Genomic DNA, 230,686 nt, shown 5'->3' with positions numbered 1-230,686 from the left:
GCCGTCATGGTCCGGGTGCAGGACAGGCCGGATGACCAGGCGGCCATGCATGACCGGCTGGATGGCGAGAAGGCCTTTGCAGTGGTTCTCCGGCTTGATCCGAAATACCGGGAAGCACTGATGCTCAGGTACAAATATGATTTCAGCATGAAGGAAATCGCCAGCACTCTGGGAATCACCGTCAGCGGTGCAAAGATGCGCGTCAGTAGGGGATTGGACCTGGTCCGGCAGCAATTCGACGGGGGGGAGCAATGACTGAAGAACAAGTGAAAATCCGAATGGAAGATATCATCATACAGGGCATCAGGAATGCGCCCGAGGCCGATGCACCCCAAGGCTTTTCCCAACGGGTAATGGACGGTCTCCAGGCCAGGACTCCGTCCCTCTGGACCCGGGTGAAGCTGTGGCTGTTCAGGCCGCAGGTCCTCACCGTCAAACCGATGCAGGTTATACCTGCCGTGACGTTCGCCCTTGCCTTGCTGGCCCTGGCCGTCATCAAATGGGACACTCCGACCGGAGACACTGTTCCCCGATTGGCCACGGTCCGTTTCATTCTCCACGACACGAATCAGGAGGCCCGCAAGGTTTCCGTCATCGGGTCGTTCAACAACTGGCGTGCGGAGCGTTCGGTCATGTGGTACAATGGCGAAACCCAGGCCTGGATACTTGAGGCCCAGCTTCCGCCGGGCGATCATGAGTACCTGTTCCTGGTGAACGGGGAAAGGCTCGTTCCCGACCCCGAAGCTCCCATGACCCGCGACGACGGGTTCGGAAACCGGAATTCCATTATGTTTGTGAACGTGGAACATGAACACGCGTTGTAGTCTTTGCGGTCTGGCGACCCTGGTGCTGTGCATTGTTCTCGGAGTGCAGCTCGCCTGGTCCCAGGACCAATCCCTTGTCGATCTTGCCGATCGTGCCCGCAAGTGCGGGGTCTTTTCCGAGACCGTGGACCGGGTTCTGTCCTCGGTTTCCTCCGGCGTCCTGGCTGAATCCGATGCGCAGAGCCTGCTCTCGCCCCTTTTGGAGGCGTGTGAGACAGGACTGCCCACGGCTCCTTTCGAGGACAAGCTTGAAGAAGGGTTGTCCAAAAGCGTCGCGCCGCCGCTCGTGGTCCGCGCCCTGGAGCGCAAGCTGGAGGAATACACCTTTGCCCGGTCGCTGCTCGACGGCCGCCTTGTTGCGCCTGATCCGAGACCGCTCGTGGTTCTCGGGGAAGGCCTCTCCAAGGGGACTCCGCGAGAGGATGTCCAAGCCTATGTCGTTGATTTTTCCTCCCAACCTCCGGAACCCTTCCTGACCGGGGCAGAAATGACGTCTCTGCTCGGTCAGGTGGGGTTCGACTACGATCTGACCCGCTCCATGCTCCAGGCCGGATTCGATTCAAAGGGATTGACATATGAATGGCGTTTTTTCGTTCGCCTGGTCCTGGTTGCCCGGCAGCGGGGCCTGACCGACGAGGCCATTGCCGGGGGAGCTGTCCAAGTCCTTTCCGCAAACGGTTCCCTGAGCGATGTCTCCGCCCGTCTCGGTTTCACCAGCCGCAGCCTGACAGGACGGGCATCATCAAATTAACAATTCTTGATAAAGATGTGACCCGGGGTGTAGTGTGTCGGTATATTCAATTGGAAGGGGAGCAAGCCCCGGACCAACCCATGGGAGTCTTTGAGTGAAACATATCGTGGCGATGATATTGATCGCGTGCGTCCTGGGCGCAGCCGGTTGTGCCAAGGTCGTCGGGCCGTACTACCTCGAACAGGAACAGTACGAGGACGGGATCAGGGTTCTCGGAGAGCAGTTCCGCGAGAACCCCGGGGACGCTTCTTCGGCCTATTACGTAGGCAGGTTCTATCTGGCCATGGACCGGCCCAAGGATGGCCTTGCCTACCTGGAAAAGGCCGTGGCCCTGGAGCCGGAAAACGCGGATTACGTCTTCTGGACCGGGGTGGCCCATTGGGCGATGCTTGATTTCGAGCGGGAAAGGGCGGCCTATGAAAGGGCGATCAGCCTTGACCCGAAGCACATTTCAGCCCATCTCTACCTGGGACATGGAAACATGGACCGGGGAGCGTGGAAAGAGGCCCTGGCACACTATGACAGGGTCGTCGAACTGGACGCATACAACCCCGAAGCGCTTTTCAACAGGGCGCGCGCCCTGAAGGAGCTGGGGAGAAACAATGAGGAGATCGCGGCCTGGAAACGGTTCCTTGAGTACTATCCCGACGGGAGCATGGCCATGACGGCCACGGAGCAACTCAATCTGCAAGGGGACTTTTCCTACCGCAATCACATAATAGGTAAACGCAATGTCACGCTTAAGGGCATGGCGTTCAAATCCGGGACCGATGTCCTGAATGCCGACAGCAAGGCGTCGTTGCAGGTACTCAGCGCAATGATGCAGGTCAACGAGACCTTGACCGTGCACATAGTTTCCTTTGCTGCGGGCGATGCTGCCCTGGCCAGGGGACGCGCCGAGGCCGTACGTGACTATGTCCTGGCTGGTAATCCAGGCATTGGACCCAAAAGGCTGCCTCTGAGTTGGTTTGGAACCGCCGAAAAGGTTGAAGTGGAGGAGAGTGTTTTCTCCCTCGACGAATCGGTGACCTTCATTACCGATGTCCGGTAATAGCACTTGGAGAAATGATATGTGTACTATACTGAAAAAGTTAAGCCTATTGATGGTTATATTGCTTGTCGCACTGACCCTGGCCGCGCCTGCGGCCATGGCCCAGACGGATCCCGTGACCGACCCTGCAACCGGCGATGTGGTCGGGGACACGGGCGACCTCGCTGATCCTGCCGATGGCGAGGATGCCGGGGATACCGTTGAAGCCGAACCCGCCTTTGCCAATCCGGCTCAAGCCGCAAAGGCGGATGCACTGGCTGCGGCTGCTGCGGAAAATGCGGCGCAGGCCGTGGCTGACGCAGAGCAGGATGTGGCCGATGCACAGGCTGCCGTGGATGCGGCCAGTGATGCCCTGTCTGCCGCCCAGGCGGCAGAGGACGAGGAAGCCGAGGCCCAGGCAGCCGCCGATCTGGAAGCGGCCCAGTCCGCCTTGGAGGCGGCCCAGACCGCAGCAGACAGCGCACTCTCCGATGCAGCCTCAGTGAGCGCGGAGTCCATTGCGTCCATGCGTGACGAAGGCATGGGCTGGGGTGAGATCGCCCATGAACTGGGCGTGCATCCGAGCACTTTGGGCTTGGGGCACAAGCACCAGGTGCGGGCCGAAGTGTCCAGCAAGGGGTTGGGCAAGGAGATGGCCGCAGTATCCGCCCAGGCAGGTTTTGCCACTGGCCGCAACGTCAAGGAAGGCGTCTCCAAGACCCCCGGCGTTTCGGGGGGAAAGGGCTCCAAGGCCGTGGGGTTGGGACGTGCGTCTGCAAATTCCAAGAGCGGCGCCAAGGGTTCCGGCTCCTCCAAGGGTAATTCCGGCAACTCCAATGGCGGGGGCAAAGGCAAGGGCAATTCCGGCAACTCCAATGGCGGCGGCAAGGGCAATGGTGGCGGCAAGGGCAAGTAGCGGCCTGGCCGAACATGCAACCTTCAAGGGGCTTCGGGTTTTCCGGGGTCCCTTTTTTTGCGTCGGTTGCCGCTGCCCCTTTAAAAAAGGCCCAAACCCGGGTATCATCCGCGACATGGCCGAATCCCTGAACAACGATGCCCTGTCCGAGACCTATCTTCAGATCAGTCCGAACATCCTGGCGAGCTTCCCGAAGTTCCGACCGCCTGTGGATCTCTATTGTTTTGATCCACGAGTGGCCCAGACAAAGAAATATCACAAGGCCGGACAACGGCTGTCCACGGACGGTCAGGCCGAGGTGGCTGGATTTGCCGAGAACGGGCAGCTTTACTTGCTCCGCGATGATTACAGGGTCTATGCCGAGCATCTGAGCAAGCGGCTCGGCCTGCTCCTGGTGGAAGAGGGCTTCACTTCCCTCGAGGTGGCGGAAATTTTCTTTCTCGCGTTCAGGGACCGCATGGACGCGTTTTTCGCCCAGCCGCAGAAAAAGGCCTATGAGGCGCTGAAAAAGGATGTCTCGGTCCTGGCGGAGTACCTCTGGATCGACCCTGCCCGCGTGGAGTTCCTGACCCGGACCCTGGACCGCGAATACAGCCTGGCAGTGCATTCGACCAACACCATGCTCATCGGGCTGGCGCTTTATCTTCGGTTGACGGACGGCAAGGTGGAGAAAACCGCACTTGCCAGCCTGGCGCTCGGCCTGCTTCTGCACGACATGGGCATGGCCAAGGTGCCGAAATTCATCAAGGACAAGCAACAGCTTCTGGTCCGGCGTGACCGTGAATCCATCGAGCACCATATCGATGCGGGCCGGAACATACTCAAGCGGCTCAAGGAGGAGGACTCCGTGATCCGGGAATGCCTGACCCAACACCATGAACGGCTGGACGGCTCCGGCTATCCAGAGCGGCGGTTCTCCAAGGCGATTTCCATGGCCGGAAAGCTCTGCGCCGTGGCTGATTCCTATTCCGCCCTGATCGGGGACAGGCCGTACAGGAGCGCACACGACATGGCCGAAGCGGCCTTGGTACTGGTTAGGGATGCGAAGAAATATGAGCCTGCGCTGGCCCGGATGTTGGTCGAGGTGCTGGCGGGCGGCGTAGAGTCTACAGCCTGATGTAGCCCTGGGCCGCGGTCCGTTCGGGGTTCTCGACCAAGGCCATGGCCGTGAGCATGGGCTTGAAGCCGAAGCGGGCATAGAAGGGTTCCTTGCCCGGCACGGCCCACAGGACCACATTGTCGGTATCCAGCCTTTGGATCATGGCCTCCATCATTCGGGTTCCAAGTCCCTTGCCCTGATATTCCGGGAGCATGCACAGATCGTAGATGACCGACTGGACAATGCCGTCACTCAGGGCGCGGCTGATGCCGATCAGGGTTCCGTTGTCCCAGGCAAAGCAGACCAGAGAGCTGTTTTCAAAGGTCCGTCGCAGGCGGTCCGGCTCACGGGTGCCGAGCGGCGCCCTTTCGAATATTTCGGTGGCCTTGGTCCAGTCCACACCGGCGGTGTTGAAGGTCAGGTTGATGTCCGCAGTCATGCCTTCCTCCACCAGGAGCGCATGCGTACGATCTCCTTGTCGTCTGAAACCCGCGTCAGGGAGTGCAGCATGGTGTCCATGTCCGCGTCCGGCTCGGAAAGGGCACAGGCAGCCCGCAATTTGTCACCGGCAAAAGCCTCGGCCCGGAACTGGATGTCCAGCCCCCTGCATCGGTGATCATCTGCCCATTCCGGCGGCACTGCCTCGAAGCACAGTTCAACATGCTTCACGTTGTTGACGTGGCCGTTGATGTCGATGTCGGCCCGGCGGGCAGTCAGGTCGGCGGTGTAGTCGCCCTGCTTGAGCCGGGTCACGGATTTGGTCGGGAAAACAATGGCGTGCTCCCGGTCCGGGATAAAGCGGCGGTTCAGTACCTGGTCCGGCTTGTCAGGGCGATGGGTCTGTTTATTCATGGTCACCCAGGAAGTGGTGGCCTGCCCGATGAGGCCGTCAGCGTCATGGATCAGAAAATCGCGCAGGGCCACCAGTCGTTCGTTGCCGGACGGCCAGGTTCGGATCGAGGTCCGTTCTCCGAATCTCGGCAGCCGGTTCACCATGATGTGGAGCCGGGCCAGAATCCAGAAATGGCCGCTTTCCTCAAGATCGTGGAAGCCGAAGCCCAGGGAGTCGGCGTGGCGCGAGGCGATATCCTGCAACTGGTTGCAGAGGGAGGCGATGGATACGTGGCCGTCCATGCGCGGCTCGTAGGAGCGGATATTGTAGCCGTGTTCCAGAGTGAGTTCCAGATTGGTTGTCATAGCAACTATTTTGTAGAGGAGTTTCGGGGCGGTGTAAAGAGGAGAAGGAGGCGGCTCCGGGCCGGATCAGGCGAGGAAGTTTTTCACCCCGACAAACACGATCTGTGCGGCCATGGCCGACAGGACCAGTCCGGTGATCTTGGTCATCACGTTGAGGCCCATCTTCCCTATGACCCGTTTGGCGGTAGGGGCGATGAACAGGAGCAGTCCGACGGACAGGCAGGCACAGACCAGGGCGGCGGCTCCGGTGAGCTTTTGCGGTGTGGTGGACAACTCCGCGCCGAGGATGAGCAGGGTTCCGATGGAGGCCGGACCGACCGTGATGGGGATGGCCAAGGGTACCACGGCCACGTCCGCGTCGTCGTCCATTTCGGGGCGTTGTTTCTTCCCGGAGAGCAGGGACACGGCAGACAGGAAGAGCAGCGAACCCGCCCCCACCCGGAAGCCGTCCAGGGTGATGCCCAGTGTGGAGAAGATGGGATTGCCCGCAAAGTAGAGTACCAGGGCGATGACAAGCACTGCCGTGGTGGTGCGTATGGCCAGTCGGCGCTGTTCCGATTTTTCCATATCCTCGGTCAGGGTCAGGAACACGGACAGCACGAAAAACGGCGTGAGCAGAAAGAAGAGCTTCATATAAAGCGAAATGAAAAGAGTGGTCACAGCAAACCCCGCGCGAAGCGCGCACTAAAAAGTTTGGGAAAAGAAGGGGATGGGGGTCCGTGGGAAGGGGAGGAAAAACCCTTTGAAAAGGGTTTTTCCTCCCCTTCCCACGGCCGCCGGAGGCGTACCCGCTCCCCCCTATTTACATAATTTTTCTGCCAGGGCTGCACCCTGTTCGCCGCCGCCGGCCATACGCGAGAGTTCCGCCATTATTTCATCCCCTTCCAGTCGATCGCAACGGGTATAGGTCACGTTGTCGATCACTTCCTTGACGATGAGGAAGTGGCGGTCCGCCTTGCGGGCCAGTTGCGGCCAGTGGGTGATGAGCAGCATCTGCTGGCGGTCGGCCAGGGTGCGCAGCTTGTTGCCCACGGAGTTCAGGGTCAGGCCGCCGATGCCCGCGTCCACTTCATCGAAGATGAGGGAGGGGCGGGCGTCGTGATCCTGCTCGCTGTCGCCGCGCATGGTGACCAGGGCCAGCAGGAAGCGGGAGAGTTCGCCTCCCGAGGCGATTTTGTCAAGCGGTTGTGCAGCCTGTCCCGGGTTGGGCACCCACATGAGACGGCCGCGCATGTCGTCGCAGCCGGGATAGAGTTCGCGCGGATCGAATTCGAAGTGGACCTTGACGTGCTCGGAAAACCCGAGGTCGGAAAGTTCGTCCACGATGCGGGTGGAGAGTTCGCCTGCCGCCTTTTTCCGGGCGCGGTTGAGTCTGGCCAGGGTTTCCTTGAGGGCTGCCGCTGCTAGGCTTTCCTCGCGGTTCAGGTGCTTCATGTCCAGGGCGCAGGCGTCGAGAAAGGAAAGGTTGTCGTCGATCTCGGTCTTCATGCCCACGATCTCGTCCAGACCGCGCTTGAGTTTGCGTTTGAGTTTAGCCAATGCGAACAGCCGGGATTCGATGTCGTCCAGGGACATGGTTTCCTCTTCCTCGAAATAATCCGGTCCGCGCCGCAGCCGGGAGTCGATATCATGCAGCCGCATGCGGTGCTCTTCGATGGCCTCGCGGTCCTCTTCAAAGCCGGGGAAGAGCCGGGCGATGATCTCCATCTCGCGGGTGAGCAGGGTCATGGCGTCGAGCAGGCTGACTTCGCCGTGCAGGATGTCGAGGGCGTTCTGGAGGCATTCGCCTGCCTGCTCGCGGTCCTTGAGAATTTTCTTGCGTTCCTCCAACTCGTTCTCTTCGCCCGGTTGCGGGTCCACCGCCTCGATTTCCTTTTTCTGGTATTCGAGAAAATCGCGCTGTTTTTGCAGATCGTCGAATTTCTCGGCCAACCGCCGCTTGCGTTCCAGCACGTCATTGAGCACGGCGAGGCTCTCGTTGCGCTCCGTCAGGAACGAGGGGGTCGGGAGGAAGGAGTCGAGAATCTCTGACTGGAAGGCCGGGGACAGGAGCTTCTGCTGCCCGTGTTGTGAAGTGTGGATGATCAGCCGGGAGCCCATGTCCCTGATGGTGGGCTGGGATGAGAGGACGTCGTTGACGTATACCCGGCTGCGTCCGGTTTCGGCGGAAAGTTCGCGCCGGATCACGGTCTCGCCTTCGGGCAGCACGAAAAGGGCCTCCACGGTGGCCTTGTCGGTTCCCGGTCGGACCAGCTTCTTGTCCATGCGTTCGCCCATGAGAAAGTCCACGGCCCGCATGATGAAGGACTTGCCCGCACCGGTCTCGCCGGTCAGGGCGTTCAGGCCGGGAGAAAATTCCAGCTCAACGTCTTCGATGAGAGCGAGGTTTCGGATTCGCAGCAGTTCAAGCATGTGCCATACCAGCCTAGTAAGAAAGATTGGACCGATGCCGTTTCTTTTCATCCACAGCGTTTGGAAAATCTGGATACCGAGGATTGGTATACACCAGTGCGGACCAGTGGAAAAGAGGAACATGGCGGCTTGGGCGGAATGGTTCGGCCCGGTCTTTTATGCTGCATGTTCAGCGGAGGTGGACGACCGATTATAATGTACAGGCGCATGTTGCCCGTAGGAATCTATGACAAGATGGAAACATCTCTTCCCTGCGTGCTCAGGAAGGCGTGCGACGGCAGGGGCGACTGCCGGAAGATTTTCAGTCGAGGGGCTTCGTATCTATGATTTTTCGTATCTGCCATGGGAGGAACAGGGCGTGCCGTGAGGTTGTGTTTCGCTGATCGAAAAAGCTGTCCGCTTGCGGTGAAGGAGTATTCGATGCTTGAGCTTGAAAGGATACAAACACAACTCAAGGTGGTCTCCAGAGTCATTTCCTGCGAACTGGACCGTGTCAAGGACGCGCTGCATTATCTCGCGTGCCATTCCCTTGAATTGTTCAAGATAACCCCCCGCGATCCAGCGGCCATACGCGACTGGCTGACGAGTGCGGGGTTCGGAGTGGGGGAGGACGGTTTTTATCTGAGCCTTCACGACCTCAAGGCCTTCAGGGGCGGATCGCTGAGCAAGGAGGCGTTGAGTTATTCCTGGCCGCCCGACAGCAAAGGCGACTTGGACGCCGGATACCGTTTGTTCTGTCACAGAAGCATGGGGCCGATGCTCATGGCCCTGCGCCAACGGTTGCCGGGAACGGTCTGGATATATTATCAGGACATCGCCAACACAGCGCTGCAATATCCTTATATCGACCAGATTACGGCCATTACTCCTGATTTCAAATGGAGCGACTATCACACGTATGCCTCGGTCAATCCCGAGGTGAATCCGGAGCGGGAGGTGCGCTGGTCCCTGCCGCATATAGACTACGCTGGACAGGGGATGATCGTGGCCGCGTCGATCCCCGTGTATGTTCAGGACGACTTCGTCGGTTTGTGGAGTATCGATTTGCAGGTGGACAGTCTTGTGCGTCCGTCCGTCCTGGCCCCGACGCGGAGCTCGCAGCTGAACTGTGTCGTGCAGCTTGACGGCATGGTCATATCCTCCAGCCACGGGGTGCTCTCCCGGAAAATGTGCAAGGGGGAGGAATGTCAGGTTCCTTTCAAGGATCTGCACGAGGCTTTTGCTCACCTGGATTTGCAGGATATTCACGCGCAAGGGGCCGGATATGAAACCGTCAAGACAGATGAAGACGAATATCAGATATACTGGGTGAACCTGGAATGCATGGATTGGATCTGCATCACGGTGTTGAGCAAGGACGACCTTCTTGACGCCGTCAAAGAACAGTTTCAACAGGCTTTCGTCAATCTGGGCAAGGGCGAACTCGGTACGTCCATCGGAATAGAAAAGCTGCCTTTGGAAATGTTGGAGATCGGAAGGGCCTATAACGAGATGGTGGTCAAGTTGGACCAGGCCCGTGAACACCTGCTGCAGCAGAAAGCGGAGTTGGCCCGGGAAAAGGCCAATGCCGAGGCTGCCAATCATGCCAAGACCATGTTCCTTGCGAACATGAGCCATGAGCTGAGAACGCCTTTGAACGGCATCATGGGCATGCATTACCTTCTCCAAACCACACCATTGGATTCGGACCAGGAGGAATACCTCGGTATGGCGGCAGAGTCGGCTGCGCGTCTGACCGCTCTTGTCGGCGACATTCTCGATTTGTCCAGAATTGAGACCGGCAACATCAGTTTGACTGAGGAGCAGTTCGATCTGGTTGAATCCATGGTGTTTGTCGAGCGTCTGTTCAGGCCGTCTTGTCAACAGAAAGGGATTGGATTCGTAATGAATATACATGAAGCTATTCCGCACGATCTGGTGGGCGACTCCCTGCGGCTTCAGCAGATATTCAATAATCTGGTGGGGAATGCTGTCAAATTCACGGAATCCGGCAGTGTCAGGATCGAGGCGTACCCCCTTCCCAGTGACCGGCCTGGAATGAGCCGGATCCTGTTTTCCGTTTCCGATACCGGCATAGGCATTGATGAAAGCAGGATCGAATACCTCTTTGAGCCTTTCACGCAAGACGACGAGGGGTACCGACGTTCCCATCAGGGGGCGGGGCTTGGCTTGCCCATCGTGCGTCAGCTCGTGCATCTGATGGGCGGCGACATTTCTGCCGCCAGCCAGCCGGGCGTCGGCACCACCTTCCATTTCTGCATCTCTTTCAAGCGACACGGAGAAGCTGAGGCGGGACTTCCCGTTGCATCAAAAGAGGAAAGTCGTGCAGGCGGCTCCCGTGCGATTCTCCTGGTCGAGGATGATGCCGTGAACAGCATGGCGGTGAGTCGGTTCCTGTATAAGGCCGGGTATCGGGTTGACGTTGTGGAGAACGGTGCCGAGGCCCTGAAGGCCCTTCCTTCCAATGACTACGAACTGGTCCTGATGGATATTCAAATGCCGGTAATGGACGGAGTGGAGGCAACAAGGGCCATACGGGCCGGGGAGGCCGGGGATCGGAATGTCCGGATTCCCATTGTCGCCATGACTGCATATGCCATGGCAGGTGATGAGGAAATATTCCTGAAGGCCGGAGTCGATGGCTATTTGGCCAAGCCGGTGGAAGTCGACAGGTTGATGGAGATGGTCAGTGCCGTGATGCGGGCCTGAACGGGCGCTGCCGAGATGGCTCTGGACAAGGTCTTATCCAGGGATAAGGCGTTCGGCCGATCGGCGGACAGCCCTGCCAAGTCGCTTCAGCATATGGCATTGAATGGCTCAGAGGAGGCGGTGGTGTCCTTGAGTTGCCTGACGAGAAAGCAGGCGTTTTCGCCGGGACAATAGTCAATGGCCTCGAAGGTCTTTTCAATGACGAACCCCTTGGCCTTGTAGAAATCGAGGGCGTGGGTGTTTTTTTCGAAACAGTTCAGGGTCAGGGCGTGGAATCCGGCCTGGGTCGCCACGTGTGCGGCATGGTCGAGCAGGGCGCTGCCCACCCCCTTGCCCATGAAATCGGGATGGGTCCAGAGGTGGTCCACATAGTCTGCCTTGAGCAGCATGACGCCTGCCGGGGTGTTGTTCCACTCGGCAATGGTGAAGCGGACGGCGTCATTGCGGGCGATTTCTCCGGCACGATCGTTTCGCAACATCTTTTCAGTGAATTTTGCAGGCAGGAAATGCACATAGCTGACCAGCATGGATGCGTGAATGATGTCCCGGATAAGGGATTCGTCGTCGGCAGTGGCGGGGCGCAGGGATATCACTGCTTCAGTCTCGGATCGAGCAGGTCGCGCAGGGATTCGCCGAGCAGGTTGTAGCCGAGCACGGTGACCAGGATGGCCAACCCCGGAAATACGGAGAGCCACCATGCAATGCCGAGGACTTCCTTGCCTTCCATGAGGATGTTGCCCCAGGAGGCGTCGGGCGGCTGTACGCCCAGGCCGAGGAAGGAGAGCGAGGATTCGGTCAGGATGGCCCCGGCCACGCCCAGTGTGGCGGACACGAGCACCGGTCCCACAGCATTGGGCATGATGTGGCGGAAGATGATGCGGACCGAGCCTGCCCCGGCGGCGCGGGCGGCCATGACGAAATCGCGTTCGCGGAGGGTCAGGGTTTCGGCGCGGACCAGCCGGGATACACCCATCCAGCCGGTCAGGCCGATGACGATCATGATGTTGGTCAGGCTCGGCTCAAGAAATGTGATGACTGCCAGGATCAGGAAGAACGACGGAAAACAGAGCATGACATCCACGCCGCGCATGATGATTTCGTCCACCCACCTGCCGAAGTAGCCGGCAATCAGGCCCAGCACCAGACCGATGGAAGTGGCGATGCCCACGGCCACGAACCCGACCCACAGTGAAACCCTTCCGCCGAAGAGGATGCGCGAGAATACGTCGCGTCCAAGCGCGTCCGTGCCCATGAGATGGGTGGCTGACGGCGGCAGAAGCAGGGCGTCCACGTTGATCACATTGGGATCGAACGGGGCGATGAGCGGTGCAAAGACCGCGGCCAGGGACATGATTCCCACGATCAGGCCGCCTATGGCGAGCAGGGAGTGGCGTACCCACGGGGATCGGCGTTTCAGTGGTTTGTGTTTCACCGTTCCCTCCCCTGGCCTATGCGGATGCGCGGGTCGGCCAGGCCGTAGCCCACGTCCGCCAGCAGATTGCCGATGAGCGTCAGGACGGCGCCGAGCACGAGGCTGCCCATGATCAGCGGATAATCCCTGGACATGACCGCCTGATAAAAGAGCTGGCCCAGGCCGGGCAGGGCAAAGATGGATTCGATGATGACCGAGCCGCCGATAAGGGACGGAACCGAAAGGCCGAGGATGGTGATGACGGGCATGAGTGCATTGCGCAGGGCGTGCTTGAAGAGCACCACCCGGCTGGACAGCCCCTTGGCGCGGGCGGTCATGATGTAGTCCTGGCGAAGCACTTCGAGCATGCTGGAACGCATGAAGCGGGACATGCCAGCCCAGGAACCCGAGGTGTAAATGAAGACCGGAAGGATGAGATGCCGGGTCACATCCCATATTTTCCCGAGGGGCGACATGGAGTCGTAGCCCATGGATGTCAGGCCCGAGATGGGCAGGATGGGCCAACTGATGCCGAGCCAGAGCATGAGCAGCAAGGCCAGCCAGAAGCCGGGCATGGCAAAGCCGATGAATACGATGATGGTGGATATCTTGTCGAAGGTTCCGCCCCGCCACCAGGCCGCAGCCACACCGACGGGTATGGCGATGAGCAGCGTCAGGATCATGGAGGCCACGTTCATGCCGAAGGTCAGCGGCAGCCGTTCCTTGATCTTGTCCCAGACGGGCCGGTGATCGCCGGACATGGACTGGCCGAAGTCGAGCAGCACGAGCCGTTTGATCCAATTGGCGTATTGGATGTGCAGGGGCTGGTCCAGCCCATAGAGTTGTTCGAGCTGGAGCCGGGCCTCCATGCCCACATCCGGGTTGAGCGTGGTCTGGAGGTCTGTGGGCGACCCCGGCGCCAGATGAATGACCCAGAAGCTGATGACCGTGATGCCCAGAAACACCACGCCCACCCAAAGGAGCTTTATCAGAATTCGTTTCAGGACTTGGGCCATGCTTTCTCCGGATAATTCCAACCGTCCGTTTTCCTTACTGCAAGACCGGGCACGAATCAATGCGCATCTCCCAATCCTTTCGAATGATTTTTAGTTGACAATGCCCGCGCCCTTGGATAATTACCCTCCACCCAACGCCGTGGGGCTGTAGCTCAGTTGGGAGAGCGCTTGAATGGCATTCAAGAGGTCGTGGGTTCGATTCCCTCCAGCTCCACCAATGAATTTAAAGGCTTAGAAGGAAAACCTTCTAAGCCTTTTTTCGTGGAATATACAAAAAAATATACAAATGATATCGGGTGGGCGAACATTTGTTTGGGGATGGGCGAATGAGGTGTGATGTCCCCCTAATTCAAGAAGCGCTATTGAGACGAACTGATGGTTGTGGTATGCGAATAGCAATATTCTATTCAAATCATCGGAGGTTCTATGCGTAACATTCTGTTGACACTCGGTGTTTTGTTGGCATTCAGCACTACTGCATATTCTCAGAACCACATGGAGGGGCATTTGGCGGGCTCTGCGTTCAGTTACAATTCAAATGATCAGTATGTGCAGATAAGTGTAAAGGATTTGATGATTCCATCGATACAAAAGAAAACGACCATTGAAAAAATGTTCAACAATCGGCCTGATTATGTACTTTGTACGTTAAAGCTGTCTATGGGAGATCACAGCGTTCATGTGACTCCTTTTTCTCTTACGCGAACAAGTTCGAAAAATTATGATTACGAAACATTTGATCCAGGTACTAAGTATGTTCTTTTTAACAAATTGAAGTATCCTGTCAATGAACCGCTGGTCATAGATATTACGTTCAGAGCATGGGAAGGCGATAAGAATTCAGCATGGGCAAAAACGATCTTTGCCAAAGCACAAGAGCAAGCCAGGTTGTTAGATCCGGGAGTACTGAATTATATTGGAATAGGTTTAGACTTGATTAGTTCGGTAATTCCTCCGGAAAATTCATCGGATAAGATTCATGCCAACATTGGGTGGGTAGAAATCACCCATCAAGAATATAGAGTGACAACAAACTTTGAGGGAGAGCCCAAACAGCTTATGACAATTGAGATTAAGCCAGTAGAAGCCCACCTCGAAGACTTTAATTTTGATGCCGCGATGGAATTGGACTTTCTCAGCGATAGCACTGCTTGGATCAAGGCAATTCGAGAGGCCGCCACGGAGTCTATGGTAACAGATTCTCAACAAGCAATACGCCCAGTGCTTCTTGCCTTTTCAGATTATATTGATTCAAAGCCTTTTGCCAAGAAGGACAAAGCCCTCTTTGCTGCCGGGGCGTTGCATCAATGGGTTCCTGGTTCAGTAGAAGGATGCCTAGGGGACGGTTGCATTTCTGCTGGTTTATACCAAGAGATGTCTGTTGGAGAATTGTACTACCTGCGAGGAGGAAATAAGTGCTGGGATTTTGGCGGTGTCGATTGCTCGGGCAAAGCCTGCATAGAATTTAACGATTTTTTGCGGAAAAGTGGGACTGAAACTGGACGAGGTATTGCTCAAAAATACATCAATGATGAGTTTAGCTTATACCTCGATGGGAATTTGCTTGGGGATATACCTCGTTCAAAGTATCTGAAGGATTTTGCGATTAAAAATGTTCCGAATTTCAAAGTAACTCCGGATGGTGCACGGTTGAAATATATTCTTAAAGGAAATGCTGAAATTCGGTATAAAAAGGATGGTGACGATAGGTTTACCATTTACAATAATCATGACGTCGAAATAATTCAGTATTATGCTGACAAAATTCACTATATTGACAAGGTTGAATTGAAGACAAAAAAATGATTCTAACAGCCAATGAGTTTTATGTATGGTTAGGGGGACACCATACCTATTTCAGACCGGGTTTCTTGGGTCGCATATCAGTGCCAGTAATTGTCTGAAGCCGTTTAAAAAAGGTTCTTCCGGTTCGAGCGTACTTCGATTCATGGATGCCCATGATTCTGAGCTTGAAGAACTCGGTGTCCCAATAGTCGTAGGCCTGCCGTTTCAGCGTTTTGATCTTGTTGTTTGTTTCTTTGGTTGGTCCTGAATTAGGTGGACACCATACCAATTTATAACCCACCATATTATCCTAAAGAATTCATCTGAGTTGATCCTGAGTTCGATTGTGGCTATCTGAGTGAGGACTCTTTTACCTCTTAACGAGATGAGATCAGCAATGCCTTACATTGGATGTACTCAGAAGCTTTTGGCCGAGATCAAGCCTGCACAAATCCTAGAGTCCGCTGATAAACGTGGGCTACAAGGCTGGCATGGCAACATCTTCAGATTATTTCGCAGGAAATCCGTTCTTCTGGTCAATGATGAAACCCGGTTTGCCGTGTTCATGCCCGGATTGGTCAAGAAGGACTTCACGAACTTCGACAAGGTGTTCATAGAGCACTTCGAGATAGCTCTTCAGGGCATTGGGGCAACATCAGCGCAAATAGCTCAAGCCAAGTTGCTGCTTGGCCCGTTCTCTTATGGCAAGACCTATAGCCGCAGTGTGCTTGGAACGATGAACGACATGAAGTTTAACATGGAGTACATGCTGAAAAATCGTCTTTGTCATTTGCCGAGGGCGAGTGGTGAGATTCAATGGATTACGGGGTTACTCAACGAAACACCCTATAGCGGCAAAGACATTGATGGCTGTGTGTTTGCTGTGAGGGATATGCTACGGTTGATAGATGGAGCAGAGAAGTCGTGAAATAGGTTTCTGTCAGGCAAAAGAATGGTTGTTTCCACCTATTATTCTAAAGGCTTAAAAGGTTTTTTTCTAGGCCTTCTTTCGTGAAATATACAAAAATATACAAATGATAACGGGGGGATAATTTGTCCGTCGCCCGTAAGGGGCTTATTGTCCTTTCTCGTCAGAGTCCTTAGAGCTTGCTTGATCTGGGACGATTAGCCTAATTCCTGCAAGACTTGTATCCTTATCGATAGCTTGTTGAATTGTTTTTTGAATTTCCTGCTTTCCCGCTGCTTCAAGTACAGCTTCCGACATCCATTCTTTGAAACTATCCTTATGCCCATTTTCTAGAAATTTTGCTGCAATCGTAACAAGAATGCCAATAGTCATTCGCTGGGGTACTTGTATCTTCCCTTTCCAGTATTTCTTTTGTTGGTATTCGTTCCAGCAGCCAACACATTCGTCGACATGCCACGGCCATGGGGCGTTAAGTATCATTCTGACAACCATTGATTCTATACAACAATCATCGAAGGAATCGTCGTATTTTTTTAATATTTCTTTGTGGTTGTCGGATTTTCCGTCTTCGTTCACGATGTTGTTGTAAAGAAAGTAGGTTGTGAGCATGGCTTTCTGTGAATCGCAGTCAGATTTGTCCAACTTCTTTTCGTACTCATTTAATAGGGGACGTAAATCAGTAATTGGTTTAGATGATGAAAAAAGTGTTTCTAAATGTGAAAGAAAGCCTGTGAGTTTTTGGGCTATGGTATTGCAATTTATATTTTCTGTTTTCCAAATCCAATACTCTGGAGCCATTTCCATATGAACGATTCCCGGTAAGTCCTTTCTCCAGTTTATCTCTTCGTGTTCAATTTGTGGCCTGCTTTCAATCAAATTCAAAGCAACATGACGGAAAAGTCGTATTAATCCAGCTATGCTAAAATATGGTTCTTTTGAATACCTAAAGACATCTCCTTCGGACAGACGAGGATGTCGAAGCTGGTCTTGTATTGGTTTTAGCTCGTGAACAAATTTTGACCTCATTGTGTAAGCATTGCTCAACGCTCTTTTAAGTTCGTTTTTTCGAACGGCACCGTATCCTTGCGGGGCTTGTTCGATAAAATATGAATCGCTGACGTTGTCGAGAATAAATTCGATAAACCTTTTTCTAGCCTTTAGATTCGCATCCTTTAATAGCGCCTCTTGTATGTCCCCTGCCGTATCTTCGTTGACCATTGACAATATCTTATCAACTCGTTTTCGTGGGTTCTCAGGGTAGTCGGCCCATATCGGGACATAGTTGTCTGATCGTTGAGCTAAAGATTCAAGCGAGTAAATCATCTGTGAGTATGCTAGGTCGATGTTGCTATTTATAGCTTGGATTGCTGAGGAGTAATTTCTTATGGCATCCATGATCAAAAGGTAGTCTTCTCGCGGCAGACCTATTACCCGGTCGATGAATTCAATAAAGCCCTCGGCCTCATCGTTTGTGCCATTAATTTGCCTATCAAAAATTCGAGGAACAAAGTGGGACGGAACATTTTGATCTGAAGAATCGTCTTTGTGTTCTCGGCAATGCATCCAGACAGTAGCTTTGTCTTTGTGGAAGAAGCTTCTGAAATAGAGGTTGCAGAGGTACATGAATTGTTCAACGATTTCAGAATCCCCAGTCCGAACAAGTGTGCCTGCTTGAGGAGGAGAGTGTTTTTCGAGTTGGTTGATATAACTTACGACATATGACGAACTTGAACCGTAGGTTCCAACAGGTTCAAGGGTCGCAATACATGTTTCGATAGGTCCCACGCATGAGTAATTGGAAAACAAAATACCTTTCCCGTCATGCTTGTACCGATCATCGTTTGTATAGAACTTACCTGAAATAATTTGAAGCATTTCGCACCTCGTTCATGAGTATACGGGAAGTGTTGCCACTGGGCGCTTAAGGTTTTCACTTGCTTTGGCAGAAAAAATGGGGGCCAAACTATGGCCCCAATATGTGTTAGGATTTGTCTACGGTGTAGCCGGTTGTGTAGCTGGCGATAAAAGACTCCCTTGTGAACTTGAAATGAGTGAGTAACTCGGCCAGTCCTTGAGGGCTTCCCATGCAGGCATTGCTAGAGATTGAAGTCCCTAGAAGGGAGATGTTTGTCTTTAATCTTTCAAGGCAGTTCTCATCGATTATTCGAAAATCTGGAGTAGGAGCAGAATAATGATCGAAATGATTGCGGGGGTGGACCATGACAGGTGTTGCACTTTCATTTGCATACCTAGTTTTGAACCATGATATTGACCCTAGAAGCTGGTTGCAATTCTTCTTGGAGATGATGCCTGAGGTTGCTCCACTTTTGCACTCAATAACCAGATAATCTCCCTGTCCAATAGCCCACAAATTGTCGGGACCATCCCCTATTTCAAGTTCTGGTCTTTGTGAACCGAAGCCTAGTAGGTGACCTATTTCCTGCAAGGCATTTTCGAAGCGATTTGTTCTTTGAGGGTCCCATGCTAATTCTTCAAGAATGCTGTTTATGAAGATGATTAAGTCATTTGAATTCTCAAATTTACTCATATACTGAATCGCCGTAGCAGCTTGTCCTTGGGCTGGAGCCAGCAGTTTAGAGTACTGGACGCCGCTAAGGGGGGTAAGCACTTGCCGGTTTAATTTACGAGCAGTTAAAAGCGTTTCTTGTGCTTGAGCAGGTGATATCTTGTGCTGATAGCTTGCTAAAATCTGAAGCAAATAACCTCTAGTGATTGGCTCTGCTGCTTGGTTTGCCGCATCTTGTATATGCCCACAGGCGACATCATATCTTTGGTCTCTTGCAGCCTCAAATGCTTCACGGATTTTAACAACGTAGGGATTGATGTATGGGGTCTCTCTTTCGGGGGCATTCACTAGCGCGCTTCGGCTGGCATTGAGCCATTGGGAATCTTGACTAAGGCAATAGTTGAGGGTCGGGGCTATTTCGTTCAGTGGCTTTCCTCGAAGCTGTTCTGTGACCGCTTTCCCGAGGTCTATTTGTGCTAAGGTTGCTGGGGAGAATTTGTCTCTAGCTGCCTTAAGATGAATTCGCTGAGTAAGACGACCACCGAGTAATACTATACAGCAATAATCTTCACTTGAGCGAACTCCTCTTCCCATTCCCTGTTCAATTCTTTGAATCTGATTGAGAAGTTGGACTTCGGTACCATCCAGTAACGCCATCTCTAAACGTTCAGCTAGTGTGTAGACCTCTGGTAGTCCATCAATTACGAGCAATCTACATGCGTTCCCAGGAAGGTCCACACCATCGTATTTGTTGATGAAAACTGTAAGTCCTACAAGTCCCGCCCTCATGTTAGCTACGCCTGTGGCAATGTTGGTTTTGTCTAGAATTTGGTGTGACACATCTTGCCAAAATCCCGCTCTGGTATGCGATGGAACAATGACCGCAACGTTTTGAGTTTGTGCGATATTGGAGACAAGTTGCTTGACTTCTTCGTCTGTGATTTGAGGGTTGATTTCTTGTGGAGCTAAAATCATCCTGTCGCCAATGTCGCCTGCTCCTTTGGGGGTGATCGGTGATAGAATTGCTGAGGCGTCGGCTCCAAAGTGGGAGATAAGTATCCCATCATCGGCAAGAGTGGCGGTCATGTAGATACGGCGTTTGGCTCTTGAAAAGGCTGGGATTGCGTCGATAGGAATACATCTTGGGGTAATTTCAAGCTTTGTCCCCGAAAAAACGCATTGGCAAAGCTCAAGAACTTCGCTCAAGAGGGGCCACCTAAACATAATATCTTCGTCGTCTTTATGTGATACTATCGCCTTAACAACCTCAGGCTGATGTTCAATCCATGACCAAAACGGAACTGATGAGACTATGTGGCTAGCACCTTCAGCCAATTCGACTTCCTTGGCTAAAGATTGCTGTCTCAGTGATGTTTGGAAAATATTATACAGGTACTTGTACAGCTCGTGGTCAGCCTTGACCTCCATTGAAAACTGAGTGGCAACTGTAGAGAGACAGGCGTGAGCGTCATCAATAACCATGGCTCCAATTGGAATTTTGATGCCCTCGTGGGAAACACCAAATACGGATTTTCCGTTTATGATTTTGTATATATTGACGACTAAAATCGCTTGGCCTGAAAGGTACTTGGGGTCTCTGGGGTCTTTGACTGTCTGAATTCCAAGTGTGTTGGCCTCTGCTATTACTTGATCAAGGAGATAGTTGTCAGGTGTAACATAAGCTGCTGGCAGTATCCCCTCGTTAAGGGAGCTTTGGAGGGCAAGCAGGCCAACCAATGTTTTGCCTGCCCCGGTATTCATTTTTATTGTCGTGTCGGCTTGAGGCCTTTGGGCAAACCAAGCATCAAGGACTTCAGCTTGTTCGTCAGATGGCCTTCTGAAACGGGGATCTCTTTGGAGCGTTGTAAAAATTTTACGTGGTTCAAGAACATTTCCACTGGCGATGTCGTTCTGTAGTTTGCCAAAATCAAGAGACATTTCTATACCTCATTTTTTACGTCTATCTAGAAGGAGTGCTTCGATGAAGTCGTTCTCAATGAATGTGTCCACCATTTGGGCAACGGATTCATTGAGTTTGAGTCTTTCTATAGTGAATTCAAATCGGCTCTCTATGTCTTTGCGAATTTTAGGGGTTAGCTCAAATCTTCGTGGAGACTTGGCCTCCCACAGAGCCTTACTCAATGCTCCTGTATAGCTGTTTGATTGAAATTCTGTATCGTTATCGTACTCACCCCATTCCCAGCGCGCCCATTGCTTCATTCCTTCTATGAGAAATGATCGACAGTTTTGAGGCATCCATGTGCTCTGGTCTGACAACATCCAGATTAGATAGTCGATGGTGTCATAGTATTTTACATGTGGCCCCATTAAGTGTCCTTGCACAAAAAAGCATGCGATAGTTGCAGGTTCGTAAAAACCAAAATTGGGGTCCCGTAACGCGATAGATTCATCGCACCTAGGACTATTCCCATCTGTCGTTAATCCTGAGCCAAAACGTGGGTTTTCTTTTCGTCTTTTTTTATTTTGTTGCTTGGACCACGTAGGGCATTGTCAAATGCTTCCTCAAAAGGGCCGCTAAGGCCTTGTATTGTTGTTTGAGGGGCATATGTCGCGAGATAATGCAAATTCTCGGTACATTTGTCTTTAAGGCCAACTGATGAGTGAATGAAATCATATAACAGACCAGGATCAGTTATTTGGGTGATTCCCTCTGTATCTGCCCGCTCCATCCACTCTGTTTGTAGGACAGCCCAGGCTATTCGTTCGCCTTTTTCGACAGTGCTGTTTCCTCGTTCTGGCAATGGGAAGCTCCATCGCCCCCATCCCATAGCGTCTTGGAAAGTGCCTTCAACACCATTTGACCCTGTGTACTCAATAGCTTTGTGCCACCAGTCATCTGTTACTACCGGAGGATCATATCCCATTTCAATTAGGCGATCTCTTGCGACAACAAGAGACGACCCTTGTGGTTTTACGATCTTGAGGATTGAGTCAATGTTGGCTCGAAGACCTTCATCGGTTCGTAGAGCAAATTTGTCTGCAAGTGATGGAGAGTAGGCCAAAACTTCTTTAAAGGATATATCGAGCCAAAGTGGTATGAGTATAGATTCACGTGAAGAATTTTGCCTTTGAATAAGTCCATCCAGTTCCCACTCAGGCCACTCTTTGCCTATAAAATATTTGCTGATGACTACTATTCCAAATCGTGACTTAGATAGCCCTAAGTCAATTGATCTTCGCAGGCTATCGCCCGGCTTGAGTGAGAATTCATCATACCAAACGGCTACGTTCTCTTTTCGGAGTGCTTTCGCTAGTTCTCGAACGTAGGTGTCCTTGTCCTCTGAAGCGTGACTTATAAACACATCGTACAGCATGCTTTCTCGTGTGTGTTCTAACGTGTTATATTATGGACTTTTTTTCGTAATTATAGTGATAGCTATACCAGCTTTTGTGGTGAGCAGAAAGTCTTTGCTTAGTAGTAGGTGTTTTTTGGGGGAGCTTGCTCGTGTAGGCGCATGAAGCCCTAGAATGTTAACATGCCAATTCAGCAGAGAGTGTTTCAATTTCTTGGTCGATGGTTGTCTCTGTTGTTAAAGGGCGCTGTGCTCTTAATTTTGCAGCAATCGGGTTGGTTATTTCACTTTTTAAGGAGTCGCTAAGTGCTGCGTTTAAATCTTCAGCAAATTCGAACTCGTCTTCGTAAAGGGTGTGCATCTTGTCGTACTCTAAGTCCATCAAAGTACATCGGATTGGACAAGCCTTTGTGAGTTCAACGAATTTATTATCAAGTGAACTCATAAACGGGACACTGAACCCATCGGTTGGTACTGCCGAAGTAATCGTTTCCTGATGCCTCAAAAAGAATAAGTCCCAGCACATGCCTCTGAGGGCCTTTAATGACTTTGGAGTTAGACTGTTGATTGGGCTGAAGAAATTAAATTTTGTACGGTATTTGAAAAACTTCCAAGCAAAGTACAATTCAGTTTTTGCAAAACGTCCAATTTTATCAAGGCAGAACTTCGTAAGGGCGCACAAATTCTGATCTATAGATTTTTTGTTCATCAGATATAGCGAGTAGGCCTTGAGCATGATTAGATATACGCTTTTTTGTCTTACTATTGATTCCTGCACCCATGGTTGCCTAGCGAAATATGACATTGTTTCAGTTGCTAGTCTGCCTGCTTCACCATTGTCCAAGGAGGGAGTGACTAGCAACCCGTTGTCTGTTTCTTTGATCGTGGCATAATCAAATTGTTTTAATGCTCGAATCGTTTCAAAAGGGTGCGTGTTCTGTGTGTTCATTAACTCGGTCATGCGTTCGAGTATAAAAAAGGAGTAGTCAAAGCTGAGATTACGTCTTTTTACATATTCAAGCAGTTGATAAAATCTAGGGTCGCTGACTTTTCCGCCATTTTCCCAAATTCTAAATGCTGAGGCTATGTTTGAGTCGAAATAGATTGAGAGCAGTAGCAGGTATTCTACTTTGCCCTTTGTGACGGTGGTTTCATAAATATCATCATCATAAACCAATAACCCAGAACCACTGTAGTACTTATTTAAAGTAGGGCAGTCTTCTTCAATTTGGCTTAATGACGTAAAGCCAAGGTCAAGCTTAGTGTTGTTTGTTGAGTAAGCAAATCTGAATCCTCGGAATAAATGCGGAGCTGAGTCTATGAGCGACTTGAAGCTGTCTTTACAATTATGATGGCCGATGGCGTTTAATGCGGCATTAAATCTAATGGCTCTTTGCGCTTCTGATTCCATGAATGTCGCTCCTGATTTCCTAATCGAAAGTCCAAGTGGTTTTAGTCGGTCAGCCTCTTATTTTATCTGTAGAGGTCGTTCGATCATCAAAGGTATAGTCTTTGGTGTCAACACAATGAGTTAATCTGTGTTGATTCTGTGTTGAATTATGGCTATTTAGATCGGGAACCTTAAGCCTTAGTGACATCCGATGCCCGATTTAAACACCATGATCCATGAAGTCTGTGAGTATGAAGGTCTCTCAGAAGTGGGTCTAAGAAACTGGACCGCAGTTTAAGGTGGACGTAAAAAGCCCGATGGAGGTTGACGTCCAAAAAGAGAAGAAGATTTTTTGCAACAAGCCTTCGCCAAAATCTGAATTGCTTGACGGAGCTGGTGAAGTCATTGCTGATTTAATCATCTTAATGATATTTTTTTCGAATGTCGTGCATCATATGAGGTTAAAACATAAAGATAAGGCTGATAATTACTATGAAACATAATCCTCCTAAAGTTCATCACTATATCCCTCAGCATTTTCTGAAAGAGTGGACGTCGAGTCCCGGCAAGATTTACAGGTATCGACGTATAGGGCCTCAAAAATGTTTAGAGGTCAAAGAAGTTGCAATTCGTAAGACTGCATTTGAAGACAATCTGTATAAAGTCGAGTTCCATGATGGTAGCTACGAGTATGAATCGTGCCTAGTTACCCCTTTGATAGATGAGTCTGGGCACAAGATGCTCAATAAAGTTCGTGGTGAATCTGTCTTTAATCTATCCCCTGAGCAGTTAACCTCATTCGTTAGGTATCTTACTTGTCTTGAGGCAAGAAACCCTGAAGTGATTAAGGATATGACTCAGGGCATTTGTTTTGAGGAGTTATGGCGGGACTTCCATAGGCGTCTGGGTGAAAAAAAGTCGGTAGATGAGGTTGTTGATTACTTTGAATCTTCACCTGAGATTGGTGCTTTTGCATTTTCGATGTTTATTCAACAAGAGTATTCTGGGATCATGAATCCTTTTCATATTGGATTTTTGAACGCAAATACAGTTGAAAGAAGTTTGTCATTTGATGGTTTGTTGACTTCAAGTTACCCAACGATGCGAGATGGAGATTACCATAATAGTTTCAGCTTTGTCGTTGCCATTTCAAAGTGCAAAGCATTAATTTTTGGCAAAAACTTGGATATATCAATATTTAATGAACTCTCGGATAGTGGCCTTCAAAAGGTGGTTAATTTGTTTACACTTAAGAAGGCTGACGTTGCATATTTTTGCGACGATTCTATGGCTGGATTTGTTAAGCAGCATCTATCATGGGGAAGCACGTGCAGCTCAGAAGCAGAAATGAAGGAATATGTGTACAAGTTTGTTAAGCGTGAGATTGAGCCGGAGTCTGCATAGCAAAATCAATAAGAAAGGCTGGAAGTTACGCCCCGGCCTTCATGTTCGCGTCTATTAAAGGCGAAGCCTAAAAGGTCCCATCAATCGCTTTGAGTGCTTTGTTCAAACCCAAGCTGTGCAGGTATTTCGCGGTGGTATTCGGGTTATTGTGGCGGAGTATTTGTTGGATTAGGTTGACCGGGTGTCCTACGTGGAAGAGCTGGGTTGCGGTGAGGTGTCAAATTTTGTGGTAGCCGAAGTAATTGCCCCCGGCATCACAGGCTTTGTGGAAGGGGGCTGAGTGATCAGTAACAGGTAAAAATGGTGCTGTTATTCAAATCGTTTGTACATGTTCTCATGGCATTGTTTGAGGAATGTCATCATTTCAGAATGCTCGCCGCTTTCGTAGAATTTGATCATTCCAGCATTGTACTCCGTCAGCCTCTTGGCCGGGACTGACAATGGGGGATAGCCGTTGCTCATCAAGTGTCCGTTGAGCATGAGTAAGCCAGTTCGTTTGTTCCCATCGTAAAAGAACTGGTTGCGAGCAAAGTCTAAGTGCAGCCTGTAAGCCTGTTCTCGGATATCTTCGATCTCTAGGATCTCCTCAATGGTGGCGGCAAAAATACCATCTAATTCGTCTGCTTTGGGAGGCCTGTACTCGGTGCCAGCAATACTTACTTGCCCTGAGCGGAATTGGCCGATTTCAAGAGCTTCGTCTTTGGCGATCACTTCCTGAATCGAACAAGCCACCTCTTTGGAGACTGCGAAAGTGTCTGTTTTTACCAACTCAATGAGTTTTTCCCAGCCAAGGATTTGCTGCTTGAGTTTTGTTTCGTCTGTGACCTTGTGGCCGCCCACGGTAATGCCCTGAATGTACGTTTGCACCTCTGGCATGGTAAAGGGCATTCCTTCGAGGCTTTGAACATCAAAGACGAGTTCGGCAAATATCTTTTGGGCTATGAACAGGGCTTTCTTTTTGTCTTGTTTCATGGCTTCTTATTGTCCCGAATTGAAGAAAGAGTCAAATTGTTCGCAGGAGGTTGCGTTGAATGTTGGGCTGGATTTCACCGAATCGTTTTATCTCCCACGAACAATCCACCTCAACCCGTAGAGGCCCAACTTTCACGCTTTTAAGTTCCTGCAAAGAGAAGTACCCCCATTCGGCATTTTGCATATCTCCGTTGAGGATCGCATAGCCAAAGAAGATGTCCTCTCCATCGAATTCGGCAGCGTACCAGTGGGAGTCACCTACGAAGAAGTGGTGGTAGATGAGCTTTTCTTCTGCTGGGATGTTCTCAGTCTCGTATAGCCTTGGTATTTGTGTTTGTATCTTGTCCTTGTAGTCGGATGTCATCGTTTCGACCTCTCGTGTGGCTTGTAGGAGATTCTTGTCGAAAATCCATATGGTTTATCAGTCTCGTAGTTGCGTGGCCTCGTCGGGCCTCTACGATGGCGCCGCCCTGAACTCTCGCTGAAAGATGAAAGGCCCATCCTTTCGGACGGGCCTCTACGATCATGGTGAAATGATCTACTTGGTTTCGGGTTTCTTGGCCGAGGCCTTCTTGGGCTTGGTCTTCTTCCAAAGCTCCATGTTCTTCATGCGCTCGGAACGTGCCTTGGCCGTATCCCGGCAGGAGAGCGGCTGGCCTTTGGGGTATCCCCACTTCGCCTTGTATTCGGCAGGCGACAGGCCGTGGCTTTCCAGATGCCGCTTCGTGATGGTTTTGAATGTCTTGCCGCATTCGACGCAGGTGATCGTCTTCTTCCTGATGGCTTTCCTGGGATCGACCATCGGTTCCTGCGCCTTCTCTCCGATCTCGCCGGTGGCAATCCCGGTGAGGCCCATGTTCACTTCCTTGACCATCGAGATCATGCCTTCGGCGGTCATTTCACGCACACCTGCCTGTGCTTCGACCATCTTCATTGCCTGTTCCATGCAATCCATATTTATGCTCCTTGTTCTTCAATGATTTCAGATGATAAGCTGCTCTATTTTGTCAATATACAGCGAGTCGGCGAAAGTACACTGTTTCCTGAACGAGAAAAGCCCATCCGCAGGGGATGGGCTTATGGAGAGGTTGCTTGGGGAGTTCTCAATTCCCAAGCTTCCAACGTTTGGTCTTATTTTGCGTAGTTGGCCTTCAAGGTTCTCATCCATTCGGGATCGACCTTGGCCAGCACTCCGTCGAACTTGCCGTCGGCTTCCACGATCAGTTTGTTCAGGTCGTAGAATTCAGTCATATAGTCGGCGGGTACTTCATCACGAGCTTCGACTTCCTCCTGGATGGTCAGTAGGAATTCCTTGCCTCCCTTCATCTGGCCGATGTTGCAGTCAAGTTCGGCGTAAAGCCTGTGTTCTCCTGCATTCATCATGTGCGCCGCCTTGGGGGCGAGCGGTGCCACCTGTTGGGAGCAGATGGAACTGGGATCGAAAGCGGGTATTTTGCTTGAACAGCCGTAGAAAACAGCGGTCATCAGGAGGATGCCCAAAAATAACGGTATGAAGTTTTTCGTTTTCATGTCGACTCCTTTTTCTGTGGGGTTTCGTTTTCGAATGATGTCACGTTCACGTTGAGCAGCTTGATCAAACCGTATAAATTTATTGTCTATTTGAGTTTCGATTGGAGTTGTTCTAGATACTGTCTCAGTCGCTCCAGATTGATGTTCCATAGCCGGACTTCCGGTCCGATCGAAGCGACCAGATAGTGTTCTCCGTCTATCCATGTGTTTGATTTGCCCTCGCCGTACTCGGCTTGAATTTCGGCACGGACTTTGGGCCACAGATTGATGTCGATGGTGGCACAGTGAGCAACAAGGGTATCGTCCTTTTCAAATGTCTTCTCGTAAAACGGCGAGTAGAAGAACTCCCGCTTCAGGATCGGACTTTCGGCTTTGGGGACGCCGTACACCTTGTCGAAGACGATGATGTTCCGATTGATCTTTTGGAGGGTACTGGAACTCGAAACGAAATCGCTCCAGAGTTGCCGGATGGCCTCATAGCTCCGACTGCCCTTGTCCGTGTTGGCCGGTCGGTATCTCTCGATGATTTGCCAGTATAGCTCCTGGTACTTCGACAGGAGTTGGTCATTTCCCCATTCCTCGTAGGAGAAAAAGGGAAGGGGATTCCAAATCAGTCCTTGGACTTTGCCGCAACCGTCCGACTTGAATTGGTCAACAAAGGCATTGAAGACTTGCAAACGAGTTCCATGGGTGTGGTCGGGATAGGCCGTGCAGTATCCCTGTTTGTCCAATTCGAAAGCGGTTGTTTCCGGCGACCAACTCCACCTCACGTCATTGAAGTAAGCCAGCCGTGGGGCTTCCTCCTGACCGCCTGTGCATCCGAGTAGGCACAGGCAGACAAGGAGGATTGCTGTCATTCTCATGGGGGCCTATCCGAGGAGGTTGTTCTTCTTCATGGTGATGGATTGGAACAGCTTGCGGAGATTATTGGCCGACTTTCCGTGAGCTTTCTTGCAGTTGAATGCGCCGATCTCGTTGTTGTTCACGGTCAGGGTAATCATATCCATGATAGAATGCGGCTTGGTATCGAATTGGGTGATGTCGGCGATGTCGATCTTGCCCATGGTCTGCTGCTTGGCGTCACCGGATTTCTTCGACCTCGGCATGTTGTAGTAGAGAGTCGTGTTGGTGAGCAGGACGCAGCTTGGGCTCATCGCGCCGATCTTGTGGAAGAGGAGGGGCATCTCTCGGTTGATATCCATGTTGATCCATTCGGAATGGGCCGCATAGAGCTTGTCGAGGTCGATAGCCTTACCGTGGTCGAGTTCATGGACAATTGCTTTGGGAGTAATCTGCCGGAAGGCAAGAGGGATTCCCCAGAAGAGGATGCCGATGCCCCAATTGATGAGGCCGTAGTCCAGATATTTGCTGCCTTCGGTATCAACGAAGTCGTTGACGAATTTCACCAACTGAGCATTGGGGATATTGAGCTGATTCGGATCGGATTTGATGCGTTGCTCCATGATCTTGACGAATTCATCCTTGGTGACAGACATGCGTTCTCCTTTCCTATTTGAGATCGTAATTTGATCGTTTGATGAGATTTGTGTGTCCAATTATCGAATTTGATTACTTATATGTTCTAAAAAAGAGTTTGTAAACACTTATAAAAGGTTTATGTCGCTTGTTTGCCACCTATAATTATGAATTGGAGGTGGTTATGTCGGAACTCAAAGTCAGGCTGGGGAAACGAATTCGGGAACTGAGGACCTCTCAGAGTCTCTCGCAAGATAAGCTCGCTGAACTTGTCGGTATCAGCGGCAAGTATCTTGGTGAGGTCGAGCGTGGGGAAGGCAATGTCTCAATCGAAAAGCTCGAAAAGATAGCCGAAGCTCTTGAGGTGACTATCGGTAGCCTCCTCGACAATGCCCATATGGAAGATCGATCTGATCTTATTAAGGATATAGGTGAGTTGCTGGATAAGGCTGATGACGCCGAGGTCCGTCTTGTTCATAGACTTGTGTCGGATGTGCTGAGATAACTCCTAACTACCTTTCGCTGTTAAAAGTATACAGCTTTTGCGAGTTGTATATTCCTGCCCTCGTTAATTCACCTAAAGAACTCAAGGTCGAGGCCGCATGATCTCTCGTGCGGTCTCGTCAGTTGCTTGCTCTTGTTATCTCGGCTGATAAAAAGTGGCTCATGTGGCCCTCGTGTTCTCCTGTTCATCCCTGTCCGTATAAATAGATTGGCTGCCAAGGAGTACTATCAACCTTGGAGCGAGGAGAGATCATGTCCGATGAGATCATGCTGAAATATCTTGATGGTGAAAACGAACTGCCCGAACTGCCCGAACTGCCCGAAGTGGACGGAGTGGAGGTCTTGGGCCTGTTGGCCGATGATAACGGTACGTCCTCCAAAGCTGTGTTGCCCAAAGCTCGAAAGATCGTTCAGAGTTATCGGTCAGGCCGAAAGTAATGTTCACCGAATGAATCACGTGATGGCCCTGATGTGCCTTTTGTTAGGGAGCGTCGATAGCAAGAATCTCAACTCGTATGTGGTGCTGGCAGCTAAGTTAAAGGGGCTGGAGTAGGGCATGAAAAAGCCCGGAGATCTGCTGCTTCTCCGGGCTTATATGTTGTTTGGTTAATCTAGCCACTCGTCAGTGTTGAAGTTCAGCTGGACAGCTTTTTTCGATGATTCATGGGGGATAATGATGTTTTTTTTCATGAACACCGAAAAAGCTCTTGATACCGTTTTGGGATCATAGCCAGTAAGTTTTGCTACGTCATCGCGACGGAAAATGGCAGGAGCCCCTCCGTATCCTATGTTGTTACGGATGATATACATAATGATAGCCCATTCGGCTCCGCTCAGTTTTCGGCCAATGAGTGCATTGTAGAGCCAGTGGTAGAATTGTGTATGGCATTTTTTAGGATCATATGCCCCATTTGCCTGTTTGTAGCTTTGCCTAGGCTTCGACTTGGTTCTGGTCAGTCCGGCGCTTTTTCAGCCTGTGGGCATTCATTTTTTCTTCCATTTTCTTCTGGTTAGACATCAGTCTTCTCCGTTTTATAGGGTTTCACGACTCATAAGGTCGCGTGTTAGTTCTTGATCCTTAAGCCATATGTCCATCTCAGAACTGTCATACATTTTGAGGGTATGGGCATCGGTGTAGAACAACTCTATTGAGTCGGTGAACGGTGCCATACGATTCTTGACGATCTTGTATCGCTTCTCGCCCTCATGCTTCTTGCCAGAGTCATCGCGTCCCGCCAGAAAAAGCATAAGGTCTGCTGTTGCCGGAACCCCAATTGATTCACTGACGTAATTCATGTCCAGTTCTTCCAATTTCGTGTTCATCCCAGGCCTATTGACCTGGGTTGCTGTTACAATAGGAATCGACATCTTTTTAGCCAGCAGCCTCAGTTCCTCGGCAATCTTCTTGGCAGTCGCGTATGTATCGGCGGCCCTGAATGGTACACTTGGATTCATCAGGTTGAGGTAATCGATGTAGACGATATCAATGTTGTCACTTCCATATCTCAGGATGTGCTGCTGAAGCTGGGCTGCCGAAAACTCTCCGTCATCATGGTCCACGATGTGGATATTTCCGTATTGACCTGAAAGATTGTCAGCCCAAGTGCTCTGAAAGGTGGATAGCCTTTTTTGAACGCTTGGTGATTTGTCCTGATCCTGTAATTCGTAAAGCGGAATGTCGCTGATTAAGGAGATGAATCTGTGCATATAGTCCATTTCGGACATTTCCAGCGTGACACAGAGCACATTCTTACCGTTTTGTGCTTGACGATGAGCCATGTTGATAAGGGCCTGAGTTTTTCCTCCATGGACTTCGGCAGCAAGGATGGTCAACGTCTTTTCAGGCAGTCCCCCGTTTAACATGTCATCGAGGTCAGGATAAAATGTCGGAACGACCTTCCTGTCCTTGCCATCAGCGATAAGGCCCACGATGTTGCCCATTTTTGAGTTGAGGGACGAGTGTGTCACTACCGGGCGTGAATAGGCTGCTCCAAGATTAGTAAGCTCCGAATGGTACTGAAGCAGTTCATCAAGGTTTCGTGTATTCTCGGCGGTTTCGTATCCCTGGTGCAAATGGGTAAATGCTGTCCTGTAATAACAAGCACAGTGGATGAATTCGGCTTCTTTGAGCAAGAGGTCGCTGCTCAACTCGTCAACGTTCAAGTCTTCAAGTTGGCTCTTGAGGTAGCTCAGTGCTTTTTTGACCTTTGGCCTATTGCTAGCAGAGTGCTCGTATAAAAGGCTTTGAGAGGGGAGTGAGTCGTTGTTTCGGTAGTGGTCGTGATAGATTCTAAAAATCAGTCCGTGCTTCTTCTTTGTCGAGCATCTCTGGTTCTAAGAACCTGAAGACTTCATTAGCGAACTTTTCATCAGTTTCACATCTCGTAATAATCAGTGCTTGTACCTGCTCGTCATTCCATTTGGATTTCATAAGTCGATCTCCCGTTAAACTGTTTCTTTCTTGTAGCCCAAGCTCTCATTGAGTTGGGACTGTTGCCATACCAAGAACTCTAGGACAGCTTCATTGATGAGTTGTTGCAGACTCACTCCGTTTCATGGCTGCCAGAGCTTTCATTTGCTGGTGGAGTTCCTCTCGGATTCCCACTCGTTTGAATTTCCCTTTTTTCATATGATCTCCAACGGTTTCGAGGCGGCAGAATTGCCCGCCACTACTACTTATAAGGATTTGACGGCAAAAAAGGCTTTTGGGGCAAAAAAAACGAAAAAAAGTTGAAAAAAGTTTTATGCATCCGAAATTATTTGAGTTTTTACTTGAACCAAAATGTCCCCCAAAAGGGACAATATTGACCCTTGAAATATTCATTCCGACCACTATCCAGTACTCTTTTGGCACTTCCTTTAATAAAGATAAAAAGGAATAAGGGGCTTGAAGCCTAGTCCCCTTCGGGGCCGAGTCTCCAAACCCAACAAGAGAAATTAACCCACAATGAGCAAGATGCGGGTGACGCATCTTGCAACGAACATCTTCGATGTTCGTTACCACTGTATATATTCATTACACTTGAAAATTCATGTCATAATTATTTCAACCACTGTCTGGCAGCAAAGCTGCCAGTTGTCAGGATAGCGTCGTCTTCGACGGACGCGACCTGACAAGCAGTATTGTGGAATAATGATTTTGAGAATTGTCATGAGTTACAATTATGACCTCGATGACATCTTCAATGCCCTGAAATCATGATGTTTAATCGCTATGAAAGGCAACTCTTTGTAAAGAGTTGACATTGAAATGATTCGAGTAACGAAAACAACAACTTAGGATTCGACAACAATTCCGTTTACGAGTGAATATCAACTTTATATATCTGAAATGTAAGAAACTTTACATTCAAGATGGAGTTGGCATGGAGATTAACGACAAGGTCCTGATTCGGTCATCAATTTATCTTGATGATGAGCAATATGGCACGGTTATCGATTTTGATGGGAATCTTGTCCAAGTCCACTTCGACTTGTCGGGAGAGATCGGCAGTTATCACCGAGGCGAGCTTATGGTTGTGGATGGCCGAGAGTTCGATGAATGGGCATCTCAAAACGTGCTGGGAGAATGAAATGGCAATTCCTAGAGCAGTCGATCCGATTAAGAGCCTTGAGGATATTCGCTCAATCAAGCAGATGCTTTTGTCCAAGCCGAGAGATTACCTGTTGTTCATTATGGGGATAAATACCGGTATCAGGTTGGGGGATTTATTGAAGTTCAAGGTTCGCCAATTCCAAGGACGAAAAGTGGGAGCTTCGATCGAAATTATGGAGTCAAAAACGGGGAAGCAAAATTTTCTTGTCATTAACAGGGAAGTTGATCGGGCTTTGAAGTTGTACTTTGATTCGACGGGTGTGGAGCCTGATAGCTACTTGTTTCGGTCAAGAAAGGCCGGGAAGCCTCTGACGCTTTGCGCGGTCAACCGTATGGTGAAGGCTTGGGCTTGCTCTATCAATTTGAAAGGCAATTACGGAGGCCGGACTCTTCGAAAGACGTTCGGTTATATCCAACGAGTTCATTTTGGGGTCGGCTTTGAGGTGCTGTGCAAGCGATATAATCATTCAAATCCGTCTGTGACAATGCGGTATATTGGCGTTCAGCCAGAAGAAATTACGAATATCATGATGCACGAAATATAGCTGAAGCAGTGCGCTTCAATTTTCCCCAATGGCCCCTAGGACAAAGTGTCTTTGGGGTCATTTTTTACCCTTGTTTGGCTAGTCGTTCTTCACCGGAATTTGTGCCATTTTGAGACTAAAATTACCAACTGACGGAAGTCGGTTGAAAAAAAAGTTATTTTTTATTTCCTTTTATTCAAGCAAGTTGCCTTGTTTTTGTGAGGCCCTGAAATGAGGCTTTGTTTATATTTTCGTGGCGTGAATTCATACTGGTCTCATGACCACGTGAAGAGCTCTCACCGGCACGCTTTAAAAGCCTCTGCCTCGGTCCATCGGTTGAAGATTGAGTCCTGAGTGACTCGCCAGATTAAATTATTACAGCCTGGAGGAAATACCATGGCAAAGAAAATACTTTTCACGCGTCGAGCTAGCTCTAATAGCGTGGGCGATATCGCCTATTGCAGCAAGCTCCAGAACGTCAACGGTAAGGAAACTATTTCTACGACCTTCCGTTTCAACCTCGAAGGCCTCATGAAATTGGAGGCCAAGCAAGGAGACTACGTTACCGTAGCTTTCGATGACGAAGTGGAGAAATTCTACTTCAAGAAAGTTAGTCAAGGGACTCCTGGGGCCAGGAGGCTCGGAAAGACCGTCGGCAATCGCCCCAATGCCTTGATCACTATTAGAGGGCTTGCAGAGCTCCCTGTTAGGGAAGCACCTGTGGCTCTTGAAGTACACGGTTTTGAAGATGGCGAGTTGGTTATGAGCCTGCCTAGTCACCAATAGGCATCGATTGACGAAGGGGTGCCTCGGGCACCCCTTCGTAAGCCGAACTAGTTGCAGCCAGTGCTTTTGAATTTTAAGTGACTAGCTGCTAATAGCACACAAGCAAAAGGATATACGATGAACAAAATATATCATTATGTTTTAGCTGATCAGAGGATTAAGCTTTTTCCAGATAATCCCCGCTTCATCGGTGGCACAGCTTACATGCAGAAGACAGTGGACAACGTTGAATATATCTACGGGTATCTCTCAATCCACGCTGAAGGCGGTTTTTGGGGATCGATCGTTTACAAGCTGAAAGCAAAGGAACCGCTCCTTTACGGATGTTTGGACGGAGAGATGTTCTCAGCTGATCCGAGTTTTGAAGAGCACAAAAAGCTTTTTAACGGATCAGAGCAGCTTAGATATTCAGAAGTGATGTCCGAAGAGGAACGAGATGTTCATGAAAGCCTTTTTAAGGCATTTCATGACAGATGGTTTGTCAATGGCAATGCCACGGAGAGAATGTTCAGACTTGAACGTCTCAAGGACATGTCCGTGGGAGTTCGCGCTGGTGTGGAGTTTTACCAGCAGAAGGATCGCTACAGGAAGCAGGTGCTTGACGCACTCGAAAAAGCCGACCTCCCGGTAGATATTCAGTGGATTCCACTGACCCATGAAGAGGCCCTTGAAGCTTACGAAGCCGAACAGGCCAAGAACTTCGATCCTCAGGAAAAAGAGATTCTTCAGCGACTCGAAGCCCTCTAGTACTTGGTACTCTTAACATTGGGGATTCCCCTTCTTTGGGGGGTATCCCGTGCGAAAGCACGAATGAAATGAATGCGGCAGCAGCTGATGCATTGTCTTCGCTGACGTCCAAAAAATAGGAAAAGAGTAATGAAAAAAAATATTAATTATTATGTGGTTGGGAAGAAGGGATATTGGGATAAGCCCAATGGTTTCTATGGTGCGGCCTATACGTTCAGATCTCCCCAAAGGTGTGAAAAAGGGGCTCTCGCGACAGATGCTTGTGAGGGGTGTGATTGGTTCGCGTCTGTGATCTACGCTTACGTCATCGGGTACAACGCTGCGGGGAGAAAAGAGTACTGCGTTCGAATGAACTGGCAATATGAGTATGCTACTTTACATCATTGTGAGGCAGATGAAGCGTGGGTGTCTCCGCAAAATAAGCATATGCCTTCTATGGAAGTGTTTACGACTGACGAGATAGATCTTTTCGACGAATTAGAGCACGCAATACTTTGCGGCTGGGTCGATTTTAAAGAAAATGATAATCCTCTTGAAACTTATTTAGAGTATTTGAATCCAGATAAAATAAAAATAATGACTGTTAATGAAGACGGTGATCTTGTTTACGAAGGTAATCACTATTTTGATTTCCTTGATTTGATGGTTGAGTGCAAACTTGGTTTTTAATTTGAAATTTGAAGTTAAAAAAATGGATAAAATGCATTAAAAGGATAAAATAATGAGTTACGATATTAGTACACATGTGGTTTTTAAGGATAATAGCTATATTGATGAATTTATTTCTAGTAACTTAATAGATATATATTTGTATTGGGATTTTAGAAGTGATTTTGAAAAAAGAATAGATTTGATAAAAAGAAATAAACGACTTATTGGGCGCTCGCAAGCACAGGTTAAGGGGTTAGAGTTAATCCCAGATGAAATTCCAAGTGCATTATGTTGGGTGTCAAAAAATGATCGAGGCGGAATTTCTAGATTGGAATTGAAGATCATTGGGGAGTCATCTTGGGATGGATTTACTAAATTAATTAGAAGATCATCATTACATGGTGCAGTAGTATATTTTGGAGATGAGCATATGGACGTTGAGTTATACTATGACGGACTTCCTGTTGCTCAAACAGGTGGTGTTTTATACGATCCAGCTGGTTTTCTAGATGGGAATGACACAAATATATTGGTCGATAAGTCTGTGTTGAGATATTGCTACACTGATTTTCTCACAGATAGAGAGATGGAGTATGTTGCGTATAGTATCAATAAAAATAAGTGTACGGGTAGCCGAATTTGGTTTGAAGAAAGTTGGAGTGGTACTATCACAAATGCGATATATGATTCTCAGAGTGATTATGAATTTCTTTTTGACTATGTGGTTATGGAGCATGATACATTCGAAAAAAAATATGGCGAAGACACTCACTGTGAGTGCATTCAGGAAAAATTGTTAGATGCTCTTTTCTGGATGCGCTACACCCCGATAATAGAAAAAATTGTTGTAGGTAAGATTCTCTAACAGCATTTGGTAGCTGCCGAGGGCCTTACCCTCGGCAGCTTTTGTATATTAGTAGATGCGAAGAAAGCTTAAATAAACCCAGAGTTCATTCTGTGTGTCTGTGTAAACTTGAATTCTTTCCATATAAATAACTGTAACATAGAGCAAAACCGCTTGCTCCAAAATCAAGGAGGACGTCACTATGACTAACGAAAATCAAAATGTTGATGGGTTGAGCCGGATGCGTCAGTAGCGCAGCGCAGAGGGCTCCTTATGGACGACAGATGATCCGACCGGAATATCTTAACCTCAAAAATGCAGCAGCATATTGCGGGTACGGCCCGCGACACTTCGCCAGGATTACCAAAGGGTATCAACTGCCGAAATATGGGCCGAAGCTCAATCGTTACAAGATAACGGACCTCGATGACTTCATGGCTTCACCATCCGAGTTCGCTGTGAGGGCAGAGCGCAGGAGGGCGGGATTTATCCCGGTCGAAGTATGAGCGTAGGTCAGATCAAATCGACGGGAGTCTGGTACTGCCAGTACAGGCTCCCCGGCAAGAAAAGCCCGGTTAAAGAATACTTCGGGAGGGGTGAAGAGGGTAAGAAGAATGCCAAGCTTAGGGACCTCGAAGTCAAGAAATCAAAAATCAAGCAGACGCCTATTAACAGAGCAGAGGTCCACCTGGACGAGTTGGCGCAACTTTATATCAACCACGAGAAGCGTAAGAAGCGAGACCCCAGTTACCTGAACCTAGTCCGCGACAAGCTGAACAAAGAGTGGCTGCCCATTCTGGCTTCAAAGCCAATCTTCAAGCTTGGTCCCAAAGATTTTGAGAAGGTACATGCCTTGTACGATGGCAAAGCCGTTGCCACTCAAAATCGCTATATGGACTACCTCAATATCATCCTGAACTTTGGTGTGAGGATGGAGTACATACCAAGGAACCCCATGAAAAAGTGGTGGTCCGAGGTGAAGAAGCAGGAAAAACCGAGAGAACTGAATATGTCTCTTGAGGACTTCCGTAGGCTGTATGATAACTCGTCTCCCCATCTTCAATTTGCCCTAGATGTCATGTGGGAGCTTGGGGCGAGGCCAGGTCCAAGTGAACTGTTTGGGTTGCTTTGGAGGGATGTCGATTGGGAGCGAAATCAGATACGAGTCAGGGGGACCAAAACTAAGGCTAGCGACAGATTTATCCCCATCAGTGAAGAGTTTAAGGAAAGGCTTAAGGCTAAATACGCCGAAGCAAAGACGGATTATTTGATCGAGTACCGAGGCAAGCGAATTAAAAGCTCTAAGTCCGCATTTAGGGGAGCCAAGAAGAAAGCTAAGTTGGACAAGTCGGTCTGCATGTATACGATCAGGCATTTGTTTACATCGATGACTCTGGCAAACGGGGCTGACGCAAAGGCAGTAGCCAATATCCTCGGACATACTTCCCTCAGGATGATCATGAACACCTACTACCATGAGACCGATGGAGAGAGACGACGAGCTATCGAGTCCAAGCCGAAGCTGATCAAATAAGTCACTATAGGAAATGGTAAAAAGGCCTCTCAGAAAGCAACTGAGAGGTCTCTTTTTATGCACTCTGAAATCTGACAAATCATTAGCCATCAGAATGTGCTTGGTGTATGGAAAAGTCATAAATACGCCATGTTGGAGGTGCTTATGGCTAAAAAGAAAATTGATCCAAGTAAAATCTTTGCAGACTATGTGATCGACATGCGGGGAGACACCCGGTGGTTTGCCGAGTTGCACTACACTTCAACAATGCGTGGACCTAGAGGCAATAAGCATATCGAAATGAGCAATATCCCGACGTTGAACATAAGCGGGAAACTCTCATATACAGAAAGCAAAAAGGTCGAGTTGGGCAGCCCGATTGATATTCGAATTTACACTGAAGAAGAGGAGAGAGTGACCGAGTTCATCGGGATAATCGACAAGTACAAGAATGTGCTGCAAGTGGTCCTTTGGCTACCCTGGGAAATAGCCAATCATTTGCATATGACCTTGATATCCGGGAAAGCGGAGATGGTTACAATTTCCGGGACTGACTTGTATCGGCGAAGCGCGTCCGTGAGAGGCATTGATATGAAGGCAGAATATGACCTTCAGGACTATTTCGAGTAAAGGTTGCAGCCGTTTAGGTTTCAACATAAAAGTTGTTGTGTTGATGCTTTTTAAAGTTTGAACATTTGTAGGGCCGTTATGCTGCCGCAACGCTATTGGGAAATCATAGATCAGATTCTTAAAGAGATCGAGAGTGCTCAGTTAAGTGTATATTCTTGCTTTGACCCTTCTGGTGATGCTTACCTTACTCCTTTGGTTAGAGAAGCCATTGAAATTCGTGTAAGAGGCTTTTCCGAGAAGGATGAAAAGGATTACCGTTCAACCGTTGAAACAAGCGGTGTTTATGGTCGCGCTGGGTTAACAGATGATGAAAGAATGGCTCTAATTCTTATTGGAGTTGATGTTAAGCAACAGATTCAACCAAGAGAGTGCCAGCGGTGTTGTGAGTCCTATCATGTTGATGCTCCTGTTTTTAGAAAGGCTCCCGAACTATGGAATCTAGTCAGAGACGACTTAGTTTCTGTTAATTCAGGTGTTGTCGCTCCCTCTGGGCAGTTGATTAGATACCCATCTTTCTTGTGTCGCCTACACGGTCATCTGCCTAAACATTTCATTCTTTATGAGACGCTGTTTAAAGTTGTTGGTCGGAACAGGTTGTATTTGAGGGTGGACCAATATGACGACTCTCAGTCAGATGTGATCTACGCTTTAGAAGAGGTCATTAGACCCATGGACCCAACTTTCTTAAAACAGTTAAAGATATTTAGGGGAGAGAAGAAGTGGGGGTATTATGAGGTGTTGCCGCCAGAGCATCCGACAGACTATCAGTATTGGGACTATCATCAAGGTTTTGGGAAACTGGAGGTAGTGTTCAAGCGAAATGGAGACGATTTGTCATGTATGATTGAAGAATTGCCTCGCGAGGCAGATGGGCGAGTACTCACAAGTCTATGTCTGCATGCAACATCGAAATGTCCGGTGGATACTGATTGGAATGACGCCGTTGCTGATCATATTGATGGGGCTATTCAGTTTTATTTTGACGAGAGGGCTCTAGAACGATTCGATTCCAATATAAGCGTTGCAGAGTGTGATGCATCGTGCAGGACTCACTTGTTCCGCATAGAAGAAACCTCTTTGAGCAATCTGCTTCCAATAGCAAAAATGTTTTTCCAAGCTGAATCGCTGTTAAAGGATTGGGTTGATGATCAGTTTAGGTTCTTTAAGCCATCAGAGTTGCAGGATAAGATTGTTTAACTGAAATCTATTCTGGTGAGAATTAGGAAGAATATACATAAAATATACAATCGGTCCCAGAGCATACACAGTGGGTATACGGGAATGTATCTAAGGTAATAGAATTAACACTTTAGATGCAGTAATCAAAAATGGCATTCAAGAGGTCGTGGGTTCGATTCCCTCCAGCTCCACCAATGATTATAAAGGCTTAGAAGGTTTTCCTTCTAAGCCTTTTTTCGTGGAATATACAAAAGGATATACAAATGATATCGGGTAGATGATGGCTGAATCTGGACGCAAAGATGAAATTGGTATGGTGCCCCCTTAATTCTGGTCTATTGGAGAAGCTACATGGAACGAAGCGCCAGCATACATTTCCCTGCTGAAAAGAAGTTTCTCTCGCTCGCCCTCGCTTTTGTGGAGGAGTTCGGGAGTGCTGTCGGCATGACCAAGGAATTGCCATACATCAGACTCAGTCTGGAAGAGGCACTGGCTAACGTGATGGATCATGGCTGTCCCGAAGACAACATGGTGAGACTTCGTGCTCAATCCGACTCGCTTGGTGTGGAGTTTGTCATTCGTGAGCGCGGCACCCCCTTTGACCCTGAAACCATGGAAAAACAGGTTGCCAGTCCGGACGGTGACATACTGGAACAGGGGTTGGGGCTGAAATTCATGAAGTCGTTCATGGATAAAGTCACGTTTTCCAACCTCGGCAGGCAGGGCAAGCAGATACGCCTTTATAAGAAATATTCCACACTCCCTGTTGCGGATTGCTCCTCTGATCCGGAGTCGGACTCTTGTGCCGAGGTTCAGGAAGATATCAGTTATACTGTCCGCCTGATGCGGCAGGAAGAAGCTCTGGACGTGGCCCAATGTGCCTATTCTGCATACGGCTATTCTTTCATCGTCGACAATGCCTATGACGCGAAAGCCATACGGGAACTCAATCAAAGTGGCCAGCTCGTGTCCATGGTGGCCGTGACCGAAGACGGTGACGTCATGGGCCATGCCTCCATGGCTTTGGATGATGATCCGTTATGTGGAGCATGGGGACGGGCCTTTGTCCGGAAACGGTATCGCCGTCGAGGATGCTTGAAGGAACTCTCTGTCGGGCTGATGAAGGAAGCCCAAGCCAGAAATCTGCAATGGGTCGTTGCCGATGCCGTTTGTTCGCATGAATATTCCCAGCGTGCAGTCGTCAGCTTCGGGTTCGAGCCGTGCTGCCTTGTTCTCGCCCGGACAACTCCTCTCGATCTCAAGGGGATCAAAGATGCACAGGAGCGGGAAAACATCCTCCTGTGCTATCGGCGCATATCATCACCAATCAGCTCACTTCCGCTCTTTTTCCCTCCGGATCATGCAGATTTCATCAGCTACCTCTACCAGGGACTTGGGGAAAATCCCAAACTTGGCAAAGTGCAACAAACGGCCTCCACAGATCGACCTCATGAAATGAAGGTATTTGTCGAGCCTCTGGCAACAGCCACCATCATCGTGGAGACCTGTGGGCAAGGCGTGGTCCCTGCAGTGAAAAACGCCCTTCGATCTGCTTGCATGGAGGGCCTCAAGGGTATCTATCTCCTGCTGGACCTGGCTGATCCGATTGTATCGGAATTGACGCCAGAGTTTGAAGCCATGGGCTTCTTCTTCAGTGGCATACGGCCTCGCTCCGATGGACGGGATCAGTTGGTATTGCAATATCTCAACAATATCGGTGTAGATTTCGATGCCATCAAGGTAGCCTTCGAACAGGGCGTTGAGCTAAAAGAATATGTCCGGAGATGTGAGAGTAAGGTTGTTAAACCCTGGGGTTGATAGCGTGTATGGAATTTAATGGTGACCACCTTGAACGGCATTCAAGAGGTCGTGGGTTCGATTCCCTTCAGCTCCACCAATGATTATAAAGGCTTAGAAGGTTTTCCTTCTAAGCCTTTTTTCGTGGAATATTTAGAATGGTATACAAATGGTCGGAGGTGGCTGATCCGTCCACCTATAAGAATGTTGCTAAATGATCCAACGAGGTGATCCACCTCTGGCTCTCCCAGGATTCAATGTGTTTCACAGCCGGTAGTAACTCAAGAAAAAGTCCGCGTATTCCTCTGCTAAATTTCGGATTTCCCCTTCGGTCAGGGGGGCGTGGCAGAAGAAAAGTCTGGGCCACATGACAGCGGATTTTACGAGGCCGCCCAAATGGGTGAGAGCCTTTTCCGGAGCCTCGGAGCGGAGTTGTCCGTCCTCCATGGCCGAACGTATCCATAGAAACGGAGCGCTTTTTGAGAAATCGGCGGCCTCGGAAAGGATTTCACTCAGTTTTGGTTCTCTGATCACTTCCGCGATGATGATTCGGGCCAGACGTATGTGCTCCTCTCTGTTCAGGTGGGCGAGCATGGCGTAGACGACCCCCACGAGTTGCCCCCTGACAGAGGTCCCAGGCTGGTATCGTGGACATTGCTTCAGGGTGGCGCTTTGGCGAAGGTGCTTGATTATCGCCGAAAATACGGCTTCCTTGCTGCCGTAATATTTGTAGAGCGTCCTTTTTGAAACTCCGGCCGCCTCGGCTATGGTTTCCATGCCGGTGCCCGAATAACCGTGCTTTTCAAATACGGCACATGCTGCCCGTATGATGTCCAACTGTTTTTTTGTCATCTCCCCCATTCCTGTACCTCCAACGTCTGCATGCCGTTCAATACCGCGTGTTGTTGTTTCCGTCCAGCAAGGCGGTGTCCGCGTGGCATATTCCTGTATATTTTATGATGTAACACGCTGATTACATGATTTATTTGTTGAACAGGAAAATGTAAACGAAGTCGTTTACTTTCTCTTGACTTCTTGTAAACGCGGTCGTATACCTGCCTCGGAATACTTGTTGAGAATTTTGAGCAACACCGAGCGGCAAGCATCAGTTGCCGTATTTTTTGCTGGAATGGTTAAGCAGCTTTACTATTGCAGCGTGTATGGGTTGGTCCTGTGGATCAAGTTGCCAGGACCGCAATTTTAATCATGTCGAGGGAATGAAATGAAGCTGAAGAATACCATGGTGGCCATTGCCATCGGGCATTGCAAATCGACGATCCTGTTCACGATATTGTTGGCGGTTTTGGCGGGGTCGTTTTTTCCGCAAGTGCAAATAGACACCGATCCCGAGCACATGCTCCCGACAAGCGACCCGTCCAGAGTCTTCCACAATCAGGCCAAGAAGACCTTTGCCCTTTCGGAAATCGTGGTGCTTGGGATCGTGAACGAAGGCAATCCGGACGGGGTGTTCAACCAGAAGACTCTGGGCAATATCTATACGCTGGCTGAATATGCCAAGACCCTCAGATGGGAAAATCCCGACGACCCGGAAAAAAGCGGCGGGGTCATCAGTGTGGACATGATTGCTCCGTCCCTGGTGGAGCATATTAGCCAGGCCGGACCGGGCACCGTGTCCTTTGACTGGCTCATGCCTGCTCCGCCGAGCAACAGGGAGGAATCATTGGGCGTGCGTGAACGGATTATGTCCAACCCCATGCTTGCGGATCGCATGGCCTCTGAAGACGGCAAGGCCATTTGCCTGTACCTGCCCCTGACGGACAAACATCTGAGTTATAAGGTCTATACTGCGCTCAATGAAAAAGTCGCGCAAATGGGCATGGAGGATGAAGTCCACATCACGGGCCTGCCCGTGGCGCAGGATGCCATTGGCGTGGAGATGTTCACGGAAATGATGGTGTCTTCTCCTCTGGCCATGGGGACCATATTCCTCCTGCTGTTTTTCTTTTTCAGGAAACTCTCGTTGACCATCCTGCCCATGATCATTGCCACGTTGTCGGTGGTTATCACCATGGGGTTCATGATCGGAACCGGCTTCAAGGTGCATATCATGAGTTCCATGATACCGGTGTTCCTCATGTCGATTTCCGTTGTGGATTCCATCCACATCCTGTCGGAGTTCTTCGATTCCTACACGGTGGAGAAAGGGCGCAAGGAAACGATACGCAAGGTGCTGGAGACGCTCTTCATGCCCATGCTCTACACTTCACTGACTTCGGCCGCCGGCTTCATGTCCCTTGCCCTGACACCCATTCCTCCTGTTCAGGTCTTCGGCGTTTTCGTAGGCGCGGGCATCATGATCGCCTGGCTGCTGACCATCCTGTTCGTCCCTGCGTACATCATGGTCCTTCCCCAAAGGGCCTTTGCCAATTTCGGCCTTGCAATCAGGCTGGAGCAAAAAGCCTCTCCGCTTTCAAAGCTTCTGGTTTTCACCGGAAAGGCATCCTTCAAACATGCAAAATCCATAGTGGCCTTGCTTGTGGTTCTCGTGGCGATTTCGGCATGGGGAATCACCAAGATCAGGATAAACGACAACCCGGTGAAATGGTTTGCGACAAGTCATCCCATCCGAAAGGCGGACACTGCTTTGACCAGGCATTTCAGCGGAACGTATCCCGCCTATCTGATTCTGGAAGGCAAGAATGCGCAGTCCGTTTCTCGCGAGGAGCAACTCAATATAATTAAGCGTTTCACAGAGTTTTGCCGAGACATGGAGGGGAGTGCACAATCCGGCAAACAGGCCGGGCAGTTTATCGCGGCCCTGTCCGCAGAAACGAGCGCCAATCCGAATGGATCGTTCCTGGATGCGGCCATAGAAATTGCGGAAAAGCATGCCGCAGCCGCCAAGTCTGATGAGGATTTTTACGTCTACGAGGAATTCGCCAACTACTTCAGCCTTGAAAAAGAGAAGAGGAAGCCTTTCAAGCAGCCGGAAGTCCTTCGGTATGTCGCCCGGTTGCAACAGCAGCTTCAAGATCAGGGTCTGGTGGGGAAAGGGATATCTTCGGCGGATGTGGTCAGCAAGATCAATCAGGAGATGATCGACGGCAAGCTGGGCAACTACCGTGTGCCGGATACGCTGCAGGGAGTCGGTGAATGCTACATGCAGTTCCAGCAGAGCCATCGCCCCCACGACCTGTGGCATTTCGTGACCCCGGACTACAACGGCGCCTGCGTGTTGTTCCAGCTCGCCAGCGGCGACAACAAGGACATGGAGGCCGTGGAAAGGTATGTGAACGAGTATTTCAGCAAGAATCCTCCGCCCGTGGAAATCGAGCACCGCTGGGCCGGGCTGACATACATCAACGTTGCCTGGCAAAACCAAATGGTGGAGGGGATGCTGCGCTCGTTCGTGGGCAGCTTCGGTATTGTGCTGCTGATGACGGTTTTCCTGTTCCGGTCGGTGAAATGGGGCCTGCTGTGCATGATCCCGCTGACCATCACCATAGCCATGATCTACGGTTTCATCGGCATAATCGGCAAGGACTATGACATGCCGGTGGCCGTTCTCGGTGTGCTCACCCTGGGCATGTCAGTGGACTTCGCCATACACTTTGTGGAGCGGTGCCGTTCCATCCACTCACGTATGGGCTCGTGGGAGCGAACCGTGCCCCGCATGTTTGCGGCTCCGGCAAGGGCCATCAGTCGAAACGTGCTGGTTATCTCCATAGGATTTCTTCCGCTGCTGGTTTCATCCCTTGTCCCTTACCAGACCACAAGCCTGCTCCTGTCTTCCATCATGATGCTTTCAGGTGCGCTGACCCTGGTTGCCATGCCCGCAATAATAACGCTCGCGACAAAGTTGTTTTTCCCCGGTGAACCTGCTCCGCGACAGCGCCGGTCGGAGAAACTGTATTAAAACAAAATGATAGAGAGGTTTAAAATGAAAAGATGCATACTTGTTTTGGCAGTTATTACGGCATTGTCCCTGATGATATCAGCGGTATGCCCCGCAACCGAACTGGATGCCGAGGCCATTATCACGAGGGCAAATCACGTGGCCCTGTATCAAGGGGAGACGTGCAAGGGAAAGGTGACCTTCACCATAACGGACAGTCAGGACCGCGTGCGCATAAGGGAACTGAACATCCTGAGAAAAGACATGCCTGGATGCGATCAGGCTCAGAAATACATGACCTACTTCAAGGCCCCGGCAGACGTGCGCAAAATGACCTTTCTCGTGCACAAGACCGTGGAACCCGGGCAGGACGACGCACGCTGGCTCTACATGCCCGGCCTGGACCTGGTAAAGCGGATCGCGGCCGGTGACAAGCGCACCAGCTTTGCGGGTTCGGATTTCCTTTATGAGGACATTTCCGGGCGCAACACAAGCGAAGACAGGCACGAACGGCAAGAGGATCTGGAGGGATATTACGTTATCAAGAACACGCCAAAGAACCCGGAAGGCGTCGAGTTCACGCATTATTTGGCATACATAGATCGGAAAACGTTTATTCCCATGAAGGTGGATTATTACAAGGGCGACACGTTGTACCGTGTCATGGAAGTGCTCAACGTTGAAGAAATAGCGACCCAGAATGGGGATAAAGTATTTCCAACGGTAACGGAATCAATGTTCAGGAACCTCGAAACCGGAAGCTCCACGGTCATGTCCTTTTCCGACATCAAGTATGACATTCCCCTTGAGGAGGATATTTTCAGTGAGCGTTACCTCAGAAGGCCGCCCAAAGAGGTGATGCGATGAAAGCAGTCTTGATGGGGTTATGGCTGGGGCTGTTCGCAGCCCTGGCCTTTCCGGCCCCTGCTGCCCTTGCGGAGGAGGACTCCCTTTCTCCCCTGGAGCAAATATTGGAGCAACTGGAGCTGTATGGTTTTTTGGAAACCCGCGTGGGTGCCCGCACACAAAGCGATCCGGAGGAGAAGGGCCTTTCCGTGGCCGAGACGAGGCTGCAATTGGAGGCATTCACCAGCACGGAGAACGTGGACTTCAAGTTCAGGGGAGATCTCCGCGGGGATGTGGTGGCTGACTGCACTGCCTACGAGACGAGGGAGGCCTGGATGTTTTCCAGGCCGTACGACTTTCTGGACATCAAGGCCGGTCGACAAATCCTGACCTGGGGCACAGGCGGTCTGGTCTTTCTCAACGACCTGTTTCCCAAGGACTGGCAGTCGTTTTTCATCGGCAGGGACGCGGAGTATCTCAAGGCGCCCAGCACCTCGATCAAGGTGGGAGTGTTCAGCGATTTTGCCAACGTGGATCTCGTGTATACGCCCAAATTCGAATCCGACAGATACATAAACGGCGAATACATATCCTACTGGAGCGCCGCCCGACAAAAACTGTTGGGCAATGACAACGTTCTCAGGACCGATACGCCTGACCGGTGGTTTGAAGACGACGAATTTGCCGCCCGCGTATACCGCAACATCGACGATTATGAATTGGCACTCTACTTCTACAGGGGGTTTTGGAAAAGTCCGAACGGGACCAACGCCAAGGGTGAATCCACGTTTCCGGAAATGAACGCCTATGGCGGCAGCATCCGTGGCGCTGTCGGTCCGGGTATCGGCAATCTGGAATTCGTCTATTACGACTCTCCTGAAAGCCATGGCGGGGAGAACCCTTCGGTCCGCAATTCCGAGATGCGCTACCTTGTCGGCTATACGCAGGAAGCGTGGAAGGATTTCAACGTAAACGTCCAGTACTACGTCGAGCAGATGTGCGACTATGCTGAATACCGCAAAGGGCTCAGCATCGGTGAACCGCGAGACGAGTTCCGGCATGTGCTGACCGTGCAGTTGACGCAATTGCTCATGAGTCAGAACCTGACCCTGGCGTTGGACACCTATTATTCTCCCAGCGACAACGACGCGTACTTGCGGCCCAACATCAGCTACAAGGTCTCGGATAAGACGACAGTGGGGCTGGGTGCGAATGTCTTTACAGGAGAATCGAAGCACACGTTCTTCGGACAATTTGAAAAAAATACCAATATTTATACGTCACTGCGCTACAGCTTTTGAGGCGGAAGGGTGATGTTTCCCCGGAGATAGGTTCACTACGACTTCTGCAGCAGGGCATTCTGGTTGACAGGCCTGGGCAGATATATTTATACACCCTTATCATTGATAATGAAAATCAAAATCTTTACATTCGGAGTCAACCTTGCGTCCCATCGCTGCTTCTGTGCCCGTCTGCCCCCCTTGTTCGAACTCTGTGCCCCGGTCCAATTCGGTCCGGAATTTTCCTTCCCTGAACAGTGCGGACAGGGCGGCATGGTTTGGCCGATTGTGGCAACAAGAGCAATTGAGCAGCGGCTTGATTCTTACTGTTTTGGATGCTTGCTTTTCCCATGACTTCTCTTTGGAATTCACCAAGAACAATACCTTGATCGATTTCGGTTTTTTCCTGGAGGGCTCCTTCATCAACACGGTGGATACCCTGGCTCAGGGGAGTGTGGAATTGAAGAACGGGGCAGGTGAGTTTGGCTTTGGATGCGTGCCCAATATGTGCGGATCCGTCCGTTTTCCTGCCAAAAGGAAAATTCGGATCATGCATATCCATGTGCACCCCTTCACCCTCCGAACCTTGCTTGGCCGGGACATGGAGCAGGTGACGCCATGCCTGCTCAAGGTTTTGGAAAACAAGAGGTGCAGCGGTTTTGTCCGCCAGCACAGACAGCCCCCCATGGTGCAGGCCGTGGCCAATGAATTGTTTTACGGCGTCAAAAACAGTGCTGATTTCAGGATGTATATCGAGGGCAAGGCAATGGAATTGTTGGCCCTGTCTCTTGCGGTTCCTTCGAATGCTGGGCCGCGGACCGCCCTGTGCCCCAAACTTAGGGACATTCTGCACGCCATCCGAGAAGAACTGGAAGAACGCCACGCCGCTCCACCGACCCTGTCCGAGCTCTCGGATCAGTATCATCTGCCCATTGCAAACATGCAAGCCGGGTTCAAAACGCTTTTCGGAATGTCCGTCTTCGCCTTTATCAAGGAGTATCGGTTGCAACGAGCGAAGAAATTCTTCGCCGAAGGGAATATGAACGTAAGCGAGGTAGCCTGGAACATAGGGTATACCAACCTGAGCCATTTTTCAGCGGCCTACAAGAAGCGTTTCGGCGTACTGCCGAAAGCCTATCTCAAAGCCCTTCGCGAACATCTTCATACGTCCTCAGGACAGAGGCGCTAGCCCTGCATCAAGATTCCCGGTGGCTCATTGGGCGTCTTCTGGTATTCGGGCAATAACTCTAGTCCTTCGAGTAGAAATCAACAGTCCTTCTTCCTTACAGTCATCGGCACCATACGACTGCGTCGAGAGACGACAGCCGTATCAAAAGGGTCTGCCGAACTGAAAGGAAAGAGGAGTTGAGAATGCGTGTTGTTATCATGTGGAGTCTACTGTTTTTGCTGTTTGCGGTCATGCCCGAGGGGGCATTGGCCGCATCTGAAAAAGTCCCTGACAAGGAGCCTCTGACCCTGGAGACTGTTGTGGTTAAAGCAGAAAAACGGTCCGCAGAAGCGCAGAAAGTGCCGGCCAGTATGACCGTCCTGGAACAAAGCGATATTCAGGACATGGGCATCGACGGCATGAGCGATCTTGCCGAGCATGTGCCCAACCTGGAGTTTCATGATTTCGGAAGCCGCAAGCACGGGCTGCTTTTCCTGCGCGGGATCAAGAGTCTGCCTGCGGGACAGTCCGGAACCGGGTTCAACGTGGACGGAGTCAGCTACATTCAGTCGTACATGTTCGGTTTTCCCCTGTTCGACGTGGATCGTATTGAGGTTCTCAGGGGGGCGCAAGGCACTTTATACGGCCGCAACACCACCGGGGGCGTCATCAATATTTATACAGCCCGGCCGGGTAATGAATTCGCGTCCACCGCAGGAACCACCTTCGGCAACTACGGAACCAGGGAACTGCGGGCCAATTGCAGCGGCCCTCTGATCGAAGACAAGCTTTTTCTGGGGATTTACGGCTTGGCCAGCTCGGAAAACGGATTCATGGAAAACGACATCGAGACCGGTGGCGACGATGGACGGAACAAGGAGGGCAAAGCCGGTCGTGTGAAGTTGCGCTACAAGGCCTCCGACGATTGGGAGATGACCCTGTCTCTGGACGGCCAGCATCATGACGACGGGGCCTACTCCAGCCGGAGGACAGAACGTAACGGTTATGTCCAGTCCGGTACTTTTTCTGCTGACGACCGCTATCATTATTCTCACGACTTCGAGGGCAGTCAGGATGTCGATTTCTGGGGAGCTGGCCTGGACTCGGAATGGAAGACCACCATGGGCACGGTTCAATCCATTACCGGATACCGGGGCTATGACAGCATCGAATGGATCGATGCCGACTTCTCTCCGCTGGACTATATGAGAAAGCGTTTTCTGCAGAAGGACAAGAATTTTTCCCAGGAGTTCCGCATGACGTCGCCGGAGGATGGCGGACCGTTGAAATGGATCACCGGACTCTATCTGTATCATTTTGATTCCGAAACTATCGTGGGCAACCATTTCGGCTCGGCTTCCCCCAATCCCGGGATGGAGGTGCGATTCGACACCGTCCGCAGGAATACAGGAAGCGCCGTGTTCGGAGAAGCGACGTATGCAGTGCTTCCCCGGTTTGACCTGACCTTGGGTTTGCGCGGTGAATATGAACACGCCAAAGGGGCATCCACGCGGACAAACATCCTTGCGAACGGCATGTCATCGGTCACCTCGGCCTTTGACAGGCAGGAGAACTATACGGCGCTGCTGCCCAAGTTGTCCCTGGCCTGGCATTTTACCGACGAGGTCATGACCTATGCTGCCGTGGCCAAGGCACACAAGAACGGCGGCTTCAACGATGCATCAGCTCCGCACGGGGACGAAGGCTACGGTGAAGAGGAGAGCTGGCTGTATGAAGTCGGTGTGAAGTCCTTTGCATTTGATAAACGATTGATGGTCAATGTCGCGGCGTTCTACACGACCATCGATAATGAACAGCTTTCCCTGTACCAGGCCTCCGTCAAGCAGGGGTACCTTGCGAACGCAGGAAAGTCCCACCGCACCGGGATTGAATTGGAAAGCCGTTTCAAGTTGGCCTCAGCCTGGACCCTGAGCGGCAACGCCTCCTGGATCGATGCGCGTTTCGACGAATACGAGGACCCGGTTCTCGGAGTGGACTATGCGGGCGAACGCGTTTTCTGCGTGCCCGAGTATTCCTACGAACTCGCCTTGGACTACCGCGACCGGATTGCAGCCGATTGCGACCTGTTCGGACGCGTGGGGCTGAGCGGAGTCGGGCCGCAATACTTCGACAACGCCAACACGGTCAGGCAGGCGGCATACGAACTGGTCAACATGCGCCTCGGCTTCCAGTGGAAGCAATTGGAATGCAGCCTGTGGGCCAAAAACCTCTTTGACCGCTATTATGTGGCCTTTGAAAATACCACGGCAGGCATTGCCGAAGACGGCAAGCTCCGTACTTTCGGGGTTTCGGTGGACTATACCTTTTAACGGCCGTTGGCCGGGATATACCGAAATGAATATTCGACTCCATGGGCCGGGCTTCGGCTCGGCCCACAAGATGTTCCTGTTGGCCACCATGTATTTTTGCCAGGCCATACCCATGGGGTATGTCTTCGGCAGTCTGCCGGTAATCATGCGTGAAAACGATGTATCCCTGGCCCATATAGGCTGGATTTTTGTCCTGCATTTTCCCTGGGCGTTGAAATTCCTGTATGCTTCCTGGGTGGACCACCATTATATCCCAGCCCTGGGTCGCCGCCGTTCATGGATATTCCCTTTGCAATGGGTGGCCGCCATACTTCTGTTGGTGGCCGCGCATACCCCGCCGGATTCGGCCTTTATCGCCATGTTTCTGGTCATGACGGTGCTGAATACCGTGCTGGCCACCAACGACATTGCCGTGGACGGCTATGCCTCGGACATACTGCTGGAGCATGAGCGGCCCTGGGGCAACACCATCCAGGCCGGAGCACGCTACGTGGGATTGTTTCTCGGAGGCGGTCTGATGCTTGCGCTGCATAGCTCACTGGGATGGGAAAGCCTGTGCATTGCCCTCTCCGCAACGGTGTTCCTGCTCAGCCTTCCCGTGTTCCTGCACAAGGAAATCCTGCCGGTTTACCGTAAGTGCGCGAACCCCAAGGAGCAGCCAGCCGGGGTCCGAATCTTTTTGCGCAGACGCGAGGTCCGGTGGCTGTTGCCTGTGCTCATCGCTCCCACTGCCTTTGCCTTCAGCAGTTTCATGATGCGTACACCGCTGTTTGTGGACCTCGGACTGGATTCTTCCGCCATGGGGCGGTTGATGATGCACTATGCCGTTCCTTTTGGAGTGGCGGGAACCATTGCCACTGCATGGTTTCTCAATCGTTTCGGATCCCGGTTGTACCTTCGTTTCTTTTGCGTCGGAACCATCTTGCTTGCTGTCTATGCCGTGTACCTGTCCAGGGTGGGGACCATTACCATTTTGGAGGCAGGCATCGTCTTGTCCATGGACAACATCCTTATGGGCGGCATTAACGTGTGGGGCTATACCCTGATGATGCGAGCCTGTGTCGGGCGCAATTCCGGGACAGGATTCGCCGTGTTGAGCAGCCTGTTCATCCTGGTCCCTCTGGTCACGGCTCCGCTGACGGGCAAACTGGGGGATGTCTGCGGGTTCACGCTTTTGTATTCCCTGCTGACCGGGCTCATTGTCTTCGGCTTCATTATTGCGGAGATGGCCCTTCGATTGTCTCGCGATACTGAGCAAAGAAATATCTCTTCGGAAGCTGCTGTCAGAAGCTCCTCGAACTGACCAAAAAGGAAACAGACTATGACAGACAACGCCAGAATCAGAAAAGCCTTCACCGGTGATCATGTGCTGCAATATGACCAGAAGGCTGAACAGGCCGGGTGGTTGGACCCCGATATTCTTTTCGGTTTGAGCTATCGGTATGTCAACCCGGGGGAAACAGTTCTGGACGTCGGGATAGGGACGGGGTTGGCCTCCATCCTGTTTCACCGGGTCGGCCTCAGGGTGATCGGATTGGACTTTTCCAGCGAAATGCTCGCGGTTTGCCGTCAGAAGAATTTTGCGTCCGGCCTCTTGGAGCACGACGTGAGCGTTGCGCCATACCCGTTGGACGATGGCGCCGTGCATCATGCTGTCTGTTCAGGGTTGCTGCATGTTTTCAGTGACCTGTCAGTGATCTTTGTCGAAGTAAGCCGTGTACTGAAACAAGGCGGCATCTTTGCTTTCGTGGTCCCGGATCAGGGGGAGGGGGGAGAAAAAGAGCGGCGCATAACCGGTCGTAACGAGCATTCCCCGGTCTTCATGCAACTGCATTCCCTGTCTTCCATCATCGATTTGAGCGGCCGATGCGGATTCGACCTGATCAACTCCCTGCACTTCAGCGCCGCTTCCATAGGCAGGCAGGAGATGCCGTTCAGGGCGTACCTGGCCCGTAAAGAATGAGATGGGCCAGGTACGCCCTCGGCTATCCCTGCCTATTCCAGGCTGAGCAGATAGGTGTGTTCGAAAAACACCAGGGAGCTTTTTCTCAGGCCGCTTGGGGCAGCCAGTGCTTCGACCTCGTTTGGGGAAAGCCGCGAGTGCAGGGGCGGGCCGAAATTTGCTTCCTCCTTTTTGCATTCGATAACGGCTACCTTTCCTTCGGGCCGCAGAACACGTCGGAATTCTCGGAACATACCCGAAGCACGGTCGCGTACTGCGCGGATGTGCAGCACTGTGCTGAGCAGGATGAGATCCACGCTCAAGGAAGCTACTGGCAGGCTGTCGGTGATGTCGCAGACATGCCCCTGGATATTGGTCAAACCTTCTTCCTCGGCAGTGGACAGAAGCTTCTCAATGGAAATCGCTATGTTGTCTATTGCAATGACCCGTCCCGCACCTCTCAACTGACGAGCGGCCAGCAGGGAATATTCACCGGCCCCGCATCCGGCGTCCAGCAGGACGATGTCACGGCAAAGATCGAGTTGGGCGACAATGGTTTTCGGTTCATGCAGCCACAAGCTGGTGGGACCATGCCCTTTGGTCTTGGCGTGTCTGCCATGGCGCGTGGTTGTTGGAGTATTGGACATATCGTATGCATCTCCTTGAATCGGAATCTCTGCTCCCGGTGGATTTGCGGGAGAAGGGACGGCTAGATCATTGATGAGGACAGGGCTTTGATAAGTCCTGCGGTCCTTTGGTAAACGGATTTCAAATCGTCCGCATTGGGTCGGTCCTCTATGTTGCCGAGCCGTCCCTTCACATTCATTTCCTGCATGCCCTTGGGGATGAATGCGCCGGGGATACTCCATTCTGCGGCCACGGTGATTCCCAGGTGATCAAACAGTTGGCCCATGTATTTCAGACAAGGGACCGCCTCTGCCTCGCCTGTGTGCGGCCCGCCATACGTGCAGTAGACGCAGGCGAATTTACCCGGCAGGCGTGGCGAACCGGGGAGGATGAGTCCCTCTGTCCGTGCGTGTCCCAATTGCCGTTCGATCCATTTGAGCATCTGTTTTCCCGGCAGCCAGGTATACACCCCGGACCCGATGAATGTGATGTCGGCATCCAGAAGCGACAGTATGTCATCATGCTTTCGGACGTTGACCGAGGTCACGGAGCATCCGTTGTCGGCGCAGGCCCGTTCTATCTCCCTGCTCGCTTTTTCGGTTTGTCCGTTCAGCGAGGCGTATATGCTGAGAACTTGAATCATGATTGCTCCTAGGGTGAAAGGGTTGGCGAAACTCCACAATGCGGCGGCCGTTGCCCAAAACCAATCAGGCAACAGCCGCCTGGATGAGGAGGCTGACATCCAATCAGAGGTAGTAAACGAACGAATCTATTTTGACCCTGTCATTTTCATTTTGGTTTCCGTCAAAGGTCAGGTTCAACATGGGCAACGTCTTTTGCCCATTGGATCGTCCCTGCAGGATGTCGAGGGATATTCCCGTGTTTTCATACATGGCGGCCACGGATATGACTCCGTCCACCTGAGGCGGGACCCCCATGGCTTTCACGCTTCGGTAGCGGCCAAAGGCTCCGGCGTAATATCCGAGACTCCGGTCCGCCCTGAGCATGAGAGCTTCCAGGTCTGATTCGAAATGACTTTGTCTGCCCAGGGCCTCGCTGATGACCCGAATAAGCCTCTGGAATTCGCACAAAAGGCAACGCCGTTGCTCTGTCCTCGGATCGTGACTCTGTGTCAGGTGGTCATGCCAGAAGCTCCACATGTATTCGCTCAAAGGTGCGAATAAGACATGATGACCATCGGCTTCCAGCCTCTTGAATGTGTTGTCGTTCAAGGCATCGTTGAAGAGGATCAGCGGTTCGCCCAAGGCAAAGAGGCATTTCCCGGCGGTTCCTTTTTCGAGCCAAGTTTGGATATGCCGGGCGATGGAGACAAGGGACTGCTGGTCGAGAACCCCGTTGTGCTCCATTTCCTGAAGCGTTTCCAGAATGTACGACCTGTGTTCTCTGGGGGCGAGCAGGACCAGATCACCTGCCAGCAGATGCAGAAACAGGGCGCGCGCCCGGCTTTCCTCCATATTCAACAGGTCTTCCATGAACGGGGCAAAGATGCCTACTTCGCCAAATCCGTTTTCATCCAGTTTTGTGCGGATGAATCTGGCGTACTGGCCCTCCACTTCGGCCCCTTCGTTTTGGGGGAGCAGAATGGAGAGCTGGTTTGCAGTTGCCGTATCCGAATCATGCAGGGTGTGCAGCAGGTCGCCCAGCAGAACGGCCATGGAGAAGTATTCATTGGTCACTGTGTGCTGCCGGCCCAAGTCGATGGACGCTGCGCAGGATTCTTTCAGCAGGGCTATGTCATAGCCTTTCTTGCACATATTCTCGCAGATTATGTGGGAATATGGGTAGAGGTTGGGCAACAGGATCTTGCCCGCCGAAGGGAGAGGCGATCCTGCCGTGATATTTACACGGTTGTCGGCAATCCCGTCCAATGCTTCCGGGGGGGCGGCCTGCCCGATATCCTTTTTACTCAGGCTGTTCACAAACGCCTCCACCCTGGTGGTGACACCCACACTGGAGGAATGTTCGTCCACTTCAATGGTCAGATACGGCTTGTTCCCCATGATTTCCTTGAAGTAGTGGGCGGTAACCGTATCCGGTCCGCAGCCATGGTGCGTAAGGAAGATTGCGTGCAGGTTTTGGTGGTTGGCTATAACCTCCGCAGCGGCCAGAATATGCTGCCCAAACGGCCAGTACATGTTCGGGTGTCGGCGGAATATGTCCACTTCAGGCAGGTCGTAGAAAGGCAGTGTCAGGTGGCCCATTTGTTCGAGCTTGTCCGGGATGCCCATATTCAGGACGGGATCGGCCACCCCGTATATCTTGGATATGAGTACAAAGACATTTTTGTCCGGGGGCAGGTCGGCGAGGGCTTTTCCCCGGGCTTCAACCTTTGCTTCGAAAGATTTGAAGGACTGCATGCCCTCCTGCAGGGCTTTTTGCGACTGCTCTTTGTTGGCACCCACTTCCCATCCCAAATCCATGAAGACCTTGTGCATGAACTCCTTGCCCTGGCTGTAGGCTATGGTCGGAGCCAACAGCTTGATGCCTTTGCTTTCAAGATCCATGGCTTTGTTGATGATCTTGAAGGCCACTTGCATGTAGGCGCAGCCGTAGTCCTGCCGCGCCTGGGAACCAGGATGGAATACGGTGTAGAGGTTCGGGAAAAAGAGGAAGTCCACGCCTTTCTCCACCAGTTCTGCCGCATGTCCGTTGATCAGTTTGACCGGATAGCACGTCTCATCCAATGAGTACTCCTGTGCCAACCGGATGGTTTCTTCCGAGGTCGGCTCGGACAAGAGCACATTGCAGCCCAAGGCCCGGAAAAAGGGGTAGAATAGTGGAAACATGCCATAGGTAAACAAGGCCCGGGGAATTCCCACTGTTTTTTTTGCAGGATCAAGGGTGGGGTCATATCCTTCGAAAATGAATTCCTGCACCCGGCGATTGAACGGAGAAGCCGCTGGTTGGACCAAGGGGAGAGCGTCATCTGTTCTGCGGGTTGCTTCTTCGGGAGAGAATCCCTTGAATTGCGTCGTGGTCATGCCTGTCGCCTCCATTGCCTCTCGGGCCAGGATGGCTGCACCGTATGCCCCGGTAACGCTGAAGAAGGGCGGTACAGTGATTTCCTTGCCGGTGACGGCGCGGAAGGCGTTGACCACGCCTTGATTGTGGGCGATCCCGCCCTGGAGAAATATTTTCTGTCCCACATGCTTTTGGCACACCACACGGTTCATGTAGTTCTTGACGATGGAATAGCAGAGTCCGGCCGCGAGATCGGCGGTGTTCGCACCATGGGCCATGTGCGCGGCGATACTGCTTTCCATGAACACGGTGCAGCGTTCTCCCAGGCTCGTTGGAGATCGGGCAGTCAGGGCGCTGGCTCCGATCTCGTTGAGAGGAATACCGAGCTTTTCGGACTGTTCTTCGATGAACGAGCCTGTACCCGCTGCACATATCTTGTTCATCTGGAAGTCCGTGACGACCTGTGCTTCCAGGTTGATGAATTTGGAATCCTGCCCGCCGAGTTCGAAGATGGTGTCCACCTCCGGGTCCAAGGCAGTGGCCGCCCTGGCCTGGGCCGTAATTTCATCGCGGACAATGTCGGCCCCCACCATTCTGCCCGTCATGTACCGACCAGAGCCGGTGACGCCCACACCAGCCACCCGGATGTTATCGCCCACTTCCTGCTTCAGTTCGGTCAATCCTGTGCGTACGGCCAGGGCGGGATCACCTGCCGTCCGCAGGTAGCGGAAGGTCAAGATGCGGTTTTCCTCATCTGTCAGAACCAGATTGGTGCTGGTGGACCCCACGTCTATGCCCAGCCAGCACAGAGTCTGTTTGCTGGTCTGCAACGTCTGGCAGTGATGCTTGTTCAGACTGTCGCCCGCACCGAATCGGTGGAGTGGCTCGAGTTGCATGGACTCCTGCATGTACAGGTTGAATGAAGAGGCCTGATCAAGGGCTTTAGCGGCGGTCCATGGATTGGCGGGCAATTTATTCTTGGCCGCCAGGAGAGCGGCCCCGATTGCACCGGCCATGCTTGAATGTGCATGCACGCGCAGCGCTTCCGGCGGCAGGCCGAGTACCGAACGCATGGCGGTATAAATGGCGCCGTTGAGAGAAACTCCGCCCGCAAAGAGTATGGGAGGTGTCAGGGGCAGCCTGCGCATGACGGCATTGCGGTAGTTCTTGACTACGGCATGGGCCAGACCATTCAGGATGTCTGCCGCTGCAACCCCTTCCTGTTGGTGATGGATGATATCTGTCTTGGCGAACACGCTGCATCGCCCGGCTATGCGGGGGATGAAGGTGGCCTTGGCAGCCAGGGAGGAGTAGTCCTCTATGTCCAGCCCAAGGCGGGATACCTGTGCCTCAAGGAACGATCCGGTGCCTGATGAGCAATTGGAGGTCATGGAAACCTTGATCCCTGTCTTGTCTTCAGGGGTGAATCCGGTAATGAACTTGGCGGTCTGTCCGCCCATTTCGATGATGGAAGTGCAAGTGCCGTCCAACAGCAGGGTTCCTTCCACAAGGGCGGCGACTTCGTTGATCTGCTGCATTTCCCCGGAATTGGTGAAAATTGCGTTGCCGCTCCCTGTCACCGCTCCATATTTTATATGTTTTGCTTCGGGCAGACCGAGAATCCGTCCGAATAGTTGGCGGAGTTCGCTGGTCACATGACCCTTATGGAGTCTGTATTCCGTATGGAGTATGTCGCCTTCTGCATTCAATATAGCTGCCTTTATCGATGCATATCCGATGTCGATGCCAAAACCATGCATGGTCAATTCCTCGTTGGCGGCAACCGTGCCGTTCAGTCAAAGTGTTAGGGGTCGTTATGCTGGCTGTGACAGTGCCCCAACGCACCCGCAGACGGGGCATGTCTTTAGAGATAGGTTCCAGTGCCCTGCCTGCTCCCGGCACCATTCCGTTTTCCCCTGTTCTTCAATGTGTCAGCGTAGTTTTGCACTACATCCGCTTTCGGCTTGTCCGATGTCGGATGCCCCGTGTTTGTGTTTTTCGAAAGGTTAACAGGCTTAACCTTTCGCATAAAAAATAATCGAGTTGGCGGAGCGATGCTCTTTTGACTGCTTTGTTCCATTGGGCTTATATCTGCGAAAAGCGTTTTGTTAAGCTGCTTAACCGTGGCCGCAAAAAAAATTATTTGAACCGATTGAGCCGTTCGTCCACCATATGTTCAAGCTGTTCGAGGACTGCGGATGTCGCGGCTATCTGCTGCCGGGAAAACCCCTCCATTTTCCCCAGATACATATCCAGCCGGTCCCTGTTCATTGTTTCTATAAGTCGATGAGCGTTTTCGCCTTCGGGCGACAGGGAAAGCTGATATTCCTTGTCGCTGTGCTCGGAGTTCTCCTTGCAGACAAGCCCTCGCTGAACCAGTCGATTTATCAGCTGCGAGGCCGCACTCTTGGTGAAGTTGAAGTGAGTGGCCACGCTGGTCACGTTGATCTGCCCGCGCTGGCTGAGGAATTCGATGGTTCGCACTTCCCGTGGAGACAGGGCAATGGAATCATCCAACTGGAACGGCTGTTCATCCATACGCGTGTGTTTTTCAATTATTCTTCGTAGCTGATGGTATATGTTCATTTTTATTGATTCCATGCGTTCATAGTAAACCTGCTTAACCATTTGGTCAATGTTTTTTTTGAGTGACTGACCCTTCCCGCAAAAAAAAGGGGGGCATGCCATGCAGCCCCCCTGGTGTCGTGATGCGTGGAATTCTTAGACTTTGGAGTCCAGGTACGCCTTGAAGGCTGCTGTGCCCGGCTTGCCGTCCACGGTAGTGACGCCGTCAAGCCACTTTTCGTACATGGCAGGGTTGGCCTTGAGCCACTTCAGGCCAGCCTCGTCATATTTGAGGTTCTTGTCGTTGTGCACTTCAGTCATGATCTGGTTCATCATGGAGACCGGGAAGGTCATGTTCTTGAACAGCTTGGCAACGTTGGGGTTGTCCTTTTCCAGACCTTTACGGATGTTGGTCCAGACAGTGGCAGTGCCGTTGTCGCCTCCGAAAGTCTGGTCCGTGCTTCCGGTGAGGTAGGTCATGTCGATGCGTTCGTTCATGCTGTGCGGCGCCCAGCCGAGGAAGACGATCCACTTGTCGTTCTTGGCAAATGCCTGGACCTCGGCGAGCATGGCGGCTTCACTGGAAGCGACCAGCTTGAACTTGCCCAGTCCGAACATGTTCTTGTCGATCATATTTTGAATGATCTGGTTGCCGTCGTTACCCGGCTCGATGCCGTAAATTTTCCAATCCAGCTTGTCTCCGTATTTGGCGAGATCGCTGAAATCCTTGAGACCTGCTTTTGCGCAGAAGGTCGGCGTGGCCAGTGTGTATTTTGCGCCGGGCATGTTGGCGACGTACTTGATGACCTTGCCGTTCTTGAAGAATTTTTCTGCGATATTGGCCATGGAAGGCATCCAGTTGCCAAAGAACACGTCGGCATCGCCATTGGCCAGGGCGGTGTAGGTGATGGGCACGGATAACGGCTTGTTTTCAGCCTCGTAGCCGAGGCTCTCAAGCACAGAGACAGCGATTTCGGATTTGATCGTTACGCCGGTCCACGCGACGCTGGCGACGGTGATTTGTTCCGCTGCCTGTGCAGCTATGGCGGAGCAGAAAAGGGTTGCGATGATGAAGGAAACGAAAAGGATTTGCTTAAGACCAGAAGACATTGAACCTCCAGGGTTGTCATTGCTGGGATGAATGATGGTTGGGCAGCCGTCCCATGCGTACGAGGCGTACGCGTATTGCTATGCTCAGCCGCCAAACCAGTTGATGGGCTTGGTGGCGTGATTGCGATATATATGTTTGACCTCGGTATATTCTTCGAGGCCGATCTTCCCCAGTTCACGGCCGAGGCCGGACTGTTTGTAGCCGCCCCAGGGCGCCTGCACGAAGTACACGTTGAAGTCGTTTGCCCATACCGTGCCGAAACGGAGCGCTTTGGACATGCGTTCAATGCGGTCCGCATCGCGGGTCCAAAACCCTGCGGACAGGCCGTAAATGGTGCTGTTGGCCCGCTCTATTACTTCTTCCTCCGTGGTGAAGCGTTCGACGGTGATGACCGGGCCGAAGACTTCCTCCTGCACGATGCGCATGTCGTTCTCGCATTCGGAGAACAGCGTTGGCATGCAGAAAAAGCCCTTGCGGAGAGTGGTGTCGGTTGGGCGGGTGCCGCCCAGCAGGAGCTTGGCGCCCTCGACCTTGGCCATCCTTATGTAGTCTTCCACCTTGGCGAGATGGTCGGCAGAGATGAGCGGTCCCATTTGGGTCTTCTCATCAAAACCGTTGCCCACGATGATGCGCTCCATGCGCTGGCGCAGGGCCTCCACAAAACGGTCGTGGATGCCGTCCTGCACCATGACCCGCGCCCCGGCAGAGCAGATCTGGCCGGCATGGAAAAAGACGCCGTTGAGGGCGTAGTCCACGGCAAGGTCGAAGTCAGCGTCATCGAAAATGATATTGGGATTCTTGCCGCCCAGTTCCAGGGCGACTTTCTTCACGTTGCCCGCAGCGGCGCGCATGATGGTCTTGCCTGTGGCAATGCCGCCGGTGAAGGAGATGAGATCGACGTCCTTACTCTCGGCCAACTCTGCGCCCACTTCCGGGCCGGAGCCGAGCACCGTGTTGACGACTCCTGCTGGAAATCCGGCCTCCTCGGCGAGCTCTGTCACCTTGAGGGTGGTCAACGGGGTGATTTCGCTTGGTTTCATGACGATGGTGCACCCGGCTGCCAGGGCTGGGGCCATTTTCCATGAAGCCTGGAGCAGTGGGTAGTTCCAGGGGGAAATCTGTCCGCAGACGCCGACAGGTTCGCGGATGACCGTGCTGGTCGAGTCCGGGTTGGGTGAGGCTATGACCTCGCCTCCGTCCTTGTCAGCCAGTCCGGCGAAGTATCGGAAGATGCCTGCGATATCATCCATATCCCACCGGCTTTCTTCCAGTGTTTTTCCGGTGTCGAGACTCTCCAATCGTGCCAGTTCCTCACGGTCGCGCTCAATGAAGTCGGCCAATTTGAAAAGGAGCTTTGCCCGCTCCGAAGCCGGAGTATGCGGCCAACCACCTTTGTCAAAGGCATGGCGAGCCGCTTTGATGGCCGCTTTGGTGTCCTCGCGATTTCCTTCGGCGACAGTCGCAATGACTGACGCGTCGAACGGGTTCAGTATCTCGCGCTCCTTGCCGGAACACGATTGGGTCCATTGGCCGTTGATGTAGAGTTTGCCTGTAATCATGGTTTCTCCGGCTGGTTACTTTTTGTGTTTGTAGAAGGGAGAGTTGTCAGCGGCCAGTGGCGTATTGCCAAGAATCAGGTCGGCTGCCTTTTCCGCGATCATCATGGTCGGGGCATAGATGTTGCCGTTGGTCACGTAGGGCATGACCGACGCGTCGACAACGCGCAGGCCTTCCATGCCGTGCACGCGCAGTTCCGGGTCGGTGACAGCCATGTCGTGGGTGCCCATGGCGCAGGTGCAGCTCGGATGGTAGGCGGACTCGCCTTCATTCGCCACGAAGTCGAGGATTTCCTCGTCGGTCTGGGCCTGTATGCCGGGTGCCAGTTCGTCGCCGCGGAATTCATCGAATGCGGGCTGGGTCATGATCTCGCGGGTTTTGCGGATGGCCTCGACCCACTCCCGTTTCTCTTGTTCCGTGGAAAGGTAATTGAACAGGACGCTCGGATACTCGCTGGGATCCGACGACTTGATCTTCACATGGCCGCGAACATCAGTGTTCATGGGGCCGACGTGGACCTGGTATCCGTGACCTGCTGCAGGAGCCGAGCCGTCGTAACGGATGGCGATGGGCAGGAAATGATACTGGATATTGGGGTACTCAAGCTGATCGTTGCCGCGAATGAAACCGCCTGCTTCGAAGTGATTGGTCGCTGCCTCGCCTTTGCCGGCGAGGAGCCACTTCAGGCCGATCAATGGCTGGTTGTACCACTTGAGCGCGGGGTACATGCTGACCGGTTTCTTGCAGGCATACTGGACGTACAGTTCAAGGTGGTCCTGAAGATTCTCGCCAACGCCGGGAAGATCCTGCACCACATCGATGCCCAGGGCGGAAAGTTCTTTGGCGTTGCCCACGCCGGAGAGTTGGAGCAATTGCGGGGAGTTGATGGAGCCGCCGCAGCAGATGACTTCGCCGGCATACGCCTTCATGGTCTGTTTGGCGCGAGTGTACTCCACGCCCACGGCGCGTTTGCCTTCGAACAGGATGCGCGTTGTCATTGCCTTGCATTTGACGGTCAGGTTGCGGCGGTTCTTGACCGGATGGATGTACGCCCGGGCGGCGTTCCAGCGGCTGCCCCGATATGTGGTGCGGTCGAATTTCCCGAAACCTTCCTGCTGGTATCCATTCACATCCTTGGTCAACGGATAGCCTGCTTCCTGCACGGCATTGAAAAATGCGTTGAAAAGCGGATTGTCGCATTCCGGTTCGGTCAGGTAGAGCGGTCCGACTGCCCCCTGGTACTCATCTGCCCCGGCAGTCCGGCACTCGAATCGTTTGAAGTAGGGAAGACAATGGGCATAGGACCAGTTTTCCAGTCCGTCCTCTTTGGCCCATTTCTCATAATCCATGGCATTGCCACGGATGTGGATCATGCCGTTGATACAGCTGGAACCGCCAAGAACCTTGCCGCGCGGCTGATAAATGCGGCGATTGTTCATGTGGGGTTCCGGTTCGGATTCGTACCACCAGTTGTAGGTCTTTCCGGCCAGGGGATAGGTCAGGGCCGCTGGCATGTGGATGCGGAAATCAAACTTGAAATCAGGCAGGCCCGCTTCAAGGACCAGGACTTTGTTCTTGGGGTTGGCACTCAGGCGATTGGCCAGGACAGAACCAGCCGAACCGCCGCCGACAATTATATAATCATATGTTTTCATCTGTATTTCCTTTTGTAGCTATTGTTCGTCTTTTTGCAGAAAATCGGCATTTGGCTCATTGGTGAGGGTGGTTTTTTCGTCGATGCACTGGCGAAGAAGTACGTAGTGGTAACCGATGAAACCCAAGGCGCGCATGAGTTCTCCCCGCGCTATTGCCTGCGCCGTGTTGCGCCAGTTGGCCGCAGCCCTTTCGCGGTAGACTCTATTTTCATATAGCGCATAGTCATGTGAGCTGAATCCCATCTGGATGGCGTGCATGACCCACTCGAAAAGCGGGTTGCGGGCCATGCGAGCCAGCATGATGTTCAGTTGTCGATCCAGTTCGCTGCTGGCGATAAAGTCCGGTTCGTCTTCCTGAAGCATCGCCTCCAGGCGCAGTGCTTCCGTGACCAGTTCGTCCTTTTCGGGCCGTGTGGCATGCGCGATGGCGAGTTGAGTAATGGTGCGGTCCAGAGTCTCACGAAATTCAACCAGTTTTTCTGGTTCCACCGGATGCTGCTTGAGGAAGAGAGCAAGAGATTCCGAAACGTTGTTTACGTCAAGGTGCCGGATATAGGCTCCGCCCTTGGCCCCTGTTTTCACCTCAAGAAGACCTTTTTGCTTGAGGATCTTGATGGTCTCGCGAATGACGCCGCGGCCAGTGCCGAACTGTGACTGCATCTCTCTTTCGCTTGGCAAACGTTCGCCTGGCGACAGGCGTCCATCCATGATGGCCGCTTCAATTTGGAGAGCGACTTCCTCGCTGGCACGCCCGGCTTGAACGGGAATGAACAGGGTTTGAATAGTGGAATTTTCCGACAATGGTATTACCTATAAGGTGGTTTTATGGGTTAAAATTGGAATTATAGACAGTTTTGCGCGCTTTTGGTCGTACCATTGTAGGCATGTAGATTGGATTCAGTCAAGGAGGCGTTGGGCACGGCGGGGCGGCAGGCTCATCGGAGATGGCCCATTGATGTGTAATCAGGAGACGGGTGAGTCTAACCGGCTGAAATTATGGCACTCGTCTGACAGATGTGCGCAGATTGTATGCACATTCAAGTCATTTTACGATTCGAGTTGCATCAAGTTGAGGCCGATGTCCCCAATAATGGGGGGGGAGGCTGTCGAGTGTTTCCGTGGGCAAAGGTCGCGTCATGGCCGAGCGCGGCAGTGCCGGAAAAGCTCTCGCGGCATGATCCGCCGGGATAGTGCCGATGCATCTTGAAGGGGAAATGTATGACCCGTGAGCGAAATCGCGCCCGAAGCACTGCTGGTCTATCCCAGGCTGTGTGCCGGGGCCCCGTCAATGGAGAGTGCCTCCAAGACTAGACCGAGTGCAAAGAAAAACCATCCCAAAGGTACGAGCGCGAAAGATTCGTGCAAGATGCCATTGCTGTCCATCTCCTGGTCGATGCTCTCGAATGCCGATGGACTGCCAAACAGGCGGCCCAAAAAACATCGTCAGTTTCACCGCTGGGTACTTTTCATGTTTCTTTCCTTTTTTTATGACGAGCACGGCTGCACGTTTTTTTCCCGAATATGCAGTCATCCGAGTTTGCCTGTCAAAAGCGCATCTGATTCGGGTGTTTTTTTGGAAAGGTTCATTGTGAATGACTGTCAACAATCGGTCCGGCCCATGGACGCGGCTGCGAACAGCAATGGGTCGGTTCCAGAACAGCTTTGGACTCTGGTACACTTGAATGGCAGCGTTTTATCCGACTGTCCAAGAAAGGACCATCGGGGAATGCTGGATCTGGATTTTTTGAAAAATGACACCCTGTGTCAACCCGGACAATTCCCTCCTGTTTTGGTATAAAAGTGATTTATTTTAGAGTGTTGACACGACTTCCCTCTGGCTGTATGCAGCTCGATAAAGATGAAAATGATTTTCAACTTCACAATGGGCGCCGCCTGGAGAATGTCTTTGGCGGTGAAAACACTCAAGGGAGGTTCTTTTGAGACGCCTCACGGTAATTATATCTGTATGGGCTTGTCTGTTGCTGGCCGGGGGGCGGCACCAGGTTTATGCCGGGCCCGTTATCGGTGCAGGTCCAGGGTCTGAGCGGGAGCTGACGGACAGGCCGGATACCAAGCCGGTCAAGTGCATCGGGCTGGTCAACATGTCCAACGGGATGGTGCTTCCCAAGGGGAAGGTCACGGCAAGCGTCAAGTATCGGTATGTTCACAAGGATTCGCTCTACGACGGCAGCAAGGAAAAGCATGGAGATTACGGCGGCAAATACGACCGGGTGAATCAATCCCTGCAGTTCACGGCCAAGGTCGGGCTATTCGAAAACTTCGAGGCGCGAATCATGGTTCCGTTCTGGGACAAGCAGGTCAAACGGAAGCCCGGCAATCTGGCAAAACCCTGGGATACGGATACGGTTTCCGGTCTCGGTGACGTTGTGGTCATGGGGCGCTATGCCCTTATGACGCAACGAAGCGGGGATTGGATGAATCTTGCTCTTGGCGCTGGCCTCAAGCTGCCTACCGGTGATGCTGACCATGAGAATGGATGGCCGTACTCGATCGCGCATAAGTATATCGGTCCGGGAGGACAACTCGGCACCGGTTCATGGGACCCGAAATTCGAGGTGGGGGCAACCAAGTTCTTTGGCAGGTCCCGCGTGGACGCGCACATGATGTACACCGTCTCCGGCCAGGGGGCTCATGATTCCCGCAAGGGCAATCAATTCAAATATGACTTGGGATACGGCTATGCCTTGAACAAGTACTTCGACGTGGAGTTGGAGCTCAACGGGGTGGATCAGCAGCGCCACTGGTATGACGGCACCGCCGCGGAATCCACAGGAGGTCACACCATTTACATTACCCCCGGGGTACATTGGAAAATGACGGAAAGCAGTCATTTCTCCGTGGGCGTCCCGGTGGTTGTCTACCGGTATCTCAACGGGTACTCGGCCACCCCGGAGCGAAACAGTCGCTTTGGACTCGGTGAAGATTTCCAGGTTGTGACGCGAATCGGATTCAGTTTTTAACGCTTCAGGAGAATACAATGAAAAAAATACGCATACTGATGATAACTGCGTGCCTGTCCTGCATGGCGCTGCTCATGGCATTTTCGGTGGCCAGCGCCACGCCCCTCAGGGCCCCGGAACGGATCAAGGCCGTCATGGTCGGTGATCGCTTGGTGGACGTATCCCTCAAGCTGGGAATCATTCCCGAAGGTATGTCCGTACGCCTTTCCATGTGGCCAGACAAAGCCCAGGGATTGCCCCTGTCCAGTCAGGTGTTGGGTTGCCCCAATTACGTGACCAAAAAAAATCCGGACACCATCTCTTCGTTCATGAAGGAGCGCGGCATAACGCGCCTTATCCTTGAAAAAAGCAACAAGTTCTGCTTGTACATGAAAGATGTGAATCCTGTGAATGTGGCGGATCTTGTCAAGGATGTCCCGGGCGTGGTCATCGAATACGCGGATTTTACCCACGGCGTGGGGGCGGGTATCGAGGAGGTCGCCAGGCTTCTCGGGAAGGAAGAGCAGGGGCGTGAGGTCCGTGCCGACTATGAAACTGCGATGAAAAAGGTCGAAGCCCAATTGCCGAAAGCCGGATACGGGCGCCGCGTGGTGATTCTCAACGGAAACTATTCGGTCGCCACCGGCAAGACGTTCATCCGCATAGAGGCCCCCGGCGGGTATACCGATCAGTATATCCTCACGCCTTTGGGATGCACCAATGTGGCCGGGGAGATGCTGACCGACAGCATGAAAGTGTCCAAGGGGCATGTCTCGGCAAGCCGGCTCGCGGGCCTCGCAAAGGTAAATCCCGATATTATCGTTGCCACCGGAAACGGGTTTGCCGTTCAAAAGGCCCTTCACGACGCCATGATAAGGAACCCGGCCCTGGCGGACATCCCTGCCTTCAGGAATGGGGATGTCTACAGCCTGCCGTTTTACGGAGATTCCAGCATCCTGGAATATCCCGGTATATTCAGGCAGTGGAGCATTGCCCTGCAGAAGTAGTGTCGCTTGGGCATGATTACGCATCTGAAAAGGGCGGTGACTCGGGTTGCCGCCTTTTTCCAGTTCTCAGGGGCCGGTCCGGCTTGGCCTTCATTCTTCCGGCGACCTTTTTGTGGGCTGGCTTTATCCTGGGTCCGGCACGCTCGGGTTTCAACTCGGGTGACAGGAGGCTGTTGAATGCAGAGAGGGTGTCGTTGCCAGTCCGTTTCCCGCCTATCAATGGACATCCGTGGAGGGAAAAGATATGCTAAGAAATTGGGGTTGCAGGTTGATGCCGTTTGTTGAAGCTTGGGCGTAAAATATAATTTTTTCAGTAGAATATAATCATGCCAACATTTGATTTGCATTTTCATGCCAATATCCACCGGATGCCGAGGAGGAATAAATTCCTCCGGTTGCAGAAGATCCGGTGGTATATGAAGCATTCCGAAATCGATTACGTGGCATCGACAGAGCATTCCTACAAGAAGCCCCTGGAGGCATACCAGCGTCTGGCCGATGCGTCTTCCGGGCTGAAAACGGAGATAATCCCGGGTGTTGAGGCGGTCTCATCCGAGGGCGTGGATATCATTTTTCTCTACCGTTCCGAAGACCAACTCAAGCAGGGGCTCAAACAGGTCCAAACTTTCCGGTGGTCTGTTCGCGACGTGGCCAGGATTGCCGAAGACACCGAATCAATCGTGATCGTTCCACATCCGTTTCATATAGGGAAATCTTCGGCCGGGACCATTTTGTCCGGAAGGGCTTATCAGCGTCTGTTGGAGATGTGTGACTATATTGAAATCCATAACGGCTCGGCCTTGACCGCGGACAAACGCCTGTCCGGGAGTAAGGTCAGGAATCTTTTCAAGAACACCCAGGCGAAATTGGACAAGACCCTGAATCTGCCCATAGAGGACCGTGGGGAAGGCCTCGGTTGGGCCGTGAGCAGTGACGCCCATTATCCTGGGGAGCAGTATGTTGTCGGCGTGACGGACCTGTTCCCCGAGGACGGGGATGACACCTTTGATTTCCTGAAAAAACGCATCCGCTTCGATTCGTATCCGGTTCTTGATCTTTCCGATAGCAAGATGCGAAACAACACGAAATTATTGAGAAGTTTGCAAGGTGTGATCAAGGAAGGTTTGATCAAGAAGTACCTTAAGACACTGGGAAGAACCAAGTCCGTGGTCGCCATTTGTGCCTATTATGGATTGCTCCCCAATTCATAGCGGAGTTGAAGATGGATTATTTCAATGACGAGGAACGTGACAGGCAGAAAGCCTTCGCTGCCAAACGCGATTATGTATTCTTTCCGATCGTCCGTCTGCTGATGGCTGTGAAGGCAACCCCGAACCAGGTTTCAATCGCAGGCGTTGTCTGCCTGATGCTCACGTGTTTGCTGCCGAAATCCCAAGCGGTCATGGCCACATCCCTCATGGCGCTGTACGTGTTCTGCGACGGCATTGACGGCCCGCTTGCACGGCGGATGGGAACTGCGCACCCCGGAGGTTCCCTGATAGACATCGTCTCGGACCAACTTGGCGTGGTCTTTTTGTCTGCTGCGGCAATTTACCATCTGGGCGCCTGGGGTCCGGTAATGGTCATATACGCAAGTTCCTATCTGATTATTATCGGTCTTGCCGTTTATGCGAACTCCCTTGGGATCGAACTCAGGAAGTTCATTCGTTCGAAATACATCTTTTTCCTTTTGTACTTGGGCTCTCTGCTGGCTGACAGGGATTTGGTCACATACTTCTGTGCGGCCTTTGCCTTCCACTACTCCATAGAGACGTTTGAGGCTTTGCGGCGGATATACAACCATCACGCTGAAAAGCTGGAAAAGAGCGTCGAGGGCCGGGCCGACTAGCTTCGGCTCTTAACGCATCCCGCGCCTCCCCCGGGCTTCACCTCCCTGATCCGCGTGCGGGTGAGGATTCCGAGCAGGGTTTTTTCGGCTGTGCCGCCCCTTCGGTTGCCTTTTGGGAGAGCAAGGCATAGCCTGTGGCCGACTTGATTTCGATGTTGACGATTTGTACGGGGGTCTTGATGCCTCCCCGAAACACTGGACACCACCTATGCTCAAATTCAATATCAGGCAGAAAATCGTCTTCGGCATCGCCATCTTCACCCTCTGCTTCGGCTGTATCGCCCTGCTTTCCTACTCGAATACCGTACAACTGGAGCGGGATGTTCTCGTCGTCGAACGTGCTGACGATCTCAGCAATCTCATCCTTGAAACCCGGCGGAGCGAAAAGAACTTCTTTCTCTACGGCGACAAGACGATCTTCAGCAAGGGTATGAAGAATATCGATGATGCCGATGCCCTCTTGTATTCACTCAGTTCCGAGTTCCGACAGGACGTGGTCAAGCAGCGCGGGATAGCGCTCGAAGGGGATTTGAAACAGTATCGCTTGTTGCTTGAGACGATCCTTCGGAACGAGAAGGCAGGTGTCGGCGGCAGCGAACAGGAAGCGGTGGTGGGTGCGCTTCGCGAGGCCGGGCAGCGGCTTGTCGAAAACTCGCGGGCCATTGCCCGGTTTGAAAGGGCAAGCATCCTGTCCATCAACCACAAGCTTCGAACAACGCTGGTCCTGTCCATGATCACCATCGCCGCTGTCATATTCATGCTGGTGATCTTTGTCTCGTCAAGCATCCTCCATCCCCTGCGGCGGGTGCAGGCCGCCACCAAACGCATCACCCTCGGTACCTTTGTGCCGTTGCCCGTCAAGAATGCGCACGACGAGGTGCAGCAGGTCTTTGTTGCCCTGAATTCCATGGTCGAGCAGTTGGCCAAGCGTCAGAAGCAGCTTGTCCAGGCCCAGAAGCTTTCCTCCATAGGCACGCTCGCCTCAGGCATCGCCCACCAGTTGAACAACCCCCTGAATAATATTTCCACCTCCTGCCAAATCCTCATGGAGGACGATGCGCCAAGGGACGAACTGGCGAACAGGATGATGCAGAATATCAAGCAGGAAACCCTGAGAGCCAGGGACATCGTCAAGGGGCTTCTGGAATTTTCCAGGGAACGGGAATATTCCCCTGCGCCGTTTCCGCTTGATCACATCGTGCAGTCCGCCGTGCGCCTCGTCTCGAGTCATGTCCCTTCGGGCATTTCCGTGACCACGGATATCCCCGGCGACATTCAGCTCCAGGTCGACCATCAGCGGATGCAGGAGGCCTTCATCAATCTCATCATCAATGCCGTCCAGGCCATGGAGCAGAAGGAAGGAGCCATTTCAATCGGCGCAGCCAGGGAAGGCGATCACGCCCTGATCACAGTCATGGATACGGGAACCGGCATCAGCAAGGATATCCTTGATCGCGTGTTCGATCCGTTTTTCTCGACAAAGGAAGTGGGGCAGGGGACCGGACTCGGTCTCTACATCGTCTACGGCATCATAGAAAAGCATCAGGGGAGCATCCGCGTCGAAAGCTCCCCGGGCAAGGGGACAACGTTTTTCATCCGCCTGCCCCTTGCAAAGGATGCCGCCACATGCTGACCCAGGCCAAAATACTGGTGGTCGACGACGAGGCCATCGCTCGTGACAACCTCATCCACATCCTGTCCAAGGAAGGGTATGCGGTCACGGCCGTGAGCTCGGGCGACAAGGCCTTGCAGGAGCTCGAGAAGCAGGATTATGACCTCATCCTGACCGACCTGATGATGCCGGGTATCGACGGCCTCCAGGTTCTGGAAAGAGCCAAGGAGATGCGGCCGCCGGTCCAGGTCATCGTCATCACGGGGTACGCTTCGGTGCAGACAGCGGTCCAGGCCATGCAGAAGGGGGCGCACTCCTACGTTGCCAAGCCTTTCAATCTCGATGAGCTCAGGATGCAGGTCCGCAAGGCCCTGGAGCAGCGTGCCCTGTCCGTCGAAGTGCTCCGCCTCAGGCAGGTTCTCGCCAAGGGCAAGCAGGATTTTCCCCTGGTCGGGCAGAGCGACGCCCTTGTGGGGCTCAAGAAAACCGTCAGGCAGCTCGCCGGCATGAGCTGCAACGTGCTCATTCAGGGTGAGACGGGCACCGGAAAGGAGCTGATCGCCCAGGGCGTGCACGTGCTCAGTTCCCGGTCCGAAGAGCGCTTCATGGCGATCAACTGCGGCACGTTCACGGCGGAACTCATGGACAAGGAACTGTTCGGCCATGAGCGCGAAGCATTCACCGGGGCGCAACGCGGGCAGAAGGGAATCCTGGAGGTCGCTGACGGCGGGACCGTCTTCTTTGATGAAATCAGCGAACTGCCGTTGAACATGCAGGTCAAGCTGCTCCGCGTGTTGCAGGAAAGGACCTTTTTGCGGGTCGGCGGGACACAGGAAATCCCCGTGGACATACGGGTCATCGCCGCTGCCAACTGCGACCTGAGACAGAACGTGGCAAACGGGACATTCCGGCAGGACCTGTTCTATCGGCTCAATGTCGTCACCCTGTCGGCCCCGCCGCTGCGCGAGCACCGGGAAGACATTCCGGTCCTTGTCGGTCACTTTCTGGAAAAGCACCGGACTTCGGATCATGCGCTGGCGTCGATCTCTCAGGAAGCGCTGGACATCCTCATGAATTACTATTTCCCAGGCAATGTCCGCGAGTTGGAGAACATCGTTCAACGCGCATTGGCCCTGGCCAGGGGGAGTGTCTTCACCCCGGATCTGCTGCCCGACGAGGTTCGGATGGCCCCCCGGGAAAAGCCGTTGCAAACCCTGGAAGAGGTGGAGCGGCGTCATATTGAAAAAGTATTGCGGGCTACCGGCGGCAACAAGACGCAGGCCGCCATCATCCTCGGGATCGACAGGGTTTCGCTCTGGCGCAAGCTCAAGCGCCACAGCATGGAATAGGAACGGCTACAACAGCGCCAGATCCACCGCGTCGTCCAGTCCGTGGACCAGACGGATATCCAGGCCTTCAAGCACGTCCTCCTCAAGGGAATGCACGGCCCGTTCGCATTTTTCCGGCAGCACGACCGTCCGAATGCCCGCCCGGGCCGCCGCCATGATCTTTTCCCGTATGCCTCCCACGGGCAGCACCTCGCCCAGAAGGGAGAGTTCTCCTGTGAAGGCCATGTCCTGGCGCACGGGGCGCTCCGTCAGCAGTGACAGGAGGGCTATGGCTATGGTCAGTCCGGCCGAGGGGCCTTCCTTGGTCACGGCACCTGCAGGGATGTGGACATGGATGTCCGAGGATTCGAAGAAGTCCGGTGAAATGCCGAATTGTTCGGCGTGGCTGCGGATGTAGCTCAGGGCTGTTTGCGCCGACTCCCGCAGGACTTCGCCCAGGGAGCCGGTAAGGATGAGCTGTTTGTTGCCGCGCATCCGGGCCGTCTCGACAAAGATGATGTCTCCCCCGACCTCTGTCCAGACCAGTCCCGTTGCCAATCCGACCTTGGCCGTGGACCGGGCCACGGTCGTGAAGTGGGGTGTCGCCCCCATGATCTCCGGGATGTCGTCGCCGTTCACTTCACGGATATCGGAGGTCTCGCCGTGGGCCAGGGTCTGCCGCGCCAGTTTGCGGCATAGGGAGGCGATCTGCTTTTCCAGCCCCCGCAGGCCGGATTCGCGCGTATAATCCAGGATCAGGCGCCTGACCGCGTCCGGGAGAACGCGGATCGAGTTTTCCTTCAATCCATGCTGGTAGAGCTGCTTCGGAATCAGGAAGCGGGTGGCGATTTCCTGTTTTTCCTTGATCGTGTAGCTTGAGAATTCGATTTCTTCCATGCGATCCCGAAGGGGGGCGGGCAACCGCTCAACGACGTTGGCCGTGGCGATGAACATGACGCCGGAAAGGTCGAAGGGAAGCCCGAGATAATGGTCGGCGAAAGCGGTGTTCTGCTCCGGGTCGAGAAGTTCGAGGAGCACCGATGTGGCGTCGCCCTGAAAATCCTGAATGATCTTGTCCATCTCATCGAGCATGATCACGGGATTTCGTACCCCGACCTTCTGGATTCCCTGCAGAATCCTGCCGGCCATGGCCCCGACATACGTGCGCCGGTGGCCGCGAAGCTCTGCCTCGTCGCGCAAGCCCGCCAGGGAAAGGCGGAAGAACTTGCGGCCCATGGCCTCGGCAATGGCCTGGCCTATGGACGTCTTGCCCGTGCCGGGAGGCCCGGTGAAGCACAGGACGGGACCGCGCAGGTGCTGGGCCCGGTGGTTCTTCTGCAACAGGTCATAGACGTAATCGCGAAGCTTGGTCAGGTTGACCGGCTTGCTCAGGTATTGGTCCGCGCCCTTGCGCATGGCGGTGACGGCCGTCTTCACGGTGGCATAGCCCGTGAGCATGATGACGCCGGTGTCGGGCCAGCGGCGGCGGAGCGCTTCCAGGAGTTCCAGGCCGTCCATGCACTCCATCTTCAGGTCCGTCACCACGACGTCCGCAGGGTCGCGTTCCATGGCGGCCACGGCCTCCAGGCCGTTGGCCACGGCGGTCACGGTGAAGCCCTCACGTTCGAAGACCAATGAAAGGTTTTCCCTGGCAATGAGCTCGTCGTCGGCCAGCAGTATTTTAGTCTCATGGCGGCCGTGCAGGTTCTTCACCGCCAGGAATTCCAGGATGCGTTCCTTGACCTGGCCCAGGCCATGGTGTCGGGCGTCGAGAATCGTCTCGGCCCGATCGAGATCAAGATCGTCCTTTGTGGTGACGTTCCAGGGCAAGGACAGGATGAATTCGAGATAGTTGTACCCTATGGCATATTCCGGGGAAGACTTGTCTACCTTGGCGAGCCGTTCGTATTCATCACGGGCTGCAACGAGAATCGGTCCGGGCAGCCCGGCAGACTCCACGCGTTTACGGAACGAATCCACTACGGAGTCAACCTGTTCCATCTTTTTTTCAGGTTCGACGGGAGGTTGGACATCTCCAGGCGTTCCATCACCACTCTTCCGTTGAAACCACTTCATCGCTGCAATCTCCGGCAAATTTGAGGAAGGCGTTGTGTGCGAGGACTCGCGGCAAGAGCTACATCAATGTCGCACCGGACAAGCCGGTACCGGCTGAACCCCATGCTCAAGGCGCTGTTACCAAATACCATGATTCAAATAGGCTGTTAACATTGCAATGTGTAACACACCCGGTTTGTCTGCAGTGCAGCGGAGGTGGATTCGGCTGATTTTGTGATAAATCACACAAGTGATTCTGTAATGGTCTGTATTCACAGAGTTTTATTGAAAAAGTAAATGTAAGATTTTTCCTGTTCGGGCATTCTTGTCCGAAAATAGGGCATTTGCTCCTCATCCAAATTGGCGGCCTGCGTTCTTGTGCTGCAAATCGCAACAGTTTCGTATGCGCTGGCAACCGGCATTTCCAGGGGGTGTTGCTGTTTGCCTGTCTCCACGGTGTTGCTATCGGCAACGGTTTGTCGGGTTTGGCAACAGTGGCTATCTTAAAAATATAATAATATAAACATGTTATCTTTCAAAAAAAGACTGGCGTGGTTCTTGATAGCTGAACAGTGAAGAAGCAAACACAGAAAGAAGAAACAGGAGTCAGGCATGACAGCGACGCAGACTGTTAAGGGGTTTTTCGGCAGGCATTATGCGGCAACGGCAAAGGCTCAGTGCAACACGTGCAGTGTCGGCACCTGGGCTATCAACCGCGAACAACATCTATATGCGACGAGAAATGAAAGGGGGCTCTTCTTGAAGAAGTTAATCAAAAGAATCTGGGCGACGGAATTGAAAGAGAACGTTCGTCCCGAATCCGTAAAAACAGCCATGGCAACCACAGCATGTACTCGTAGTGAATGCAAGATACTCATTCTTTGCAAAGGGTGCACTTTTTCCGAAGATGTCATGGAATATGCTGTTGATATGGCTTCCAAGACCAAGAGTGGCATCGTGGCACTCAACCTGGATGAACAGGGCGACAATTTCAGCAGCTTCCGCATGGAGTCTGAAAAGAATGTTGCCACCTTCGCCTGCAAGGCGGCAGACGCGGGATTGCAATTTGCCCATGTCGTCGAACAGGGTGCGGAAGTTTCCGTCGTTGCGCGTTTGTACAGCGAGGACGAGGCTTTCCGATACGTCATGGATGACGTGGTCAGTCAGACCTCACGCAAGCAGATCATTCCTGTGTACACACGGGCCATGTTGCGAGTGAAATAATAGTATTCGCTCTCATATTCACAGTTAGATTTTACTCAGACAAGGTAGACTCATGACTCCAGAGATTATTATGGTCATGGCAGTACTCGGCTTTGCCGTGCTGCTTTTTATATTCGAATGGGTTCGGGTGGATGTCGTCGGCATCATAATGATGGTGTTGCTGCCCCTGCTCGGGCTGGTAACACCAAAACAGGCCATCAGCGGTTTGAGCAGCAACGCGGTCGTTTCCATCATAGCAGTCATCATCATCGGCGCCGGCCTGGACAAGACCGGCGTCATGAATTCGATGGCCAGGGTTATTCTGCGGTTTGCAGGAAAAAGCGAAACGCGCATCATGACCTTGATCGCGGGTACCGTGGCGGTCATCTCCGGGTTCATGCAGAACATCGGCGCAGCTGCACTGTTTCTTCCTGCAGCCAAACGTATCGGCAACCAGACAGGGGTGCCCATCGGGCGTCTGCTCATGCCCATGGGCTTTTGCGCAATCATCGGCGGTTGCCTTACCCTTGTCGGTTCCAGTCCGCTGATTCTTCTCAACGACCTGATGGTCGTCGGCGGCAAGCACTATGACACCTTCGGGTTGTTCAGCGTGACGCCTGTAGGCCTGCTGCTGATCGCGGCGGCTCTTGGATATTTCATCTTTTTCGGTCGCTTCATCCTGCCCTCCAAGGGCGTGGATGAAATCGCCGGTCCCATGTCTTCCGCCCTTGCCGGAACCTATCAGGGCATCGGTTCGCTGCATGAGCTGCATGTGCCGCAGAGCTGGAGCAACGACACGGAGATCATGGCCCTTGAATTGCGCCCCCTGTACTTCTCGACAATCGTTGCCATAGCCCGCGAGGATGGAACACAGGTGTTTGCCCCTGACGCCACGGAGAATATCCAGGCGGGAGATCATCTGGTCTTGTTCGGTCCCCGGGAAATGGTTGAGCACATGGCAGAGAACCTGGGCTGGGAACTGCAACCCGAGCTGGCCTCTTTCGCCGAAGAGCTTTCACCCAACAATGCGGGAGTCATGGAAGGATTGGTGACGCCCCGTTCCGAGTTGGTGGGCGAAACCCTGGCGGACATCCGTTTGCGCGAGAGGTTCAAGGTTTCCCCCCTTGCCATCTTCCGCGGCGACAAGCTGTTCGTCAGCGGCCTGTACAGTTTCAAGATCGAGTCCGGTGACGCCATTCTGCTGCATGGCCGCTGGGAAATGTTCCACATGCTGAAGGAGGGCCACGAGCTGGTCTTCACCGAGGATGTGAAGGGCGAGATCCTCCGTACGGAGAAGGCCAAGATCGCCCTGATGTGGCTGGCGGTTTCCCTGGTCATGATCCTCGGTTTCCATGTCCAGCTCTCCATTGCCCTGCTGGCAGGCGCCTTGGGCATGATCCTGACGAAGGTCCTGACCATCGACGAGGCGTACCAGTCGGTGGACTGGATGACAGTCTTCCTCCTTGGCGGCCTTATCCCGTTGGGCATGGCCTTTGAAAACACAGGTGCAGCCAAGTATATCGCCGACACCATCATGGCCGCGCTCGGGGCTCCCACGCCCGTGATCCTGTTGACCGTCATCGGTATCCTGACCTCGTTCTTCACCCTGGTCGCATCCAATGTCGGCGCAACGGTGCTGTTGGTGCCGCTGTCCATGAACATGGCCATCAATGCGGGGGTCGATCCGCGTATTGCCGCCCTGACGGTTGCCCTGGCGGCTTCGAATACCTTCGTGTTGCCGACCCATCAGGTCAATGCATTGATAATGCGTCCCGGCGGATACAAGACCATCGACTACGTCAGGGCCGGTGCAGGCATGACCGTCCTGTATATGGTGGTCATGATAACAGCCTTGATGCTCTTCTATTAGAACCGTTTGCAGAAGCGCTGGAGCAGGCTCACTGCTCCAGCGCCTTTTGCATGTCCGATTCCGGGCTTTTGGCTGATCATGAAACCGAACGGGCATGCTGTGAACCCGGTTTCAAACCAAAGACTCTCAAGATGGGTTGAATGGATATCCAAGCGTATATCGATTTGCATAATATGCGTTTGGGGTCTTGATAAGATCTGTGGAGAGGAATATTTACTTGGTCGAGCAAGTGTCTTTGATGATTTCGATGCGTCACTCTCCGGGTGGTTTGAGTGGCGCTTGAATGCAGTTCAAATTGGCTGGATTCGTTGTATTAAAGTAATTATATCGTTGACCTTACACGGAGATAGTAATGCGTCCATCACCCCTTCAAGCCTTTTTTCAAAATTTTCTCGGCAGTGCGCCGACCTGGTACAAACTGACCATCATTTCTTTCCTGATCCTGAACCCCTTCCTCATGTTCGGTGTGGATCCCTTTGTGGCAGGGTGGGCGCTTATCGCCGAATTCATCTTCACTCTGGCCATGGCCCTCAAGTGTTATCCCCTGCCTGCAGGCGGTCTGCTCGCCCTGGAAGCGGTCGCCCTGAAGATGACCTCCCCGGAAACGGTCTATCATGAAGCCCTGAAGAACTTTGAAGTCATTCTGCTGCTGATCTTCATGGTTGCGGGCATCTACTTCATGAAGGAGTTCCTCCAGTTCACCTTCACGCGCATTCTGGTTCGGGTCCGTTCCAAGATGCTCATTTCCCTGCTTTTCTGCTTTGCCGGCGCATTTCTTTCCGCCTTTCTGGATGCCCTTACCGTCACCGCCGTGATCATGGCCGTGGCCTTTGGCTTCTATAATGTCTATCATCGGTTCGCCTCGGGCAAGACCCTCCAGGGACCGCACGACCTCGTCGACGACAGTCCAGTCAAGGACAAGGGCAGGGAGGACTTGAGGGAATTCCGCGCGTTTCTGCGCAATCTCATGATGCACGGTGCCGTGGGTACGGCCCTGGGCGGCGTGTGTACCCTGGTAGGCGAGCCTCAGAACCTGCTCATAGGCGGCGAGATGGGATGGCATTTCGTCCCGTTCTTCCTGGAAGTCATGCCTGTATCCATGCCGGTTTTCTTCACCGGTATGCTGACCTGTGTTGCCGTTGAAGCGTTTCATCTGTTCGGATATGGCGCGCAGATGCCCGGCAACATCCGGTCTCACCTGTTGGAAACCGCCATTCAGATGGAAGAGAAGCAGGGACAGAGCGGAAAAATCCGTTTGGTCGTGCAGGCCCTGACCGGAATCTGGCTCGTCCTGGCCCTCGGTTTTCACCTTGCCGCCGTCGGTATTATCGGCCTGTCCGTAATCATTCTGCTGACAGCCATGAACGGTATCGTCGAAGAGCATCGCCTGGGCAAGGCATTTGAAGAAGCCCTGCCGTTCACGGCGCTTCTGGTGGTCTTCTTTTCCGTTGTCGCGGTCATCCACGACCAGGGACTGTTCCACCCCATCATCGAATACGTGCTTCACCTCAAGGGCCAATCCCAGCTCGTCGCATACTACTGCGCCAACGGCCTGCTTTCCGCCATCTCGGACAACGTGTTCGTGGCAACGGTATACATATCTGAAACCAAGCTTCATTTCGTCAATGTCCTGGGCGCCATTCCGGATATCGGCATGACCGGGCAGGCGCTGATGGACAAGCTGACCGACCCCCATGTCGCGCGCGCCGATGTCCTGGCCACCCTGCCCCAGGCCGCTGCGGCCCGGGCTCAGGAAGTCATGTTGAACCTGGACAAGCTGGCCGTGGCCATCAACACGGGTACCAACATCCCCAGTGTCGCCACTCCCAATGGTCAGGCCGCGTTCCTCTTCCTGCTGACCTCGGCCCTTGCGCCGGTCATTCGGCTGTCCTACGGCCGTATGGTCATGTTGGCGCTGCCCTACACCATCACCATGTCGTTGGTGGGCCTGGCTGCGGTCAACTACCTTCTCTAACCGAACCAGCCACAACCATGTGGCGCGCCCGACCCTGTTACAGCAACCCCTTGCGACAGGGGAGGGCGCACTCTTATTGATCCTGATGAAAAGGCCCCGGATGACCGGGGCCTTTCTTCATTACAGGGTCACTCGGCGTATGGAGCCGCCGGGCCGCTGTACCGTACGATGGTATTTCAATGCGGGTTTGCCGAAGGCCATCATGTACACGATCCTGTGGTCATCGGGGATGCCCAGCTTCGTGCACACGTCCGGGGCGATCATGGTCAGCACGGCCTTGGCGATGCCGTCCCAAACCGTTCCGAGGCCGTGACTGTTGGCCAGCAATTCGAAATAGCTCAGGGCGATGAAACAATCCGGTTCAGGGGCGAGAGCATCCTTCGGGCAGGAGGCGACGAGCAGGTGCGGTGCCCCGCGGAAGATGACGTCATTACCGTTTTTACAGCCCTCGAGATACGTTGCTATCCGTTCCATAGCTTCGGGGATTGCGTCGTCACGGAGCGCTTTGAGCGCAGCCTCGGTAGTCATCTCCCGGAAGACATCCATGACCGCCGGGTCGTCGATGACCGTCAACAATGTGGATCGGTTGTTCACCGCAGTGGGTGCATGGGACACCACTTCCAGAAGGTGATGGATGAGCTTTGGGTCCACGCCTTCCTTCTTGTATCTCCGCGTGGATCTCCGCCCCATGAGCAGGGTTTCCATCTGTTCGGGCACAGGCAGATTCCCCTTGAGCGGCAGACTATCCTCGGGATCCTTGCCCAGAATGCTCAAGGCCCCCGGTTTGCAGATGGCCAGGCAATGCTGGCATTGGATGCACAGCGATTCCTTGTCTTCGGCGATGAACGGATAATCGGCCATTTCGATTATTTGCGGCATACAGTCCTTGGCGCATTCCCCGCACTGGGTGCATTTCGCATGATCAACGTGAAAATTGAGCATAAGGGTGTTCTCCTGATTGATTCGGTATGTATTATTTATGGATGGTGTCCCATTTTAGCATGTACGGTGCAAAAGTGAAGTAGGCACTTTTTTGTTTACCAGTATGCTTTAGGTAGTAATCATATGATTTCGAATTGTTGGGCCGGGTTTTCATGTTCTTGACTCAGCCTGTGGCTGCGTGCATTTTCAGGTGCAGACAGTGCATCTATCCGACAATGGCCCGTGTGTCTGTTCTCGAATGCATGGACGTGCGTTTCGTTGGTGCCCCACAGGGCTTGTCCTGAGATTGCCGGGCTGGTACCGAGAAATGTACCATGAAGGCAGACAAGAACCATCCAGCATAGAACATGGAGCGATCATGAGCGATCCGAACATTCCGTTTCAGACCATTGACTGGTCGAGAATCCCCAGGACAGAGCACCAGGGAGAGCAGGGCGTGGCCTATTGGCAGACCGTTCAGCTTCCTGGTTTGCGGATCAGGATTGTCGAATATTCCGCAGGGTATGTTGCGGATCATTGGTGCGAGAAAGGGCACATCGTCCATTGCCTTGAAGGTGAGGTCGTCAATGAGCAGCAGAACGGACCGGACTCCGTCCTGACCCCAGGCACGTCCTATGTTGTCTCCGACGAACTGAGTTCGCATCGGTCGGTCACGAAAACCGGCGTGAAGCTGTTGATCGTGGACGGCGATTTCCTGAAATTGAAGCGTTGATGCGACCATATGGCAGAGCCTGTCCCTGCCGCAACGAATAAGGGCCTGGAAGGTTTTACCTGCACGCCTTTGTTGGCGGTGTTTCGGTTCTCGCCACTCGGGCCGTCAGATTTTCTGCTCCATGGTGGTGAAACAGGGGATGCAGACGGTCTTGCCGCTGAAACGCCGGGTGCGTGACTCCATGACGGTCTCGCCGCAGCAATCGCAGGTCAGGCTTGCCAGAATCATGGCGGGACGCGGCAACCCTTCCTTGAGTTGGGTGACGTCGAACATGTCCTCCAACTCCAACTCCATGAAACGCTCCTTGAGCAGGGTGCGCAGTTCCACGATGCGATCGAGCTCGTCCCGGGTGGCGGAGCCTTGGTCCTGCTTTGCCATGAGGGCGGCCAGTTCCGTGTCCATTCCTGCCCGGATATCGGGGTTCAGCAGGGCGCGCAGACCCTTGCCCGTTTTCCTGTCAAAGAAGGAAAAGGCAATCTTTCCGAAATCCCGGTGCAGGAAATTGCCCTTTCCGTAGGTGCATCCGGTGAGGAACTGGATGGCGTCCACCCCGCACATGTCGGTTTCGGAAACCGCCACCATTTCAATTTCATTCGGGTTTCCCAGTTCGCGCATGGCCAGCTCGGCCGCACGTATGCCGATGGTCAGTCCCGGACAGCTGTGGCCGTGAAAGGAGATGGTCTGTTCAATGATTTCTTCGGAAAAAGTACACGGCATGGATGTTCTCCCTGTGTCTGGTTATCCTGCCGGGACGATCATGGGATGCCCCTGCACAGTGTGGATGTGAACCGGCAGACCGTAGACCTCCTCGACGGTGTCGGAAGTGACCTCGCAGGCCGGTCCGGTGGAATGGATGCGCCCTTCCTTGAGGAAGAGGACCTTGTCGGCGTAACGCAGGGCGGTGTTCAGATCGTGCATGGTCATGATCGCGCCGATCTTGTGTTCATCCACCACGCGACGGAGCATGGTCAGAATGTCTACCTGGCTTTTGAGGTCCAGGGAACTGGTGGGCTCGTCGAGCAGCATCAGCTTGGGCTCCTGTACCATGGCGCGGGCTATGGCCACCTTTTGCAGTTCGCCCCCGCTCAGGCAGTCGATGTATCGGAGGGACAAACGCTCAAGGTCGAGCCGTTTGATCGCCGCGTCCACGATCTTGAGATCCTGTTCACGTGGCCGCCAACGGATGTGCGGCTTGCGCCCCATGAGCACGGCATCGAACACCGTCAGGCGTGCCGTCTCGCTGCGCTGGGCCACGTAGCCGACGCCCAGGGCGATTTCATCCGGCCGCATGGCCAGGATATTGCGGTCTTCGACCATGACTGCCCCGGCTGACGGGCGGTGGATGGCATTGATGCATTTGAGCAGGGTGGTCTTGCCCACACCGTTGGGGCCGAGTATGGCCAGCAGCTCCCCGCCGTCCAATTGGAAATCCACGCCTGCAAGTACGCTGGCGCCGCCGTAGGTGAAATCGATTTCGGAAACAGAAAGGATCATCTGCGTTGCCCCCGTATGATGAGGTAGATGAAAACCGGCGCCCCCATGAACGCCGTGAGTACCGAGACCGGCAGGATGTGGGGGGCGAGAATGAGGCGGGCCACGGTGTCGGACACGAGCAGGAGCAGGCTGCCGCCCAGGATGGATGCAGGCAGGAGAAAGCGGTGATCCGAACCGACAATGCGTCGGGCCATGTGCGGCACCACCAGGCCGACAAAGCCGATGATGCCCAGGAAGGCGATGATCATGGCCGTAACCAGTGAGGCCAGCATCATACCGATCATGCGGACGCGGTCCACGCGTACCCCCAGGCCCTTTGCCGTTTCGTCTCCCGCGTCTATGGCGTTGTAGTTCCAGCTATTGGTCATGAAGTAGAGGGAGGAAGGGATCACGACCAGGGTGATGGCGCCCAGTTCCGCCCAGGATGCACGGGCCGTGTCCCCGAAGGTCCAGAAGACCATGGCGGCCAATTGGACGTCGTCCGCAAAGAATTGGAGGAACATGGTTCCGGCGGTGAACAGGGCACCCAAGGCCACGCCTGTGAGGACCATGATCTCCGGCGTGGCGCCGCGCAGGCGGGAGACGGCGACAATCACCCCGGCGGCGGCCAAGCTGGCGACAAAGGCCGCGCCCGTGGTCAGGTACGGATTGGTGATGCTCACTGCGCCCGTATTGGAGGAAGTCATGATGCCGCCGCCCAGCAGCATGACCGAAAAGGCTGCGCCAAAGGCCGCAGCATGCGCGATGCCCAGGGTGAACGGCGATCCCAGCGGGTTGCGCAGAATCGACTGCATGGTGGTTCCGGCCACGGCCAGTCCTGCCCCGGCCACGATGGCCGCCAGGGCCTGGGGCAGGCGGATGTTCCAGATGATGATGTCCGAACGTTTGGAAACGACAGCGCCGAACAGGCTCGCCGCCACGTCGCCTACCGGAATGCGGGCCGCTCCCAGGGAGACGGCGACCACCAGGGTGACTGCGAGCAGACCTGCCAAAACCATGATCAAGGATACTTTCCAGCCGATATACCGCCGGTATTCGGCCGGGACTTCTCCATCATGGAAATGCATATCAATTCACCGGAACGGGCTTGTAGGCCAGATCCTGGAAGAGATGGTTCATGTCCTTGAAGACGGGTTTGCCCACGAGGAAGGTGTAAATCTCGTCAGCCTTGACAGCAGGGTCGATGTCCTCGAACCGTTCGGGGTACAGTTGTTTGCCGATGAAGAATGCGTTGGCCAGGATGGAGCCGTAGTTCCGGCTATACCAGTTGTACGGCAACAGACCGTATACCTGGCCCTTGGTGACGGCGGTCAGGATCCGGTACGCGGGGTCTGTCTTCAATTCGTGCAATCCGCCCGCTTCCTGTCCCATTTGCAGGGTGGACAGGTCGAGGAACAGGATGCTGGGATCCCATTTGACGATCATTTCCTTGGCTACGTCGGAATGTTGCAGATCCTTGCCCGTAAGCCCCTTGTCATAGGCAACGTTCCTGGCGTTGACAAAGGTAAAGGGCGGGTATGCCGGTTCAGTTGACTGAAAGCCGTGGGGCCCCTTGGATGCGATGCCGCCTACGAACACGGTGGGGCGCTCCTGTTCGGGAATGTCTGCCGTGCGTTGCTTGAGGTCGGCGATTTGAGCATCTATGAAGCTGATGACCTCTTCGGCGCGTTGTTGCTTGCCCACGACTGCGCCCATGATGCGCAGGGACTGATAGAGTTGGGGCCGCTGTTCGCCGAGGTTTCCGTAATTGAGCTCCACCACGGGTATGCCTGTTTTTTGCTGCAACTCTTTGGGGTTGTAACCCATTTTGCCGTAGGTCTTCAGGATTACCTGGGGTTGCGGTTCCAGGGTCAGGATCAACTCGGGATTGTCGTGCCCGCGAAATTCGCCGAAAATAGGCAGGGATTTGAATTGCGGATTGGCCAGGGCGTATGGGCGGGCGTCAAAGGTAATCTTGCGCGTCTCGATATCATCTACGGCCACGATCATGGACTGCGCCTGGAGATAGGTCAGCAGCCGCAGGCTGCCGGGGCCGGAGCAGATGACATGTTCGACCTCTTGCGGGACGGAGACCGTGCGCCCGGAACCGTCAACAATGCTGTTGGTGCCGGTCTGTGCCATGGCAGGGGCTCCAAGGGCCAGTATGAAAAGGAAACATCGGATAATATTTTTCATTTATACACCCGTTGAAAGATACGTTTACAAGATAGGTTGATTAAAATTGACACGAAAAGACAAATAGTAACACTTTATGGATTTAGATGAATCCACTCGATCAGTCAAGAGGGGTAAGAGATTCGGATTGTTGCCGTCTGAAATGCGTTCGTGTATCCGGTTCTTTTGCCCGAAGGCGGAAAAGAAGTTCCTCGCGTCACCGATCTGGAAGGGCAATGAAAAAGGCCGCTCCAGAGAGCGGCCTATCGGGTTTTGTTTGGGCAGGGGTTATTTCATCGGGGTTGCGGCCACCCGCTCATCCTGCGTCATGGCTGCCAGTTTTTCGACTTCCTTGATTTTGAGGCCGAGGCCCTTTGCAACCCTGGTGCCGTAGTCCTTGTCTGCCAGGTAGAAGATGGCGCACTGCCTGAGTTGTATAGGTGCAGGCACACTCTTCATGCTGCCCAGGATGTTGCTGATCAGGTTGGCGCGGTCCTGTTCCGTCATGACTTGGCGGTACAGGTTGCCGGGCTGGACAAAGTCGTCGTTCTTGTGTCCGTAGACATGACGGTCGCCTTCGCCGTCCAGGGGGATGCCCGGCTCGTTGGAAACGTTGTCGGGCGCAGGGCCGTCGAAACTGTTGGGCCAGTAGTTCGGGCCACCGCCGCCGTTGCCGTCCACGCGCATGGCCGCGTCCCGCTGGTAACTGTTTTCCCGCGCGTGTTTGGCCTGGTTGACCGGAATGAGGTGGTAGTTCGGCCCGAGACGGTGCAGGTGCGTGTCGTGGTACGAGAACAGGCGGCCCTGCAGCATCTTGTCGGGCGAGACCCCGATGCCGGGCACGAGGCTGCTGGGATTGAACGCCGCCTGTTCCACCTCGGCGAAGTAGTTTTCAGGATTCCTGTTGAGCACCAGCTTGCCCACGGTGATGGGCGGAACCTCTTTGTGCGGCCAGACTTTGGTGATGTCGAAGATGTCCCAACCAAAGTCCTTGGCCTGTTCCGGGCTGAGAATCTGCATCTCAAGGGTCCATGACGGATAGTCCCCGGCCTCTATGGCCTTGTACAGGTCTTCTGTTGCGTGGTCAGGATTTTTCCCGCACATTTCCGCAGCTTCGGGACCGGTCAGGTTCTTTATCCCCTGGTCGGTCTTGAAGTGATATTGCACCCAGTAATACTCGCCCTTGGCGTTGTACCATTTGTAGGTGTGGCTGGAATAGCCGTTCATGTTGCGGTAGGTCGCGGGAGTCCCCCGATCCGAGAAGAGGATGGTCACCTGATGGATGGATTCCGGCGTCAGCGACCAGAAATCCCAGGCCATGGTGGGGCTTTTCAGATTGGTGGCCGGGTCGCGCTTCTGGGTGTGGATGAAATCCGGGAACTTGAGCGGGTCGCGAATGAAGAAGACCGGGGTGTTGTTGCCGGTCATGTCGTAGTTGCCTTCCTCGGTGTAGAACTTGACGGCAAACCCGCGCGGGTCGCGTTCGGCGTCGGCACTGCCCTTTTCTCCGCCCACAGTGGAAAAACGGGCAAAGACATCGGTCTTTTTCCCCACCTTGGAGAGAAACGCGGCCTTGGTGTATTTCGTCACATCGGCAGTGACTTCGAAATAGCCGTATGCGCCTGCACCCTTGGCATGGACCACCCGTTCCGGGATGCGCTCGCGGTCGAAATGCGCCAGTTTTTCGAGGAGGTGGACGTCCTGCATCAGGGCCGGGCCACGGGGACCGGCGGTAGTCGTATTCAGGTCATTCCCGACCGGGCAGCCAAAAGCTCCGGTCAATGTCTTTTTCCCTTTTTTCATGGTGTTGCCTCCGTGTGGTTGCCAGTTATCGGTTCGGTCTGTCGTTGTGCCTTTGTCGAGTTTGCAGTTATCATTATCACAAAAGACAGTGTTTTGATACCGTCTGGACACTGTTTCAAAAAAGACACAGGCCGTTAATATCATATTATATAATAGTGTGTTTGTGCCGTGATGTGCTAAATTTAAATACTAATAAGGGAAAAAGAACATATGTTGTGTCGCAAGATGATTGTAACTGTTTGTTTCGCCGTGGCATGTCTGTTTCATGCCGGATTGTCCTTTGCCGAACCGGTGCGGATTCTGATGGTCGAGACCATGCCTGTTCCGGCGGTTCTCGAACACGAGAGGGCTTTTGTCGAAGGTCTTGAGCACCTCGGCTACGGTGTGGGCAAGGATGTCGCCATTGACACCATCAAGGGCCAGGGAGATTCAGAACGCATCAAGACCGGGCTTGCGGAATATTTGTCCCGTCATAAACCGGATATCGTTGTCTCTTTCGCGACACTGGCCTCGGTGGCCGCCCATGAGGCTCTTGACGGGACGGATATTCCGTTGGTCTTCTGCGTGGTGTCGGACCCGGTGGGGGCAGGGTTGATCAAGGAAGTGGGTAAACCGACCGGGACCAATGTGACGGGGCTCGTTTTCTCCCTCATGCACCGTGCCAAGATGGATCTTGCCAAAAGCCTTCTGACGCAACCTTTTCCGGGCCGCCCGGTGCGTGTAGGCGTCGTGCATTCAGACTATCCGGCCGCTGTGGCCGAGGTGAATGCAATGAGTGCCATTGCCGACGAGGACGGCAGGATTCGATTCGAATCCCACAAGGTAAAGTTTCGTCCCATACCGGAAGGGTTGGAGTCCATGTTGGCAGAGGCCAGTGAGGGCATTGCCGCACTTTCCTCTGAAGTTGATTATTGGTGGATCGTGCCCGGACCACTTGGGGAAACAGCGGAATTCTCCCGGCTGTTGCTGGATACCACTGTCCCGGTGGGGCTCTGCCACACTGAGAACTGCTGCAAGGGCGGAGGGCTTCTTTTCATCGGTCCCGAAAACGGCAAGGGCGGCAGGCAGGTGGCGTCTATGGTGGATAGGATTTTAACGGGAACAGCGCCTGGAAATATTCCCCCGGTTCCGCCGGACAGCTTTGACATGGGTATCAACCTCACCACGGCGATCGAATTGAACATCGTCATTCCCAGTCAGTATCTGGAACTGGCCGGGGAGCATGTGTGGCGGTAAGATGCGGTTGCGGCGAAAAATAACGTGCGCCATGCTTCCTGCAGTGGTCCTGTCGCTTTTTCTCACCGGATGGATGGTGATCAGCTATGCCACTGAGGCCACACATGAAGCAATTTTTCGCTATAGCCAGGGTGTCCTCGACGCCTATGTGACTCAGGATCTGGCAGCCAGGGCCCGACTGCTCAAGGACAATTATTTGGATAACGTGCCCTCATTTGTGGCTGGCTACCAGCAGGAGGCGTTGGCCGCTGCCGCTGAACTCAATCTCATTTGGCCCGGACATCTGTTTATCATCGATGGGAACAGGGACATCATCTTGTGCACGACTGGAGAGATGCCCGATCGTTTGCCTCCAGCCTGGGATGAAACACTGGAGAAGATGAAGCACTCGACAGAGACGGTTCACGGTCATGTCTCGAGCAGCGAGGGCTTCGTGGCACACTATTTCGAGCCCTGGAATTGGAGCGTCTTCATACTCATCAAAGGCGATTTTCTCCACGCCAGAGTGCGGCACATCTGGCTGACCGTTGCCATCATCGGGGCGATAACCTGTATGGTCCTTGTTTTGATTATTGGTTTCGTGTTGCACAAGCTGATCGTGAAGCCGGTCAATCTGCTCCAGAATGCCACCGAGCAGATAGCGATGGGGGAGATGGGAATTTCCATTCCCGTGGGTGACGGTGACGAATTCGGCGATTTGAGCCGGGATATCGAGGGCATGTCTTACAGAATCCAGCAGTCCCGTGAGAAGTTGCAGCAGGCGGTTGACGAATTGAGGACGATGGATGCGATCAAAACGTCGCTCATAGCCAATTTGTCCCATGAATTGCGGACTCCGTTGACCTCCATAATCGGTTTTGCAAAGCTCAGCCTGAAAAAAATCGGATCCATATCCGGGCTTTCGGAATCCGCGGATGGGGACGGGGCAACTCTGATTGCAGTTCAATCTGCGTTGGAGACCGTGTCGACTCAGGGCGAGTGCATGGAGGGGATGATCGGCAATATCATCACCTTGATCTCGTTGATCCAAAAGGATGCCGCCGGAGAGCGGGAGCCGCTGGATGTCGGCTCCGTTGTCACCCAGATCGCTGATGAGATGCGAGCGGGAATCGAATGCAAGGGGCTTTCCCTGCGGGTCGAGACCCCTGATGAACCGCTGATCGTCCTTGTCGACAGAAGCCAGATCGCCCTCGTGTTGCGGCACTACCTTTCCAACGCCATGGTTTTCACCGGTGCCGGCGGTATCCTGGTGAGGGCAGAGGCCGGTAACGGCGAGATCGTGGTGGAGGTGAGGGATACCGGGCCGGGGTTGAGTCCCGAGAATGCCCGAAAGGTCTTTGACGAATTTTATCAGGCCGGTGATTTGATGACCGAAAAGCCCAGGGGATTGGGCATCGGTCTTTCCATCTGCCGCAAGATCGTTGAACTCCATGACGGTCAGGTATGGGTGGAAAGCATCCCCGGAAAGGGTAGCTCGTTTTTCTTTTCACTCCCGACCCGTTAACCTTTGGTTCGGTTGGCTGGAAGGTGCAGCGGCGGCTGTTCCGGCCGTTATTCCGCCAATTCGCGTGTCATTTCATGATCAACGTGTCCGTTAATGGGGAATGGCACGGACATGCAGTTTCAGTTTTATCGGGTCAGGATGTCGGACCGAACTCATCTTTCGAATCAGTGTGTCGTGTCATGCAGATTGAACGTGGTCTTGCGGCCATGGTTTCAAGCAGGGCATTGGGCATCCCTTTGCTCAGGGAGTGGAAAAGGAGTGCCTCTGCCGTGGCCGGATGCGTTCCAACATCGCCGGAGAACCCGTGCCAGAACGGATCTCCGCATTTGTCCAGATCGCCATATGCGAGGACTTGTTATTCGACCTGCATCGAATCTGGCAGGCCCTGGACGAATTCCTTGATTTCATCCCGGACGCGGCGATACACGGTCAGGATTTCCTCTTCGTCGGAGAGATTTCTGGTCAGACTCGGCGGGTCGTCAAACCCGACGTGTACCACCTTGGTCTTGGCTGGGAAATAGGGGCAGTTCTCATTGGCGTGCCCGCAGACCGTGACCACGTATTCGAATTCCACGCCTTCGGGCAGGTCGGTGACCAGCTTGGAGGCGTTGTTGGAGATATCCACTCCGGCCTCGGCCATGACCTTGACCGCAAAGGGGTTCAGGCCGTGGGTCTCAACGCCTGCGGAGTATGCGGTGAAGGCATCTGGCTTGAGGTGGGCGGCCCACCCTTCGGCCATTTGGCTGCGGCATGAGTTGCCGGTGCACAGGAAAAGTATGTTCATTCGTGGCTCCTACCGGGCTTCCGAGGTTTCACATCTGACATGGCAGATGCCGTTCAGGGATTCCTTGGCAAAGGGGTAATATCTGCGTTTGAAATAGATGGCCACGTTGACCAGGCCGATGAGGACCGGCACCTCCACCAGCGGGCCGATGACCGTGGCAAAGGCTTCGCCCGAGTTGATGCCGAAGACCGCGATGGCCACGGCAATGGCCAGTTCGAAGTTGTTGGAGGCCGCCGTGAAACTCAGGGTGGTGGATTGTTCATAGGTGGCATCGGCCTTCCATGAAAGGTAGAATGAGACCAGGAACATGATCAGGAAATAGATGGTCAGCGGGATGGCGATGCGGACCACGTCCAACGGCAGGGCCACGACCTTGTCTCCCTTGAGCGAGAACATGACGAAGATGGTGAAGAGCAGGAAGCAGAGGGTCAAGGGGCTGATCTTCGGGATGAACACCTGCTCGTACCATTCCTTGCCCTTGAGTTTGATCCCGATGAAGCGCGAGGCCATGCCTGCCAGGAACGGGATGCCGAGATAGATGAACACGCTTTCGGCTATCTGGCCCATGGAGATGTCCACCACCACTCCTTCCAGACCGAACCAGCCGGGCAGGATCGTGATGAAGATATAGGCGTAGACCGAAAAGAAAAGCACTTGAAAAATGGAATTGAAGGCCACCAGTCCGGCGCAGTATTCGGAATCGCCTTTGGCAAGATCGTTCCAGACGATGACCATGGCGATGCAACGGGCCAGTCCGATCAGGATCAATCCCACCATGTAATCGTGGTGGCCGGACAGGAAGGTGACGGCCAGTCCGAACATGAGGATGGGACCGATGATCCAGTTCTGGACCAGTGAGAGGGCCAGCACCTTGTAGTTGCGGAAAACCTTGCCGAGTTCTTCGTATTTGACCTTTGCCAGAGGCGGATACATCATCAGGATAAGGCCTATGGCGATGGGAATATTGGTGGTTCCGACCTGGAAGGAGTCGATGACATCCTTGATGCCCGGCAGGAAATAACCGCTGCCCACGCCGATGAACATGGCCAGGAATATCCACAGGGTCAGGAACCTGTCCAGAAAGGAAAGCCGTTTGATCGTTGATTCCGCCATCATGTTGTCCTTTGTTGTCGTGTTAGTCCGTACAGGTTTCCGTGTTCTTGGTGTCCAGATGGCTCATGAGCCGTCCGTAATCCTGTCTGGCCTCTTTCATGGCCGGGAGGTTCCGCCTGAGCTGTTGGAGTATCAGGGACTGTATTTCATCGGCCGGGGCGGTCAGCGTGTAGTAGACCCACTTTCCGTTGCGGCGGCTCGACACCCAGTCGCTTTTTTTCAGGAAGGACATGTGCCGTGATACCGTGGACTGAGGCAGATCCAGCCCGGCCATCAGGTCGCATACGCAAAGCTCGCCATGGGCCAGCAGCCTGAAGATCCTCAGCCGTGTAGGGTCGCTCAATCCCTTGAAGCGCAACGCAAGGTGTTCCATGAGGGAACATATAAATCCGCTTATGCGGATACGTCAATGGGTCCGTTGTGACAATTTCGTGTCAATCGGAACGGTGGAGGTTTGCGGGATTATTCCGTATACGATGTCGGGAAGGGAGCGGTTCATGGCCTGTGCATGGAGGATTATTATTTTGCAGGCTGCAGAGGTATCCCTTGGCAACAAAGTTGAATTCGTGCTTTGATTGCAGTCCGGCCCGTGCTACTGGCCGGATCGAACAGACCAAACAGACAAACTGCTCGGTACCCGGAGCAGGGAGGAACTCAGATGAAGCCAATTTTACGGGAAGTATTCAGGACCTATGATATTCGCGGCATAGTTGACAGTGATTTCGATGAAGAATGGGTGGAACGCCTGGGCCGGGCTTGCGGAACGTATTTTCTGCAGCACGGTTCCAAGGTGGCCGTGGTCGGCCACGACTGCCGCCATTCATCCCCGGCCTATGCCGAGGCCATGACCCGCGGACTCAATGCCACCGGCGTTGACGTCATCACCATCGGCCAGGTTTCTTCACCGGCCTTTTATTGGGCGGTCACCAAGTTCGGTGAAACCGCAGGGGTCATGATCACCGCCAGTCACAATCCGTCGGAATACAATGGATTCAAGGTCTGGCAGGGTGTCAGCACCATCCATTCTGAAGAGGTGCAGGTGGTCTACGACATCATGGAGAAGGGCGATTTTCCCAAGGGAAGCGGCTCTGCCCGGCATGAGGAGATCCTTGGCAAGTACGTCGAGGAACTTGCGGCCGACGTCACCTTCAAGCGGCCTGTGAAAGTGGTCGTCGACGGAGGCAACGGCACGGGCGGCACCCTGACGGCGGATGCCCTGGAGCGGGCCGGTGCTGAAGTGATCCGTCTCTATTGCGACCCCGACGGCGATTTCCCCAACCACCACCCGGACCCGGTGGTGGAGAAGAATATGGCGGCCCTGCAAAAAACCGTGCTGGCGGAAAAGGCCGATATAGGCATCGGTCTGGACGGTGACGGCGACCGTATCGGCGTGGTCACGGAAAAGGGCGAACTGCTCTTTGGCGACCAGTTGGTGGCCATTTATGCCCGCGACATCCTCAAGACGTTTCCGGGCGCGTCCATCATCGGCGAGGTCAAGTGCTCCCATCTCATGTATGCCGACATCAAGGCCCACGGCGGGGACGCGGTCATGTGGAAGACCGGCCACTCCCTGATCAAGGCCCGTATGCGCGAGATCGATGCCAAATTCGCGGGCGAGATGAGCGGGCACATGTTCTTTGCGGACCGGTACTACGGCTTTGACGACGCCACGTATGCGGCCCTGCGCATCGTGGAGATATTGAGCCAGTCCGATGAACCGATGAGCGGTCATCTCAAGACATGGCCCAAGACCTATTACACCCCGGAACTCCGGGCGGAGTGCCCCGAGGCCCTCAAGCCCCGGGTGGTGCAGAAGGCCGTGGAGTATTTCAGCTCCAAGTTCGATGTCGTGGACATCGACGGCGTGCGAGCGATCTTCCCTGACGGCTGGGGGCTTATCCGTGCCTCCAACACCCAGCCCGTGCTGGTTCTGCGTTTCGAGGCCGAGACCCAGGAGCGGCTGGACGAAATCAGGACCATGTTCGAAGACAAGCTCAAGACCTGGATTGCCGAAGGCTAGACGCCATATCGAATCAACACAGTTGCGCCTTCCATACGGACGGCGCAACTTTTTTATGCCTCCTGCCCCCCCCACTCCCTCTCCCTTCCTAACCTTTTCGGGTCGCTCCGCGAACCAGCCCGATATATTCTTCTCAAACTGGAGCAATTTCGGGTGGCCAGCACCTGAACAGCGGCTCTTTTCTTCCGAAGTCGTCTGATAACGCGATCAGGCTTCCGGGAGTGTGTCAGATGTGCATTTTTTCGGGCGCAGCCGCCCCGCAGCCGTATTCCCAGACGGCGAGGACTCGGCAAGGCCGAAAAATGTGCAGATGGCCTGCTCCCGTAAGCCGCACTACGAGCGGGTCCGGCCCCAAAAAAAGGAAAGACCGGCATCGGGGGCGATACCGGTCTTTCCCATATCGGGGGTGAGAGTGGTTTAGGCTTTTTTGACTTCGATGAAGTGTTCCTGCATGGCGATGGCTCCGCCGCCCTTGTCCCAGTTTCGGATGCCCTTGGGCATCAACTGGTTGTCGGCGGCACCCCGGCCGCGTGCGCGGGATTCGCACGGCAGGTCATGGCCGAAGCCGTGGACCATGAATACGGCTTCGGGATGGATGAAGTCAGTGACGAACGCCTTGATCTTGGCATTGTACCCGTTGTTGCTGACGGTGACGTAATCGTCGGTGTTGATGCCGAGCGCTTGGGCGCGTTTGGTGTTGATCCAAAGGACGTTTTCCGGCATGCGCTCGAAGAGCAGGGAGTTGTTCACCGTATGGCCTTGAGTGTGCAGGGCGCAGCGGCCGAAGGTGATGCGGAATCTGTCCGCAGGCGGCTGTTCGGGGGAAATGTAGGGCTTCAGCGACGACTCGCCGTCGGCTTCAAGCTTGGCGTCGATGATCTGCACCTTGCCGGAGGGGGTCTTGAAGGACCCTTCCTTGACCGGTTGGTACAGGGGGTCGGCGGCCAGGGAAACGATGCCGGTTTTTTCGAAGTCTTCCACGGACACGCCGGTGCCTTCGAGTTGGAATTTCCAGATGTCCTCGATATTGTCGAAGTCGAGTTCCTTCAGGCCCATGCGTTTTGCCAGCCCAGCGTATATTTCCCAGATGGCCTTGGTGTCATACAGCGGCTGCATGGCTCGTTTGCGCACCTGGAAGCACGGCTTGGGACCGTTCTTGGTCATGATGATTTCGTCCCGTTCCAGATAGGGCGAGATCGGCAGGACCACATCGGCGTACCAGGCGGTGTCGGACCAGGAGAAGGTCGCGGCCACCAGCAGTTCGATATTGTCCCACATGGATTTGACGTCGGCCATGTCCGGGAAGGCCATGAGCGGATCGTGCCGCTGGACGATGTACGCCTTGATCGGATACGGGCTTTCGTCTTCGGCGGCCTCGTATGCCAGGTTGACCAGGCCGGGACCGGCGTCGAAGTGCTTGCGTCCGTGCATCCAGCCCACGCCGTCGGCGCGCTTGCCCTCGGGTTTCGGGTAGAGTTCCATGAAGCTCTTGAGACCCTTGCGGCCCACATCGCCGGGCTTGTTCATGAAAGGCAGGCCGCCCTTGGCGCCGACCGCGCCGAGCAGGGCGTTGATGATGTAGATCATGCGGGTCATATTGAACGAGTCGGTGTAGCGCGCGGTCATCCAGCCCGGATGCCAGATGACGCTGGGTGCGCCTTCGGCGAGCTGTTGGCAGAAATCGATCAGGGCTTCTGCGGACACGCCGGTTTCCAGGGCGGCCCACTCGGGCGTATAGGGCTGGACGAATTCCTTGAGCTTGTCGAAATCCTCCACCCAGTCGGCCACGAACTTCTTGTCGTACAATTCATTATTGATGAGAACGTTGATGACGGCCAGGTTGAAGCCGTAGTCCGTGCCGGGACGGATGAGGAAGAAATTGTCGGCCTTGGTGGCCGGGACATTGGCGCGGATGTCGATGACCGTCAGCTTGCAGCCCTTTTCCATGCCGGTGAGCAGGTTGTTGACCTCGGCCACGTTGACGGCTTCCATGATGTTTCGCTGTTGCAGGATGACGTGCTTGGCGTTCTTGAGGTCATAGGAAACGCTTTTGCGGCCGAACCCGAAGACGGACAGGGCGGCGTTCTGCACGTTGCGGGCGCAGGCCGAGTCGTGGTTGTTGTAGTTGGCCGTACCTATGCCACGAAGAAAGGCGCGGTAGAAGTCGCGGAAGGGGCCGCCACGGTCGGAAAAGAGGACCGAATCCTTGCCGTAGGAGTCCTGGATACGGGTCAGTTCATCGGCCACGTAGTCCAGGGCTTCGTCCCAGGAAACCTGTTTCCACTTGCCTTCGCCCCGTTTGCCGGTGCGGACCATGGGATACTGCGGACGTTCTTCATCATAGGTCAGGGCCGTTCCGGCCGCGCCGCGAGGACACAGGGAGCCCATGATGCCGGGAGCATCCGGGTTGCCCTGGATATACTCGGCCTTGCCATCGACCACCTCGACCTCGATGGGGCAGCGCACCGAGCACATGCCGCACAAGCTTTTCACATATTCCTTATTCATACGCTTCCTCCAGTACAGACGGGGATGAATGTGTACAGTTCTCTATATGCTGTGGACCGTATCTTTGTCAGACAAGCCTCTGCAACACATTACCAGCATGTGAAAGAGTGCACATTATTTTTCTTTATTTAAACGTGAAAAACAGGTTATATTGCTGTTTGATTGAGAAAAGTATCACAAGCCAGGAGTTCATTGACCGTGAGCCTGTTTTTCTCCAGTCCTTAGTCATCATTAAAACTGCGCTCCAAACACGAAGTCTTGAGAGGTGGATATGGCCGGTTATAGAATTAAATTTGACAAGAAACGTTGTATTGCCTGCAACGCCTGCCTGATTCACTGCAAGGTGAAGAACAAGGTTCCTGCGGGGTTGTCCCTCAACCGGATGGAGGTTGAGGGGCCCATTGCCGGCAAGGACGGCAAGCCTACAGCCAAACTGAAATACCAGAACTGTATGCATTGCAAGAAGCCAGAATGTGTTGCCGCATGTCCGACCGGGGCCATGTATAAGCGCGAGGACGGGCTTGTGCTGGTGCATATGGACAAGTGCGACGGCTGTAAGGCCTGCATCGAGGCATGTCCCTGGCAGGTTCCGGTGTTCAACGAGGTCACGGGCAAGATTCTCAAGTGTGATTATTGCGTGGACAGGGTGGATGCCGGCGGCACACCTGCCTGCGTTGTCGGCTGCACGACCAGCGCACTCAGCTTCGTGCGTCCGGAATAGACTGGTACAAACTTCGCGGTCCTGGGGCGGCGGAGTAATCTTTAGGGGTTCTTAACTATTATTCATTGAGGAGGAGGTAACAGTGTTACGTTCCAAAAAAACTCTTCTGATGTTGGCCTTGGTAGCTGCCGTGTGTTTCATGGCAGAGCCTGCCATGGCCGATCGTCTGGCTGATGCCATTGCCGAAGCCCAGCCCACAGGCGAACCCGGTTATCTGGGGATCCCCGGCGGACCGCAGCTCAACATCATCATCGGCCTTGTCTGGGCGATCTGGGTTGGCTGGATTTTCTCCACTGTCGGAGCGTTCGGCGGCATCATGGCCGGTGTCGGCCACATCACCATCTACGGACTGGGCGATTACGCCAGCTCTTTCGGCAAGGGTGCCAAGCTGAACAAGGTCGTCACCGACTCCATCCGCGTGTCCAACCAGTGGCTGGTGGGTTGTTCCGCAGCCCTGTCCTCCTTCAACTACTGGAAGGCCGGTCGCCTGGTGCTGCCGCTGGGCATTGCCCTGGCCATCGGTTCCGTGGCCGGTTCCTGGCTGGTGCCCTGGCTCACCGCAGGCAAGATCAGCCTGAAGGCCTACATCGGCTACTTCGGTCTGTTCGTCCTGTTCCTGGGCTGCTACCTCTTCTATGAAACCACCCCCAAGGGTCAGGAAAGCAAGAAGGCCGCCAAAAAGGCCGCCGAAGCCTTCCAGAAATCCGTCAAGGAACAGCAGGCCGGCGGTACCGTGGACATGGCCGAGATGGGCGTCAAGGTCCAGAAGTTCACCCCCATGGCCTGTGAATTCACCTTCTTCGGCGTCGAGTTCAGCTTCAATCCCCTGATCCCGGTTGTCGGCGGTTTCTTCATCGCTGCTCTGGCTTCCTTCCTGGGCGTTGGCGGCGGCTTCCTGCTGGTGCCGTTCCTGACTTCCGTGGCCGGTCTGCCCATGTATCTGGTGGCCGGAACCTCGGCCATGGCCGTTTTCGTCGGCATGGTCAACTCCATTGCCTCCTACATGATCCTGAAGTCCACTCCGATCGAGTGGAGCCTGATCGGCGCCGAGCTTGTCGGCATCGTCATCGGTTCCGTCATCGGACCCAAGACTTCCAAATACATCCCGGACATCTGGCTGAAGCGCATCTTCATCGTGCTGGCTGTCTACGTGGGTCTCAAGTACACCCTGAAGGGCTTCTTCGGAATCCTGCTGCCCATCTAGTATCTGAACGGAACAACGGAGGCCGCCCGATCCGGGCGGCCTCCGTCAAACACAGGAAACAGCATGACCGGTTTCATGATTTATGAATTTCTCGATCCCTGGTTGATCTGGGCCTTCCGCACGAGCGGCAACCCCTACGTGGGTTTTGCCATAGGCGTGTTCTGGATCTGCCTTTTGGCCACGATCATCGGTGAACTGGGCATGGCTGGCGTCTATTTCCTGAACAAGAAGCATTTCGCCACCATCAATCGCGACATGATCGATCACCACAACTTTTCGGTCAAGGCGCTTGGTGCCAAGGACAAGACCGCGTGGAAGGCCTGCAACTCGTTGGCCAATGACGCGTTCGGCAAGAATTTCTTTGCCCGCATCGCCCTGTTCGCGTCTTCGCTGTGGGTGGTGCCTTTCGGCATAGGCTGGCTTTTCTACCGCTTCGGTGAAGTGGATTTCACCGTTCCCCTTCTGGGCGAGGTCAGTCCGGCCTTCATTTTCATTCCGGCGTATATCCTGACCCGGTATCTCTTCAGCCTGTCCAAGCCGTGGCTGCCGTTTTTCCGCACCATCCAGCAGCGGGTGAAAGAGAACGAGGCCGGAGACGAGATGATGACTTTCGTCGATCTGCTCGATGAAAAAGACAGGGCCACGGTCTTGAAGAAGCGGCCAGCGCCTCAAGGCTCTTAGGATGTAGACAAAATGAAAGCCGCCCTTACGGGGCGGCTTTGTTCTTTGATATGATCGGCGGGTCGGAATCTATGGCCCGACCTTTTTCACCGCTTCCATGAAGCCGGGGAGGTCGGACGGTCCGAGCAGGTAGAGCCGGTCTGCGGTCTGGATGCAAAGGACGTCCGGCCGGTTGCTCACGATGACCGCCTCGGTGCCGTCCTTGACCTCTACAACGCCGGATTTGTAGCCGCCGAAGGTCATGTACTTTTTGGTTTTGCCGATCTTGAACGTGTCGTCGGTGGCCAGGTTCACCGGAAAGGTCTTTTCCACCGATGCCCAGGGGATGACTGCCGAGGCAAAGGGCGGGGCAGCCAGGAGCACTCCTTCCTCGGCCACGGTGATGACGGCGCGTTTGGGCGTGATGTACAGCATGTACCAATAGAAAAGAGAGAGCGGTCCGGCCACGGCGATCAAGCAGATGCCGGTCCAGGTCAGTCCCGAGTTGAAGCTCCAGGCCACTGCCGCAGCCACGCAGGTCACGGCCAGCAGGAAAAGGGTCAGGACCAGTTTGCTCATGGGGATCTTGTATGTGGATGCCATGTCTATTACTCCTTGGGATTGCGCGTTGGTGCGCGCCTGGTTTTTATACTGTCTCCGGGGTACATTGCCAAGGGATTAAGACATATTGGACTGCGGACTGAATTTCTGTATGGTTTCAGAGGGTGTTCCGAACATGGCACGAGGAGCGTTGGATACAGACAATGATGAATAAAGCGAGAGTCCTGATCGGGATGATCCTGCTCCTGCCGGTTTTGGCGGCGGGTCTGGTTGCGTGCACGGACGAGGAGCCTGTGCGGGTCGATCTGTCCAAACGCGAGGCCTTGGTGGCCCCCAGGCAGGTGGATGCCATTACCTATGCCTATCTGCCCCAGTATTCGCATACCATTTCCTACCAGCGCCACCGCCGGATGCTGGAATACCTCCGGCAGACCACCGGGCTGCCGCTTCGTCAGATCTTTCCGGATACCTTTGACGAGCACATCAAGATGGTCGAGCGTGGGGAGATAGACATCTCCTACTCCAATCCCTTTGTATATGTCAGACTGGCCAAGGCCGGTGCCCAGGCCTTTGCCCGGGTCATCGAGCCGTCGGGTGAGCCGAATTTCAGGGGACAGATCATCACCCGGAGTGACAATGCCGAAATCCGGGATATAGCGGACTGCCGAGGCAAGCGGTGGGTTGCCGTGGACCCTGATTCCGCAGGCGGCTATCTTTTCCCGTTGGGACTTTTCTTTGACAACGGCATCCAGGTGGAAGACTTCGAAACCGTGGATTTTGCTCCCGGCCCCGGCGGCAAACAGGAAAAGGTCGTATTGTCGGTGTACGCCGGAGTTTACGATATCGGGACCATTCGCAAGGGAACCCTGGATGTGGTGGGAGGGAAGATCGACCTGGGCGCCATTCGCGTCCTGGCGGAGACCCGTGCCTATCCCGGCTGGGTTTATTCGGCCAGGAAAGGACTCGATCCCGAGGTGGTCGAGGCCATTTCCAAGGCCATGTTCGCCCTGGATCACGAAAACGAGGCCCACAAGCTGATTCTGAGCGCAGCCGGTATTCGCGGCGTCATTCCGGCCAAGGATATCGACTACGGCCCGGTCAGGGAACTGGCCGAAAAACTCGGTCTGGACCGGTAGGCAGGGTCGGCCATGCGTCTTTTCCCCAGGCTTCGGTTTCGTACAAAGCTCAATCTGGGCATTGGGTCCATCCTTGTTGCCATGGCCCTGCTGCTCTTGCCGCTGATAGGGACCATGAGCGCCAGATCCCTGGTGGAGGAAAGCAAGAAACGCGGTTCGGCCCTGGTCGAAAGTCTGGCCATTCGCGCGGTGGACCCCATGCTCGCGCGCGATTTTTTGCGGTTGAAGAACATGGTGGACGAGCAGAGTTCCGTGGAAGACGTGGCCTACGCCTTTGTTCAGGACAAAACAGGCCATGTCATGGTCCACACTTTCCAGAAGGGTTTTCCCGTGGACCTGCTTGTCGTCAATCAGGATGTTGCCGATGAGACCGTGCATATTCAACTGCTGGCTGACGGTTCCCGCCGTATCTATGATTTTGCCGTGCCTGTGCTGGTTTCGGACGGCCACCTCGGGACCGTGCGCATCGGGTTGTCCCAGGCGCGCATACAACAGGCCGTACAGCACCAGATCACGCTCATGGCCGGTCTTTTTGCCGGTGCCCTGATCCTGGCCACCTCCATAGGCACCATCTTTGCCAGGCGGGTCACTGCCCGGCTGGGGCGGTTGCGGACCCATGCCGAAGAGATGCTTACCGGCAATCTGGACACCCTGTCGGGGCCGACGAGCGGGGTGCATTGCTGGGAAAAGCAGAACTGCAAGATCACGCAATGCCCGGCCTATGGCGAGGTTCGTCGCCGCTGCTGGTATATTGCCGGAACCATGTGCCCGGACTGCAACAACGAGGGGAATTTTCAGTGCCGCCTGGAGTCGTGCCGAAAGTGCTCGGTGTATCGTGAAAATGCGGGCGATGAGATTCAGGATCTGGCCGAAACCTTTGATGTCATGGCCCTGACGCTCAAGACGCATATCGATGAGCTGTGCGATGCGGAACGCAACCTGCGCGACCAGCAGCGGCTCATGCGGACCATTTTGGACGTGACCCCGGACCGCGTTTCCCTGATCGGGCCGACAATGCGTTATCAGGGTTGCAACAAGAGTTTTGCGGAATCCGTGGGCATGTCCTTGGCCGAGGTCGAGGGCAAGACCGATTTTGATCTGTTCGAGGAAGCCGAGGCCGAGGAGCGGCACCTGGCTGCCCGTGACATCCTTGAATCCGGCGCCCGGCTGGACACCCAGGTCAAGGTCCAGGGTGCGGACGGAGATCGGTGGTATCACGTGGTGTGCATTCCGGTCCTGAACGATGAAGGCCGCATTGATGGGCTGCTCCGCACGGATCGCGACATCACGGACATCAAGAGTTATGAGAACCAGCTTATCCAGGCGCAGAAGATAGAGTCTCTGGGGTTGTTGGCCGGAGGTGTGGCGCACGAGATCAACACCCCTCTCGGCATCATTCTCGGCTATGCCCAGTTGCTGCAGGAAGATGTGGAATCCGGCAGTCAGATTCACCAGGATCTGGCGATCATCGAGAAGCAGACACAGGTATGCAAGAAGATCGTTGCCGACCTGCTCGGATTCTCACGGCAGTCCGAGTCCGCCAAGCGCGAGATGTGTTTCAACAACTCCGTCATGGAGGCGATCAGTCTGGTGCGCCATACCTTGGAGTTGGACAAGGTATCGATTCTCACCCAGTTGGACGATCGTTTTCCGATCATCTACGGCGATCCGGAAAAGCTCAAGCAGGTGTGGATCAACCTGCTCACCAATGCGCGCGATGCCATGAGCGGCAAGGGCGGAACCATCCTCATCCGAACCCGCCTGGACGCCCCCATGGGCATCGTGTCCCTGTGGGTGGCGGATAACGGTTCGGGCATCGGCGAGGACGTGCTCAAGAAAATTTTCGATCCGTTTTTCAGCACCAAGGCCGTGGACAAGGGAACAGGTCTCGGGTTGTCCGTGTCGTTCGGTATCATCAAGGACCACGACGGTATGATCCGGGCCATAAGCCCGGTTCCGGAAGACTTCGGTTTCCCGGCGGTCCAAGGCGGGCAAGGCGGAGTCGGTACAGTCTTTGAAGTCAATCTCCCCCTGGATCATCAGATGGGGGAAGGTCAAGAATCCGAAAAGGAGTAGAACATGGCGAATATACTGGTTCTGGACGATATCTCCGATGCCGGGGTGCTGGTCAAACGCATCCTGGAACGCAAGGGGCATACTGTGGCCAATTTCACCGAGGAGGAGGACGCGCTCAAACATGCGGCCGGAAATCCGTTGGACCTGGTCATCCTGGACATCAAGCTCAAGAAGATGACCGGTGTGGAGGCCCTGGAGGAGTTCAAGAAGATCAACCCGGACGTGAAGGCGATCATGCTCACGGGCTATCCCACACTGGAGACGGCCCGTGAATCGTTGCGCCTTGGGGCCAAGGAATATTGCGTCAAGCCCATCAACAAGGAAGAGCTTGAAACCAAGGTCGAAGAGGTCCTCGGGGCCGACGGCTGATCATCCCTTTTCCCGCATCGCCGATGAGTGCCGCCATCACGTTTTAGCCAAGGAACGCCCATGCACATCAAGCAACTCTTCAAGCATTGGACTTACCAGGTGTTTGCACCCGGAACCCTGCTTCGGCGCAAGTACGAGGCGTTCAAATCATTGTTGGCACACGACGCCGTGGCCCTTGAACTGATCGCCGATCTTGAGGAGATGTTTTACGGCAAGCGGCTGGCGGACCGGCAGCGCGCAGTCTGGCTGACCAACCGGCTGTCGAACGCCGTGAGCACCATGGCCGGTCAGCTCATGGAGATGAATCCCACCCGGTACATGGATCTGCCGGAGTACTTCCGCAAGATCGATTTCTACGTGCGCATGGCCATGGAGCTGGAACAGCCCGATGTCGGCCCTCCGTATATTCTCACCCTGGAAGAGGCCGGTGCGTTTCCTCGACTGGCGGGCGGCAAGGCCTCCAATCTCGGTCGGGCCAAGGCCGAGAGCGGCGTGCCGGTGCCGCCGGGTTTTGTCGTTACGGCCAACGCGTTTAACTACTTCATCGATTTCAACGGCTTGAATGAAGAGGTCGAAAAAAGGCTTCGTCAGATGGTGGTGGGGGATCGCGATCTGCTTGCCCGGCTTACGGCCGAGTTGCAGGAGTTGATCCTGGCCGCTGAAATCCCGGAGGAAATAGCCCGCGGCATCCGGTTCGGCGTGTCCGAGATAATCGAGGGAGACGACCTGATCGCGGTCCGGTCCAGCGCCCTGGCCGAGGACGGTGAGATATCCTTTGCCGGTCAATACGCCTCGGAGCTCAATGTCCAGCCCAACGACGTTTTGGAGGCCTACAAGCGGGTGTTGGCGGGCAAGTATTGTCCCCGTGCCATTTCCTATCGCATTTCCAACGGATTGACGGACAGCGAGACGGCCATGGCCGCGCTGGTCATTCCCATGGTGGAGGCGGAGACAGCCGGTGTGGTCTATTCCCGTGATCCCGACTGCCGCGGCGGCAACGCCATAGGCGTGTACGGCGTGCGCGGGCTGGGACACGGCCTGGTGGACGGTTCCGTTTCTCCGGTAAAGGCCACATTGACACGCGAGAAGGTGCCCCGCCTGGATGAAGCCTGCACCCCCGACGAGGGAGGGTTGCCTTCGGAGGCATCCCTGGTGGAGCTGGGCCGTTTGTCCATGCAGTTGGAAGACGCCTTTGGCTGTCCTCAGGATATCGAGTGGGCCGAGGACGTGACCGGGAAGCTGTTTATCCTGCAGGCCCGTCCATTGCAGCAGGAGCGGGATAGGGCCGCAGAGGACCATGCTCCAGTGCCGTTTTTTGTCATGCCGATTGCGCAGGGATTGGAGCGGGCGTCCACAGGCGCCGGGTGCGGTCCAGTCTATTTCGCAGCCACGGGCGAGGCCCTTGCCCAGATTCCAGAGGGGGCCGTGGTGGTCACCCCGACCTTGAAACCGGCGTTGCTGACGTTCGTCAACAGGATCAACGGCGTCATCGCAGGGACGGGCAGTCGGGCGAGCCATTTCGCCTCCGTTGCCCGCGAGTCGGGTGTGCCCGTGGTGGTGGGCGATCTTGATATGAATCTTGAACCCGGCCAATTGGTCACCGTGGACGGCACGAACGGAGCCATCTACGACGGGTGCGTGGAAGAGATCATGACCCGCGCCCGGGAAGGACAGCTGGTATCCGAGCGGGTGGTGGAGCAGTACTCCAAGGTCTCGCCCCTGACGGTGAAACTCTCTTTGACCGACCCTCAGTCCGAAGATTTCACGCCCATGGGCTGCAAGAGCCTGCATGATGTGGTCCGCTTCTGCCACGAGAAGGCCGTGAACGAGATGTTCACGCTCATGGACAAGAAGGGACGCGGGATGCACGCGGCCAAGCGCCTGGCGACCAATCTTCCTCTGGTCATGTATGTCCTTGATCTGGGCGGCGGATTTTTCGAAAATGCAGGCGAGGGCAAGACCGTCTCGCCCCAGGATATAAAATGTCGGCCCATGTGGGCACTCTGGTTCGGGCTTTCCGATGAACGGGTCGCATGGCCTGCGCGGTTGACGGCCATGGATTGGGAGGAGTTCGACAGGATCTCGGGCGGTATTTTCAGCTTCGATTCCAAGCTGCTGGCGAGCTACGGTCTGGTCTCGGAAGACTACCTCCACCTGATGGTCCGGTTTGGCTATCACTTCTCCGTGGTCGATGCCATCTGCAGCCCTGACTCGGATGCAAACTATGTCAATTTCCGGTTCAAGGGGGGCGGAGCCGGGTTTGATCAGCGGCTGCTCCGGTTGGAGTTCATCCGTGGTGTGCTGGACCGGTATGGATTCGAGACCTCCACGCGCGGCGACATGATCGACGCCAAGTCCGTTCGGCTGGGAGAGAACGAGACGCACCGGCTGCTGGTCCGGCTGGGCTATCTCATGGCCGTGACCCGGCTTATGGACATGCGTATGGAAAACGAGGAACAAGTGGCAGCCGAAGTGGAGAAATTCCTGGTCGATGCGGAGAAGCGCAATGAGTGATTCGGAGAAGGAGCTGGCCTATAAGGTGATCTGGGTCACGGACCAGCTCGGCGTTGGACATGCTCCCATGAGTCACCCACAGCTCAATGCCATTCGGGCGCAGGGCGTGGACGCCATCCTCAATTTGTGCGGCGAGTTTTGCGACCTGCACGACATCGAAAAGGACGCTGGATTCGAAGTCCATTACCTCCCCCTGGAAGACGAGGAGGCCCCTGGTCTCATCGAACTGGAAAAGACCCTTGCGTGGTTGGACGAGGCCATTTATCTCGGCAAGAAGGTGCTCATTCACTGTCGTCACGGTATCGGGCGGACCGGTACCGTGCTCAACGCCTATCTGCTCAGGCGGGGGTTGGGGCACAAGCTGGCTGGCAGGGCGCTCAAGAAGCTCAAGAGCAAACCCGCCAATTTCGTACAGTGGCGCACCGTCCGAAAGTACGGCAAGCAGTCGGGCCAGTTGACCGTGCGTGAACCCTCTTTGGAGTTCAAGCGGCTGGTCGACCTGTCGCCGTTCTTCAATGACTACATCGAACTCGTCCAGCGTGTGGAGGAGAGCGGCCAGGCCGTGGACGGGCTGGCCTGCGGTCTGGACCACGCCCAGTGCTGCACCACGCCAGTCAGGCTGACTCTGGCCGAGGCCGTGTATATTTCAAACCGCATCAATCAGAAGCTGTCCGGTGAAGAGCGCCTCAAGGTCATCGAACGGGCCGTGGCCACTGCTCAGGCCGAGCGTCAGGCGAACAAGGATGTCGGCCAGGGCCGGGAAGGGGAATACTGTCTGTCGGAAGTCGGAACGGTTTGTCCGTTGCTTGACGACGGCAACTGCCTGCTTTTCGAGCAGCGTCCGCTCCAGTGCCGGGCCTTTGGCCTCGATCAGAGCGGGGACGGCGGATTGTGGGGCGAGTTGATTACGCCCGCCCTGAACAAGATATCCTCGGAAATCTGGCTGGCCTATACAGGCTCCATGGCAAGCGTGGATATGCCGCACTTCGCTTTGCCGGATGTTGTCTCCGGGAAATTCATGGAAACCATCTTCCGGTACATGATGGAACAGGGACTGGCTTAGTCTCTTTCCTGATGCGCCTCCACATGTCTGCGCAGCGGACACGCCTCCAGCTTTTTTTTCAGTGATCCTAGATCGAGCAACGCAGCGTGCCGAAGGGGTGGGTCAGTTGTGGCAGGTATGGCTCGGCAAGAAAGACGTGCCCGGCCCGAGGCAGGTGCAATGCCCCTGCGTCCGGGGTGATCTGCACGGTGACCTCTCTTTCGTTGAAACGCACTTTCATGGGGACCACTTCCTTGTCCGTGTCGCCGCAAAGGCTGTCGCGATACTCCGGGGTGAAGCCTTGGGTATGGCCGTCCGGGGTGATCACTTTCAGTTTGGTCAGGGTCGTGATCACCTGACATACCTCGCCGGACTCGTCGAACGCCAGGGAATTGGCGTCCCCGTTGACGCCCACGACGTCCGGGTCGAAAGCGGCCATTTCCCCGGCCAGGGTCTTGACCAGGGTGGGTTTTGCCGGTTCCAGGGACCGGACTTTTCCGTCCCTGGTGAAGCTGATGCCGATGCGCGTTTCAATGACGCCGACCGGAGTGGGCACGGACAGGGTTTCGCCCGGCCAGAGGGTGACACTGCGGATGCTTTGGTTCTCGTAAAAACTCACGCTCAGGAATTTGGCCGTGAGCACGCCGATGGGGGAGATAAGGGTGATCGGCTCTGCCAGTCCGGCCTCGTCCTCCTGACTCCAGTAGCCGGACAGTTTGCCGTTGAGGGGAAAGATGCGGTTGATGACGCCGTTTTCATGGAAGGATATCAACTCGGCGGGCAGTTCCCCGGCCTGGGTCACAATGGTGGTCTGTCTTTCCAGCGGCACGGATTTAATGCTGCCCGAAGGATGGTATTCCATGGGCAGTATCTCGCGTTTTCTGAGGTCGTCGTCCGTGTGTTGCGGGATCAGGTCGCCGTACTGGGTGGATATGATCTGCATGAAAAGTCTCCCTATGCGTCTTGAACGGCGCGTTGTGTGTGACAGGTGCAGGGAACCGGGGCGCGTCTCCCTTGCGGAACGGGACAAGGGCGTTCGGTCAAGTCCCTTTGCTCCAGGAGGAGCATGGTCATGTAGCCGACGATCAGTAATGTCAGTGAGAGCAGTCCCGCCTGACCGTATCCCATTCCGGAGTGTCCGAAGGTGGCGATGACATCCGTTTGCAGGCCTTGCGCGTGGGCCGTGCCGGACATGACGCCGAGCCACAGGCATAGGTAAAAGGCTTTCTTGAGCATGTGACCTCCTAGTTTTTGATGAGTTGCGACAATTCGGGGTCGGTCAGGGGGCGTTCCAGCTTCCAGGCGAGTTTCCTTACCTGGGCGACAAGGGCCGTGATGCAGTGTTCCGGGAGATCGCGGCCCTGGTCCGCAAGGGCATGTTTAATGGCGGCGCGTCCACTCTTTCCGCCGACCGCGACCTTCCTGTCGGCGCCGACGGTCTCCGGGGCGTAAGGCTCGAAGAGTTCGGGAAATTTGCTGAGGGCGTGGGCGTGGAGGCCGGATTCGCAAGCGAAAATGTCCTCGCCCGCAATGGACTTGGTGCGGGGAATCGGTATCCCGGCAGCTTGAGATACGAAATGGCAGAGTTCCCGAAGGCCTTCAATCGTGTACGCATGGCTTTTCTCCTTGAGCGTCAGGTGGGCGGCCAATTCCTCGGTGGCCGCGATGCCGGAACGTTCTCCGATGCCGAGCAGGCTGGCGTCAGCATACTGCGCGCCGCAGGCCAGGGCGGTGACGGCGTTGCCCGTGGCCATGCCGAAGTCGTCGTGGCAATGCACGGCCAGGTCCATGGATAGATTTTTGGCGAATGTGTTGACCAGGGCGGCCATCCGTAATGGGGTGAGTACGCCCAAGGAGTCGGACAGGCGGACGCGGGACGCTCCTGCGTCCTGCGCCAGCCTGGCCGCCCTGAGAGCGAAGTCCGTGTCGGCCCTGGAAAGGTCTTCAAGGCCGACAGAGACATACTCCATGCCAAGGAGCCCGGCGGCGAAAACGGTACGGGCCAGGCGTTCAAGCAGCCCCTCGCGGTCGGTTCCAAGGCGGTGTTCGATATGTTGGTCCGAAATCGGGACGCCGATGTTGACCCGGTCGATGTCGAGTCTGGATGCGGTGCGGATGTCCGCTTCGCGGCATGGACACCAGACGGACAGTGCCGTGGCGCCGCAACTGGGTCGCACTCTACCTATCAATTCTTCAAGATCTTCCTGTCCGACCCAGCCCAGTTCGATTTCCTCCACTCCGGCATCGAGAAGCCCGATGACGATCTTCTCTCTGGTCTCCATGGAGAAGTACGCCCCGAAAAGCTGCGCCCCTTCTCTGAGTGTGGTGTCGATCAACATGGCACTGTCTCCTCCTGTATTGTTGGCATGAACTGACTCTCTCTTGAGCATGAAGGGTGCCAAAGTGGTTGCTCTGTCTAAATTGTTAATATTATTGTAAAAATTTATTGACGAAAAAGGGCTGAAATTACCTACGTTTTTGTAGATTCCTACACTTCTGTCGATAATCACTGTGGTTTCCTACACTTTTCGTAGGCGTTTGTTTTTCGATCATTTTTTATAAATTGCTTGTTAAAATAGTGTGTTAGCCGACTCAAGCGGCTTTGGCACATCCTTTGCCTTAGGGGGTTGCATCTACGCAAGCAAACCCATGGAGGAAAATCATGAGGAAAGTAGCAATTTACGGAAAGGGCGGAATCGGAAAGTCAACCACCACGCAGAACACTGTTGCCGGCCTGGCGGAAATGGGACGGAAGATCATGGTCGTCGGCTGTGACCCCAAAGCGGACTCCACCCGTCTGCTGCTCGGCGGTCTGGCCCAGAAATCGGTGCTCGATACCCTTCGCGAAGAAGGCGAGGACGTGGAACTCGAGGATATCCGCAAGCCCGGCTTCGGCGGCACATGGTGTGTCGAATCCGGCGGCCCGGAACCCGGTGTCGGCTGTGCAGGCCGCGGTATCATCACTTCCATCAACATGTTGGAATCCCTTGGCGCCTACGAAGAATCCGAAGGGCTGGATTACGCCTTTTACGATGTCCTCGGCGACGTTGTCTGCGGCGGATTCGCCATGCCCATTCGTGACGGCAAGGCCGAAGAAATCTACATCGTCTGTTCCGGCGAAATGATGGCCATGTATGCGGCCAACAACATCTGCAAAGGCATCATGAAGTATGCGGAATCCGGCGGCGTCCGTCTCGGCGGTCTGATCTGCAACTCCCGCAACACCGACCGCGAGGCCGACCTGATCACCGAACTGGCATCCAAGCTCGGCACCCAGATGATCTACTTCGTGCCCCGCGACAACGATGTCCAGCGTGCCGAGATCAACCGCAAAACCGTTATCGAATGGGACGGCAGTGTGACGCAGGCCAACGAGTACCGCGGTCTGGCCAAGGCCATTGATGAAAACACCATGTTCACTATTCCGACTCCCCTTGAGATTGAACAGCTTGAACAGTTGCTGCTCGACTACGGCATCATGGATGCCTAAACAGCACTTTATTAATCAAAGTACTTAAATAACAGTAAGATAGGAGAGAGTCAAAATGATGATTATGGTACGAGCAATTGTGCGGCCCGAGAAAGCGGATCATGTCCTGGCCACCCTGATGGATAACGGCTTTCCGGCTGTCACAAAATATTCCGTTGCCGGTCGCGGCAAGCAGCGCGGCATCAAGATCGGCGAAGTCACCTATGACGAAATCCCCAAGACCATGCTCATGAGCGTGGTCAAGGCGGAGGACAAGGAATTCGTCATCTCCACCATCATGGATGCGGCCCGCTCCGGCGTGAAGGGCGCATTCGGCGACGGCAAGATCTTCGTCACCGAAGTGGAAGACGTCTACACCATCAGTTCCGGCGTGTGCGACACCGCCGCCGCTTCCGAGGAGGCCGCGTAATGAAGGAAGTCATCGCAGTTGTGCGCATGAACATGATGAATCGTACCAAGTCCGCCCTGACCGAAGCCGGCATAGACGCCTTCTTCGCTCACGAGGCACAGGGCCGGGGCAAGGGGTTCGTCAACGCCAACGTCCTTGAGGGCGCCGAGGGCGGCTACGAAGAAGCCGCCGCCGTCCTGGGCGAGAAAGGCAAGCTCTATCCAAAGCGCATGGTAACGGTAGTGGTCCCGGACGACATGGTTGGCGACGTGGTGGAGGCCATCACCAAGGTCAATCAGACCGGCAAGCCCGGAGACGGCAAGATCTTTGTACTGCCCATGGGTGATGCGGTCCGCGTACGCACCGGTGAAAAGGGCGCAAAGTCCATCGTTTAGCATAGTTAGGAGAATTCGAGATGGCAAAGACCAAAAAGCTGGTGCAGTTCACACCCACCGAAATCAAGGACGAACTTCTCAAGAAGTATCCGCCCAAGGTGGCAAGAAAGCGCGCCAAGCAGATAATGATCAATGAAGCTCAGGAGAATGAGACGCCGTCAGAGATAGTGGCGAACGTGCGCACCATCCCCGGCATCATCACCATGCGCGGCTGCACCTATGCAGGCTGCAAGGGCGTTATTCTCGGCCCCACCCGCGATCTGGTGAACATCACCCACGGCCCCATCGGCTGCGGATTCTACTCCTGGCTTACCCGTCGCAACCAGACCGATCCGGGTCCGGATGGCGAGAACTATATGCCGTACTGTTTCTCCACCGACATGCAGGATCAGGATATCATCTTCGGCGGAGAAAAGAAGCTGGCGGCAGCCATCCAGGAAGCCTACGACCTCTTCCATCCCAAGGGCATCGCCATATTCGCGACCTGCCCCGTGGGCCTCATAGGCGACGACATCCACGCCGTTGCCAAGAAGATGAAGGCCAAGTTCGGCGACTGCAACGTTTTTGCCTTCTCCTGTGAAGGGTACAAAGGCGTGTCCCAGTCCGCCGGTCACCATATCGCCAACAATCAGGTCTTCACTCACCTTGTCGGCGAGAACGAGAAGCCCAAGGAAGGCGAGTTCAAGATCAACCTGCTCGGTGAATACAACATCGGCGGCGACGGTTTCGAGATCGACCGCATCTTCAAGCTGTGCGGCATCACCAACATCGCCACCTTCTCAGGCAACTCCTCATACGATCAGTTCGCCTCCGCCCAGCATGCCGACCTGAACACGGTCATGTGCCATCGGTCCATCAACTACGTGGCCGACATGCTCGAGACCAAGTACGGCATCCCTTGGATCAAGGTGAACTTCATCGGCGCAAACGCCACGGCCAAATCCCTGCGCAAGATCGCCGAGTACTTCGGCGACAAGAAGCTCATCGACCGCGTCGAGGCCGTCATTGCCGAGGAAATGCCCGAGGTGGAGGCCGTGGCCGCAGACGTTCGCACGCGCACCGAAGGCAAGACCGCCATGATGTTCGTCGGCGGCTCCCGCGCCCATCACTACGGCGAGCTGTTCTCGGAAATGGGTATGAAGACCATCTCCGCCGGATACGAGTTCGGCCATCGCGACGACTACGAAGGCCGTCAGGTCATCCCGAACCTCAAGGTCGATGCCGATTCCCGCAACATCGAGGAAATCGAGGTCGTGGCGGATGACAAGTACTACAACCCGCGCAAGACGCCCGGCGAGATGCAGGCCCTGGAAGAATCCGGCCTGAAGTTCAAGCACTACGACGGCATGAACCCGGACATGGACAAGGGCACCATCATCGTCGACGACCTGAATCAGTACGAGGCCGAAAAGCTGGTGGAACTCCTCAAGCCTGACGTGTTCTGCGCCGGTATCAAGGAGAAGTACTCCATCCAGAAGCTGGGCGTGCCCATGAAGCAGTTGCACAGCTACGACTCCGGCGGCCCCTATGCCGGGTTCAAGGGCGCGGTCAATTTCTATCAAGAAATAGACCGCCTCGTGAACAGCAAGGTGTGGAGCTACATGAAGGCCCCCTGGCAGGAAAACCCCGAGCTCACCGCCACGTTCGTGTGGGAATAGGCAATTTGTTGAAAACTCCACGCTGGCTGCGTTGCTGTACCGAGGGCGAATCCTCACGCATGCCAGATGCGCTTCGGCCCCGCCCTCGTTTTGCGCCTTGCCAGCGCGGCTTTTGAACAAATTGAAGAAAAGGAATCCATAATGTTACTCAGACATACCCCCACTGAAGTCAAGGAGCGCAAGGCGCTCATGATCAACCCGGCCAAGACTTGCCAGCCCATCGGGGCCATGTACGCCGCATTGGGCATCCATGGATGCCTGCCGCACAGCCACGGTTCCCAGGGGTGCTGCGCCTACCATCGCTCCGCGCTGACCCGGCACTACAAGGAGCCTGTCTCCGCCTCGACCAGTTCCTTCACCGAAGGTGCGTCCGTGTTCGGCGGTCAGGCCAACCTGATGCAGGCCATCGACAACATCTTCACGGTTTATGAACCCGAAGTGATCGCAGTGCACACCACCTGCCTGTCCGAGACCATCGGTGACGACCTGAAGCAGATTCGAGACAGGGCGCAGAAAGAGGGCAAAATTCCCGAAGGCAAGACCGTCATCGGTGCGCCCACTCCGAGCTATGTAGGCTCCCATGTCACCGGCTTCTCCAACATGGTCAAGGCCATGGCGGAGTTGGCGGAACCGTCCGGCAAGAAAAACGGCAAGGTCAACATCATCCCCGGCTGGGTGGAACCCTGCGACATGGCCGAGATCAAGCGCCTGGCCGGTATGGTCGGCGTGGCCATCACCCTGTTCCCGGACACCTCGGGCATTCTCGATGCCCCGCTGACCGGAGAATACAAGATGTTCCCCGACGGCGGCGTGACCATCGACGAGCTCAAGAAGTGCGGCGACGCCATGGGAACCCTGGCTCTGGGCGAGTGGTGTTCCGCTGATGCGGCCCGCTGGCTGGACTCCAAGTGCAAGGTCCCCTGTACCGTGCTGGACATGCCGTTCGGCCTGGCGGCCACCGATCGCTTCATCGACGTGCTGCGCACCGTGGCCGGCGTCACCGTCCCCGACACCGTGGCCCACGAGCGCGGGCAGTTGGTGGACCTGATCTCCGACATGCACCAGTACTTCTACGGCAAGCGGGTGGCCATATGGGGCGACCCGGATCAGCTCATCTCCATGTGCGAGTTCCTCGTGTCCATCGACATGCAGCCCGTCTATGTCGTCACCGGCACTCCGGGCAAGAAGTTCGAGGCGCGCATCAAGGAGATCTGTGCAGGCCAGCCCTTCGAGGTCAAGGTCAAGGCCAAGGGCGACATGTTCCTGATGCACCAGTGGATCAAGAATGAGTCCGTGGACCTGCTCATCGGCAATAGCTACGGCAAATACATTGCCCGTGACGAAGACATCCCGTTGCTGCGCTGGGGCTTCCCCATCCTGGATCGCCAGGGGCATCAGTACTTCCCGACAGTCGGCTACAAGGGCGGACTCAGGCTTCTCGAAAAGATCCTGAACCTGTTGCTGGACCGCAAAGACCGTGACGACCCGGAAACGGGATTCGAACTCGTTCTGTAGCGTACATATCCGCGCCCGGAACAGGGGGCTTACCCCTCTGTTCCGGGCTAACCACCAACCCAAAGGCCGTCATGTCATCGAATTTCATAGCATCCGCCTCCCATCCCTGCTTCGGCATGACCGCCCGCAAGACCGTCGGCCGTCTGCACCTGCCCGTTGCTCCCCGTGCCAACACCCGTAGCCGGTTTTCCGATACGGCCAATTCCAGGCCCGCCATGATGCCGGAAGACGCCGTGACCTGGCTGGACCATGTGATCCGTCAGGGCAAGCCCGTGTCCATGGTGGGCATCACCGGCCCCGGCGATCCCCTGGCCGATCCCGAACCGAGCCTGCGGACCCTGCGGATGGTGCGGGAAAGGTACCCCGAAATTTCCCTGTGCCTGACCACAGTGGGCCTTAACGGTGCCCGGTATGCCGTGGAGTTGGCCGAAATCGGCCTGTCCCACATCACCGTGCTGGTGGACGCCGTGGACCCTGAAGTGGCGGAGAAGCTCTACGCCTGGATTCGTCCTTCCACCAGGACCATGCCCCTGAAGGAGGCCGCCAGGCTGCTGGTCAGCGAACAGGCCGCCGCCATAACCGCCTTCAAGAAGGCCGGATTGACCGTCAAGATCAACACCACTGTCTATGCCGGCTACAATGCCGGTCATGTGGAGGCGGTTGCCGCCTCCATGGCCAATCTGGGCGCGGACATCATGGCCGTTGTTCCGTACCGCCTGACAAGGGAAAGCGAAGAGAATCCGGTCGAGTCCGGCATCGAGATGCTGGCCACGGTCCGGGACCGCGCGGCCCGGCACATGGACCTCATGCCTGCCTGGAACGAGTGCGGCGAACATCTGGTTGGCCTGGAGACGCCTTCCAAGCCGGACGCTTCGGTGTCGATCCTGCCCAAGCCCACTGCCGAGCGGCCCAATGTGGCCGTTGTCAGTTCCACGGGCATGGATGTGGACCTGCACCTGGGCCACGCCATCAAGATCCTCGTCTACGGCCCGCGTGAAGATGGGCTGCCCTGCCTGCTGGAGAGCCGCGACGCCCCCGAACCCGGTTCCGGCGGCAAGAGGTGGGAGACCCTGGCTTCCGGCTTGAGCGACTGTTTCGTCCTGCTCACGGCAGCGGCCGGGGATAATCCGAGACAAATTTTGAGCCGCAACGGTCTGTCCGTCCTGATCACGGACGGGGAGATCGCAGGGACCGTGGATGTGCTCTACGGCGGCGGCAAGAAAGCCAAGAAATGCAAAAAGTAACAAGAAGGAGAATGTGAAATGGCCATACCCGAGAGAATGATCATCTGTTGTCAGTCCTTCCGTGCCGGAGGCGATCCCAAGGGCATCTGTCACAAGCAGACCAACGGGTTCCTCCAGTATATCGAGGAAGAGATTCTGGACCGGGGTCTGGACGCCCTTGTGGTGGCCTCATCCTGTCTCAAGCAGTGCGAGTCCGGTCCCATAATGGTGATCCAGCCCGAGAACTGGTGGTTCAAGGGCGTAGATTCCGAAGGGGCCATCGACGAAATCCTGGACGCATTGGAAGAAGGCGAGCCCTGTGCCGCTTACGCGGTTTGATGATGAATTGAGAGTCCCATGCCTGAAGCCGTCTCCGTTATGGACGCGGTTGTCCGCGAGGACCGGCGGGAGAGCCTGAGAAACCGGCAGTAATAATTCTACCCTGAACCTATAGGGGGAGACATGAGTACCATATTAGATGAAAGAAAAGACCAGATCCACAGGACCGGAGAGGGCGCCATCGACATCGCCTGCAACCGGGATTCCCTGGCGGGCGCGGTCAGCCAGCGAGCCTGCGTGTTCTGCGGCTCCCGCGTGGTCCTCTATCCCATATCCGACGCCCTGCATCTGGTGCACGGCCCCATCGGCTGTGCGGTCTATACCTGGGATATTCGCGGTTCGCTTTCGAGCGGCCCCGAGCTGTTCCGGCTCTCCTTTTCCACGGACCTCCAGGAAACCGATGTCATCTTCGGCGGCGAGAGGAAACTCGAAGCCGCCCTGGATGAGCTCATCGACCGTCATTCGCCCAAGGCCGCCTTTGTCTATTCCACATGCATCGTGGGACTCATCGGCGACGACATGGAAGCGGTCTGCCGCAAGATGACCGAGAAAAAGGGCATTCCGGTGCTGCCGGTCATGTCCGAGGGTTTCAAGGGCAACAAGCGGGCCGGATACCTGGCCGCGTGCAAGGCCATGTTCAAGCTCATCGGCACCGGCGACACCTCCGGGATTTCGCCCCTTTCCATCAACATCTTCGGCGACTTCAACCTGGCCGGAGAAATCTGGATCATCCGCGAATACTTCGAGAGGATGGGCGTCCAGATCGTGGCCAACGTCACCGGCGATGGCCGGGTCGCTGACATCGGCCGGTGTCATGGCGCGGCCCTGAACCTGGTTCAGTGTTCGGGCGCGACCCTGGATCTGGCCAGGATGATGGAAGAGGAATACGGCACCCCGTATATGCGGGTCTCCTACCTCGGCATCGAGGATATGGCCGACGCCCTCTATCAGGTGGCCGATTTCTTCAAGGACAAGGACCCCGGCATAGTGGACCGGACCAGGGTTTTGGTGCGTGAGGAGCTTCAGAAGCTCATGCCCGAACTGGCCCGGTATCGGGAGGACCTGGAGGGCAAGAGGGTCGCCATGTACGTGGGCGGCTCCTTCAAGGCGTTTTCCCTGGTCAAGGCATTCCGTCATCTCGGCATGGAGGTGGTCATGGTCGGTTCCCAGACCGGGACCAAGGAGGACTACGCCGAACTGGAGCAGATCACCGACCCCGGTACGGTCATCATCGACGACGCCAACCCGCTTGAATTGTCCCATTTCATCAAGGAAAAGGACGTGGACGTCTTTGTGGGCGGAGTCAAGGAACGTCCCATCGCCTTCAAGCTCGGGGTGGGGTTCTGCGACCACAACCATGAGCGCAAGGAAGCCCTTGAAGGATTCGTGGGCATGCTCAATTTCGCCCGTGAAATCCACTCTTCGGTCATGTCCCCGGTCTGGCAGTTCGCTCCGCGCCGCGCCAACCGCATGGCCGCTGCCAAGAAGGAGGCCGTCAATGAGTAAGCCCGTATCCATCAAGAAGGTGAAGCCCAATTACGTCTCCACCACCAATGCCTGCAAGCTGTGTACTCCACTGGGCGCATCACTGGCCTTCAGGGGGGTGGAGGGAGCCATTCCCTTCCTGCACGGTTCCCAGGGATGCGCCACCTACATGCGGCGTTACATCATCTCCCATTTCCGGGAGCCTGTGGACATCGCTTCTTCGGCCCTGGGTGAGAAGAACGCCATTTACGGCGGCGGCCCGAATCTCAAGAAGGGCATCCTCAATGTCATGAAGAAGTACGAACCTTCCCTGATCGGCGTGGCCACCACCTGCCTGACCGAGACCATCGGCGACGACGTGCCCAGGAATCTCAAGGAATTCAGGAGTGAATTCGGCGACCTGGATCTGCCTGATCTGGTGGAGGTGTCCACTCCCAGCTTCAGCGGCACCCACACCGACGGCTGGCACGGCGCGGTGCGCTCCCTGGTGGAGCAGCTTTGCACGACCAGGTCGGCCGACACCGGGCGGGTGAACATCCTGCCCAACATGGTCTCCTGCGAGGACGTCCGGCATCTCAAGGACATCTGCCGGGACTTCGGCATCCATGCCACCATTTTGCCCGACATCTCCGAGACCCTGGATGGTCCGGCCCTGGAAGACTATGTGAAGATACCTTCCGGCGGCACGCCTGTCGCGGAGATCAAGGAGATGTCCGGGGCGCGCGGGACCATAGAATTCGGTCGCTGCCTGCCCAAGGCCACGGGCGGCACCAGCCTGGAAAAGACCTTTGGCGTCAAGAATCACCGCATCGGCCTGCCCATGGGGCTGCGTGAATCGGACCGGCTGTTCGAGACCCTGGAAACCATATCCGGCAAGCCCATGCCCCGTCGCTACGAACTTGAGCGCGGCCGGTTGGTGGATGCCTACGTGGACGGCCACAAGTACGTGTTCGGCAAGCGGGCCGTTGTCTACGGCGAGGAAGATCTGGTCACCGGGCTGTGCGCCTTTCTGTCCGAGATCGGGGTGGACGTGGTCCTGGCCGGGACCGGCTCCCGCAAGAAGGGGCTGGACGCGGCCATTGCCCAGGTTACGAACGGTGTGGCCCGCATGGCACCGGAAGTGCGTGAAGGGGTGGATTTCTTCGATATCTCCGAAGAGGCGGCATCGCTCAAGCCCGATCTGCTCATCGGGCATTCCAAGGGATACCGCTATGCCAAGGCGTGGGGCATTCCCCTGATTCGCGTGGGTTTTCCGATCCACGACCGTTTCGGCGGCCAGCGGATTCACCACCTTGGCTACAGGGGCGCACAGACACTGTTCGATCGGGTTGTAAACGCCGTCATCGAGAAGAAGCAAGCGGATAGTAGCATCGGCTACGGTTACATATAGCCCCGGAGGGTAGTGAAATGACCATGAAGGATACCACCAGGCACCCCTGTTTCAACAAGGAAACCGCAGGCAGTTGCGGCCGCGTGCATCTGCCCGTGGCACCCAAGTGCAATATCCAGTGCAACTATTGCAACCGCAAATACGACTGCGTGAACGAGTCCCGTCCCGGCGTGACCAGTGGCGTCCTCAAGCCTTTTCAGGCCGCCGAATACATGAAGGCGGTGCTGGAAAAGGAACCGCGCATCACCGTGGCCGGCATCGCCGGTCCGGGCGATCCCTTTGCCAACCCGGCGGAAACCCTTGAGACCATGCGCCTCCTGAATGAGCAGCATCCCGAACTGCTGTTCTGCCTGTCCAGCAACGGCATGGGCATCCTGCCGTACCTGGACGACATCGCCGAATTGGGCGTGTCCCACGTGACCATCACCATTTCCGCCGTGGACCCGGCCATCGGCGCCAAGATCTATGCCTGGGTCAAGGACGGGAACGTGGTCTACCGGGGCGAGAAGGGCGCGGAGATCCTGCTGGACCGCCAGCTCAAGGCCATCAAGGGACTCAAGGAGCGCGGTATCACCGTCAAGGTCAACTCCATCATCCTCCCCGGCATCAACGACCATCATATCGTGGAAGTGGCCCGGGTGTGCGCCTCGCTCGGCGCCGATATCCAGAACATGATCCCGGTCAAGCCCACGGCCGACACCCCGTTTTCCCATCTCCCGGAGCCGGGGAGCGAGACCGTGGTGCCCCTGCGCAAGGAAGCGGGCGTCTTCATCAACCAGATGACCCATTGCAAACGGTGTCGAGCCGACGCCGTCGGCCTGCTCGGCAACGACCAGTCCGCTGCCCTGTGCGGCACCCTTCAGGCGTGTTCCAAACTCAGGCCGCTCAGCGCGGAAATGGCGCGTCCCTATGTTGCCGTGGCCACCCGTGAGGGCTTGCTGGTCAACCAGCACCTCGGCGAGGCAAAATCCTTCGAGATATGGGGCGAGTCCGAAACCGGCGGTTTCCGCATGATCGAAGAACGACAGGCGCCCAATGCCGGGTGCGGCCCCCAGCGCTGGTCTGAATTGGCCTCAACCCTCAAGGATTGTCGCGCCGTGCTTTGCGCCGCCATCGGCGAGACGCCGAGGATGCTGCTCGAGGAACACTCGGTCAAGCCGCATGTGGTGGATGGATTCATCGAGGATGCCCTTCGCTATGTATTTGAAGGCGGCGACATCAATGCGCTCAAGGTCCGGCGCTGCGGTATCGGAAGCGCCTGTTCCGGCGGCGGTGCCGGCTGCGGTTGATCGCCGTTGCCGGATGAAAAGCATGTTTCGTCACTAATATAACAGTATACCCCCATAGGAGGATGCATGAACAAGGCGACATTGGAAAAAGTGTTCGAGTACGCGTCCAAGCCGGTGCAGGGAACCATGTCCCGCAAGCTCCGCAAGGACGTGAAAATCCAGGTCAACGAGGGCGAGGTGTACGAATCTGCCGTCCTGTTTCTGGGTGAGGAATTCGTTCGCGTCACCTGCGTCAAGGCGGGCATGAACGTCAACACCTATTACGACTGGGAGCGAATTGCCTCGGTGCGCACCCTTGGTCCGGTCGAATAGCGGTTCAAACCAAGCAAACCCGACACCCCCCGCCAGAATGTCTGACGGGGGGTGTCTTGTGTGGGGGAGGTAGAGTGCCGGGAAATTATATTTGCGTCTCTTTGATGCGTCGCAGCTTGGCCCTGCCGTCGGCAATCATGGATTCCAAGCCGTATTTCTTGACCCGGTATCCCATCTGGCGTGCCGAGAGTCCGAGTGCCACGGCTGCCTTGTACTGGATCCAGCCGTTGCGTTCCAGGGCGGCCATGACCTCGTTGCGCTCGAATTCCTTGAGCGAGGCATGACACGGCACGTTCTCCGACAGGGGAAGGGCTTCCTGGACTGCGGCGGTCTGGCCGGGAGTGAGGTAGGACTTCAGGAATTCCAGGCTGATACGGTCCTCTTCGGACATGATTACCAACCGTTCGATAAGGTTTTGCATTTCGCGCACGTTGCCGGGCCAGTCGTAACGGATGAGGGCGTCCAGGGCCGTGGATGTGAGGTGGATATTGCGTCCGTAGTCCTCGGCCATTTTGCTGAGAAAATGGTTGAGCAATCCGGTGATGTCCTCCTTGCGTTCGCGCAGTGGGGGCACGCGTACAGGAAAGACGTTGAGGCGGTAGTAAAGGTCCAGGCGGAACCTGCCTCGTTCCACCAGGTGGCCGAGGTCCCTGTTGGTGGCGGCGAGGATACGTACGTCGATGGTCCGGGTGCGGTTGGAGCCGAGCCGCTCCAGTTCCTTGTCCTGGAGTACGCGCAGGAGTTTTGCCTGCAGCTCCATGGGCAACTCGCCGATCTCGTCCAGAAAGATGGTGCCTGTGTCCGCTTCCTCGAACCGGCCGGGCCTGGTGCCGGTTGCTCCGGTGAATGCGCCTTTCTCATGGCCGAAGAGTTCTGATTCCAAGAGGTTGCTGGGGATGGAGGCGCAGTTGATCTTGATGAACGGGTTGCCCTTTCGTTCGGAAAGTTCGTGGATGATGCGGGCGATCAGCGTCTTGCCCACACCGGATTCGCCCAGCAGCAGGACCGTGGCCCGTGTGGGAGAGACCTTTTCCATCTGCCGCTGCACTTCGACCATGGCCGCGCTGTACCCCACGATATACGGCCCTTTGGAATTCTTGGAAATCTGGTATTTCAGGGAGGTGTTCTCCCTCTTGAGGGCGGCCTCGCGGGCCTTGATCTTCTCGTTCAGGCTGATGAACTGCCCGATCAGGGTGGCCACCACCTTGAGAAAATCCACGTCCTCATCAAAGCTGACCTCGTCCTCGAACAACCGGTCCACGTTGAGGACCCCGATGGGGTCGCCGTGCAGGACGATGGGCACGCCTATGAACGATATCATGCCGCGCTTCACGCGGCGGGACCCGGTCTTGTCCAGAAAAAGCGGTTCCTTGTCGATGTCCGGGACGTAATACGGTTCGCCGGTCTGGAAGATGCGGCCGGTGACGCCTTCGTCCAGCCGGTACACGCCGCGCTGTTTCTCTTCCGTGTTCAGGCCGTAGGAGGCATTGATGGACAGTTGCCCGGTTTCCGGGTCGAACAGGGTGACCGTGGCCCGCTGCATGGAGAGCTGTTCGGACAGGATTTGCAGAACACCGTCCAAGGCGGACACAAGGTCCATGGCTCGATCGATGACCTGGCAGATGGCCAACAGGGCCGATAGTTTCAATCCGTGGACGTTCGAATGCATGACCTTTGTTAGCAAGCACGGTGCCATGCGTGAAATGTGGCGTAAAACCTAGGTTCTTTGCCTGTCAGAGGATACGAAATGGAAGATAAGATATTACAAAAACGTGATTTGCTGAAGGCGGATATACATATCTGGAATATTGAGGGCCGTGTTCGGGCTAGCGGCGTCGTGCGCGGGAGGGGGGGCCGGACGGCTTTTTCCCTTTGGGTCTGCCGTGGTTTGGGGAGTGTCCTCTGGGGGGCTTGCCCGTGTTCGGCATGAGAATGGCGTGTTGGCGCAAACGTTCGGCATCGGTCTTGGCAACGTAAATGGGGTTGCCCTGCATGTCTGTTTCGGCGTGAAACATGGCCGCGGCCGCTGTTCCGGGCAGCGGGATGAAACATTGCACCTGTTCCGGCTTCCACCCCTGGGCAGTCAGCCAACGGCTCAGGGCGCGCATGTCGTCTTCTGTGCAGCCGGGGAAGGCGGACATGAGATAGGGGATGACGTACTGCTTTTTGCCTGCTTTTTTCGACTCCTTGTCAAAGAGGTCGAGGAACTGCTCGAAGGTGCTGAAACCGGGTTTGCGCATGAGCTTGAGCACATGATCCACCTGGTGCTCGGGGGCTACCTTGGCCTGTCCGCCCACGAATTCGCGGATCATGGTGGTCAGGGCCTGCATGTCGGTCAGGGCCAGGTCGATGCGCCAGCCCGAGGCCACTCGGACGTGTTTCACCGACTGCACGTCCGAGACCGCCCGGAGCAGGTTGACGAAATCCTTTTGGGCCACGCGGTAGTGCTTGCAGATGCGCGGCGTCAGGCAGCTTGCCCTTTCGCATTGGGCCTGATCGGCGGCGCAGTGCGCACCCCACATGTTGGCGCTGGGCCCGCCAACGTCCGATATGGAGCCGGTCCAGCCCTTGACCTCGGTGACGGCCCGCACTTCCTTGAGGACGGATGCCTTGCTTCGCGAGCGGACGGTCCGGCCCTGATGCAGGGCCAGGGTGCAGAACGAACAGCCGCCTGAACAGCCCCGATGGGTGGTCACGCTGGTCTGGATCATGTCCGCGGCCGCTATGCGCTGTTTGTAGGCCGGGTGGGCCAGCCGAGAAAAAGGGAGTCCGGCCAGTTCGTCCAGTCCGTTGGTATCGAGCAGTGGTCCGGGCGGGGTGACCATGACCAGTCTACCGGCGGTTTCCTGAACCACAGTGGCCTTGTTCTGGTGGACCTGCCGTTCCAGGAGCTTGGTGGCCTCGATGAGTTGCTTTGGATCATCCAGGATGGCTTCATGGGAAGGCAGTCGGATCACGTCCGTGTCTGCGGGGATATCATCTGCGGAACCGGCCACGACCAGGCCGGGGAGAGGGGCCAGTTGGGGGCGCAATGCCTTGAGGTCGATCTCTCCGGTCTCAAGGAGGATGGTTTCGAGGGTCTCGGCCAGGGTGACGATGGAATTTTCGGCCATGCCGTAGGTGATGGCCGTGGCCTTGGCGTCCAGAAGCACGGACCGGCGGACCGAATCGGACCAGAAATCATAGTGCGAGACACGCCTGAGCGATGCCTCGATGCCGCCCAGGATCACGGGCAGGCCGGGAAAGGCGCGTTGCACCGCGTTGGTGTAGCTGATGCAGGCCCGGTTCGGCCTGGCACCGGCCATGCCGCCCGGCGTGTAGGCGTCGTCCGACCGTTTCTTGCGAAAGGCGGTATAGTGGGCGAGCATGGAGTCCAGCGACCCGGCAGTGACGCCTGCGAACAGGCGGGGGCGGCCCATGCGAACGATGTCGTCGGGCTTGTCCCAGGCGGGTTGGGCGCATATGCCCGTTCGGAAACCGTGGTGCACCAGCCAGCGTCCGAGCAGGGCTGCGCCGAAAGAGGGGTGGTCCACATAGCCGTCGCCGGTGACCAGGAGGATGTCCAGTTCAACCCAGCCCAGTGCGTCCATTTCCGTCCGGGTCATGGGCAGGACCGGCGGTTGGGTGAGGGAGGATCTTTTTGCGCGTGTTTCCATCCGTTCATGATGACCGACCCGTTCGGATAGGTCCACTTATTTTCACCGGGAAGTCATCATCCAAGGTGCCCCTGCGCTGTACACGATGCGGATATGGCGGTATAATGGCCGGAAGAGGGGGGGGATCCGATGAAAGCCATGCTGCTGGAAAGGTACGGTGCGGACTATGCGTTCGCTGAACACGAAGTTCCATGTCCTGAGCCGGGACCGGGCGAGGTTCTGATCAAGGTGGCCGGGACCAGTCTCAATCCCATAGACAACAAGATCGTAACGCTGGGCCAGGCCTTGCCCTTTGCGCCCGAACTGCCTGCCTTGCTGGGCATGGATGTCTCCGGGACGGTCGAGGCGTTGGGACAGGGTGCTTCCCGTTTTCGTGCGGGCGAACGCGTGTTCGGTTGTGCCGGTGGACTGAAAGGGCTGCCCGGTGCCCTTGCAGAGTATATGGTGGCGGACCAGCGACTCCTTGCTCGTGCCCCTGAATGCATGGAACTGGAGGACGCAGCCGCCATGCCCCTGGTCGCCATCACGGCATGGCTGGCCCTTTTCGGCAAGGCGTCCGTCAGCCGGGGGCAGCGGCTGTTGGTTCACGGTGGGGCCGGTGGCGTGGGGCACATGGCGGTCCAACTCGGCACGCACGTCGGAGCCGAAGTCTTTGCAACGGTGTCCTCTCCGGACAAGGCGGCCGTGGTTGAAGCCCTCGGAGGAATTCCCATTGATTATAGAGCGATGGATGTGCCTCGGTATGTCGATGAATTCACTGCCGGGGTCGGTTTCGACGTGGTTTTCGATACTGTCGGCGGGGTGACCCTTGACCAATCCTTTGCCGCAGCGCGCACGGGCGGTCAGGTGGTCTCCACCGTGACCCGGTCCACCCACGACCTGAGCCCGTTGCACGCCAAGAGTCTGTCCCTGCACGTAGTCTTCATGCTCCTGCCTATGATCACCGGCTTGGGCCGGAGCCTGCATGGTGAGATTCTGAGCAATCTGAGTGCGCTGGTGGACGAAGACGCCCTGGCCGTTCTCATTGACGAGCGTCGTTTCAACTTTCGCGACATAGAACAGGCACACCGATATTGGGAAAAAGGGGAAGCTCTGGGCAAAATCTGTGTGACGGTCGGGAAGTGAGGGGCGATGATGACGTGGAATCGATTTTTTCGCGTGAATCAGTGGCTCGGAAGAGCCTCCAAACATGTCGAGATAGCAGGGATAATCTATTTGGGGCTTGACAAAATCGGCCTTAGAGTAAAGATTGTGTAACGAATATAATAAGTAGTGTACGGCGGCTGTACTTGTTGGAGCCTGTCCGCGAAAATACTAATCTTCATCCAAGTGAAATCTATGCCTTCCGAGAAAACATCAGCACTTCGATCCGCTTCCAAACCCGCATCCGATAAGAAAACCGGTGTCAAGACATCGTCTTTGGCTGGTCCAAAGTCGGCGGCAGGCAAGTCGGAACCTAAGTCGGTCAAGGCCAACGGTTCCCCTGCGGCTGCAAAACCGACGCAAACGGATACTAGGCTGATCGGAGATTCTGTCGCCAAAAAGGCGCCTCTGTCGACGGCAAAGGGAAGCTCCGGCAAGGCCCCTGGAAAAGCGCCACTTTCCACAGCGCCAGGCAAGGCCCCCGACAAAACCGAATCTCCCGCCACCCCAGGCAAGGTTCCCGCAAAGCCCGAATCTCCCGCCACCTCCGGCAAGGCCCCTGTAACTCCCGGCACCCCAGCCGCTCCCGGTCAAGCTCCCGCGAATTCCGGTGCTGCATCCACGCCCGGCCAGCCGCCGCAACCTGGCCAGCCGCCGCAACCTGGCCAGCCGCCGCAACCCGGCCAGCCTTCGCAGCCCGGTCAGATGCCGCAATCCGGCCAGATGCCTTCCGGGTTGGCCGGACTGCCCGGCATGCCCGGAATGCAGCAGCCGGTCAGAGTGGAGACGGATGATCGGCTCACTCCCAAGGATATCGATTTTCAGCCGCCTCTGGTCATCTGTCTTTCCATCATCAGCCGGTTGCTGGGCAAGCCGGTTTCCTCGGCCACACTCAAGGCCGGTATTCCGCAGCAGGAGGGCGTCATCACCGCAGCCTCCATCGTGCGGTCGGCCGAACGCATCGGCATTACCGCCAAAACCGTGTACCGTGCGAATCTCCGGGGTATCACCAAGCTGGTCATGCCGTGCATCCTGCTGCTTCGGGGCGGCAATGCCTGCGTACTCATCGACTCGAACCAGGACACCGCACGGGTCATGGTTCCGGGGCATGGAATGGACGAGATGGAAATGCCCCTCGGCAAACTTGAGGAGGAATACACCGGATACGCCATCCTGTGTCACCGCAAGTCCAAGCTGGACAAGCGGGCCAGCGAACTGAAGCTCATCAAGACCAAGCAATGGTTCTGGGGCGTGCTCGGTAAGTTCTGGCCCATATACAAGCATGTCATCGGCGCGAGCATCATGACCAACATCATCATCATTGCCTCGCCCCTTTTCGTGATGAACGTCTATGACAGGGTCATTCCCAACAACGCCGTGGACACGCTCTGGGCGTTGGCCATCGGTATTGCTATCGCCTACATCTTCGATTTCCTGCTCAAGAACCTGCGCAGCTATTTCGTGGACGTGGCCGGGCGCAACGCCGATGTGCTTATCGGTTCCAAGATCATGAGCCACCTCATGTCCGCACGGCTGGATCATATGCCGGAATCCGCGGGTGCCGTTGCCAACAATATTCGCGAGTTCGAGTCGTTGCGGGAATTCTTCGGTTCATCGTCGCTGGTGGCCCTCATCGACATGCCGTTTCTGCTCTTGTTCATCGTGATCATCTACTTCATAGGCGGCCCTATTGCCTATCCGATATTCGTTGCTGTGCCTGTGGTCATCCTGGTCGGCGTACTGCTTCAGATTCCCTTTCAGCATATCATCGAGAACCATTACAAGGAATCCACCCAGAAGCACGCGCTGCTGTTTGAAATCGTCCAGGGGCTGGAAACCATCAAGACCAGCATGGCCGAAGGGCGTATGCAGGCCCGTTGGGAGAACGTGGTCGGCATGTCCGCTCAATCCAACAGCCGCGCCAAGACAATGGCCAACATCTCCATATCCTTCTCGGTGTTCATTACCCAGATGGTGTCCGTGGCCGTGGTCATCACCGGCGTGTACCTCATTTCCAAGGGAGAATTGACGGTGGGCGCGCTGATCGCCTGTAATATCCTGTCAGGCCGGGCCATGGCCCCCCTGAGCGCGGTCGCCGGTCTTCTGTCCCGCTTCCAGCAGTCCCGCATGGCCCTCAACGCCCTGGACATGCTCATGGAGATGCCCTCGGAGCGGCCTGAAGAAAAGGAGGCCTTCCACTATGGCACCATCGAGCCGTCCGTGACCCTGACCAACGTGGCCTTCAGCTACCCAGGAACGGACAAGGCCGTTTTGCACGAGGTGAACTTGAAGCTCAGTCCCGGGGAAAAGGTGGGCATCGTCGGCCGTACCGGCGCAGGCAAGACCACGCTCGGCAAGCTGTGCGTCGGTCTGTATCAGCCCGTGCAGGGCTCGGTCCAGGTGGGTGACATTGATCTCAGGCAGATGGACGTGGCCGATCTTCGCAGGAAGGTGGGCTACATATCGCAGGACAGTCTGTTGTTTTACGGAACGCTCAAAGACAATATCGCCTTCGGTCTGCCCGAGGCGGACGACCAGTCCATCAATGCGGCGGCCGAGATTGCCGGAGTCAACGACTTTGTCAAAGATCATCCGGCAGGGTTCGGCATGATGGTCGGCGAGCGGGGAACCTCGCTGTCAGGCGGCCAGCGTCAGGCCGTGACCATTGCCCGCGCCGTGCTGCCCGACCCGGAAATCCTGATCATGGACGAACCGTCCAGCAATATGGACAACCAGTCGGAATTCCGGCTCAAGGAGCGGCTCAAAACATATGTCGCGGACAAGACCCTTATCGTCATAACCCACCGACATTCCATGCTCGATCTTGTGGACAGGTTGGTGATCATGGATCGGGGAAAGATCGTTGTGGACGGGCCGAAGCAGGCTGTACTGGATGGACTTCGGTCCGGGCAAATCAAGGTTTCCCTGTGAGGACGTCATGAGTAAAAGTAATAAATACGATAGAGAAACGCTGCTTTTCATGAGCGAGGTGGACCAGGCCATGTACGGCAAGGGTCATAAACTCGCCTACCTCATGTCCACGGCCATATTGTTGCTGATCGTCTTCTTTATAATCTGGGCGCATTTCGCGGTCCTGGACGAGACTACGCGCGGGATGGGACGGGTTATACCGTCCCAACGCATTCAGGAGATCCAGAACCTGGAAGGCGGTATCCTGAACGAACTGTTCGTACAGGAAGGACAAACCGTGGAAAAAGGCGACATCCTGGCCAGATTGAGCAACGAACAGGCCGCCAGTTACTACCGGGACGCCTTCAGCAAGGCCCTGGAACACAAGGCGGCCATCGCCCGGCTTTTGGCTGAGGCTGATGTTACCGGTGAGCCGGTCTTTCCGGAGGAAGTCATGAAAGAGGCTCCCCAACTGGCAGAGGACCAATTGCGGATATACAAGGCTCAACAGAACAAAATGGCCATTGAAATAGGCATGTTGGAAGATCAGTTCGAGCAGCGCCAGCAGGAAATTAACGAAATGATCGGCCGCAGGCGTCAGCTTCAGCAAAGCCTGGAAGTGGCCGAGAAGCAGCGCAATATTGCCAAGCCCCTGGTGGAAAAACAAATTCATTCCGAGCTGGATTACCTGCGCCTGGAACAGACCGTGGTGCAGCTCAAGGGCGATGTGGAAGCATTGTCGCTGGGCATTCCCCGCGTAAGGCGGGCCGCCAAGGAAGCCCAGGGCCGCATTGATCAGGCCAAGGCCGAATATCGTACCAATGCCCTGGAAGAGATCAACGAACGCAGGCAGGAACTCAAGTCCCTCATGGAGAACCTGAGCTCGGGCGGTGACCGGGTAACCCGTACCGACGTCAGATCGCCGGTAAGAGGCATCGTCAAGCATATCATGGTCAATACCCTGGGTGGTGTTGTCAGGCCGGGCGAGTCCATCATGGAGGTCGTCCCCCTGGACGATACGCTTCTGGTGGAGGCCGAAATCAAGCCGTCGGACATCGCATTCCTCCATCCTGGTCAAAAAGCCAAGGTCAAGGTCACGGCCTACGATTTCTCCATCTATGGAGGGCTCGAGGGAACAGTGGAGAACATCTCGGCAGATACCATCGAGAATGAGAAGAAAGAGAATTACTACCTGGTCAAGGTGCGCACCAAGGAGAATTCCATTCTGTATCAAGGTCAGCATCTGCCCATTATTCCGGGCATGACCGCAACCGTGGACGTCCTGACAGGCGAAAAATCGGTCCTGGATTATTTGCTCAAGCCGATTCTCAAGGCAAAGCAGAACGCGCTCAGGGAGCGATGAAACAAGCATGACCCCGTTGCGAGGTATATATGCCGTGATCCTGACCGTGCTTTGCACGGCCTGTATCCTCGCACCCTTCGGGAGGGATGGCATAGCCCTGGCAGCTGGCGAAAAACAGCGGCAGTTGCTCGGGACCATGGAATTCAAGGGCAAGATTCAGAAATTGCCCAAATGGACGCGTGTTCTCGACAAGATGAAGGCGTGGAAGGGGTACTTTCAGGATGCGGCCACGGCCTCTCACCCCTCCAAGTCCGGTTGGTATACGCTGAAGAGCCAGATCAAAGACAAGCCCGACATCGATAAGCTCAAGGCCGTGACCAAGTTTTTCAACAAATGGCCGTATCGACTGGATAAGGCCAATTGGGGCGTCAGTGAATACTGGGCTACGCCCTGGGAGTTTCTCAAGAAGTCCGGGGACTGCGAGGACTACGCCATAGCCAAGTTCTATGCCCTGCAGGAAGTGGGGTTTTCCGGCGATCAAATGCGTATCGTGGCCGTCAAGGACGGTATACGCGGCATTGGGCACGCCATTCTGGCGGTATTCACAGCCGACGACATCTACATTCTCGACAACCAGACCATAATGGTCCTGTCCCATGAAAAATATAAGCATTATATCCCGCAGTACTCCGTGAACGAAGAGTTCCGGTGGATGCATGTGGCTCCGAAGAAGAAGTCCACCTACGCGAAGGCAAAGAAATGAGGCACGCCTGCTCCTTGGCGGGCGACACCATAAACCAGATGGAGAATCGTCATGGCTGAACAACATTCACAAACCGCATCCGAGGTCCCCAAGTCCATTGGGGGGGCAGGGCAGGGCGTCAAAATCGCTGTTGTCCTGGCTTTTGTGCTGGTCATCTCGGTTGGTATCCTGCTTCTCGCCAACAAGGCGGTGAGTGATAAGGAATCCGGGATGCTGGAAAACCAGCATAAACGTTTTCAATTATTGACCCAGGGACGGGTCGAGGTCATCGGTGCCTGGCTGGTCAATCTGTCCCAACAGGGGGACCGGCTCATCAAGTCCGATCTCTTCCGTTTGTATGCCGCCGAGATTGACGCCTATGGCGAGGATCTCTCTTCTCTTTTCGGGGCCATTCGTTCGGAGGATGCACTTCAGGAAGACGGTGAAGTCCTGGCCGAACAGCTCCCCATGATGGAGAACATGCTCAGGGAATTTTCCACGTATGCGGGTTTCCTGAATGCGCGTATCCTGAACAAGAAAGGAGAGGCCTACATTGCCACCGACGGCCACCTGCCCCCCATGAACGAGGACCAGCAGGCTTCTGCCACGGCGGCCATCATGGAAAACAGTCCGCAGTATTCGGCGTTGCGCAAAACGGCTCAGGGTTTGGAGATGGACGTGTTCGTGCCCATCTATCCGCCGGATGCCGTTGGCGGGACTGAAGAAGGGCCTCGTGAAGGGGCTGTGGGAGCTTTGATGATGACTCGGCAGGTCTCAGGAGAGATCACTGAGCTACTTTCCAATTCCCCCTTGGCTGTCAGGGGCGAAAAAACCCGACTGATGCAGAAGATCGGTCCTGTGTATCGGGAAGTCACTCCCTGGACGGCTGACGGCTTTATTGATGTCACCTCACCCCTCAAGTTCGCTGAAGATGGCCATCTTCTTTTCGGCGTCAGGCCGAGCATCGCCGATGATACTGAGAAAGTCTTTTCCCTGGGTATCAGAATCCCCGGTCCTGCTTGGTGGCTGGTCCAGGAAATTGATTATGACGCAGCGATGAACCCCGTCGAGGAATTCAATCGGACCGTGTATATCGTTGCGGGACTGGGCATCCTGACAGCGTTCCTGATTGCCGGATTGGCATGGTGGATTCTGACAGGCGTGCAAAGCCAGCGTATTGCCGGTGAGTTCAAGGCGCTGGCTTCGCAGATCGATGACCAGAAGCGGTTCATCGATTCCATCAATGCCAATATCGACGAATTCATTACCCTGAAGGATACTCAGGGGAAATTCACTTATGTCAATGACGCCTTTGCTGCCGCTGCCAGTCGGCCCAAGGAAGAACTTATCGGTATGGATGCTGCTGCCGTGTTTGGTTTTGATACCGCCAAGCGGCTTGGCTCCATTGATGATGTGGTTATCCGCGAGAATCGCAAGGAGACCATCAGCGAACCCATTTTCCTTCGCTCCCAGCGGCATCAGTTTCAGATATCCAAATCGCCGTACTGCAATGCGGCCGGAGTTTGTGAGGGTATTGTCGAAGTATACCGCGACATCACCGAGTTTGTTGCCGCACAGGAAAAGAACAAGCGACTGATCAAGAACGCCATGGAAGCCTTAGGCAGCACTATTGAAGCAGCGGATCCGTATCTGGGTGGTCATACCAAGTTGCTGGCCGGGTTGTCCGTGGAAGTGGCCAAGGCCATGCATCTGTCGGAAATGGACATTGCTGAAATCGAGACTGCGGCAAACTTGTCACAGATAGGCAAGATGTTCGTTCCCAACGAAATTCTGACCAAGCCCGGCAAATTGACGGATGAGGAAATGGCGACCATGGAAGAGCACGTGGAACACGCCTACAGAATTCTCAAGGATATCGATATTGCCGAGGGAGTGCTCACGGCCATCTACCAGATGAACGAACGTCTGGACGGCACGGGATATCCCAAGAAGATCAAGGAAAACGACATAATCATGCTTGCGCGCATCCTTTCGGTGCTCAACGTGTTCTGTGCCATGATCCGCCCCCGTGCATATCGTGGAGCCAAAGAACCGCAGCAGGCCCTGGATATCCTGTCCAGTGAGTCCTCCAAGTTCGATAGCGCCGTGGTGGCGGCCCTGGCCAATGTCATTACGACACCGGCGGGCGAGCGGTTGCTCAGCACCAAGGACTAAGGCCTTTCATCCATCTGGTTGCAATGGTCCCGGCGCGTCAGCGCCGGGACCATCTTTTTTGTCTAGGTCATTGATCTTGTCCACTTGGCATGGCTCAAACAATGAGTCGATGCTTCGAGCTATGGACGGATGCCAGCCAACGGAGTGGGCAGGATGCTCTTGTCTCTCGATTCAGCATGGAGAAGGCTTTGGCTCTGAGAGGGGGGTATCCATCAGTTCTTTCACGGTTGTTCACGATACATCTCGGAACATGATGAACTCTGGTTCATCCATGATGGAGTATCCAGTCTTGAGAAGGGCCAGTGGCTTGCCCTGATGAAAGGAAGAGCGGTGATGGCATTCCATCTCAAGGGGAGAGAGGGCAATTGGGAACAGGTTGGTTGACTACCCGAAAGGCATTAAAAAAGGAGCGCGACCATTGGTCGCGCTCCTGAATGTTCTCGCTATTACCGTGTACTATTGGCCTTCAGGCATCTCTTCATAGGTCGAGGAAGCAATTTCCATGGTCTTCATGATTTGGCCTTCAAGAGCCAGGAACTTGTAAAGGGTGTAGTTGCGGTTGCTGGTTGCGGTCTCAAGCTGCACCTTGTTGCTGAACACCTCGTTGGTGGCGTCGAGCACGTCCAGCAGAGAGCGCTGGCCCACATTGAACTGCATCAGGTACATGTCCAAGGACTCCAGGCTGTACTGTAAGGCTTCCTGGTACTTTTCGATCTGGCCGATGCTGGATTCGTATTCGGCCCAGGCAGAGGCAACCTGACGAATAAGGTCGTCTGTGGTGTCCTGCAGGTCAGCCTGTGCCTCGTTGATGCGGGCAGCCGCAGTGCGAACATCGTTGTAGTCACTGCCGCCGTTGATCAGGTTCCAGTTGGCGCTGAGCATGGCCTTGTTGTTCTGTACCCAGGAGTCTACGCCGTCGAGGTTGTCGGTGTGACGGGAAGAAATGTAGGCATCAACCTGGGGGTACATGGTGGACATGAGCTGACCCTTGGTGCGTTCAGCCACTTCGATCTCGGCCTTGTAGACAGCGATCTTGGGGTTGTTCTCAAGAGTCAGGGCAAGAATCTGGTCAGGTGTGCCGGGGATATAGCTCGGATTGTAGTCAGGCTCGCCAAGCACTTCCGGGGTGACACCCACGGTGCGGATGTATTCGGCTTCTGCGGTGCGCAACTCGCCGACGTAGTTGACAAGAGTGGTTTCGGCTCTGGCGACGCGGCCTTTGGCCTGCATCTCATCAGCGCGGTTACCGGCTCCGCCTTCAACGCGTTCGGTGATGGAATCGAGGAGAGACTGGTGGGCGGTGATGTTGTCACCGGCCAGGGCTACGAGCCTGCGGATGCGGACCACGTCCACATGGGCGCGGATGGCGTCCAGGGCAACGGTTTCCACGTTGTCGATGAGACGGCCTTCAGCGGAGGTCAGGCGGGCACCTTCACGCTTGAAGTCTTCCCAACGGTCAAAACCGTCAAAAATTGGTTGTGTCAGGGTCAGGCTGACGTCCGTGGGGGTCCTGGTGTGCGTGTCGGTACTATCGGCGCGGGTGGCTGCGCTGCTGTACTCCTGATAACCGACTTCACCTGCCAGATCCAGCGAGGGGAAGAAGCGACCCAGTGCGGAAAGTTTCGCCTTGGACACGGCGTCCCTGTTGTAGAGCAGGGATTTGATTTGCGGGTGCTGCTTGACGGCAGCAACCACGCTGTCTTTCAGCGTCGTGGTTCCGTTGTCGGCGAAGGCGGGCACCGAAAACAGAATGGACAAAACAATGAGTGCGAGAACAAATTTTTTCATGCTAGACCCCGTTCTGGGTTTTAAAAGTGCTTACTTGTGGCTTTATAGCTGTATATATTAATATATGTCAAGAACCGGTCATGTAAAAAGAACACATTATTCAAGCTGCGAACGGTTATTTTTTTATCTAGAAAAAATCCAGAAATAAATCAGTAAACTATGCCCCATTGGTGGAGCCGGGGCGACAGTATCGGTTAGTGGATCACGATGATCGCATCATTTGATTTCGGGCTGCAAATCCTGCTGATCAGAAGCCCCTGTCTGCCATGACAAAATCAATTCATGTGCACGTATATCTATATAAATATCTATTGTCCAGTAACAAAAAAGGACCCGGCCATTTTGGCCGGGTCCTGGTTTGAGTGTTGGTTAGATGTTGTCAGGCGAATCGAGGATGTGCTGGATCAAGCTGTCGATGGATTCGTGGTTGCTTCCGATATCCACGGAGTGGCCAACGAAGGCACTCGGATCAGCACCGTTAAGCACATAGTTGTCGATGATGATCGTTGCTTGCTCAGTCCCGCTGCTGTCAGTGACGGTCAGGGTCAGGTCGCCTTCCGAGTATGAGTCGAAAGTGACCGACTCGCCGAGCAGGTCGCTCAGGATCAGGGTGTCGTCGGTGTCGAAACCTTGGATGGTCACGCTCTGACCACTGCCGTTGATGTAATCCGGATCAACGATAACCGTATCCGCTCCGCCGTCGGACAGATCGACCATGGTCGCATCTTGGTGGATGTAGATGACATCTTCACCAGCGGTGCCGGTCATGGTGGTTCCGCCGTCGTCAAGGCTGTCAACAATGTTGGCATTGACGTGCACGGGGATTTCGAGGGTCGCAGTTGCCGGGGACACGCCCTGGTCGGCGTTATGCCCATCAGTCACCGTGTAGGTGAATGTGTCGGTGTAGCTCTCGCTGACGCCGTCGAGATCGCCGGGCGTATACTCGTAGTGACCGGTTTCGGCATTGATGACCAGGGTGCTTCCATGTTCACCGTATACGGTGAATTCTCCGGTGGTTGCATCGAAGGTGCCGTCGCCGCCAAAGCCATGGATGGCGCTGACATCCAGGTCAACGTCGTCCACATCGATGTCGTTGCCGAGGACGTTGCCTTCAACGGGACCAGAGACTGTGAAGCCGTCTTCATAGGTCGTGCTGGTTATACCCCATGCAGCTGCGGTCATTGCCAACTGCTCGAGGGTGAAGGAGCTCCCGTTGTTGCCCGGTGCCAGATTGATGGACCGGATGGGTGATCCAGAGGCGTTGAGACCCAGCGTTACGGACGACGTGTCGCCGTTGGCTGAAGTGTGTCCGACGGTTTGGGTGCCTTGAGTGCCGTCAGCATAATTGATGGTTATGCGGACGGATTCACCGTTGGTGATTTCGCCGAGGTTCAGTGCCACGGAGAAGAGGTCGTTGTCGAAGTTGAGGTCCATGGACTCATTGTACTTGTTGTCCACTTCGTCTGTGTCGTTTGGCCATGGCCACAGGATCTTTGAATCGATGCCGATACCCTGGTCTTCATGCTCAAGGTCAAATCCGAAGAACGCATCCGAGTGTCCTACGACGGTCACCCCGTTGAGGTGGATGCTTTGCTGATTGCCATCAACCAGGTGTCTACCCGAGAAGTCGGCATTGACAAGGTTGCCAGCGGTCCAACCGTAGTGGTCAACAGGTGTGTCAGAGTCCGTGACGAATATGCCGGGACCCACGTCGTCGATGCCTATGGGGGCATCGTTCAGGGGGTTGACCGTCACGTTGACAGTCTCGGTGACCGAACCGCCCTGACCGTCGATAATGGTGTAGGTGAAGGAGTCGGGACCGTAGTAGTCAGCGTTGGGCGTGTACAGAACCTCGCCGTTGACGATTTCAACGGTACCGTGAGCCGGGTCAGTGATGCCGTCGATGGACAGGACATCTCCGGCGCCCGGATTGTCGGCCAGATCGACATCGGCTGCATGGGCCAGCACATCGATGGAGATGGCGTTATCTTCGTTGGTTTCGACCGCGAAGGTCTCTGCCGTCGGAGCATCATTGGTGGGATTGACTTCCAGATGCACAGTGGCCGTGCTGGTGCGGTCGCCGTCAGTGACGCTGTACTCGAAGTCTGTCGCGCCGTTGTTCATGTTGGTGTCTGCATCCACGTGGAACCAGATTTCATCGCCAACGACTTCAGCCCATCCGCCATTTTCGCTGCCTGCTACGAGACCAGCGAAGCTGACGGTGTCGAGTGCATCCACATCGTAGTCGTTAGCAAGGATGTCCGCGATCTTGATGATCACAGGTTCAGTCTGGCCTTCGTCAATTGCGGTATGGGACGAGGCTTCGACCGAGACGAGCACGAAGTCGGAGTTGTTGCCGTTCTTGCCGGCATAGTTGGTCACCGGCTGGAGGACGATTCGTTCGATGTCGAAGTCGTAGCCTTCCATGGTGAATTCGACCAGGCCGTCGGAGTCCCCCGAGACGTTCACGGTGCCGAGCTTGACCAACTGGTTGTTGGCGTTGCGGCCCCAGGCAGTGGCCTGGGCGTATTCGGTCCTGCCTCCATCGTAGCCGGAGTTGGCAAAGAGCGCGCCCAGTTCGATGGTGACGGACTCGGCGGGGTTGTCCATTGAAACGACCAGGTATTCGTCTTCACCCTTTTTGGTGAGGTCGACTTCGCCGGAATCAATGTCCTTGTCCGAGCTCACGCCGATGCCGGTGTAACCGTTCAGGGTCTTTGTGGTCAGATCGGGATGACGATGGTCTCCGTTGTTCCAAGGCTTGTGATCATTGTCCACGTATGCCGTGACCGTAATGCCGTCCATGGAGATGAGCTGTTGGGCTCCATCCACATCGACGCCGGTCGCTTCGAACGCGTTGGTTACCTGCATGTATTCGCTGACGTAATCGTCAACTGCTACCGGTGCGTCGTTGTTGCCATAGACTGTGAAGGTCAGAGTGGCCAGGTCGAAGTCGCCGTTGTCGTCAATAACGCGGTAGGTGAAGGTGTCGTGTTCGACATCGTCGGTATCCAGCGGGTCGGTCGCTCCTTCATTCAGGGTGTATTGGTACTGGCCATACTGGTTGATGGTCAGGGTTCCCCATTCGCCAGCGATGGTCGTGGGCATTCCACCGATACCTGTGAAGTCGTCGGCGTCATAGTTGGCTGCCACGTCGTCGTCCAGGTCACCCTTGGCGATGCCGTTGATCGTGAGCTGGTAATTCCAGTCGTCATCATCGCTGTCATTCAATTTCACATTGCCCCGAGCTGTGTCGTCGGAGAGGGGACCGAACGTGGGGCCTTCGGTCGGGCCGTCTCCGAGTTCAACAACCACGTTGGAGTTGTCGACAGCATTGGGGTTGTCGTTGGTGCCGTTCACATCGAAGGTCAACTGGGCGATGTCGCTCTTTCCGCCCTGGTCGGTGACTTCGTAGGAGAACACGTCGCGGACTACGCTGCCTTCGTCGAGGCCCTGAGTTTTATCCGCATCCACCTCGTAGGTGTAGGAACCGTCAGCATTGATGGTCAGGGTGCCCCAGCGACCTTCCAGAACCGAAGTCCCGCCGTCGTCGGCCAGATCGTCCAGGTCGCCGTTGTACCAGCTGAACGCTTTGGACACGGTCAGTTGAATCTCGGCCGGGTCGGAGCTGTCGGAGTAGTCCGTGTTGTCGACGTCCCTGTCGTTGAGGAGCACGTTGCCGGAAACATCGATGGCCGGGATGTCGGCATCGCCGTAGCGGTCGCCCGCTTCCGTGGCAAGGTTGCTGTAGTCGTTGTGAGCTTCGGGACCGTCGTTGGTGCCCTGAACCTGAATGGTCAGGGTGGCGGAGCGCTCTACGCCGTAGGGATCCTGGACGGTGTAGGTGAATACTTCCGGCATCAGATCGTCGACATTGAGCTGCTGGGCGGCGAGCTGGTCCGGGGTGTAGGTGTATTGGCCGTCGGCGCCGATGGTCAGGGTGCCGTAGGTGCCCACGATGGTCGTGGCAGTGCTGCCGGATACGTTGTCGTCCACATCATGGTAATCAGCTACCACTCCGGCGTTGACGCCGGTGACGGACAGTTCGGTCGAGCCGTCCGGGTAGCCGGTCTCGGGGTAGTCCACGTTGTCGTAGTCCCAATCGTTGGCAAGCACGTTGCCGCCAACATGGACCGCACCCTGGGTGATATAGGAACCGTCGTGTAAGGCGTCACTTTCAGTAATGTTCTCAACTGCAACTACGCCGCCTTCGCCCGGGTCAGCGGGAGTGGCCTTGACAGACTCGATGTAGAAGTCGTCATTGGCGTCGCCGGCGGTTTCGATGATCACGTAGGCGATGTTGCCGTTTTCTGAGGAGAGGCTCAGGGTGCTTCCGGTGTCCTGGTTGTCGTCGCCAAGGGTAACGGAGCCGAGTTCGTTGCCATCGGCATCGTACATGGTCGCCTTGGCATCGTCATAGCCGGGGGAGGTGGGATGGAAGCCGCTGAGTTCGATCTCAACGCTGCTCATGGCGCTGTCGAAGTCGATCCTGACGGACTCGTCGCCGAGGGCACCGTCGATGGCGGGATCGTCCAAGAGCCAGCTGGAAACGCCGAGTCCCTGGGAGGTGACGGACAGGGTTGCTTCATGGCCCTCGATGGAGGCCGTGAAGGTCATGCCGCCGATGGAGTAACCGTCTCCGGAATCCAGTGCGATGGCGCCGGACCAGTCGTCGACAAAGACCTCGGTGGGAACGTCGTCGACGCCGATGGGAGCATCGTTGGTGCCGTTGATGGTGATGGTCAGGGTGGCGGGCTCGGAAGAGGCGTCTTCGCTGTTGACGCCGTCTTCGTATTTGTTGGTGGTGACGTAGGTGAAGGTCTCGGTCAGGGTGTCTTGGTAGTTGAGGCCCTGAACGTCCAGGTTGTCGTTGTTCACCTGGTATTCGTAGGTTCCGTCTTCCCAGATCTTCAGGGTACCGTAGTCGCCGTCGATGGTGACGTAATCGGTGGTGTCGCCGTCGTAGTTGTATACGGTCTCGGTTACTTCGCCGTGGGAGATGGATTCGACAAAGATGCCGGTCACATCGTCGTTGTCCACATCGGTATCGGTCATGCCTTCGCTGTTTTCGTCGGTAATGACGTTGCCGGTGGCGGTGCCTCCCGTGTAATCCTCTTCGGTCAGGCCGGCCAGGATGTGTTCTTCGCCGAATTCGATGACGCTGTTTTCGTTGGAGAAGGCCTCGGGAGCGTCGTTGGCGCCGTTCACCGTGAAGGTGAGGTTGGCGTAGCTGAACGCGCCGGAGTCGTCCATGATAGCATAGGTGAACTCGTCGGTGCCGGGGTTGTCATAGTTCAGGGCGTTGAGGTTTTCGTAACCCTCTTCGTCTCTGGGCGTATACAAGGTATAGAAGTAATCGCCGTCTGCCTCGACGGTCAGGTAGCCGAACTCGCCGTGAACCGTGTACGAGGTGTCCAGGCCGTCCGGGAGCGTGGCGATGTCAAAGGTCTGGTCAGGGTGCATGGCCTTGAAGTCGAAGGGTTCGCCGGTGTTGCCTTCAACCGGGACTTCGTAGGCAAGATCCATGGTGGCGTGAGAGTAGACACCGAGCACGAAGGTGGTCTGACCGTCGGGAAGATCCCCGGAATCCGGGTCGCTGTCAGTGCCGCCGCCGGCTGCATCTCCGGCGAGCACGTTGCCGGTAACCCGAACAAAGACGTTGTCGGGTTCGTCGTCAGGTTCGCCATTAGGTTCGTCGTTATCGCCATCAAACAACGCGCTTTGTTTGGGCGTGCCGATCAATTCTTTGCCGGTGTAATCTTGGTGGTCTTCGTCGTGCACGATCACGTTGCCGGATTCGGCATCGTCCACATCGGCGTACAGGCCGTAATCGGTGGAGTCGCCGTATTCGACGGCCTGGACGTTGAAGTCGTCCACGGCAACGGGCATGTCGTTGGAACCGAAGACCGTGATGGTCAGGCTTGCCAGGTTGCTTTCGGCGCCTTCCCCGTCAACGATGGTGTAGTTGAAGACCTCATCGAAGGACTCGCCTTCATTGAGCTCATCGGCCCATTCCTGGTTCAGGGCGTAATCCCAGGAACCGTCCGGGTCGATAACCAGAACGCCGTATTTGCCCATGATTACGGTATTGTCCGTGATGACTTCGACGCCTGGCTCCTCCACGCCGTCGTGGTTTTCGCCAACATAGTCGATGGTCTTCATCAGAAGCAGATCGTCGTTGCCGTCGGGATCGTAATCGTTATCGATTACGTTGCCTTCTTCGGTCACGGTTTCTTGGGGAGGATTGGGATTGTAAAGAAGGAGGCCGTAACCATCTCCCAAGGGCAGGAATGTGACCTGATCGGGGTCGATTTCATCTTCTCCCCAACCCTGGAGATAGTCCTCGGGGTTGTCATCATAGCCTTGCACGAACATTGCGTGCTTGCCGTAGACTCCGTCTGGGTCGCCCGCTTCTTCGATTTCGGCAAAGTCGTCGGTAGCTACGGGGGCGATGTTGCCCAAAATACCGGAAATAGTGGGGGCGCCGTGCGGACCGTAGGCATCATCCTGTCCACCGAGAGCGTCAAGCCCATCGCCCAGGGAACCTGCGTCGTCGCTGTATTCGCCGGCGCCTGAACCGGAGGCAGCACCATCGGCTGCGGTTTCGAGTTCTTCTGCCGTGGGGTCGGTGACGTCGGCAAAGGCAAAGAGGTAGACGTCTCCGGTCACCACTTCACCGTTCATCATTTCAAAAATGGGCAGGGTGCCGGCATCCGCCAATTCCTGGTAACCTTCGAGGACGACCGTCCCTCCACCTTCGATGGCGATTTCGAGATTGCCGTTTTTGCCGGTGAAAACGGCTTCGGCCAAGTCGAAATCAAAATGGATAGGGGTGTCAGCCGAGAGCTGATACGTCTGTGTCTTCCCTGCGCCGGGCAGGGAGACCTGCATTGCTTGGGTTTTGGGGTCAGCCATAATGTCCTCCTAAATATTGTTAATATGAGCGGTGTCAAAATATGAGACGAACTGTGTTTCATTATATACATAAAATTCATTTTATCGTCAATTGGCGAAAACGTCATAAAACTAGTATGTTATTGTGTGGATAATCCATGTAAACACTCCTCAAACACCCATGTGGTGTCGGCGCATGAATTGGCTTGTCTTGGGTAAATATTGCAATTGAAATATGTTTTAAACAGTTATCTGTTGAAAATTAATTATGCAGAAGGGAGTTTTCCCCTATATAAACAGACCAAAGTCTATGTATAAACTGTTGATTTGATATATGATATTTTGAGGAAAACCTGTTATGGGTGAAAACGGTTTTTTTTGTGGGACTCCGAAGCGGACGCTCACAGCCTTCGGGTAAGGCCGCGATGTCGAAAAAAAGTAAAATTCATTTAGATTCAAGTTGTTGCATTGTGCTCTGGGAGGCTCGGTCCTTGGTGGAATCTCATATGGGCAACGGGGATATGCCCGCTGAGGCTCGCAAAAAAAGCCGTGTCCTATGTATAGGGCACGGCTTTTTTGGGTCCGTTGTGCTATGCAGGTCGGTCGAAATTGAGATCAGTCAACGTTCCTTCCCGAGTGGATCAGGTGGTTGATGAGATCGTCGGCGGTGTTTTCCGCGTCGATTGCAAGGTCATGCGTGGGCATGTCGGGCTGGGATATACCCAGCAGCTTGACCACGATGTCCTCGCCCATGTGGTCGTTCTGGCCGATGATCACTTCCGTGAAATCATGATCGTTGTTCACCACCACATCCTTGATGGACATGCCGTCGGGCAGTTCCAAGTGGTCGCTGCCGAAGATGAAATTGGAGAGCACGATTTCGCTTTGGCCTTCCGACAGGACCGAGGGATCTATGAAGAAGGAATCCGAATCGGTGTCTGCATGGGCCGTGTCCACATCCACGAAAAGGCCGTCCTCGGTCATGTCAACCAGAAGATGATCGCTGGACGGCAGGTCCGTGTATCCGGCATGCACTGCATCCGTGGCAATGGAGTAGGAACCGTCATCCATATGGATAAGGGAGAAGGTTTCCTCGGAACCGGTCGTGAAGCTTGCATCGTCGAACAAAACGTCAAGCATGGTGTTGTCGTTCGCGAGCACCCAGTTCCCATTGTCCTTGAGGAAAAAAAAGTCCGCAGCCAAGTCGATGGCGCTTTCGTCCACTTCGTGAATGAGGAAGAACCGGATGTCGGGGGAGCCTTCAAACATGCTCACGAGTTGGCCGAGCATGGCTGTGTCATGGCAGTTCGAAAGGACGATTTCCGGTTCCACGGGCACATTCCCGTCGAGAGTGTACGTGCCGAGCATCGTCGTGTTGTTCATAGGTGTATTTTCTTCCATGTCGGTCTCCGTGGCAAGGAGAATAGTCTCAGTAGGAATTTACCCCAGACCCGGCCCGGTCGGCCGGGTCTGGGGGTAGTGGTTGCGTTAGTAGCTGTCGGGCGAATCGATGATGTGCTGGATCAGGGTATTCACGTCATCGTGGCTGATATCCACGGTCTGGCTGATGTCGGTGGTATGGGCCGCAGACATCACGCCCTCAAGGGTGATGGTGATGCCGTCGCCATCGCCATTGACGTTATTGATCGTCAGCACGAGGTTCTCGCTGCCACTGGAGGAGGTGATCGCCGCGGTGGCACCGTTGATGGAGGTCAGGCTGCTCAGGTCAAGCAGGTCGCCTCCGTGTGCGTTGAAGTCGGTGACCGTCATGTGGCCGCCGCCATCGCCGGAGGTGAGGTAGCTGGGATCGATATGGATCGTATCTGCACCTGCGCCCAGGGTGACGGTGTCGTGTCCGGAGCTGATGTAGACGCTGTCGTCGCCGCTTCCGGCGGAGATGATGTCATCCCCGGCCCCGCCCCAGATGGTGTCGTTGCCGTTTCCGCCGAAGAGCATGTCATTGCCGTCGCCGCCGTTCAGGACATCGTTGCCGTCTCCGCCGCTGATGTAGTCATGTCCGAGACCGCCGTCGATGTGATCGTTGCCGGCTTCGCCGTACAGGAAGTCGTTGCCTTCCAGTCCGGAGATAATGTCGTCTCCGCTGGTTCCGTAGACAACGTCGTCGCCTGAGGTGCCGTCGGTGGTCGCGGTGGTGTTGTAGTGCAGCGGGACGTACAGGGTGGCCGTGTCGGTGAGGCCATGCGCGTCGGTCACCTGGTAGGTGAACTGCTCCACGGCCGGACCGTTGAGACCGTTGTTGTCGTCGAAGATGGCCGTTTCATTGGGGTCATAGGTCCAGGCACCGTCGGCGGCCATGGTCAGCGTTCCCCAGAGTCCGACACCGGAGCCGACAATCGCCGCGGTCATGGCATCATTCTCGGCATCGAAGTCGTTGCCGAGTACGTAGCCGGACACCTGGGCTGCGGTTTGTGTACCAGTGGTGGTGGAACCGGTCACGACCCAGTCACTGGCATTGGTCACTTCCATCGCATAGAGCGTGAACGAAGCATTGTTGCCAGCCGTTATGGAGATGGTGTCGATGAGCACCTGGCCGTTGCCGTCAGTATCTCCCTGCGCGCCGGTCACGAACCACTCGTTGGCTGCGCCGTAGTTGGAGATAGTGATCCCGTTGCTGATGTGGCTCATGCCGTTGGTGCCGGTGACGGTTGTGGTGTTGCCTTCGCTGTCGGTGACAGTGAGGATGACCTGTTCACCAAAACCGCTGACTTCGCCGAGCATGATCTTCACGCCGAGCGGCATTTCATGGTCGCTGTTGTTGGTGTGGTTGCCGAAGTCGAGAGTCAGCGTTTCCTTGCCGTGTGAGTTGGTAGAAGCTATCTGGCCGCTGTCGAAGGTGTTCTTGGTGTTGACGCCGATGCCATTCCACGTTTGTTCGACGGAAGCATTGTGGCCGTCTTCAGTGGAGGCGCTGACCCTAAGTCCCAATCGGTCGTCAACCTTTGTCCACTTGTCATTGCCGGAAGTGTCATTGAAGTTGATGTGGGATGCCAACTCCGTGGACCAGCCATAGGTCTCTACGGTTTGGAGCGTGTCGGTGACGAACACGCCATGACCCAGGTCGTCGACAGCCACCGGGGCATCGTTGGCGCCATGGATCAGGAAGCTGACAGTCGCGGTATCCGTTCCGCCGTTGCCGTCGGAGATGGTGTAGGTGAAGAAGTCCCGACCGGTCTGGCCTTCCGACAGTGCATCGGAAGCAGGCTGGTCCGGGGTGTACTCGTAGGAGCCGTCCGCGTTGATGGTCAGCGTGCCGAATTGGCCGACCATGGTCGCGGTGTCGGCATCGTCGTTGACGGTATCGGTCAGCAGGATGACATCGGTTTCGCTGCCTTCCTGACCCCGTCCGACCGAGATGACGCTGATGGTGTCGCCGTCGTCGTCAATATCTTCGCCAACGGTCTGCCCAAGGCTGTCGTCATGGCCGTCGATCACATTGCCGGATGCAGTGGTCATCGGGGTGGGCATGGTGCTTGCCACGACGTCGGTGAGCACATCATTGAGGCCGGTGGCACTGGTCAGGAAGATGGCGCCGTCGCTGGATTCGTCAATGGCATCCATCCTGTCTTCGGCAGAACCGCTCATGGCTATGCCAACAGCCGTCACATTCGCATTGTTCTGCAAGGCCGTCAGTTCAGTACCATAGTTGTCCTCGCCTGGCGCGAAGTCGCCCTGCTGAACTCCAAAAAGCCAGTGGTGATAGTAGTAGTGAGGGTCGCCGTCCGAGATGAAGATGACTTCGTTCGAATTGCCGTTGGCGCCTTCATTGGCCACCCAGGCGTTAGCCGCGGAGAAGGCGTCGTTGTAGTCCGTGCCGCCACTGGCGATGAGATTGGAGGGGTTGTTGATGTAATCAATGGCGTCATTGGACAGGTCGTTCAAATCGGTGTTGCGCGTCAGCGTGAAGGTGTTGGTGTAAGCATTCGTGCCGTCGTGGTGGTAGTCGAAGTCGACAATACCGACCGTGACGGAAACGCCGGTCTCGTTAACCTGCGCCTGCAATGTCTCCATCATCTCCACAAGTGCGGCCTTGGCGACGTCAAGGCGGGTTTCGGTACCGCCCGCGACATTCGGTTCGTCCATGGAGCCGGAGGTATCCAGGACCACAAGGTAGTTGGGCGCGGAACCGACAATGGCGGATCCACCGTCTTCGGTCACGACATTGTAACCGGTGGTGGTGTCGTAGAGGTCGTCGATGGCCGTCGGAGCTGTGTTCAGCACCGGCACGGTAACCGAGACGTTGATGGTGCCGTAGTCCACGGCGCCGTCCGTGTCGCTCACCTGGTAGGTGAAGGTCTCTGCGTAGTCGCCGGGTGCGATCCCGTCATTGGGGGTGTATGTGTATTCGCCGTCTGCACCGATTTCGAGCACGCCGAACTGGCCCTGCACGCTTTCACCCGCGGGGGTGAAGGTGTTGCCGATATGACCGTCGAAGCCGTCCATGATGGAACCTTCGTCGTTATCCTGGGTGAGTTCTGCGCCAAGCTGGTCGTCCAGATCGCCTGCGGCAATACCGGTGACTGTCAATTCGGTGGAACCTTCCAGGGTCGAAGTGGTCGGATCGTCGGTTTCGGGGTAGTCGGTGTCTTCCGCGTCGTAGTCGTTGGCAAGTACATTGCCTTCAATGACGGGGATGACGTTGTCGACATCGCCGGTTGGGGCGGGAGAACTGGAAACGACTTCCTTCAGTGCCACCGACTCTCCGTCGTCAGCCATGAGCACGACAGTACCGATGGTCGTTGTCGGGCTGGTGACCGTGATGATGTCGTTTGCTTCGGTCACGCTGAGATCGGTGATCGGGTTGCCGTTTTCATCCCACGCCAGGACGGTTTCTTCGAGATTGCCGTCAGCGGTGAGCTTCAGGTCAACAGAGGTCTGCGGGTCATCAAAGACGATGAGCAGACGTTCGATGGAGCCGTTGTTTTCGATATTCTTGTCATTGCCGTTTCCATCATTGCCGGACCGGACGCCGATGTTCTGGCCCCAGAAGCTGACCGAAGCGCCGTTTGTGGTGAAGGTTTGCCCGTCATCATAGGAGGCTTCCGCCACCAAATGGTAATCGGAGGTGGGAACGTCTCCGCCCACAGGCGTGCCGGTACCATCTGCATGGCCGGTGTCATCCACTGCGACCGGCGGGTCGTTGACCGGGGTCACGTTGACGTAGACGGTGGCGGTATCCGAGGCACCCGCTGCATCTTCGATGGTGTAGGTGAAGGAATCCTCGCCGTTGTAGTTGGCGTCCGGTGTGTAGAGAACCTGTCCGTTGGCGCCGATGGTCACGGTGCCATGTGCGGCCGTGCCCACGCTGACCACCTCGAGGGTGTCGTTCGGAAGGTCGGGATCGGTGTCGTTGCCGAGTACGTTGATGGCAAAGTTCTGCGCATCCTCGCCCACCTCGATGGGTACCGGGACAGAACCGTCGTCGACTGCATCGGGCGCATCGTTGACCGGGGCCACGGTGATCTTGAGATCGGCCGTGTCGGTCAGGTTGCCGTCGGAGACGGTGTAGGTGGCGGTGGGCACGGTGCCGTTGTAGTTTTCCACTGGCTGGAAGGTGTATTCGCCGTCGGTTCCGATGGTCAGGGTGCCGACACCGGTGATGGTGGCGGTCTGGCCTGCGTCGTAGGTGCTGCCGTTCACGGTGAACTCGGTCACGGTGAGGGAATCGCCGTCCACGTCTGAGTCGACGCCGAAGCCGTCGTTGTCGGTGAGCACGTTGCCGGAGGAAGTGCCTTCTTCATCAATGGTATCGGCATTGTCCGTTGCCACCGGGCGGTCGTTGACCGGGATTACCTGGACAGAAGCAACAGCGGTGTTGCTTTCAGCACCCTCGTCGTCGAACACCTGGATGGTGAATGTGCGCAGGTTTTCGATGTCGCCTGTCGTCGGATCGTCGCCGACCGGATTATCCAAGTCGTTCTGGAACGTCATGGTCTGGAGCAGGGCTTCGTAGTCAGCCTTGGGGGCGTCGCCGGAGATGGTCCAGGTGACGATGCCAGTGTCCGGGTCAGTGACAGGACCGGAAGAGGTGAAGCCGGTGGTGTCGATGTTGAGGACATCGCCTTCCTGAGGCGTATAGGTGATCGTGACCATGGACATGTTGTCGGAGTCGATGTCCGAGATGTCCACAGCTCCGGTGACATGCACCGGGCCGTCGCCTTCGGTGAAGATGACCGGTCCATTGTCCGGGCCGGGGGCGCCGTCGTGTTCCTTTGCAAGGATATCGTTGAAGTCGTCGTCGTCGCCAGGAGTCTTGTAGCCGTCCACGAGCTGGTCGTCGGCCTCCACTTCAAAGTCGTGGTAGGGATCGCCGCCGAAGGAGGCTTCGGAATCGTTGGGATTGAGGTTCATGTCGTCGAAACGGGCATCCTTTAACGAGCCGTCGACAGTGACATTCCATTCTCCAGAGGTGCCTGCATCAGCATCGCCCGGGACCCAGACCAGTTCGATTTCGCTGGCATCCGTGACGCTGCTGGCGACATTGGGAACCAGGAAGTAGTGCGGAGCTTCGCCGTCAGGGTAGGTGGCGATGATGTCGCCGATCTGTTCGTCAACTGCATCGCCGCCTTCGAAGACCGCGATGATCAGGGGATTGACCGGCTTGCCATCGATTATTTCGTAAGAGCAAAGGATGTTGTTGTATCCTGCTGACTTGCCTTCGTATGTGAGATAGCCGCCGGACAGATCCAGAGTCGGGTTGTCATTGTCACCCGTGACCGTGAACTGGGCCGTGGCCGTATCGGTACCGCCATGGTTGTCGGAGACCTGATACGTGAAGGTGACCGTTTCGGTCTCGCCTTCGCCGAGGTACTGGTAGAGGTCGGTGTTGACTGTGACGGAGCCGTCGGCTGCAACGCTGACGCCCAGGGGAGTCGGGTGTGCCGGATCGTCGGTGACCAGGGAGTAGGTCAGGGTATCATCGGTCAGGATGGTGTCGATATCGCTGTCGCCGGTGGCCACGGTGCCGATGGAGACGACGCCGCTGTCTTCGGTCGCGTTGGTCAGGATGTCGTCCACGGCCACAGGCGCGTCGTTCAGCCCGTTCACTGTGATAGTCAGGGTTGAGGAACTGGTCAGGCCGCCGGCATCGGTCATGGTGTAGGCGATGGATTCCGTCGGGTTGTACCCTTCGACCAGGGCCTCGTTGGTTGCCGTGAAGGTGTAGCTGCCATCGGAGTTGAACTCCATGGTGCCGTACGCGGTGTTGAAGTTGGCCTGACCGGTGGCGGTGAGGTCGTATTCGACACCGTCGTATATGACCTTGGTCACGGACATCTCGCTCGGGGTGTTGTCCGGGTCGATATCGTTGACGAGCACATTGGCGGAAACCGAGGAGTCAAGGCCGTCGGTGTTCGGTTCGTAAACGGAATTCACATCGGCCACTGCGGTCGGATCTTCATTGTAAGCTCCGGGCAGGACGTCCACGGTGACCACGTAAGGATCACCTTCGTTGACCAGGCCTTCGCTGTCGATGGGCCGGTAGGTGAAGGAGTCGGTCTGGGCGAATTCGACGTCCACATATTGCAGTTCCCAATTGGCGTTCCAGTCCTTGCTGTCGTCTTCGGTGGTGCCAAAGACGGCCTGGTCAAAGGACTCGCCGCCCAGAATGGTCTGGTCGAGGACCAGGGACTGGAAGGTGTCACCGTCGCCGCCGGTAATGGTCCCGGACTCGCCGGTTATCGCATTGGTCCATGTCATGACCGAGTTGTTGACCGTGCCGGAGGCGATCAGTTCGCCGTCGTTGTATACGGCCCAGGTGGCCTCTGCGTCCTGCTTGGATCCATCGTTGAAGTAACTGCCCAGGCCACCAAAACCGATGTCGGCGTAGGAAACGTCCTTGCCGTCGAAGTTGATGGTCAGGGTCTCGCCGGAATCAAGGCCGTTGTGGCTTGCGTTGGCCAGGCCGTGGTCGATGTGGTTCTGTTGGTCGGCGAAAACCTTGAGGCTGCCGCTGTTGATGGTCGTTGTGATGGTTACATCAGAGGCGCCGTCACCGTCGGAGTCGAAATGGAGGATACGGGTGGCATTGCCGTCGGCCTCACCCCAGGTGTCCAGTCCTGCATCGCCTGCTTCGCGTGAGCCGAGCAGTACGCCCTGGTTTTCGGGGGCGTCACCGACATAGGTGAAGTTGTCGAGGTCATCATACCGGGTGACGCCGAGGTCGCTGGCTTCAACTTCTTCGCCGTTGTAGTACAAGGTGCCATGCTCGGGCAGGCTGTCGATGAGTACTCCGGTGTCGAGAGTATCGCCGGCGGAGAAGTCGTCTTCAACGTCGGTAATGGGGGCCACGTCGAAGTCGATACCGATGGGCTCGCCGAAGTTGTTGCCCTGAACAGTGAAGTCCGCACCCAGAGGGGCGTCGTTATCGCCGGATACTGTCACGGTGACGGTGTGTTCGGTGCCGTCCACGGACTTGACGGTGAAGTCCTTGGTGAAACCGTCGTTCACCCCGTCGACCTCGCCCAGATGCTGTACGCTGTCATTGCTGATCTCGTAGGTCCACTGGCCGTCGGTGCCCATGTGGAAGGTGCCGCCCTGGTCGTCGGTGGTGGTGATTTCCTGGAACAGGTTGTCCGGGTTATCCACGTCCGAGGCGAAGATCTGGCCGCTGTCGGTCAGCAGTCCCGCTGCAGTGACATCCACATCTTCGGTTACGGCACCGGAGTCGTCACCGGTGATGATGGCTGCATCGTTGGCGCCGGTGATTTCGATGGACAGGGTTGCCGTGTCGGTGGCCTTGCCGAGACCGAAAAAGCCCGGGTCACTGACGGTGTAGCTGAATTCGTCGTGGACGACCTGGCCTTCGGCCAGGGCCTGAGTGTCGGGATCGTTGTTGTTCAGGGTATAGGTGTAAGAACCGTCCCTGTTGATGTGCAGGGAACCGTACTGGCCTTCGATCGTCCTGCCGAAGAAACCGACAGAGGCATCGCCGCTGGTGGTTTCACCTTCGGCGCCGGCCGCGATGGACTTGACGAACAGGGAGTTGTCATTGTGGTCGATGTCGGTGTCGTTGCCGAGTACGTTGCCCATGGCCACGGCGTCTCCGGGCTCATTGACGCCCTGTTCGGTCACGGCGTCGGCGGTGTTGGCATCGTCGCCAGCCGCAGGGGCATCGTTGGAGCCGTTGATGGCAATGGTCAGGGTGGCCGTAGAGGAGCCGCCGTGCTCGTCGGTCACGGTGTAGGTAAAACTTTCGTCTTCCACATCCCAAACGTTCAACTCGTTGACATGATCGGCATCGTCGTCCAGCTCATAACGATAGGAACCGTCGGATTCGATGTACAGGGTGCCGAACTTGCCCGCAATGGAGGTTTCACCAGTTTCGGAAACATCGTCTTGGCTGCCCGGGTTGTCATCGGAAACAACGTGGGTGACGGTCAGGGTGTCGCTGTCCACATCGGAGTCGCCACCGATATTGCCGAGGATGGGCAAATTGATGCCGTCGATGACGTTGCCGGAGGCGTCTGAGCCGTCGGTGAAGAACCCAGCTTCCTTGGCCACACCGAAGTCGTTTTCGGCCACCGGGGCGTCATTGGCCCCGCTTATTGAGATGGTCAGGGTGGAGGATGAGTACCCGGTGTGCGCACCCTCGTTGTCGGACATGGTGTAGGTGAAAACATCGGTGACCGGCTCGTCGTCGAAATTCAGGTGGTCGGTCGCAGCAGGGTCTTCCACATACTTGTATGTGCCGTCTTCATTCATGTACAGAGTGCCGAACTGACCCTGCAGGACGAAGTCGTAACCTTCGGTGTCCAGGGTGGCTTCGGTGCCGTTCTGTTCGACACCGGTGACGGTGAAATCAGCAAGCACGTTGTCCACGTCGGTATCGGCCGCGCCGCCATTGTCGTCGCCTGCCAGCACGTTGCCTTCAACGAAGGATGCGGTTTCGTCATCTACGGATTCAGTCAAAGCGTTGGTGTCGGCCGCGGCCACGGGGTTGTCGTTGGAACCGATAACATTGATGGTCAGAGTCACGGGCTCGCTGTAGACGCCGTCCGCATAACTGTTGGTCAGGGTGTAGGTGAAAACATCGGTGGGGTTGTCTCCCTCGTTGAGCGCCTGGACATTGTCCCATTCGTTCTGAAGGGTGTATTCGTATGAACCGTCGGCGTGGATGGTCAGGGTGCCGTACTCGCCGTTGATGGTAACTGAATCTTGGTTTGCCGGGTCACCTGCGGATGTGTAGAGGCTGCCGCTTTCATCGGTTTGGGAAGAGACCGTGGCCACGAACATGTCGGCGTTGTCCGCGTCGGTGTCGGCCACGCCGCCATTGGCGTCGCCTGCGATGACGTTGCCGGAGACCGTGGCACTGTAGTCGTCGACATCCCCGAACTTTATGCCGAATTCGACCACGGAGTTGGTGTCTGCAAAGGCGATGGGTGCATCGTTGGCGCCGTTCACCGTGAAGGTGAGGTTGGCGTAGCTGAAGGCCCCGGAGTCGTCCATGATGCCGTAGGAGAAGGAGTCGGTGCCGGGATTGTCATAATTGAGGGCGTTGAGGGCGTCATAGGCTTCGCCGTCATCAGCAGTATACAAGGTATAGGTATAGTCACCGTCGGCTTCGATGGTCAGGACGCCATACTGGCCGTTGACTGTGACCGTGGCGTCGGGGTCCATGGTGGCGATGTCGTATGCCTGGTCATCGGACGGAATGAAGTCGGCATTGCCCTCGGTGGGCAGTTCGTAGTCCACGGTCTGAGTAGCTGCCGAGTAAACGCCCACCACGAACAGGGATTGCCCGTCGGGCGAATCGTTGCTGTCAACATCGGAGTCGGTGGCGCCGCCAAAGTCGTCGCCCGAGAGGACATTGCCGTGAACGGTGGTGTAATTGCTGCTGGTATAGTCGTGATCGGTGTCGCTGTGCACTGTGACGTCGCCGAGTTCGGCATCGTCCACGTTGGCCGCGAGGTCATAATCGGTGGAATCGCCGACTTCCACGGCCTGGACGTTCAGGTCGTCGTGGGCCACGGGCATGTCGTTGGCACCGTTGACCGTGATGGTCAGGGTGGCGGTGTTGCTCTCTGCACCCAGTCCGTCGACTATGGTGTATTCGAAGACTTCGTCGTAGGTCTCGCCCTCGTTGAGCTCATCGGCCCATTCCTGGTTCAGGGTGTAATCCCAGGTGCCGTCCGCGTCGATGACCAGTATTCCGTACTTGCCCATGATGACGGTGTCGTCCGAAGTGACCTCGACGCCGGGCGCGTCCGTGCCGTTGTGATCCTGGCCGATGTGGTCGATGGTGAACATCCTGAGCAGGGAGTCGTCGCCGTCAGGGTCGTTGTCATTGTCGATGACATTGCCCTCGATGACTTCGTCGGTCTGGGGAGGATTGGGATTATAGATGTAAAAGCCTCCGCCGGTGGACAGGGGGAAGAACTCACCCATGGCGGCATCCCCGTCAGAGGTATCCCCGTCCGGGGTCTGGTCGGGGCCGACAAAGACAATATGGCGTCCGATGATGAAATCGGGGTCACCTTGCTCGGTGATTTCGGCAAAGTCGTCGTTGGCCGTCGGGGCCACATTGCCCAGAATACCGCTCAGGGTGACTAAGGAGTGGCCGTCATAGGCATCGTCCTGGCCGCCCAGGGCGTCGATGCCGTCACCAAGGGAGCCCGGGTCGTCGTTGTATTCTCCGGCACCCGAGCCGCCGGCAGCGCCGTCGGCCGCAGTTTCAACTTCTTCGGCGGTCTGTTCGGCGTCTGCAAAGGCAAAGAGGTAGACGTCGCCAGGTACCTGCTCGCCGTCCATCATTTGGAATGTCGGGAGGGTGCCTGCTTCCGCAAGGGATTGATAGTTCTCGAGAATGATGGTTCCGCCACCCTCGATGGCAATCTGGAGGTTGCCGTTGTTACCGGTGAATACGGCTTCAGCAAGATCGAAATCGAACTGAACCGGAGTATCTGCCGTGAGCTGGTAGGTTTGTGTCTTTCCAGCACCGGGCAGGGAAATGTGAAGATTTTGGGTTGTAGAGTCGGCCATGATGTCCTCCTAAAAATATTCAAATCATCTGGATTGGTGATCATTTATTGTTCCTATATTATTAATGACTGGAGACTTTTTAGTCAATATTATTAAATAATGTTAAAACAATATGTTGCGATGTGGAGAAGTAAACTGTTTCAGGTGTGATCCCAAGGAGGGCAAGGGGTGCTGAGGAAATCACTTTTATGCATTTATGCGTTGTTGGAAAAAGTTTTAAACAGGCATCTGTTAAAAACTATACTGGCACAGTTGTTTTTTCCCCATGGCTGTTGCAACAAGACGAAAGGCTAATCGTTTGTTTTTTATTGAAAAAAATTGAATGCAAAGAAAAAAAGTCGATGTTGTAATTTCTGGATGTTTTTTTTCCTGTGGAATTTGCAACAGCGAGGTCGCAGCCGGGCAGGGCTGAAAAAAAGAGACCCTGAAATGATTGGTGGTGCCTTGCGCAGACGCAGTGTGCCAGTACAAAAGATGTTGGATGTGCCAGTTAAATCAGCGAGATAGTATGCGACGACCAATCTGCCAGCGGTTGAAATCGTGGCGGGAAAGGGCGGTGAAGCCGTTGGTTACTTATTGGTCATGGTCCAGACGCCGTCCCACATCTCAGTCGGGCTTGCCATCAGTTCGGCGCATTTTGCAGCGTATCTGTCGGCGGCAGGATCGATGTCGGCAATGGTGTTGAACAGGTCTATGGCGCGGATGAAGTTTCCGGCATAGAATTGTTCCAGCCCCAGGGAAAATGTTTTCAGAGTAGTCTCTCTGGCGTTCCGATTTGATTGGGTCATGGGTTCATACACGGTTATGGTTTCTTGCTTTCCGACCACCCGCAGGCAGGAGAGTTCGCGAACCGGGACGGTCCCGTCGAGTTGGTTCAGTGTGGACCTGGAGATCATGGTGTAGGTTCCAAACTGTTTGTTGATGGATTCGAGTCGTGCGGCCAGATTTACCGAGTCGCCGAGCATGGTGTAATCGAACCGGTCGTGGGAGCCGAGGTTGCCCACCACGGCCTGGCCTGTGTTCAGGCCGATGCGCATATGGAATTCCTCGCCGGTTCTTTCAAGCAGCGAGGCTCGCATCTCGGTCAGTTTCTCCTGACAGGCCAGGGCGGCAGTCACCCCGCGTTTGGCGTGGTCGGATTGATCCACCGGCGCGTTCCAGAAGGCAATGATGGCATCACCCTCGTATTTGTCCACGGTGCCGCCGTACCCCTGGATGATATCGGTCATGGCCGTAAGGTAATCGTTGAGTACGCTGGTCAGGTCTTCCGGGGTCAGTTTTTCTGAGATCGAGGTGAACCCCTGGAGATCGGAGAAGAATATGGTCAGTTCGCGCCGCTCTCCGCCCAGGGTAAGCTTTTCCGGGTTTTGAAGAAGCTGTTCGATGACCTCGGGGCTGAGATATTGCTTGAAGGCGGACTTGATGAAGTGTTTTTGCCGCCCTTCTGTCGCATACTTGAAGGCCCCGGCCAGGAACAGGGCGATCAGGCAGCCTGCCAGTTGCACGGCCAAACCGGACCAGAGGCCCTGTGTATAGGTTCCCACGGAAAAGGCCACGGGTGCGGCGAGCGTCAGTCCCGATGCGCCGACAGTGAGCCAGAGGTTCGTGAAGACCGTGACGCTCAAGCCAGCCAGAATGGCAAAGAGCAGCGTGGTAACCACATCGACAATGAAGGGGGCTGCCCGCATGAAGTCGTTGGAGAGGAAATTGTCCAGGGCCGTGGCGTTGACCATGACACCGGGGGAAACGCCGCCCATGGGGGTGGGACGAAGGTCGAACAAGCCCGTGGCCGAGAATCCGAAAAGCACATATTTGTCTTTGAAATCGCCGGGGTCGATGAGCGGCTTCTTGCCGTCGGCCATGAGCAGGCCGCTTTCCATGACGGACGCCGCACTGTAGGTCTTGTAGGGGGTCTTGCCCCGGTAGTTGAGGATGGCTTGGCCTGTTTCCGTAATCGGAATCCAGGAGCCGTCGACGGTCATGGAATCCGCGGTCAGGGATATGACGCCGGGTTGGTTGACCAGGGCGGTTGCCAGGGGCAGGGCCGGAGCATAGAGGTCGTTGAATTGTATCAATAATGGGAAACGGCGGTACACGGTGTCCGGGTCGGGGGACACAGTGACATTGCCCACGGAGATTTGTCCGTTTGTCAGGTCGGGGATGGGGAACGCGGCCGATTTGGATATGGGCAGGGGGGCAGTGCCCGAGACCGTGATCTTCGGCGCGGGAACATGGTCGGGCCATGTGCTGCCCGAGCCGTCATTGCGGGAAAAGTCTGCGGCCAGGACAACGCGGTCCAGTTTTGCGAAACTGTCGAAAAGAGTCTTGTCGTCGTCGACGCCGAAGACGGACGGCTCAGTGAAGACAACGTCAAAGGCGAGTGAAGCCACCCCTGCCGCTTGGCAGAAGTTCACCATCGGTGCATACGCCTGTCTTGGCCAGGGCCAGCCGAGTCCGAAGGATTCCTTGGCCCAATCCAGGGATTTCTGGTCGAGCAGGATGACGCGGATCTGGTCGGTGGCCGGGCCTGGCTCGGACAGCATCCGCGCGCGCAGGTCGAAGGTGATGCTTTCCGGGATGTCGAGATAGCCCTGATGCAGGGCGGCGACGGACAGGAAAGCACCGATGCAGCCGACAAGGATGCCCGCCACGATTTTCTTCATTTGACGGGACAAATTAAAGCTCCTTGGTCATGCTCTTGAATCGGTCGTCCCGCGGCTTGGCCGGAACGGGCTTTTCGTAGCGGCCGATGATTTCGAGTATGTTGGTGATGCGATCGTCGGGCGAGGGGTGGGTGCGACCGAACCCTTTGCTGTCGGGCTTGAGCCGGGTTTTCATCTCGGTGAGCATGTCTATGATGGCATTGGGGTCGTACCCCATGCGTTGCATGATGGTGACGGCGTCTGCATCCGCTTCGTCTTCGCAGGAGCGGGAATATCCGCTTTCGATCATGGTGGAGGTGATGTCTTTGATGGAACTGTCAAAGGTCTGGGTCAGTTCTTTCAACTTGCCGCCGGACATGGTCGATGTGCCGACCAGGGCCAGGGTGGTCACTCCGTCCGTGACACGGGATTTCTGGATGGCCTGGAGGCCGTGCTTGCGCTGGACATGGCCTATTTCATGGGCGAGCACTGCGGCCATGGCGTCCTCGGATTTGCAGCAGTGGATCAGTCCCCTGGTCACGAAGATGAATCCGCCCGGTGCGGACAGGGCGTTGATCTCTTCCGTGTCCAACACAAGGAAATGATAGCCGCCGAAGGTCTCGGGGCGGTCCGAGGCCTGGGCCAGGGTCTGGCCCATGATGTTGAGATATTTTTGTGAATTCCGGTCCTTAGCATATCGGTATTTCGACAGGATCACGGCGGCCACGGATCGGCCGATGTAGTGCTCCTGCTCCGGGGTGATGTCTTCAAAGCCTGCGGCGATCTTCTTGCCGCTTTGAAAAATGGTGGTAACCTCGTCGGGGACCACATCACCGAGATCTTCGAGAAAGGAGCCGAAGGCCCACACCGGGAGCGGTGAGAGCAGGGCCGGGACGGCAAGGCCCAAGGAGGTCAGGAAGTGCCTGCGATTCATTTCGCACCCCCTTTGCCGAGGCAGCCGATTCTGATGAAATCCTGGATGTAATTCTGCGGAACCACGATCTTTTCCATTTCATCCACTTTGGCGTAGTTCAGCTTGCTTTGCTTTTTATACTGCTCTTCCACCTGTTTGTTGAAGCCTTTGCCGGCCAGGGCCAATTCGTCGGAGCTGGCTGCGGTCTCCACGTCCTTGTTGGTGGGGTTGAGGACAATCTCCTGTTCGGTCAGGGCCGAGACGTGCATCCAGCCGGTCTTGCCGTTTTTGGCAGAGACCTGCCGCCAGTCTCTGTTCTCGGATTTGAGGTCCACGCGATCACCGTAGGCCAGTTCGCAAACGACCTTGCTCAGGAAGCCGGGTTTGTCGCGGAGTTGACCAGACCGGACCTGGACGCTCATCATCTGGGCGGCCAGGGCGATGGTCGCGGCCAGGATGACAAGAGCCGTTGCCAGTAACGGCGTGTTTGAAAGATGCTTCATGGGACTCCCCCTTGGGCCTGACACAGGCTTTTCATTGTGCTCTGCAACTGCATAGCAAAAAAACGGTGGCCAGTACAACGCCTTACACGGAAACAAGGCGTCATTCCAAGGCTTGGGTCGAGAGTCTGAAGCAGTCGAAGCGTCTTTGGGATTGGAATTTTCCGACCCCGGATGTCATTCAACGGTCACTGAAAACACGGTCAGGGATTCAGGAACTGTCTGGCGAGTGCGGCATGCTTCATGTCTTAGTATCTGCATAATAAGTACTGGTTTTCCCTTGTTGTTGAACGGGACCAAGTTTTTTTATTGACAAGAACCGGCACCTTGAGACAAGTTGGCTTTCCCAACGCCGTGGGGCTGTAGCTCAGTTGGGAGAGCGCTTGAATGGCATTCAAGAGGTCGTGGGTTCGATTCCCTCCAGCTCCACCACAGGAAAGTTAAGGACTTCGGATGATTATCCGAAGTCCTTTTTCTTTGGTTTTGAGCCGGAAAACGGTTTTGTGTCCTAAATATGTCCTAAATGGATTTTTTAGGTGTTTTGATAGTGTGCGGCCAGCTTGTCCTGCACGGGGTTGTGCAGCAGGCCTTCAAGATTGGTGTAGCGCTCGGTCATGCGCGGATCGTTATGACCAATCATGGCCGCTGCGTGCTTGGTCGAGCCGCCAGCCAGCACGATGTTCGTGCAGTACGTGTGGCGGTGGTCGTGGAAGTTGAGCTTCTTGTCGAAGCCGCATGCGTCGCGGATGGTCCGCCATGCCTTGTTGAAGTTGGTGAACGGGGTGCCGTCGAGCCTGCCGACGACATGATCGCCCATGACTTCGATGCCACGCTTCTCTCTCATCTCTTGAAGATGGGCTTTCCTCTTCAGCAGTGCCTCTCTCGTCCGAGGCATGATCAGATGAAGCCGTTCCTGGCTGTTTTTCGTGCGGAAGAAGCGGATCGTTCCGCTATCGTCGAAATCAAGGTCGACATCTGACCATTTTAGATCAAGTACTTCCTGTCGGCTGCATCCGTGTTCCACGGCGAGGAGGATCGCCAACACCATGTAGTGTCTGGTTTTCTCCTGAGCAGCGGTGGCGAGCAGGACTTCCAGTTCGTTGGGCTTCAGGAATATCTTTCGTTCGTGTTGCCTTTCACTCAGCTTTTGGATCGAGGCAGAGGGGTCGCTGGTGATCGCCTGCTCCCTCAACGCCCGCTGCATCACCTGCTGGATAATGAACATGTACCTGTTTGCCGAAGCGGGAGAGTTGCGGTGGGCTTCCAGTGCTCGGAAGTTCTGCAGATTCTCTTTGGATACCGTTCCGATAAGCCTGTTGCCGAAAGCCTCTTTTATCGGCTTCAGGCGACCGATGTATCCGGTCGCAGTGGCAGGCCGCAGGCTTCCTTCCTTTTCACGTCGCTCCCATTCCTGTTGACAGAGATCGCAAAAGTGGCGGACGGTCTTTCCTCGCAGGGTCTTGCTTGTTCGTTGGGCCTCGAACTGTTCTCCTCCGTCGATAGCGACTTCCAGTCTGGCTTTCTCTTTGAGCGCATCGCCTTTTCTGTCGTAGGAACCATGGTATTTCTTCTTCTTGGTTTCGGGGTCCACATACTGAACGATGTAGCTCGGGCCTTTCTTTTTCCGGGGTCTTTTCACGATGGTGACGGTTGCCATAATGCGTTTCCTCATTATGAGCTTTCGCCCGTCATTCCTATTTGGCTGTCAATGAACGCGCGCACATCCTGTTCCCGAATGAGCTTGCGTGATCGTACCCTGATACAGGGCAATTCTCCAGCGGAAATCATACGGGAAACCGTCGCGCGATGGACGCGCAGGAAGTTCGCTGTCTCCTGAATTGTGAGCACCAATGGCAACATGTGAAATCGTTGATGGTCCATGATCTGTCGGGGCTGAAGATTGTTTATGAAATGGGTGGCCTTCCAGTTTTTCGTTTGGCTAAGAGAATAGCATGTTGAAATTATTTTGCAACTTATTCTTTTATTTCAACTGGTTGATGTGTTAGGGTGCATGGTGATTAATCATCGGAGATCGGAGCCGGTGCGAGCTTGAGGGGTGGATGTGAACCATGATGATACATTTCGTTGTTGGAGATGCTCGGCGTGGTAAGAACCGCACTCGGCATGATTCATCATTAGGCACCATAATGAATGCAGTTGGTTGTGGTGAAGTCGTGTAGCTGGGAGCTGATTATGTTATTATGATAAATTAATCTATGATATCATATTGATAGATTGCAGCGTGTGGGGTGGGGAAAAATTATTGGCTTTGTGAATTTCTTTGAGGTGATGGCCAATATAGGGCGCTTAACTGATTGAAATATGCATGCGGCCTTTGGATCTGTGTTCTTCCAAAAGTGCCAGCCATGCTTCAGCCAAGCATAGATTGAATTTGAAGATACTGGCGTCAAGGCCAATTATCTCGTGCAGGATGAGTCGTTTCCCACGAACGAATTCAGCGCCTTCTGTGTCGTTTTCATCCCACATGTCGAGCGGGTCGATTCTGTCGACTGGATCGAGTATTGAAACCACTGAATGGATGTCGGTAACGTCCCCTCCTTCTTTGGAGATCAACCGTTCTGTTCGCGGCAGGTACGGCCAAATTCGTTGGAGGTCGTAACTAGCCGGAGTATAAGCATCTGGGTCAAATATCTTTTTGATCTTCAAAGTCAAATAATTCACTGATCTCGGGCGAATCACATCTGACGTCTGGGCTAGGAAATGGGATCGTAATTCGAGGAGTCTCGTGAGTCCGGGGCTTTCTGTTGCCATTCGTTGGAGTGCTCTGTGGGCCCGCTGGTATTCTGCTTCTCCAGGGGTATGGAAACAACAAAACGGATCTTTCCGTATTTTGTTGTATCTTTTGAAAACAAACCGCCAGCAATGGGGGCAAATCGTGAAGTACCCAAGCGATTTGTCCTTTTTCTTCTTCAGGGCAAATTCTTTTGTGTCGTTTGGCCTGATGTACAAAAGAACCGAATACAAGTCGTTTATGTAGTCGCTTTGCTCGCCCCAGTTTGCGCTTCTGGAAAGAGCTTTGATTCTTTTGATTAATTTGTCCCACGCGTTACATTTGTAAAACCCTCGCTTAGCCTGTTGGGCGAAGAATGTTTGTGGGAATTGGCGCGAGATGTCAGCGACTATAATGTTCATTATTTGGGCAGGAGTTAGTCCTTTCAATCTCTCTGCCAATTTTTGTTCTCGTCTGTTCATAGTGGTTTCGTATTGAGAATTAGGGATATGAAAAAAAATTGGTAGATGTTCATCCGAAGTTGAGTCGTCTATTGATGGAGCATGCTTGATGGTAACAAGGAGAGAGGCATGGGAACTCAGAAGGTGCTCAATATATACGAACTGGCCGACCTCCTCGGCACAACCAGTGCTGCCATTCGTAGTCACTGGCAGCGTCGCAACTTCGAGGCGATTCCACGGCCCGTCCATTTCGGCAGAAGACTAGGCTGGCCTGTGCAAATCGTCGAAGAGTGGCTCCAGAAGAAGATCGAAGCCGACTCGATTTGGCGGTAATTGGCTTTGGTTATTCCGCCGCCTGGAACAGTTCACTTGGCTTACAATTTAGTGCGCCCGCCAAAGCTTTGATGTTGATTGCGCTGACGTTCCTTTCCCCCCTTTCGACCGACCCGACATATGTGCGGTGCAGGCCGGTTAATTCCGCAAATTTTTCCTGCGATATGCCTTCTTCCGTTCGTTTTTCCTTGATGGCTTTACCGAGTCGCTTCAAAAAACGCTTTTCGTCAGCCGTATAATTGCCTGCCATGCGAAATTCCTCCAAATAATCGCATGAAGATTTGACTCCTATAAGTCTACAGACTATAAGTATCTATCGATGTGTGCAGTTGTGGCTAACTAGTGGAGAAATAATGAGTAAGAATCAATTTACGTATGTGAATACTACCGAGGATGGCAAATGCCCGTTTTGCGGTGGGTATGTGCCCAAAGGGGTTTCTGTTTGCGAGAGTTGCCATGCCGCGCATGGAGAAAAGATTGATGGTTCCGGCAGCTTCCTGCTTTTGCCCGTGCTGGGAGCGGCCCTGTTTGCAGGCGGATGGGTAGGCGTCTCTCTGAAGAATGGCTTTTGGGGAGTCGTGACGGGCTGTGCCATACTCATTCCGTGCGCGGTCGGAATTATGAAACTCTGTACCTCGAAGGGCTGGTTTCGGTAGGGTGGTGTTTTCTCTCGGTTGTTATGGAGATTCAGCAGGTTTGGAGGCTCTTGATTTCACCGGCTGAGTCCCTTCGGCTTGTTTCAGCCCTCGCCGATAATTTTTTTGCCCTTGTCGAGCCAGTCCATAATGTCCTTGTGTCATGTCGGAGCAATGGCCGAGTGCAAGCGCTATCAGTTCTTTGTCGAGTCGAGCCTTTTTCAGGTCGGCGGCAAATTGTTGCCGTAAGCTGTATTGAGATACCTTATCCGCCCATGTTTTGCCCAAGCTCTTTATCACTGCCCGTCGGAACGCTTCACGGATGGCTCGTTGGCTTGCGGCTGGCCGGAGTTCGATCGCCCCTCCTGCCTGTTCCACTATTGTGAATAATATCTGCTCCATTGGGGTGGATGGTTCGAAAGTCATCGTCCGGATTTTCTGCCCGTAACCGCTGTTTGTTTTTGAGCCGTTGATGGTGGCGATGAGTACGCCTTCGACTATCCATAGTTGAACTCCTTCTGAAAACTCGTCCGGCCTACATCCTGTCACTGCCAAGGTCGCCACAAGTGGGCGGTGCTGTTTCGCGATGGCTGCATATATCCGTTCCTGCCAATCCGGATAGGCCCGGTTGGGCCGTCCAAGATGCTGCCGCTTTCCTTTGCGTGGTTTCGGATTGAATGGGACATCGTGTGCCGCGTCGAGATTGTTGCGGTATCGTGTCCGGGAATAGTCAGCCTTTTGTTCGACTAGCTTTTCACAGTCTCGGTGCACGATTTGTTTCAGGTGGCCGATCTGGTCGTCTGCAGCGGTTTGATCGTGTCGTTGCAACGCCTGGATTTCTTCGAGGTGTGTTGTAATGCGTGAGGCGAGGCCGTGCTGGTACGCCCCTTTGAGGACGTAGTATCTGCTTTTGCTGATGGGGGCGGATTTGTGGGCGCAATTTTCGGCATATACCTGCGGCGTCAGGTCGGAATCGTCAAGCATGGCGTATGCGTTGGCGTAATCTTTCGCCGAGCGCCCGGAGAGCCGTTTCGAGGCGATCTTGATCGCGAGTTGTTTGACCTTCTCATGTTGCATTGAGACGCTCCAGAAAGGATTTTTGATTGTCATCCACCCCTCTGCCCGCTGTTGTCGGGCAGCTCCCCTCAAAGGGGAGGGGGCGGCTTATGGCTTATTCGCGGCGTGAATCACGCCATCTTTTCGCAGGCTCAAATCTGTCATGATTCGCGCATCGAAAAATCCATAAGCCCATATTCGCGGTAGGCAGATTGAGCCTACCGCGAATAAACAAACTCTACGTGATTCATTTGATTCAGTTCCCGCATGAATCAGCCATTTCGCCCGATGGTGTACACGAGACTTGCAGATATGCCGTACTCCTGGGCGAGGCTGGATGCCGTGTCGCCCTTGCTGAATCGTTCTCGTATTTCTTGGCGTTGATCGTCTGTGACTTTTGTCGGGCGACCAAGGCGGACGCCATTTTTCTTGGCCTCAAGCAAGCCTTCGTTTCGGCGTTCATTGATGAGGGCGCGCTCGAATCTGTACATTGATTTGAGCCAGCGGAAATTGGCGTCAAAGTCCGGGGCCCTCGGATCGAGGCGCAGGCCTTCGTCCACAAAGATGATGGCCGTGCCGATGTTGGCGATCCGTTTCACCACATCGAGAAGCTCCCGGAGGTTGCGTCCCAGCCGGTCCATGGATTTGACGAACAAGATGTCTTCGGCCTGGAGGAATTTCAGGCATTCTTCCAGGGCCGGACGCGGCTCTGTATTCTTGCTGCCAGCGTGGTCGACGAAAATGTTTTCGGTTGGCATTCCCTTGGGGTAGAACATCTTCTCAGTCGGACCGATGCGCATGTAGCTGACCCTGGAGCCCTGCCGTTCAAGCAGTGGGTCTTCGTTTTCGTAGTTTTGTATAGTCTTCATTCGTGCGCCTCATGGTCCGTGTAGCAGGCCTCAAGGGGGGAGGGCAATCATCCTGTTGTCATACGAGGTTTTTGTATCCTTTCCGGCACGCGCAGAGACAGCAGAGGTTGTTTGTCTTAAACGTGCCTATTGGACGGCCACAGATGGCGCAGGTTGAGAGTGCCTTTCTTTCAGCTTGACGGACCAGCCATTTGATGGATCGCGGCAGGCTTGGTGATTTGCGCGGGAAGTCCACCATGTCGAGAGTAAGGAATACGATCTTGAACATCCCTTCGTTCCAGCTGGAAGTGGGGGCCACATGGAGGGACATGATCTTCACGCTCGGATGCTGCGTCCGCAACTGGGAAAACAGTTCAAGGATAATTCGTATCCATCCCACTGGGACATTGGTTGAAATCGGACGAATGAGTAAGTTTTTCCCGAAGGCTTCCATGTACCGGGTAGCGAATGCATCTTTGTCTGGAGCGCTATTGTTGATTCGGAACTGCATTTGATCCCTCCAGGAGTTCTCGAACGAAATCATCCACTTTTTCCCTATCGAGAGGCAGGCAATCGATTTCCATGTACACTCCGGCATTTTCAATGGCTGCCAGGGCCTTCACGGTGACCTTTGTCCCGAATCTGTCTTTGAGAGAGTCGAGGGCTTCCATGACTTCGCTGTGCCTCTCTCGGTCGTACATCAATGTCAGATCTTCAAGCTCGCACAGGATATCTTTGAACGCTATGACGAGTTCCATGTAATCCGGTCGCGCCGCTATTTCGGCTGGCAGTGTCAGGGGAGTGAGGATGTCGTCCAGCTCACTCATCGACATGATTCGTGGCGCATGTCTCGGTTCGGCATGCTTCGATTCGACGGCGGAAGAGAAATGGGATTGGCATCGTTCAAATGCTTTCCGAAAGTAGAGGGTCTGCACCAACTGCTTTCGGAATACGGGATCGAAGCGCGCAACCAGGGCTTCATTTGAACCGAGTTGAGCCAGTGTTTTATCCAATCCGCAGAAGTGCCGGAAATAGCGATCCGCCGCGGGGTCGTCGTTTTGCAGGACGATTTTCGTGCTGCAGTTGGCGACGAGGGCATTAACCTGATCCCGAAGAAGTGCGTTCGTGTAGAGGCTGGACAGCGCCTGCGTGGCGACGATGTTGATGCAGCCGAATTCGCGCGCCTTGGAAAACCAGGAGAAATCGTCGAACGGATTGTTGGACGAAACATTGATGACGTCCTGATATTCGTCCGCCATGAAAAAACATTTTCCGTGGTGCTCGGATCCATCGTCTAGGGTGCGGTATACATCGTTGTAAAATTTCTCCTTGAGGGAGCGCGCCAACAATCTGGCTGCATGCCCCTGCGTGGTTTTGAAACGCAGGATGACGATTTTGCCAGCCTTCAACAATTCCCGATAATCCAGTGTGATGTCAGGATCGCAACAGGACAAATTGGCGACGAGAGATTCGTCCGACGTGATTGCAGCCAGCATCTGGCGTGGGCCTCGAAGCTGGTAATCAAGCTGTTCGTGGTATGTCTTCGTCTCCTGCTTCTTTTTTTCAGTCAGGATGTGGAAGGCGGTTGATTGTACGCGGGTTACGAAAGAACGTTGTGCGAAGTCGTCACGATTGTAAACAGAGGAAAGAAAGAGCTCGAAGATTCTTCGTGAGAAATCATAATCGTTCACGCACCGGTCGAGTAATGCGAAATTAGGGGCAAAGCGTTGTTCGTATTGACATACAAATCGTAATAGCATCGCCATGTCGGCGAGGAGTCTGACTCCTTTGTAGAGCCAATCTATATTGGCACTATGCTCCTGACCCGAGAGCAGAAGCGATTCGATGAGCTGCTGTGTTTCCGCTTGAGATAACCCTTCAAGCAGATTTATGGGCGTTGCCGTTGGGTGGGTTCCGATTTCGATGATGTCTTTTTCCCTGCCCGCAAGCAGGGCAAGTTGCCGAACCTGACCCGTGAAGTTGTTTTTGATGTCAAGAATGAGGCCGGGGAATCCCTGATCGATCAGTGCTGAAGCCATTGGCAGCATGAACGAAGCCGTTTTGCCGCGCCCGACGCCGCCGATGACGAGCACCCCATGGGTACCCGCGTCAAAGGATATCTGTTCGCCACCGTCGAACTCATAGAGGGAAAGGGTGTGGGAGTTTGCCTTATGTCCCATCCTTCGGCCATTGGTAATGACTTGGATTCTTCGGCGGTCCTTTTCCCTGAATGCCTGAAATGTGCTCATGGGGAACTCCGGTTTGTTTTATTAAGCGTCTTACAAAAAATATTTAAAGATTTATGTAAAACATGTCAAGTAGTGATTTGGGCTGCCATCTTGATCTTACATTGGCCTATGGTTCTCGTCGGAGGAGTGGGATGGATGTGATAAAGATAATGCTTAGGGGCTCAAAAGTGGACGTTGATCAAAACAGCGTGTTGAATATAGTCTACAAACATGATGCGAGGCAGGTATAATAATGGTCATACGCCGTGCTGTTGATTTATGAGATTGAAGGAAGCGCGTCGAAGAGAAGTAGTGCCACTTAGTTCGACCAATTCTTACCGCTCCTTCATACTCTCACTCGTATATTTCATCAAAGGCGATAAGAAGAACTCGATTAATCTTCTCTCCCGAATCTTTACTTCTACCGTTGCCCGCATTCCGGGGCTCAGGTTGACCTTCTTGCCGTTAACCAGGATGTGAAATTGCCCCATGTCGACTTTGGCCAGATAAAATAGATCGCCTTCATCTGTCTGGATGGCATCGCTGGAGACATGCCGAAGGGTGCCGTCGATGATCCCATACTCGGTAAATGGGAAGGCCTCGAGTTTGATTTCCACCTGTTGGCCTTCATGGACAAACCCGATGTCCTTGTTGAGGATGTTTGCCTCGACCTCAAGCTTGAAGTCTTCCGGAACCAGAATCATCAACGGTTGGGCAGGGGTGACTACCCCCCCTATGGTGTGAACAGCAAGCTGTTGCACACGGCCAGCAACAGGTGCGGTGATACTCTGGAGCATGTTGGCTTGGTGTGCTTTTTTGAGTTCCTGGGTCAAAGATTCAATCTTGGTTGTAACCTCTGCCCGCCGCTCCAGTAGGTCTCGACGGTATTCGGAAAGGGTTTGAACGCGTTGTTCAGCGGTTACCGTGATGGCCGCTTGAGCTTCTGCCAACTCCTGCTGTTCCGTTTTCAGATTTTGCTCAACTTCGATGCGTTGCGCTTCGGCTTGAAGCCATTCGTTCTCCGGGGCAACGTCTTGTTCATAAAGCGTTCGGCGAGCAGAGGCTAGTTTGGTCGCAATCGGCAATGTTTTTATTAGCTTGTCCACCGTGTGCCCAGCTGCCTGCTTTTGGGCTGTCAGGCGACGCAATTCATTGTCATAGGTTCTGATTTTTGAGATCAAAGTCTCCGCGTCTTGGGCCAAGTATATCCGTTCTTGCACCACCTCCTGTTCGTCCGCGTCTTTCGGGGCAACCAGCTTCGGCTGACCTCCTTTCAACGGATTCCAGGCGAGTAATGCGGTAATTCTTCCCTTCTCCAGCAATGACGCCCTCAGTTCTGAATCAAGTCGATCTACATCGGCCCCACTGGATGTCGTATCCAGCTCAATAAGCAGATCACCCTTTTGAACAATCTGCCCTTCCTGAACAAGGATTTTAGAGACAACGCCTCGCTCAAGAGGCTGTATGGTTTTGACACGGCCTGAGGGAATGATCTTCCCTTGCGCCACTGCCACGACATCAGTTTTTCCCAGGCAGGCCCAAGTCACTCCAAAGACGATAAAAGCAACAATGCACCAGATAATGGCGCGACCGATGGGAGAAGGTGGTGTCTCAACAACCTCCAGAGAGGCGGGCAGGAACTCCATTTCGTCTGAAGGAGTGGACGGACGACAGGCTTTGGCTTTTTCAGAGGCTTTAGCCGTCAATCCACGGAAGAAGGAAGCTATTCGAGAATCGCTCATCACGCTACCCCTTCCGAGCCCTTAGATTGATAACTCCATAATTTGGCATAGTAGCCGTTGGTTTTGGCCAACTGCTCATGAGTACCAGCCTCAATGAGTCGCCCTTTCTCAACAACGACGATGCGGTCACAACCCTTGACGGTCGAGAGCCGATGCGCGATGACAATTACTGTCCTGTCCTTGCAGATTGCGGACATATTTTGTTGGATTATGTGTTCTGACTCGTAGTCAAGCGCAGACGTGGCTTCATCCAAGATCAGTATGCGGGGGTTGGTGAGCAAGGCCCTGGCAATCGCTACCCGTTGCCGCTGCCCCCCGGAAAGACCGGTACCTTGTTCGCCGATTATGGTGTCGTATCCTTCCGGTAGCTCGAGAATGAATTCGTGAGCTCCAGCAAGCATGGCTGCTCGAACTACGGTTTCCATGGGGGCACCGGGATCAGCCAGAGCAATGTTGTCGCGAACGGAACGGTTAAAAAGCTTGTTCTCCTGAAGAACGACTCCCACCTGACGTCTCAGCCATGCTGTATCTACCAGAGTGAGGTCTATGCCGTCAATAAGGACGCGTCCTTTCTCGGGGACATAGAGCCGCTGAACAAGGTTGGTCAGCGTACTTTTACCGGAGCCGGATCGTCCCACAATTCCCAGTGTTTCTCCTGCGGATACACCTAGCTGGATGTCTTGCAGAATAAACGGGCCATCGTGGCGGTAACGAAAGCTGACGTGTTCGAAAACCACTTTTCCCTTGAGGGAAGGCAATGTCGACCGATTTGGGTTGTAACCGGGTTCGGTCGGATTGTTCAGGATATCGCCAAGTCGTTCTAGCGATACCCCCGCCTGCTGGAAATCCTGCCAAACCTTTGAGAGTCGGAGAATTGGTCCGCTGACACGTCCGGCCATCATGTTGAAAGCAATGAGCTGGCCAATGCTTAAGTTCCCATCAATGACACTTCGCGCTCCTACCCAGAGAATGAGAAGGGTAGTCAACTTACTCAAAAAAGTCGTTGCCTGAACCGCGAAGTTGCCGAGGTTGTCCGTCTTGAAGGCTGAGTTGACATAACCTGCCAGCAAGTCTTCCCACCGTCGCTGGAATTGCGGTTCGACAGCCATGGATTTGAGCGTCTGAACGCCGGTGACGGTTTCAACAAGGAAAGCCTGGGATTCCGCACCACGTTGGAATTTTTCATCAAGTCTGCGACGGAGAACAGGCGTCACAAAGACCGAAAGCGCAACATAGAACGGCAAAATCGCCAACACTAGAAGTGTTAGCATCCAGCTGTAGAAAAACATCACCAGAATAAAGACGAAGGTGAAGAAAAGATCAATAACGATGGTAAGAGTCGAACCTGTCAGAAAGCGACGAATATTTTCAAGTTCGCGCACACGTGCAACAGAGTCACCCACACGCCTGGCATTAAAATATGCCATCGGTAATGAGATGAGGTGTGAGAAGAGTTTGGCTCCTAGCGTGACGTCCACACGGTAGGTTGTGTGCGAGAAGAGCCATGTTCTGAGACCTCCGAGGACGACTTCAAAGCCGAAGATGGCAAGCAAGCCTATTGCCAGGACATCGAGGGTCGTCAGTCCCTTGTGCACGAGGACCTTATCAATGACCACTTGGAAGAAGAGCGGGGTGACTAGCCCAAAAACCTGTAGAAAAAAGGAAGCCAACAACACTTCGCCAAAGAGCCGTTTATACTTGAGTAGGGCAGGAATAAACCAGGAGATGTTGAATTTACGAACAGCGTCTGGCAGCAGGGACCGCTTGGTGATCAGAAGAAGTTTGCCGGTCCAATCTTTTTCGAATATCTCAAGAGCAACTGTATCGGCACCTTTCTTGAGCGGACTCTGAATGAGGAGTTCTTCTTCGCGTATCCCACCAATGATCACCCAGGATCCATCGTTCATTAGGGCCATCGCAGGAAACGGAACTTTGTCGAGTACCCCGCAATTTCTTTCCATTATTTTGGCTTTTAACTCCAACGCGCGGGCAGCCCGGATGAGATCCAATTCTTTCATCAGGCCGTTGGGCGGAGCAAATCTGTGACGGATGCCTTCCGGGTCTGCGGGCACCCCGTGGTAGCGAGCCAGCATGACAAGGGAGACGAGCCCCGTATCGGGGCTCGTCTTGTGTGTTTCTTCGGCATTCTTCTCCTCGGTCATTGTGGCCTAGCTTCTTTGCCAATCAGCTGTGAGCATAGGCGTCGCGTCATCTGGAAGAATGCAGGGAGTGTTGACAGAGCCTGGGTCATTTTGAGTAAATGATGACATGCTGTTTACGAGAAGCTGAAGCTGACTCTGAATTAATGTATCCCGATTTTCCAGAATGTCCTGGTCAAATTTGAGAATAGTGTCGGCGGCTGTGGTGGTGCTTCCGTCAGCCCAGTTGATGCTGGTCGTGTTTAGCACTGTCGCTCCGGGCGTTTCGAGGGTGGAAGGACCTGTCGGAATTCCGGATAAATCGAGAGAGGTCAGCCCGGCCTGAGCTAATCCAAACAGTTCATTGCTTTCGCTCACGCCGTTTTGGTTCTTGTCTGACCAAATCTGGAATCTTCCATAGTCATCGTCTTCGGCTGTCAGGAAACCGTCTGAGTTGGAATCATACGCTTGCAGTCCTTGTAAGTCTGTCAGGCTGTTTGTTGAGTCCTGAACAAAGGACAACTCGTCACCGGAGGTGATCACCCCGTCATTGTTGCGGTCAAGGACGAGGAAGCCATCGTCTGCAGCAGCCCACCCACCAGTTTCCTGGAGACCATCACTGTCGAAATCGAAGGCTATCTGGTCTGCAGAAAACTCAACACCGTCACCGTCCAGATCGAGGATTATGGGAGCCAGGGACGCATTGGCCATGGAGACGAGGTCGGATTTAGACCAGACGGTACCATCTTCGAACACGACCTGTTCAATTCCGAAAGAACTCAGGTAGTCTTGCTCATCAAGGTAAATGGTGTCTCCTGACGTCAACTGAAGAATGATGTCGTCCGCATCGGCACCGTCCCACGTGACGGCAACGTCAGTGGTCTCTATCCCTGTTCCCAATACAAGGACATCTGTTTCGGAAGACGAGCCGTTGTCGTAAATAAGGGCATAGGTGTCGCCGATGCCGAAATGATAGGTGTCCGATCCATGCCCTCCAACCAGTGTGTCATTGCCTGCTCCTCCCCGAATGTCATCGGCATCTTTGAAGCCTATGACATAGTCATTCCCCGATGTGGCGGCCTGATCAAAGTATGCGGATTGGATATCAGCGTAACTCCAGTCGGTACCATCAGCAAACTCGATGTGTTCAATACCACTGGTAGTGCCGAAGTCCTGCTCGTTTAAGAGTACTGAGTCTCCGGATGAAAGTTGGAGTAATAGGTCATCCGTATCGGTCGTGGTGCGAATAAGCGCAACGTCAGTTATGGCAATGCCTACCCCGAATACCAATCTGTCACTGTCGCTAGAAGAACCGTAGTCATAGATATTGTCCTGACCATCGCCAAGGTTGAAATGGTATGTGTCTGATCCGGATCCACCTCGGACGTAATCATCCCCCGCGCCCCCGCTGATTGTGTCGTTGCCTCTGAAGCCGAGGATAGTGTCATTACCTGATGTGGCTGCCTGGGTAAGATACGTCTGAGTTATGTCGGTTTTTGTCCACACCGTACCATCAGCAAACTCTACACGATCGATTCCTGTCCCGTAGCCGTAGTCTTGTTCGTTCAGCAGGATCGAATCACCGGAAGAAAAGGTCAGGGTGACGTCATCGACATCGCTGGTGGAATGGCTGACAACCACATCGGCAACGGTCAATCCAGCCCCCAGGACAAGCGTATCCATCTCACCGTTCATACCGTGATCGTAAATGTCGTCCTGGCCGTCGCCGAGGTTGAACACGTATGTATCTTCACCATACCCTCCACGGAGGCTGTCATTGCCGAGACCGCAATAGATGGTGTCGTCAAGCAGATCGAAGCCAATAATGGAGTCATTCCCTGCGGTGTTCGTCTGGGTAAAATACGCTTGGGCTATGTCGGTCTTTGTCCACACGGTGCCGTCGGCAAACTCCACCCGATCGATCCCCTTTCCATATCCGTAGTCCTGTTCGTCCAGCAGGATTGAATCTTCGGAGGAAAATGTCAGCGTGACGTCATCGACATCGCTGGTGGAGTGGGTGACAATCACGTCGGCGACAGTCAATCCCGTACCTAGGACAAGGGTATCCACTTCGCCATTCATGCCACTATCGTAGATTACGTCCTGGCCGTCACCCAGATTGAACAGGTAGAGATCTTTCCCATAGCCGCCAGTTGTGTAATCGTTGCCCGTGCCACCTTGGATGATGTCATCCCCGGATGTTCCGTTGATGGTATCATTTCCAGATGTCCCGACGTGGGTCGGGACAAGGGGCGGAACCGTGTTCTCCAGAATTGTCACGACATCATCGAGAGTCCAGACCGTCCCATCAGCGAAGTGATACTCTTCCACTCTGTATACACTGCTGTTCAGTGTGTCTTCGATTGTAAGTTGGTCAGAGGTGCCTGCTATTGAGATAATTAAATCTCCGTCGGATTGGGAGAGTATTATGTTCTCTGTGGTTACCCCTGCACCAAAAACAACTTTATCCTTAATAGTATCAGACAAGATCTGAGGGTAATCTCTTATTACGTCCTGGCCGTATCCAACATCAAAAATATATGTATCCGCATATCCTTTGCCTTCAAGCCGATCGTTGCCAAGGCCTCCATCCAGAACGTCACTTCTGTCATTGAAGCCGATGAGGGTATCCTCCCCGTCGGTGCCAGCGAGCAGCATAGCCTGCACATCGTCCATGGTCCAAATGGTCCCATTACTGAAGTGGAATTCTTCCACCTCATATCCCTCTGTGAAAAATTGCTGTTGTATCGTCAGTTGATCGGAAGTCCCCGCGATCGAAAAAATCAGGTCATCGTCGGACCGTGAAAGCACGATGTTATCGGCCGTTATTCCATCCCCAAACAGCACTTTATCCTTAATCGAATCCACCGTGATTCTTGCGTTCTCATGGATAACATCCTGCCCGTATCCGACATTGAAAACATACGTGTCCGCAGCCCCTTCGCCTTTAAGAGTGTCGTTGCCCAGACCGCCGTCAAGGATATCGCTTCTTCCGTCGAAGCCGATGAGGCTGTCATCACCGTCGGTGCCGATGAGAATCATGCCTTGCACGTCGCTGAGGGTCCAAATTGTCCCATCTTCAAAGTGGAACTCCTCTATCTCTTTAGACTCCGTAAAAAAGCAGTCTTCAACAGTCAGACTATCGGCGCCATTGATGGTAAGAACTAAATTATCGCCAGAACGAGAGGCTATGACATCGCCTGGGGTAATCCCTTCACCAAACTTGACTATATCGGTGTCTGGATGAATAATGTTTCTAACGCTTTCCTGAATCACATCATGACCTGAGCCAGCACCAATCATATATATATCGCTATAACTTTTGCCGATCAGTGTATCATTACCAGCGCCACCAATAAGAGTGTCATAGCAGTTGGAGCCATAGATTATATCATCCCCGGCGGTTCCGATTGTTGTGAGCCTTCCGAATTCATGCGAGTACATGATTGTTCCATCGTCGAAGTGAAACTCTTCGATTCTGTTATCCATTGAACTCACGCCTGTCAGCTTGAACTGATCGTCAATGGTCAGGGTTTCGCCGGTACTGTTGATTGTAATCACCAAGTCATTACCTTCATCAGCATTATGTACTGTAAGGTCTGCCAGTGTGATTCCTGGGCCGAACTCAACTCTGTCATTATCTTCAGCTAAAATCGTTGTGATGATATCCCGGATAAGGTCATTACCTGAGCCTATGCCGTACTTGTAAATATCGCTTAAATCCCCCCCCATGAGGGTGTCATTGCCCGCTCCGCCATCCAAGACATCAGAACGGTGGAAGCCATGAATTTCGTCGTCGCCATCGGTCGAGGATTCAGCGATCAGCTTGTCCATAATATCGGTCCACGTCCAAACCGTCTCGGCCGTGTCCTGGAATTTGAATGTCTCGATCCGATTAAGCCACTGTGTTCCGAATGGTCCCATCACGTCTGCATCGAATTGGTCGATGATAGTCAATGAACCATCATCCCCTTCAATGGAGATGGTCAGATCACTCGATGCCCCATCTCGCGACAAGTGGATATCTTCGGGGGTGATACCTTCTTTGAAGAGCACTGTGTCTGGGGTTACAGTCAGGATATCGCTGTGGTAGTCGTTGACCACATCCTGACCGTAGCCGCGTCCGAAAATGTAGGTGTCGCCGTCATTGCCGCCATGGAGTGTGTCGTTGCCGGCACCACCATCCAGGGTGTCCTGAAAATGGAAGCCAAATATTTCGTCATCCCCGTCGGTTTTTGCTTTTTGAATCAAATCATGCATGACTTCGTACCACCGCATGGTGGTTCCGTTGGAAAAAGCGAGATTCTCTATCCGGTCAGGCCAGAACATGCCGAAAACTTCTGTGTTCGACGCATTGAACTGTCCCGTGATGGTAAGGCTATCATCCGTTCCATTAATACGAATGAGCAAATCATCAGAATCACCATCTCTTTCAAAAATGAGGTCATTAAAGGTAACCCCCTCACCAAACTCAATGTAATCCTCATCAAGGAGGAGGAGGGATTCCATTTGATCATGGATGACGTCATTGCCTGACCCGATGCCAAATCTATACACATCTAAAGAGTCTTTACCCGAAAGGGTGTCATTGCCTGCGCCTCCGTCCAGAAAATCGGTGCTCCGGGTGCCTATATATACTTGGTCTCCATCTTGCGGATCGCAGACTTGACGGGCCATTTCCAGATTATCCCATACCACGCCGTCAGCAAAAACGATTTCATTCACCCCTCTGTCTTCATCTATATATCCGCCCATCAGCCCAGGGCGTTTACGCAGGAATTGCTCGACTATGCGCACTGAGTCGCCTGTTGCCGTAACCGTAAGGATTAAATCATTCCCGTCCCGCTCTGCGGAGATTTCATCGGACTTGTAGGTGGCGAACCTGATGGCATCGAAATCATCTCCTCCGGGTGCCGGTTCTCTGTCATCAATGATATCATGTCCGAAGTTGGAACCGAAGACATAGGCATCCGGCCCGAGGCCGCCTATGGCGATCTGATCACCAGGCCCCATGTAGAAGATGTCGTTTTCGTTAGTGCCGACGAGTTCGCCAGTCCCTTCAATAATGTGCGGTATGGTCAACGCGGATGCGGCCTCACTGATCGAAAGCACACCGTGCCCGACGTTTTCGTAAGCCCCTACTAAGTTGCTGAAGAGAAAGCTGTACGTGTTGGCAAGATTCGACGCGCCTCGAGAAAAGCGCTGAAGAAATATATGCAGAATAGGCACCCAGTTATCTATGTATGTCGTGGCCGCTCCAGCATCAGTTTGGGGGCTGGCATTCAGAATATTTTCATACAGCGGAGTGAGTTGATATTCGTTTACGGACGAGTAACGCCCTTTTTCCACATCATAAACAATGTCTTCAAAGAAGTCGGAAAGCCCTCCCTGGACGGCGAAGGCAACACCTAGCGATATCTGAAAATCATAGAGCAGTTCCAGATATCCTTCGATGGCACTTCCAGCGCCTGGCATAAGCAGATTCTCAGGTGTGATCGGCAGGTCTTCGCCCACATATTGCTCAAGAAAGGCTATGTCGCTGCTGGCGAAAGTATCCCAGGCTGCATCCTCCCAGGAGAAAGACATGGCCTGGATATCCGCTAGGGTGGGGTTCTCTATGATGTCTCCGTTTCCATCTACGATATCTCGTCCGCTCTGTAGGGACCATGAATCGTTGGAGGAGTTGTATATGGCCATATCTCGAATCTCAATGGAGCTGTCTCCATTGACGGTATAAAGATAGGGAATGGAACTGACACCGGAATCGTGGTCACCTGCCCAAGCGCGCAGGACGGGAATGATCATCTGCCGTATGCCTTCCAGTGTCGTCGGAGCAGCTTGTGAAATGGCTTGGATGGTCGAGAGTAGATCCGGGTCTTGGGTCATTGATATCCGCAGACTCGCCAGTACGCCTTGCCCCTTCAAATCTGGTTGGGCCTCTGCTTCTACACTGACAGTGCTATCCCCCAGGTATTTAGTGTCAAAATCGTTGTTTACAAAATCGACATTGCAGATTTCACCCGTGGTTCCGTCGGTCCTTGTGAAGGTGCCGACGCTGGAAATCGTATGGCCGTTGTTGTCGGTGTCGCTTTCAGTGTTTTCCAGGCTGATGGACTGAACACCTGCTTCGGACAAGGAGAAAAGTTCTCCTTCGTCGGTAACCCCATCGCCATCAAGGTCTCGCCATATTTGCAGAGCGTTGAAATTCGTATCCAATGCGTCGACAACCATATCGCCGTTAGAATCAAAGGATGACAAGGCATCAAACCCACTGGTATTCTCATCACCAAACAATTCCGAGATGTCGTTGATCTGTCCATCGCCGTTTGCGTCGTGGACGAGAAGGCCGTCGTCACCCCGCACCCAGCCTGTACTTTCAGCGAAGTTGTCTCCATCCATATCGAAATAGGGGGATGTGCCGAATGCCAGCCCGTTAAGTTCCAGGCCATCACCGTCGAGATCCAGAACCAGCGGATCTGTTGCGCCGCTAGGTTCACCTGTTAAAGTCTGAATGCCCAAATCCAATATTTTGCATACAGATTCGGTAATAGTGGTGCCTATCTCTGCATAAGAATAGTCGATAAGCTTGAAAGCTTTCCATTTCATTTGGCCAACAGTCACATGTGCTGTAGGGTTGGGAATGCCGGGACCGCCATCGTAATTGAGGAGGAATGTCTGCCAGCCTAGCACATTTTCTATAATGACTTCATTGTCTTTATTTTTCATATATCGGATCGCTCCGGAACAGTCGAATGCAACGTTACAGTCAGTTACATCAGTTCCTTGAGCAAAGGCGCCAAACAATTTATGCCCGTATATACTTATATAATCCTCGCTGCCAGCTTTTATGCCAAGCCCCTTGCCGTGATAGATCGTATCAATGCCTTCACCGACGGCTTCGATAAGGTTTCCGGTTGCGCCTGTTATTGTGTCGTTGCCAGCCCCACCAATGAGGGTGCTGAGTCCTTCGAGGCCTATTATCAGGTCATCGCCAGCACCTCCGTCAAGGGTGTCGTTGCCTGACAAATCGATCAGTGTGTCATTGCCTGCGCCTCCGATGAGGTAGTCGTTGCCGTAACCACCATAGAGTTCGTCATCTCCATCTCCACCGCGAAGCAGGTCATCTCCGTCGAGTCCGTAAAGAGTGTCATCCCCAGAAGAGCCATAAAGCAGATCATCCCCAGAATGGCCGAAGACACGAGCTGGGTCCTGGGCGGCAGCAAAAAGAGTTACTTTCCTGTCAGGTCGTTCGGAGCTTGGGGCGTATTCTCGTTCGTCAATCCTCGCATCGATTTTTCCGTCCTGGACTTTATATGCAAGCCTATCGATTACTGAGGAGTCTGCTTTGCCCCACAGTTTAGTCATTGCTGTGCGAATGTCACCAGGAAGGCCCAGACTACTCCCCATCATGGCGTAATATTGCGATTTCATCTCCGCTTCAGCAACAATATTAGGTATCGCTCCTTCTACGTTGTTTTTCCAAAGATTATCAGATAAATCCAGAATAAGTGTTTGTTCATCCTCAGAGAGAGTTAAAATTCCTTCTTCCATCGCATCATCGGATATTTTGGCAACAGCGATTTGACCGGCAAATTGAACAACCGCTTTGCCAATGGGGTCCTTTGAAATGTCAATGATGGCGGAAGCGCCTTCATTTATGATTTTACCAATATCGCAAGCGTCATTATAGAGGGCTCTTATCCCTGATTTCCCGAACGGCTTTGCTCCATCATCTATAGAAGAATAAGCTATTGCATGCCGCATTGCAGCGTCTGCAGAAGTGCCCCCGTTAGCTATTGTGGATGCATAGGTTGCCTGGGCTATGTCGCTGTCGAATAAGTGGGGTGTAAGGTACTCTCTAAATCTCTTCCATTCTTCCGCTTCGCTTTCACCGTAGAGAAGTATGGTGAGAAGTGCTTGGTCGTGTGAGTCCAGAGGGCCCCAGATGTCATCTTCAATCGTTGTGACAGGAGTTTCTTGGAGTAGCCGGTTTAGTTCTAAGACTTCGCCACTTGCGGCATAGGCACTGATAGAGCTAGAGCTGCCGAAGATCGGATTGTAAGGTACAGTGTTGCCATATATGGTATCATACAACATTTCATCCCTGTATTGTTCATCTGCCGTTCTGTATGGGGTGTTGTTGAAATGCGCTAGGGCATAGGCGTGAGCATTTATCACGGCTGATTCAAATGCCATGTTGTCAAAAATCGTTGCCGTTTTCCCATAGAAACTTGCAACATAACCGGCCACTCCTCCGCCCATCGAGTGGCCTACAAGTTCTACGTTTGCTGTTCTAGGGTCGCTGTTGCCAATTAACTCGTTGTAGAATTTAATACCTAAGGTTGCTTGAGATGTATCTGCATCACCAACACCGGTGGGCCAGCCGCTAAAGATGTCGAAAAAGCTGTCTGTGCCGCGATATGATATGATCGTTGTGCCATTCAAATCATATGATTGTGCAAAAAAACCAGAAGGATATGAATAGTTGTTTGAGTTAAGACCTAATGCGGCATTACCAATTTGGTAGCCATCGACTTTTACCTTCGCATCAGTTCCACGATTATAAGCATCAAGGGCAAGGATAGCTCTCATTACAACATCATTGAATGCCATGGAGGTCTCCGTGTTGCTAGTTATATACGTAAAAACGAGGGAGCGCTTTCCCAATGAATGCTAAAACGATCCTGTGGTATATCTAGTGATTTCAAAGTGAGATGAGTTTGTGTTTGTGATGCACTATTCAAATTCCACAATTCATCAACACTGAGTGAATTTTTAAACTCTATATCATCAAACGTTATCCATGCGCCAATTAGTGAATATCCCGGCCCAACGATTTTGGGGAAAGAGTCACGTGTAACTATCGTTATGGTTTGTGGATTCCCTACGTCATCAAGAAACACCATTACGGGTGTTTTGTTGGCAGGAATCATATACTTCAAAATTCCATTTTCAGTTTTAATTTGAACGTCAGCTTGCCGAATCCATTTCGGCATAATCTGTAGGAAGGATATTGTATTTGACCCGAGGGGAGACAGGGAAGTGATAAGAATTTTGTTGTTATTTAATTTTAAGTAGTTGGAGTTACCTTGAACCGATGAGTACCCGCTGTAATACTTTTTCAGACTCCTGATAGGGTTGATCCTATCTACCACTGTCACCTCGTTGGCAATGGATACTATTCCGTCAGGAGTTTGGACATCAAAGCCTATGTTGTATACGAGTGTGGATGACAATAAAAAAGAAGCAACTATTGACACTAGAACAATATATAGTGGCGATAAAAATAGGTTGATAAAAAACATGGCACTGCATTTGTACGCATATGACTTGTAGTGACTTGCATAAAAAAATAGTATTATTGCAGCAACAGCTATGGTTGGCACGGCTATATAGACAAACATTGTTCCAACTATTACCCATATACAGATGGTGACAACGGCCATTAACAAAAACATGATCACTCTTTTGCCCCCGATAGAAAAAAGGACATCTTACTAATTAACAATCTGTTATTCATTGACTTGGTCATGTCTCTCCTCTTTCGCCCTCGTTTGCCCAATTAGAGATACCACGTAGAATGTGTGGTAAAAACATATGTTTCCCCGCATGCCTGTTTTACACCTCCCGAGGCATAGCCTCAGTCGATTATCCAACCTGTGGGCATTCTATTGGCATTGCGCCTCAACTGGCTACACTCCGACCATATGAATTGTTCGAGGGAACCCAACTCTAATTTTCGGGCAATAGCGGAAACTGCCGTATCGTATCCAAGCTGACACAAAGTGTTAGTATTCTATTTTCTTGGGCATAATTCATAGTTTTTAACAGGCCCTAATATGCATAGTCGATGCGTTAATGCTTGTTTTGGTGTTTGTCGCATTTTTTCATATTTGCATTTTAAATATTGTGGATAACGTTCATAATTTTGTTGATAATTCCGTCGAGAATTGCGGCTGACTTGGCAGAATGTGTATAGATGGCCTGACGTGGATGTGTTCGTCCCTGTTGGATATCCTGAGCAGTTCGAGGAGTTCTCTGAGGACATGCAGGGGAAGGCCATATCAACCTTTGCGTTGGCAGGAAAAACTTTATATGTTTGCGCCCAATTCAAGTATCACCCGCAAGCAGAGAATAGCCTTCCATTACCATGCGAATACTCATTACCCACTGCAACTTTCCCGCTCAATTCCGGCATATCGCCGAATATCTCGGGCGTGATCCGCAAAATGAGGTTGTATTCGCCACCGAGAATCCGCGTTTGGAATGGGATATACTTGGTGTCCGCAAGGCCGTATTTCAGGCTGCGGAAAGTGATACGGAAAATGTACATCCCCTAAACCGGGGAATAGCGGAAGCTGTCCTTCACGGCTCGGGCTTGCTCAGTTTGTGCAGCCAACTCAAAGCCAAAGGATTCAAGCCGGACATCATCCTGGGCCATTCCGGGTGGGGGCAGACCTTATATCTCAAGGATGCCTTTCCCGATGTGCAGATGGTGAGCTATTTCGAATGGTATTACAGGCCGGATGGGCCGGAAACTCGGCTTGCCAACCAGAAGGACGATCTGGGGCGGGCCATGCTCAGGATGCGCAACACCCCAATTCTGCATGACTTAGTTGCCTGCGATGTAGGAGTGACGCCGACAGCCTTCCAAAAGTCCCAATTCCCGTCGGAGTTCCATTCAAAAATCCATCAAATCCACGACGGCATCGACACGCGCTATTTCGCACCCGACCCATCTGTCTCAATCCAGAATCTACAACTGCCCGGCGTTGACCTCTCGGGCTGCACGGAACTTTTGACATACTGTGCGCGAGGCCTTGAACCATATCGAGGCTTCCCCCAGTTCTACCAGGCCTTGCCCGTTATTCTCGATGCAAGGCCAACCTGCCATGTGCTTATCGTCGGTGAAGACCGCGTCTGCTACAGTCCCAAATTGCCGGTAGGTCGCACCTACAAACAGGAGATGATAAAGAGAGTGCAGGTGGATGAGAGTCGAGTCCATTTCGTCGATCCGCTGCCATACGGACTATACAAAAAGGTGCTCCAGGCCTCCACAGTTCACGCCTATCTCTCTTGGCCCTTCGTCCTCTCCTGGTCTCTGCTCGAAGCCATGAGCTGCGGATGCCTCATCGTGGGATCAAACACCGAGCCGGTGCAGGAAGTGATTGCGGATGGTCAAAATGGCCTCCTGACCTCATTCACCGACCCGAACAAAATAGCTCAGGATATCATCCAGGCGCTCAGCCACGCGCCAGACCTGCAGCACATCCGAAAGGCCGCCCACCAGACCATCTTGGAAAAGTACGATTTGAGTATCTGCTTGCCTCGGCAGATTGAGCTGCTGACCAGTCTGGTTAAGTAATCAGAGAGCCAGCTTCTTTTGGGGATAACTGGCGACTGTCGAGTTGAGGCAGAGTGTCGAGAGCTAAGACGACTGGTTGGTCAAGAATTGGGACAGGGTGTGAATGGCTGCTGTCACGTCTAACACACCGATGCTGCATGTAGCGTCGAGCAAACCATCATCGAGAAGGTAGTCAAATTTTTCTTTGCCTTTCCCCTTGAGCCCATGGATTAAGCCCATCGGGACAGGAGGATCATTTTTCAGGATATTGCTGATGGCATCAGTTAGGTCTGAAGGGAAATTCTATGGGCGGTGAACACTGGACCGACATAGTCAACCGGAAGGCCCATTTGGAGTAGCATCAGGAAAATTGTGAAGCATATCATGTCGCCTTTCCAAATAATGAACGTCGTGTCAGAGCCCTTTTCTACAATGCTTTGATGTTTTAAACCGGCTTCTGCGGTGGGTCAGCAACCTCTGTCCATGCACGTCCAAGAAATAGGGGACAGGTGTTGATTCGATACAATTTTGCATTTCTTCGCGTACCCGGTCGTGGACGAATGCCCCTCCCTATAAATGGGGAGTTTGCCGGCCAACTTCTCTTTATTTAAACATATTAGAAAACTCTTTTTTAAAGTTCACCGGAGAGTCATGCTTTGATGTCATTAAGAAAAAGAACATCCCTGAATTTGATTTTATTTTCAGCTCTCCATACAGGCAAACTGGAATTTCATAATTATCTTTAAATCTTCGATCAGGGCCGCCATTTTTGTTTGGATGTTTCCACGTATGATCTACAACTTTTGCGTCACGCGGCGGGCTCTCTTCAATAAACTTTGTGGTGTTATCGGTAATAGACACATCGTCGTACTCCACAAAACCAACTCCCTTGCTGTCGTAAACAAGGATTCCATCGGGCAACATGTATAATGTTTGCTGCCGTGCCTTCATTACAGGCACATCAATATTTGTGTTTACCCAAGGAGGCTTGCCCTCTCCAACTTGAACAGCTGATCTGCTGATAAGATTGCTTGCACCTGCGTTCAATTTTGATTCATGAGAATCATTAATATTACGAGAATCTATCAAGGCCCAGACATTAGTATTTGATGCTAGGTTGTTGAAAGCAGATATCAGTTTCTTGAAAGACTCTCCTTTATCGTCTTCGAATTCATATGCAATTGCGATTGTGCGTCTTTTAGACTCCCAGACCGCCATGGAAGCCGTAACCAAACCCCCAATGACTGCTGTGGTAATTCCGATCGTCTTGTTATTGTTGAATAAAACAATTGACAGGAAAAAGAAAAAGCCACCACACAAATAGTCAAATCTGAATCCTTTGTATGAGTCATTAAGGGTTGAGATGAGTTCCACTCTTGATTTAGATGTCAATTCCTGTGAGTTTGCAGAATTATACTGAACGGCATCAGGATGAGAAGAATGAACAATTTCTGTTTCCCTTGGGGGTGTGGCATCATTTATTGGAGCAGGATCTCCCCCTCCTAATTCCTGACGATAATAGAGCCCATGTCTGCCTGCATGTAGATAGCTTTTCCCATTGGGACGGACACCTACTCTAAATCCTTTAACGCCAACCGATGCGCCAATACCACTCTTGGACAAGTTAAATCTTACTGGCCCAAGCCGTACAGATTTTCTTAAATAAAATGCCATTTCATTATCCTAGTTGTGACTAATTCATCTTGCGCATGAAGTATGTTGAGAGGCAATTGCCGAGGTACTCATTAACCTTCTGCGATAGCCTCTTAACCCCCAAGATGTCCGCCAAGTCCCGGACCCTGTCTTTACTCATTACAAGTTTAGGATGGTCAGCTATGAGCCCGAATAGTTCGTGGCGCGAGATGTCTGTGACGGCTCTGCCTTCTATGGACCTATACGGGACCTTTTCCTGGTAAGTTCCGGGAGACCAGACAAAAGTCGTCTTACCTTCCTTACGGGATTCATTTTTCCCGAGACAGGTGTCGATTTGCTGCTTGATATTGGCCCCGGTCCTTTTCCAGCCATGGGCTTTGCAGATAGTCCGGGCAAGTCGGTCGGCCTCGATGGGGCCCTCTATCTCTACCAAATGATCGATCAATTGACAGAGAATCGGTGTGTACCCAGGGTCGAAAAAAAGGTCTGCCTTCGGTAGGACGGGCCATTCGATGGATGAGACGTTACTTGATGCCGCCGAGTCATCCACGCCGGTTGACTTGGCATATTCTGAGTGTTGATCTGGTGGTTCCGGATCAGAATACGGAAGCTCAAGTTCATTGCTTACATTGGGAAGTTTGACTTGTCTTGAAGCCCGAGGTTGCAAAACATGCTCTTCTTCCGGTTGCGATTTCATTGTTTCCGCAACAAGCCCTTCGGGCACCTCTCTCCATTCTTCATCATGCTCGGCTTGTTCTTTGGCATGGGCTTCTAGTTCCTTCTCCTTTTGTCGGGAGTTTTCGAGAAGCTCCTCAAGTTCTGTATGAACCCGTTTGAGTGCTTCCGTAGGATTCATGAACCAGTCTGTTGACCATATGCGGATGATGTTCCAACCGAGGTTGCACAGGACCGCCTCACGGATTTTGTCTCGATCCCGCGCGCTTGCGGAACTGTGGTAGGTTGCGCCGTCACACTCAACGCCCGCCAGGTAGGCCCCTGCGTGATCGGGATGGACCACGCCCAGGTCGATTCGGTAATCGGAAACACCAATTTGAGGCCGTATCTCCCAGCCCTTGTTTTGGAGGGCAGACATGACGGCTTCTTCAAACGGGCTTTCTGCCTCACCAACAGAATCGCCTCTACCTGCACCGCACGGGAGCGCTATCTGGCCGCGTTTGGCGTAGTCAAGAAAGGTTTTGAGATGCGCCACGCCAAGGGCCTTGGTCCGCGATGTGTCGATGTCATCGGCTTCGATTGATGAGAAAACATGCATTTCGGATCGGGCTCGCGTTACGGCGACGTTCAGGCGTCGTTCTCCGCCATCACGGTTGAGCGCGCCGAAGCTCATTGACATTTTGCCCCCATTGTCTCGCCCGAAGGTAATGGAGAAGCACATGATGTCCCGCTCGTCTCCCTGGATGTTTTCCAGGTTCTTGACGATGACCGGTTCTTCCCTGTTTTCGCTGAAGAACCATTCGAGTTTCGGATTGGAACGCCGGGCCTCATCGAAAAGGTTGAGGATCAGTTCCTGTTGCTGGATATTGAACGTGATGACGCCGAGGGTCGGTCTCGTCTCCTTTGGGAGTTGTAGCCAGCGTTCCAGTTGTGACCTGGCAAACCGGACGATTCCTCTCGCTTCCGTGATGTTGGTACGGCCCGTGCCTCTCGCATACGCGCCATCGTTTTTGTGAAAGACAAGGGCATCTGATTCTGTTTTGGGCGAAGGGAAGGTGATGAGCCTGCCACCATAATAGTGATGGTTCGAGAACGAGATCAACGATTCGTCTCGGCTGCGATAATGCCAGTTCAACTGGACTTCCGGCAGGCCCGCCGCACTGGCTTCTTCGAGAATGCTGGGCAGGTCCTTTTCATATTCGGCAAGGTCTTCCTCGTCCTCGTCATCGGTACGGCCGAAGAAGTTGGTGGGCGGCAACTGTTTCGGATCGCCCACGATGATGGATTGTTTGGCCCTGGCGATAGCCCCGACCGCATCCCACGTCGTGATCTGGGAGGCTTCATCGAAAATGACCACATCAAATTGAGTCTGGTCAGCGGGAAGGTATTGAGCCACTGAAAGCGGTGACATGAGCATGCATGGCGCCAGCTTGGTGAACACGGTTGGTGTGTTTTCGAGCAATTTGCGGATGGAAAGGCTCGGCCGTTGCAGCCCAAGCTGGTGCCTCAATGTTCCCAATTCCGAGCGGCGAGGGACGCTATCTCTGGCCGGAAGCCCATGCGAGGTCTTAATCAATACCTGGTCTGAGGCCATTTTTTGAACGGCTTCGTCCCTCTTTCGAAACTCTCGTATCAAATCTTCATGGGACCATTGGCGGAAGCCACAAAGCTCCGAGCTGGCGTCTATGACGAGGGGCAACCACCAATGGAAATATGCCACCCGAAAATCCAACTTGGCGTTTTCGATCTGCCCGGTTCGCAGTGCCTTGAGAAATGGATCAAGACCCAGTGCCCGTGCTTCCTCTCTGACCGCCACCCAACGGACCCAATCCGCAAGTTGAGTCTTGTGGGCGATCAAATGTCGCAGGTCCGTTTCAAGGGATTCTATCGACTGGATACGCAGCTTTCCCTTGGAATGGACAGTGTAGGCTTCACAGGCCGATTTGAATTCCTTGAGTGCTGAGTGAAATGCCGTTGCCATGCGTTCGGCGTCATGTTGTTGCTGCCCGTGGTTGAGCAGGGAGTCTAATGCGGCTCCAAATCGCTGGGCATCAGAGGCATGACGCCGAACATCGGCAAGCGCTTGTTGCAACTCTCCAGCACCTTTCAGGTATTCCAAAACGTTGGAATGGTCAGTCTCTTCGTTTTGAAATACCGGAAGCCCTGCCAGATCGCTCTGGTCGACGGTTTCAATGTTGTTTTGGATCTCCCGCAGGGGAACTATTTCCGAAGCGACATCCACCTTGCCCTCCGCCGCATAGCTCTGGAGAAGTTTGCCGATTCGCCTGCGCCCGAAGGCCGAGAATGGCCACATTTTGGCATTTGCCTCTCGCCATTGGCGGTCGATGTCGTCCACGGGGATGCGTTTCAGTTCGGCGTTTTCGTAACTGGCCGTGAGGTTCGCGCGAGCCTGCCGAATGACGGTGATGGCGGCGTCGAGAGATGCCGCGGCTTCTTCCAGACGACCCAACTCCGCATCGACGACCTTGCTGTAGTCCCGCCCGGAAGCGATTCGGCAGGCTTCATGGAATCGATGGAGTTGCTTTATACGCTCAAGATTGGTTTCCTCGGCGTCCGGTAGCCCTATCTTTTGCGCCAGGGCGTCGGCTGTTTCCTTGAGTTGGGGAATGGTGGCCAAAATCGATTCGGCATGTTCAATCAGGCTGTTTTCCCAAGAGAACTTCCATTCCTCGGCGTCAACGCTGTCGAATCCCTTGCAGTCGCGGACAATGGCGTGAATTCTGTCCGCGCGTATTGCGGTCTCCTCAAGCCTGGTGAACATGCCCTGGTCATGCGCCTTGAGATTGCTGAAGGTGAGAGCGAACCGTGGGCGATGCCCGGTGACAATGCCAATGGCCTGGAAAACACTGAAGCCGTGGCTGCCAGGTGCATGAAGTTGTTCCACATACCTGTTGAGTTGGTCTCTTGCCGACTCAAGTTGGCTTGTTGCACGGTCCCAGGAATCCGTAGCATATTTTTCGCTACGTTCCCAGGCGGCTCCCAGCTGGATCAGCACGCGTTTCCTGTCGGATTTGTTGGAGTGGAGTTCAAGACAGACGTCGCCAAGTCCGTATGCTTTCAATCGGCGGTAGACCACGTCCAGCGCTGCTGATTTTTCCGCCACAAAAAGGACGCGTTTCCCTACGGACAGGCACTGGGCGATCATGTTGGCGATCGTCTGGCTTTTCCCCGTGCCGGGAGGGCCGATGACGACGAAGTCGTGCCCGTTCATTGCCGCCACCACAGCCGCCAGTTGGGAGCTGTCGGCGGGAAGCGGGGTCAACAGGTCGTGTAGGGGAATCTTCTTGTCGATCTCACTCGGAAGTGGGAGGCAGGGACCGTCACACGCTTGGGCAAAAGGAGTTTCAGGCGAGTCTATGAGATGTTTGACAAGTCGGTTGTTTCTCAGGTCCTCGGTTCGGTCGACCAGATCCTTCCACATGAGATACTTGGCAAAGGAAAACGTGGAAAGCGCCGCTTCCTCGACAACCTCGAATCCTGGGATGTCCCTCACCGCCTGGCGCATGAGCGTGAAGATCAAAGGGACGTCGGTACCCGAGTCGTCAGTTGGCAGCTCCCCTTCCAAAGACGGAATTCTAAGTCCGAAATCCCGTTGCAGGAATTGGAGCAGGGTCGCGTTGATGCGGACGTCGTCCTCATGGTGCGCAAGGTAAAAATCGGATTTCGCCAAACGGCGTTTCAGGGAAACCGGGAGCAGAAGAATGGGAGCTCGATACAATGTCGGGTCGTTTTCCGTTCTCTTCCACCGGAGGAAGCCCACCGCCAGGTACAGGGTATTGGCACCGCCCTCGGCAAGCTCGCTGTTGGCCTTGCGGAAAAGCGTGATCAGCCGGTTACGCATGTCGGTTCCAGACAACGGAATGCATAGCTGCTTGCGCTCCAGGGCGTCCTTGGCGAACTCTTCATGGATGGCCTTTCCATATTGCTGTTGATACAGCTCCGGGTCTCTCGTACCGACAGGGTTCTCATCCTTTAAGGAAATGACCTGCAGACGTTTCCCGTCAGCCAGCATGTCCTCCAGTCCCGGAAGATCAGGGCACAAGACCGGGATTGTCTGCTTGGTGTCCTTGAAGTTGAGCAGTCGATTCCGAAGAGTCAGGTCAAGGAGTTTTCGTTGCCAACGGTCTATCCTGTCCTGTGGTGTCTGGGGAGTTTCGTCTACGACTTCACCCGGCAGCATGCCGAAGTCCGGTTCCGGTGGGAGAGCCGCAGGGGCAACCTCTTCTGCGGCTTCCTTTGATGATTCTACGACATGATGGGCAGCGAGGGGGGTGATTCCTGCAAAGCGAGCCCTGCGGATGTCCACGGCACGCTCGAAGTCGACTTCGTTTTTTTCGTTGAGTTTCACCCTGGCGTTTTGAACCGCTTGGGCGAAGTCCGCTACGGGGCGATTCGTTACCAACGTTGTTTCAAAGGCCACGAATTCCCGTGCCGCGATGGCTTTGCGGAGTTCGACGACATCCGGTTCTTCGATGGAGGGGAGGGTCTTGTCCGCAAGCCAGACGCCTGTAAAGGCGTGTCCCTTGGTAAAGATAATGACAGGGTTGAGTCCCGCCGCTTCAAGCGCACCAGCGAAAAGCAGCGAACTGTCGAGGCAGGTGACCAGTCCCTCGTCGTGTATCCGCCTCGGCCCTCGGACCTTCTGCCCTCTGGATTCAAAAGAGGCGGGAGGCTGTGCATAGCTCAGGGCCTTTTCAGTGATGGCCGACCATATGCCGGCAGCAAGCATGTACGCCCGCTTGGGGTTTCGCTCCTGATATCCGTTGAGCCCCCCGTTGTGGCCCCCCTGTTCTAGGAGCACGCTTGCCCGTTTGCAGATATTTGCAACAACAGGATCGTTTGGCGAGACAAACGCAGCGAGGATGCTGGGCATCTCATCCAAGCCTCCCCATTCGTCCCGAGCCAAAAGTCTGATGGGCAATACCTGTTCGCCCAAGGTTGTCTCGCCCCGGCGAAGCCGGAAGGTCAGTTGCCCACGTTCCGCTTCGTTGAGTCCATCGAAAAAAGCGAAGTCGTATTCCAACCGCAAGTCGGAGAGGGACACATCGCTTTCGGCATGTATTTTGTCGATGGCCCATGTCTTGTTTCGGCAAAACGGGGGAGTGGTAGTCAGTTCCAAGGTGACTTTTTCAATGGAGATATTCGTGGGATTATGAATGAGGATGCTGCGTAGAATCGGCACTGAATTCTGAGCAGAAGCAAAATTGACGCATTCGGCGGCGGATACTTCCAAAGCCAGCGGATTATCCATATTCATGTCACTTCCTGGAAATTATGATGAAATTTTTAATATATCATTTTTCGTTGATGAAATTCAGTACACAATATAGAATTGGTTGAAAAGGTGCTGAGCCTTCTGAATTAACATGAATTATTCCGACTAGCAGAGTCTGGAATCATCACTTTTTCTGGAGGCGTTGTGAATCGATTGGACATGTGCATTGAAATCTTGAAGACCGTGAAAAAGAAGATGCATGTCAATGAAATCGCGGTTGCGTTGGCTGCCCGTTATCCGGTTGAATTCGGCAATGAGGACGTTGATGGGCTTTCCCGGAAAGTCGGGTCGTCAATCAGTAATCACATCCGAAGTGCGAAACGAAATGCCGAGATATCCAGAGTTCCCAATGGTAGGGGCGGGTATCTTTCCGGTGTCTACAAAGCAAAGCAGAAACGGAAAAAAGCTGTCCCGGCAGAACTCCCCCAAGTTTCAAATTTGTATACCGGCAAGGCCGGAGAATATGCGTTGTTGAGCGAGCTTCTTTTCAGGGGCTACAATGCATCGATCATGACAGTGGATGAGGGAATCGATGTCGTTGCATCCAGGGAGAACAAATACTTTCATATTCAGGTGAAAACGGCCAATAGGAATCCACAAGGAAAATTTCAATTCACCATCTCTGCGAAAAGTTATAAATCGTATGACGCTTCCACGACGTTTTACGTCCTTATTACCCGTCGCTTCATGTGTAACTCATGGAGAAGCGACTATGTCGTTCTTCAGAGTAGCGATATCGCTAAGTTTATTGCTACTGGTATTATTAAAGATGGCAAGCAGTACTCACTCGTGGTCCGATATGAGGGGGACAAATGCTTGCTGAACAGGAATAAAGACGTGACATACCATCTGAATAATTTTGAATCGATGAAATAGGTAGCGATTCCCGGCCTCTTGCTCTGCAAGCGAGTTGGGATCGCTACCGGGACATCTTGACTTAACGATTTGCAACCTCTAAGAAAAATCTGAAGAAAATGAATTTCCGGGGTTAATATTTAAACCGTTCGAGGAATTGATATGCTGAAGAAAGATGATGAACACATGGAAAAGTTCGGCTTTGCCATTATCTCCGACGAAGATGGCATGGATAGTGTTGCCTATACAGCTTCTTGCTCCGGCAGCCGCTCCGACTGTTGTACCAGGACCTGCTCTGCAGATGCGAACTTCGTTGAGAACACCGAGGCCTGGGAACAGTATCTGGCTGTCAAAGGCGGTCAGGTTCAGTACTAGTAGGCAGACGTAATGACACAGTTATCGGAAGCCTCCGCCCCGGAATTGCGAGACGGGGTGGAGGTTTTTATTTATCCTCAGGAGGAAGAGGTCTGCCCGGTTCTTTTCCTTTTTTTATCCAACAGGCGCCGTTTGCGCATTGAGTGCAAGCCCGCCTTTGCCCTTCTGCTCAAGGAGCTTTCCAAGTCGCAGCTGTTGGCGGAATCATTAAAGCATTCCGGCCTTGCCTTGGACGACGAAACCGCAGCTTTCCTCGCTTTTCTCGAGGGTGAAGGGATCGTCACCCTGTCCGACCCGTTGGAAACGGATCAGCTTCCGGCTGCGTATGTGGAGCAGTACAAGCGGCAACTGTATTTCCTGCTGGATATCCTCAGGTCACCGCAAAAGGTCCATGAGGTCCAAAAGCGGATATTTGGCGCGCACATAACGGTCTTCGGCCTTGGGGCTGTCGGCAGCGGAATTCTGCAACAGCTTTGCATGATGGGGTTCAGGCGATTTACCCTCGTCGACTATGCCGACGTTGAGGAAAACGACATCGCACGGACGCCGTACCGGATTGCCTCGCAAACCGGTACGCCCAAGACACAGGCCGCCGAGGCGCTGGTGGAAGACTTCGCCTTCGACCCCCAAGTCGAGTTGTGCAATGTCACCCTCAGGACACACACAGACCTCGATAAGTTGGTCCAGAGAACGTCGCTTATCGTCAACACCACCGATCAGCCCTATGTCGGCTATACCAACATCAAGCTTTCACGGTATGCTTTGCAGCACGACGTTCCGGTGTTGGCTGCCGGTGGATTCGACGCCCATCTTGCCTCCCTGGGTGAGTTGCTGATTCCCTATGTAACGCCGTGCGCTGATTGCTACGCCACCTTTTTCCACGAGAGTCTGAAGGACTGGAAGCCCATCCCTCACCCTGTCAAGGAGCGTGAGGGCTGGTTCGGTGGCCTGGGCAGCCTGTCCACGTTCAGCGCTTCTACGGCCGCGCTTGATATCCTGGGCTACTTCATGAACCCGGAAGACCGAAAGGCGGTTCCCGGCGGTCGGGGTGAATTCCTTTTTCATGACTATAGCCTCGACACCTTTGTCGTCGAAAGGGACAAGGAATGCCAGTCCTGCGGGGAGGGGCGCAAATGAGTCGATACCACGCGGAGTGCTTCCGGCTCCGCCCGTCCGTTTCCTTCGTGCCCATGCCGCAGGAGGGAACCTATCAGTTCTTTGTCTCGGATATCAGGCAGAGCTTCAATTTGGCCTTTGCCGATGAAGATTACGTCAAGATTCTTTCCAATCTGGACGGGAGTTTGCCGTATGCAAAGCTGGCAGAAACCTACGCCCTCGATGATCGACAACTTGTCGGGCTGGAACGGCTTTTCGAGGTCCTCATTGAACGGTGCGCCGTGGAGGATGTACGCGTCGTGGCGTCCCGTGAATCCGACCCGTTTCGCCGGGTGAAAACGTTCATCGGCTCCTATATCCCGTATTACGATGTGGAATCCGCTTGGCAGCGGATTGCGGAAAGCCACGCGGTTGTGATCGGTGCCGGAGGCGTGGGGAGCTGGGTTGTCTCCTTGCTGGCCCAGATGGGGATCAAACATTTCACGTTGCTCGACGACGATGTGGTGAAGCCGCACAACCTGAACCGCTCTCTGTTCACCAAAGGCGATATGGGTACGCTCAAAACTCTGGCCCTTGACAAGATGCTTTCAGCGCGGCGGAAGGATTACTACACAGTCAGGGCTGTTGATGAGAAGCTGGAAAGCTCGGAGCGGCTGATATCGCTCCTTAAGGATGACCTGCGACCGCAGACGGTCCTGATCAACTGCGCGGATTTCCCTTCGGTCGCTCACACCTCGGCGATCATCAACGAGGCGGCCTTTGCCCTCGACCTGCCCTACATCATTGCCGGTGGCTACAACATGCACCTCAGTCTGGTGGGGCCGACGATCATCCCCGGCAAGACGCCGTGCTTTCACTGCATCTCGCACGGCATGGATCAACTCAAGGTAGCCGAGATCGAAGGTGCGGAGCGCATCGTCAAGGAGCACCGCAACCTCGGCAACCTAGCCCCTCTGGCGGCGATCTCCGCATCTTTCGTCGCCAACGAGTGCCTGAAATTGCTGCTGGGGCTGCCGAACCTGAAGCCGACCATGATCGGCAAGCGCGGCGAGTTCAATTTTTTCACAAAGAAGTTGGTATTGGAAGAATATGGTGTGTGGGATGAGTGTCCGTATTGCTCAACGAGGTCAAAGTGATGAAGGATTATATGAAATTTGGACTAGGGCTGTTCGGAGGTTTTTTGCTCATGGCTTTTTTATTCTTTATGTCCCGGCATATAGATTTTGTTTTTCTTAAAGCCTATCAGCCGCCAATCACTGACCTTATTCAAAAAGACTATCTTAAGGATTTCAGTGGATATCGTGATTTTGTGACAATAATAAGTGGTCTGTTGGCGATAATAATGGGGGCTGCTGGTTTTGGGAGTTTTATAGCTTACCGGAATATTAAAGCGGAAGAAATTCGTCTATCGAAACTTCGTACCAAATTTGAAGTCTTGTTAAAAATTGAGGAAGGACGTGCTGGATCGGATTCAGAATCGGACCCGGAGTCAGGAGTAAAAGTTTACAAAGATACCGGGATGGAATTCGACGATTATTATGTGCTATACTTGTTAAGGGCAGATGCTTTTCGTAAACGAGGCAAGGATGGAGACTACGCTCTTGCAGAGCGTGACTATCGTAAAGCCTTAGAAATACATGGCAACTCTCCGAAGGGATGGTACGGTTTGGGGCTGACTAAATACTTAGCCGTTCGAGGCCGGATGGAATATTGCGAGAAAGAAAGCGTCGGGCTTGATATAGAAAATGTCTCTCGGTATAAGCTTACAGATAATACGTTGAGAGTTAAAGAGGAGGATTTTGTTCAAGTTAAAGAAGCTATAATTTGTATGAAAAAAGCCATTAGTTGTGAATATAACGAATCAATAGCTTTGTTTGATATTGGCAATATGCATGAATCAATGGGGGATATAGACAAAGCCATCGATAGTTATAACGAGGCATATAAATTAGATAAAAGCAACACCACACATGGTTTTTATTATGCGTACAGTTGGATTAAGAAAAACGCTCATGACCTGTCGCATGTAGCTGCAGCAGGGGTTGAAGAAATACTGAAGCAAGTTGGGATGATGAATTTGTATCTTAGCAAGCCTGCATATGCTTTGCTCTGGTATCTTTATAGTGTTCCGAGCTTAAAGGACGAAAAAGCAGCCCAACACGCCTTAAGTGCAACCAATCAATATGTAATAGATGATCTTTTTGAGATGTAAGTTCTTTGTCAGTCATTATGCTCACCCTCCGAGGCATAGAAACCAACAACCTCAAGTCTGTTGATGTCTCCATTCCGTATGGACAGATAACCGCCGTTGTCGGCGGGAGCGGAGCGGGCAAGACTTCCTTGGCGTTTCATACTCTCTACGCGCTCTGCAAGAACGAACTCGATACCATTTCCGGCATCCCGGCCAGCCTTCGGCCCAAGGTCGGGGATTATGCGAACCTGCTCCCGGCCATCGGGCTGAAGCAGAAGAACGCCAACGTCAATCCCCGGTCGAGCGTCTTCACCTATCTCGGGCTCGACAAGCTGTTCCTGCCCTTGTTCCTGCAAGCCAATCCGAACATTAAGCGGAATATCCTGGCCCAGAACAACCCGGTCAACTCTTGCCCGGCTTGCGAAGGGCTCGGCGTCGTTTATCGGCCTGATTCGACCCGGATCGTCGATTTCGATAAACCTCTCGCGGACAAGCCTTTCCTCTCCTGGAACAACTTTCTCTCCGGCCATTACTATCCGCTACTGGAAGCCTTTTGCGCCGCACACGGCATCGACATGACCAAGCCCGTCTCCCAATTGCCACATCGGCAACAGGACGTATTGCTCCACGGGACCGGCGACAAACAGTTTCAGGTCAAGTATAAGCAAAAGAATCGCTACCGCCAGAAGCGGTTTCCCTTTGTCGGCGCGATTCGGGAGATTCAGGAATGCTGCGACAACCTGCAGGTGCCGGGGAATCGGCAAAAGGCCAAGTCGTACATCACCGAACAGGTCTGCCCGAAGTGCCATGGGGCCAGGTTTGCGGAGCATCTAGCGGAATACACGCTCAATGGCTGGGCGATCCACGACATCCTCTTGTCGAGCTTTGGTGCGCTGTTTCCTTTCATTCAATCCATCTCGGATCATGAGTTTCCCGTAAAAAAGCTGACGACCTTGGTTACCAATGTCGTCAGGAACAACCTGGGCTACCTCTCCCCGATGCGCTCAATCCCGTCCCTCTCCGGGGGCGAATTCCAGCGGCTGCAACTGGCCTCGGTGCTCAGTTCGGATTTTTCGAACCTGCTCTATGTGATCGACGAAGTCTCCTCTTCGCTGCACGTAGCGGAATACCCGGATGTCATTTCGCAACTCCAGTCCTTGAAAGAACGCGACTCCACGCTGGTCATGGTCGAACACGAGCTGGAGTTTATCGAGAAGGCTGACAATCTGATCGCCCTGGATGATGGTAGGGTGATCGACTCGATCGTTTGGCTTCAAGGCCAACGGGAGGTCTTTATTGACCGCGTCAAGGCTGAACCACACGGTTCCATGGCCTTCGCCGTTCATGATGTCCATAATATCCGCCATGTCGATGTCACCATCCCCATGGGCTGCCTGGTCGGATGCTGCGGCATGTCCGGTTCGGGCAAGTCGTCCTTTGCCGAGGCCATTTCGGGCACGAGCGGCGTTGAATACATCAGCCAGGGGACGATCCAGGGAAACAGCAATTCCACGGTCGCGACCTACCTCAAGCTCATGCAGCCGATTGATTCGTTTCTATGTAAGGAGTTGGGAACGGCTGCAAAGACCTTTCTTTTCAACAACAGGGATAGTCAATGTCCGGTCTGTGAGGGCAAGGGCTATATCGAGCAGGATGCATCGTTCGGCCATACGTACCGCTCGGTATGTGAGGCCTGTGAAGGTAAGCGATACAACCCGGAAGTCCTGGCTCACCGTGTCAACGCGCTTTCCATTCACGATATCCTTACAACCCCGGTTGCGGCACTGTCAGATTCAGGTTCGTTTTTCGGTAGCAAGACAATCGCTGCCAAACTGGAGGACATGAAGGGTATAGGTTTGGGGCACCTGACCCTTTTTAGACCTACCAGCGAACTCTCGGGAGGAGAGGCGCAGCGGATCAAACTCCTGTCCCAGGTAAAGGCAAATCTCAAGAACACCTTCCTCATCATCGACGAACCAGCCAACGGTCTTGAGAGGCACGACACAAAACGTCTGATCGGTTTCCTGGATAAGCTGCTCACGAAGGCAAAAGGGATCATGGTCATTGAGCACAACCTCTTCATGCTGAAGAGCATGGACTACATTTTGGAGTTTGGCCCCCGCGGCGGAGACGGGGGGGGGAGGGTCATCTACCAAGGGCGAATTGAAGATATGGGGGATTCAAACTCGATTCTTAAGGAGTACATTTAGATCGACTTTGTGTCCTCTTTGTGTCCCAATCCACAGCAGCGGCTTGCGTAACTATGCGGAATCCGGCACCTGATGCACCCCGTGCACACGATGCACAAATCGGAGTGGACGGGCGAAAGCGCAGTTTTTATAGTTGGTTAATGTGTCATCTCCACCGTAGAGCCTCTTGAATGGCATTCAAGAGGTCGTGGGTTCGATTCCCTCCAGCTCCACCAATGATTATAAAGGCTTAGAAGGTTTTCCTTCTAAGCCTTTTTTCGTGGAATATACAAAAAATATATAAATGAAATTAGGGTGGTTAGCTGTTCACTTTTGGGGATGGGGAATTAGGTATGGTGTCCCCCTAATTCCCGATTCACATAGCTCGTGAAGTCCAAGGCCGCGCAAGAGGGTTTGCAGGGCAGAACTTCTGGGCGCGTGGTTATTATGTCACGACAGTGGGTCGGGACGAAAAGGTGATAAGAGAATACATCCGTAAGCAAGAGCACGAAGACAAGCGGATAGAACAATTGAAATTCTGCCTTTAGGCGGTTCTTAAAGCCACTTTGAGTGGCTCACAAACTCAAGCCCCCGGCTTTGCCGGGGGTACTATGACTGGTCCAACAAAAGTTGATCCACTTCTAATAGTGTTTCGGCGTTTTCCAGGTGGTCGCTTTCATGGTGTTCGGCTGTGCTTGTCGAAGGTTAAAATTTGAGATTAGAAGCCTGTCGGGTTTTTGAAATTCTTGTCAAGAAAACTGCCCTCGATATTATTTGCCATTTCAACGAATCGAGTCGAAGGCACTGAAAACGGCACCATGTCTTCAGGAATAAAGTGTCTGACCAACTGGTCGCCCAGCCCGAGAATACTCTTCGGATTTTCTTGAAATTTTTCATGATAGGGAAGGGTGAAGACTGCCTGACAGCCGGAAGCAAAAGGGGTTAATACATTGTCCATATTGGCAAACCTGTCATAGCCTGACAAACCGACGAGTTTTGTCAGGCTGGTGAGATTCGCCGGGAAGAGATTTACCACCTCAATATCTTTATCCTCGGCGATATCTTCAAGTTTTTCCATGTACAGGTATTTTTCTTTCGGCGGATGAATAAGGCTTGCCGATTCCTTGGTGTATGCTTTTGAAGTCTCGAGGTCTTTTTTAAACCGTTCCGTTTCAGCTATGAATACGCCGCCGTCATCTTCAAGGTCAGTAAAACCGAAGAACTCGGCAGGACCGGTGCAGGCGCGGTCACTGTCTCCGGCGAAACGGATCCTTTTCCCTTTATTCATCACCATCCTGAGATACATGAACATGCAGACCCATTTGTTTTTTTTGAAGACAAGGGAATCCTGGATTTCTTCCGAGGAAAAATACCACCCCACAGCAGGGTAATTAAAAGACACTACTTCTGAAAAATTGCCTAGGCTTCCTTTGACTGTTCTAGAGTTCATTGTTTTTTTCCCTTTCACATGGGATTTTGACCATACACATTTCGGGATCAAGCGTTTCATGTCCAGCAGCGGGCTGACAAAAATATAGAATAGACTGTTAAGGCCATATTGATCTTTCGCAATTCGTATTTTCAGTTGTCCATCATGCGTTTTTAGCAAGAAAAAGGGGACGAATCCACAGTTGACTTGTCTGCCCTATATATGTCATTTTTTATAGGTTGATAGACCAAGCCTTGGTCATGCTTATAGGCCCTCACCCTCAAATATCAAATTTGGTGAACCTTTATCCATAAAATTACCAGTAATTCAATGATCTTGCGCTGGTAATGTGGAAAAAGTCCAAAAGATTAGGTGCTTATTCTTGTTGTCTCCTGGGTGGCATTCAAGAGGGCGCGGGTTCGATTCACTCAAGCTCCACCAATGAAATCGAGGCTTACAAGTTTTTTTGTAGGTCTTTTTCGTGGGATAGGCAAAAAATATACAAATGAAATCGAGTGAATGGGAAGCGGGCGAGAAGTGGTTCTAAGAAACTGGACCACGGCTTGGGGTGGGCGTAATAAGTCCGAATGAGGCTTTTGATGTCCGAGAAAAGGAAAAGATGAACTGCTGAATCCAAGACCCGCGCAGCCCTCGACGCCCTGACTGGCATACTCTTGTTTTTCATAGTATGGACACGGCATGCAACATACATCGCGTTTGGTTTTGTATCCCTCACGGCTATACCTGTTGGCTTTGCTGGGGCTCAATCTTTTATTGTTGGGGAGCGCTTGGTATTGGCTTTCCAGGCGCGTGGCAGAGCCTACTTTTTTCGAGGCAAACCCTGACGTTGTCGCCCTTCTTCTCATACCTGTCATCCTGGCTGTCTTGCCGTGGATTGCCTTCTACCTCCGCCGTCTCCTCATGCAGGGCCCGTCCATTTTCGCGGACCATATAGGCTTATATGTGGATTGCAATTTACTCGGGCAGACCTTTCTTCCCTGGTTTTTTATAAACAGCCTGGAGCCGCAAGAATTCAGATTTTCTCACTGTCTCATGGTGGAACTCAATCCAAAGGGGATGGACCGGCTCGGATTCTGGCGACGTTTCCTCTTGAGTGTCGGTATCGGCGGCTATGACAACAAAATATGTCTCCCTGAATCCATGTATCCAGACGACCCGCAAACCCTGTGCAATGAGCTACAAACATTTTTTGATTGTCCTTTCGCCTGCTAAACCAAGTCTCCCGCTCATTATGACAATGTATCCTGGCAGCTTCGGTGTTCCTCTTTCTTCCAGCCCAAAACTCGGGTATATATAAGTTATGGAGACTTCAGCCAAACTCATCCCCAGCGTAGCTTCATGCGTCGCCAAATTGATTCTCGATTTTGGTCAACACAAATGGGCCGTGGGATCAGGGTTCATTCTTTCAGGGGCAAATGGCCCCTGCCTCGCAACAACCTTTCACAATCTCAGCGGGGGGATATCTCCAATGGCCCGGTTTAAGGACCGGGAAGCACCCAACCCGCTCAGAATAGAACTTTTCTACGACGGACACCATGTGGCAAGCTTTTCACCATATGAAAAAGACCGCAGCTTATTTCGAGTACACCCAGACATGGAAGGGGCGGGGTGGTGTGATGTCGCTGTACTGGACTTGGCAGACCTGAGGGACAAAAAGAAAGAAGAAGGGGAGAACAGTCCTTTTTGGACTCATCCGGGAATAGATACATCGGCCGCTCCACCACACAGTGCGGCCTACGCACTCGTCACGGACATGTTTTTGGCTGCCGGCCGTGATGCTTTGGTCTTTGGTTACCCGGGAGGTCGGGATTTTCATGAAATGCCCATCGGCGTGGGATGTAAAATAGCAGCATTGACCGGAGCAAAAGAACCGGGACTGCTGCTTTCAGGGCATACGTCGGCGGGTTGCTCGGGCGCACCGGTTATAGCGCGTGATTTTGGTGGCTACCATACCCTGGAATCCGCTGGTCTGGTCCGAAAACATTGTGAAATCCCGCTCGTTGATCAATGGTTGGGGTTGTACAGCGGACGTTTGGAAAACGTTGGCGCTGGGTACCATGACGGCAACACTCAAATAGGCGTTGTCTGGTCCGCCCGCATAGTAAACGAGGTGGCTACCACAGGGATATATGAAGTTCTTTAGCCGCGTCCTGATCAGTCCCAATCTTGTATTTACTTATTTTCTTGTACAGTAAAGGCCGAGATATGCCGAGTAGCCGAGCCGCCTTGGACCTGTTTCCATCGGATGCGGCCAGAGCATAGGTCAGGGCACGCTTTTCGGTTTGTTCCACCAACTCGCTGAGACCATAATTCCCTTCGGAGACAGACGCTTCACGGCTTACTTCACATGCCTTATTTTGCAGAAGAACCTTCCTAACGTCTGTCTCGTCGATACAGTCATGCCGCACCATGACCATAAAGCGTTCCAACACGTTCCCCAGTTCGCGAACATTTCCTTTCCATTTATGCTGTTGCAAGGCGTGGAATGCTTCCGCAGAGAGTCTTTTATGAAAAATACCATGTTTCTTTGACAGCTTGCGCCAGATACTCTTCGCCAAACGCGGAAGCTCCTCCGGCACCTCTCGAAGCGGTGCAATATAGACGGGAATGACGTTCAATCTGTAGAAAAGATCTTCGCGGAATTCACCTCCCTGAATCATGGTTTCAAGGTCGCGGTTGGTCGCAGCGATAACCCGGACATCCACGGTCAAGGATTCTTCTCCCCCAAGACGATCGACTTCTTTTTCCTGCAAGACTCGAAGGAGTTTGACCTGGGCAGACAAGGGCATGTCACCGATTTCATCCAGAAATATGGTCCCTCCATGCGCCAACTCGAACTTTCCTTTGCGTCCGCCTTTGCGTGCACCGGTAAATGCGCCTTCCTCATAGCCGAACAACTCAGATTCAATGAGGCTTTCTTGGATGGCTGAACAGTTCAGGCGTATGAAGGGTCCGCTTCTGCGCTGACTGTGAGCATGAATGCTTTGGGCAAAGACTTCCTTCCCGGCTCCGGATTCTCCGCGCAGCAGCACCGTCGCGTCTGAACATGCAGCCTGCATGGCTATCCGTTTTGCCTCGGCTACCGCAGGGGCCAGGCCGATTATGTCATCGAAAGTGTATTTCGTGTCCGAGCTGGCCAACCGTACAGCCCGCAATTTCGAAAGCTTTTCCTGGAGCGCCTTGACCTTGCCGGTCAAGGCCTGAACCTCTTCGACTTCACGAAAACGGATCAAGCCCACCGCTCCTACGCTCTCATCATTGTCAATGACCGGAATACGGGACACCACACATGGCCTGCCTGAAATTGTCTGGAATTGATCGTGCTCGGCAATGCCGGACTGAGCCACGATGTGCATGCGAGTATTGTCGATAATGTCAGTAACATGCTTGTTCAACGCATCACTCTCTTCAATGTTATGCGCGTCCTTGAAACTGCTGTTGGTGTAAACGATACGGCCTTGCCTATCGACAACCATAAGAGCGTCGGCGCAAAGATCAATGATCTTACGCTGAAACTCGATGAGATGCCTGACATCGGTGAACATGCCGAGGTAGTCGAGCATTCAACCTCCTTCCGCTGGTACTTTTTTTTTGATGGATCGCTACACTCTCAAATCAGTATTGTCGAGTGGTTATGGCGAAGAAAAGCCCTCCACCGCGCACTTTGATCCTTCTTATAATAATGAACAGAACTGGGCGTAAAAGCGCATTCTCCTTGTCCTTATGGCTCCATGTCCCATCCGCATACAGTGTGTCACATTTGTTTACACATGTTTTTTGTCAATCTCCTTTCCCCTTAACCAAGCTTCCACCTTTCTTTTTCAAGCAACACTCCCTCTTATCAGCAATCACTCCTACAACAACGTGTCACGCCTAGTTACACTCAGGGGTGCTGCTTTCTGATGGAGTCAGTCGTCAAAAGCCGTCGTAACACTCTGTTTTATTGAATGATTATATTTATTTCGCGCAAACAATAAAGCGTTGGCACCTCTCCTGCTTAAGCAAGAAACATACGACTAATCACAGTCCGTATTTTATTAACTTATCTGGAGGCTATAATGGCTAAAACCTTCAAGGAAGTCATGGCGGATGCAGGTATCTCCATGGATTTCCAGGCGTGTGGAACAGCCCCCGCCGAAATCGTGGATCGCGAAATTCGCATCGAACCGCATGAAAGAGTTCAGAAACTCAAGGACATTTTCATGCAGACCCTGTCCAGTGCGAACAATGAATTCCCCTATTGGTACACTCGCGAATTTATGAAACTGGATGGCGAAATTGCCGTTGTCCGCCGCGCAAAGGCTCTGAAACGCGCATTCTCCAACACCACTCCGGTCATCTACCCCGGAGAAAAGCTTGTCATGCACAAGGCACCGTTCTTCCGCGGCTCCTTCCCGATGCCGTGGCTGTCGGAAGGCTTTTACGTGGCGCAGGAGGACGAGCTCTATCAGGAAGCCATGAAGCGCGGTTCCGCCTCTGCAGACGAGCACTCCAAATTCGGTCAGGGCGGCGGCAACGTGGTCGCAAGTTTTGGCAAGATCGTCTCCATTGCCGGCAAGTTCGGCATGCGTCAGGAAGAAATTCCTGCACTGATCAAGCTTTCCAAGATGTGGATCGGCAAATCCGTTGATGATCTGGGAAGCAAATATGAGCAGATGGTCCCCAACTACGAAACCAAGGAAGCGATCATGCGCTCCATCGTGTGCATGTTCGACTCCGGTTATACGCTCCCGCAGGGTCGAGAAGTCATCAATTATTACTACCCGCTGGAATACGGTTTCGACGGCATCATCAAGATTGCCAAGGAAATGAAGAACAAGGTCGCCGGCCGTGCTGACGGCGATGGCCTGGTGGGTACCAACCGCCTCTACAATTACGAAGCGGTTATTCATGTTGTTGAAGGTGTCCAGAACTGGATTCTCAACTACGCCAAGGAAGCTCGCAGGCTCGAAGCCGCTGAGAAAGACGCTACCTTGCGTGCGGAATATGGTGAGATCGCCGATTGCCTCGAGTGGATCGCCCATAACCCGCCCCGCACCTTCCGCGAAGCTTTCCAGTTGATCGAAACCATACACCTGGCAGTCCTCAATGAAGACGCCATTTCCGGTCTTTCCCCGGGACGTATCGGTCAGATCCTTTATCCCTACTTTGAGCAGGACATGGAAGCTGGCCGCATTACCGAGGACGAAGTCCTCGAATTGCTCGAACTGGACCGGTTGTACAAGACTTCTATCGACTGTTTCGCCTCCATGGGCGTAGTCGGTGGCGTCCTGTCCGGGAACACCTTCAACACCGTCTCTGTAGGTGGTCTGGACAAGGATGGCAAGTCCGCAGTCAATCCGCTTGAGTACCTCATCCTCAAGGCGGCTGCAGCCAACGCCATGCCGCAGTCCACCATTGCATTGCTGTATGACGAAAAACTGCCCGAGGACTTCCTCCTGCTGGCAGCGGAGGTCATCAAGACCGGCGCTGGCTATCCCGCCTTCATGAACGCCCCCATTGCTCATGAATTCCTCATGAAACAATACGGCCCTGAAGGAATGGACTCCGAAGAAGCCCGCGCATGGGCCATCGGCGGCTGTCTGGAAACATCCGCTTGTTGCTGGAAGCCCTTGCACCTCAATGGCAAGGAGTACTTCATTCCCGGCGGTTGCGGTCAGCCCACTTCGGTTGGCGTACACTTCGTCTCCATGCCGAAGATCCTGGAATTGGTTCTCACCAACGGCGTCGATTCCCGCACCGGCGAACGTGTGTACAAGGCACATGACCGCAAGCTGGATTCATACGATGTCATATGGGACCAGTTCAAGCTGTACTGGCAGGAAGCCTGCGACGTGCTGGCCCTGACCAACAACCTGCAGCACGACATCTGGCGCAAGAACAACATGGCTGTCTTCCAGTCCATGCTCAAGCCCGACTGCCTCGACACCGGCCACCTCATCGACGAACTCGGTTACCGTTACAACGCCACCTACAACGTGGAGTCCACCGGTACTATCACCTGCGTCAACTCCCTGGCTGCAATCAAGAAGCTGGTCTTTGAAGACAAGTCCGTCACCCTGGAAGAACTCTCCAAGGCCATCGCCAACAACTTCGGTTTCAAAACTGCTCATGAAGTCGATTCCTTCTCCATTGCCGACCAGCAGAAAAAAGAAGACGACACAGGCAAGTGGGACAAGCTGCACTTCATGTGCCTGCAGGCTCCCAAGTACGGCAACGACGACCCGGCAGCTGATAGCATTCTGCAGGAATGGGAATCCTTCTTCTGCCCGGATTGCTCCAACTACGAGTCCCTGTACGGTCATCCCATGTATCCCTGCCAGATCTCGGTCTCCACGCACGGAGCCATGGGCTCTGCCACCCTTGCCTCTGCTGACGGCCGTCTGGCCGGAACCACCTTTGCCGACGCATCCCTGTCTGCATACCCTGGCACCGATCGTAACGGTCCGTTTGCCCTGATGAGTTCCGCCACCTGTTGGGACCACGCACAGTCGCAGAACTCACAGCTCAACATCAAGATTCACCCCAGCGCCATCAAGGGCCCCGAAGGCTCCCGCAAGCTGGTTGATCTGACCCGTGCATACATGCGCAAGGGCGGCTTCCACGTTCAATACAACGTGGTCGATTCCAAAATGCTGCGCGACGCACAGCAAAATCCCAATAACTACCGCGATCTCATGGTCCGCGTGGCAGGCTTCACCCAGTACTGGGTCGAAATCGGCAAAGCCGTGCAGGACGAACTCATCGCAAGAACCGAATACGAAGGAATCTAAAAATGAAACTCGAATACCGCGACACCCGTGAATTCGTCCCTGTGGATGCAGACAAGGGGCTGGATCGCCTGACTGGCGAAATGGTCAAGGGAGACTCCAAAGCTCCTGAGAGCTATACCCGTCTGCCCAAGTGCAAGTTTTGTCAAAACTACTCGGAATCCGAAGACAACATGGGCATCTGTGAAGCCAGCATGCAGGAAGGCAAGTTTATGGCCTATGGCGACATGACAGCAGTTACCTGCGACATGTTCAAGGAGGCCTAACCGACTCCTCCGAGGCCGGGGAAATCCTTCCCCGGCCTGCTTATGGCGGGTCCGACATCCGCCATAAGCCTTCACGGCCCTTTGTCGCAGTTCAACTTCAAGGTGGATAATAATGAGTTACAGTAAAAAATATTACGGATGGTCAGTCATTGCCGCGTCCTGGCTGGCCCTGTTTTGCCTCTTCGGCTATCGCGCAACCTTCTCGATCCTGAAGGTTCCCATGAGTGCCGACATGGGGTGGTCCCAGACCGAAGTGACCCTGGGCTACTCCTTCATGATGATGGTCTACGCCCTTGCCGCCTTCGGCTGCGGTATGATTTTGGATAAATGGGGCACAAAACCAGTATACTTCATGGGTGCCATTCTCGGTGCGGCCGGGTTCTATGTCACCAGCATGGTGCACAGCCTCTACGCATACTACGCTGCCTACGGCATACTGGCAGGCGCGGCAACCGGTATGCTGTGGGTGTCCTCCACCATCTCCGTCCGCAAGTGGTTTGTAGGGAAAAGTTATGCCAAAATGTTCGGCATAGCGTTTGCCGGAGCCCCCATGTCGCAGGTTGTCATGAGCCTGTTCGTCAAGCAGAGCTTGGTCGGAGCAGAAGGCGATGCTTGGCGTGGCGCCATGCAGCTCCTTGGAGTGCTCACTCTTGGTTGTCTGATCGTGGCCGCGTTACTGGCAAAGAAGAATCCTGAAGATTATGGGATGGAGCCCTTCGGTGAAACGCCCGGAGCAAGCGCGACCAAAGAATACGTGTGGGGTATCAAGGAAGCCTTTTCCACCTTCCCCATCTGGGGGGCAATCCTCACATTCCTGACCAGCATGCTTGCTGAGTTCCTGGTCTGGACTCAAGTGGTCAGTTACTGGAACTCCGATCTCGGCATGAGCCTGTCCAAGGCCACCAATCTTTATGTCGCTATCGGTGTGGTCGGCATTTTCTCCATGCCCATCATGGGTATTGTGGCCGACAAGGTCGTCCAGGCTTCCAAATGTGAGTCGCAAGGCCGCAAACGCATGCTCATATTCGGTCCCTTGACCGGTGTGGCCGCCTGCGGACTGCTGCTCATGCAGACCTCTGCCAGCACTATCCTGGGCCTCATCGCCTGCTTCATCTTTGCCATATACTGGGCAATCGTTCCCGGCGGCGTCGTAGGATACACTGGTGCTGTCTATGGTCGAGCCACCCTGGGCAAGATATGGGGCCTCGCCACCCTCATCGTCATGGGTATCGGCCCGTTCATCGGCCCACTTATTGGCGGATACCTGAAGGATATGTCAGGGAGTTACACCTACTCCATCATCTTTGCCATGTGTGCGTTCCTTGTCTCCGGGATCATCGCTTCCAGCTTGCCCCTTTCCACGGAAGTCCTGGCCCGGGCCAAAGCAAAGGTTTCCACAGTTTAACTCTCAATACCTCCATGAGAGCTGCCCCCCCGGCGCCGTTCTGTCGTGACCAGAACGGCGCCAATTAAAGGGAATTACAAGCATTCGTCACACAACAGAGCGTAGCGTAAAATGTACAAAGCAATTGACGAAATATCTGTAGGGGACACTTCCGAGACATTGACGGGCCTCGTTTTCGACGTGCAGGGACACTCTGTTCACGACGGACCCGGTACCAGAACCACCGTGTTCCTGAACGGATGTCCGCTCAGTTGCATCTGGTGCAGCAATCCCGAGGGACTGCATAGAAAACGGGTCATGATGTACCGGGAGACCCGTTGCCAATGTTGTGGCCACTGTGTGGACACATGCCCTGAAAATGCAGTCTCCATCGAAAATGACAAACTCCACTTCAACCGCGAAATCTGCGACTTCTGTACGAGCCTCAAATGTATAGAAACATGCTACCATGAAGCACTCACAATCAACAGCAAGCAGTATTCCGTTGATGATCTCATCAGGATTTTCCAACGGGATCGCCAATTCTGGGGCTCAAAGGGAGGCGTCACCTTCAGTGGGGGTGAACCGCTGTTTCAGAAAAAATTCATTCTGCCGCTGCTCAAAGAATGTAAAAAGCGTTTCATACACACCTGTATAGAGACCACGTCCTGCATTTCAACGGATTTCTACTTGAAAGCCACGAGCTATGTGGACTGGATTTTTACGGATATCAAGCACATGGACTCAGCCGCGCATCGCAAATTGACCGGTGTAGGCAATGAGCTCATTCTCAGCAATATCGAGAAGCTTGTCCGCTCCGACTGGAACGGAGTCATCATCCCCAGGATTCCCATCATTCCCGGCAGAAATGACTCCGCATCCAATATTGCCGAAACCGCCGACTTCATTCGCAGCATCGGACTGGACGCAGTGAACCTGCTGCCATTTCACCGGCTTGGCGAATCCAAGTATCGGCAATTAGGACGTACCTACGCTCTGGCCGAGCAGACCTCGCCCTCGGATGAACAGATGCAGCATCTCAAATCAATAGCCGAAGAAAAAGGACTCTTTTGCTTTGTCGGATGGGACACTCCCTTCTAGGCGAAAGAGGGCAATGTCTGCATTTCTATGGTTAACAGCGCGTATAAACACTTTCGGAGGAAACAGGCATGACCATTCCTGTTCGTAATCAAGAAAGAATAAATCAAATAGTGGACATAGAGTTGGAAATGTTTCGACATGTGAACTCCACAGTCCATTCTCCGTGTCAGGACCACCTCAACACGTTCAAAACCATGCGAACGATGCATCATTCTGTACTCCCAATGCCTGTGCTGGAGTCATATTTATCCGATCTCACGAATGCCCAGAAGTCAGGCCGCAATTTGATGACTGAAAAATATGCACGCATGGAGAATCGCATCCCACCGATCAACGAGTCCCGCCATATCGGCGACATTGTCGACATCGAAACCAACTGGATGGTCGAGTTGTTGGAGAAATACCCCAAAACCTTTGAAGGTAGCGGGGAAATGTTCAAGACCTATCTTCGTTGCGAATTGGAAACGATGTCAGATCAGACCTTGCTTCTCCTGCTTGCGACAGAACGGAAAGCCGCGCTTGATCGGGTAAATATGGTGGAAGAGCGCTACAACAACTTATTCAAAGGATTTGGATATAAATCACTGGCAGAAAGAGAGCGTGGAGACGATGCCCCCCCACGCAGGGATAAATTTACAACTCTTGCAAAAACCTAAGAAGGGGGACTTTGCACTTCCAGGAGGTCGTGGGTTTGATTACTCCAGCTCAAACAATGATTATAAAGGCTTAGAAGGTTTTCCTTCTAAGCCTTTTTTTGTGGAACAGGCAAATGGACATGATGATGGTGGGGGAGAGGATGAACCTGACCCGTAAAACTGTCTGTTTTAAAAACGTTGTTTAGTGGTACAACAAGGTGATTCCATTTCTCTCTCCTCTCCCACTTCGTTTTCGCTTTTAGCGACGAGGAGGGTGGCCATGGCGTCACCGCAGACGTTGACGGTTGTGCGCACCATATCCAGCAGCCTGTCTATGCTGGCTATCAGCGCGATTCCCTCCAGAGGAAGCCCGATGGCGGTCAGGATCATGGAAAGCATTATGAGTCCAGCTCCGGGAACGCCTGCCGTGCCGATGGAGGCGAGTGTGGCCGTGAAGATGATTGTAAGATAATTGCCTACGGTGAGATCGATGTTGTATGCTTGAGCGATGAAAATCGCACAGACACCCTGGTAGATGGCCGTTCCGTCCATGTTGATAGTGGCCCCCAAGGGAAGGACGAACGATGTAATCGATTTGGATACGCCGAGGTTGTCCTCCATGCATTGGGTCGTGACCGGCAGGGTTCCTGAACTGCTGGTAGTGGAAAAACCCACCAGCAAAGCTTCCATGATGCCCTTGAAGAAAATGACCGGATTGGTCCTCGCCAAGAGCGCGACACTTCCCCCATATACGAGGATGATGTGGATGACACTGCCCGCCAGTACTGCCAAGAGAACCTTCAGCAGCGGCAACAGGGCGCTCAGTCCGTATTGGGAAACCACGTTGGCCATCAGAGCAAAGATGCCTACCGGTGCAAAAGCGATGACGATTGCCGTCATTGAATACATTGTTTCGGCCATGGATTCGCAGAATTTCCGAACCGGGGCGGCTTTCTTGCCGGTCAGATTGATGGCAATGCCCAGCAATACGGTGAAGATGATAACCTGTAGGATGTTGCCTTCGACCATGGCCTTGAACGGATTGGAGGGGATAAGCCCAAGCAGGGTATCGGCGATGGACGGGACTGCTGCCACCGTTGTATTCGTTTCGGAGGCAATGAGGTTCATGCCTGTTCCGGGGTGCAGTATGATCCCGGACAGAAGGCCTATCGAAATGGCGCAGACGGTAGTGGCCATGTATATGATAACCGTCTTTAGGCTGATTCTGCCCAGCGTGCCGATATCTTGCATGCTGGTGATGCCGGTGACCAGGGAAGAAAAAATGAGCGGTACGATCAATAGCTTGATCGCCTTGATGAACAATGTCCCCAGTGGAGCGACGTAAGGGGTGAAGAGAGGGAAGATCGCTCCAAAAGCGACTCCGGCAACCAGTCCAATTAGAATTTTGACCCAGTTCCTCATGTAATACCTCCTATTACATTGGTGTGGATTAATGAAAAAATCATGCGATACGTTTTTTCCTGTTTTTGCTTCATCTTTCAGAAGGTTGTGGTGCGAACACGCCCATGGAACCGGTAAGGCCCCATGGGCGTGTTGCCGAATCAGCGTTTGAAGAGATTGTGAAGGGCGCGCAACCCCATCTTTCTGCGGATAAATCCAAGTTGATCTTGAAGCGGCAGGTGCTTGGGGCAGACGTCTTCACAGGCCAGCAGGCCCATGCAGCCGAATATGCCCCGATCACTGCCAATCAATTGGAAGAAATCCTGTTCATTCCGTTGATCCCGTGGATCCAGCAGAAAGCGCCCTATGCGATTGAGTCCGGCGGCTCCCAGAAAATCCTCGCGCATGCGCGCCGTTCCGCATGCCGCCAGACAACAGCCGCATTCGATGCACCGTTCGAGTTCGTAGATTTGTTCCGCCGTTGAATTGTCCATCCGTTGTTCAGAGGCTTGGGGATCGAATACCTCCTTGGTATGAATCCATGACTCAACCTGCCGGTTCATTTCCCTGAACCAGATGCCCGTATCCACTGATAGGTCTCCGATGAGCTTGAAGAACGGGAGGGGTAAAAGATTAATGATGGCCGGTAGATCCTTGGTCTGCGTGTGGCAGGCCAGGCCCGGCCGTCCGTTGATGACCATGGCGCATGCCCCGCAGATGCCCGCTCGGCAGCAGAAGTCGAATTTGAGTGAGGCATCCTGTTCCTCACGTAACCGGTTCAGGGCGATGAACAGGGTCATTCGCTCGGTCTCTTTCAGCAAATATGATTGCATGTAAGGTTCGATGTCGGGTTGTTCTGGATCGTAGCGGAGGATGTTGAAGTACAGGTTCCTGTTCATTCCGACGCTTCCTTTTTATTTGTTGAGTCTGTGCTGATGACTGTTCCTCCTCCGTACCCCCTGTCGCCCGGCGGGATTTCCCAGACCCGGGACGCGGGCTCGTAATCGAGACAAGGGTGGTCATTGTCCACATCCCAGCGGCTCAGGGTCCGCACGAGCCAGTCGCGATCGTTTCTTTCCGGATAGTCTTCCCTGGCGTGTGAGCCCCGGCTTTCCGTGCGTTCCAGGGCGCCTTTCGTGACGCAGAGGGCAAGGCGAATCAAGCCGCGAAGCTGCAACGCCAGGGACAGTTCGGCGTTGGCGCCGCAGCCGTTGGAGGCGAGCTTCAGGCTGGCGGCGCGGGCGTGCAGTTCTTCAAGCCGGGTGTACGCATTGCTCAATCCCAGTTCGTTGCGGAAGATTCCGACACCCTCCATCATCACATCCTGCATTTCATTGCGAAGGGAGAAAGCCTTTTCCCGGCCGTTGCCGGCAACCAGCGTGTGGATGCGCTGTTGCACATTCCTGCATTGCTCGTTGGCGATTCCGGTATCGAAACACGCGCTTTCACCCTTGAGGAAACGAACGCAGCTTTGCCCCACGATCATTCCGGCCACCACGGTTTCTGCAAGGGAGTTCCCGCCGAGACGGTTGAAGCCGTGCATGTCCCAGCAGGCCGCTTCGCCAGCGGCGAACAGTCCTTTCAGCCCGTAGGCCTTGCCGTGCTTGTCCGTGCGCACGCCGCCCATGGAGTAGTGCTGGGTCGGGCGAACCGGGATGAGCTGGGTAATGGGATCCACGCCCAGGAAGTTCGTGCAAATCTCTTCCACTTCGCGCAGGCGGGTGTTGATGTGTTTGGCGCCCAGATGGCCTATGTCCAGCCAGAGGTGTTCACCGTATGGGGATGGCACGCCTTTCCCCGCCCGGATGTGTTCGGTCATGCGTCGGGACACAACGTCGCGGGATGCGAGTTCCGCCTTGGCCGGTTCATAGATGTGCATGAACCGTTTCTTGTCGACGTCGAGGAGAACGCCGCCGTCACCCCGGCAACCTTCCGTGACCAGGATATTTCCGGGGACCACTCCCGTGGGGTGGAACTGGATCGCCTCCATGTTGCCGAGCTGCACGATGCCCGTGTCCAGGCAGATGGCCTGGCCGCCTCCGGTGCAGATGACGGCGTTGGTGGATTCCCGGTAGATGCGGCCGAACCCTCCGGACGCGATCAGGACGGCCTTTGCATAGTATATCCGCAGGCGCCCCGTGCGCATGCAGCGTGCGACGGCGCCGAAGCAACGCGTGCCGTCATGCAGCAGGGCAACGGCCTCGCAACGGTCGTGAATATCGATTCCGGCCTGTGTCGCCTTGTTATCCATGGTGAACAGCATGGTGTGGCCGGTGCCGTCCGAGGTGTAACATGTGCGCCACTTGGCGGTTCCGCCGAAGTTCCTCGCGGTGATCAGACCGGCGTTTTCCGACTTTTCGGTCTTGGAGTATTTTTTACCGCCCTGGAAATATCCGTCTTCCCCCGGCTCCACGCGGTTCCAGGGAACGCCCCAGTGGGCCAATTGGCGGATGGCGATGGGGGCCGTTTCGCAAAAGAGTCTTGCAACTTCCTGGTCGCAGCCCCAGTCAGAGCCTTTGACCGTATCGGCGAAATGGACATCCGGATTGTCCCCTTCCCCCATGGCGCAGTTACCCAGGGCTGCCTGCATGCCGCCCTGCGCCGCGGCAGAGTGGGATCGTCTGGCAGGCACCAAGCTGAGGCAGATGGTATTGAATCCGGCTTTTGCGGTTTCGATGGCGACGCGTTCTCCGGCCAGCCCCGCACCGATGCAAAGCATGTCTGTCGTAATAACTTCCTGCATGGATGAACTCATAAATGTTGAAGGTTGAGAATACAAAATTGGACGAGAGTGGTCAGGCCGATGAGTATGAACCCGGCGGTAACGATGACCTCTGTCCGGTGGCAGAACGTGCGATTCCTGCGCGAAATGAAGCCCCATTTCACGCCGATTCGGTAGAGGCCTATGCCGACGTGCAGCTCCGCCAGCGGCAGCAGGAGGAGGTAGAAGGGCAGCCAGAGACCGCCCACCCGGGCAGCGCTTTTGGCTGCGGTGATGGGCAGGTCGCCCAGCACGACCCACATATGGGCGGACCCCATAATGAGGATGAGCATTGCGCTGCCAGCCTGCACCAACCAGAGCCAGGTGTCCTTGTGGCGGAGCATTGTGGCCTGGCGCCAGATGGAGATCTGTTCGAAGGAGCGGACCGGAATCTTGCGGAGCGCGACGGCAAAATGAATCAGGAACAACAGGCCGATGACCGGCCCGAATACCTGGGTCAGCAGGAAGGCTTCGAGCAGCTTCGCAATCCAGTCAAAGGCGTCGACGCCCAGGTTGACGCTTGCGACCATCAACATATGGCCCCACATGAATAGAATCAGAATCGCGCCGGTCAGCATCTGGGTCCAGTCCAGCAGCGCGGCGTATTGGTTGGGCACGACAACGCGGAGAGCCCTTTCGGTATGCATGAATACTCCTTGGTGAATTATAACGTGAGAGACATCGCCTCGGTGTGCCCGTTCCGGCGGAGGTCTGTTACCGGAACGGGCATATGAGGGAGGAGAGAGCTACAACAGGACCCCGGCCAATACGAAGCCGATGGCAACGGCCCCGCTTGTCGCGATGAGCCCCGGCAACATGAAGCTGTGGTTGAGAACATACTTTCCGATATGCGTTGTGCCCGTCTGGTCGAAGTTGATGGCGGCCACCACGGTCGGGTAGTTCGGGATGAAGAAGTATCCGTTGACCGCCGGGAACATGGCCAGGAGAAGCGGCGTGGGGATACCCAGGGCGATGCCGAGCGGCATGAGCGCTCGGACCGTCGCGGCTTGGCTGAACAGCAGGATGGACAAGATGAACAGGGCGATGGCAAAGGTCCACGGCTGCGATGTGACCATGGTCCGGATGTTGCCGCCCAGCATGTCCATGTTGCCGCTGAAGAAGCTGTCGCCGAGCCAGGCTATGCCGAAGATGGCGATGACGGCCTGCATGCCCGCCATGAAGACGCTTCCGGTTGCGACCTTCTGAACCTTGACGCGACTGATCAACAGAATCAGACCGGAAACCGTCAACATGACGATTTCAATGGCATTCGACATGGCAAGGCGCATGACGGCACCGTCGCCGGTGGTCCAGGTCGGGCGCATTCCGGGGAAAGAGCCCAGCAGGACGATGGTGATGGTGCCCAGCAGGAAGAGGCCGACGGAGTATCTGGCATTTCTGGAGGCTTTGGGCAGGACTTGTTCTTCACCGCTTTGCGCTTTGAGCAGGGCTTCTTCCAGCTCAGGGGTCCCCAGTCGCTTGAGATACTCTGGGTCGGTGGCAAGTTCCTTGCCCATGCGATTGACGAAGAAGGCCCCCACCATGCAGGCCACGAAGGTCGCGGGTACACAGATCATGAGGATGTCGCTTAGCTCCACCCCGGCGGTCGCCGTGAGACCCAACAGAGCCACGGTGGCGGCGGAAATGGGGCTGGCCGTGATGGCTTGCTGCGAGGCGATGACCGAAATGGACAGTGGACGTTCGGGACGTATCCCCGTGCTTCTCGCCACTTCGGCGATGACGGGCAACACGGAGTAGGCCACATGGCCGGTTCCGGCGAAGAAGGTGAAGACGTAGGTCACGATCGGGCCCAGGTACGTAATGTGACTGGGGTTCCTTTTTAGAATATGCGCCGCGATTTCGACGAGAAAGTCCAAACCTCCGGCGGCCTGTAACGTCCCGGCCGCCGTAACGACGGCCGTGATCATGAGCATGACGTCGATGGGGGGAGCCGTGGGATGCACGCCAAAAACAAAGGTAAGAATGGCGAGGCCCACTCCGCCCATGACGCCCAAGCCGACACCGCCGAGACGGGCGCCTATGAAAATGGCTGCAAGAACAACCAGCAGTTCTATCCAAAACATATGAAGACTCCTGTAGGTGCTTGGGTGGCTATTGTTGGAAGAAACGGGGGTGCATCATGTTTTCAGCGGAGAGAATCCGGTCCAGCTTTTCCTTGTCCATGAGTTTGCGTTTAATGATCAGGTCGTAGACGGAGCCGCCGGTTTCCAGTGCCTCCTTGGCCACGGATGCGGAATTTTCGTATCCGATGATGGGGTTGAGGGCCGTGATGATGCCCACGCTGTTTTCCACGAGCTTCCGGCAATGTTCGCGGTTGGCAGTGATTCCGTCGATGCAGCGTTTGCGCAGTATGAAGCAGGCCCGGGCGAGGTGTTCGATCCCCTGGAACAGGCTGTGGGCTATGATCGGCTCCATGACGTTGAGTTGCAGCTGGCCCGCTTCCGAAGCCATGGTGATGGTCATGTCCTTGCCGATGATGTCGAAGGCTACCTGGTTGACCATTTCCGGGATGACGGGGTTGACCTTTCCCGGCATGATGGAGGAACCTGGCTGCATTTTAGGCAGATTGATCTCGTTGATCCCGGTTCGGGGGCCGGACGACAGGAGACGCAGGTCGTTGCAGATTTTGGAGAGCTTTACGGCAACGCGCTTCAGGACGCCGGAAAGCTGCATATAGGCCCCCGTATCCCAGGTCGCTTCGATAAGGTTGGGGGAGATGACCAGATCGAGTCCCGTCAAGTTGCGCAGGTTGCTCACGGCCAACCTGGGGTATTCGGACGGGGCGTTGATGCTGGTGCCGATGGCGGTGGCACCGATGTTGATTTCCAGCAGCAGCTTTCTCGCATCCTGCAGTCGGCAGATATCTTCACCCAGTGTGGTCGCATAGGCGGAGAATTCCTGCCCCAGAGTCATGGGCACGGCGTCCTGCAATTGGGTCCGTCCCATCTTCAGGACGTCGGCGAATTCGGCCCCTTTGTTCGCAAAGCCGGACTGGACCTCGTTGATGGCGCGAATGAGGCGTTCCAACTTGTTGTACAGGGCGATGCGAAATGCGGTCGGATAAACGTCGTTGGTGGACTGTGAGCAGTTTACGTGGTTGTTGGGATGGCAGAATTCGTATTCACCCTTGGTTTTCCCGAGTATTTCCAGGGCGCGATTGGCGATGACTTCGTTGGCATTCATGTTCGTGGACGTGCCTGCGCCGCCCTGAATGCAGTCGACGACGAACTGGTCGTGCAGCTTGCCCGCGATGATTTCGTTGCAGGCGCCACAGATGGCCTTGGCGATGTCGGCCGGCAGGATGCCGAGTTCCAGGTTGGTGAGGGCTGCTGCCTTTTTGACATAGCCCAGGGCTACGATCATTTCGGTGCAGGAGGAAATGGGGTTGTCGGTGATTTTGAAATTCTCGACCGCCCGGAGGGTCTGGACTCCGTAATAGGTTTCGGCGGCAAGCGTTTTTTCACCCAGGAAATCATGCTCAGTACGTGTTTTCATTGTAATTACCTTTGGTTTGATGAAGGAATGACGCCCGCGATGACGTCTTGCTTTTCCGTTCAGGTAATTACAAAGTCGGTGCCAATGGTATCGAATCGTTTATCTGGCTTGAATTACAGACAAAATCCCATATCAGGAGTGGGGCAGGTCGGTGACCCCCTATAACGAAGAGAATGGATTTGTCAGGGAGTGTTGACGAAGTGCCATGATTTCAGCATGTTGAAGAGGCTTTATAACGGCCGGAATAATATAACCAATGTTATGAGCCTTTTGTGGGCGCAGGAACAGGGTGCGGATGGATCAGTTCTTTGTCTGTATGTGCTTCAGGCGTTTGCTCAAGGCCGGTTGGGATATGCCGAGCATTCGCGCGGCCAGCGTCTGATTCCCGTTTGCTTTTTTCATGGCCTCGCCGACCAGAAGTTCGATGCATTGCGTTATGGTCGGCAGGCTGGGCATTCCGTCAAAGGGAGTCCATTCTTTGTGCGGAAGCTGTCCGGGCGCCGTTTGATCGGATGGCGGTTCCAGGTGCATGGCCTTGAGGAAGCTGCCCATGGACATGGTGTGGGATTTGTGCACGCTGACCGCGTCGTAGACCATGGCCTTGAGTTCCCTGATGTTCCCGGGAAAGGCATAGTTGGTTAGATATTCCGGGAGTTCCTTGGGGTATTGCGGTAGTTTTTTGTCAAATTCCCGCGCGGCCTCACCGAGGAAATGGTTCAGGAGCAGGGGGATGTCTTCCTTGCGCTCTCGCAGGGGGGGGATATGCATATGGTGAATCTGGAGCCGGTAATAGAGGTCCCGCCGGAATTCCCCTTGGCGCTCCTTTTGTCGGAGATCCTGATGTGTGGCCACGATGATTCGAGCCTGTAGGCAACGTGGGCGGTCGGAGCCTAAGGGGTAATATTCTCCCTCCTGAAGCAGTCGGAGGAGCTTAACCTGGGATTGCAGGCTGAGGTCGCCGATTTCGTCCAGGAAAAGCGACCCCCCGTTGGATCGTTCAACCATCCCCTTGCGGGGGCGAGTGGCACCGGTGAACGCCCCCACGGTATGGCCGAACAACGTGTCCGCAAAGGTGTTGTCGTCGAGTCCGGCCACGTTGACGCCGACCATCTCGCCCGTGCGGCCGCTTGCTTCGTGCACCGCATTGGCGATCAGCTCTTTTCCCACGCCGCTTTCGCCCGTAATGAGAACCGGCAACGAACTTTGCGCAATGGATTCGATATATTGGAAGATCTGCTTCATGGCTGGGCTGATGGTGACGGTGTCGGAGAAAATCTCCGGGGTGGTGAGTTCCCCGCTCAGGAGGCGGTTGCGCATGGCACTGTGCATGCTTTCGAGGTCGTAGGATTTTATCGCGTTGAGCACGCCTTTGGTGATGTGTTCCAGGGCGTCCGTCTTGACGAAATAGTCGTACGCTCCCCGGCGGATGCAGCGAACAGCGGTTTCCAGTTGGTTCATGCCGCTCACGACAATGACCATTATGTCGGGGTACTTTTCGGAGATCTCCCCCAGAAGCACCTCGCCGTCGATATCGGGCATGGTGAGGTCGAGCAGTACGAGGCCGACGGAAGACTTGTCCAGAATGGCCATGACCCGGTTGCTGTCCTGGCAGACGAGAACGTTGTTGATACCTGCGGAACGTTCGAGCGCCAGGCTGAATCCCCGCAGCCAAGCGGGCTCGTCGTCGACGAGAAGGATTTGAAAGGACGGAAACAGGGGGGCTTGCAGTGCGTCTGTCATGGGTAACACCTTGTTTTATTTCGGGTGGGCATGGCTGTTCAACGGATCAGGATTCGAGAGGGATCGCCAGTATGGCAGTTGTCCCCTTGCCGGGTGTCGATTCGAAATCGATGATACCGTAGTGCTCCTTGGCGATGGCGGTCGAAACGGCAAGCCCGAGTCCTGTGCCGCCGTTGTTCCTTTTGGTGGTGAAGAAGGGCGTCGTGATCTTGTCCATGTCCTCCGGCTGGATGCCGACGCCTTCGTCTTTTACCTCCACGATGACGGCGTTCAGTTTTTCATCGATCCCCGTGGTGACGGTGATGGCCCGGCCGGGGTCCGGCAAAGCTTGGCAGGCGTTCATGATCAGATTGACGATGATCTGTTGGAGCTTTTGTTCGTTGGCTGTTATTTGTGGCAGGGGGTCGTGGATCTGCAGGTTGAAATGCCGTGTGGACTTGTTCAGCGTCGGCTTGAGCAACCGCACTGCGGCGGCCACGACCTTGTTCATATCCAATGGTTTTTTGCTCAGGTGCGGATCCTGTCTGCCATAATCCTTGAGTTCCATGACGATGCTCTTGATTCTTTCCGCACCGACCCGCATATCGGTGATCAATTGCGTTATTTCGTCTTGGGTGTTGCTGAAGGAAAGCCCTCCCAGCATCACGTCTTCCTTTTTCGCCACGTGTTCATTCAGCAGTTGTCTGACGTCTTCCCATACATCCTGAAGAATCGGGAGATTGAGCAGAAACAGCCCGTTGGGTGTGTTGACCTCGTGGGCGATACCGGACGCCATAAGTCCGAGAGTGGCCATTCTGTCCGCTTGGATGATTTGTTTCTGCTTGTCCCGCAATTCCTGTTTGGCGCGTTGATGCAGTTTGACCTCTTCGCGAAGGGTCTTGGTCCGTTCGTCCACCTGGGCTTGGAGCGTCTTGTTCCAAAACAGGGCGAGCACCATGATGGCGAGTAATGGCGTTATGATGATGACACCGTAGATGGTCACGCGTTTCCAGGGAATTTCGGCCTTGCCGGGGATGTTGAGCCAGCGTGCACAGATTCTGCTGTATTCTCCCGTTGCCTTGATCTTTTCCAGGCCGGTGTTGAAAATCTGGATGAGGTCCCTGTTTTGCGGAAGGGCCGCGTAACAGTACTTTTGCAGGGAGAAGGCCGTCCCCACGGAATAAATCTTGTCTATGTCGTGGAGTCGGGTGATGTATATTCCCGCCTTGCGGGAGACAAGGGCGTAGTCGCCCATGCCGGTGGACAGAAGTCGCAGAGCGTTTTCATGGCTGTAGGTGGGAACGAGACGGATGTCGGGATAGTTCCGGGAAATGAAGTCGAACATCACTCCGCCGTCTTCGACAAGAACGGATTTTCCCTGGAGATCGGCCAGCTGAAGGGCAACCGGCGTATTTTGTCTTGAAAAAATAGCATATTCGACGGTTGTGTACGGATTTGAAAACACCATCCGTTGCGCTCGGCGCGGAGAATAGGATATGCCTTGAATCATATCTATTTCCCCGGATTCAAGGGCCTGACGCATGCCTTTCCAAAGCCCGAGGCTAATTTGTATGTTGCAGTTCATGGCCTTGGCAATGGCCCTGGTTATTTCAACGTTGAAGCCCGTAGGCATTCCATCTTCCCCCAGAAATTCGAAAGGGGGATAGTTGATGTCTCCACCTATCTTGATTGTCCGGGGCGGGGTGGAGGAAGGCGTCACGCCAGAGGTGGCGGCAACAGATACCGTCCAGGTAGTTGCCAGAATGATGGCCCCGAAAAGCAGCGCGGCCAGAGCCTGAATGTAGTTATGTCGAAGAAGCATGCTGTCGCAATGGAAACGGAAAGTTGTTTGGAAAGGGCAGGGCGCCTTGGTTCGATCTGTTGTACGGTAATTGGCCGTCATGCCGACTTTTGTATCTCGATTAGGGTGCCTATAGGCCTTTTCCGTCCAGAGTTCAACACGAAGAAACCGGCTCGTATGGTATCGTCATGGGGTGATATAGGGGGCGTGTTTTCTTGCAGTGAAAACGTGGGGATGTGCGCAGGTGGCTGCTGGGCTTGCAGGGGCACTCGGTCGTTGCAGTCGGAAATGGCCGTGACTGTGTCCATGACCGAGAGGCCAGTCAGGGCCACGCGGCCCAGGTCGTGCAGGCCCATGACGTTGATGGTCTTGGCGTCCCTCGGAAATCCTTGCCGGTGACGGCAATGAAAAAACGCAGGATTCAGTTTCACGAAGCTCCCAAAGGGATGAGGGGCTATGAGGAATCGACAGTTAAACTGTACCGGCAGTCAGGGGACGCCATACCCTTGGTCTTGATCAAGGGCTAAAGAGAATGAACAGGCGAAAGCGAAAAATTAACAGTCGATGAATCTGCTACTCCTGCAACAGGCTTTAGTGGATGGCCCGCAAGGAGGCACGTCTTCAGTCTTTCATCTCCGCAAGATCATGAAGGCTTAGAAGGTATTCCTTCCAAGTCTTTCTTTTGAGGATATGCAAATAAAATCAGTCAGATGCCGTGTTGGTGGAGACTGAGTGATTAGATGAGGTGCCTTGCTGATTTTTGACTTTGTTCATGGCAATTGCTGAGTTGGGTGCAGGTTAGACAATCCCTCCATTGGCGCGAATGACCTGACCATTAATCCACCCGCCTTCCGGACTCGCCAGAAAAACGATTGTGTCCGCAATGTCTTCAGGTGTTCCAAGGCGCTCCAGTGGGGCCGCATTACTGAGTCTATCAATGACCTCTTGTGGTTTTCCATCAAGGAACAAATCTGTTCCGGTCGGCCCAGGTGCAACGGCATTGACAGTAATTTGGCGACCGCGCATCTCGTTAGCCATGGTGATGGTCAGCGATTCCACGGCAGCTTTGGTTGCCGCGTAGATCCCGTAGGAAGGGAGCCGCAGGCCAATGACGCTTGATGACAAATTGATGATTCGTCCTCCATCCCGCATTCGTTCAGCTGCTTCGCGCAAGGTGTTGAACGTCCCTTTTACATTGATGTCCAAATGCCGTGTGACAGCTGCATCGTCTGTCTCTGCTACAAGGGATAATTGCATGATGCCAGCATTGTTGACCAGGACATCAACGCCTCCGAACTCCTTTTCTGCTTGGTCAAAAAGGCGGCTGGCCTCATCCTGCTTGCTGACATCCGCCTTGACACAAACAGCGCGTCCTCCTCGGGTCTTTATCGAAAGGATTACTTCTTCAGCAGCCTCCTGATTTCCCACATAATTGACGACAACAGCAAAACCGGCTTGCGCCAGTCGTTTGGCTGTTTCCGCGCCAATGCCGCGTGATGATCCTGTTACGATGGCAGTTTTTTCCATTTCCAGCTCCTTTTCTTTTGTGTCTGTTTATAGGAATAGTGACACTGGAAAACGTGTAAATCAAATGCATAGTATGGCATACTTTGTATGTGTGTGACGCATGAGTGGTCGCATTGAGTGCTTGGCGGTATGAGCCGAACTGCCTTGGGCTCCAAGGAATTGTCCGTTATGATGGAGTATTTTAGCGGGTTGCCCCTGAGAATGTCCAAGGTTGACCCCCGCAATTTGCGAAAATGGTCGGCCAACATGCGGTCCCCGAAGGAGTGTTATGCAAATCGAACAGTTGAGAAGAGTGGATCTGAACCTTCTTGTCTATTTTTCTGCCCTTGCTGAGGAATTGCACATATCACGCGCAGCGGACCGTCTGTCTCTTTCCCAGCCTGCTATGAGCCGCGCTCTGCAGCGGTTGCGCGATCTGTTTAACGATGAGCTCATGGTAAGAATGGGGAAGGAGTATGAACTCACACCTGTCGGGTATAGACTGTATAATGAATTGAGTGAGATGCTGCCTAAAATTGATCGCCTCATTGATGGTGACAAATTCGATCCCATGGTGGAAAGCGCACATTTCAGGATACTTCTGACGGATAATGCGGCGGCGGTCCTCACTCCACATCTTTGCCAAAAGATTTTGCCTGCGGCTGAAAAGGCAACATTTCATTTTCAGGCTTGGAATGAACAAGGGTACGATGATTTGCTGCATGGCAGAGTTGATCTGGTTTTAAATGCTGCAGATGGGCATATCCCGCCAGTGTGCCATACGGAGGTTATCTATGAAGATCATTTCGTATGCGTCGTCGCAGCGGATTCAACCTATGAAAAGAGGATAAGTCTGCGAGATTATATGGCGGCTAATCACATCGGGGTAAATGTTTTTAACGGTATTCAGACTATTCCGCAGCACAGGCTTATGCAGATTGGGGCTGAGAGACACTGCTCAATCCATGTGCCGTATTTTATGACGGCTATCAGGAGCGTTGCGCGGACGGATCTTATCGCAACGGTGCCTGAAAAAATGGTTGAACATGAAAGGCTTAACACTGCCATTCGTATCATTGAACCGCCCAAGGAAATTTCAGGATTCAAGTATCTGATGATATGGCATCCGAGAATGGAGCAGGACAGTGGTCACAGGTGGTTAAGAGATTCTTTTAGAAGAATCGGAAAATGTGTAATGCGTTAGGATGAGGTGATTCTACGATTGCAGTATTCCGTTTGGGAATGAGGGTGCGCTATCCCCAATTTGCTGTGCCTATGCCTCACAATCCCTTTCGGCCAGGAGTTGTCGTCGAATAGCCGTATAGTCAGTTGCCATAGTTTAGCTTGGTTGGGGAGTGCTTGAAATGGCATTCAAGCGGTCGTGGGTTCAGCTCCATCATGACGGCTTGGAAGGCTTTCCTTCCAAGCCTTTTTTCGTGGGATATGCAAATGATATCGGTGGGCTGCGTTGTGCTGGGATAATCGTCCCTTCTCACGCCCCGCAGGGGATTCGCTACAACTGTCTGCTGATTATTCCGGCGGTTTCAAGGGCAATGGGAGCGAGTTCGGATTCCACCCGATCCGGGGGCCATTCGGTAATTCTTGCTGAAATATAGATTGCAGCCCGGGGCACTCCCTGCAGGTCGCGCACGGGAGCGGAGACAGCTATTTCGCCCATGAGTTGTTCCTGCTGGGAAATACAAAATCCTTTTTCCCGCACGGTTGCGATCTCCCGCATGTTTTCATCGATGTCCGTAATGGTATAGGGCGTTATGGCAGAACGGTTGGAACGATCCAGGATAGACAATATTTCAGTGTCGTCGAGGCAGGAAAGAAAGGCTCTGCCGCCGCAGAAGGCCGGGACGCGCCTACCCGGGAGTGTTCCTTCCAAGAGGAGGAGGCGTTGGGGCAGCCGAATCAGGTAAATTATGGAAGTGTCGTAGAGGGTTCCCAGGTAGACGGAATTGCCGGTTCGTTCCCGGGCGTCCAGCAGAAAGGGCGTGGCGACCTCCACCAGACGTTCGCCTCTGAGAAAATTGTAGCCGAGGCTCATGACCTTGGGAGTCAGTCGGTACAGTTTTGTCTCGGCATTCTTGGACAAGTATCCAAGAGCCACCCAGGTATGCAGGAAACGTTGCACAGCACTTTTGTTTAATCCCGTCAACTTCACAAGATCATTCAGCCCAAGGCGTCGGTGGCCTTCATCAAAGGCTTCCAACAGCACTACGCCTTTTTCCAGCGATGCAACGAACAGGGGGTTATCTCGTTTTGTCTTCTCTTTCTTTACCATGGCTAGGGGATACCTTGTCTTTTTGATTCAGTCCAATTCCTTTTTTGACAATGGGACTCTGTGTTTCGGCGTACAAGGCGTTGGCGTTCCGATTCACTGTTTTGTTATAACTCAACGTTATCCCCAAGGTTGATGGCGTAGAGTTGTCGGTTATTGTGAAAAGTAATCTTGACAAAGTCTATCTGCACAGATAAATTGCAATGCAATACTATACATTGCATTGCGATATTAAAATAAAAGTATTCTTAAAAGCAAATACATAGCAAGGCAAGGGGCAAGGGCAAAGAGGACGAGTAGTGTGGCGATGGGATGCTGTCTCCGGACAGGGGGGCGTCGGAATGGGTTGTCTTGCTGCTTGAACCGGGCAGGATATGTTGCCCGATACTTTGTTGATAAATAAGCATGCACATGGGGTGCCTGCCTTTACAGTAATAAATCTCAACTTCTCAAAGGGGACACCATGAAGCGTTTTACCGTATTTATGTGCTTGGTGCTGATGTTGGCGCTCGCCATTCCTGCGAGCGTCCTGGCTTCTACTTCCATCAAAATGAGCTACAACGGTCCGCCGAGTGAGCAGGACAATGCTGTTCACTACTTCGCCGTGACGTTCAAGGATTTGGTTGAAAAAGCCACCGGCAAAGACCTCGAAATAAACCTGTTCCCGAACAGCCAACTCGGCAATGAAGAGCAGCGCATGGAGCAGGTCATGAGCGGTCCCATGATCAACGTTGCCTCGTATGGCGGATTGCAGACCGTGTTCCCTGAGATGTTTGCCACCAATATCCCTTTCCTCTTTGACAGCTACAAGGCCGCCCACCTCTTTTTTGACGGCAGCAGCTTCATGGACAAGGCCCGCACCACCCTGCGTGAGCGCACGGGTATCGAATTGCTGGAAGTAATCGAAGAAGGCGGCTTTCTCGCATTCACCTGCAACAAGCCCATCCATTCACCTGCCGATTTCAATGGTCTCAAGTACCGGGCCATGGATGCCAGCCAGGTTGCCATGTATGAAGCTTTCGGTGCTTCCGGCACCCCCATTCCGTGGACTGAAGTCTATCTGGCACTCAAGACCGGTGTTGCCGACGGCCAGATGAACCCGCCGACCTATATCATCATGGGCAGCCTGTATGAAGTGCAGAAGCATCTCACCCTGGCAAATGTCCAGTATTCCGATCAGTTCCTGCTGATGAACAACGAATTGCTTTCCTCCCTCAGCGCCGAGCAGCAGACTGCCCTGAAAACCGCAGCGCACCAAGCTACCGTCAAGACTCGCGAATTTGTCGAGTCACAGGTGGAAAACCGCGTCAAGTTCCTTGAGGAGAAGGGCATGATCAGTTACACGCCCACTGCCGAGGAATCCGCTCAATTCAAGGCCCTTGGCAGCCCGTCCTACGTGAATTGGCTCAAGGATCAAATTGATTCCTCCTGGATTGATCTGGCCATTGAGGATGCCAAGAAGGCCAATGCAGCAGGAGCCGAATAACAATGCAATCAGTCGCTTGCTTTTGCAAAAAAGCTTCTGACATCCTGGAGCGCCTCTGTCTGATGGGGGCAGGGGCGCTCCTTATCATCAATCTGCTGGATGTCATGCTTGGTGTGTTCGGTCGTTTCTTTCGCCCTCCCATGTGGACCACGGATCTCGCCAAGATCACCCTCGTCTGGATGATCATGTTGGCCGCGGCTCCAGCCCTCAAACGCGGGGAGCATATGGCCATCCGCATTGTCGTGGACAGGCTGCCCAAGACGCAGCGGCAGGTCATTGCCGTGCTCAGGGGGCTGGTTTTTTCCGGTATCCTTATGTTCATGGTCTTTTACGGGTACAACTATGCCTATAAGCTTCACTTGTTCACCATCATGACTCTGGGCATCAAGAAGAGCATCCCCCTGATGTCCATCCCGGTGGGCATGGGACTCATGCTGATTCAGTATACCCTGCAACAGTTTATTCCAATGGTCGGCGATGCTCATTCCGTCGGGGAGGATGCATCATGAGTTTTGTGCTCCTAGCCGTCTTTTTCATTGCATTGATTTGCGGTCTGCCGCTTTTTGCCGCCATGTTGGCGACGGCCATCAGCGGTTTTGTCTACATCGGGGATTATTCGCAGTTCCGGCTTATGATTCAGCAATTCTACGGAGGCATGGAGCCGTTTTCACTCTTGGCGATTCCATATTTTATCCTGGTCGGTGAACTCATGGGCTGTTCCGGGCTGACCACGCGCCTGCTTCGTTTTGCAGAAGCCCTTGTGGGTCACCTCAAGGGCGGCCTGGGCTATGTCACGGTCGTGGCCAGCATCATTTTCGCAGGAGTCAACGGTTCTGCCGCCGCTGACGCATCTGCTGTCGGCTCCATCATGATACCGGCCATGAAAAAAGGGGGCTATCCTGCATCGTATGCCGCGGGGCTCACCGCCGGAAGTTCGCTTATCGGTCCCATCATTCCGCCCAGCATCTTCATGATCCTGTTCGGAGCCATGACCAAAACCAATGTCGGTGCGCTGTTCATGGCTGGGGTGCTCCCCGGGTTGCTCCTCGGTATCGCCTTCATGGGCATGCACAGGATCAGCGCTTCCCGGCTCAACCTGCCCACCGTCAATGCAAGGTTTTCCTTTTCGGAACTCATCAGGGCCACGGGTGGGGCCGTGGCCTCGCTGGTCGCGCCCGGTATCATCATCGGCGGCATCCTTTTCGGATTCATGACCCCGACGGAATCGGGCGCAGTGGCCAGTCTTTATGTCCTGATCGTTGGGTTCCTTTGGACCCGCCAACTGACCTTGAAGAGCATCGCCAAAGCCATTGCCAGTACGGTGCGGCTGACCAGCGTCATCTTTGTCGTTATCGGTGCGGCCACCATCGTCGGCTGGATTCTGTCCTCTGAACAGGTGCCGCAGAAGCTGGCTCCCATTGTCCTGGAGTATGCCAAGACGCCGTCAATGGTGCTGCTCTTCATGAGCCTGATCATTTTCGTGGTGGGCATGTTCATGGAAGAGATCGCCGCGTTGGTTCTGCTGACACCCGTGTTCGCGCCGCTTGCCGTTGCCGCGGGAATCGATCCTCTCCATTTCGGCATTGTGATGACGCTCAACATCACCATCGCGTTGATCACTCCGCCCATGGGCGCCTGCGTGTACATCGTTTCCTCCATCGGCTCCGTGCCCCTGGAAAAGATGTTCAGGCACATTTGGCCGTTTGTCCTGGTCGCCATCCTCTGTCAGCTCGTGTTGATCTTCTGCCCAACGGTCTCGCTCTTCCTGCCGCGATTGCTGGGCTATTGATCCTGACCTTTCACGACATGCAAGGATTCCCCGTTACACACGAAAGCCCAAGGTTCTACTGAAATACATATGGAAATACCGATGACACAACCAATCAATCCGCCATCTATCCCGAAAATGGGTACACCATCATGGGAGACCGTCTTTGGCGTTGAAATCCGCGAGAACAACGAGGATTTCGTTCCCCTGTCCCTTGCCGAAAATCAGATACTGGTCCGCCCGGCATACTATGGTGCGGGCATAGATCGGGCCCTGCCGGAATGCTACGCCCGCGACTCCATCCGAAAAAGGCTGCTGCAAGCCAATGCGTTGCTTCCCGAAGGGTTGCGGTTGATCATTCTGGATAGCTGGCGGAGTAAGGAAACCCAGGTCGCACTGTTCGGTGCCTGCAGCTCGGCCCTGGCCAAGGCGTACCCGGACAAGGACGAGAAGAGCATCAAGGAAATGACCGAAGAATTCGTGGCGCCGCCCAGTTTGGAAAAAACCCGCCCGTCGCCTCATGCAACGGGCGGGGCGGTGGATTTGACCATCGCGACCACGGACGGCGTCCCACTCTTCTTTGGAGCGCCCTTTGACTACCCCGGGCCGATTTCCAATACCCGCTACTTTGAGGAGTGCCTTGAGTGCGGGAAAGGACTCAGTGACGAAGAAGAAGTGGCTCTCAGTAATCGCCGTTTGCTTTTCGACGTCATGACCCGGGCCGGATTCGTGAACTACCACGGCGAGTGGTGGCATTTTGAATACGGTACCCAGCGTTGGGCGTATGTAAAAAACAGGCCCTTTGCCTTCTACGGACCAAAGAAAATCGTTCTCAATTCCTTCTCGGTGTTCAATCCTTCGGCCGACTCCGGCATCACCACTCTGGTCACTGCCGGAGGATGATGCCGCTGACGCCAGAGACCCAGGGCGTGATTGCCTTGAGCCCACTCAAGGGGCTTCCGCCTTGCGAGGCTTGAAGATGCGTTGCCATGGGTTGTGTCTTTGAACGGCATTCAAGGGCCGGAGTTTCGACTTCTTCCAGTTCCACCAATGGATTTAAAGGCTTGAAAGGATTTCCTTCCAAGCCTTTTTTTGTGGGATATACAAAGGATACGCATATGATATCGGGTGGATGGCATGAAGGCGCAGCCTGACTAAGCTGCATGTCACTCAGTGGTCCGAAAAGTGGACTCGCTTCCGTTGGAACAAAAAAAAAAATGCAGAGATGAAACGTAAAACAGCTACTCCCAGCTTGGATTTGGGGGGCGGCATGTTTGAATGGATTTTCAGCGTGTTTCGGCCTTAGAGTGCGGTAGCGCAGAACGTGTCCTGCGTAAATGCTTGGCACGAACAAGAAAAACTTGACTATTTAATAAAAAAAGCCATTTTTATAGCACTTTAGCTGTTAAGTGAAATGAGGCTGACCCCACTTTAATTGCAAAAGGGCCTGCTTGAGATGCGGACAGGCTTGCAGGCACCGCCAGGGATTAAGTGTAGGCGGATGAAATTCATTGACCCCCAGGCCGGATTACGGATACCGGCCCAGGATACAACCCGGAACAACCATAAACCAACGAGGGCAGGATATGAACAGTGAACAGGAAAAGGTCAAACAGATTTACATAGGCTACCATCCCCGGACGCATGACGGCAGCTCTCCGCAATCGCGCACCCGCAGCGAATCCATTGCGGTAATGGACGCCTTCAACAAAAGGCAGGGGGAAGAGAGGCTTCGGGCCGAGCTTGTCGGGATAGCCTGTAGCGATCTTTGCGCCGTTGCTGTTATGGAAACAACAATCGGCAAAGTCTGGCAGTACATCTGATTCCCGCCAAACACAGAGAAATGGGGTCAGAGAAATGGGGTCAGGTCTTGCCTTTTGTTGTTTTGGCATACAGTGCAAACCCACCATGTCCGGGCTGATCCGGCTTCAGTTTGCCTTCTATCCTGTGATCGGTCGGGGGAATGTACGGCAACGGATGGTGGAGGGCTTTACAGATGCAGCCAGGAAGCTATGCCCAAATAACGTGAAGTCTTATCTTCAGTGATGGCCTTTACAGCACACTGGCGTGGTTTGGCATCTGCAAACGATCTTCGACTAAAAAAACAGTAATATTCTTAGCATGAAAAAAGGGCCCCTTTGAACGGCATTCAGGAGGCCGCAAGTTGGATCTGTTCAAACTTCACCAATGGATCAAATGGCTTGGATGGTTGTACCTCTGAGCTTTTTTCGTGGGATATACAAAGAACACACGAATGGATCAGAGTGTTGTAGGAGGTGGCATCCGTTTTTCATGCTTGCCGTTCGGCGATCCGGAAAAAGCGCCTGCTCTTAGTAGTTCCAATTTCTAATTTACTATATTGTTTGTGTTAGCCATGTTACCATATGTAAGAAGAAAAAGGCGTTATCCCAAGGGTGTTTCCGGGAATCCATAGGACTGGTCTGCATGTCAAAAAGGACAATGAGAAATAGTTGGTTTGTCGTCTTGACCTTTGTCTTGGCATTGGCAATGCCCTCCCTGGCCGAGCAGCGGACAGTTTTGATAGTGTACAGTTATGATGAAGGCTTAGCTTGGACCCGGCAATGCGATAAGGGAATACGGGAGGCCCTGCCCGGCGACGTGTCCATCGAAAGACTCTTCATGGACACCAAGAGAATTCCTCAGGAGAAATTTATAAGCAGGGCAGAAATGGTAGTGAAGGAGTTCAGGCGGATACAACCTGACCTGGTCATGGTGAGCGATGACACTGCCCTCCGTTTGGTCGGGCCGGAGATAGCCGCGACCGGAGTCCCGGTAGTGTATTTTGGAATTAACGGAAATCCTCGTGATTATTTTGTCTCTTTACCGAAAAATGTGACCGGCTTGATAGAACGGATCCCCCTGTTGCACTGGGTCAGAATACTGTTTGATATCATACCCGAAGCCGATTCCCTTCTCGTCCTTATGGATACGAGCCCTACTGCGGATGCAATTATCAAATCCTCCTTTCGCGGGAGAGACTGGATTGAATTCGAGGAGAAGACTGTTGGTTGGAAAAAAGCCACAGATTGGGCGGATTGGCAACGCAGTGTGCTCGAATCCGAAAGCGAGATTATCTTGATGCCGATATATCATTCGCTTAAGAATGAAAACGGAACCCATATTCCCTATGATGAGGTTGTTTCTTGGACTTCGAAGAACAGTCCGGTCCCTGTCTTCGCAACCCAGGATTATGCCGTTGGGGACCAGGGCGTTATCGGTGCGCTCGTTGTGTTCGGTGAAGAGCATGGACGTCTTGCTGGCGTTATCGCCAAAAAGATCCTTGATGGAATATCAGTGCTGGATTTGTCGACAGCGGATGATCAACATGGGATCATGTATTTCAATCCAAAAGGGTTGAAGCGGTTTGATATACATCTGCCGAAAGCGTTCGAGGGAAAAGTGATTTACAAACAATAAGCTTGAATGGCATTCAAGTGTAGTGGGTTCGATTTCCATCAGTTCCACCAATGGATTCATAGGCTTGGAAGGTTTTTCTCCCAAGCCTTTTTTCGTGGAATATACAAATGAAATCGGGTGTCGCTTCGAGCGCCATCGAAAAATCGTCGTTCAGGGGGGCAACAATGTGGCCTCGCTTTTCTTGGATATCATTTTACCTGGAATATGCGTGTCGCAACGCGTTAACCCGTTGTTAACCCACATGCGGCTAATGTGCGCATTCTTCAGGCTGTAAAAGAAGAATGATTGATCTGTGCTGCGGCACATAATTGAATAATTCAGGGAGAATAAAGAAAAATGCGCACCAAGATATCATGGCTGGCATTGTTTTTGGCTTTGACCGCACTGGTTGCCCTTTCCGGGTGCAACAGTGAGGAACAGGCCCAGGCCAAGGCTGCGCCGCCGCATATGCCCAAGGTGGATATCATCACCGTGAAGGCCACCCCTTACAACAAGATCATGGAGTTGCCCGGTCGCATATCCGCTGTCAGGAGTGCCGAGGTTCGGGCGCGTGTGGCCGGTATTCTGATCACTCGCGATTTCGAGGAGGGCAGTTTCGTCGAGAAGGGACAAGTCCTTTTCCACATCGACCCGTCCCAATTCCTGGCGACTCAGGCTCAGGCCAAGGCCGATCTGGCCAAAGCGGAAGCCAGCATGGCCGACTACGAGGCCACTCTGAACCGCTACGGCCCGCTGCTCAAGGCCAAGGTCATCAGCCAGCAGGACTACGACACCGCTGCCGCCAACTACAAGGTTGCCAAGGCGGAAAAGGAAGCGGCCGAGGCTTCGGTCAGGACCTCCACTTTGGACCTGAGCTACGCCACGGTGGAAGCGCCCATTTCCGGGAAGATCGGGGCCGCCTACGTCACGGAAGGCGCCCTGGTTGGGAAGAACGAGGCCACCGCACTGGCCAAGATCCAACAACTCGACCCCATCTATGCCGACATCAACCAGCCTGTGGCCCAATATCTTCAGGTGCGGGCGGCCATGAATGCCAACAAGGGCGCAGGCAGGGAGCCTGAGGTCTCGGTGCATATCGACAACGTGGACTACACTGAAAAGGGCCGCCTGCTCTTTTCGGACGTGTCCGTGGATGAAAAGACGGGCCAGGTTTCCCTGCGCTGCGAATTTCCCAACAAGGACGGCATGCTCCTGCCTGGATTGTTTGTCCGCATACTGATCACGTTGCCCGAGGAAGGAACCACCATCTATGTTCCCCAACGCGCGGTTGCCATGTCCCAGGCCAGCGGGTCCACCCTCTTCGTGCTGGATGAGCAGAACACGGTCCAGGTGCGCCCGGTCAAGACCGGCGAAATGCGTGGCGACCAGTGGCAGATCGTGGATGGCTTGAAGTCGGGCGAACGTGTGATCGTCAACGGCGCCAACAAGGTCAAGCCGGGCATGATTCTTGATCCGGGCCAGCCCGCTTCGGACAAGGTCGCCGAGCAGTAGACGGCCTGTTCCCTCTCCAAACTCAATTTAGGTATACTACATGTCCGAATTCTTTATCAACAGGCCCAACTTCGCCTGGGTCGTGGCCATATTCATCTCCCTGGCCGGCCTCCTGGCCATTCCGTCCATGTCCATGGAGAAATTCCCGGCTGTTGCGCCTCCTCAAATTGCCATCAAGCTGGTTTACCCTGGTGCCTCGGCAACGACCCTCAACGACACGGTCGTCAGTCAGATCGAAGAGGAGCTGAACGGTGCCAAGGGAATGCTGTACTATGAATCGATCAGTTACTCCAACGGCACGGCCGAGATCACGGTCACCTTCAAGCCCGGGACCGATCCGGACTTTGCCCAGGTCGATGTTCAGAACCGTCTTTCCAACGCGGAATCGAGCCTGCCCGAGGCCGTTTTAGATCAGGGTATCGAGGTGGAGCAGACCAGCGCGGGATTCTTGATGATCTATGCCATGGTCTACAACGAGGACACCGGCCAAGACCCCCAGGTTTTGGCTGACCTCATGGCCCGCAACGTGAACAACGAAGTCCGCCGTATTGAGGGAGTGGGCAAGGTCCAGTTCTTTGCCGCAGAAAGCGCCATGCGCGTCTGGGTGAATCCCCAGAAGTTGCTCAGCTATGGCCTGTCCATCAATGACGTGAACCAGGCCATCCAGGCCCAGAACATCCAGGTCCCGGCAGGAAGTTTCGGCTCCAGGCCGGGCAACGAGGGTCAAGAATTGGAGGCCACTCTGCTCGTCCAGGGAATGTTGCAGTCTCCGGAGGAATTCGGTCGTATCGTGCTGCACGCCGATGTGGACGGCTCCGTGGTCCGCCTGTCCGATGTGGCCCGCACCGAGGTCGGTCCGGAATCCTACAACACCCAAGCCCGTATCAACGGCATGGAAACCGCAGCGGCGGCCGTTCAGTTGTCCCCGGGCGGGAACGCCCTGGGCACGGTGGAACGCGTGCGGGCAAAACTCGATGAAATCCAGCAGACCCTGCCCGACGGTGTCAAACTGATCGTGCCGCTGGACACGTCCAAATTCGTGGATGTGGCCATCGAAAAGGTGGTTCATACCCTGTTCGAGGCCATGTTCCTGGTCTTCCTGGTCATGTTCCTGTTCCTGCAGAACTTCCGTTATACCCTGATTCCCTCCATTGTCGTGCCTGTCTGCCTGTTGGGAACCTTCGGGATCATGTACGCGCTGGGCTTTTCCATCAACATGATGACCATGTTCGGCATGGTCCTGGCCATCGGTATTCTGGTGGACGACGCCATTGTTGTGGTGGAAAACGTGGAACGCATCATGTCCACGGAGGGGTTGCCGCCCAAGGAAGCCACCAGCAAGGCCATGAAACAGATATCCGGGGCCGTTGTGGGCATTACCTTGGTGCTGTCCGCCGTGTTCTTTCCCCTGGGCTTCATGAGCGGATCGGTAGGCGTTATCTACCGCCAGTTTGCCGTCTCCGTGGCCGTTTCCATCCTCATTTCCGGGTTCCTGGCACTGACCATGACCCCGGCCTTGTGCGCCACGCTGCTCAAGCCCGTGGCCAAGGGAAGCCATGAAACCAAGGAGGGCTTTTTCGGCTGGTTCAACCGCCGTTTCGACAGACTCGGCAATGCGTACCAGGGGCTGACCGGTCGTTTGGTAAACCGCACCGGACGGATGATGCTCATCTATCTGATTATCCTGATAGCCCTTGGCTACGCGTATATGCGCCTGCCGTCCGGCTTCGTCCCTGGCGAGGATCAGGGGTACATGGTCTGCAGCATGCAGTTGCCTCCCGGCGCCACCAATTCTCGGACACTCACCCAGGTCAAGAAAGTGGAAACGTTCTTCCAAAATACACTCGCCATAGAATATGGTTTTACCGTTCTCGGATTCAGCTTTTCCGGTCAGGGACAGAATGCAGCTGCAGCCTTTCCCATGTTCAGGGACTGGTCCGAACGCGGCGACGGAGAGTCGGCCACGGACCTTATCCTGAAGACAAACATGGCCTTCTCCACCCTGGATGATGGATTCGCCTTTGCGGTTAACCCTGCCCCCATTGACGGTCTGGGTAACACCGGCGGCTTTTCTCTCCGTTTGGAGGACAGGGCCGGTGTG

Annotated in this window: 172 protein-coding genes, 2 tRNA genes and 1 pseudogene (2 of these 175 cut by a window edge); 94 read left to right on the top strand and 81 right to left on the bottom strand. The window is 54.1% G+C overall.

From position 1 onward, the window contains the following. The 6 genes from DWB63_RS03340 to DWB63_RS03315 form a co-directional block, all read left to right on the top strand. Window positions 1–255 carry the 3' portion of a sigma-70 family RNA polymerase sigma factor gene (locus tag DWB63_RS03340; RefSeq protein ID WP_128327393.1) on the top strand. Its footprint begins 300 nt before the window's first position, so only the last 255 of its 555 coding nucleotides appear in the window; the start codon falls outside the window, past its left edge; it ends in the stop codon at window positions 253–255. Beyond that, complete coding sequence (locus tag DWB63_RS03335; RefSeq protein WP_128327392.1) at window positions 252–824, top strand: glycogen-binding domain-containing protein; 573 nt, start codon at window positions 252–254, stop codon at window positions 822–824. The genes DWB63_RS03340 and DWB63_RS03335 overlap by 4 nt, the downstream gene beginning before the upstream one ends. Beyond that, on the top strand, window positions 808–1,575 hold the full coding sequence (locus DWB63_RS03330) for a hypothetical protein (protein WP_128327391.1): 768 nt from the start codon (window positions 808–810) through the stop codon (window positions 1,573–1,575). Before DWB63_RS03335 ends, DWB63_RS03330 begins: the two co-directional genes overlap by 17 nt. 94 nt (window positions 1,576–1,669) lie before the next feature. Beyond that, the gene (locus DWB63_RS03325) at window positions 1,670–2,626 is read left to right on the top strand and encodes a tetratricopeptide repeat protein (protein WP_128327390.1); all 957 of its coding nucleotides are present in this window, start codon (window positions 1,670–1,672) and stop codon (window positions 2,624–2,626) included. 52 nt (window positions 2,627–2,678) lie between these two features. Then, window positions 2,679–3,521, top strand: a complete 843-nt coding sequence (locus DWB63_RS03320) for a helix-turn-helix domain-containing protein (protein WP_128327389.1) — start codon at window positions 2,679–2,681, stop codon at window positions 3,519–3,521. Between the two features lie 115 nt (window positions 3,522–3,636). Next, on the top strand, window positions 3,637–4,638 hold the full coding sequence (locus DWB63_RS03315; protein WP_128327388.1) for an HD domain-containing phosphohydrolase: 1,002 nt from the start codon (window positions 3,637–3,639) through the stop codon (window positions 4,636–4,638). Here DWB63_RS03315 and DWB63_RS03310 read toward each other — a convergent pair. The 4 genes from DWB63_RS03310 to DWB63_RS03295 form a co-directional block, all read right to left on the bottom strand. Further along, the gene (locus DWB63_RS03310; RefSeq protein ID WP_128327387.1) at window positions 4,628–5,059 is read right to left on the bottom strand and encodes a GNAT family N-acetyltransferase; all 432 of its coding nucleotides are present in this window, start codon (window positions 5,057–5,059) and stop codon (window positions 4,628–4,630) included. The two genes, DWB63_RS03315 and DWB63_RS03310, sit on opposite strands and share 11 nt — an antisense overlap. After that, the gene (locus DWB63_RS03305; RefSeq protein ID WP_128327386.1) at window positions 5,056–5,817 is read right to left on the bottom strand and encodes an acyl-ACP thioesterase domain-containing protein; all 762 of its coding nucleotides are present in this window, start codon (window positions 5,815–5,817) and stop codon (window positions 5,056–5,058) included. The genes DWB63_RS03310 and DWB63_RS03305 overlap by 4 nt, the downstream gene beginning before the upstream one ends. Window positions 5,818–5,883: 66 nt before the next feature. Then, window positions 5,884–6,477 carry a MarC family protein gene (locus DWB63_RS03300; RefSeq protein WP_128327385.1) on the bottom strand — a complete coding sequence of 198 codons (594 nt, stop codon included), beginning with the start codon at window positions 6,475–6,477 and terminating at the stop codon, window positions 5,884–5,886. A gap of 138 nt (window positions 6,478–6,615) precedes the next feature. After that, complete coding sequence (locus DWB63_RS03295; protein WP_128327384.1) at window positions 6,616–8,229, bottom strand: AAA family ATPase; 1,614 nt, start codon at window positions 8,227–8,229, stop codon at window positions 6,616–6,618. Between the two features lie 420 nt (window positions 8,230–8,649). On the opposite strand from DWB63_RS03295, the gene DWB63_RS03290 reads away from it, so the two are divergent. Continuing rightward, entirely contained in the window at window positions 8,650–10,938 is a 2,289-nt protein-coding gene (locus tag DWB63_RS03290) for an ATP-binding protein (protein ID WP_164879776.1), read from the top strand. An 86-nt stretch (window positions 10,939–11,024) separates the two neighbouring features. Here DWB63_RS03290 and DWB63_RS03285 read toward each other — a convergent pair whose 3' ends face one another. The 3 genes from DWB63_RS03285 to DWB63_RS03275 are packed head-to-tail and all read right to left on the bottom strand — an operon-like array spanning window position 11,025 to window position 13,365. Further along, entirely contained in the window at window positions 11,025–11,531 is a 507-nt protein-coding gene (locus DWB63_RS03285; RefSeq protein WP_164879775.1) for a GNAT family N-acetyltransferase, read from the bottom strand. Beyond that, entirely contained in the window at window positions 11,528–12,370 is an 843-nt protein-coding gene (locus DWB63_RS03280) for an ABC transporter permease (protein WP_128327381.1), read from the bottom strand. The genes DWB63_RS03285 and DWB63_RS03280 overlap by 4 nt, the downstream gene beginning before the upstream one ends. Then, a complete protein-coding gene (locus DWB63_RS03275) occupies window positions 12,367–13,365 on the bottom strand; it encodes an ABC transporter permease (protein WP_128327380.1) in 999 nt (332 codons plus the stop codon). Before DWB63_RS03275 ends, DWB63_RS03280 begins: the two co-directional genes overlap by 4 nt. 141 nt (window positions 13,366–13,506) lie before the next feature. Between DWB63_RS03275 and DWB63_RS03270 the strand changes: the two genes are divergently transcribed. The 3 genes from DWB63_RS03270 to DWB63_RS03255 all read left to right on the top strand — a co-directional run bounded on the left by DWB63_RS03270 (window position 13,507) and on the right by DWB63_RS03255 (window position 16,078). Next, window positions 13,507–13,582, top strand: a tRNA-Ala gene (locus DWB63_RS03270). Between the two features lie 209 nt (window positions 13,583–13,791). Then, entirely contained in the window at window positions 13,792–15,171 is a 1,380-nt protein-coding gene (locus DWB63_RS03265; RefSeq protein WP_128327379.1) for a hypothetical protein, read from the top strand. A gap of 376 nt (window positions 15,172–15,547) precedes the next feature. Beyond that, the gene (locus DWB63_RS03255; protein ID WP_128327378.1) at window positions 15,548–16,078 is read left to right on the top strand and encodes a hypothetical protein; all 531 of its coding nucleotides are present in this window, start codon (window positions 15,548–15,550) and stop codon (window positions 16,076–16,078) included. Between the two features lie 147 nt (window positions 16,079–16,225). Here the strand turns inward: DWB63_RS03255 and DWB63_RS03250 are convergent, their stop codons facing one another. The 5 genes from DWB63_RS03250 to DWB63_RS03230 form a co-directional block, all read right to left on the bottom strand. Further along, on the bottom strand, window positions 16,226–17,953 hold the full coding sequence (locus tag DWB63_RS03250) for a hypothetical protein (RefSeq protein ID WP_128327377.1): 1,728 nt from the start codon (window positions 17,951–17,953) through the stop codon (window positions 16,226–16,228). A gap of 106 nt (window positions 17,954–18,059) precedes the next feature. After that, window positions 18,060–20,543, bottom strand: a complete 2,484-nt coding sequence (locus DWB63_RS03245; RefSeq protein WP_128327376.1) for a helicase C-terminal domain-containing protein — start codon at window positions 20,541–20,543, stop codon at window positions 18,060–18,062. A gap of 9 nt (window positions 20,544–20,552) precedes the next feature. Beyond that, a complete protein-coding gene (locus tag DWB63_RS03240) occupies window positions 20,553–20,825 on the bottom strand; it encodes a hypothetical protein (RefSeq protein ID WP_206613124.1) in 273 nt (90 codons plus the stop codon). A gap of 218 nt (window positions 20,826–21,043) precedes the next feature. Then, window positions 21,044–21,940, bottom strand: coding sequence for a toll/interleukin-1 receptor domain-containing protein (locus DWB63_RS03235; protein WP_128327374.1), 897 nt, complete (start codon window positions 21,938–21,940; stop codon window positions 21,044–21,046). A 157-nt stretch (window positions 21,941–22,097) separates the two neighbouring features. Further along, window positions 22,098–23,330: a hypothetical protein gene (locus DWB63_RS03230; RefSeq protein ID WP_128327373.1), complete on the bottom strand. Its 1,233-nt coding sequence runs from the start codon at window positions 23,328–23,330 to the stop codon at window positions 22,098–22,100. Between the two features lie 471 nt (window positions 23,331–23,801). Between DWB63_RS03230 and DWB63_RS03225 the strand changes: the two genes are divergently transcribed. Beyond that, window positions 23,802–24,713, top strand: a complete 912-nt coding sequence (locus tag DWB63_RS03225) for a DUF4238 domain-containing protein (protein ID WP_128327372.1) — start codon at window positions 23,802–23,804, stop codon at window positions 24,711–24,713. 309 nt (window positions 24,714–25,022) lie between these two features. Here DWB63_RS03225 and DWB63_RS03220 read toward each other — a convergent pair whose 3' ends face one another. The 6 genes from DWB63_RS03220 to DWB63_RS03195 form a co-directional block, all read right to left on the bottom strand. Continuing rightward, on the bottom strand, window positions 25,023–25,685 hold the full coding sequence (locus DWB63_RS03220) for a Fic family protein (protein ID WP_128327371.1): 663 nt from the start codon (window positions 25,683–25,685) through the stop codon (window positions 25,023–25,025). A 31-nt stretch (window positions 25,686–25,716) separates the two neighbouring features. Then, window positions 25,717–26,049 carry a DUF2958 domain-containing protein gene (locus tag DWB63_RS03215; protein ID WP_128327370.1) on the bottom strand — a complete coding sequence of 111 codons (333 nt, stop codon included), beginning with the start codon at window positions 26,047–26,049 and terminating at the stop codon, window positions 25,717–25,719. Between the two features lie 174 nt (window positions 26,050–26,223). Next, complete coding sequence (locus DWB63_RS03210; protein WP_128327369.1) at window positions 26,224–26,640, bottom strand: MucR family transcriptional regulator; 417 nt, start codon at window positions 26,638–26,640, stop codon at window positions 26,224–26,226. A gap of 176 nt (window positions 26,641–26,816) precedes the next feature. Continuing rightward, a complete protein-coding gene (locus DWB63_RS03205; protein WP_128327368.1) occupies window positions 26,817–27,215 on the bottom strand; it encodes a hypothetical protein in 399 nt (132 codons plus the stop codon). Between the two features lie 86 nt (window positions 27,216–27,301). Further along, window positions 27,302–28,078 (bottom strand): hypothetical protein, encoded by a 777-nt coding sequence (locus tag DWB63_RS03200; RefSeq protein ID WP_128327367.1) that lies wholly within the window; start codon window positions 28,076–28,078, stop codon window positions 27,302–27,304. A 6-nt stretch (window positions 28,079–28,084) separates the two neighbouring features. After that, the gene (locus tag DWB63_RS03195; protein ID WP_128327366.1) at window positions 28,085–28,711 is read right to left on the bottom strand and encodes a hypothetical protein; all 627 of its coding nucleotides are present in this window, start codon (window positions 28,709–28,711) and stop codon (window positions 28,085–28,087) included. A gap of 164 nt (window positions 28,712–28,875) precedes the next feature. On the opposite strand from DWB63_RS03195, the gene DWB63_RS03190 reads away from it, so the two are divergent. Both DWB63_RS03190 and DWB63_RS03185 read left to right on the top strand, forming a co-directional pair. Further along, window positions 28,876–29,196: a helix-turn-helix domain-containing protein gene (locus DWB63_RS03190; RefSeq protein WP_128327365.1), complete on the top strand. Its 321-nt coding sequence runs from the start codon at window positions 28,876–28,878 to the stop codon at window positions 29,194–29,196. A gap of 251 nt (window positions 29,197–29,447) precedes the next feature. Beyond that, on the top strand, window positions 29,448–29,633 hold the full coding sequence (locus DWB63_RS03185; protein ID WP_128327364.1) for a hypothetical protein: 186 nt from the start codon (window positions 29,448–29,450) through the stop codon (window positions 29,631–29,633). Between the two features lie 168 nt (window positions 29,634–29,801). On the opposite strand, the gene DWB63_RS03180 is transcribed toward DWB63_RS03185, so the two are convergent. From DWB63_RS03180 to DWB63_RS03170, 4 genes are all read right to left on the bottom strand, one after another. Further along, on the bottom strand, window positions 29,802–30,152 hold the full coding sequence (locus tag DWB63_RS03180) for a replication protein (RefSeq protein WP_128327450.1): 351 nt from the start codon (window positions 30,150–30,152) through the stop codon (window positions 29,802–29,804). Window positions 30,153–30,227: 75 nt separating this feature from the next. Then, the gene (locus DWB63_RS03175) at window positions 30,228–31,358 is read right to left on the bottom strand and encodes a DnaB-like helicase C-terminal domain-containing protein (RefSeq protein WP_206613123.1); all 1,131 of its coding nucleotides are present in this window, start codon (window positions 31,356–31,358) and stop codon (window positions 30,228–30,230) included. 127 nt (window positions 31,359–31,485) lie between these two features. Next, window positions 31,486–31,626, bottom strand: coding sequence for a hypothetical protein (locus DWB63_RS17185; RefSeq protein WP_164879774.1), 141 nt, complete (start codon window positions 31,624–31,626; stop codon window positions 31,486–31,488). 90 nt (window positions 31,627–31,716) lie between these two features. After that, window positions 31,717–32,199 carry a hypothetical protein gene (locus DWB63_RS03170; RefSeq protein ID WP_128327362.1) on the bottom strand — a complete coding sequence of 161 codons (483 nt, stop codon included), beginning with the start codon at window positions 32,197–32,199 and terminating at the stop codon, window positions 31,717–31,719. 361 nt (window positions 32,200–32,560) lie between these two features. On the opposite strand from DWB63_RS03170, the gene DWB63_RS03165 reads away from it, so the two are divergent. From DWB63_RS03165 to DWB63_RS03115, 10 genes are all read left to right on the top strand, one after another. Further along, entirely contained in the window at window positions 32,561–32,767 is a 207-nt protein-coding gene (locus tag DWB63_RS03165) for a hypothetical protein (protein WP_128327361.1), read from the top strand. A 1-nt stretch (window position 32,768) separates the two neighbouring features. Continuing rightward, window positions 32,769–33,335 (top strand): tyrosine-type recombinase/integrase, encoded by a 567-nt coding sequence (locus tag DWB63_RS03160; RefSeq protein ID WP_128327360.1) that lies wholly within the window; start codon window positions 32,769–32,771, stop codon window positions 33,333–33,335. A gap of 375 nt (window positions 33,336–33,710) precedes the next feature. Beyond that, the gene (locus tag DWB63_RS03155; protein WP_128327359.1) at window positions 33,711–34,100 is read left to right on the top strand and encodes a hypothetical protein; all 390 of its coding nucleotides are present in this window, start codon (window positions 33,711–33,713) and stop codon (window positions 34,098–34,100) included. A gap of 117 nt (window positions 34,101–34,217) precedes the next feature. Next, window positions 34,218–34,847, top strand: coding sequence for a hypothetical protein (locus DWB63_RS03150; protein WP_128327358.1), 630 nt, complete (start codon window positions 34,218–34,220; stop codon window positions 34,845–34,847). Between the two features lie 129 nt (window positions 34,848–34,976). Next, window positions 34,977–35,516 carry a hypothetical protein gene (locus DWB63_RS03145; protein ID WP_128327357.1) on the top strand — a complete coding sequence of 180 codons (540 nt, stop codon included), beginning with the start codon at window positions 34,977–34,979 and terminating at the stop codon, window positions 35,514–35,516. Between the two features lie 52 nt (window positions 35,517–35,568). Then, window positions 35,569–36,363 (top strand): hypothetical protein, encoded by a 795-nt coding sequence (locus DWB63_RS03140; RefSeq protein WP_128327356.1) that lies wholly within the window; start codon window positions 35,569–35,571, stop codon window positions 36,361–36,363. Window positions 36,364–36,844: 481 nt separating this feature from the next. Beyond that, window positions 36,845–37,876: a site-specific integrase gene (locus DWB63_RS03130; protein ID WP_128327354.1), complete on the top strand. Its 1,032-nt coding sequence runs from the start codon at window positions 36,845–36,847 to the stop codon at window positions 37,874–37,876. 144 nt (window positions 37,877–38,020) lie between these two features. Next, window positions 38,021–38,485, top strand: coding sequence for a hypothetical protein (locus DWB63_RS03125; RefSeq protein ID WP_128327353.1), 465 nt, complete (start codon window positions 38,021–38,023; stop codon window positions 38,483–38,485). Between the two features lie 78 nt (window positions 38,486–38,563). Continuing rightward, the gene (locus DWB63_RS03120; protein ID WP_128327352.1) at window positions 38,564–39,682 is read left to right on the top strand and encodes a hypothetical protein; all 1,119 of its coding nucleotides are present in this window, start codon (window positions 38,564–38,566) and stop codon (window positions 39,680–39,682) included. Window positions 39,683–40,015: 333 nt separating this feature from the next. Continuing rightward, window positions 40,016–41,482 (top strand): GNAT family N-acetyltransferase, encoded by a 1,467-nt coding sequence (locus DWB63_RS03115; RefSeq protein WP_128327351.1) that lies wholly within the window; start codon window positions 40,016–40,018, stop codon window positions 41,480–41,482. Between the two features lie 243 nt (window positions 41,483–41,725). Here DWB63_RS03115 and DWB63_RS03110 read toward each other — a convergent pair whose 3' ends face one another. Next, window positions 41,726–42,313 (bottom strand): TetR/AcrR family transcriptional regulator, encoded by a 588-nt coding sequence (locus DWB63_RS03110; protein WP_164879773.1) that lies wholly within the window; start codon window positions 42,311–42,313, stop codon window positions 41,726–41,728. Window positions 42,314–42,683: 370 nt separating this feature from the next. Here DWB63_RS03110 and DWB63_RS03105 point away from each other — a divergent pair, with 370 nt between their 5' ends. The 3 genes from DWB63_RS03105 to DWB63_RS03095 all read left to right on the top strand — a co-directional run bounded on the left by DWB63_RS03105 (window position 42,684) and on the right by DWB63_RS03095 (window position 47,464). Beyond that, window positions 42,684–45,338 carry an MMPL family transporter gene (locus DWB63_RS03105; RefSeq protein WP_128327349.1) on the top strand — a complete coding sequence of 885 codons (2,655 nt, stop codon included), beginning with the start codon at window positions 42,684–42,686 and terminating at the stop codon, window positions 45,336–45,338. 72 nt (window positions 45,339–45,410) lie between these two features. After that, window positions 45,411–46,184: an outer membrane lipoprotein-sorting protein gene (locus DWB63_RS03100; protein WP_241648585.1), complete on the top strand. Its 774-nt coding sequence runs from the start codon at window positions 45,411–45,413 to the stop codon at window positions 46,182–46,184. Beyond that, complete coding sequence (locus DWB63_RS03095; protein ID WP_128327347.1) at window positions 46,181–47,464, top strand: hypothetical protein; 1,284 nt, start codon at window positions 46,181–46,183, stop codon at window positions 47,462–47,464. The genes DWB63_RS03100 and DWB63_RS03095 overlap by 4 nt, the downstream gene beginning before the upstream one ends. A gap of 99 nt (window positions 47,465–47,563) precedes the next feature. Here DWB63_RS03095 and DWB63_RS17415 read toward each other — a convergent pair whose 3' ends face one another. Beyond that, entirely contained in the window at window positions 47,564–47,872 is a 309-nt protein-coding gene (locus DWB63_RS17415) for a hypothetical protein (RefSeq protein WP_206613122.1), read from the bottom strand. Window positions 47,873–47,993: 121 nt separating this feature from the next. Between DWB63_RS17415 and DWB63_RS03090 the strand changes: the two genes are divergently transcribed. The 4 genes from DWB63_RS03090 to DWB63_RS03075 all read left to right on the top strand — a co-directional run bounded on the left by DWB63_RS03090 (window position 47,994) and on the right by DWB63_RS03075 (window position 52,904). Further along, window positions 47,994–48,632 carry an AraC family transcriptional regulator gene (locus DWB63_RS03090; protein WP_206613121.1) on the top strand — a complete coding sequence of 213 codons (639 nt, stop codon included), beginning with the start codon at window positions 47,994–47,996 and terminating at the stop codon, window positions 48,630–48,632. Window positions 48,633–48,814: 182 nt separating this feature from the next. Then, window positions 48,815–50,941 (top strand): TonB-dependent receptor, encoded by a 2,127-nt coding sequence (locus tag DWB63_RS03085; protein ID WP_128327345.1) that lies wholly within the window; start codon window positions 48,815–48,817, stop codon window positions 50,939–50,941. Between the two features lie 25 nt (window positions 50,942–50,966). Continuing rightward, window positions 50,967–52,244, top strand: a complete 1,278-nt coding sequence (locus DWB63_RS03080; RefSeq protein ID WP_164879771.1) for an MFS transporter — start codon at window positions 50,967–50,969, stop codon at window positions 52,242–52,244. A gap of 18 nt (window positions 52,245–52,262) precedes the next feature. Further along, on the top strand, window positions 52,263–52,904 hold the full coding sequence (locus DWB63_RS03075) for a class I SAM-dependent methyltransferase (protein ID WP_128327343.1): 642 nt from the start codon (window positions 52,263–52,265) through the stop codon (window positions 52,902–52,904). Window positions 52,905–52,936: 32 nt separating this feature from the next. Here DWB63_RS03075 and DWB63_RS03070 read toward each other — a convergent pair whose 3' ends face one another. From DWB63_RS03070 to DWB63_RS03035, 8 genes are all read right to left on the bottom strand, one after another. Beyond that, entirely contained in the window at window positions 52,937–53,530 is a 594-nt protein-coding gene (locus DWB63_RS03070) for a class I SAM-dependent methyltransferase (RefSeq protein WP_128327342.1), read from the bottom strand. A gap of 62 nt (window positions 53,531–53,592) precedes the next feature. Next, window positions 53,593–54,153: a flavodoxin domain-containing protein gene (locus tag DWB63_RS03065; protein WP_241648583.1), complete on the bottom strand. Its 561-nt coding sequence runs from the start codon at window positions 54,151–54,153 to the stop codon at window positions 53,593–53,595. Between the two features lie 103 nt (window positions 54,154–54,256). After that, entirely contained in the window at window positions 54,257–58,252 is a 3,996-nt protein-coding gene (locus tag DWB63_RS03060; RefSeq protein ID WP_128327341.1) for an acyl-CoA dehydratase activase, read from the bottom strand. Window positions 58,253–58,631: 379 nt separating this feature from the next. Beyond that, entirely contained in the window at window positions 58,632–59,030 is a 399-nt protein-coding gene (locus tag DWB63_RS03055; protein ID WP_164879770.1) for a MarR family transcriptional regulator, read from the bottom strand. 183 nt (window positions 59,031–59,213) lie between these two features. Then, window positions 59,214–60,167 carry an ABC transporter substrate-binding protein gene (locus tag DWB63_RS03050; protein WP_128327339.1) on the bottom strand — a complete coding sequence of 318 codons (954 nt, stop codon included), beginning with the start codon at window positions 60,165–60,167 and terminating at the stop codon, window positions 59,214–59,216. An 84-nt stretch (window positions 60,168–60,251) separates the two neighbouring features. After that, entirely contained in the window at window positions 60,252–61,727 is a 1,476-nt protein-coding gene (betB, locus tag DWB63_RS03045; protein WP_128327338.1) for a betaine-aldehyde dehydrogenase, read from the bottom strand. Between the two features lie 15 nt (window positions 61,728–61,742). Then, window positions 61,743–63,380, bottom strand: coding sequence for a choline dehydrogenase (gene betA, locus DWB63_RS03040; protein ID WP_128327337.1), 1,638 nt, complete (start codon window positions 63,378–63,380; stop codon window positions 61,743–61,745). Between the two features lie 18 nt (window positions 63,381–63,398). Then, on the bottom strand, window positions 63,399–64,181 hold the full coding sequence (locus DWB63_RS03035; protein WP_128327336.1) for a GntR family transcriptional regulator: 783 nt from the start codon (window positions 64,179–64,181) through the stop codon (window positions 63,399–63,401). Window positions 64,182–65,317: 1,136 nt separating this feature from the next. Between DWB63_RS03035 and DWB63_RS03025 the strand changes: the two genes are divergently transcribed. The 6 genes from DWB63_RS03025 (at window position 65,318) to DWB63_RS03000 (ending at window position 72,157) form a co-directional block, all read left to right on the top strand. Beyond that, the gene (locus DWB63_RS03025) at window positions 65,318–66,361 is read left to right on the top strand and encodes a transporter (RefSeq protein WP_128327334.1); all 1,044 of its coding nucleotides are present in this window, start codon (window positions 65,318–65,320) and stop codon (window positions 66,359–66,361) included. A 17-nt stretch (window positions 66,362–66,378) separates the two neighbouring features. Continuing rightward, a complete protein-coding gene (locus DWB63_RS03020; protein WP_128327333.1) occupies window positions 66,379–67,347 on the top strand; it encodes an ABC transporter substrate-binding protein in 969 nt (322 codons plus the stop codon). A gap of 416 nt (window positions 67,348–67,763) precedes the next feature. Then, window positions 67,764–68,558 (top strand): hypothetical protein, encoded by a 795-nt coding sequence (locus DWB63_RS03015; RefSeq protein ID WP_128327332.1) that lies wholly within the window; start codon window positions 67,764–67,766, stop codon window positions 68,556–68,558. Window positions 68,559–68,569: 11 nt separating this feature from the next. After that, the gene (locus DWB63_RS03010; protein ID WP_128327331.1) at window positions 68,570–69,196 is read left to right on the top strand and encodes a CDP-alcohol phosphatidyltransferase family protein; all 627 of its coding nucleotides are present in this window, start codon (window positions 68,570–68,572) and stop codon (window positions 69,194–69,196) included. 208 nt (window positions 69,197–69,404) lie between these two features. Next, window positions 69,405–70,829 carry a HAMP domain-containing sensor histidine kinase gene (locus tag DWB63_RS03005; RefSeq protein WP_128327330.1) on the top strand — a complete coding sequence of 475 codons (1,425 nt, stop codon included), beginning with the start codon at window positions 69,405–69,407 and terminating at the stop codon, window positions 70,827–70,829. Next, window positions 70,823–72,157, top strand: coding sequence for a sigma-54 dependent transcriptional regulator (locus DWB63_RS03000; RefSeq protein WP_128327329.1), 1,335 nt, complete (start codon window positions 70,823–70,825; stop codon window positions 72,155–72,157). Before DWB63_RS03005 ends, DWB63_RS03000 begins: the two co-directional genes overlap by 7 nt. Window positions 72,158–72,163: 6 nt before the next feature. Here DWB63_RS03000 and DWB63_RS02995 read toward each other — a convergent pair whose 3' ends face one another. Further along, window positions 72,164–74,137 (bottom strand): S16 family serine protease, encoded by a 1,974-nt coding sequence (locus DWB63_RS02995; protein ID WP_241648582.1) that lies wholly within the window; start codon window positions 74,135–74,137, stop codon window positions 72,164–72,166. A gap of 813 nt (window positions 74,138–74,950) precedes the next feature. On the opposite strand from DWB63_RS02995, the gene DWB63_RS02990 reads away from it, so the two are divergent. The 3 genes from DWB63_RS02990 (at window position 74,951) to nhaB (ending at window position 79,239) form a co-directional block, all read left to right on the top strand. Then, window positions 74,951–75,415 (top strand): universal stress protein, encoded by a 465-nt coding sequence (locus tag DWB63_RS02990; RefSeq protein ID WP_241648578.1) that lies wholly within the window; start codon window positions 74,951–74,953, stop codon window positions 75,413–75,415. Between the two features lie 52 nt (window positions 75,416–75,467). Next, window positions 75,468–77,264, top strand: a complete 1,797-nt coding sequence (locus DWB63_RS02985; RefSeq protein ID WP_128327326.1) for an SLC13 family permease — start codon at window positions 75,468–75,470, stop codon at window positions 77,262–77,264. Window positions 77,265–77,616: 352 nt separating this feature from the next. After that, a complete protein-coding gene (gene nhaB, locus DWB63_RS02980) occupies window positions 77,617–79,239 on the top strand; it encodes a sodium/proton antiporter NhaB (protein ID WP_128327325.1) in 1,623 nt (540 codons plus the stop codon). Between the two features lie 120 nt (window positions 79,240–79,359). On the opposite strand, the gene DWB63_RS02975 is transcribed toward nhaB, so the two are convergent. Further along, window positions 79,360–80,181, bottom strand: a complete 822-nt coding sequence (locus DWB63_RS02975) for a nitroreductase family protein (protein WP_128327324.1) — start codon at window positions 80,179–80,181, stop codon at window positions 79,360–79,362. A 358-nt stretch (window positions 80,182–80,539) separates the two neighbouring features. On the opposite strand from DWB63_RS02975, the gene DWB63_RS02970 reads away from it, so the two are divergent. Further along, complete coding sequence (locus DWB63_RS02970) at window positions 80,540–80,893, top strand: DHCW motif cupin fold protein (RefSeq protein ID WP_128327323.1); 354 nt, start codon at window positions 80,540–80,542, stop codon at window positions 80,891–80,893. 105 nt (window positions 80,894–80,998) lie between these two features. Here the strand turns inward: DWB63_RS02970 and DWB63_RS02965 are convergent, their stop codons facing one another. The 5 genes from DWB63_RS02965 to DWB63_RS02945 form a co-directional block, all read right to left on the bottom strand. Continuing rightward, window positions 80,999–81,610, bottom strand: coding sequence for an FmdE family protein (locus DWB63_RS02965; protein ID WP_128327322.1), 612 nt, complete (start codon window positions 81,608–81,610; stop codon window positions 80,999–81,001). A 21-nt stretch (window positions 81,611–81,631) separates the two neighbouring features. Continuing rightward, window positions 81,632–82,387 carry an ABC transporter ATP-binding protein gene (locus tag DWB63_RS02960; protein WP_128327321.1) on the bottom strand — a complete coding sequence of 252 codons (756 nt, stop codon included), beginning with the start codon at window positions 82,385–82,387 and terminating at the stop codon, window positions 81,632–81,634. Next, window positions 82,384–83,454 carry an iron ABC transporter permease gene (locus DWB63_RS02955; RefSeq protein ID WP_128327320.1) on the bottom strand — a complete coding sequence of 357 codons (1,071 nt, stop codon included), beginning with the start codon at window positions 83,452–83,454 and terminating at the stop codon, window positions 82,384–82,386. The genes DWB63_RS02960 and DWB63_RS02955 overlap by 4 nt, the downstream gene beginning before the upstream one ends. A gap of 1 nt (window position 83,455) precedes the next feature. Then, window positions 83,456–84,508 (bottom strand): iron ABC transporter substrate-binding protein, encoded by a 1,053-nt coding sequence (locus tag DWB63_RS02950; protein WP_241648577.1) that lies wholly within the window; start codon window positions 84,506–84,508, stop codon window positions 83,456–83,458. A gap of 321 nt (window positions 84,509–84,829) precedes the next feature. After that, window positions 84,830–86,344, bottom strand: a complete 1,515-nt coding sequence (locus DWB63_RS02945) for a catalase (RefSeq protein ID WP_128327318.1) — start codon at window positions 86,342–86,344, stop codon at window positions 84,830–84,832. A 249-nt stretch (window positions 86,345–86,593) separates the two neighbouring features. On the opposite strand from DWB63_RS02945, the gene DWB63_RS02940 reads away from it, so the two are divergent. Together DWB63_RS02940 and DWB63_RS02935 are read left to right on the top strand one after the other, a co-directional pair. Beyond that, the gene (locus DWB63_RS02940; protein WP_164879768.1) at window positions 86,594–87,580 is read left to right on the top strand and encodes an ABC transporter substrate-binding protein; all 987 of its coding nucleotides are present in this window, start codon (window positions 86,594–86,596) and stop codon (window positions 87,578–87,580) included. A 31-nt stretch (window positions 87,581–87,611) separates the two neighbouring features. Beyond that, on the top strand, window positions 87,612–89,084 hold the full coding sequence (locus DWB63_RS02935) for a HAMP domain-containing sensor histidine kinase (protein WP_206613120.1): 1,473 nt from the start codon (window positions 87,612–87,614) through the stop codon (window positions 89,082–89,084). A 355-nt stretch (window positions 89,085–89,439) separates the two neighbouring features. Here DWB63_RS02935 and DWB63_RS02930 read toward each other — a convergent pair whose 3' ends face one another. The 3 genes from DWB63_RS02930 to DWB63_RS02920 are packed head-to-tail and all read right to left on the bottom strand — an operon-like array spanning window position 89,440 to window position 91,354. Continuing rightward, window positions 89,440–89,868 (bottom strand): arsenate reductase ArsC, encoded by a 429-nt coding sequence (locus DWB63_RS02930; protein ID WP_128327315.1) that lies wholly within the window; start codon window positions 89,866–89,868, stop codon window positions 89,440–89,442. A 9-nt stretch (window positions 89,869–89,877) separates the two neighbouring features. After that, a complete protein-coding gene (arsB, locus tag DWB63_RS02925) occupies window positions 89,878–90,981 on the bottom strand; it encodes an ACR3 family arsenite efflux transporter (RefSeq protein WP_128327314.1) in 1,104 nt (367 codons plus the stop codon). Between the two features lie 22 nt (window positions 90,982–91,003). Continuing rightward, window positions 91,004–91,354 carry a metalloregulator ArsR/SmtB family transcription factor gene (locus tag DWB63_RS02920; RefSeq protein WP_128327313.1) on the bottom strand — a complete coding sequence of 117 codons (351 nt, stop codon included), beginning with the start codon at window positions 91,352–91,354 and terminating at the stop codon, window positions 91,004–91,006. A 285-nt stretch (window positions 91,355–91,639) separates the two neighbouring features. On the opposite strand from DWB63_RS02920, the gene DWB63_RS02915 reads away from it, so the two are divergent. Further along, window positions 91,640–93,001 (top strand): phosphomannomutase/phosphoglucomutase, encoded by a 1,362-nt coding sequence (locus DWB63_RS02915; RefSeq protein WP_128327312.1) that lies wholly within the window; start codon window positions 91,640–91,642, stop codon window positions 92,999–93,001. A gap of 417 nt (window positions 93,002–93,418) precedes the next feature. On the opposite strand, the gene DWB63_RS02910 is transcribed toward DWB63_RS02915, so the two are convergent. Continuing rightward, window positions 93,419–95,509, bottom strand: coding sequence for a molybdopterin-dependent oxidoreductase (locus tag DWB63_RS02910; protein ID WP_128327311.1), 2,091 nt, complete (start codon window positions 95,507–95,509; stop codon window positions 93,419–93,421). Between the two features lie 271 nt (window positions 95,510–95,780). Here DWB63_RS02910 and DWB63_RS02905 point away from each other — a divergent pair, with 271 nt between their 5' ends. The 3 genes from DWB63_RS02905 (at window position 95,781) to DWB63_RS02895 (ending at window position 98,115) form a co-directional block, all read left to right on the top strand. After that, a complete protein-coding gene (locus tag DWB63_RS02905; protein ID WP_128327310.1) occupies window positions 95,781–96,230 on the top strand; it encodes a 4Fe-4S dicluster domain-containing protein in 450 nt (149 codons plus the stop codon). 82 nt (window positions 96,231–96,312) lie between these two features. Further along, window positions 96,313–97,434, top strand: coding sequence for a sulfite exporter TauE/SafE family protein (locus DWB63_RS02900; protein WP_128327309.1), 1,122 nt, complete (start codon window positions 96,313–96,315; stop codon window positions 97,432–97,434). Window positions 97,435–97,497: 63 nt separating this feature from the next. Beyond that, a complete protein-coding gene (locus DWB63_RS02895) occupies window positions 97,498–98,115 on the top strand; it encodes a hypothetical protein (RefSeq protein WP_128327308.1) in 618 nt (205 codons plus the stop codon). 69 nt (window positions 98,116–98,184) lie between these two features. Here DWB63_RS02895 and DWB63_RS02890 read toward each other — a convergent pair whose 3' ends face one another. After that, complete coding sequence (locus tag DWB63_RS02890) at window positions 98,185–98,697, bottom strand: PH domain-containing protein (RefSeq protein WP_128327307.1); 513 nt, start codon at window positions 98,695–98,697, stop codon at window positions 98,185–98,187. A gap of 161 nt (window positions 98,698–98,858) precedes the next feature. On the opposite strand from DWB63_RS02890, the gene DWB63_RS02885 reads away from it, so the two are divergent. The 5 genes from DWB63_RS02885 (at window position 98,859) to DWB63_RS02865 (ending at window position 105,813) form a co-directional block, all read left to right on the top strand. Then, window positions 98,859–99,791 (top strand): phosphate/phosphite/phosphonate ABC transporter substrate-binding protein, encoded by a 933-nt coding sequence (locus DWB63_RS02885; RefSeq protein ID WP_128327306.1) that lies wholly within the window; start codon window positions 98,859–98,861, stop codon window positions 99,789–99,791. A gap of 114 nt (window positions 99,792–99,905) precedes the next feature. After that, complete coding sequence (locus DWB63_RS02880) at window positions 99,906–101,867, top strand: ATP-binding protein (RefSeq protein ID WP_347231958.1); 1,962 nt, start codon at window positions 99,906–99,908, stop codon at window positions 101,865–101,867. Window positions 101,868–101,870: 3 nt separating this feature from the next. Then, a complete protein-coding gene (locus DWB63_RS02875) occupies window positions 101,871–102,236 on the top strand; it encodes a response regulator (protein WP_128327304.1) in 366 nt (121 codons plus the stop codon). Between the two features lie 60 nt (window positions 102,237–102,296). Beyond that, window positions 102,297–104,750, top strand: a complete 2,454-nt coding sequence (locus tag DWB63_RS02870; protein ID WP_128327303.1) for a PEP/pyruvate-binding domain-containing protein — start codon at window positions 102,297–102,299, stop codon at window positions 104,748–104,750. Then, on the top strand, window positions 104,743–105,813 hold the full coding sequence (locus tag DWB63_RS02865; protein WP_128327302.1) for a dual specificity protein phosphatase family protein: 1,071 nt from the start codon (window positions 104,743–104,745) through the stop codon (window positions 105,811–105,813). The genes DWB63_RS02870 and DWB63_RS02865 overlap by 8 nt, the downstream gene beginning before the upstream one ends. A gap of 67 nt (window positions 105,814–105,880) precedes the next feature. Here DWB63_RS02865 and DWB63_RS02860 read toward each other — a convergent pair whose 3' ends face one another. From DWB63_RS02860 to DWB63_RS02850, 3 genes are read right to left on the bottom strand one after another with little or no spacing between them, the layout of a single operon-like run. After that, on the bottom strand, window positions 105,881–106,735 hold the full coding sequence (locus tag DWB63_RS02860; protein WP_128327301.1) for a hypothetical protein: 855 nt from the start codon (window positions 106,733–106,735) through the stop codon (window positions 105,881–105,883). Between the two features lie 11 nt (window positions 106,736–106,746). Further along, window positions 106,747–107,028: a hypothetical protein gene (locus DWB63_RS02855; RefSeq protein WP_128327300.1), complete on the bottom strand. Its 282-nt coding sequence runs from the start codon at window positions 107,026–107,028 to the stop codon at window positions 106,747–106,749. 8 nt (window positions 107,029–107,036) lie between these two features. Next, the gene (locus DWB63_RS02850; protein ID WP_128327299.1) at window positions 107,037–108,131 is read right to left on the bottom strand and encodes a pyruvate carboxyltransferase; all 1,095 of its coding nucleotides are present in this window, start codon (window positions 108,129–108,131) and stop codon (window positions 107,037–107,039) included. 323 nt (window positions 108,132–108,454) lie between these two features. Between DWB63_RS02850 and nifH the strand changes: the two genes are divergently transcribed. The 11 genes from nifH (at window position 108,455) to DWB63_RS02795 (ending at window position 119,276) form a co-directional block, all read left to right on the top strand. Beyond that, window positions 108,455–109,282 carry a nitrogenase iron protein gene (gene nifH, locus DWB63_RS02845; RefSeq protein WP_128327298.1) on the top strand — a complete coding sequence of 276 codons (828 nt, stop codon included), beginning with the start codon at window positions 108,455–108,457 and terminating at the stop codon, window positions 109,280–109,282. Window positions 109,283–109,337: 55 nt separating this feature from the next. Further along, window positions 109,338–109,691, top strand: coding sequence for a P-II family nitrogen regulator (locus DWB63_RS02840; RefSeq protein ID WP_128327297.1), 354 nt, complete (start codon window positions 109,338–109,340; stop codon window positions 109,689–109,691). Further along, window positions 109,691–110,065 carry a P-II family nitrogen regulator gene (locus tag DWB63_RS02835; RefSeq protein WP_128327296.1) on the top strand — a complete coding sequence of 125 codons (375 nt, stop codon included), beginning with the start codon at window positions 109,691–109,693 and terminating at the stop codon, window positions 110,063–110,065. The genes DWB63_RS02840 and DWB63_RS02835 overlap by 1 nt, the downstream gene beginning before the upstream one ends. 20 nt (window positions 110,066–110,085) lie before the next feature. Beyond that, window positions 110,086–111,723 carry a nitrogenase molybdenum-iron protein alpha chain gene (gene nifD / locus DWB63_RS02830; RefSeq protein WP_128327295.1) on the top strand — a complete coding sequence of 546 codons (1,638 nt, stop codon included), beginning with the start codon at window positions 110,086–110,088 and terminating at the stop codon, window positions 111,721–111,723. 141 nt (window positions 111,724–111,864) lie between these two features. Beyond that, a complete protein-coding gene (nifK, locus tag DWB63_RS02825) occupies window positions 111,865–113,238 on the top strand; it encodes a nitrogenase molybdenum-iron protein subunit beta (protein WP_128327294.1) in 1,374 nt (457 codons plus the stop codon). Window positions 113,239–113,309: 71 nt separating this feature from the next. Then, on the top strand, window positions 113,310–114,482 hold the full coding sequence (locus DWB63_RS02820; RefSeq protein ID WP_128327293.1) for a radical SAM protein: 1,173 nt from the start codon (window positions 113,310–113,312) through the stop codon (window positions 114,480–114,482). A gap of 18 nt (window positions 114,483–114,500) precedes the next feature. Continuing rightward, window positions 114,501–114,800, top strand: coding sequence for a (2Fe-2S) ferredoxin domain-containing protein (locus DWB63_RS02815; RefSeq protein WP_128327292.1), 300 nt, complete (start codon window positions 114,501–114,503; stop codon window positions 114,798–114,800). Between the two features lie 123 nt (window positions 114,801–114,923). Beyond that, window positions 114,924–116,306: a nitrogenase iron-molybdenum cofactor biosynthesis protein NifE gene (gene nifE, locus DWB63_RS02810; RefSeq protein WP_128327291.1), complete on the top strand. Its 1,383-nt coding sequence runs from the start codon at window positions 114,924–114,926 to the stop codon at window positions 116,304–116,306. Next, window positions 116,299–117,675: a nitrogenase component 1 gene (locus tag DWB63_RS02805; protein ID WP_128327290.1), complete on the top strand. Its 1,377-nt coding sequence runs from the start codon at window positions 116,299–116,301 to the stop codon at window positions 117,673–117,675. Before nifE ends, DWB63_RS02805 begins: the two co-directional genes overlap by 8 nt. Before the next feature lie 17 nt (window positions 117,676–117,692). Next, window positions 117,693–118,964 (top strand): radical SAM protein, encoded by a 1,272-nt coding sequence (locus DWB63_RS02800; RefSeq protein WP_128327289.1) that lies wholly within the window; start codon window positions 117,693–117,695, stop codon window positions 118,962–118,964. Between the two features lie 66 nt (window positions 118,965–119,030). Further along, window positions 119,031–119,276 (top strand): hypothetical protein, encoded by a 246-nt coding sequence (locus DWB63_RS02795; protein WP_128327288.1) that lies wholly within the window; start codon window positions 119,031–119,033, stop codon window positions 119,274–119,276. Window positions 119,277–119,361: 85 nt separating this feature from the next. On the opposite strand, the gene DWB63_RS02790 is transcribed toward DWB63_RS02795, so the two are convergent. Next, window positions 119,362–120,945, bottom strand: coding sequence for a sigma 54-interacting transcriptional regulator (locus DWB63_RS02790; RefSeq protein WP_128327287.1), 1,584 nt, complete (start codon window positions 120,943–120,945; stop codon window positions 119,362–119,364). Window positions 120,946–121,102: 157 nt separating this feature from the next. Then, complete coding sequence (locus DWB63_RS02785) at window positions 121,103–122,932, bottom strand: YgiQ family radical SAM protein (RefSeq protein ID WP_128327286.1); 1,830 nt, start codon at window positions 122,930–122,932, stop codon at window positions 121,103–121,105. A 129-nt stretch (window positions 122,933–123,061) separates the two neighbouring features. On the opposite strand from DWB63_RS02785, the gene DWB63_RS02780 reads away from it, so the two are divergent. The 5 genes from DWB63_RS02780 (at window position 123,062) to DWB63_RS02760 (ending at window position 131,205) form a co-directional block, all read left to right on the top strand. Next, window positions 123,062–124,057: a zinc-binding dehydrogenase gene (locus DWB63_RS02780; RefSeq protein ID WP_128327285.1), complete on the top strand. Its 996-nt coding sequence runs from the start codon at window positions 123,062–123,064 to the stop codon at window positions 124,055–124,057. 294 nt (window positions 124,058–124,351) lie between these two features. Beyond that, the gene (locus DWB63_RS02775) at window positions 124,352–127,006 is read left to right on the top strand and encodes a type I secretion system permease/ATPase (protein ID WP_241648576.1); all 2,655 of its coding nucleotides are present in this window, start codon (window positions 124,352–124,354) and stop codon (window positions 127,004–127,006) included. Window positions 127,007–127,013: 7 nt separating this feature from the next. Further along, entirely contained in the window at window positions 127,014–128,348 is a 1,335-nt protein-coding gene (locus DWB63_RS02770) for an HlyD family type I secretion periplasmic adaptor subunit (RefSeq protein WP_128327284.1), read from the top strand. Window positions 128,349–128,355: 7 nt separating this feature from the next. Continuing rightward, window positions 128,356–129,051: a transglutaminase-like cysteine peptidase gene (locus DWB63_RS02765; RefSeq protein WP_128327283.1), complete on the top strand. Its 696-nt coding sequence runs from the start codon at window positions 128,356–128,358 to the stop codon at window positions 129,049–129,051. Window positions 129,052–129,102: 51 nt separating this feature from the next. Continuing rightward, the gene (locus DWB63_RS02760; protein ID WP_128327282.1) at window positions 129,103–131,205 is read left to right on the top strand and encodes an HD domain-containing phosphohydrolase; all 2,103 of its coding nucleotides are present in this window, start codon (window positions 129,103–129,105) and stop codon (window positions 131,203–131,205) included. 456 nt (window positions 131,206–131,661) lie between these two features. On the opposite strand, the gene DWB63_RS02755 is transcribed toward DWB63_RS02760, so the two are convergent. From DWB63_RS02755 to DWB63_RS02725, 7 genes are all read right to left on the bottom strand, one after another. Further along, window positions 131,662–132,993: a TolC family outer membrane protein gene (locus tag DWB63_RS02755; RefSeq protein WP_128327281.1), complete on the bottom strand. Its 1,332-nt coding sequence runs from the start codon at window positions 132,991–132,993 to the stop codon at window positions 131,662–131,664. Between the two features lie 369 nt (window positions 132,994–133,362). Beyond that, window positions 133,363–139,908: an Ig-like domain-containing protein gene (locus DWB63_RS02750; protein WP_128327280.1), complete on the bottom strand. Its 6,546-nt coding sequence runs from the start codon at window positions 139,906–139,908 to the stop codon at window positions 133,363–133,365. A 594-nt stretch (window positions 139,909–140,502) separates the two neighbouring features. Then, window positions 140,503–141,270 carry a hypothetical protein gene (locus tag DWB63_RS02745; protein ID WP_164879765.1) on the bottom strand — a complete coding sequence of 256 codons (768 nt, stop codon included), beginning with the start codon at window positions 141,268–141,270 and terminating at the stop codon, window positions 140,503–140,505. Between the two features lie 105 nt (window positions 141,271–141,375). Beyond that, window positions 141,376–151,884, bottom strand: coding sequence for an Ig-like domain-containing protein (locus DWB63_RS02740; protein WP_128327278.1), 10,509 nt, complete (start codon window positions 151,882–151,884; stop codon window positions 141,376–141,378). 569 nt (window positions 151,885–152,453) lie between these two features. Beyond that, window positions 152,454–154,559, bottom strand: a complete 2,106-nt coding sequence (locus tag DWB63_RS02735; RefSeq protein ID WP_128327277.1) for an adenylate/guanylate cyclase domain-containing protein — start codon at window positions 154,557–154,559, stop codon at window positions 152,454–152,456. 1 nt (window position 154,560) lies between these two features. Then, window positions 154,561–155,460, bottom strand: coding sequence for a M48 family metalloprotease (locus DWB63_RS02730; protein ID WP_128327276.1), 900 nt, complete (start codon window positions 155,458–155,460; stop codon window positions 154,561–154,563). Continuing rightward, window positions 155,457–155,942 carry an SH3 domain-containing protein gene (locus DWB63_RS02725; protein ID WP_128327275.1) on the bottom strand — a complete coding sequence of 162 codons (486 nt, stop codon included), beginning with the start codon at window positions 155,940–155,942 and terminating at the stop codon, window positions 155,457–155,459. The genes DWB63_RS02730 and DWB63_RS02725 overlap by 4 nt, the downstream gene beginning before the upstream one ends. A 353-nt stretch (window positions 155,943–156,295) precedes the next feature. On the opposite strand from DWB63_RS02725, the gene DWB63_RS02720 reads away from it, so the two are divergent. Next, window positions 156,296–156,371 (top strand) — tRNA-Ala (locus tag DWB63_RS02720). Window positions 156,372–156,471: 100 nt separating this feature from the next. Here the strand turns inward: DWB63_RS02720 and DWB63_RS02715 are convergent. Further along, window positions 156,472–157,611 (bottom strand): site-specific integrase, encoded by a 1,140-nt coding sequence (locus DWB63_RS02715; protein ID WP_241648569.1) that lies wholly within the window; start codon window positions 157,609–157,611, stop codon window positions 156,472–156,474. 635 nt (window positions 157,612–158,246) lie between these two features. Then, window positions 158,247–159,092, bottom strand: a complete 846-nt coding sequence (locus DWB63_RS02705; protein ID WP_206613119.1) for a hypothetical protein — start codon at window positions 159,090–159,092, stop codon at window positions 158,247–158,249. Window positions 159,093–159,260: 168 nt separating this feature from the next. On the opposite strand from DWB63_RS02705, the gene DWB63_RS02700 reads away from it, so the two are divergent. After that, a complete protein-coding gene (locus tag DWB63_RS02700) occupies window positions 159,261–159,464 on the top strand; it encodes a transcriptional regulator (protein ID WP_128327271.1) in 204 nt (67 codons plus the stop codon). 10 nt (window positions 159,465–159,474) lie between these two features. On the opposite strand, the gene DWB63_RS02695 is transcribed toward DWB63_RS02700, so the two are convergent. After that, entirely contained in the window at window positions 159,475–159,714 is a 240-nt protein-coding gene (locus DWB63_RS02695) for a helix-turn-helix transcriptional regulator (protein WP_128327270.1), read from the bottom strand. Window positions 159,715–159,817: 103 nt separating this feature from the next. On the opposite strand from DWB63_RS02695, the gene DWB63_RS02690 reads away from it, so the two are divergent. Further along, window positions 159,818–160,120: a hypothetical protein gene (locus tag DWB63_RS02690; protein WP_128327269.1), complete on the top strand. Its 303-nt coding sequence runs from the start codon at window positions 159,818–159,820 to the stop codon at window positions 160,118–160,120. 21 nt (window positions 160,121–160,141) lie between these two features. Here the strand turns inward: DWB63_RS02690 and DWB63_RS02685 are convergent, their stop codons facing one another. The 7 genes from DWB63_RS02685 to DWB63_RS02655 form a co-directional block, all read right to left on the bottom strand. Continuing rightward, window positions 160,142–161,209 carry a hypothetical protein gene (locus DWB63_RS02685; protein ID WP_128327268.1) on the bottom strand — a complete coding sequence of 356 codons (1,068 nt, stop codon included), beginning with the start codon at window positions 161,207–161,209 and terminating at the stop codon, window positions 160,142–160,144. 218 nt (window positions 161,210–161,427) lie between these two features. Beyond that, window positions 161,428–162,024 (bottom strand): recombinase family protein, encoded by a 597-nt coding sequence (locus DWB63_RS02680; RefSeq protein WP_128327267.1) that lies wholly within the window; start codon window positions 162,022–162,024, stop codon window positions 161,428–161,430. 467 nt (window positions 162,025–162,491) lie between these two features. Next, window positions 162,492–164,096, bottom strand: a complete 1,605-nt coding sequence (locus DWB63_RS02675; RefSeq protein ID WP_128327266.1) for a type IV secretion system DNA-binding domain-containing protein — start codon at window positions 164,094–164,096, stop codon at window positions 162,492–162,494. A gap of 470 nt (window positions 164,097–164,566) precedes the next feature. Beyond that, window positions 164,567–165,973, bottom strand: a complete 1,407-nt coding sequence (locus tag DWB63_RS02670; protein ID WP_128327265.1) for an HlyD family type I secretion periplasmic adaptor subunit — start codon at window positions 165,971–165,973, stop codon at window positions 164,567–164,569. Further along, window positions 165,973–168,135: a type I secretion system permease/ATPase gene (locus tag DWB63_RS02665; RefSeq protein WP_128327264.1), complete on the bottom strand. Its 2,163-nt coding sequence runs from the start codon at window positions 168,133–168,135 to the stop codon at window positions 165,973–165,975. The genes DWB63_RS02670 and DWB63_RS02665 overlap by 1 nt, the downstream gene beginning before the upstream one ends. Before the next feature lie 6 nt (window positions 168,136–168,141). After that, a complete protein-coding gene (locus DWB63_RS02660) occupies window positions 168,142–176,724 on the bottom strand; it encodes a calcium-binding protein (RefSeq protein WP_128327263.1) in 8,583 nt (2,860 codons plus the stop codon). A 20-nt stretch (window positions 176,725–176,744) separates the two neighbouring features. Beyond that, entirely contained in the window at window positions 176,745–177,557 is an 813-nt protein-coding gene (locus DWB63_RS02655; protein ID WP_164879763.1) for a hypothetical protein, read from the bottom strand. A gap of 704 nt (window positions 177,558–178,261) precedes the next feature. Here DWB63_RS02655 and DWB63_RS02650 point away from each other — a divergent pair. After that, window positions 178,262–179,476: a glycosyltransferase gene (locus DWB63_RS02650; RefSeq protein WP_128327261.1), complete on the top strand. Its 1,215-nt coding sequence runs from the start codon at window positions 178,262–178,264 to the stop codon at window positions 179,474–179,476. A 582-nt stretch (window positions 179,477–180,058) separates the two neighbouring features. Here the strand turns inward: DWB63_RS02650 and DWB63_RS02645 are convergent. Both DWB63_RS02645 and DWB63_RS02640 read right to left on the bottom strand, forming a co-directional pair. Next, the gene (locus DWB63_RS02645; RefSeq protein WP_128327260.1) at window positions 180,059–181,129 is read right to left on the bottom strand and encodes a DUF4236 domain-containing protein; all 1,071 of its coding nucleotides are present in this window, start codon (window positions 181,127–181,129) and stop codon (window positions 180,059–180,061) included. Window positions 181,130–181,148: 19 nt separating this feature from the next. Continuing rightward, window positions 181,149–187,061: a DUF3320 domain-containing protein gene (locus DWB63_RS02640; RefSeq protein WP_128327259.1), complete on the bottom strand. Its 5,913-nt coding sequence runs from the start codon at window positions 187,059–187,061 to the stop codon at window positions 181,149–181,151. Window positions 187,062–187,262: 201 nt separating this feature from the next. Between DWB63_RS02640 and DWB63_RS02635 the strand changes: the two genes are divergently transcribed. The 7 genes and pseudogenes from DWB63_RS02635 to DWB63_RS02605 form a co-directional block, all read left to right on the top strand. After that, window positions 187,263–187,955: a hypothetical protein gene (locus tag DWB63_RS02635; protein ID WP_164879762.1), complete on the top strand. Its 693-nt coding sequence runs from the start codon at window positions 187,263–187,265 to the stop codon at window positions 187,953–187,955. A gap of 141 nt (window positions 187,956–188,096) precedes the next feature. After that, window positions 188,097–188,309, top strand: coding sequence for a hypothetical protein (locus DWB63_RS02630; RefSeq protein WP_206613118.1), 213 nt, complete (start codon window positions 188,097–188,099; stop codon window positions 188,307–188,309). Window positions 188,310–188,321: 12 nt separating this feature from the next. Next, on the top strand, window positions 188,322–189,446 hold the full coding sequence (locus DWB63_RS02625) for a ThiF family adenylyltransferase (RefSeq protein ID WP_128327257.1): 1,125 nt from the start codon (window positions 188,322–188,324) through the stop codon (window positions 189,444–189,446). Continuing rightward, complete coding sequence (locus tag DWB63_RS02620; RefSeq protein ID WP_164879761.1) at window positions 189,443–190,561, top strand: ThiF family adenylyltransferase; 1,119 nt, start codon at window positions 189,443–189,445, stop codon at window positions 190,559–190,561. Before DWB63_RS02625 ends, DWB63_RS02620 begins: the two co-directional genes overlap by 4 nt. Further along, a complete protein-coding gene (locus DWB63_RS02615) occupies window positions 190,561–191,637 on the top strand; it encodes a tetratricopeptide repeat protein (RefSeq protein ID WP_241648600.1) in 1,077 nt (358 codons plus the stop codon). Before DWB63_RS02620 ends, DWB63_RS02615 begins: the two co-directional genes overlap by 1 nt. 17 nt (window positions 191,638–191,654) lie before the next feature. Next, on the top strand, window positions 191,655–193,826 hold the full coding sequence (locus DWB63_RS02610; protein WP_128327254.1) for an ATP-binding cassette domain-containing protein: 2,172 nt from the start codon (window positions 191,655–191,657) through the stop codon (window positions 193,824–193,826). A gap of 353 nt (window positions 193,827–194,179) precedes the next feature. Continuing rightward, window positions 194,180–194,353 (top strand): annotated as a pseudogene (locus DWB63_RS02605) (transposase); the annotation flags it as partial. Between the two features lie 170 nt (window positions 194,354–194,523). On the opposite strand, the gene DWB63_RS02600 reads toward DWB63_RS02605, so the two are convergent. After that, window positions 194,524–195,315, bottom strand: a complete 792-nt coding sequence (locus DWB63_RS02600; RefSeq protein ID WP_128327253.1) for a DUF169 domain-containing protein — start codon at window positions 195,313–195,315, stop codon at window positions 194,524–194,526. 618 nt (window positions 195,316–195,933) lie between these two features. Here DWB63_RS02600 and DWB63_RS02595 point away from each other — a divergent pair. After that, complete coding sequence (locus tag DWB63_RS02595; protein ID WP_128327252.1) at window positions 195,934–196,467, top strand: hypothetical protein; 534 nt, start codon at window positions 195,934–195,936, stop codon at window positions 196,465–196,467. 256 nt (window positions 196,468–196,723) lie between these two features. Next, entirely contained in the window at window positions 196,724–197,398 is a 675-nt protein-coding gene (locus DWB63_RS02590; RefSeq protein WP_128327251.1) for a hypothetical protein, read from the top strand. Here DWB63_RS02590 and DWB63_RS02585 read toward each other — a convergent pair. Then, window positions 197,370–198,818 (bottom strand): sigma 54-interacting transcriptional regulator, encoded by a 1,449-nt coding sequence (locus tag DWB63_RS02585; protein ID WP_128327250.1) that lies wholly within the window; start codon window positions 198,816–198,818, stop codon window positions 197,370–197,372. The genes DWB63_RS02590 and DWB63_RS02585 overlap by 29 nt on opposite strands. Window positions 198,819–199,313: 495 nt before the next feature. Here DWB63_RS02585 and hpdB point away from each other — a divergent pair, with 495 nt between their 5' ends. From hpdB to DWB63_RS02560, 5 genes are all read left to right on the top strand, one after another. Continuing rightward, window positions 199,314–202,028: a 4-hydroxyphenylacetate decarboxylase large subunit gene (gene hpdB / locus DWB63_RS02580; RefSeq protein WP_128327249.1), complete on the top strand. Its 2,715-nt coding sequence runs from the start codon at window positions 199,314–199,316 to the stop codon at window positions 202,026–202,028. A 2-nt stretch (window positions 202,029–202,030) separates the two neighbouring features. After that, entirely contained in the window at window positions 202,031–202,291 is a 261-nt protein-coding gene (gene hpdC / locus DWB63_RS02575; protein ID WP_128327248.1) for a 4-hydroxyphenylacetate decarboxylase small subunit, read from the top strand. Window positions 202,292–202,403: 112 nt separating this feature from the next. After that, a complete protein-coding gene (locus DWB63_RS02570) occupies window positions 202,404–203,696 on the top strand; it encodes an MFS transporter (RefSeq protein ID WP_128327247.1) in 1,293 nt (430 codons plus the stop codon). A 111-nt stretch (window positions 203,697–203,807) separates the two neighbouring features. Then, a complete protein-coding gene (locus DWB63_RS02565) occupies window positions 203,808–204,776 on the top strand; it encodes a glycyl-radical enzyme activating protein (protein ID WP_128327246.1) in 969 nt (322 codons plus the stop codon). A gap of 68 nt (window positions 204,777–204,844) precedes the next feature. Further along, window positions 204,845–205,432, top strand: coding sequence for a DUF4125 family protein (locus DWB63_RS02560; protein WP_128327245.1), 588 nt, complete (start codon window positions 204,845–204,847; stop codon window positions 205,430–205,432). 168 nt (window positions 205,433–205,600) lie between these two features. Here DWB63_RS02560 and DWB63_RS02555 read toward each other — a convergent pair whose 3' ends face one another. The 10 genes from DWB63_RS02555 to DWB63_RS02510 form a co-directional block, all read right to left on the bottom strand. Next, window positions 205,601–206,833: a dicarboxylate/amino acid:cation symporter gene (locus tag DWB63_RS02555; protein ID WP_128327244.1), complete on the bottom strand. Its 1,233-nt coding sequence runs from the start codon at window positions 206,831–206,833 to the stop codon at window positions 205,601–205,603. Window positions 206,834–206,973: 140 nt separating this feature from the next. Then, window positions 206,974–207,711 carry a fumarate reductase iron-sulfur subunit gene (locus tag DWB63_RS02550; protein WP_128327243.1) on the bottom strand — a complete coding sequence of 246 codons (738 nt, stop codon included), beginning with the start codon at window positions 207,709–207,711 and terminating at the stop codon, window positions 206,974–206,976. After that, the gene (locus DWB63_RS02545) at window positions 207,708–209,555 is read right to left on the bottom strand and encodes a fumarate reductase flavoprotein subunit (RefSeq protein WP_128327242.1); all 1,848 of its coding nucleotides are present in this window, start codon (window positions 209,553–209,555) and stop codon (window positions 207,708–207,710) included. The genes DWB63_RS02550 and DWB63_RS02545 overlap by 4 nt, the downstream gene beginning before the upstream one ends. 8 nt (window positions 209,556–209,563) lie before the next feature. Next, window positions 209,564–210,220, bottom strand: a complete 657-nt coding sequence (locus tag DWB63_RS02540; RefSeq protein ID WP_128327241.1) for a succinate dehydrogenase/fumarate reductase cytochrome b subunit — start codon at window positions 210,218–210,220, stop codon at window positions 209,564–209,566. A gap of 99 nt (window positions 210,221–210,319) precedes the next feature. Next, window positions 210,320–211,657, bottom strand: a complete 1,338-nt coding sequence (locus DWB63_RS02535) for an anaerobic C4-dicarboxylate transporter (protein ID WP_128327240.1) — start codon at window positions 211,655–211,657, stop codon at window positions 210,320–210,322. Between the two features lie 28 nt (window positions 211,658–211,685). Then, on the bottom strand, window positions 211,686–213,089 hold the full coding sequence (aspA, locus tag DWB63_RS02530; protein ID WP_128327239.1) for an aspartate ammonia-lyase: 1,404 nt from the start codon (window positions 213,087–213,089) through the stop codon (window positions 211,686–211,688). Between the two features lie 300 nt (window positions 213,090–213,389). Continuing rightward, a complete protein-coding gene (locus DWB63_RS02525; protein WP_128327238.1) occupies window positions 213,390–214,829 on the bottom strand; it encodes a sigma-54 dependent transcriptional regulator in 1,440 nt (479 codons plus the stop codon). 46 nt (window positions 214,830–214,875) lie between these two features. Then, window positions 214,876–216,630, bottom strand: coding sequence for a transporter substrate-binding domain-containing protein (locus DWB63_RS02520; RefSeq protein WP_164879760.1), 1,755 nt, complete (start codon window positions 216,628–216,630; stop codon window positions 214,876–214,878). Window positions 216,631–216,707: 77 nt separating this feature from the next. Beyond that, a complete protein-coding gene (locus DWB63_RS02515; RefSeq protein ID WP_128327236.1) occupies window positions 216,708–217,040 on the bottom strand; it encodes a hypothetical protein in 333 nt (110 codons plus the stop codon). Window positions 217,041–217,407: 367 nt separating this feature from the next. Next, the gene (locus DWB63_RS02510; RefSeq protein ID WP_128327235.1) at window positions 217,408–218,136 is read right to left on the bottom strand and encodes an SDR family oxidoreductase; all 729 of its coding nucleotides are present in this window, start codon (window positions 218,134–218,136) and stop codon (window positions 217,408–217,410) included. Between the two features lie 268 nt (window positions 218,137–218,404). On the opposite strand from DWB63_RS02510, the gene DWB63_RS02505 reads away from it, so the two are divergent. Continuing rightward, entirely contained in the window at window positions 218,405–219,319 is a 915-nt protein-coding gene (locus DWB63_RS02505; protein WP_128327234.1) for a LysR family transcriptional regulator, read from the top strand. A gap of 309 nt (window positions 219,320–219,628) precedes the next feature. On the opposite strand, the gene DWB63_RS02500 is transcribed toward DWB63_RS02505, so the two are convergent. Continuing rightward, entirely contained in the window at window positions 219,629–220,405 is a 777-nt protein-coding gene (locus DWB63_RS02500; RefSeq protein ID WP_128327233.1) for an IclR family transcriptional regulator C-terminal domain-containing protein, read from the bottom strand. Window positions 220,406–220,865: 460 nt separating this feature from the next. Between DWB63_RS02500 and dctP the strand changes: the two genes are divergently transcribed. The 8 genes from dctP to DWB63_RS02460 all read left to right on the top strand — a co-directional run. Continuing rightward, entirely contained in the window at window positions 220,866–221,888 is a 1,023-nt protein-coding gene (gene dctP, locus DWB63_RS02495) for a TRAP transporter substrate-binding protein DctP (RefSeq protein ID WP_128327232.1), read from the top strand. Between the two features lie 2 nt (window positions 221,889–221,890). Beyond that, window positions 221,891–222,397 (top strand): TRAP transporter small permease, encoded by a 507-nt coding sequence (locus DWB63_RS02490; protein WP_128327231.1) that lies wholly within the window; start codon window positions 221,891–221,893, stop codon window positions 222,395–222,397. After that, on the top strand, window positions 222,394–223,677 hold the full coding sequence (locus DWB63_RS02485) for a TRAP transporter large permease (protein ID WP_128327230.1): 1,284 nt from the start codon (window positions 222,394–222,396) through the stop codon (window positions 223,675–223,677). The genes DWB63_RS02490 and DWB63_RS02485 overlap by 4 nt, the downstream gene beginning before the upstream one ends. A 117-nt stretch (window positions 223,678–223,794) precedes the next feature. Continuing rightward, complete coding sequence (locus DWB63_RS02480) at window positions 223,795–224,559, top strand: M15 family metallopeptidase (protein WP_241648566.1); 765 nt, start codon at window positions 223,795–223,797, stop codon at window positions 224,557–224,559. 683 nt (window positions 224,560–225,242) lie between these two features. Next, a complete protein-coding gene (locus tag DWB63_RS02475) occupies window positions 225,243–225,479 on the top strand; it encodes a hypothetical protein (RefSeq protein ID WP_128327228.1) in 237 nt (78 codons plus the stop codon). Between the two features lie 622 nt (window positions 225,480–226,101). Then, window positions 226,102–227,094, top strand: coding sequence for an ABC transporter substrate binding protein (locus DWB63_RS02470; RefSeq protein WP_128327227.1), 993 nt, complete (start codon window positions 226,102–226,104; stop codon window positions 227,092–227,094). Window positions 227,095–227,430: 336 nt separating this feature from the next. Further along, the gene (locus tag DWB63_RS02465) at window positions 227,431–228,585 is read left to right on the top strand and encodes an efflux RND transporter periplasmic adaptor subunit (protein ID WP_128327226.1); all 1,155 of its coding nucleotides are present in this window, start codon (window positions 227,431–227,433) and stop codon (window positions 228,583–228,585) included. Window positions 228,586–228,625: 40 nt separating this feature from the next. Next, window positions 228,626–230,686, top strand: the 5' portion of a protein-coding gene (locus DWB63_RS02460; RefSeq protein ID WP_128327225.1) for a multidrug efflux RND transporter permease subunit. The gene runs 1,077 nt beyond the window's last position; 2,061 of the gene's 3,138 nt are visible here — the first part of the coding sequence; the start codon lies at window positions 228,626–228,628; the stop codon falls past the right edge of the window.

This window comes from Pseudodesulfovibrio sp. S3 (assembly GCF_004025585.1).
GTDB lineage: Bacteria > Desulfobacterota > Desulfovibrionia > Desulfovibrionales > Desulfovibrionaceae > Pseudodesulfovibrio.
This window is presented reverse-complemented; position numbering and strand designations above follow the sequence as displayed.

What these genes read in the sequence shown, in the direction of transcription:
- DWB63_RS02655 (WP_164879763.1), bottom strand. Translation starts at nt 177,557, where the DNA reads ATGGCCGTTGTCACCATCTGTATATGGGTAATAGTTGGAACAATGTTT.
- DWB63_RS02840 (WP_128327297.1), top strand. Translation starts at nt 109,338, where the DNA reads ATGATGATTATGGTACGAGCAATTGTGCGGCCCGAGAAAGCGGATCAT.
- DWB63_RS02615 (WP_241648600.1), top strand. Translation starts at nt 190,561, where the DNA reads ATGAAGGATTATATGAAATTTGGACTAGGGCTGTTCGGAGGTTTTTTG.
- DWB63_RS02610 (WP_128327254.1), top strand. Translation starts at nt 191,655, where the DNA reads ATGCTCACCCTCCGAGGCATAGAAACCAACAACCTCAAGTCTGTTGAT.
- DWB63_RS02520 (WP_164879760.1), bottom strand. Translation starts at nt 216,630, where the DNA reads ATGCTTCTTCGACATAACTACATTCAGGCTCTGGCCGCGCTGCTTTTC.
- DWB63_RS03140 (WP_128327356.1), top strand. Translation starts at nt 35,569, where the DNA reads ATGAGTTACGATATTAGTACACATGTGGTTTTTAAGGATAATAGCTAT.
- DWB63_RS02770 (WP_128327284.1), top strand. Translation starts at nt 127,014, where the DNA reads ATGAGTAAAAGTAATAAATACGATAGAGAAACGCTGCTTTTCATGAGC.
- aspA (WP_128327239.1), bottom strand. Translation starts at nt 213,089, where the DNA reads ATGAAAACACGTACTGAGCATGATTTCCTGGGTGAAAAAACGCTTGCC.
- DWB63_RS02650 (WP_128327261.1), top strand. Translation starts at nt 178,262, where the DNA reads ATGCGAATACTCATTACCCACTGCAACTTTCCCGCTCAATTCCGGCAT.
- DWB63_RS03080 (WP_164879771.1), top strand. Translation starts at nt 50,967, where the DNA reads ATGAATATTCGACTCCATGGGCCGGGCTTCGGCTCGGCCCACAAGATG.
- DWB63_RS02875 (WP_128327304.1), top strand. Translation starts at nt 101,871, where the DNA reads ATGGCGAATATACTGGTTCTGGACGATATCTCCGATGCCGGGGTGCTG.
- DWB63_RS02850 (WP_128327299.1), bottom strand. Translation starts at nt 108,131, where the DNA reads ATGTTGATCGACACCACACTCAGAGAAGGGGCGCAGCTTTTCGGGGCG.
- betA (WP_128327337.1), bottom strand. Translation starts at nt 63,380, where the DNA reads ATGAAAACATATGATTATATAATTGTCGGCGGCGGTTCGGCTGGTTCT.
- nifK (WP_128327294.1), top strand. Translation starts at nt 111,865, where the DNA reads ATGTTACTCAGACATACCCCCACTGAAGTCAAGGAGCGCAAGGCGCTC.
- DWB63_RS02750 (WP_128327280.1), bottom strand. Translation starts at nt 139,908, where the DNA reads ATGGCTGACCCCAAAACCCAAGCAATGCAGGTCTCCCTGCCCGGCGCA.
- DWB63_RS02765 (WP_128327283.1), top strand. Translation starts at nt 128,356, where the DNA reads ATGACCCCGTTGCGAGGTATATATGCCGTGATCCTGACCGTGCTTTGC.
- DWB63_RS03290 (WP_164879776.1), top strand. Translation starts at nt 8,650, where the DNA reads ATGCTTGAGCTTGAAAGGATACAAACACAACTCAAGGTGGTCTCCAGA.
- DWB63_RS03095 (WP_128327347.1), top strand. Translation starts at nt 46,181, where the DNA reads ATGAAAGCAGTCTTGATGGGGTTATGGCTGGGGCTGTTCGCAGCCCTG.
- DWB63_RS02915 (WP_128327312.1), top strand. Translation starts at nt 91,640, where the DNA reads ATGAAGCCAATTTTACGGGAAGTATTCAGGACCTATGATATTCGCGGC.
- DWB63_RS02895 (WP_128327308.1), top strand. Translation starts at nt 97,498, where the DNA reads ATGACCGGTTTCATGATTTATGAATTTCTCGATCCCTGGTTGATCTGG.
- DWB63_RS02565 (WP_128327246.1), top strand. Translation starts at nt 203,808, where the DNA reads ATGTACAAAGCAATTGACGAAATATCTGTAGGGGACACTTCCGAGACA.
- DWB63_RS02545 (WP_128327242.1), bottom strand. Translation starts at nt 209,555, where the DNA reads ATGCAGGAAGTTATTACGACAGACATGCTTTGCATCGGTGCGGGGCTG.
- DWB63_RS02740 (WP_128327278.1), bottom strand. Translation starts at nt 151,884, where the DNA reads ATGGCCGACTCTACAACCCAAAATCTTCACATTTCCCTGCCCGGTGCT.
- DWB63_RS03115 (WP_128327351.1), top strand. Translation starts at nt 40,016, where the DNA reads ATGGAACGAAGCGCCAGCATACATTTCCCTGCTGAAAAGAAGTTTCTC.
- DWB63_RS03320 (WP_128327389.1), top strand. Translation starts at nt 2,679, where the DNA reads ATGGTTATATTGCTTGTCGCACTGACCCTGGCCGCGCCTGCGGCCATG.
- DWB63_RS03010 (WP_128327331.1), top strand. Translation starts at nt 68,570, where the DNA reads ATGGATTATTTCAATGACGAGGAACGTGACAGGCAGAAAGCCTTCGCT.
- DWB63_RS02890 (WP_128327307.1), bottom strand. Translation starts at nt 98,697, where the DNA reads ATGGCATCCACATACAAGATCCCCATGAGCAAACTGGTCCTGACCCTT.
- DWB63_RS02660 (WP_128327263.1), bottom strand. Translation starts at nt 176,724, where the DNA reads ATGGCATTCAATGATGTTGTAATGAGAGCTATCCTTGCCCTTGATGCT.
- hpdC (WP_128327248.1), top strand. Translation starts at nt 202,031, where the DNA reads ATGAAACTCGAATACCGCGACACCCGTGAATTCGTCCCTGTGGATGCA.
- DWB63_RS02525 (WP_128327238.1), bottom strand. Translation starts at nt 214,829, where the DNA reads ATGACAGACGCACTGCAAGCCCCCCTGTTTCCGTCCTTTCAAATCCTT.
- DWB63_RS03165 (WP_128327361.1), top strand. Translation starts at nt 32,561, where the DNA reads ATGGAGATTAACGACAAGGTCCTGATTCGGTCATCAATTTATCTTGAT.
- DWB63_RS02470 (WP_128327227.1), top strand. Translation starts at nt 226,102, where the DNA reads ATGTCAAAAAGGACAATGAGAAATAGTTGGTTTGTCGTCTTGACCTTT.
- DWB63_RS03330 (WP_128327391.1), top strand. Translation starts at nt 808, where the DNA reads ATGAACACGCGTTGTAGTCTTTGCGGTCTGGCGACCCTGGTGCTGTGC.
- DWB63_RS02885 (WP_128327306.1), top strand. Translation starts at nt 98,859, where the DNA reads ATGATGAATAAAGCGAGAGTCCTGATCGGGATGATCCTGCTCCTGCCG.
- DWB63_RS02475 (WP_128327228.1), top strand. Translation starts at nt 225,243, where the DNA reads ATGAACAGTGAACAGGAAAAGGTCAAACAGATTTACATAGGCTACCAT.
- DWB63_RS03125 (WP_128327353.1), top strand. Translation starts at nt 38,021, where the DNA reads ATGGCTAAAAAGAAAATTGATCCAAGTAAAATCTTTGCAGACTATGTG.
- DWB63_RS02760 (WP_128327282.1), top strand. Translation starts at nt 129,103, where the DNA reads ATGGCTGAACAACATTCACAAACCGCATCCGAGGTCCCCAAGTCCATT.
- DWB63_RS02730 (WP_128327276.1), bottom strand. Translation starts at nt 155,460, where the DNA reads ATGAATCGCAGGCACTTCCTGACCTCCTTGGGCCTTGCCGTCCCGGCC.
- DWB63_RS02800 (WP_128327289.1), top strand. Translation starts at nt 117,693, where the DNA reads ATGACCATGAAGGATACCACCAGGCACCCCTGTTTCAACAAGGAAACC.
- DWB63_RS03145 (WP_128327357.1), top strand. Translation starts at nt 34,977, where the DNA reads ATGAAAAAAAATATTAATTATTATGTGGTTGGGAAGAAGGGATATTGG.
- DWB63_RS02570 (WP_128327247.1), top strand. Translation starts at nt 202,404, where the DNA reads ATGAGTTACAGTAAAAAATATTACGGATGGTCAGTCATTGCCGCGTCC.
- DWB63_RS02930 (WP_128327315.1), bottom strand. Translation starts at nt 89,868, where the DNA reads ATGAACATACTTTTCCTGTGCACCGGCAACTCATGCCGCAGCCAAATG.
- DWB63_RS02725 (WP_128327275.1), bottom strand. Translation starts at nt 155,942, where the DNA reads ATGAAGCATCTTTCAAACACGCCGTTACTGGCAACGGCTCTTGTCATC.
- DWB63_RS02795 (WP_128327288.1), top strand. Translation starts at nt 119,031, where the DNA reads ATGAACAAGGCGACATTGGAAAAAGTGTTCGAGTACGCGTCCAAGCCG.
- DWB63_RS03305 (WP_128327386.1), bottom strand. Translation starts at nt 5,817, where the DNA reads ATGACAACCAATCTGGAACTCACTCTGGAACACGGCTACAATATCCGC.
- DWB63_RS03105 (WP_128327349.1), top strand. Translation starts at nt 42,684, where the DNA reads ATGAAGCTGAAGAATACCATGGTGGCCATTGCCATCGGGCATTGCAAA.
- DWB63_RS02600 (WP_128327253.1), bottom strand. Translation starts at nt 195,315, where the DNA reads ATGAAACGCTTGATCCCGAAATGTGTATGGTCAAAATCCCATGTGAAA.
- DWB63_RS02665 (WP_128327264.1), bottom strand. Translation starts at nt 168,135, where the DNA reads ATGACCGAGGAGAAGAATGCCGAAGAAACACACAAGACGAGCCCCGAT.
- DWB63_RS03215 (WP_128327370.1), bottom strand. Translation starts at nt 26,049, where the DNA reads ATGACATCCGACTACAAGGACAAGATACAAACACAAATACCAAGGCTA.
- DWB63_RS03000 (WP_128327329.1), top strand. Translation starts at nt 70,823, where the DNA reads ATGCTGACCCAGGCCAAAATACTGGTGGTCGACGACGAGGCCATCGCT.
- DWB63_RS02555 (WP_128327244.1), bottom strand. Translation starts at nt 206,833, where the DNA reads ATGAGGAACTGGGTCAAAATTCTAATTGGACTGGTTGCCGGAGTCGCT.
- DWB63_RS03065 (WP_241648583.1), bottom strand. Translation starts at nt 54,153, where the DNA reads ATGATTCAAGTTCTCAGCATATACGCCTCGCTGAACGGACAAACCGAA.
- DWB63_RS02975 (WP_128327324.1), bottom strand. Translation starts at nt 80,181, where the DNA reads ATGCTCAATTTTCACGTTGATCATGCGAAATGCACCCAGTGCGGGGAA.
- DWB63_RS03085 (WP_128327345.1), top strand. Translation starts at nt 48,815, where the DNA reads ATGCGTGTTGTTATCATGTGGAGTCTACTGTTTTTGCTGTTTGCGGTC.
- DWB63_RS02920 (WP_128327313.1), bottom strand. Translation starts at nt 91,354, where the DNA reads ATGGAACACCTTGCGTTGCGCTTCAAGGGATTGAGCGACCCTACACGG.
- DWB63_RS02465 (WP_128327226.1), top strand. Translation starts at nt 227,431, where the DNA reads ATGCGCACCAAGATATCATGGCTGGCATTGTTTTTGGCTTTGACCGCA.
- DWB63_RS03315 (WP_128327388.1), top strand. Translation starts at nt 3,637, where the DNA reads ATGGCCGAATCCCTGAACAACGATGCCCTGTCCGAGACCTATCTTCAG.
- DWB63_RS02870 (WP_128327303.1), top strand. Translation starts at nt 102,297, where the DNA reads ATGCACATCAAGCAACTCTTCAAGCATTGGACTTACCAGGTGTTTGCA.
- DWB63_RS03255 (WP_128327378.1), top strand. Translation starts at nt 15,548, where the DNA reads ATGCCTTACATTGGATGTACTCAGAAGCTTTTGGCCGAGATCAAGCCT.
- DWB63_RS02485 (WP_128327230.1), top strand. Translation starts at nt 222,394, where the DNA reads ATGAGTTTTGTGCTCCTAGCCGTCTTTTTCATTGCATTGATTTGCGGT.
- DWB63_RS03090 (WP_206613121.1), top strand. Translation starts at nt 47,994, where the DNA reads ATGCATATCCATGTGCACCCCTTCACCCTCCGAACCTTGCTTGGCCGG.
- DWB63_RS17185 (WP_164879774.1), bottom strand. Translation starts at nt 31,626, where the DNA reads ATGAAATCCAAATGGAATGACGAGCAGGTACAAGCACTGATTATTACG.
- DWB63_RS03310 (WP_128327387.1), bottom strand. Translation starts at nt 5,059, where the DNA reads ATGACTGCGGACATCAACCTGACCTTCAACACCGCCGGTGTGGACTGG.
- DWB63_RS02540 (WP_128327241.1), bottom strand. Translation starts at nt 210,220, where the DNA reads ATGCATACCGAAAGGGCTCTCCGCGTTGTCGTGCCCAACCAATACGCC.
- DWB63_RS03020 (WP_128327333.1), top strand. Translation starts at nt 66,379, where the DNA reads ATGAAAAAAATACGCATACTGATGATAACTGCGTGCCTGTCCTGCATG.
- DWB63_RS03195 (WP_128327366.1), bottom strand. Translation starts at nt 28,711, where the DNA reads ATGTCTGTCACCAAGGATGAATTCGTCAAGATCATGGAGCAACGCATC.
- DWB63_RS03015 (WP_128327332.1), top strand. Translation starts at nt 67,764, where the DNA reads ATGAAGCATTCCGAAATCGATTACGTGGCATCGACAGAGCATTCCTAC.
- DWB63_RS03155 (WP_128327359.1), top strand. Translation starts at nt 33,711, where the DNA reads ATGGCAAAGAAAATACTTTTCACGCGTCGAGCTAGCTCTAATAGCGTG.
- DWB63_RS02595 (WP_128327252.1), top strand. Translation starts at nt 195,934, where the DNA reads ATGCAACATACATCGCGTTTGGTTTTGTATCCCTCACGGCTATACCTG.
- DWB63_RS03190 (WP_128327365.1), top strand. Translation starts at nt 28,876, where the DNA reads ATGTCGGAACTCAAAGTCAGGCTGGGGAAACGAATTCGGGAACTGAGG.
- DWB63_RS03060 (WP_128327341.1), bottom strand. Translation starts at nt 58,252, where the DNA reads ATGCATGGTTTTGGCATCGACATCGGATATGCATCGATAAAGGCAGCT.
- dctP (WP_128327232.1), top strand. Translation starts at nt 220,866, where the DNA reads ATGAAGCGTTTTACCGTATTTATGTGCTTGGTGCTGATGTTGGCGCTC.
- DWB63_RS02645 (WP_128327260.1), bottom strand. Translation starts at nt 181,129, where the DNA reads ATGGCATTTTATTTAAGAAAATCTGTACGGCTTGGGCCAGTAAGATTT.
- DWB63_RS02945 (WP_128327318.1), bottom strand. Translation starts at nt 86,344, where the DNA reads ATGAAAAAAGGGAAAAAGACATTGACCGGAGCTTTTGGCTGCCCGGTC.
- DWB63_RS02880 (WP_347231958.1), top strand. Translation starts at nt 99,906, where the DNA reads ATGAGCGCCAGATCCCTGGTGGAGGAAAGCAAGAAACGCGGTTCGGCC.
- DWB63_RS02955 (WP_128327320.1), bottom strand. Translation starts at nt 83,454, where the DNA reads ATGCATTTCCATGATGGAGAAGTCCCGGCCGAATACCGGCGGTATATC.
- DWB63_RS02535 (WP_128327240.1), bottom strand. Translation starts at nt 211,657, where the DNA reads ATGTTTTGGATAGAACTGCTGGTTGTTCTTGCAGCCATTTTCATAGGC.
- DWB63_RS02950 (WP_241648577.1), bottom strand. Translation starts at nt 84,508, where the DNA reads ATGGCACAGACCGGCACCAACAGCATTGTTGACGGTTCCGGGCGCACG.
- DWB63_RS03200 (WP_128327367.1), bottom strand. Translation starts at nt 28,078, where the DNA reads ATGAGAATGACAGCAATCCTCCTTGTCTGCCTGTGCCTACTCGGATGC.
- DWB63_RS03225 (WP_128327372.1), top strand. Translation starts at nt 23,802, where the DNA reads ATGAAACATAATCCTCCTAAAGTTCATCACTATATCCCTCAGCATTTT.
- arsB (WP_128327314.1), bottom strand. Translation starts at nt 90,981, where the DNA reads ATGGCGGAATCAACGATCAAACGGCTTTCCTTTCTGGACAGGTTCCTG.
- DWB63_RS02855 (WP_128327300.1), bottom strand. Translation starts at nt 107,028, where the DNA reads ATGCTCAAGAAAGCCTTTTACCTATGCCTGTGGCTCGGCGTCATGTCC.
- DWB63_RS02620 (WP_164879761.1), top strand. Translation starts at nt 189,443, where the DNA reads ATGAGTCGATACCACGCGGAGTGCTTCCGGCTCCGCCCGTCCGTTTCC.
- DWB63_RS02480 (WP_241648566.1), top strand. Translation starts at nt 223,795, where the DNA reads ATGGGTACACCATCATGGGAGACCGTCTTTGGCGTTGAAATCCGCGAG.
- betB (WP_128327338.1), bottom strand. Translation starts at nt 61,727, where the DNA reads ATGATTACAGGCAAACTCTACATCAACGGCCAATGGACCCAATCGTGT.
- DWB63_RS02995 (WP_241648582.1), bottom strand. Translation starts at nt 74,137, where the DNA reads ATGGAACAGGTTGACTCCGTAGTGGATTCGTTCCGTAAACGCGTGGAG.
- DWB63_RS02785 (WP_128327286.1), bottom strand. Translation starts at nt 122,932, where the DNA reads ATGGAAACACGCGCAAAAAGATCCTCCCTCACCCAACCGCCGGTCCTG.
- DWB63_RS02505 (WP_128327234.1), top strand. Translation starts at nt 218,405, where the DNA reads ATGCAAATCGAACAGTTGAGAAGAGTGGATCTGAACCTTCTTGTCTAT.
- DWB63_RS02780 (WP_128327285.1), top strand. Translation starts at nt 123,062, where the DNA reads ATGAAAGCCATGCTGCTGGAAAGGTACGGTGCGGACTATGCGTTCGCT.
- DWB63_RS03110 (WP_164879773.1), bottom strand. Translation starts at nt 42,313, where the DNA reads ATGACAAAAAAACAGTTGGACATCATACGGGCAGCATGTGCCGTATTT.
- DWB63_RS02905 (WP_128327310.1), top strand. Translation starts at nt 95,781, where the DNA reads ATGGCCGGTTATAGAATTAAATTTGACAAGAAACGTTGTATTGCCTGC.
- DWB63_RS03245 (WP_128327376.1), bottom strand. Translation starts at nt 20,543, where the DNA reads ATGTCTCTTGATTTTGGCAAACTACAGAACGACATCGCCAGTGGAAAT.
- DWB63_RS02910 (WP_128327311.1), bottom strand. Translation starts at nt 95,509, where the DNA reads ATGAATAAGGAATATGTGAAAAGCTTGTGCGGCATGTGCTCGGTGCGC.
- DWB63_RS02705 (WP_206613119.1), bottom strand. Translation starts at nt 159,092, where the DNA reads ATGAACATTATAGTCGCTGACATCTCGCGCCAATTCCCACAAACATTC.
- DWB63_RS02500 (WP_128327233.1), bottom strand. Translation starts at nt 220,405, where the DNA reads ATGGTAAAGAAAGAGAAGACAAAACGAGATAACCCCCTGTTCGTTGCA.
- DWB63_RS02490 (WP_128327231.1), top strand. Translation starts at nt 221,891, where the DNA reads ATGCAATCAGTCGCTTGCTTTTGCAAAAAAGCTTCTGACATCCTGGAG.
- DWB63_RS03275 (WP_128327380.1), bottom strand. Translation starts at nt 13,365, where the DNA reads ATGGCCCAAGTCCTGAAACGAATTCTGATAAAGCTCCTTTGGGTGGGC.
- DWB63_RS03050 (WP_128327339.1), bottom strand. Translation starts at nt 60,167, where the DNA reads ATGTCTTCTGGTCTTAAGCAAATCCTTTTCGTTTCCTTCATCATCGCA.
- nifH (WP_128327298.1), top strand. Translation starts at nt 108,455, where the DNA reads ATGAGGAAAGTAGCAATTTACGGAAAGGGCGGAATCGGAAAGTCAACC.
- DWB63_RS03295 (WP_128327384.1), bottom strand. Translation starts at nt 8,229, where the DNA reads ATGCTTGAACTGCTGCGAATCCGAAACCTCGCTCTCATCGAAGACGTT.
- DWB63_RS02790 (WP_128327287.1), bottom strand. Translation starts at nt 120,945, where the DNA reads ATGCATTCGAACGTCCACGGATTGAAACTATCGGCCCTGTTGGCCATC.
- DWB63_RS02965 (WP_128327322.1), bottom strand. Translation starts at nt 81,610, where the DNA reads ATGCCGTGTACTTTTTCCGAAGAAATCATTGAACAGACCATCTCCTTT.
- DWB63_RS03160 (WP_128327360.1), top strand. Translation starts at nt 32,769, where the DNA reads ATGGCAATTCCTAGAGCAGTCGATCCGATTAAGAGCCTTGAGGATATT.
- DWB63_RS02935 (WP_206613120.1), top strand. Translation starts at nt 87,612, where the DNA reads ATGCTTCCTGCAGTGGTCCTGTCGCTTTTTCTCACCGGATGGATGGTG.
- DWB63_RS02695 (WP_128327270.1), bottom strand. Translation starts at nt 159,714, where the DNA reads ATGGCAGGCAATTATACGGCTGACGAAAAGCGTTTTTTGAAGCGACTC.
- DWB63_RS02860 (WP_128327301.1), bottom strand. Translation starts at nt 106,735, where the DNA reads ATGCAGATCATATCCACCCAGTACGGCGACCTGATCCCGCAACACACG.
- DWB63_RS03075 (WP_128327343.1), top strand. Translation starts at nt 52,263, where the DNA reads ATGACAGACAACGCCAGAATCAGAAAAGCCTTCACCGGTGATCATGTG.
- DWB63_RS02970 (WP_128327323.1), top strand. Translation starts at nt 80,540, where the DNA reads ATGAGCGATCCGAACATTCCGTTTCAGACCATTGACTGGTCGAGAATC.
- DWB63_RS03150 (WP_128327358.1), top strand. Translation starts at nt 34,218, where the DNA reads ATGAACAAAATATATCATTATGTTTTAGCTGATCAGAGGATTAAGCTT.
- DWB63_RS02685 (WP_128327268.1), bottom strand. Translation starts at nt 161,209, where the DNA reads ATGACAATCAAAAATCCTTTCTGGAGCGTCTCAATGCAACATGAGAAG.
- DWB63_RS03055 (WP_164879770.1), bottom strand. Translation starts at nt 59,030, where the DNA reads ATGGATGAACAGCCGTTCCAGTTGGATGATTCCATTGCCCTGTCTCCA.
- DWB63_RS02590 (WP_128327251.1), top strand. Translation starts at nt 196,724, where the DNA reads ATGGCCCGGTTTAAGGACCGGGAAGCACCCAACCCGCTCAGAATAGAA.
- DWB63_RS02985 (WP_128327326.1), top strand. Translation starts at nt 75,468, where the DNA reads ATGACTCCAGAGATTATTATGGTCATGGCAGTACTCGGCTTTGCCGTG.
- DWB63_RS02700 (WP_128327271.1), top strand. Translation starts at nt 159,261, where the DNA reads ATGGGAACTCAGAAGGTGCTCAATATATACGAACTGGCCGACCTCCTC.
- DWB63_RS03235 (WP_128327374.1), bottom strand. Translation starts at nt 21,940, where the DNA reads ATGCTGTACGATGTGTTTATAAGTCACGCTTCAGAGGACAAGGACACC.
- DWB63_RS02715 (WP_241648569.1), bottom strand. Translation starts at nt 157,611, where the DNA reads ATGAGGAAACGCATTATGGCAACCGTCACCATCGTGAAAAGACCCCGG.
- DWB63_RS03230 (WP_128327373.1), bottom strand. Translation starts at nt 23,330, where the DNA reads ATGGAATCAGAAGCGCAAAGAGCCATTAGATTTAATGCCGCATTAAAC.
- DWB63_RS03335 (WP_128327392.1), top strand. Translation starts at nt 252, where the DNA reads ATGACTGAAGAACAAGTGAAAATCCGAATGGAAGATATCATCATACAG.
- DWB63_RS02815 (WP_128327292.1), top strand. Translation starts at nt 114,501, where the DNA reads ATGGCCATACCCGAGAGAATGATCATCTGTTGTCAGTCCTTCCGTGCC.
- DWB63_RS02865 (WP_128327302.1), top strand. Translation starts at nt 104,743, where the DNA reads ATGAGTGATTCGGAGAAGGAGCTGGCCTATAAGGTGATCTGGGTCACG.
- DWB63_RS02585 (WP_128327250.1), bottom strand. Translation starts at nt 198,818, where the DNA reads ATGCTCGACTACCTCGGCATGTTCACCGATGTCAGGCATCTCATCGAG.
- DWB63_RS03130 (WP_128327354.1), top strand. Translation starts at nt 36,845, where the DNA reads ATGAGCGTAGGTCAGATCAAATCGACGGGAGTCTGGTACTGCCAGTAC.
- hpdB (WP_128327249.1), top strand. Translation starts at nt 199,314, where the DNA reads ATGGCTAAAACCTTCAAGGAAGTCATGGCGGATGCAGGTATCTCCATG.
- DWB63_RS02745 (WP_164879765.1), bottom strand. Translation starts at nt 141,270, where the DNA reads ATGAACAACACGACGATGCTCGGCACGTACACTCTCGACGGGAATGTG.
- DWB63_RS03120 (WP_128327352.1), top strand. Translation starts at nt 38,564, where the DNA reads ATGCTGCCGCAACGCTATTGGGAAATCATAGATCAGATTCTTAAAGAG.
- DWB63_RS02755 (WP_128327281.1), bottom strand. Translation starts at nt 132,993, where the DNA reads ATGAAAAAATTTGTTCTCGCACTCATTGTTTTGTCCATTCTGTTTTCG.
- nhaB (WP_128327325.1), top strand. Translation starts at nt 77,617, where the DNA reads ATGCGTCCATCACCCCTTCAAGCCTTTTTTCAAAATTTTCTCGGCAGT.
- DWB63_RS03185 (WP_128327364.1), top strand. Translation starts at nt 29,448, where the DNA reads ATGTCCGATGAGATCATGCTGAAATATCTTGATGGTGAAAACGAACTG.
- DWB63_RS02560 (WP_128327245.1), top strand. Translation starts at nt 204,845, where the DNA reads ATGACCATTCCTGTTCGTAATCAAGAAAGAATAAATCAAATAGTGGAC.
- DWB63_RS02670 (WP_128327265.1), bottom strand. Translation starts at nt 165,973, where the DNA reads ATGAGCGATTCTCGAATAGCTTCCTTCTTCCGTGGATTGACGGCTAAA.
- DWB63_RS03240 (WP_206613124.1), bottom strand. Translation starts at nt 20,825, where the DNA reads ATGAAGCAATGGGCGCGCTGGGAATGGGGTGAGTACGATAACGATACA.
- DWB63_RS02640 (WP_128327259.1), bottom strand. Translation starts at nt 187,061, where the DNA reads ATGAATATGGATAATCCGCTGGCTTTGGAAGTATCCGCCGCCGAATGC.
- DWB63_RS02550 (WP_128327243.1), bottom strand. Translation starts at nt 207,711, where the DNA reads ATGAACAGGAACCTGTACTTCAACATCCTCCGCTACGATCCAGAACAA.
- DWB63_RS03205 (WP_128327368.1), bottom strand. Translation starts at nt 27,215, where the DNA reads ATGAAAACGAAAAACTTCATACCGTTATTTTTGGGCATCCTCCTGATG.
- DWB63_RS03100 (WP_241648585.1), top strand. Translation starts at nt 45,411, where the DNA reads ATGATATCAGCGGTATGCCCCGCAACCGAACTGGATGCCGAGGCCATT.
- DWB63_RS02960 (WP_128327321.1), bottom strand. Translation starts at nt 82,387, where the DNA reads ATGATCCTTTCTGTTTCCGAAATCGATTTCACCTACGGCGGCGCCAGC.
- DWB63_RS02820 (WP_128327293.1), top strand. Translation starts at nt 113,310, where the DNA reads ATGTCATCGAATTTCATAGCATCCGCCTCCCATCCCTGCTTCGGCATG.
- DWB63_RS03005 (WP_128327330.1), top strand. Translation starts at nt 69,405, where the DNA reads ATGCTCAAATTCAATATCAGGCAGAAAATCGTCTTCGGCATCGCCATC.
- DWB63_RS02680 (WP_128327267.1), bottom strand. Translation starts at nt 162,024, where the DNA reads ATGAAGACTATACAAAACTACGAAAACGAAGACCCACTGCTTGAACGG.
- nifD (WP_128327295.1), top strand. Translation starts at nt 110,086, where the DNA reads ATGGCAAAGACCAAAAAGCTGGTGCAGTTCACACCCACCGAAATCAAG.
- DWB63_RS03265 (WP_128327379.1), top strand. Translation starts at nt 13,792, where the DNA reads ATGCGTAACATTCTGTTGACACTCGGTGTTTTGTTGGCATTCAGCACT.
- DWB63_RS03210 (WP_128327369.1), bottom strand. Translation starts at nt 26,640, where the DNA reads ATGGATTGCATGGAACAGGCAATGAAGATGGTCGAAGCACAGGCAGGT.
- DWB63_RS02630 (WP_206613118.1), top strand. Translation starts at nt 188,097, where the DNA reads ATGCTGAAGAAAGATGATGAACACATGGAAAAGTTCGGCTTTGCCATT.
- DWB63_RS03070 (WP_128327342.1), bottom strand. Translation starts at nt 53,530, where the DNA reads ATGTCCAATACTCCAACAACCACGCGCCATGGCAGACACGCCAAGACC.
- DWB63_RS02510 (WP_128327235.1), bottom strand. Translation starts at nt 218,136, where the DNA reads ATGGAAAAAACTGCCATCGTAACAGGATCATCACGCGGCATTGGCGCG.
- nifE (WP_128327291.1), top strand. Translation starts at nt 114,924, where the DNA reads ATGAGTACCATATTAGATGAAAGAAAAGACCAGATCCACAGGACCGGA.
- DWB63_RS02690 (WP_128327269.1), top strand. Translation starts at nt 159,818, where the DNA reads ATGAGTAAGAATCAATTTACGTATGTGAATACTACCGAGGATGGCAAA.
- DWB63_RS03250 (WP_128327377.1), bottom strand. Translation starts at nt 17,953, where the DNA reads ATGCTTCAAATTATTTCAGGTAAGTTCTATACAAACGATGATCGGTAC.
- DWB63_RS02625 (WP_128327257.1), top strand. Translation starts at nt 188,322, where the DNA reads ATGACACAGTTATCGGAAGCCTCCGCCCCGGAATTGCGAGACGGGGTG.
- DWB63_RS02835 (WP_128327296.1), top strand. Translation starts at nt 109,691, where the DNA reads ATGAAGGAAGTCATCGCAGTTGTGCGCATGAACATGATGAATCGTACC.
- DWB63_RS02805 (WP_128327290.1), top strand. Translation starts at nt 116,299, where the DNA reads ATGAGTAAGCCCGTATCCATCAAGAAGGTGAAGCCCAATTACGTCTCC.
- DWB63_RS03220 (WP_128327371.1), bottom strand. Translation starts at nt 25,685, where the DNA reads ATGAAACAAGACAAAAAGAAAGCCCTGTTCATAGCCCAAAAGATATTT.